The organism is Salinivibrio kushneri (assembly GCF_005280275.1).
Taxonomy (GTDB): Bacteria; Pseudomonadota; Gammaproteobacteria; order Enterobacterales; family Vibrionaceae; genus Salinivibrio; species Salinivibrio kushneri.
Window position 1 is genome coordinate 540,743 of the sequence record NZ_CP040021.1, and the last position, 230,686, is coordinate 771,428.

The 230,686-nt window shown below is 51.1% G+C and carries 207 protein-coding genes, 13 tRNA genes, 3 rRNA genes, 1 other RNA gene and 1 pseudogene (1 of these 225 only partly in view); 139 read left to right on the forward strand and 86 right to left on the reverse strand.

Translation table 11 applies throughout. The annotated features are described in order from the left end of the window. Window positions 1–69: 69 nt before the first annotated feature. The 5 genes from serA to zapA form a co-directional block, all read right to left on the reverse strand. Window positions 70–1,302: a phosphoglycerate dehydrogenase gene (gene serA, locus FCN78_RS02615; RefSeq protein WP_069363433.1), complete on the reverse strand. Its 1,233-nt coding sequence runs from the start codon at window positions 1,300–1,302 to the stop codon at window positions 70–72. 353 nt (window positions 1,303–1,655) lie between these two features. Then, window positions 1,656–2,315 carry a ribose-5-phosphate isomerase RpiA gene (gene rpiA, locus FCN78_RS02620; RefSeq protein WP_077520775.1) on the reverse strand — a complete coding sequence of 220 codons (660 nt, stop codon included), beginning with the start codon at window positions 2,313–2,315 and terminating at the stop codon, window positions 1,656–1,658. A gap of 56 nt (window positions 2,316–2,371) precedes the next feature. Beyond that, window positions 2,372–2,971, reverse strand: a complete 600-nt coding sequence (locus tag FCN78_RS02625) for a 5-formyltetrahydrofolate cyclo-ligase (RefSeq protein ID WP_077520772.1) — start codon at window positions 2,969–2,971, stop codon at window positions 2,372–2,374. A 33-nt stretch (window positions 2,972–3,004) separates the two neighbouring features. Next, window positions 3,005–3,187: non-coding RNA, 6S RNA (gene ssrS, locus FCN78_RS02630), on the reverse strand. Between the two features lie 3 nt (window positions 3,188–3,190). Then, window positions 3,191–3,496 carry a cell division protein ZapA gene (gene zapA, locus FCN78_RS02635; protein WP_046074068.1) on the reverse strand — a complete coding sequence of 102 codons (306 nt, stop codon included), beginning with the start codon at window positions 3,494–3,496 and terminating at the stop codon, window positions 3,191–3,193. Window positions 3,497–3,978: 482 nt separating this feature from the next. Here zapA and FCN78_RS02640 point away from each other — a divergent pair, with 482 nt between their 5' ends. The 4 genes from FCN78_RS02640 to gcvH all read left to right on the forward strand — a co-directional run bounded on the left by FCN78_RS02640 (window position 3,979) and on the right by gcvH (window position 7,582). Beyond that, window positions 3,979–4,554 carry a UPF0149 family protein gene (locus FCN78_RS02640; protein WP_077458837.1) on the forward strand — a complete coding sequence of 192 codons (576 nt, stop codon included), beginning with the start codon at window positions 3,979–3,981 and terminating at the stop codon, window positions 4,552–4,554. Between the two features lie 56 nt (window positions 4,555–4,610). Then, entirely contained in the window at window positions 4,611–5,801 is a 1,191-nt protein-coding gene (ubiH, locus tag FCN78_RS02645) for a 2-octaprenyl-6-methoxyphenyl hydroxylase (RefSeq protein ID WP_077659089.1), read from the forward strand. Next, complete coding sequence (locus FCN78_RS02650) at window positions 5,798–7,030, forward strand: FAD-dependent 2-octaprenylphenol hydroxylase (protein ID WP_077659090.1); 1,233 nt, start codon at window positions 5,798–5,800, stop codon at window positions 7,028–7,030. The genes ubiH and FCN78_RS02650 overlap by 4 nt, the downstream gene beginning before the upstream one ends. Window positions 7,031–7,192: 162 nt before the next feature. Then, a complete protein-coding gene (gcvH, locus tag FCN78_RS02655; RefSeq protein WP_321166657.1) occupies window positions 7,193–7,582 on the forward strand; it encodes a glycine cleavage system protein GcvH in 390 nt (129 codons plus the stop codon). Between the two features lie 98 nt (window positions 7,583–7,680). On the opposite strand, the gene FCN78_RS02660 is transcribed toward gcvH, so the two are convergent. The 5 genes from FCN78_RS02660 to ygfZ form a co-directional block, all read right to left on the reverse strand. Further along, window positions 7,681–7,926, reverse strand: coding sequence for a DUF1107 domain-containing protein (locus FCN78_RS02660; protein ID WP_077649187.1), 246 nt, complete (start codon window positions 7,924–7,926; stop codon window positions 7,681–7,683). 118 nt (window positions 7,927–8,044) lie between these two features. Then, on the reverse strand, window positions 8,045–8,581 hold the full coding sequence (locus tag FCN78_RS02665; RefSeq protein ID WP_069363441.1) for a GNAT family N-acetyltransferase: 537 nt from the start codon (window positions 8,579–8,581) through the stop codon (window positions 8,045–8,047). Next, entirely contained in the window at window positions 8,581–9,552 is a 972-nt protein-coding gene (locus FCN78_RS02670; RefSeq protein WP_069363442.1) for a LysR family transcriptional regulator, read from the reverse strand. The genes FCN78_RS02665 and FCN78_RS02670 overlap by 1 nt, the downstream gene beginning before the upstream one ends. 20 nt (window positions 9,553–9,572) lie before the next feature. After that, complete coding sequence (locus FCN78_RS02675) at window positions 9,573–10,064, reverse strand: aminoacyl-tRNA deacylase (protein WP_077599237.1); 492 nt, start codon at window positions 10,062–10,064, stop codon at window positions 9,573–9,575. A 3-nt stretch (window positions 10,065–10,067) separates the two neighbouring features. Beyond that, window positions 10,068–11,045, reverse strand: coding sequence for a tRNA-modifying protein YgfZ (gene ygfZ, locus FCN78_RS02680; RefSeq protein ID WP_077659091.1), 978 nt, complete (start codon window positions 11,043–11,045; stop codon window positions 10,068–10,070). 216 nt (window positions 11,046–11,261) lie between these two features. Here ygfZ and FCN78_RS02685 point away from each other — a divergent pair, with 216 nt between their 5' ends. The 3 genes from FCN78_RS02685 (at window position 11,262) to FCN78_RS02695 (ending at window position 13,844) form a co-directional block, all read left to right on the forward strand. Then, window positions 11,262–11,525, forward strand: a complete 264-nt coding sequence (locus FCN78_RS02685) for an FAD assembly factor SdhE (RefSeq protein WP_069363445.1) — start codon at window positions 11,262–11,264, stop codon at window positions 11,523–11,525. Between the two features lie 52 nt (window positions 11,526–11,577). Beyond that, window positions 11,578–11,904, forward strand: coding sequence for a hypothetical protein (locus FCN78_RS02690; protein ID WP_069363446.1), 327 nt, complete (start codon window positions 11,578–11,580; stop codon window positions 11,902–11,904). 107 nt (window positions 11,905–12,011) lie between these two features. Next, on the forward strand, window positions 12,012–13,844 hold the full coding sequence (locus tag FCN78_RS02695; protein WP_077520754.1) for a methyl-accepting chemotaxis protein: 1,833 nt from the start codon (window positions 12,012–12,014) through the stop codon (window positions 13,842–13,844). A gap of 78 nt (window positions 13,845–13,922) precedes the next feature. On the opposite strand, the gene nadB is transcribed toward FCN78_RS02695, so the two are convergent. Further along, window positions 13,923–15,539, reverse strand: a complete 1,617-nt coding sequence (gene nadB / locus FCN78_RS02700; RefSeq protein WP_069363448.1) for an L-aspartate oxidase — start codon at window positions 15,537–15,539, stop codon at window positions 13,923–13,925. 332 nt (window positions 15,540–15,871) lie between these two features. Between nadB and rpoE the strand changes: the two genes are divergently transcribed. From rpoE to acpS, 11 genes are all read left to right on the forward strand, one after another. Continuing rightward, window positions 15,872–16,453 carry an RNA polymerase sigma factor RpoE gene (gene rpoE, locus FCN78_RS02705; protein ID WP_046074081.1) on the forward strand — a complete coding sequence of 194 codons (582 nt, stop codon included), beginning with the start codon at window positions 15,872–15,874 and terminating at the stop codon, window positions 16,451–16,453. A gap of 32 nt (window positions 16,454–16,485) precedes the next feature. Further along, complete coding sequence (locus FCN78_RS02710) at window positions 16,486–17,118, forward strand: RseA family anti-sigma factor (protein ID WP_077484384.1); 633 nt, start codon at window positions 16,486–16,488, stop codon at window positions 17,116–17,118. Further along, window positions 17,115–18,098, forward strand: a complete 984-nt coding sequence (gene rseB / locus FCN78_RS02715; protein WP_077458825.1) for a sigma-E factor regulatory protein RseB — start codon at window positions 17,115–17,117, stop codon at window positions 18,096–18,098. Before FCN78_RS02710 ends, rseB begins: the two co-directional genes overlap by 4 nt. Then, the gene (locus FCN78_RS02720) at window positions 18,095–18,592 is read left to right on the forward strand and encodes a SoxR reducing system RseC family protein (RefSeq protein ID WP_069363451.1); all 498 of its coding nucleotides are present in this window, start codon (window positions 18,095–18,097) and stop codon (window positions 18,590–18,592) included. Before rseB ends, FCN78_RS02720 begins: the two co-directional genes overlap by 4 nt. Before the next feature lie 78 nt (window positions 18,593–18,670). Continuing rightward, on the forward strand, window positions 18,671–20,467 hold the full coding sequence (gene lepA / locus FCN78_RS02725) for a translation elongation factor 4 (protein WP_069363452.1): 1,797 nt from the start codon (window positions 18,671–18,673) through the stop codon (window positions 20,465–20,467). A 14-nt stretch (window positions 20,468–20,481) separates the two neighbouring features. Then, complete coding sequence (lepB, locus tag FCN78_RS02730) at window positions 20,482–21,378, forward strand: signal peptidase I (RefSeq protein WP_077650502.1); 897 nt, start codon at window positions 20,482–20,484, stop codon at window positions 21,376–21,378. 12 nt (window positions 21,379–21,390) lie between these two features. Next, window positions 21,391–22,062: a ribonuclease III gene (gene rnc, locus FCN78_RS02735; RefSeq protein WP_069363572.1), complete on the forward strand. Its 672-nt coding sequence runs from the start codon at window positions 21,391–21,393 to the stop codon at window positions 22,060–22,062. After that, entirely contained in the window at window positions 22,062–22,967 is a 906-nt protein-coding gene (gene era, locus FCN78_RS02740; protein ID WP_069363454.1) for a GTPase Era, read from the forward strand. Before rnc ends, era begins: the two co-directional genes overlap by 1 nt. Window positions 22,968–23,007: 40 nt before the next feature. After that, window positions 23,008–23,703, forward strand: coding sequence for a DNA repair protein RecO (gene recO / locus FCN78_RS02745; RefSeq protein WP_069363455.1), 696 nt, complete (start codon window positions 23,008–23,010; stop codon window positions 23,701–23,703). A gap of 2 nt (window positions 23,704–23,705) precedes the next feature. After that, window positions 23,706–24,437 (forward strand): pyridoxine 5'-phosphate synthase, encoded by a 732-nt coding sequence (gene pdxJ, locus FCN78_RS02750; RefSeq protein ID WP_069363456.1) that lies wholly within the window; start codon window positions 23,706–23,708, stop codon window positions 24,435–24,437. Continuing rightward, window positions 24,438–24,818: a holo-ACP synthase gene (acpS, locus tag FCN78_RS02755; protein WP_077659092.1), complete on the forward strand. Its 381-nt coding sequence runs from the start codon at window positions 24,438–24,440 to the stop codon at window positions 24,816–24,818. Window positions 24,819–24,903: 85 nt separating this feature from the next. Here acpS and barA read toward each other — a convergent pair whose 3' ends face one another. Continuing rightward, window positions 24,904–27,669, reverse strand: coding sequence for a two-component sensor histidine kinase BarA (gene barA / locus FCN78_RS02760; protein ID WP_077659093.1), 2,766 nt, complete (start codon window positions 27,667–27,669; stop codon window positions 24,904–24,906). 146 nt (window positions 27,670–27,815) lie between these two features. Between barA and rlmD the strand changes: the two genes are divergently transcribed. From rlmD to rpoS, 13 genes and pseudogenes are all read left to right on the forward strand, one after another. Continuing rightward, window positions 27,816–29,141 (forward strand): 23S rRNA (uracil(1939)-C(5))-methyltransferase RlmD, encoded by a 1,326-nt coding sequence (rlmD, locus tag FCN78_RS02765; protein WP_069363459.1) that lies wholly within the window; start codon window positions 27,816–27,818, stop codon window positions 29,139–29,141. An 82-nt stretch (window positions 29,142–29,223) separates the two neighbouring features. Then, window positions 29,224–31,440, forward strand: coding sequence for a GTP diphosphokinase (gene relA / locus FCN78_RS02770; RefSeq protein ID WP_069363460.1), 2,217 nt, complete (start codon window positions 29,224–29,226; stop codon window positions 31,438–31,440). 50 nt (window positions 31,441–31,490) lie between these two features. Then, window positions 31,491–32,288 (forward strand): nucleoside triphosphate pyrophosphohydrolase, encoded by a 798-nt coding sequence (gene mazG, locus FCN78_RS02775; RefSeq protein WP_077659094.1) that lies wholly within the window; start codon window positions 31,491–31,493, stop codon window positions 32,286–32,288. Window positions 32,289–32,439: 151 nt separating this feature from the next. Continuing rightward, window positions 32,440–34,074: a CTP synthase gene (locus FCN78_RS02780; protein ID WP_077520742.1), complete on the forward strand. Its 1,635-nt coding sequence runs from the start codon at window positions 32,440–32,442 to the stop codon at window positions 34,072–34,074. A 76-nt stretch (window positions 34,075–34,150) separates the two neighbouring features. Beyond that, window positions 34,151–35,449 carry a phosphopyruvate hydratase gene (eno, locus tag FCN78_RS02785; RefSeq protein WP_069363463.1) on the forward strand — a complete coding sequence of 433 codons (1,299 nt, stop codon included), beginning with the start codon at window positions 34,151–34,153 and terminating at the stop codon, window positions 35,447–35,449. Between the two features lie 158 nt (window positions 35,450–35,607). Continuing rightward, the gene (ftsB, locus tag FCN78_RS02790) at window positions 35,608–35,886 is read left to right on the forward strand and encodes a cell division protein FtsB (RefSeq protein ID WP_046074097.1); all 279 of its coding nucleotides are present in this window, start codon (window positions 35,608–35,610) and stop codon (window positions 35,884–35,886) included. 89 nt (window positions 35,887–35,975) lie between these two features. Next, window positions 35,976–36,644, forward strand: coding sequence for a 2-C-methyl-D-erythritol 4-phosphate cytidylyltransferase (gene ispD, locus FCN78_RS02795; RefSeq protein WP_077520998.1), 669 nt, complete (start codon window positions 35,976–35,978; stop codon window positions 36,642–36,644). Next, complete coding sequence (ispF, locus tag FCN78_RS02800) at window positions 36,641–37,123, forward strand: 2-C-methyl-D-erythritol 2,4-cyclodiphosphate synthase (protein WP_069363465.1); 483 nt, start codon at window positions 36,641–36,643, stop codon at window positions 37,121–37,123. Before ispD ends, ispF begins: the two co-directional genes overlap by 4 nt. Beyond that, on the forward strand, window positions 37,120–38,154 hold the full coding sequence (gene truD / locus FCN78_RS02805) for a tRNA pseudouridine(13) synthase TruD (RefSeq protein ID WP_077649176.1): 1,035 nt from the start codon (window positions 37,120–37,122) through the stop codon (window positions 38,152–38,154). The genes ispF and truD overlap by 4 nt, the downstream gene beginning before the upstream one ends. Then, window positions 38,138–38,875 carry a 5'/3'-nucleotidase SurE gene (gene surE / locus FCN78_RS02810; RefSeq protein ID WP_069363467.1) on the forward strand — a complete coding sequence of 246 codons (738 nt, stop codon included), beginning with the start codon at window positions 38,138–38,140 and terminating at the stop codon, window positions 38,873–38,875. The genes truD and surE overlap by 17 nt, the downstream gene beginning before the upstream one ends. Window positions 38,876–38,960: 85 nt before the next feature. Further along, window positions 38,961–39,581 carry a protein-L-isoaspartate(D-aspartate) O-methyltransferase gene (locus tag FCN78_RS02815; protein ID WP_069363468.1) on the forward strand — a complete coding sequence of 207 codons (621 nt, stop codon included), beginning with the start codon at window positions 38,961–38,963 and terminating at the stop codon, window positions 39,579–39,581. 34 nt (window positions 39,582–39,615) lie between these two features. Further along, window positions 39,616–40,518: a peptidoglycan DD-metalloendopeptidase family protein gene (locus FCN78_RS02820; protein WP_077659095.1), complete on the forward strand. Its 903-nt coding sequence runs from the start codon at window positions 39,616–39,618 to the stop codon at window positions 40,516–40,518. Window positions 40,519–40,619: 101 nt separating this feature from the next. Continuing rightward, window positions 40,620–41,595 (forward strand): annotated as a pseudogene (rpoS, locus tag FCN78_RS02825) (RNA polymerase sigma factor RpoS). Between the two features lie 135 nt (window positions 41,596–41,730). Here rpoS and mutS read toward each other — a convergent pair. Then, window positions 41,731–44,334: a DNA mismatch repair protein MutS gene (gene mutS / locus FCN78_RS02830; protein WP_412458339.1), complete on the reverse strand. Its 2,604-nt coding sequence runs from the start codon at window positions 44,332–44,334 to the stop codon at window positions 41,731–41,733. 87 nt (window positions 44,335–44,421) lie between these two features. Here mutS and FCN78_RS02835 point away from each other — a divergent pair, with 87 nt between their 5' ends. The 22 genes from FCN78_RS02835 to FCN78_RS02940 all read left to right on the forward strand — a co-directional run bounded on the left by FCN78_RS02835 (window position 44,422) and on the right by FCN78_RS02940 (window position 65,709). After that, the gene (locus FCN78_RS02835) at window positions 44,422–44,907 is read left to right on the forward strand and encodes a CinA family protein (protein ID WP_077659100.1); all 486 of its coding nucleotides are present in this window, start codon (window positions 44,422–44,424) and stop codon (window positions 44,905–44,907) included. Window positions 44,908–45,037: 130 nt separating this feature from the next. Beyond that, a complete protein-coding gene (gene recA, locus FCN78_RS02840; protein ID WP_069363470.1) occupies window positions 45,038–46,087 on the forward strand; it encodes a recombinase RecA in 1,050 nt (349 codons plus the stop codon). Beyond that, window positions 46,087–46,554, forward strand: a complete 468-nt coding sequence (locus tag FCN78_RS02845) for a regulatory protein RecX (protein ID WP_235607560.1) — start codon at window positions 46,087–46,089, stop codon at window positions 46,552–46,554. Before recA ends, FCN78_RS02845 begins: the two co-directional genes overlap by 1 nt. 128 nt (window positions 46,555–46,682) lie before the next feature. After that, window positions 46,683–49,265, forward strand: a complete 2,583-nt coding sequence (alaS, locus tag FCN78_RS02850; protein ID WP_077659096.1) for an alanine--tRNA ligase — start codon at window positions 46,683–46,685, stop codon at window positions 49,263–49,265. 439 nt (window positions 49,266–49,704) lie between these two features. After that, the gene (csrA, locus tag FCN78_RS02855) at window positions 49,705–49,902 is read left to right on the forward strand and encodes a carbon storage regulator CsrA (RefSeq protein ID WP_077650507.1); all 198 of its coding nucleotides are present in this window, start codon (window positions 49,705–49,707) and stop codon (window positions 49,900–49,902) included. Between the two features lie 199 nt (window positions 49,903–50,101). Further along, window positions 50,102–50,194 (forward strand) — tRNA-Ser (locus FCN78_RS02860). Window positions 50,195–50,217: 23 nt separating this feature from the next. Then, window positions 50,218–50,294: transfer RNA gene (locus tag FCN78_RS02865), tRNA-Arg, on the forward strand. An 8-nt stretch (window positions 50,295–50,302) separates the two neighbouring features. After that, a tRNA-Ser gene (locus FCN78_RS02870) sits at window positions 50,303–50,395 on the forward strand. 31 nt (window positions 50,396–50,426) lie between these two features. Beyond that, a tRNA-Arg gene (locus FCN78_RS02875) sits at window positions 50,427–50,503 on the forward strand. Window positions 50,504–50,558: 55 nt separating this feature from the next. Beyond that, window positions 50,559–50,635: transfer RNA gene (locus tag FCN78_RS02880), tRNA-Arg, on the forward strand. 27 nt (window positions 50,636–50,662) lie between these two features. Next, window positions 50,663–50,739: transfer RNA gene (locus FCN78_RS02885), tRNA-Arg, on the forward strand. A gap of 504 nt (window positions 50,740–51,243) precedes the next feature. Next, the gene (locus FCN78_RS02890; RefSeq protein WP_069363473.1) at window positions 51,244–51,498 is read left to right on the forward strand and encodes an OadG family transporter subunit; all 255 of its coding nucleotides are present in this window, start codon (window positions 51,244–51,246) and stop codon (window positions 51,496–51,498) included. A gap of 32 nt (window positions 51,499–51,530) precedes the next feature. Then, complete coding sequence (gene oadA / locus FCN78_RS02895) at window positions 51,531–53,321, forward strand: sodium-extruding oxaloacetate decarboxylase subunit alpha (RefSeq protein WP_077659538.1); 1,791 nt, start codon at window positions 51,531–51,533, stop codon at window positions 53,319–53,321. 9 nt (window positions 53,322–53,330) lie between these two features. Then, window positions 53,331–54,461, forward strand: coding sequence for a sodium ion-translocating decarboxylase subunit beta (locus tag FCN78_RS02900; protein ID WP_069363475.1), 1,131 nt, complete (start codon window positions 53,331–53,333; stop codon window positions 54,459–54,461). A 183-nt stretch (window positions 54,462–54,644) separates the two neighbouring features. Then, entirely contained in the window at window positions 54,645–55,601 is a 957-nt protein-coding gene (locus FCN78_RS02905; RefSeq protein WP_077659539.1) for an NADP-dependent oxidoreductase, read from the forward strand. A 62-nt stretch (window positions 55,602–55,663) separates the two neighbouring features. After that, window positions 55,664–56,086 (forward strand): YqaA family protein, encoded by a 423-nt coding sequence (locus tag FCN78_RS02910; protein ID WP_077458984.1) that lies wholly within the window; start codon window positions 55,664–55,666, stop codon window positions 56,084–56,086. Window positions 56,087–56,096: 10 nt separating this feature from the next. Next, window positions 56,097–58,946 carry a M16 family metallopeptidase gene (locus tag FCN78_RS02915; protein ID WP_077659540.1) on the forward strand — a complete coding sequence of 950 codons (2,850 nt, stop codon included), beginning with the start codon at window positions 56,097–56,099 and terminating at the stop codon, window positions 58,944–58,946. A gap of 97 nt (window positions 58,947–59,043) precedes the next feature. Continuing rightward, on the forward strand, window positions 59,044–60,621 hold the full coding sequence (gene gshA / locus FCN78_RS02920) for a glutamate--cysteine ligase (protein ID WP_077522818.1): 1,578 nt from the start codon (window positions 59,044–59,046) through the stop codon (window positions 60,619–60,621). A 14-nt stretch (window positions 60,622–60,635) separates the two neighbouring features. After that, window positions 60,636–61,253, forward strand: coding sequence for a transglycosylase SLT domain-containing protein (locus FCN78_RS02925; RefSeq protein WP_069363480.1), 618 nt, complete (start codon window positions 60,636–60,638; stop codon window positions 61,251–61,253). Between the two features lie 29 nt (window positions 61,254–61,282). Beyond that, complete coding sequence (gene luxS, locus FCN78_RS02930; protein WP_069363481.1) at window positions 61,283–61,801, forward strand: S-ribosylhomocysteine lyase; 519 nt, start codon at window positions 61,283–61,285, stop codon at window positions 61,799–61,801. Window positions 61,802–62,103: 302 nt separating this feature from the next. Then, a complete protein-coding gene (locus FCN78_RS02935) occupies window positions 62,104–63,150 on the forward strand; it encodes a substrate-binding domain-containing protein (protein WP_077650550.1) in 1,047 nt (348 codons plus the stop codon). Between the two features lie 3 nt (window positions 63,151–63,153). Then, window positions 63,154–65,709, forward strand: coding sequence for a LuxQ periplasmic sensor domain-containing protein (locus tag FCN78_RS02940; protein WP_137317896.1), 2,556 nt, complete (start codon window positions 63,154–63,156; stop codon window positions 65,707–65,709). Window positions 65,710–65,853: 144 nt separating this feature from the next. On the opposite strand, the gene FCN78_RS02945 is transcribed toward FCN78_RS02940, so the two are convergent. Together FCN78_RS02945 and FCN78_RS02950 are read right to left on the reverse strand one after the other, a co-directional pair. Continuing rightward, the gene (locus FCN78_RS02945; protein WP_077484424.1) at window positions 65,854–67,140 is read right to left on the reverse strand and encodes an HlyC/CorC family transporter; all 1,287 of its coding nucleotides are present in this window, start codon (window positions 67,138–67,140) and stop codon (window positions 65,854–65,856) included. A gap of 106 nt (window positions 67,141–67,246) precedes the next feature. Then, window positions 67,247–68,044: a cytochrome C assembly family protein gene (locus FCN78_RS02950; RefSeq protein ID WP_077659542.1), complete on the reverse strand. Its 798-nt coding sequence runs from the start codon at window positions 68,042–68,044 to the stop codon at window positions 67,247–67,249. Between the two features lie 181 nt (window positions 68,045–68,225). Here FCN78_RS02950 and ffh point away from each other — a divergent pair, with 181 nt between their 5' ends. From ffh to FCN78_RS02985, 7 genes are all read left to right on the forward strand, one after another. Continuing rightward, on the forward strand, window positions 68,226–69,608 hold the full coding sequence (gene ffh / locus FCN78_RS02955) for a signal recognition particle protein (protein ID WP_077659543.1): 1,383 nt from the start codon (window positions 68,226–68,228) through the stop codon (window positions 69,606–69,608). A gap of 205 nt (window positions 69,609–69,813) precedes the next feature. Further along, window positions 69,814–70,062 (forward strand): 30S ribosomal protein S16, encoded by a 249-nt coding sequence (gene rpsP, locus FCN78_RS02960; protein WP_069363486.1) that lies wholly within the window; start codon window positions 69,814–69,816, stop codon window positions 70,060–70,062. Window positions 70,063–70,090: 28 nt separating this feature from the next. Further along, window positions 70,091–70,618 (forward strand): ribosome maturation factor RimM, encoded by a 528-nt coding sequence (gene rimM, locus FCN78_RS02965; protein ID WP_069363487.1) that lies wholly within the window; start codon window positions 70,091–70,093, stop codon window positions 70,616–70,618. Window positions 70,619–70,643: 25 nt separating this feature from the next. Continuing rightward, a complete protein-coding gene (gene trmD, locus FCN78_RS02970; protein WP_077458978.1) occupies window positions 70,644–71,399 on the forward strand; it encodes a tRNA (guanosine(37)-N1)-methyltransferase TrmD in 756 nt (251 codons plus the stop codon). A gap of 28 nt (window positions 71,400–71,427) precedes the next feature. After that, window positions 71,428–71,781: a 50S ribosomal protein L19 gene (gene rplS / locus FCN78_RS02975; protein WP_046074125.1), complete on the forward strand. Its 354-nt coding sequence runs from the start codon at window positions 71,428–71,430 to the stop codon at window positions 71,779–71,781. Between the two features lie 210 nt (window positions 71,782–71,991). Then, window positions 71,992–73,416, forward strand: a complete 1,425-nt coding sequence (locus FCN78_RS02980; RefSeq protein WP_077484432.1) for a carbon starvation CstA family protein — start codon at window positions 71,992–71,994, stop codon at window positions 73,414–73,416. Between the two features lie 147 nt (window positions 73,417–73,563). Next, window positions 73,564–73,953 carry a DUF2799 domain-containing protein gene (locus FCN78_RS02985; protein ID WP_100297938.1) on the forward strand — a complete coding sequence of 130 codons (390 nt, stop codon included), beginning with the start codon at window positions 73,564–73,566 and terminating at the stop codon, window positions 73,951–73,953. A 16-nt stretch (window positions 73,954–73,969) separates the two neighbouring features. Here FCN78_RS02985 and btsR read toward each other — a convergent pair whose 3' ends face one another. Together btsR and FCN78_RS02995 are read right to left on the reverse strand one after the other, a co-directional pair. Continuing rightward, a complete protein-coding gene (gene btsR / locus FCN78_RS02990) occupies window positions 73,970–74,686 on the reverse strand; it encodes a two-component system response regulator BtsR (protein WP_077649721.1) in 717 nt (238 codons plus the stop codon). Next, the gene (locus FCN78_RS02995; protein WP_077522828.1) at window positions 74,683–76,380 is read right to left on the reverse strand and encodes a sensor histidine kinase; all 1,698 of its coding nucleotides are present in this window, start codon (window positions 76,378–76,380) and stop codon (window positions 74,683–74,685) included. Before FCN78_RS02995 ends, btsR begins: the two co-directional genes overlap by 4 nt. Window positions 76,381–76,559: 179 nt before the next feature. On the opposite strand from FCN78_RS02995, the gene FCN78_RS03000 reads away from it, so the two are divergent. From FCN78_RS03000 to FCN78_RS03010, 3 genes are all read left to right on the forward strand, one after another. Then, a complete protein-coding gene (locus FCN78_RS03000; protein ID WP_077522808.1) occupies window positions 76,560–77,636 on the forward strand; it encodes a 3-deoxy-7-phosphoheptulonate synthase in 1,077 nt (358 codons plus the stop codon). Between the two features lie 3 nt (window positions 77,637–77,639). Continuing rightward, the gene (tyrA, locus tag FCN78_RS03005) at window positions 77,640–78,773 is read left to right on the forward strand and encodes a bifunctional chorismate mutase/prephenate dehydrogenase (RefSeq protein WP_077458974.1); all 1,134 of its coding nucleotides are present in this window, start codon (window positions 77,640–77,642) and stop codon (window positions 78,771–78,773) included. Between the two features lie 223 nt (window positions 78,774–78,996). After that, window positions 78,997–80,691: a KAP family P-loop NTPase fold protein gene (locus tag FCN78_RS03010; protein WP_077659544.1), complete on the forward strand. Its 1,695-nt coding sequence runs from the start codon at window positions 78,997–78,999 to the stop codon at window positions 80,689–80,691. Window positions 80,692–80,789: 98 nt separating this feature from the next. Here FCN78_RS03010 and pheA read toward each other — a convergent pair whose 3' ends face one another. From pheA to FCN78_RS03030, 4 genes are all read right to left on the reverse strand, one after another. Next, on the reverse strand, window positions 80,790–81,974 hold the full coding sequence (gene pheA, locus FCN78_RS03015; protein ID WP_077659545.1) for a prephenate dehydratase: 1,185 nt from the start codon (window positions 81,972–81,974) through the stop codon (window positions 80,790–80,792). Window positions 81,975–82,233: 259 nt separating this feature from the next. Further along, the gene (gene hpf / locus FCN78_RS03020; protein ID WP_046074133.1) at window positions 82,234–82,584 is read right to left on the reverse strand and encodes a ribosome hibernation-promoting factor, HPF/YfiA family; all 351 of its coding nucleotides are present in this window, start codon (window positions 82,582–82,584) and stop codon (window positions 82,234–82,236) included. Between the two features lie 394 nt (window positions 82,585–82,978). Continuing rightward, a complete protein-coding gene (gene dapD / locus FCN78_RS03025) occupies window positions 82,979–84,010 on the reverse strand; it encodes a 2,3,4,5-tetrahydropyridine-2,6-dicarboxylate N-succinyltransferase (RefSeq protein ID WP_069363496.1) in 1,032 nt (343 codons plus the stop codon). A gap of 222 nt (window positions 84,011–84,232) precedes the next feature. Continuing rightward, window positions 84,233–84,541 (reverse strand): YebG family protein, encoded by a 309-nt coding sequence (locus tag FCN78_RS03030; protein WP_077659546.1) that lies wholly within the window; start codon window positions 84,539–84,541, stop codon window positions 84,233–84,235. Window positions 84,542–84,624: 83 nt separating this feature from the next. Here FCN78_RS03030 and FCN78_RS03035 point away from each other — a divergent pair, with 83 nt between their 5' ends. From FCN78_RS03035 to recD, 6 genes are all read left to right on the forward strand, one after another. Then, window positions 84,625–85,308: a DNA-3-methyladenine glycosylase I gene (locus FCN78_RS03035; RefSeq protein ID WP_069363498.1), complete on the forward strand. Its 684-nt coding sequence runs from the start codon at window positions 84,625–84,627 to the stop codon at window positions 85,306–85,308. Window positions 85,309–85,442: 134 nt separating this feature from the next. Beyond that, window positions 85,443–88,823, forward strand: a complete 3,381-nt coding sequence (gene recC, locus FCN78_RS03040) for an exodeoxyribonuclease V subunit gamma (protein WP_077659547.1) — start codon at window positions 85,443–85,445, stop codon at window positions 88,821–88,823. Window positions 88,824–89,338: 515 nt separating this feature from the next. Continuing rightward, complete coding sequence (locus FCN78_RS03045) at window positions 89,339–91,585, forward strand: CehA/McbA family metallohydrolase (protein WP_077649717.1); 2,247 nt, start codon at window positions 89,339–89,341, stop codon at window positions 91,583–91,585. 163 nt (window positions 91,586–91,748) lie between these two features. After that, complete coding sequence (locus FCN78_RS03050) at window positions 91,749–92,252, forward strand: GNAT family N-acetyltransferase (RefSeq protein WP_077649716.1); 504 nt, start codon at window positions 91,749–91,751, stop codon at window positions 92,250–92,252. Window positions 92,253–92,404: 152 nt separating this feature from the next. Then, on the forward strand, window positions 92,405–95,992 hold the full coding sequence (gene recB, locus FCN78_RS03055; protein ID WP_077659548.1) for an exodeoxyribonuclease V subunit beta: 3,588 nt from the start codon (window positions 92,405–92,407) through the stop codon (window positions 95,990–95,992). Further along, window positions 95,989–97,827 (forward strand): exodeoxyribonuclease V subunit alpha, encoded by a 1,839-nt coding sequence (gene recD, locus FCN78_RS03060; protein ID WP_077659549.1) that lies wholly within the window; start codon window positions 95,989–95,991, stop codon window positions 97,825–97,827. Before recB ends, recD begins: the two co-directional genes overlap by 4 nt. A 15-nt stretch (window positions 97,828–97,842) precedes the next feature. Here recD and argA read toward each other — a convergent pair whose 3' ends face one another. Further along, on the reverse strand, window positions 97,843–99,168 hold the full coding sequence (gene argA, locus FCN78_RS03065; RefSeq protein WP_077458405.1) for an amino-acid N-acetyltransferase: 1,326 nt from the start codon (window positions 99,166–99,168) through the stop codon (window positions 97,843–97,845). 233 nt (window positions 99,169–99,401) lie between these two features. Between argA and FCN78_RS03070 the strand changes: the two genes are divergently transcribed. Continuing rightward, window positions 99,402–99,758, forward strand: coding sequence for a DUF2850 domain-containing protein (locus FCN78_RS03070; protein ID WP_077458407.1), 357 nt, complete (start codon window positions 99,402–99,404; stop codon window positions 99,756–99,758). Window positions 99,759–99,786: 28 nt separating this feature from the next. Here the strand turns inward: FCN78_RS03070 and FCN78_RS03075 are convergent, their stop codons facing one another. Beyond that, a complete protein-coding gene (locus FCN78_RS03075; protein ID WP_069363506.1) occupies window positions 99,787–100,011 on the reverse strand; it encodes a hypothetical protein in 225 nt (74 codons plus the stop codon). Between the two features lie 235 nt (window positions 100,012–100,246). Here FCN78_RS03075 and mltA point away from each other — a divergent pair, with 235 nt between their 5' ends. Continuing rightward, window positions 100,247–101,329 (forward strand): murein transglycosylase A, encoded by a 1,083-nt coding sequence (mltA, locus tag FCN78_RS03080; protein ID WP_077522794.1) that lies wholly within the window; start codon window positions 100,247–100,249, stop codon window positions 101,327–101,329. A gap of 78 nt (window positions 101,330–101,407) precedes the next feature. On the opposite strand, the gene FCN78_RS03085 is transcribed toward mltA, so the two are convergent. The 3 genes from FCN78_RS03085 to FCN78_RS03095 form a co-directional block, all read right to left on the reverse strand. After that, window positions 101,408–102,379 carry a TAXI family TRAP transporter solute-binding subunit gene (locus tag FCN78_RS03085; protein ID WP_069363508.1) on the reverse strand — a complete coding sequence of 324 codons (972 nt, stop codon included), beginning with the start codon at window positions 102,377–102,379 and terminating at the stop codon, window positions 101,408–101,410. 143 nt (window positions 102,380–102,522) lie between these two features. After that, complete coding sequence (locus FCN78_RS03090; RefSeq protein ID WP_077659550.1) at window positions 102,523–103,350, reverse strand: beta-keto acid cleavage family enzyme; 828 nt, start codon at window positions 103,348–103,350, stop codon at window positions 102,523–102,525. 40 nt (window positions 103,351–103,390) lie between these two features. Beyond that, a complete protein-coding gene (locus tag FCN78_RS03095; RefSeq protein ID WP_077659551.1) occupies window positions 103,391–104,716 on the reverse strand; it encodes an aspartate aminotransferase family protein in 1,326 nt (441 codons plus the stop codon). A gap of 99 nt (window positions 104,717–104,815) precedes the next feature. On the opposite strand from FCN78_RS03095, the gene FCN78_RS03100 reads away from it, so the two are divergent. Beyond that, a complete protein-coding gene (locus tag FCN78_RS03100; RefSeq protein WP_162274074.1) occupies window positions 104,816–105,733 on the forward strand; it encodes a LysR substrate-binding domain-containing protein in 918 nt (305 codons plus the stop codon). A 32-nt stretch (window positions 105,734–105,765) separates the two neighbouring features. After that, window positions 105,766–106,581 (forward strand): tRNA cyclic N6-threonylcarbamoyladenosine(37) synthase TcdA, encoded by an 816-nt coding sequence (gene tcdA / locus FCN78_RS03105; RefSeq protein ID WP_077458417.1) that lies wholly within the window; start codon window positions 105,766–105,768, stop codon window positions 106,579–106,581. A 7-nt stretch (window positions 106,582–106,588) separates the two neighbouring features. Here the strand turns inward: tcdA and FCN78_RS03110 are convergent, their stop codons facing one another. From FCN78_RS03110 to FCN78_RS03145, 8 genes are all read right to left on the reverse strand, one after another. Continuing rightward, complete coding sequence (locus tag FCN78_RS03110) at window positions 106,589–107,368, reverse strand: substrate-binding periplasmic protein (RefSeq protein WP_077659553.1); 780 nt, start codon at window positions 107,366–107,368, stop codon at window positions 106,589–106,591. A 38-nt stretch (window positions 107,369–107,406) separates the two neighbouring features. Beyond that, window positions 107,407–108,198: a substrate-binding periplasmic protein gene (locus FCN78_RS03115; protein ID WP_077522784.1), complete on the reverse strand. Its 792-nt coding sequence runs from the start codon at window positions 108,196–108,198 to the stop codon at window positions 107,407–107,409. Window positions 108,199–108,305: 107 nt separating this feature from the next. After that, window positions 108,306–110,129: a class I poly(R)-hydroxyalkanoic acid synthase gene (gene phaC / locus FCN78_RS03120; RefSeq protein ID WP_077522782.1), complete on the reverse strand. Its 1,824-nt coding sequence runs from the start codon at window positions 110,127–110,129 to the stop codon at window positions 108,306–108,308. 79 nt (window positions 110,130–110,208) lie between these two features. After that, on the reverse strand, window positions 110,209–110,556 hold the full coding sequence (locus tag FCN78_RS03125) for a phasin family protein (RefSeq protein ID WP_046074153.1): 348 nt from the start codon (window positions 110,554–110,556) through the stop codon (window positions 110,209–110,211). 58 nt (window positions 110,557–110,614) lie between these two features. Continuing rightward, complete coding sequence (locus FCN78_RS03130; protein ID WP_069363516.1) at window positions 110,615–111,826, reverse strand: acetyl-CoA C-acetyltransferase; 1,212 nt, start codon at window positions 111,824–111,826, stop codon at window positions 110,615–110,617. 15 nt (window positions 111,827–111,841) lie between these two features. Next, on the reverse strand, window positions 111,842–112,582 hold the full coding sequence (locus tag FCN78_RS03135; protein ID WP_077659554.1) for an SDR family oxidoreductase: 741 nt from the start codon (window positions 112,580–112,582) through the stop codon (window positions 111,842–111,844). Window positions 112,583–113,091: 509 nt separating this feature from the next. Next, window positions 113,092–113,517 carry a cysteine desulfurase sulfur acceptor subunit CsdE gene (csdE, locus tag FCN78_RS03140; RefSeq protein WP_069363518.1) on the reverse strand — a complete coding sequence of 142 codons (426 nt, stop codon included), beginning with the start codon at window positions 113,515–113,517 and terminating at the stop codon, window positions 113,092–113,094. Between the two features lie 19 nt (window positions 113,518–113,536). After that, window positions 113,537–114,748 carry an aminotransferase class V-fold PLP-dependent enzyme gene (locus FCN78_RS03145; protein ID WP_077659555.1) on the reverse strand — a complete coding sequence of 404 codons (1,212 nt, stop codon included), beginning with the start codon at window positions 114,746–114,748 and terminating at the stop codon, window positions 113,537–113,539. 356 nt (window positions 114,749–115,104) lie between these two features. On the opposite strand from FCN78_RS03145, the gene FCN78_RS03150 reads away from it, so the two are divergent. The 4 genes from FCN78_RS03150 to rlmM all read left to right on the forward strand — a co-directional run bounded on the left by FCN78_RS03150 (window position 115,105) and on the right by rlmM (window position 118,218). Beyond that, on the forward strand, window positions 115,105–116,010 hold the full coding sequence (locus FCN78_RS03150) for a transcriptional regulator GcvA (RefSeq protein ID WP_069363520.1): 906 nt from the start codon (window positions 115,105–115,107) through the stop codon (window positions 116,008–116,010). Further along, window positions 116,007–116,645, forward strand: a complete 639-nt coding sequence (locus FCN78_RS03155; RefSeq protein WP_077659556.1) for an alpha/beta family hydrolase — start codon at window positions 116,007–116,009, stop codon at window positions 116,643–116,645. Before FCN78_RS03150 ends, FCN78_RS03155 begins: the two co-directional genes overlap by 4 nt. Next, a complete protein-coding gene (locus tag FCN78_RS03160) occupies window positions 116,642–117,022 on the forward strand; it encodes a DUF423 domain-containing protein (RefSeq protein ID WP_077659557.1) in 381 nt (126 codons plus the stop codon). Before FCN78_RS03155 ends, FCN78_RS03160 begins: the two co-directional genes overlap by 4 nt. Window positions 117,023–117,141: 119 nt before the next feature. Next, a complete protein-coding gene (rlmM, locus tag FCN78_RS03165; protein WP_077458489.1) occupies window positions 117,142–118,218 on the forward strand; it encodes a 23S rRNA (cytidine(2498)-2'-O)-methyltransferase RlmM in 1,077 nt (358 codons plus the stop codon). A 31-nt stretch (window positions 118,219–118,249) separates the two neighbouring features. Here the strand turns inward: rlmM and xni are convergent, their stop codons facing one another. The 5 genes from xni to queF all read right to left on the reverse strand — a co-directional run bounded on the left by xni (window position 118,250) and on the right by queF (window position 125,520). Further along, on the reverse strand, window positions 118,250–119,041 hold the full coding sequence (gene xni / locus FCN78_RS03170; protein WP_106407195.1) for a flap endonuclease Xni: 792 nt from the start codon (window positions 119,039–119,041) through the stop codon (window positions 118,250–118,252). Window positions 119,042–119,159: 118 nt separating this feature from the next. Then, window positions 119,160–120,515 (reverse strand): nucleotide 5'-monophosphate nucleosidase PpnN, encoded by a 1,356-nt coding sequence (gene ppnN, locus FCN78_RS03175; RefSeq protein WP_069363524.1) that lies wholly within the window; start codon window positions 120,513–120,515, stop codon window positions 119,160–119,162. Between the two features lie 119 nt (window positions 120,516–120,634). Then, the gene (locus tag FCN78_RS03180) at window positions 120,635–122,191 is read right to left on the reverse strand and encodes a GGDEF domain-containing protein (protein WP_077659559.1); all 1,557 of its coding nucleotides are present in this window, start codon (window positions 122,189–122,191) and stop codon (window positions 120,635–120,637) included. A 77-nt stretch (window positions 122,192–122,268) separates the two neighbouring features. Further along, window positions 122,269–124,614, reverse strand: coding sequence for a tetratricopeptide repeat protein (locus tag FCN78_RS03185; RefSeq protein WP_077659560.1), 2,346 nt, complete (start codon window positions 124,612–124,614; stop codon window positions 122,269–122,271). A gap of 57 nt (window positions 124,615–124,671) precedes the next feature. Continuing rightward, a complete protein-coding gene (gene queF, locus FCN78_RS03190) occupies window positions 124,672–125,520 on the reverse strand; it encodes an NADPH-dependent 7-cyano-7-deazaguanine reductase QueF (RefSeq protein WP_069363527.1) in 849 nt (282 codons plus the stop codon). 63 nt (window positions 125,521–125,583) lie between these two features. Between queF and syd the strand changes: the two genes are divergently transcribed. After that, window positions 125,584–126,132, forward strand: coding sequence for a SecY-interacting protein (syd, locus tag FCN78_RS03195; RefSeq protein ID WP_069363528.1), 549 nt, complete (start codon window positions 125,584–125,586; stop codon window positions 126,130–126,132). Then, window positions 126,129–126,908 carry a Zn-ribbon-containing protein gene (locus FCN78_RS03200; protein ID WP_077458443.1) on the forward strand — a complete coding sequence of 260 codons (780 nt, stop codon included), beginning with the start codon at window positions 126,129–126,131 and terminating at the stop codon, window positions 126,906–126,908. The genes syd and FCN78_RS03200 overlap by 4 nt, the downstream gene beginning before the upstream one ends. On the opposite strand, the gene FCN78_RS03205 is transcribed toward FCN78_RS03200, so the two are convergent. From FCN78_RS03205 to FCN78_RS03220, 4 genes are all read right to left on the reverse strand, one after another. Then, window positions 126,905–127,183, reverse strand: coding sequence for a hypothetical protein (locus tag FCN78_RS03205; RefSeq protein WP_077458445.1), 279 nt, complete (start codon window positions 127,181–127,183; stop codon window positions 126,905–126,907). The genes FCN78_RS03200 and FCN78_RS03205 overlap by 4 nt on opposite strands. A 36-nt stretch (window positions 127,184–127,219) precedes the next feature. Next, entirely contained in the window at window positions 127,220–127,453 is a 234-nt protein-coding gene (locus FCN78_RS03210; RefSeq protein ID WP_069363531.1) for a DUF2789 domain-containing protein, read from the reverse strand. 863 nt (window positions 127,454–128,316) lie between these two features. Continuing rightward, the gene (locus tag FCN78_RS03215; protein WP_069363533.1) at window positions 128,317–128,640 is read right to left on the reverse strand and encodes a DUF3301 domain-containing protein; all 324 of its coding nucleotides are present in this window, start codon (window positions 128,638–128,640) and stop codon (window positions 128,317–128,319) included. After that, on the reverse strand, window positions 128,630–129,682 hold the full coding sequence (locus tag FCN78_RS03220) for a DUF3549 family protein (RefSeq protein WP_077599284.1): 1,053 nt from the start codon (window positions 129,680–129,682) through the stop codon (window positions 128,630–128,632). The genes FCN78_RS03215 and FCN78_RS03220 overlap by 11 nt, the downstream gene beginning before the upstream one ends. Window positions 129,683–129,821: 139 nt before the next feature. Here FCN78_RS03220 and FCN78_RS03225 point away from each other — a divergent pair, with 139 nt between their 5' ends. Together FCN78_RS03225 and truC are read left to right on the forward strand one after the other, a co-directional pair. Next, complete coding sequence (locus tag FCN78_RS03225) at window positions 129,822–130,139, forward strand: YqcC family protein (protein ID WP_077522763.1); 318 nt, start codon at window positions 129,822–129,824, stop codon at window positions 130,137–130,139. Next, window positions 130,136–130,888 carry a tRNA pseudouridine(65) synthase TruC gene (gene truC / locus FCN78_RS03230; RefSeq protein ID WP_235607588.1) on the forward strand — a complete coding sequence of 251 codons (753 nt, stop codon included), beginning with the start codon at window positions 130,136–130,138 and terminating at the stop codon, window positions 130,886–130,888. The genes FCN78_RS03225 and truC overlap by 4 nt, the downstream gene beginning before the upstream one ends. Window positions 130,889–130,951: 63 nt before the next feature. Here the strand turns inward: truC and FCN78_RS03235 are convergent, their stop codons facing one another. The 3 genes from FCN78_RS03235 to map all read right to left on the reverse strand — a co-directional run bounded on the left by FCN78_RS03235 (window position 130,952) and on the right by map (window position 134,875). After that, entirely contained in the window at window positions 130,952–131,329 is a 378-nt protein-coding gene (locus FCN78_RS03235; protein WP_069363537.1) for a DUF3461 family protein, read from the reverse strand. A 78-nt stretch (window positions 131,330–131,407) separates the two neighbouring features. Continuing rightward, entirely contained in the window at window positions 131,408–134,026 is a 2,619-nt protein-coding gene (gene glnD, locus FCN78_RS03240; protein WP_077659562.1) for a bifunctional uridylyltransferase/uridylyl-removing protein GlnD, read from the reverse strand. A 54-nt stretch (window positions 134,027–134,080) separates the two neighbouring features. After that, a complete protein-coding gene (gene map, locus FCN78_RS03245; RefSeq protein ID WP_077458453.1) occupies window positions 134,081–134,875 on the reverse strand; it encodes a type I methionyl aminopeptidase in 795 nt (264 codons plus the stop codon). A 447-nt stretch (window positions 134,876–135,322) separates the two neighbouring features. Here map and rpsB point away from each other — a divergent pair, with 447 nt between their 5' ends. The 19 genes from rpsB to FCN78_RS03340 all read left to right on the forward strand — a co-directional run bounded on the left by rpsB (window position 135,323) and on the right by FCN78_RS03340 (window position 157,332). Continuing rightward, window positions 135,323–136,051, forward strand: a complete 729-nt coding sequence (gene rpsB, locus FCN78_RS03250) for a 30S ribosomal protein S2 (protein ID WP_046074175.1) — start codon at window positions 135,323–135,325, stop codon at window positions 136,049–136,051. A 132-nt stretch (window positions 136,052–136,183) separates the two neighbouring features. Beyond that, on the forward strand, window positions 136,184–137,026 hold the full coding sequence (gene tsf / locus FCN78_RS03255; RefSeq protein ID WP_077659564.1) for a translation elongation factor Ts: 843 nt from the start codon (window positions 136,184–136,186) through the stop codon (window positions 137,024–137,026). Window positions 137,027–137,108: 82 nt separating this feature from the next. Further along, complete coding sequence (gene pyrH / locus FCN78_RS03260) at window positions 137,109–137,837, forward strand: UMP kinase (protein WP_046074177.1); 729 nt, start codon at window positions 137,109–137,111, stop codon at window positions 137,835–137,837. Between the two features lie 53 nt (window positions 137,838–137,890). Next, window positions 137,891–138,448 carry a ribosome recycling factor gene (gene frr / locus FCN78_RS03265; protein WP_069363541.1) on the forward strand — a complete coding sequence of 186 codons (558 nt, stop codon included), beginning with the start codon at window positions 137,891–137,893 and terminating at the stop codon, window positions 138,446–138,448. A gap of 75 nt (window positions 138,449–138,523) precedes the next feature. Beyond that, complete coding sequence (locus FCN78_RS03270; protein WP_077659565.1) at window positions 138,524–139,294, forward strand: isoprenyl transferase; 771 nt, start codon at window positions 138,524–138,526, stop codon at window positions 139,292–139,294. Window positions 139,295–139,309: 15 nt separating this feature from the next. Beyond that, a complete protein-coding gene (locus FCN78_RS03275) occupies window positions 139,310–140,161 on the forward strand; it encodes a phosphatidate cytidylyltransferase (RefSeq protein WP_069363543.1) in 852 nt (283 codons plus the stop codon). Between the two features lie 18 nt (window positions 140,162–140,179). Further along, window positions 140,180–141,376 carry a 1-deoxy-D-xylulose-5-phosphate reductoisomerase gene (gene ispC, locus FCN78_RS03280; protein ID WP_077659566.1) on the forward strand — a complete coding sequence of 399 codons (1,197 nt, stop codon included), beginning with the start codon at window positions 140,180–140,182 and terminating at the stop codon, window positions 141,374–141,376. Further along, window positions 141,373–142,728: a sigma E protease regulator RseP gene (rseP, locus tag FCN78_RS03285; RefSeq protein ID WP_077650538.1), complete on the forward strand. Its 1,356-nt coding sequence runs from the start codon at window positions 141,373–141,375 to the stop codon at window positions 142,726–142,728. Before ispC ends, rseP begins: the two co-directional genes overlap by 4 nt. Window positions 142,729–142,761: 33 nt before the next feature. Continuing rightward, window positions 142,762–145,200 carry an outer membrane protein assembly factor BamA gene (gene bamA, locus FCN78_RS03290; protein ID WP_077659567.1) on the forward strand — a complete coding sequence of 813 codons (2,439 nt, stop codon included), beginning with the start codon at window positions 142,762–142,764 and terminating at the stop codon, window positions 145,198–145,200. Window positions 145,201–145,220: 20 nt separating this feature from the next. Further along, window positions 145,221–145,730 (forward strand): OmpH/Skp family outer membrane protein, encoded by a 510-nt coding sequence (locus FCN78_RS03295; RefSeq protein WP_069363547.1) that lies wholly within the window; start codon window positions 145,221–145,223, stop codon window positions 145,728–145,730. A gap of 14 nt (window positions 145,731–145,744) precedes the next feature. Continuing rightward, the gene (gene lpxD, locus FCN78_RS03300) at window positions 145,745–146,770 is read left to right on the forward strand and encodes a UDP-3-O-(3-hydroxymyristoyl)glucosamine N-acyltransferase (protein WP_077653116.1); all 1,026 of its coding nucleotides are present in this window, start codon (window positions 145,745–145,747) and stop codon (window positions 146,768–146,770) included. Window positions 146,771–146,853: 83 nt separating this feature from the next. Then, window positions 146,854–147,306 (forward strand): 3-hydroxyacyl-ACP dehydratase FabZ, encoded by a 453-nt coding sequence (gene fabZ / locus FCN78_RS03305; RefSeq protein ID WP_069363579.1) that lies wholly within the window; start codon window positions 146,854–146,856, stop codon window positions 147,304–147,306. Window positions 147,307–147,308: 2 nt separating this feature from the next. Then, the gene (gene lpxA / locus FCN78_RS03310; protein WP_077458467.1) at window positions 147,309–148,097 is read left to right on the forward strand and encodes an acyl-ACP--UDP-N-acetylglucosamine O-acyltransferase; all 789 of its coding nucleotides are present in this window, start codon (window positions 147,309–147,311) and stop codon (window positions 148,095–148,097) included. Then, window positions 148,097–149,251 carry a lipid-A-disaccharide synthase gene (gene lpxB / locus FCN78_RS03315; protein ID WP_077659568.1) on the forward strand — a complete coding sequence of 385 codons (1,155 nt, stop codon included), beginning with the start codon at window positions 148,097–148,099 and terminating at the stop codon, window positions 149,249–149,251. The genes lpxA and lpxB overlap by 1 nt, the downstream gene beginning before the upstream one ends. Then, window positions 149,244–149,843, forward strand: a complete 600-nt coding sequence (gene rnhB, locus FCN78_RS03320) for a ribonuclease HII (protein WP_077649693.1) — start codon at window positions 149,244–149,246, stop codon at window positions 149,841–149,843. The genes lpxB and rnhB overlap by 8 nt, the downstream gene beginning before the upstream one ends. Before the next feature lie 42 nt (window positions 149,844–149,885). Beyond that, window positions 149,886–153,365 carry a DNA polymerase III subunit alpha gene (gene dnaE, locus FCN78_RS03325; protein WP_077659569.1) on the forward strand — a complete coding sequence of 1,160 codons (3,480 nt, stop codon included), beginning with the start codon at window positions 149,886–149,888 and terminating at the stop codon, window positions 153,363–153,365. A gap of 55 nt (window positions 153,366–153,420) precedes the next feature. After that, entirely contained in the window at window positions 153,421–154,380 is a 960-nt protein-coding gene (accA, locus tag FCN78_RS03330; RefSeq protein WP_069363552.1) for an acetyl-CoA carboxylase carboxyl transferase subunit alpha, read from the forward strand. A gap of 95 nt (window positions 154,381–154,475) precedes the next feature. Then, a complete protein-coding gene (tilS, locus tag FCN78_RS03335; RefSeq protein WP_106407194.1) occupies window positions 154,476–155,786 on the forward strand; it encodes a tRNA lysidine(34) synthetase TilS in 1,311 nt (436 codons plus the stop codon). Between the two features lie 196 nt (window positions 155,787–155,982). After that, window positions 155,983–157,332, forward strand: a complete 1,350-nt coding sequence (locus tag FCN78_RS03340; protein ID WP_077649690.1) for a sodium-dependent transporter — start codon at window positions 155,983–155,985, stop codon at window positions 157,330–157,332. A gap of 77 nt (window positions 157,333–157,409) precedes the next feature. On the opposite strand, the gene FCN78_RS03345 is transcribed toward FCN78_RS03340, so the two are convergent. The 4 genes from FCN78_RS03345 to FCN78_RS03360 form a co-directional block, all read right to left on the reverse strand. Then, complete coding sequence (locus tag FCN78_RS03345) at window positions 157,410–157,598, reverse strand: DUF4250 domain-containing protein (protein WP_077458477.1); 189 nt, start codon at window positions 157,596–157,598, stop codon at window positions 157,410–157,412. A gap of 1 nt (window position 157,599) precedes the next feature. Further along, entirely contained in the window at window positions 157,600–157,803 is a 204-nt protein-coding gene (locus FCN78_RS03350) for a YaeP family protein (protein WP_069363555.1), read from the reverse strand. A 62-nt stretch (window positions 157,804–157,865) separates the two neighbouring features. Then, complete coding sequence (locus FCN78_RS03355) at window positions 157,866–158,720, reverse strand: GGDEF domain-containing protein (RefSeq protein WP_069363556.1); 855 nt, start codon at window positions 158,718–158,720, stop codon at window positions 157,866–157,868. A gap of 120 nt (window positions 158,721–158,840) precedes the next feature. Then, window positions 158,841–159,971 carry a patatin-like phospholipase family protein gene (locus tag FCN78_RS03360; RefSeq protein WP_077659570.1) on the reverse strand — a complete coding sequence of 377 codons (1,131 nt, stop codon included), beginning with the start codon at window positions 159,969–159,971 and terminating at the stop codon, window positions 158,841–158,843. Window positions 159,972–160,136: 165 nt separating this feature from the next. Here FCN78_RS03360 and FCN78_RS03365 point away from each other — a divergent pair, with 165 nt between their 5' ends. Beyond that, the gene (locus tag FCN78_RS03365; protein WP_077599292.1) at window positions 160,137–160,757 is read left to right on the forward strand and encodes a superoxide dismutase; all 621 of its coding nucleotides are present in this window, start codon (window positions 160,137–160,139) and stop codon (window positions 160,755–160,757) included. A 51-nt stretch (window positions 160,758–160,808) separates the two neighbouring features. Here the strand turns inward: FCN78_RS03365 and FCN78_RS03370 are convergent, their stop codons facing one another. Both FCN78_RS03370 and tsaA read right to left on the reverse strand, forming a co-directional pair. Continuing rightward, entirely contained in the window at window positions 160,809–162,524 is a 1,716-nt protein-coding gene (locus tag FCN78_RS03370; protein WP_077650544.1) for a proline--tRNA ligase, read from the reverse strand. Window positions 162,525–162,568: 44 nt separating this feature from the next. Then, a complete protein-coding gene (tsaA, locus tag FCN78_RS03375; protein ID WP_077659571.1) occupies window positions 162,569–163,294 on the reverse strand; it encodes a tRNA (N6-threonylcarbamoyladenosine(37)-N6)-methyltransferase TrmO in 726 nt (241 codons plus the stop codon). A 121-nt stretch (window positions 163,295–163,415) separates the two neighbouring features. Here tsaA and gmhB point away from each other — a divergent pair, with 121 nt between their 5' ends. From gmhB to FCN78_RS03430, 11 genes are all read left to right on the forward strand, one after another. After that, window positions 163,416–163,970 carry a D-glycero-beta-D-manno-heptose 1,7-bisphosphate 7-phosphatase gene (gmhB, locus tag FCN78_RS03380; RefSeq protein WP_077522733.1) on the forward strand — a complete coding sequence of 185 codons (555 nt, stop codon included), beginning with the start codon at window positions 163,416–163,418 and terminating at the stop codon, window positions 163,968–163,970. Window positions 163,971–164,381: 411 nt separating this feature from the next. Beyond that, window positions 164,382–165,950: ribosomal RNA gene (locus tag FCN78_RS03385) — 16S ribosomal RNA — on the forward strand. Window positions 165,951–166,031: 81 nt separating this feature from the next. Further along, a tRNA-Glu gene (locus FCN78_RS03390) sits at window positions 166,032–166,107 on the forward strand. Between the two features lie 2 nt (window positions 166,108–166,109). After that, window positions 166,110–166,185, forward strand: a tRNA-Lys gene (locus FCN78_RS03395). A gap of 12 nt (window positions 166,186–166,197) precedes the next feature. After that, window positions 166,198–166,273, forward strand: a tRNA-Ala gene (locus FCN78_RS03400). A 12-nt stretch (window positions 166,274–166,285) separates the two neighbouring features. Further along, window positions 166,286–166,361 (forward strand) — tRNA-Val (locus tag FCN78_RS03405). Between the two features lie 31 nt (window positions 166,362–166,392). Next, window positions 166,393–166,468, forward strand: a tRNA-Ala gene (locus FCN78_RS03410). A gap of 289 nt (window positions 166,469–166,757) precedes the next feature. Beyond that, window positions 166,758–169,743: ribosomal RNA gene (locus FCN78_RS03415) — 23S ribosomal RNA — on the forward strand. A 116-nt stretch (window positions 169,744–169,859) separates the two neighbouring features. Further along, window positions 169,860–169,975, forward strand: a 5S ribosomal RNA gene (gene rrf / locus FCN78_RS03420). Together the 16S, 23S and 5S rRNA genes with 7 tRNA genes alongside form the textbook arrangement of a ribosomal RNA operon. A 241-nt stretch (window positions 169,976–170,216) precedes the next feature. Next, a tRNA-Asp gene (locus tag FCN78_RS03425) sits at window positions 170,217–170,293 on the forward strand. Window positions 170,294–170,301: 8 nt separating this feature from the next. Beyond that, a tRNA-Trp gene (locus FCN78_RS03430) sits at window positions 170,302–170,378 on the forward strand. 510 nt (window positions 170,379–170,888) lie between these two features. Here the strand turns inward: FCN78_RS03430 and FCN78_RS03435 are convergent. Further along, complete coding sequence (locus tag FCN78_RS03435) at window positions 170,889–171,287, reverse strand: gamma-glutamylcyclotransferase family protein (protein ID WP_077485525.1); 399 nt, start codon at window positions 171,285–171,287, stop codon at window positions 170,889–170,891. Between the two features lie 184 nt (window positions 171,288–171,471). Here FCN78_RS03435 and FCN78_RS03440 point away from each other — a divergent pair, with 184 nt between their 5' ends. Continuing rightward, on the forward strand, window positions 171,472–172,314 hold the full coding sequence (locus FCN78_RS03440; protein WP_069361171.1) for an endonuclease/exonuclease/phosphatase family protein: 843 nt from the start codon (window positions 171,472–171,474) through the stop codon (window positions 172,312–172,314). A gap of 34 nt (window positions 172,315–172,348) precedes the next feature. Here FCN78_RS03440 and FCN78_RS03445 read toward each other — a convergent pair whose 3' ends face one another. The 3 genes from FCN78_RS03445 to gloB form a co-directional block, all read right to left on the reverse strand. Further along, window positions 172,349–173,038 (reverse strand): YIP1 family protein, encoded by a 690-nt coding sequence (locus FCN78_RS03445; RefSeq protein WP_327292089.1) that lies wholly within the window; start codon window positions 173,036–173,038, stop codon window positions 172,349–172,351. Beyond that, window positions 173,035–174,612: a lytic transglycosylase gene (locus FCN78_RS03450; RefSeq protein WP_106407163.1), complete on the reverse strand. Its 1,578-nt coding sequence runs from the start codon at window positions 174,610–174,612 to the stop codon at window positions 173,035–173,037. Before FCN78_RS03450 ends, FCN78_RS03445 begins: the two co-directional genes overlap by 4 nt. 70 nt (window positions 174,613–174,682) lie before the next feature. Further along, a complete protein-coding gene (gene gloB / locus FCN78_RS03455) occupies window positions 174,683–175,441 on the reverse strand; it encodes a hydroxyacylglutathione hydrolase (RefSeq protein ID WP_069361169.1) in 759 nt (252 codons plus the stop codon). Between the two features lie 33 nt (window positions 175,442–175,474). Between gloB and FCN78_RS03460 the strand changes: the two genes are divergently transcribed. After that, on the forward strand, window positions 175,475–176,200 hold the full coding sequence (locus FCN78_RS03460; protein ID WP_069361168.1) for a methyltransferase domain-containing protein: 726 nt from the start codon (window positions 175,475–175,477) through the stop codon (window positions 176,198–176,200). 8 nt (window positions 176,201–176,208) lie between these two features. Here FCN78_RS03460 and rnhA read toward each other — a convergent pair whose 3' ends face one another. Continuing rightward, window positions 176,209–176,676: a ribonuclease HI gene (gene rnhA / locus FCN78_RS03465; protein ID WP_069361167.1), complete on the reverse strand. Its 468-nt coding sequence runs from the start codon at window positions 176,674–176,676 to the stop codon at window positions 176,209–176,211. A gap of 51 nt (window positions 176,677–176,727) precedes the next feature. Here rnhA and dnaQ point away from each other — a divergent pair, with 51 nt between their 5' ends. Both dnaQ and FCN78_RS03475 read left to right on the forward strand, forming a co-directional pair. Further along, window positions 176,728–177,450 (forward strand): DNA polymerase III subunit epsilon, encoded by a 723-nt coding sequence (dnaQ, locus tag FCN78_RS03470; RefSeq protein ID WP_069361166.1) that lies wholly within the window; start codon window positions 176,728–176,730, stop codon window positions 177,448–177,450. 8 nt (window positions 177,451–177,458) lie between these two features. Further along, window positions 177,459–178,763, forward strand: a complete 1,305-nt coding sequence (locus FCN78_RS03475; protein WP_069361165.1) for a TIGR03503 family protein — start codon at window positions 177,459–177,461, stop codon at window positions 178,761–178,763. Between the two features lie 95 nt (window positions 178,764–178,858). On the opposite strand, the gene fadE is transcribed toward FCN78_RS03475, so the two are convergent. Beyond that, entirely contained in the window at window positions 178,859–181,303 is a 2,445-nt protein-coding gene (fadE, locus tag FCN78_RS03480) for an acyl-CoA dehydrogenase FadE (RefSeq protein WP_077658784.1), read from the reverse strand. A gap of 310 nt (window positions 181,304–181,613) precedes the next feature. On the opposite strand from fadE, the gene lpcA reads away from it, so the two are divergent. Next, complete coding sequence (gene lpcA, locus FCN78_RS03485) at window positions 181,614–182,192, forward strand: D-sedoheptulose 7-phosphate isomerase (RefSeq protein ID WP_069361163.1); 579 nt, start codon at window positions 181,614–181,616, stop codon at window positions 182,190–182,192. Window positions 182,193–182,214: 22 nt separating this feature from the next. Continuing rightward, the gene (locus FCN78_RS03490) at window positions 182,215–183,003 is read left to right on the forward strand and encodes a class II glutamine amidotransferase (RefSeq protein WP_077599612.1); all 789 of its coding nucleotides are present in this window, start codon (window positions 182,215–182,217) and stop codon (window positions 183,001–183,003) included. Between the two features lie 57 nt (window positions 183,004–183,060). Here FCN78_RS03490 and purN read toward each other — a convergent pair whose 3' ends face one another. Both purN and purM read right to left on the reverse strand, forming a co-directional pair. Beyond that, window positions 183,061–183,696: a phosphoribosylglycinamide formyltransferase gene (purN, locus tag FCN78_RS03495; protein WP_077457000.1), complete on the reverse strand. Its 636-nt coding sequence runs from the start codon at window positions 183,694–183,696 to the stop codon at window positions 183,061–183,063. Next, entirely contained in the window at window positions 183,693–184,736 is a 1,044-nt protein-coding gene (gene purM / locus FCN78_RS03500; protein WP_077649154.1) for a phosphoribosylformylglycinamidine cyclo-ligase, read from the reverse strand. Before purM ends, purN begins: the two co-directional genes overlap by 4 nt. A 184-nt stretch (window positions 184,737–184,920) precedes the next feature. Here purM and upp point away from each other — a divergent pair, with 184 nt between their 5' ends. Continuing rightward, window positions 184,921–185,547, forward strand: coding sequence for a uracil phosphoribosyltransferase (gene upp / locus FCN78_RS03505; protein ID WP_069361159.1), 627 nt, complete (start codon window positions 184,921–184,923; stop codon window positions 185,545–185,547). Between the two features lie 123 nt (window positions 185,548–185,670). Here upp and dxs read toward each other — a convergent pair whose 3' ends face one another. Genes dxs through xseB form a run of 3 tightly spaced genes read right to left on the reverse strand, consistent with a single transcriptional unit; the run spans window position 185,671 to window position 188,710 of the window. Next, window positions 185,671–187,545, reverse strand: a complete 1,875-nt coding sequence (gene dxs, locus FCN78_RS03510; protein ID WP_077658785.1) for a 1-deoxy-D-xylulose-5-phosphate synthase — start codon at window positions 187,543–187,545, stop codon at window positions 185,671–185,673. A gap of 27 nt (window positions 187,546–187,572) precedes the next feature. Then, the gene (gene ispA / locus FCN78_RS03515; protein WP_077456992.1) at window positions 187,573–188,472 is read right to left on the reverse strand and encodes a (2E,6E)-farnesyl diphosphate synthase; all 900 of its coding nucleotides are present in this window, start codon (window positions 188,470–188,472) and stop codon (window positions 187,573–187,575) included. Beyond that, window positions 188,465–188,710 carry an exodeoxyribonuclease VII small subunit gene (gene xseB, locus FCN78_RS03520; protein WP_069361156.1) on the reverse strand — a complete coding sequence of 82 codons (246 nt, stop codon included), beginning with the start codon at window positions 188,708–188,710 and terminating at the stop codon, window positions 188,465–188,467. Before xseB ends, ispA begins: the two co-directional genes overlap by 8 nt. Before the next feature lie 223 nt (window positions 188,711–188,933). On the opposite strand from xseB, the gene pomA reads away from it, so the two are divergent. The 3 genes from pomA (at window position 188,934) to thiI (ending at window position 192,277) form a co-directional block, all read left to right on the forward strand. Beyond that, window positions 188,934–189,695, forward strand: a complete 762-nt coding sequence (gene pomA / locus FCN78_RS03525) for a flagellar motor protein PomA (RefSeq protein ID WP_077456990.1) — start codon at window positions 188,934–188,936, stop codon at window positions 189,693–189,695. 46 nt (window positions 189,696–189,741) lie between these two features. Then, window positions 189,742–190,680, forward strand: a complete 939-nt coding sequence (locus FCN78_RS03530) for a flagellar motor protein MotB (protein ID WP_077456988.1) — start codon at window positions 189,742–189,744, stop codon at window positions 190,678–190,680. Window positions 190,681–190,828: 148 nt separating this feature from the next. Next, complete coding sequence (gene thiI / locus FCN78_RS03535) at window positions 190,829–192,277, forward strand: tRNA uracil 4-sulfurtransferase ThiI (protein WP_077456986.1); 1,449 nt, start codon at window positions 190,829–190,831, stop codon at window positions 192,275–192,277. A gap of 73 nt (window positions 192,278–192,350) precedes the next feature. On the opposite strand, the gene FCN78_RS03540 is transcribed toward thiI, so the two are convergent. The 7 genes from FCN78_RS03540 to FCN78_RS03570 form a co-directional block, all read right to left on the reverse strand. Then, the gene (locus tag FCN78_RS03540; RefSeq protein WP_069361152.1) at window positions 192,351–192,956 is read right to left on the reverse strand and encodes a DJ-1 family glyoxalase III; all 606 of its coding nucleotides are present in this window, start codon (window positions 192,954–192,956) and stop codon (window positions 192,351–192,353) included. A gap of 9 nt (window positions 192,957–192,965) precedes the next feature. Next, window positions 192,966–193,841 (reverse strand): 2-dehydropantoate 2-reductase, encoded by an 876-nt coding sequence (locus tag FCN78_RS03545; RefSeq protein ID WP_077658786.1) that lies wholly within the window; start codon window positions 193,839–193,841, stop codon window positions 192,966–192,968. Between the two features lie 89 nt (window positions 193,842–193,930). Further along, window positions 193,931–194,773: a nucleoside-specific channel-forming Tsx family protein gene (locus FCN78_RS03550; protein WP_077457022.1), complete on the reverse strand. Its 843-nt coding sequence runs from the start codon at window positions 194,771–194,773 to the stop codon at window positions 193,931–193,933. 221 nt (window positions 194,774–194,994) lie between these two features. Beyond that, window positions 194,995–196,389, reverse strand: a complete 1,395-nt coding sequence (locus FCN78_RS03555) for an AmpG family muropeptide MFS transporter (RefSeq protein ID WP_077658787.1) — start codon at window positions 196,387–196,389, stop codon at window positions 194,995–194,997. A gap of 22 nt (window positions 196,390–196,411) precedes the next feature. Beyond that, window positions 196,412–196,972 (reverse strand): peptidylprolyl isomerase, encoded by a 561-nt coding sequence (locus tag FCN78_RS03560; RefSeq protein WP_077658788.1) that lies wholly within the window; start codon window positions 196,970–196,972, stop codon window positions 196,412–196,414. Window positions 196,973–196,974: 2 nt separating this feature from the next. Beyond that, a complete protein-coding gene (locus FCN78_RS03565) occupies window positions 196,975–197,544 on the reverse strand; it encodes a YajG family lipoprotein (protein WP_069361147.1) in 570 nt (189 codons plus the stop codon). 19 nt (window positions 197,545–197,563) lie between these two features. Continuing rightward, the gene (locus FCN78_RS03570; RefSeq protein ID WP_077651533.1) at window positions 197,564–198,706 is read right to left on the reverse strand and encodes a methyltransferase; all 1,143 of its coding nucleotides are present in this window, start codon (window positions 198,704–198,706) and stop codon (window positions 197,564–197,566) included. A gap of 175 nt (window positions 198,707–198,881) precedes the next feature. On the opposite strand from FCN78_RS03570, the gene bolA reads away from it, so the two are divergent. From bolA to dinB, 10 genes are all read left to right on the forward strand, one after another. Further along, entirely contained in the window at window positions 198,882–199,193 is a 312-nt protein-coding gene (gene bolA, locus FCN78_RS03575) for a transcriptional regulator BolA (RefSeq protein ID WP_069361145.1), read from the forward strand. A gap of 419 nt (window positions 199,194–199,612) precedes the next feature. Then, entirely contained in the window at window positions 199,613–200,953 is a 1,341-nt protein-coding gene (locus FCN78_RS03580) for a Na(+)-translocating NADH-quinone reductase subunit A (RefSeq protein WP_077658789.1), read from the forward strand. A gap of 3 nt (window positions 200,954–200,956) precedes the next feature. Beyond that, entirely contained in the window at window positions 200,957–202,198 is a 1,242-nt protein-coding gene (locus tag FCN78_RS03585) for an NADH:ubiquinone reductase (Na(+)-transporting) subunit B (protein WP_069361143.1), read from the forward strand. Further along, window positions 202,188–202,991: a Na(+)-translocating NADH-quinone reductase subunit C gene (locus tag FCN78_RS03590; protein WP_077456978.1), complete on the forward strand. Its 804-nt coding sequence runs from the start codon at window positions 202,188–202,190 to the stop codon at window positions 202,989–202,991. The genes FCN78_RS03585 and FCN78_RS03590 overlap by 11 nt, the downstream gene beginning before the upstream one ends. After that, the gene (locus FCN78_RS03595) at window positions 202,984–203,616 is read left to right on the forward strand and encodes an NADH:ubiquinone reductase (Na(+)-transporting) subunit D (protein WP_077456976.1); all 633 of its coding nucleotides are present in this window, start codon (window positions 202,984–202,986) and stop codon (window positions 203,614–203,616) included. Before FCN78_RS03590 ends, FCN78_RS03595 begins: the two co-directional genes overlap by 8 nt. Window positions 203,617–203,622: 6 nt before the next feature. Beyond that, window positions 203,623–204,219 carry an NADH:ubiquinone reductase (Na(+)-transporting) subunit E gene (gene nqrE / locus FCN78_RS03600; RefSeq protein ID WP_046073752.1) on the forward strand — a complete coding sequence of 199 codons (597 nt, stop codon included), beginning with the start codon at window positions 203,623–203,625 and terminating at the stop codon, window positions 204,217–204,219. 31 nt (window positions 204,220–204,250) lie between these two features. Then, window positions 204,251–205,474, forward strand: a complete 1,224-nt coding sequence (nqrF, locus tag FCN78_RS03605) for an NADH:ubiquinone reductase (Na(+)-transporting) subunit F (protein ID WP_077456974.1) — start codon at window positions 204,251–204,253, stop codon at window positions 205,472–205,474. 84 nt (window positions 205,475–205,558) lie between these two features. Further along, window positions 205,559–206,575 carry an FAD:protein FMN transferase gene (locus tag FCN78_RS03610; RefSeq protein WP_077658790.1) on the forward strand — a complete coding sequence of 339 codons (1,017 nt, stop codon included), beginning with the start codon at window positions 205,559–205,561 and terminating at the stop codon, window positions 206,573–206,575. A gap of 96 nt (window positions 206,576–206,671) precedes the next feature. Then, the gene (gene nqrM, locus FCN78_RS03615; protein ID WP_046073749.1) at window positions 206,672–206,893 is read left to right on the forward strand and encodes a (Na+)-NQR maturation NqrM; all 222 of its coding nucleotides are present in this window, start codon (window positions 206,672–206,674) and stop codon (window positions 206,891–206,893) included. Window positions 206,894–206,948: 55 nt separating this feature from the next. Next, entirely contained in the window at window positions 206,949–208,025 is a 1,077-nt protein-coding gene (gene dinB / locus FCN78_RS03620; protein WP_077658791.1) for a DNA polymerase IV, read from the forward strand. On the opposite strand, the gene FCN78_RS03625 is transcribed toward dinB, so the two are convergent. After that, the gene (locus tag FCN78_RS03625; protein WP_077658792.1) at window positions 208,022–209,497 is read right to left on the reverse strand and encodes an aminoacyl-histidine dipeptidase; all 1,476 of its coding nucleotides are present in this window, start codon (window positions 209,495–209,497) and stop codon (window positions 208,022–208,024) included. The two genes, dinB and FCN78_RS03625, sit on opposite strands and share 4 nt — an antisense overlap. 711 nt (window positions 209,498–210,208) lie before the next feature. On the opposite strand from FCN78_RS03625, the gene FCN78_RS03630 reads away from it, so the two are divergent. The 6 genes from FCN78_RS03630 to FCN78_RS03655 all read left to right on the forward strand — a co-directional run bounded on the left by FCN78_RS03630 (window position 210,209) and on the right by FCN78_RS03655 (window position 216,478). Then, complete coding sequence (locus FCN78_RS03630) at window positions 210,209–211,501, forward strand: NCS2 family permease (RefSeq protein WP_077456966.1); 1,293 nt, start codon at window positions 210,209–210,211, stop codon at window positions 211,499–211,501. Window positions 211,502–211,558: 57 nt separating this feature from the next. Continuing rightward, window positions 211,559–212,014 carry a xanthine phosphoribosyltransferase gene (gene gpt, locus FCN78_RS03635; protein ID WP_069361135.1) on the forward strand — a complete coding sequence of 152 codons (456 nt, stop codon included), beginning with the start codon at window positions 211,559–211,561 and terminating at the stop codon, window positions 212,012–212,014. Window positions 212,015–212,176: 162 nt separating this feature from the next. After that, window positions 212,177–213,430 (forward strand): esterase FrsA, encoded by a 1,254-nt coding sequence (gene frsA, locus FCN78_RS03640; RefSeq protein WP_077658793.1) that lies wholly within the window; start codon window positions 212,177–212,179, stop codon window positions 213,428–213,430. 130 nt (window positions 213,431–213,560) lie between these two features. Next, window positions 213,561–213,962, forward strand: a complete 402-nt coding sequence (gene crl, locus FCN78_RS03645; RefSeq protein WP_069361133.1) for a sigma factor-binding protein Crl — start codon at window positions 213,561–213,563, stop codon at window positions 213,960–213,962. 85 nt (window positions 213,963–214,047) lie between these two features. Continuing rightward, window positions 214,048–215,202, forward strand: a complete 1,155-nt coding sequence (proB, locus tag FCN78_RS03650) for a glutamate 5-kinase (RefSeq protein ID WP_069361132.1) — start codon at window positions 214,048–214,050, stop codon at window positions 215,200–215,202. 22 nt (window positions 215,203–215,224) lie between these two features. Then, a complete protein-coding gene (locus FCN78_RS03655; protein WP_077658794.1) occupies window positions 215,225–216,478 on the forward strand; it encodes a glutamate-5-semialdehyde dehydrogenase in 1,254 nt (417 codons plus the stop codon). Between the two features lie 73 nt (window positions 216,479–216,551). Here FCN78_RS03655 and lipA read toward each other — a convergent pair whose 3' ends face one another. The 12 genes from lipA to leuS all read right to left on the reverse strand — a co-directional run bounded on the left by lipA (window position 216,552) and on the right by leuS (window position 228,837). Next, window positions 216,552–217,517 (reverse strand): lipoyl synthase, encoded by a 966-nt coding sequence (lipA, locus tag FCN78_RS03660; protein ID WP_069361130.1) that lies wholly within the window; start codon window positions 217,515–217,517, stop codon window positions 216,552–216,554. Further along, complete coding sequence (lipB, locus tag FCN78_RS03665) at window positions 217,514–218,170, reverse strand: lipoyl(octanoyl) transferase LipB (protein ID WP_069361129.1); 657 nt, start codon at window positions 218,168–218,170, stop codon at window positions 217,514–217,516. Before lipB ends, lipA begins: the two co-directional genes overlap by 4 nt. A gap of 78 nt (window positions 218,171–218,248) precedes the next feature. Next, the gene (gene ybeD / locus FCN78_RS03670; RefSeq protein WP_069361128.1) at window positions 218,249–218,518 is read right to left on the reverse strand and encodes a DUF493 family protein YbeD; all 270 of its coding nucleotides are present in this window, start codon (window positions 218,516–218,518) and stop codon (window positions 218,249–218,251) included. A 129-nt stretch (window positions 218,519–218,647) separates the two neighbouring features. Further along, the gene (locus FCN78_RS03675) at window positions 218,648–219,799 is read right to left on the reverse strand and encodes a serine hydrolase (protein ID WP_408642305.1); all 1,152 of its coding nucleotides are present in this window, start codon (window positions 219,797–219,799) and stop codon (window positions 218,648–218,650) included. A 112-nt stretch (window positions 219,800–219,911) separates the two neighbouring features. After that, entirely contained in the window at window positions 219,912–220,733 is an 822-nt protein-coding gene (locus tag FCN78_RS03680) for a septal ring lytic transglycosylase RlpA family protein (RefSeq protein ID WP_069361127.1), read from the reverse strand. 2 nt (window positions 220,734–220,735) lie between these two features. Then, window positions 220,736–221,854, reverse strand: coding sequence for a rod shape-determining protein RodA (rodA, locus tag FCN78_RS03685; protein ID WP_069361126.1), 1,119 nt, complete (start codon window positions 221,852–221,854; stop codon window positions 220,736–220,738). Next, window positions 221,851–223,731 carry a penicillin-binding protein 2 gene (mrdA, locus tag FCN78_RS03690; protein ID WP_077485462.1) on the reverse strand — a complete coding sequence of 627 codons (1,881 nt, stop codon included), beginning with the start codon at window positions 223,729–223,731 and terminating at the stop codon, window positions 221,851–221,853. Before mrdA ends, rodA begins: the two co-directional genes overlap by 4 nt. Before the next feature lie 6 nt (window positions 223,732–223,737). Continuing rightward, entirely contained in the window at window positions 223,738–224,208 is a 471-nt protein-coding gene (gene rlmH / locus FCN78_RS03695; protein WP_069361124.1) for a 23S rRNA (pseudouridine(1915)-N(3))-methyltransferase RlmH, read from the reverse strand. 6 nt (window positions 224,209–224,214) lie between these two features. Then, window positions 224,215–224,532 carry a ribosome silencing factor gene (rsfS, locus tag FCN78_RS03700; protein WP_046073734.1) on the reverse strand — a complete coding sequence of 106 codons (318 nt, stop codon included), beginning with the start codon at window positions 224,530–224,532 and terminating at the stop codon, window positions 224,215–224,217. Between the two features lie 68 nt (window positions 224,533–224,600). Continuing rightward, window positions 224,601–225,623, reverse strand: coding sequence for a DNA polymerase III subunit delta (holA, locus tag FCN78_RS03705; protein WP_077457020.1), 1,023 nt, complete (start codon window positions 225,621–225,623; stop codon window positions 224,601–224,603). Continuing rightward, window positions 225,623–226,246: an LPS-assembly lipoprotein LptE gene (locus tag FCN78_RS03710; protein WP_235607537.1), complete on the reverse strand. Its 624-nt coding sequence runs from the start codon at window positions 226,244–226,246 to the stop codon at window positions 225,623–225,625. The genes holA and FCN78_RS03710 overlap by 1 nt, the downstream gene beginning before the upstream one ends. Before the next feature lie 14 nt (window positions 226,247–226,260). Then, the gene (leuS, locus tag FCN78_RS03715) at window positions 226,261–228,837 is read right to left on the reverse strand and encodes a leucine--tRNA ligase (protein ID WP_077658796.1); all 2,577 of its coding nucleotides are present in this window, start codon (window positions 228,835–228,837) and stop codon (window positions 226,261–226,263) included. Between the two features lie 106 nt (window positions 228,838–228,943). On the opposite strand from leuS, the gene FCN78_RS03720 reads away from it, so the two are divergent. Next, window positions 228,944–229,429, forward strand: a complete 486-nt coding sequence (locus FCN78_RS03720) for a zinc ribbon-containing protein (protein WP_077658797.1) — start codon at window positions 228,944–228,946, stop codon at window positions 229,427–229,429. Between the two features lie 66 nt (window positions 229,430–229,495). Here the strand turns inward: FCN78_RS03720 and FCN78_RS03725 are convergent, their stop codons facing one another. The 3 genes in view from FCN78_RS03725 to arsC are tightly spaced (at most 36 nt apart) and all read right to left on the reverse strand, a layout consistent with a single transcriptional unit that may run on beyond the window. Further along, window positions 229,496–229,909: a DUF2069 domain-containing protein gene (locus tag FCN78_RS03725; protein ID WP_069361120.1), complete on the reverse strand. Its 414-nt coding sequence runs from the start codon at window positions 229,907–229,909 to the stop codon at window positions 229,496–229,498. Window positions 229,910–229,945: 36 nt separating this feature from the next. Then, window positions 229,946–230,536: an NAD(P)H:quinone oxidoreductase gene (wrbA, locus tag FCN78_RS03730; RefSeq protein WP_077658798.1), complete on the reverse strand. Its 591-nt coding sequence runs from the start codon at window positions 230,534–230,536 to the stop codon at window positions 229,946–229,948. Beyond that, window positions 230,533–230,686 carry the 3' portion of an arsenate reductase (glutaredoxin) gene (gene arsC, locus FCN78_RS03735; protein WP_077658799.1) on the reverse strand. It continues 203 nt past the right edge of the window, so the window shows 154 of its 357 coding nt (coding positions 204–357); its start codon lies off the right edge, out of view; its stop codon occupies window positions 230,533–230,535. Before arsC ends, wrbA begins: the two co-directional genes overlap by 4 nt.

Sequence of the window (230,686 nt, forward strand, 5' to 3'; positions counted from 1 at the left end):
GTGTTGCCAGGGATAACAAGCAAGCATCCAAAAAGCCCCTGTCGGGGCTTTTTTCGTTTCTGGCACGAATCAGTGCAGGATCCGCGCGCGTATGGTGCCTTCGATCGCTTTTAGCTTTTTCAGTGCTTTGTAGGCATGGTCACTGTCTTCGACATCAATCACCACATAACCAATTTGCGACGATGTTTGTAAGTACTGTGCCGCGATATTAACGTTTTCGTCCGCGAACGTTGTGTTAATTTTGGTCAGCACCCCGGGACGGTTGGCGTGTATATGCAGCAAGCGCGAGCGGCCTTGATGCTCTGGCAGTGATACTTCAGGGAAGTTGACGCATGACAGAGTCGAGCCATTGTCAGAATACTTAACCAACTTACTGGCGACTTCCAAGCCTATATTTTCCTGTGCTTCCTGCGTTGAGCCACCGATATGCGGTGTGAGTAGCGCATTATCAAACGCTTGTAGCGGAGAGCTGAATGCGTCTTTGTTGGTTTTTGGCTCAACCGGGAAAACATCGATCGCCGCACCGGCCAAATGCTTGCTTTCTAGCGCCCCGCATAGGGCATCGATATCAACCACGGTGCCGCGTGAGGCATTTATAAAGATTGCCCCTGGTTTCATGCGGGCAAAGGCCTCGGCATCAATCATATTCTGCGTACTTGGCGTCTCGGGGACATGGAGCGAGACAATATCACTGCGGTTAAGCAGCTCTGTGAGCGAGTTAACTTGAATCGCGTTGCCTAACGAGAGTTTGTTGTCGACATCATAGTAATACACGCGCATCCCTAAGTTTTCCGCCAAGATGCTCAGCTGGGTACCGATATGGCCATAGCCAATAATGCCCAGTACCTTACCGCGCGCTTCAAAAGAGCGGTCAGCAGACTTTTGCCACTCGCCGCGATGCGCTTTAGCATTCTTTTCGGGGATCCCGCGTAGGAGCAGCAGGATCTCACCTAAAACCAGCTCTGCGACACTGCGGGTGTTGGAGAAAGGCGCGTTAAAAACGGGGATCCCGCGCTTAGCCGCTGCATCAAGATCGACTTGGTTGGTGCCGATACAAAAGCAGCCAACCGCGACCAGCTTCTTCGCTTTTGCAAAGACAGCTTCCGTTAATTGGGTGCGAGAGCGTAGCCCCACAAAGTGTGCATCTTGGATAGCTTGTTCGAGATCCTCACCAGTGAGTGAGCCTTTGTGGTACTCGATGTTGGTATATCCGGCCTGCTTGAACGCTTCAACAGCAGTAGGATGGACGCCTTCGAGTAATAGGATTTTGATTTTATTCTTGTCCAGTGAATAGTGTGACATGCGGGCTGTTCTCTTCCTTAGAAACAATAATGGTAGCAATGTTGCGCCTGAGTGCCGGGGCGCATCTTACCTTATTCCCTCGCGTGGGTGGCGAAGAGGAGTGGCGGTTGATTGACCTGGTCATTAGCGTGATCTTTTACGTCAAAAGACCGCAGGGCAGGCGATGTGCCGGTATCAGAACAGTGACCAAGATAACAAAAATTCCCATAAGGGGTAAGAATTATCCGTTCTAGACCATAAAAAAGCACCTTGAAAAAGGTGCTTTTAACTTATTGATTACATTGAGCGCAAACGTTTGGTTTTTTTTGTTATTCCCCGTGGGGTGTAAGCATTTGATTTGCTGTGTTATGCACTCAGTTTGCCACTTTTTTCACGCCAGTGTCGGTACCGGTTAACACGATGTCTGCGCCGCGGTTGGCAAACAGGCCAACCGTCACCACACCAGGAATCGCATTGATGGCGTCCTCTAACCCTCTGGGGTCTTGGATTTTCATATTGTGTACGTCGAGGATCACGTTGCCATTGTCCGTGATCACACCTTGACGGTAACACGGGTCGCCCCCTAGCTTGAGCAATTCACGCGCGACATAAGAGCGTGCCATAGGGATCACTTCAACGGGAAGTGGAAACTCACCCAACACATCCACATGCTTGGTGTCGTCGATAATACAAACAAACTTATCTGCGATTGCCGCGACGATTTTCTCACGCGTCAAGGCAGCACCACCGCCTTTAATCATATGATTGCGCGCATTGATCTCATCTGCGCCATCAACATAGATATCTAAACTCGCCACTTCATTGGCGTCGAGTACCTCAATGCCCAAGGCTTTTAGTCGCTCGGTCGAGGCTTCTGAGCTAGACACCGCGCCTTTGATTTGCTCTTTAATTGGCTCGAGGGCATCAATAAAGTAGTTCACGGTCGACCCCGTTCCCACACCAATGATGCTGCCGGGTTTGACATATTCCACCGCGGCTTCGCCCGTGGCTTTTTTCTTTTCGTCTTGGGTCATGCTAACTCCTGAATCTAGGGGATTGGGCGTGATTATAGCGAAGCCAATAGATGGCGTCAGGGTTTAGGTCGCGAAATACGCGTTGGCCATTGCCAATGTTGGCTGGGGGTCAAAATATGGGGTAAAGGCACATCCCATTGCTCGGTCGGTAACGCGGGCCATTGCTGGCAATCATGCGCGAGTCCAACCGCGACCGCATCCGGTGCGCATAAGCCGAGTGTACGGTCGTAGTAGCCCCCTCCCATGCCAAGGCGTTGTCCTTTTGCATCAAACGCCACCAAAGGTGTGGCAATCACGTCGAGTTTTCTACTCGGTATCAAGGTGCGAATATCGAGCTGGGGCTCAGCAATCCCATAACCATTAATCTGCATTGGGGTGGTCGGGGTGTAGTGGAGAAACAGTAAGTGACCACGGCTAAAGGGATGAATGACGGGCAAGTAGACATTTTTGTTCGCCCTCCAGCACGCCTCAATGACAGGTGTTGTATCTAACTCGCCATCGAAAGAGAGGTACAGGGCAACGTTTGTGGCTTGTTCAACATCAGCCAGCGCGATAAATCGTTTGGTCACCGCCTCTGCGGCGAACGTTTGTTGCTCAGGAGAGAGCTGACGACGTGCGTCACGGATGGCGTGTCGTATGTGTTGTCTAGGCTGCATAACTGTCCTTGATGCTAGCCAAAGGGTGGTGAAGAGGACCCCGGGGTGCCGTTGGGATCGATGGCCCTTGAACCCGCTGGTTCAAGGCGGGTGGGTAGTATAAACCGTAGGCTTCTCGGTGCATGCCGAGCTTGCTCAGTAGCTTATAACAACGCACCCTTAGTTTTGCTTATCGGCTCAGGGACGTAGATCCGCTGACAAACACCCCAGGGAATTGGGTTATTCTTGCGATCCTTGCGCTGCCATTGCTTTATCGAGTTGTGATGTCATCAGGGCGGTCCGTTGCGTTACCTGATCTTGCAGTGTCTCTAATGACTGTTTGGCATCATTTAATTCGTGGCAAACATTGAGAGCGGCAATGGCAATTAGCTGTTCTGTATTGCTTACTTTAGTGCGCTCAGCCAGCCGATGCAACCGTTGATCGAACTCGCTTGCTGCATCTTTAAGCGCTTGCTCTTGCCCGGGTGGACAATTGACGCGAACAAGACGATCTAGAATTTTAATTTCAACCGGTTGTGTGCTCATAGTCCCACGCTGGCTCCTCATACGGCCCGATTTGTCGAGGGCCCAGTACACAATAATATGGCGCTATTCTAGCAATTATTCTGGTGAATACACTACATCGAAAACCATCTCCGCCACTGGTGCCGCGAATTTAATCAAAAAGTGGTATTCAAACGACGCATAGGTCTAACAATAACAACCCTTTAAGGGCGATAATATGACGGCAGTCGTGCCTATCATTCACTGAGTGTTTCAGCTTTTAGACAGAACTGTGAATTGGCTCGCTAAGAGGAAAGCCCCCGCTGGTGTGGGTTGATCCTTGTCATCGTGATTGGCTGGTTGAAGCCTTTACACTGTGCTTATCAACCAGCCACCCAACACGCAATGTACCGCGTGGCCGTTGCATCGGCGTGAGATCGTTTTTAATCGCAATGATTCAGCCCAGTGGTGTGAAATGCTAAACTAAGCCTCTTATTTTTGATGGCACAGCAAGGGGCAAGATTGTGACTGATACCCGTTTACCCGCTTATGCGACAACAGCAGACACACTGAGGGCTGATAGTTTGGCGGTAACGCCTGCAGAAATGCACGGTTTAATCGCTGGCATGCTCAGTGGCGGGCTAGAGCTGGAAGATGGTAGCTGGCTAACCATGCTTTATGATTACACCCATCAAGGGATGGGGTGGCCAACAGAGTCTAAGACACTTGCCATGCAAAGCTATCACCAGCTAAAAGCGCAGCTTACCGGCAGTGATCTTGATTTAGATATTTATGTCCCTGACGACGAACAATCCGGTGTCGTGGCTCGAGCCGAAGCACTGGTGGAGTGGATCAACGCGTTTTTAGCCGGTGTGGGATTGATCGGAACTAAAGGTCGCACCTTATCTAAGGATGTGACAGAAGCGTTGGGCGATCTTAAAGACGTGGCGCAGCTGGGTGTCGATGAAGATGGCGACATGCAAGAGCAAGCAGAGTTGCTTGAGCAGGTTGTCGAGCATGTGCGCGTGTGCAGCATGGTGGTGCATGCCGAACTTGGGGCGCGTCCGGACAGTGACGATACGCCTAAAACATTGCATTAATCTCAATGACGCGTTCAGATTGAGGCGTCAGTGACTCAGGGTGAGGAAAGAGTGGGATGAAAGCCTATGACATAGTGATCGCAGGCGGCGCAATGGCCGGGGCGACTGCCGCACTGGCCTTAGACACATTGAGTGGCGGCACACTGCGTATTGCCGTGGTCGAGGCGATGGTGCCCGATCATCGCGAGCACCCAGGTTACGATGCACGCAGTATCGCATTAGCACAAGGCAGTTGTGCAGCCTTTGCGAGCTTAGGGCTTTGGGAGTCACTCGCCCCCTTTGGCACGCCGATTCAGCATATTCATGTGTCTGATCGTGGCCACGCCGGACAAACCCATATTGACGCACAGTCGCAGGGTGTGGCTTATCTTGGTCAAGTTATCGAGTTGGCGGATGCCGGAGCGGTGCTTCACCAAAAGTTGCAACACCGCGAGGCGATCGATGTGTTTTGCCCGGATGCCGTGATGGCGATTGAGCGAACGCCGGCGGCGGTAACGGTGCGATTAAAGCAGGGACAATCTCTGACTGCTTCGCTACTCATTGCGGCTGACGGTGGGCGCTCGTCTTGTTGCCAGCAGCTTAATATTCCGCGTCAGCAACACGATTTTGGTCAGGTGGCAGTGATTGCCAATGTATCAACCGCACTGCCTCATCAAGGCCACGCCTTTGAACGCTTTACTCAAACCGGCCCTGTGGCGCTGTTACCCATGTCGCAAGGGCGTTGCTCGTTGGTGTGGTGTATGACAGCCGAGCAAGCACAAGGGCTGATGCAAGTGAGTGATGATGCGTTTCTTCATCGCCTGCAGCAGGTGTTTGGCTGGCGTTTAGGCAAGTTGCTGCACGTTGGAGAGCGTCATGCGTATCCATTGACGCTTAACCAAGTGGTTCGCCCGGTGAGTCATCGTGTGGCCGTGGTGGGGAATGCGGCACAAAGCCTACACCCGATTGCCGGACAAGGCTTTAACCTTGGTTTGCGAGATGTGATGACGTTGGCTCACACGCTGACGGAGGCGGCATCGCGTGGTGATGATATCGGTGCGATGCCAACATTGATGGCGTACGCCAAACAACGAACACCAGACCGAGATGCCACAGTGGCATTGACATCAGGGTTGGTTCACCTCTTTTCCAATGATAGCCCGCTTCTGGCGGGGGCACGTAATGCCGGGTTAGGATTAATGTCAGCATTAGAGAGTATAAAACAACCGCTTGTGCAACGCACCATAGGATGGGTAGAACCGAGATGAAAATGATCAATGCCGATGTGGCCATTGTCGGTGGCGGCATGGTGGGGCTCACACTTGCCGCCTCCCTAGCCGACACGGATTTGCGGGTGGTGGTGATAGAAGGTAAAGCGCCGGAAACGACCTTAAACGACGTACCAGAGAACCGTGTCTCTGCCTTGAGCCGAGCGAGTGAAAACATACTGCGCACCCTGGATGTCTGGCCGGGCATCGCCTCACGGCGTGCGGCCAGTTACCAACAGATGCGGGTGTGGGAGAAAGACAGTTTTGCCGACATCCATTTTGATGCGCAGGCGTTTGGCCAGCAAAACCTCGGCCATATTGTTGAAAACCGTGTGATCCAGTTGGCTTTGCTCGATAAAGTGCAAACGCAGGACAATGTGACTGTGTTGATGCCGGCGCAATGCCAATCCATGCTGCAAGGAGAGAGCGAAACCTGGTTACAACTCGAGTCTGGGGACGGCGTGACGGCGAAACTGGTCGTGGGGGCTGATGGGGCGAGATCCTGGGTGCGTGAGCAAGCCGACTTCCCCTTGGTACAGCGTGACTATGGTCATCATGCAGTGGTGGCGACGGTGCGCACGGTGGAGCCGCATCAGGGCGTTGCACGACAAGTATTTACACCGGACGGCCCCCTTGCTTTCTTGCCACTTTCAGATCCGCATTTATGTTCAATTGTTTGGTCTGTTCCCCCAGAACAAGCGACGGATTACGTCGCGATGGACTCAGCGTCCTTTAACCGTGCCTTAACCGCTGCGTTTGATGTGCAACTCGGCCTATGTGAGGTAATAGGCCCACGCGCCAGTTACCCGCTTACCATGCGTTATGCCCAACACTTTGCGGCGCAGCGCCTGGCTCTGGTCGGTGATGCGGCGCACACTATCCATCCTCTGGCTGGGCAAGGGGTGAATCTGGGGATGCTCGACGCGGCCGCTTTGGCGCAAACACTGACGTCACTCGCCGACAAAGGGAAAGATATTGGCCATTACGCCGGCTTACGCCAGTATGAGCGTTGGCGTAAAGCGGAAGCGGTGCAGATGATTGCGGCGATGCAAGGGTTCCGCAGCTTGTTCGCAGGCGATAATCCGATGAAAAAGCTCGTCCGTGGCGTGGGCATGCGTGCGGTCAATCATTTGCCCGGCGCCAAGCAGCCGTTTATGGCGCGGGCGTTAGGGTTGGAGGGGAACCTGCCTGATCTGGCAAAGCCTACGACGCGCACGACCACTTTTTGATGATTGCGTGATGGCTGAAATTGGCGAAAAACAGAGAATATGCTAAATAGCACAAAGACCATTGCCGAGTCGGCATGCGATCAGGTTGTGAGAGATGTTGAATGTACCGATTGACGGTGTGAGTTGTCATTGGGTGTAACAAGGAACAAGATTATGAGTGATATCCCATCTGAATTAAAATTTACCGCTACACACGAATGGGTTCGCCCTGAAGGGGAAGGCCTATTTACCATTGGCATTTCTGATCACGCCCAGGCCCTACTGGGGGATATGGTGTTTATCGATTTGCCTGATGAAGATGACACTTTTGATGCGGGTGACGATTGCGCGGTTGCAGAGTCGGTAAAGGCGGCGTCGGATATCTATGCGCCCATTTCTGGTCAAGTCGTGGCCGTCAATGAAGAGTTAGATAGCGCCCCTGAACTGGTTAACAGCGACCCATACGGCGATGGTTGGTTGTTCCAGATTCAAGCGACAGATGAGTCTGAAATCGATAGCCTGCTCGATGCGCAAAGCTATGAAGAAACGTTAGGCGATCAAGACGCAGACTAAAGGGTCAGGGGGAAGCACGTATGCTATGCCTGTCCTTTTTATCTAAATAATAAACAGGGGCCCGTCTGACGAGCCCCTATTTGTATGGTACGGCGAAGTCAGTAAGCGGTCGGCAATGAGCCCGATTTTTCTGGCTCTCGAAGCCCGTCCTGATACACATCTCGAATCAACCCGTTAACTTCCTTCACGGTTCGGTAGTGACAGATGGTGGCGTGATCCGGTGCTTTTAACCAACCATTATCAAAATCAAATCGGCCTCTTCCTGCAATATAGACGCGACCCGAGAATAATCGTGTGACATGTTTGGCGACAAGCTTGGGGGAATAGCGATTAAAAACGCGCATAACCTCTTCTTACTGGTGTGAGTGGTTGTCACCCTATAGGGGTGTGAAAACGGCACCGATTGTGAAGTGGGTTTATGTCGCCGTGATGACACTGCCTAAAGAAATAATCACTTTATCCTTACCATAAATCCGCTTGGTTGAAAGCATCGACGCAGCACGGTTTCGCGCCTAATGCCGGTAAGTCGCTATCAATCAGCGATTGCGCCAGCCAACCGTGTGGGTAGCTTAATGTATGGGGTGGCACCACCTCGATATGGTCGGCTGGATGAAACCCAAGCTGAGTGTAGAAAGCGGGGTCGCCATAGGTCACCACCGCTTGATAACCCAATGTACGTAGCTGTTCGAGCCCAGCGTTGATTAATGCTTTTCCATGTCCTTGGCGCTGATAATCAGGGTAGATAGCCATCGGAGAGAGCAGTGCAACCTTGTCCGTATGTGGGTAGGTCAATCGTGAGAAAAAGACAGCCCCCACTAACTGCTCACCGTCAAGCATCCCCCAACCATGGCAGTCTTCACGAGGCGTTTCACCGAGCAGCTTATCGATTAAGTGATGAATAACTTCGCCGGTGTCGGCCCCCTCACTGTGCGTGAACGTTTCACTGACCCGTTGAGCAACGTAAGCAGGATTAAGGATCGACAGAGAGACGATGTTCATTAGGTTTCCTCTTGCGCGTGAGGCTGGGTAGATAACGCTTTCAGGGAAGCGACGCGCTTATCGACAATGGTGGTTATTTGGCCAATGAGCCACTGCATTTTGGGGTGACCGCTGGCTTGATGTCGCCATGCCAAGCCAATATCAAACCCTGGGACATCAATAGGAGGTGGGCTAAATGCCAGATGGTTAGCATCGTTAAAGGTATCAAGTCGCGCCATAAGCTCTGGTACGGTACACAGCAGTTGTCGCCCTTTTAGCAATTGCCTTACGGTTAAAAAGCGCTGCGATCCCATCACCACTTGTCGATGATAGCCTAGCGCTTCTAAACGCGCATCTATCGGGCTAGAAAGCTGGCCGTAAGTGCTCACCAAGGCGTGCGGCGTGGCGACAAAATCGGCCACGCTGATGGGGGCATCCAGTCCTGTACTTTGAGGGTCAAACAGACACACGTGTTGTTCGCGATATAATACCTGGCTGTCGAGAATATCGCTGTTTTCCGGGATCACGCCGATCACCGCGTCGACATCATCATTTTTAATCGCATCCAGACAGTGGCGACGATCGACTGGCCGTAAGCTAAGTTGTGCTAAAGGAAGTTGTTGGTTGAGGGTATCGAACAACGCCGGCGCGAAGATAAGCTCCGCGTAGTCGGTGAGTCCAAGGCGGATCTGACCATCAAAAAGGGCAGGTTCAAAAGCGGGCGGAGTCAGCACGTCCGTGGCGAGTGTGTCGAGTAGCGCCTCAATTTTAGGGGCGATATCGAGCGCGCGGGCGGTGGGCACCATTTGGTGTCCGCGCCGCTCAAAAAGGGGATCGTCTAGCATCGTACGCAGACGCGCCAAGCTGTGGCTCATGGCTGATTGACCCAGAGATAGGCGCTCTGCAGCCCCAGTCACACTGCGGGTTTCCATTAAAGTGACAAAGGTCACCAACAAGTTGAGATCGTATTTCCGCCAGTATTTTTGCGCCATCCGTTGCGTGACTCCTACATCTAACCGTCTTGAACGCGGCATATGTCGCCGCGCAGAGGCTGGCAAAGTACGAGAAGATCTTTCACTCTCACCCATAATCCGGCGTGAGGATCACCGCTGCTAATGGTGACCGTTTCATAGCGCCAGATCTGCTCATCAAACACCAACGCCAGATCCGGTGACAGTCCCAATGGCGCGACAGTGCCACGCGCGTAGCCGGTTGTGCTTTGCACTTGTTGTGCACTGGCAAGCGTCATTCGTCGGCATCCCAGCAGCTGGCGGACTTTGGGCGGGCTCACTTGTTGGTCGCCTGGTACGCAGGCCACCGCATAACACCCGCCCATATCGCGCAACACCATGGTTTTAAGCATCTGAGCAGGATCAATCCCCCGTTGTGCAGCGGTGTCTTCAATCGATTGGGTTGCGCGTGACTGCCACAGTATTTGGTAGCGAATATCGGCGCTATCGAGTGCGGCAGTCACGGGTGTTTGCCAATTGGGATCCGTGTGCACGGCTCAGTCGTCATCATCGAGTGAATAGGGGAGTGGCTCATGGTGCCATGCATGTGAGGGAGACTCAGCCAGGCGGAAAGCGGTGTCGTCGTCCAGGTTATTTGGTAGTACGGCTAACACGCTCGCATTACCATTCACATCGCGATAGCCAGCAATAACTGTCCCGCCTGAACGCCAATTGTCGCCCACCGCGCGTTCGATTTTATCGCCTGCAACAGGTGTGTGCTCGGCTTGGCCGCTGAGTTTGTACATGGCACGCTTGTTCATGCCTCGATACTTGGCTCGCGCCACAGTTTCTTGGCCGGTGTAACAGCCTTTGGTGAAGCTGATCGCATCCAGCGCCTGAAGGTTTAACGATTGCGGGATAAATTCGCCGCTGGTGGCCTGCTCAATACGGGGTAATGCGGCATCAATATCCCACTTATCCCAATACTCATGGGTAAGCAAGGTCGCAGAGGCTTGATTGATAAGCGCTGTGGCGTTGGCCGCGTCAACCACCAGTAACCAGCGGTGTGGTTCAATGTATACGGCGGTGCCCGCTTGCCCTTGGCGAACGTCACCTTGCGGGCCAAAGTGATCGGCCACCCATTTGTCTGCCTGCGTGCCAATCACACCGAGCAGTACGGCATCGACTTTTTCAAACGCAATCTTTGAAAAGATGGCGTACTTTTTCACCTCTTGAACTTGGGTGGCTTCAATCGAGGCCGGTTGCACCATGGCGAGCCCGTCTTGGTAATGGAAAAAACGCAGCACCGACCAGATTTTGCCTTTTGGATCGCAATGAGCGGCAAGGGTCGATTTATCCTCTGCAAGGCTGGCAATGTCGCAAGTGAGCTGACCTTGTAAGTAGCTTTTTGTATCGTCGCCGCTCACTTTAGTGATTGCCCAGTTATCAAGAGCAACTATCGCCAGTTCAGGCTGTGGGTCACTGGGGTGTGTATCCGCAGGCTCAAAGGCCACGGTTTGATACCATTCGCTCATAACACTCACGCTCTCTGTTGAGAAAATATAGACTCTGTCCCGTATACTAATAGGGAGGATAAAGCTTGTCAGCCTTTGTATTGTAGGGCTATTACGGTGTCTTGCTGATTAACGCTAGAGAGCTCTCAGATTCACCGTTTGTTTTCCGGCAAAAGTAGTCGCCTGATGGCGGCATTGATAGTATGCAAGCACTGACATCATTGATAGAGGTAAGCAATGGTTAACACCGAGGATAAAGCGCGGATTCGTTGGGCATGTCGTCGTGGCATGTTAGAGCTGGATGTGTTGGTTATGCCTTATTTTGAAGCCTGCTACGACACGCTAAATGAACAAGAAAAGCAGGATTTTGTCGCATTTTTGGAAAGCGCAGATCCGGATTTGTTTGCGTGGTTGATGGGGCATGGTAAACCTGACGACCCCAAGATGAAGTCTGTTGTCGATAAGGTCGTCGCTTATAACCGCAGTAAGTTACGTACATAGTCACCTACAGTGCCCGCGTTATGTCACTGTCTGCCTGGTTTTGCTGGGAACGATGGTGACTTGGCTGGCCATGGCGCATGTTTCCCTTCCTTTAAGTGCTCGTGCTGTGCTAACCCTTTGGGCGGTGCGAGACTTGCGCTTTTTCCATGCTCACCTCATCGGTAGCGAGGGGCCTTTTCGCTTTTCCTCTGACGCTTGGGCTGTGATGCCCAATGGACAGTATCGAAAATTATCCTGTGTTTATGCGACCCCATGGCTGCTGGTGCTGACCTCTCGTGTGGATGCGCAATACGTGTATATTTGGCGTCATGGCCTTCCAGATTATCATTTTCGTCTGATTTATCGGCACTGCTGTCAGCAAGGTCGGGATATAACGTGACATATTTGTGACAAACTGGTTGCGTGGCTTTACTTTTTCACTTTATCACCGATATTCAAGGGACACGGATAAAATCCATTCTGCTCAGATAATGCTGTAGGGTCGCTATGAATATTAAACAAAAACTTTTGTCACTCACCTTGATGTCGGTGTTGGCACTCCTCGCGGTGGCGGCGATTGCGTGGAAGGCGGAAACACGACTGCAAAAAATGCACAATCAGCTAACCACAGTCTCTGATCTTGAGGTGATATTGCTCAACTTACGCCGCAATGAGAAAGACTTTCTCGCGCGCATGGATCCTAAATACCTCTCCCGTTTTGATAATAATGTTGATGCGTTTAATCAGCTGCTGAGTGATTTCCGCGCCCGCAGTGCCTCTCTGGGGTTAGAGACCGCGACCATTGATAAAGTGAAAAGCGCGATGAAAGGATATGCTAGTGGGTTTCGTGATCTGGGTAAGGGCTACCAAACATTGGGGTTAACCCCTGAGCAGGGGATCCGCGGACAAATGCAAAACGCGAGCAAGAAAATGGTGGCAGCGACCCAAAATGACATTGTGCTGGAGAGTAGCGCTCGCCTGTTAGCCGCAGATGCCAAACTGTTTGTGCAAAGCAGTAACCTTGACTACATCGATGAATATCAAAGCCAAATGCAAGAGCTTGAAGATTACCTTCGTGGTGACCTACTGGCGTTGTTTCAAGCGCATCAGGCGCAAGTGGACCAAATTGTTGCCCAGAAAAAGACATTGGGGTTAGCGGCGGACAAAGGTTTGCTCGGACAAATTCGTGGCAAAACCCACCAAGTGGAAGAAATGTTTGATGTGCTAAGCCAAGAGTATGAGCAGGCCATCGAGCAAGCATTACGCCAAACCGTGACGTTTACTGGCTCGGCGGTATTGATACTGGCACTGATCATGACAGTGATTTCTTTATGGATGAACCGTGGCATTCAACAGCGTATTTACCGGTTCAGTGAGCAAATGGCCGCCATCACCAAGCAGCGGGATCTGACCTTGAGAGCGGATGAAAATGGGCGTGATGAGATCTCATTGATGGCTAAAGATGTCAATCAGATGCTCGCCAGTGTCCAGGCTATGGTGGTCGACGTGAGTCGCGCCATACAAGCGCTTAACCACAGTGCAGAGCAAGTTGAGTCGCGTACTGAAGCTACCGGGTCCGCATTGTCTACCCAGTTAGATGAAACCACCCATGCGGCGACCGCGATGAATGAGATGGAAAGTACGATTCGCGATATCGCGGGCAACACGGATCAGGCTGCGGAGAATGCGCGTACCAGTTTAAGTCGGGCCGAAAATGGACAAAAAGTGGTCGACGACACCAAGGCAATGATCATGACACTGGCAGACACGCTTAGTAATACCAGCAACGAGGTGCTTGAATTAAGTAAGCTGTCTGAAACCATCGGTTCAGTATTAGATGTGATTAAAGATATTTCTGAGCAAACCAACTTGCTGGCGCTTAACGCGGCGATTGAAGCGGCGCGCGCCGGTGAGCAAGGGCGTGGCTTTGCGGTGGTCGCTGATGAGGTGCGCCAGCTAGCGACCCGTACTCGTGAGTCGACCGATGAAATTTCTGGCATTATCACCTCGTTGCAAGAGCAAACCCAGTCGGTGTCTGAGCGTATGGAGCAAAGCCGAGAAGATGGGGAAACATCTGTGGGTAAAGTGGAAGCGGCCTCGCAAGAGCTATCGCAAATCATGGCCGATATGCAAAACATTATGGATATGAGCACCCACATTGCCACGGCGATCGAGCAACAAAGTTCGGTGGCGAAAGAAGTCAACCAAAACGTGCACAACATTCAAGATATCGCGCAAAACAGTACCGAACGCGCCAACCAGAACCGCGAAGCGGCACACAAGGTGGCCGAAGAAGCGGCGCACCTTGAGCGTGCAGTGAGCGAGTTTAAAAGCGAATAACCACGATGATATCCAGTAAAAAGGCCAGCCTCGTGAGGCTGGCCTTTATCGTTAAAGCAGCAGACGGCGCGAAACCCACTAGCAGGGCTGGTCCGGGGTTAACACGGTGGGACCGGATTGCTCGTTAGGCTCAGGGTAATCAATGGTGTAGTGAAGGCCTCGGCTTTCTTTGCGTTGCATGGCACAGCGAACCATGAGTTCTGCCACCTGTAAAAGGTTACGTAATTCCAACAGGTTGTTTGAGACCCGGAAATTCGCATAGTACTCATGTGTTTCTTGCTTGAGCAGCTCGATACGGCGTAGTGCTCGTTCTAACCGTTTGGTTGAGCGGACAATGCCCATGTAATCCCACATAAAAAGACGTAACTCATGCCAGTTGTGCTGGATCACCACTTCTTCGTCAGAACAAATGACCTGACTCTCATCCCAAGGGGGGAGTGCGGTATGGGGCTCGATATGGTCTGAGTGCGCTTTAATATGTTCAGCCGCTGACCACGCATACACCACACACTCTAGGAGCGAGTTAGAGGCCATACGGTTGGCACCATGCAAGCCGGTGTAGCTTACTTCCCCAATCGCGTATAAGCCGGGCAGGTCTGTGGTGCCGTTTTTATCCACCATCACGCCACCACAGGTGTAGTGGGCGGCAGGGACAATAGGGATCGGCTCTTTGGTCAGATCGATGCCGTATTGTTTGAGCTTTTCGTAAATGGTGGGGAAGTGTTTGATCACAAAGTCAGGGTCTTTGTGGCTGATGTCGAGATACATGCAGTCGGCGCCAAGGCGCTTCATCTCGTAATCAATCGCTCGGGCCACCACATCACGCGGGGCAAGCTCGCCGCGTGCGTCGAAGTCTGACATAAAGCGTGAGCCATCTGGGCGTTTTAAGTGTGCGCCTTCACCGCGTAACGCTTCCGTGAGCAAAAAGTTGCGCGCGTCTGGATGGTACAGGCACGTAGGATGAAACTGGTTGAATTCTAAGTTGGCGACGCGACAACCTGCCCGCCATGCCATGGCGATGCCATCACCGGATGACACATCGGGGTTAGAGGTGTATTGATACACTTTGGAAGCACCGCCAGTGGCGAGCACCACATAGTTAGTGCGCACGGTCTCAACCACTTCTTGGTTTCGGTTCCAGATGTAGGCCCCGAGCACGTGGTTAGCGCCACCCAATCCGACTTTTTTACGGGTGATGATATCCAGCGCATTGTGCCGTTCGAGCAGGGTGATATTTGGGTGCTGACGGACATTGTCTTGCAGAGAGTTTTGCACGGCCATCCCGGTGGCATCGGCGGTATGCAAGATACGGCGATGGCTATGGCCGCCTTCACGGGTTAAATGATACCGAGGGGTGTCGTCGTCGCTATCTTCTTGATCGAACGGAACACCGCCATCAATTAACCACTGCACGCAATCTTTAGCATTGCGAGCAATAAAGTCCACGACCTGGGTATCGCAGATACCTGCACCCGCGATTTGGGTATCTTCGACATGAGACTCGACCGAGTCTTGCTCGTCAAACACCGCGGCAATACCGCCCTGTGCGTAAAGCGTGGCCCCTTCACTGAGCGGGCCTTTGCTCAATACAATCACCTTGTGGGTTGGCGCTAAGCGGAGCGCCAGTGACAAGCCAGCGGCACCACTGCCGATAACTAGCACGTCACATTGATGTTCCTGGGTTGTGGTCGTCATGATCCCTAATCCTCTTTCTGCGCACCCAATGTTACACCAATTTGACGTAGCTGCGCGCGGTAAGATCAAATCCCGTACCGCTTGGGTGAAAGTTTGCAACCATGGCATGGTTCGGGCGACAATGCCCTCAGTCAAAGAGACCGTCTTTGACCATTCCGTCACAGTAATGTGATTCAACGCATAATAAAACCAACATGGTGAGGAACTTTTCGCCGGCTGGATTATCGAATCGTGTGCGAAAGCTCGCAAGCGGGTTTAACCGCGCTCTGACAACGTCGGGCCTAGAATTTCGATAATCGGGCGGAAAGATCAACCAAGGAGTAAACGCTCGAATGGGCGAGCAGCTAACCGACCAGGTTCTAATAGAACGTGTACAGAATGGTGACAAGCAAGCTTTCAATCTGTTAGTCGTCAAATATCAGAATAAGGTATGTAACCTTATCGCCCGCTATGTCGGTACACACAGTGGCGATATTCCAGATATTGCGCAAGAGGCGTTTATCAAAGCGTATCGTGCATTGCCGGGATTTCGGGGCGAGAGTGCGTTTTATACTTGGCTGTATCGCATTGCTGTGAACACCGCAAAAAACCATTTGGTGGCGCAAGGACGACGTCCGCCAGGCAGCGATATTGATGCCGACGAAGCAGAAAATTACGAAAGTGGGGGGTCTTTAAAAGAAATATCGAACCCTGAAAACTTGATGTTGTCAGATGAGTTAAGACAGGTGGTATTTTCGACCATAGAAACACTGCCTGACGACTTAAGAACCGCAATTACCTTACGGGAGCTCGATGGGCTCAGTTATGAGGAAATTGCACAGGTAATGGATTGTCCAGTCGGTACGGTGCGGTCGCGTATTTTCCGAGCGCGTGAAGCGGTTGAAAAACGCATCCGGCCACTGATGAAACGGTAACGAGTTTTACTGGCTGCATGACGGTGACTTGAATGACGGATAGAGAAAAAATTTCAGCGTTATTGGATGGCGAATTAGTGGATACGTCAGTGATCCACGAGATTGAGCGAGATGATAACGCGCAACAGGCTTGGGGGCGTTTTAGCACCATTCGCGATGTGATGCGTGGTGAGGCACCCAGCTCGTTGCAATGGAACATTGCCGATTCTGTAGCGTCCGCGCTGGAAGCAGAACCTGCTTATCAAGGCGATCACCTTGATAATAATGTGCACCCGATGCACGAGTCACAGCCGCGTCCGGAAAAGGCGCGTCGCCACTTACCAGGGTGGCTGCAGCAACTGACGCAGGTAAGCGTTGCCGCGTGTGTCTCGTTGGCCGTGATCGTGGGTGTGCAGCACTATAATCAGTCTGATGCGAGTTCGCCGGTTGCCAGTACGCAAACCCAGCCGCCCGTACTCGAAACCATTCCTTTTGCAGGGGCAGCTGAACCCGTGAGTTTGAGCCGTGACGATCTACGTGCCACGCCTTCTGAGGCCGAGTTGATGGAACAGCGTCGCCGCGTCAATGCCATGCTCAAAGACTATGAATTGCAGCTTCGCTTGAATAAGGATAGGCTGTCTAACCATCAGACAATGGCACCGTCGACAAGCAGTAATAATCAATGAAAAAAACTCTGATCGGTGCGCTTGCGCTGGTCAGTTTGATGTCTGCGCAAGCCTCGGCCGAACCCTCTGCCGAGGCTTTGTTACATCAAATGGATACCGCAAGCGACACCCTAGATTATGAAGTGTCCTACATCTTGGTAGGTAAAAATAGCCTCGAACCTCTTCGCTTTCGTCATGCTCAAGTTGGGGATGATGCTTATGGTCACCTTATGTATCTCAGTGGCCCACCGCGAGAAGTGATCCGTCGAGGCGGTGAAATCAGTTATTTTGAACCCGGCTACGACCCTTTCACCATTGCCAGTGATCATATGGTTGCGCCTTTGCCTACGCTTATCCAAGCCGATATCGATGTGCTGGCTAACCATTATGATTTTGTTTCTATGGGGCACGCGCGTGAAGCGGGGATGGATTGCCAAGTAGTTCGAATTACACCGAAAGACGGGGAGCGCTATTCGTACGTATTATGGTTAGATGAGAACAGCAAACTCCCTGTTAGAGCGGATTTGCTCGACCGCGATGGCGATCCGCTTGAGCAATATCGTGCGTTGTCGTTGGTCGTCTCGTCACAAATCAGTACCTCAATGCAAAAGCTGGCTGAGCTGGCTCTGCCACCGGTACTGACCTTGCCGCAAACCACGCAGCGCTCTGACTTGGACTGGCAGGTCACTGCGTTACCCGAGGGGTTTGAGCCTGTGTACAGCAATCGCCACCGTTTGATGATGACCAAGCGCGCGGTGGAGAGTCAGATGTTTAGTGATGGCCTATTCAGCTTTTCTGTGTATCTTGCTAAAGCCGATGATGTCTCGGTGCGTAAGCAGATTGTTCGCCAAGGTCGGCGCACACTGCATAGCGTGACCAGTGGCAATGCAGAAATTACGGTGGTCGGCGATATTCCTCCTGAAACCGCTAAACGGGTGGCGGAGTCTGTCCGTATTATTGATATGCCCGCGAGTCAGTCAGAGCAGGAGGTTGAACCATGATCAAAGCATTGGCAGAAGTCACCAGCTACCAAGATGGTTGGTTGTCATTGGCCTGCCAGCAGCAAACCAGTTGCGGTAGCTGCCAGTCACAAAGCCAATGTGGCACTGGTATTGTGTCCAAAGCCCTTCCGGGTAAGGTTAAACACCTCAAAGTGCGCGCGCCAAAACCCTTGCCAGCCGGCACCTTAGTCGAAATCGGCTTGGGTGAGGCGACCTTGTTACGCTCCGCGTTATTGGTCTACATGGTCCCTCTGGCGATGATGCTAATAGGGGCATTGCTCGGGCAATTCTTCTTCGCCACACTTGCCGGCAGCGGAGAAGGCGGGGTGATCGCATTAAGTCTAGGGCTGGGCGCGGTTGGTGTGGCGCTCGCCCGTTACCTCGCACCGCGTATCGGTACCCAAGATGAGCAACAACCTCTGCTTTTACGCGTGATGGGGGAGCCGGTCTCAGACTTGTCCGTCATAAATACCACACAGCAGGATAGCGACTAGCCACTATTTTCGGTAGAATCGCGCTCACTTGATCTTAGGATCCCATTCTTATTGATAACGAGTAAGTCACACCAACACATGAAGCATATTCGTAACTTTTCGATCATCGCCCATATTGACCACGGTAAGTCGACGCTTTCTGACCGACTGATTCAAGTATGTGGCGGCCTAACTGACCGGGAAATGGCAGATCAAGTTCTTGATTCAATGGATCTGGAACGTGAACGCGGTATCACCATCAAAGCACAAAGTGTGACACTGAACTACAAAGCCAAAGACGGCAATGTGTATCAGCTCAACTTCATCGATACGCCAGGACACGTTGACTTCTCTTATGAGGTGTCACGCTCGCTCAAGGCGTGTGAAGGTGCTTTGCTGGTGGTCGATGCAGGACAAGGGGTTGAGGCACAGACGCTCGCCAACTGCTACACCGCCATTGATATGGACCTGGAAGTGGTACCTGTTCTGAATAAGATTGACTTGCCAGCCGCTGATCCTGATCGCGTGGCGCAAGAAATTGAGGACATTGTCGGTATTGAAGCGATTGAAGCGACTCGCTGCTCGGCGAAAACCGGCATGGGTGTTGATGATGTCCTTGAAGACATTGTACGCCAGATCCCGCCTCCAGAAGGGGATCCTGATGCGCCAACGCAAGCGCTGATTATTGACTCCTGGTTTGATAAATACCTGGGCGTGGTGTCTTTGGTGCGTATTCGTGAAGGCTCGCTGAAAAAAGGCGACAAAGTGAAAATCATGAGCACGGGCCAAGAATGGAACGTGGACAGCATTGGTATTTTCACGCCTAAGCGTAAAGAGCTTAATGGCCTGCAAACTGGTGAAGTTGGCTGGGTGATCTGCGGGATCAAAGATATCCTCGGTGCACCAGTGGGCGATACAATCACCCATGCTAAAAACGGCTGTGAAAAACGCATCGAAGGTTTCCAGCAAGTGAAGCCGCAAGTGTATGCCGGACTTTTCCCGATTTCATCGGATGATTACGAAAGCTTCCGTGATGCTTTGGATAAGCTGAGCCTGAATGATGCTTCTTTGTTCTTTGAGCCGGAAAGTTCGGCGGCACTGGGCTTTGGTTTCCGTTGTGGCTTCCTTGGCATGCTGCACATGGAAATCATCCAAGAGCGGTTGGAGCGCGAGTATAACCTCGATCTTATCACCACCGCCCCGACTGTGGTGTACGAGGTGACCCAAAATGATGGCGAGATCATTTACGTTGACAGTCCATCCAAACTGCCACCCATCAATGATATTGAGGCGATTGGCGAGCCAATCTCGCGTTGTAATATATTGGTGCCGAGTGAGTTTGTCGGTAACGTCATTTCACTGTGCGTAGAAAAGCGTGGTGTGCAGGTTGATATGGTTTATCACGGTAACCAAGTGGCACTGACCTATGATATTCCGATGGCTGAAGTGGTCCTCGATTTCTTTGACCGGATAAAGTCAACGTCGCGCGGTTACGCATCGTTAGATTATAACTTTGAGCGCTATGAAGTCTCTGACATGGTGCGGGTAGATATCCTCCTTAACGGTGAACGTGTCGATGCGCTGGCGATTATCACTCACCGTGCGCACGCACAGCCGCGTGGTCGCGAGTTGGTGGAAAAAATGAAAGAGTTTATTCCTCGCCAACAGTTTGATATTGCTATCCAAGCGTCGATTGGCAACCATATTATTGCCCGTTCGACGGTGAAACAGTTACGCAAAAACGTGACCGCGAAGTGTTACGGTGGTGACGTGAGTCGTAAGAAGAAGCTTCTGCAAAAGCAAAAAGAAGGTAAAAAGCGAATGAAGCAGGTCGGTAATGTCGAGCTGCCGCAAGAAGCCTTTTTGGCCATTTTGCACGTGGGCAAAGATAAATAACGACGGACTCCATTATGGCCAATACGTTTTCTTTGATTTTAGTGCTGGTGACCTTGGTCACCGGCATTGTTTGGGCGTTAGATAAATACCGCTGGGCACCGCGTCGTCGTCAGACAGCAGGGGAAACCCTCAAGGTGTCAGCGCGTGAACTGGATGCTGAACAAGTCGCTAAAGTGGCGCCTCAACCGAGCTGGGTTGAAAATATGGCGTCTATTTTTCCAGTGATCGCGGTGGTACTGGTGCTGCGCTCGTTTATTTATGAGCCGTTCCAAATTCCATCCGGTTCGATGATGCCTACCTTATTGGTCGGGGACTTCATCTTGGTGGAAAAGTTTGCCTATGGCTTACGCGATCCTGCCTTCCACACTGAAATTGTCGAAACTGGCAAACCAGAGCGTGGTGATATCGTGGTGTTCAAATACCCACCTCAGCCTAATATTGATTATATTAAGCGTGCGGTGGGGCTGCCCGGCGATACTGTGGTGTATGAAGACAAGCGCCTATGTATTCAGCCCAAGGGCGAATCCCAGTGCCAGCCGGTGTCGATTGACGATATCCAGCCAAGCGCGTTTGTTCAAGCGGGCATTAACTTGGTGCAAGCACAGGAGCAACTGGGTGAACAGTCTCACCAGATCCTTGTCCATCCGAAAAAACGTGACCGCGTGAGTGCGTACCAGCCACGCCCTGGCGTCAACCGCTGGGTCGTGCCAGAAGGACACTACTTTATGATGGGAGATAACCGCGATAATAGCGCCGATAGTCGCTTCTGGGGCTTTGTCCCTGAGCGCAATCTCGTGGGCAAAGCCGTCGCTATTTGGGTCAGCTTTGAATTTGAGCGCTCCAGTGATAGCTGGCTACCATCGTGGGTACCGACAGGCATTCGCTTTAACCGTATTGGTGGAATTGATTAATTCTGGACTATGATGACAAAACTAACAGATAAGTTGCAGCGTGATATCGGCTACCAATTTAGCAACGCTGCGTTACTCGAATTGGCGTTAACGCACCGCAGTGCCAACGGCACCCATAATGAGCGTCTTGAGTTTTTAGGCGACTCGATTTTGAGCTTTGTAATTGCCGAGGATCTTTACCACCGTTTTCCGAAAGTGGACGAAGGCGACATGAGCCGCATGCGGGCCACCTTGGTCAGGGGGAACACCTTGGCAGAGATTGGGCGCGAGTTTTCTCTGGGCGAAGTGATGCGACTTGGCCCAGGAGAACTTAAAAGTGGCGGATTTCGTCGTGACTCGATTCTCGCTGACGCCGTAGAAGCCTTGATTGGCGCGATCTTTTTGGACAGTGATATCAACCGGGTACAAGCCATTATTTTAAATTGGTATCAACACCGTCTCGAGACCATTGAACCTGGCGCGAGTCAAAAGGATCCGAAAACCCGATTGCAAGAGCACCTGCAGGGTAAACGCAAACCCTTGCCGTCCTATACGGTGATGAAGGTGCGCGGCGAGGCACATAACCAAGAATTTACGGTAGAGTGCCAGGTATCAGGACTGGAGTGTTCTGTGATTGGAAAAGGCAGCAGTCGTCGCAAGGCAGAGCAAGCGGCTGCAGAACTCGCGTTACAGAAGTTAACATAATGACTGATACACAGCGCTGTGGCTTTATTGCCATTGTAGGCCGGCCGAACGTCGGCAAATCAACATTACTAAACCGCTTAGTGGGGCAAAAGCTGTCGATCACTTCGCGTAAACCGCAAACGACACGTCACCGCATCATGGGGGTCGATACCCGTGATAATTATCAAGCGGTCTACGTGGATACCCCAGGGCTGCATATCGAAGAAAAGCGCGCGATCAACCGCTTGATGAACCGCGCGGCGAATAGCTCGTTAACCGATGTTGAACTGGTGTTATTTTTGGTCGATGGCACCCATTGGACCAAAGACGATGAGATGGTGCTCAACAAGTTGGCACGCTCTGGTCTGCCAACGGTCTTATTGGTTAATAAAGTCGATAATGTGAAAGAGAAAACCGAGCTCTTTCCACACCTACAAACCTTGTCGGAGAAGATGGCGTTTGTTGACGTGATCCCGGTGTCGGCGAAACACGGCACCAATATCGATGTGGTTGAGCAGAAGGTACGTGATGCCTTACCGGAAAGTGAGTTTTACTTTCCTGAAGAATATATCACTGACCGCTCTCAGCGTTTTATGGCCTCCGAAATTATCCGCGAAAAGCTGATGCGCTTTACCGGTGAAGAGCTGCCTTACTCGGTCACCGTCGAAATTGAGCGCTTTGACTACAATCCAGAAACGGACGGCTTTCATATCAATGGGTTGATCTTGGTTGAGCGCAATGGCCAAAAGAAAATGGTCATTGGTAAAGGCGGTGAGAAGATCAAGCGCATTGGCCGTGAAGCGCGTTTAGATATGGAAGAGCTATATGAGCGCAAGGTGTATCTTGAGCTTTGGGTAAAAGTGAAGTCAGGTTGGGCCGACGATGAACGTGCCCTGCGTAGCCTCGGCTATATTGACGATCTCTAAGCGATCGACGGATTCCAGTCGCGATGCGAGGAGGGATTGAGTGGACGGGTTTCAACGCGGCTTTGTATTGCATACACGCCCTTACAGTGAATCCAGTCTGCTTTTGGATATCTTTTCTGAGCACGAGGGGCGCGTTACTCTGCTTGCCAAAGGGGCACGTCGGCCACGCTCGGCGATAAGAGGGGCCTTGCAGCCTTTTACCCCTTTGTTGCTCAAATGGGGCGGACGTGGTGAACTGCGCACCTTACGCAGTGCCGAAGCCACGGGTCTCGCCCTGCCGTTGTCAGGTAATGCCCTGTATTCCGGCTTCTACCTCAACGAGCTGGTAATGCGTGTATTGGAGCCTCACACGCCTTATCCCGCGCTATTTCATGACTATGTGACCGCACTGACCCAGCTGGCTCGCTACAATAATCCCGAGCCAGCCCTGCGTTGTTTTGAGCTCGCGGTGTTAGAAGCTTTGGGCTATGGGGTTGATTTTCTTCATTGTGCTGGCAGCGGTGACCCGATTAACGATAACATGACGTACTTATATCGCGAGCAGCAAGGCTTTGTGGCATCGATCATGAAAAGCCAACACCGACAATTTACGGGGGCCGATCTACGTGCATTAGCGATGCGTCACTTTGAGACGGTCGAACAGCTACGTGCCGCCAAGCGTTTTACGCGTATGGCGCTTAAGCCCTACCTTGGCCCCAAGCCGCTCAAAAGCAGAGAATTGTTTAGAAGGAAATAATCATGGATAAAATCTACTTGGGTGTGAACATTGACCACATCGCGACCGTGCGCAATGCGCGTGGCACCGCGTATCCGGATCCGGTTCATGCTGCTGAGTTGGCAGAGCGTGCAGGTGCGGCCGGGATCACGGTTCACTTGCGTGAAGATCGCCGCCACATCACTGATCGTGATGTTCGTTTGCTCAAAGAAACCTTGCAAACCCGGATGAACTTGGAAATGGCGGTCACCGATGAAATGGTCGAGATAGCGTTGGAGACCCAGCCAGAATTTGTTTGTTTGGTGCCTGAAAAACGTGAAGAGCTGACCACCGAAGGTGGGCTCGATGTTGCGGGCCAGCTGGATAAAGTCAAAGCGGCGACCCAAACATTGACGGACGCAGGGATTAAAGTGTCTTTATTTATCGATGCTGACCGTAAGCAAATTGAAGCCGCTCACCAGTGTGGAGCGCCGTTTATTGAACTACACACGGGGCATTATGCCGATGCTGCGACCGACAATGATCGCCAAGCCGAGCTGAAGAAAATTTCCGCGGCCGCCAGTTATGCGGTCGATTTGGGGATCAAAGTGAATGCCGGTCATGGCTTAACCTACCATAATGTCACCCCGATTGCGGCGATGCCAGAAATGCATGAACTGAATATCGGTCACGCCATCATTGGCCGTGCCATGTTTGATGGTTTGCAAAAAGCCGTCGCGGACATGAAAGCGATCATGGAAGCGGCGCGTCGATAAATGGCGATAGCAGGGATTGGCACAGACATCGTTGAGATTGCGCGTGTTGAGAGAGTGCTCGCGCGTCAACCACGTTTTGCCGCCAGGATCTTGACCGAGCCTGAGCAAGCCAATCTGGCGTGCCATCACGCGCCCGGCCGTTTCCTGGCTAAGCGCTTTGCCGCCAAAGAAGCCGCTGCCAAGGCGCTGGGCACCGGTATTGCTAACGGCGTGACATTTCACGATTTTACCATTACCAATCAGGCTTCGGGCCAGCCGGCATTGCACTTTTCGGGCCGCGCGGCGGAACTGGCGCAGGCGCGTGGTATCGCACATTACTGGCTGACGCTATCCGATGAAAAAGCGTATGCTATCGCGCATGTGGTGTTAGAGCGCGCATAATCTTACTGCCTATAAGGTGACACTTCACGCGGTGTGACTTTGGGTGTGTTGAGGTGGGCCTTTCCGGGCCCACTGCCATCCTTTTTTAGTCGTTTTGTGAGGCATCCAAGTATTGTGGTGCTAACTGCTCAATGTGCGCAATTTCATCTTGCAGCTCTAACAGCTCTGGCTTAATGGTGGCAATATCCGCCCCGGCTTTTAATTGAGTCTCTAGCTCATGACATAAGCTTTTTAGCTGCGGGACACCGCTATACGCGCAACTCCCATGGAGCTTGTGAATAGCGTGCCATAACGGATCCGTCTCTAACTCTCCCGCCAATGCTTGCTCAACCGCCTCGTTTACCGACTCAAACGAGGCAAGCAGCATGGCGAGCATTTCTTTGGCCAAGTCGGTTTTCCCTGCTGCTTGATGCAGTGCCCGTTGCCAATCTAGGTGTCGTGCACTTTGGTCTTGGCTCGCTGAAGGACTTGGAGATGGCACGCTCTGCGCTTGAGAAGCCGCGTCATCAAGGTGCAGCCAGCGTGCGAGGGTAGTCTCCAGCATGGCTTCTTCAATCGGCTTGGTAAGATAATCATCCATTCCCGCCTCGAGCAGTCGCTCACGCTCTCCGGGCATCGCGTGGGCGGTGACGGCAATAATCGGTGTTTGTTGATTGAATCCCGCTTTACGAATTTCTTGGCTGGCGGTGACACCGTCCATTTCTGGCATCTGGATGTCCATCAAAATAATGTCAAACGCTTGCTGGTGGGCAAGCGCGACCGCTTTGACTCCATCTTCTGCGGTGATCACCTTCTCGACCCGTTCGGCGAGCAAGGCAGTGATCAGCTTTAAGTTGGCTGGGTTATCATCGACGGTCATCACCGTATAGGGCGCTTTTTGTGATGCACTGGGTTTGGGCAGAGGAAGCGGCGTGGCGTCAGGCGAGCCGATTAATGCCTCCAACAGCTTACGTTGTGGAATAGGTTTGGCAATACAAGCGCTTACCCCGGCTTTTAAGAGATGCTCAGAGGCTTCTAGTTCCGTGGTAGGCAAACACACCACCACGGATTGTGCTTGCTGCTCGCAGACCTGTACCGCTTGTTGCATCGCATCCAGATCCGGCATGCTTCCCGCGTCGAAACAGAGCAGGGCAAAGTGATAATGACGGTCTGTCAGCACATTGGTGCCAGATGCGGTGTCCACATTCAGCCCCACTTGCGTCAGTCGCTTACGCAAAATCTCGCGGGTACGCGCATTCGGCTCAACGATCACGATGTCGCGCCCCACCAAGGGTTCAATGTCAAGCGGCTGTGACACTGGCAAATCGGTTTGGGTGAGCTGCAGGGTAAACCAGAAACTTGAGCCTTGGTGTAGACGACTGGTAAAGCCAATATCGCCGCCCATTTGCTGGACCAGCTTCTGTGTGATCACCAGGCCAAGGCCGGTTCCCCCATAGCGGCGTGAGATACTGGCGTCCGCCTGCCTAAAGGCTTGGAAAAGCTGTGCTTGCTGGCGTTCGGAAATGCCAATACCGGTATCTTTCACCATGAGCTGTAATTCGACAGTTTCATCGTGAAGTTGCTTGAGATCGACACTGACATCAATATTGCCGCGTTCAGTAAACTTGGCGGCATTCCCAATCAGGTTTATCAGTACTTGTTGAATACGGAGTGGATCGCCCACAGCTCCGGTGGGAATGCGCGCATCGGTGCGTAGGGTAAGTTCTAACCCTTTCTCGTGTGCCATTGGCGCAAGCAGGCGCATCACTTCATCAAGCATGTCCTGAACATCAAAGGGAATATTTTCCAGCAGCAATTTACCTGCTTCTAACTTAGAGAAATCAAGGATGTCATTGATGATGGTGAGTAGGTTGTTGGCCGACTTTTCAATGGTGAGCAAGTAGTCACGCTGGCTGCTGCTGAGCTCAGTTTTGAGCATTTGACGGGTAAAGCCAATCACCCCGTTTAGAGGGGTACGCAGCTCGTGAGACATGTTGGCCAAAAATTCTGATTTTACCCGCGCCGCTTCTTGCGCATTTTTCTTGGCGATATCGAGTTCAACGTTTTGAATTTCTAGCTGTTCGAGGGTTTCGCGCAGATCACAGGTTGCTTGGTCAATGCTTTGCTGCATTTCTAAGTGGTACTCTGACAACGAAATCGCCATCGCATTAATGCCGTTTTTCAAGGTATCCAACTCACCGAGTAGCTCACCTTCAATCCGGACATCAAGATGGCCGCGCCGAATTCTATCGACCAAGGTCACCATGTTACCAATCGGGTGGGTGACATCCGCAATTAAGCGATAGGCAAAAAAGCACGACAATATCCCGCCTAAAGCAACCATCACCAGTGCAGTGATCATCTCTTGGTATTGCTTTAACCGCACCGAACTTAAATCCAGCTCCATGGCTATATAGCCCAGCGGGCGCTCAACATTGAGCCCGGGGGTAAACCGACCAATCTCCAAAATGGGGGCGCGCAGAATCAAGGTATCCTGCTGTTGGCTTATCTGCAGTTGTGTGGGGATGGGTTGGCCACTGTCAACCGAGAGCATGGCCAGATCGCGATGATAGTTCGAGGTGACAAACAGCTCATTGCGACGATCGAACACCGCAATACTGCGCACAAATTGCGAGTGTTGGCGGTGAGCAAAGCCAATCAACCGACGCACATTTTCACGACTATCATTTTTTAACCCCACTTCACTGGCAATCGCCAGCGGCTCAATGATCGCAGAGCCGGTGACAGTGAGTTGTTGCTCGAGGTCTTGGTAGCGGGTGCTGGTAAAAAACGCACTCAGCAGTAAGCCGACAATGAGGGTCGGAGCGATGGTCAGAACGGAGACACGGGTGCGGAGGCCATATTTGGTCATGCTAGATAAACTATGGGAAAATAATCACGACATTTAGCCGCCAGTGTACATGATTCAATCACAAAATAGTCAGCGAACTATCACAACTCCCACTGGCAGGATCTCTTGACTGGCTTGATGACAAGCTTTTAACACTGGAATAAATCATGGCGCGCTTTTTTAAGCCCGAGAAAAAGAAAAAGGTTGAGCAAAAGCATCAACTACTGACGATAAAACGCCTGGATCATCATGGTGACGGCGTCGGTTTTTGGCAGAAAAAGCCTGTTTTTGTCCCAGGCACCTTGCCCGGCGAGCAAGCCCTGGTGCAATTGACCGAGCAAAAGCGCCAATATGCGCGCGGTCAGCTTATTAAGTTGGATAGCCATGCGGCGCAGCGCGTGGAGCCTGGTTGCCCGCTCTATCAGCAATGTGGCGGTTGCAGCCTGCAGCACTTGAGTCATCAAGGGCAGGTGGCGCACAAGCAGCAAGCGCTGAATGAATTAATGCAAAAATTTGCCGGTGATGAGATCACGCTGTCAACGCCGATAGAGGATGCGCCGTGGCATTATCGCCGTCGTGCGCGTATCAGCTTACAAGTTGATAAAAAAGGCGCATTGGCAATGGGCTTTCGTGCGCGTCAGCGCAGCGCCATTATCGATGTCAGTCATTGCCCGGTGTTAAGCGAGCCATTAAATCACATCTTGGCTGGATTACGCGCCTGTTTAGATAGCTTGCGTGGTCGCCGAATTTTAGGCCATTTGGATCTTATCGAAGCCGATAATACGCGTGTGGTGTCGCTACGCACCACCAAGGTTTTACACAGTGATGACCGCCATACCTTAATGGAATGGGCGCAGGCACAAGATTGCACACTGTATTTGCACCAAGGTGATAGGGATGCCGAGCGTTTGACGGGGCCAGCCCCCTACTATCAAGTGGCTGGTTGCCAATTGGCATTTGCCCCCAGTGACTTTATTCAGGTGAACGCTAGGGTCAATCAACAAATGGTGGCGCAGGCACGCGAGTGGTTAGCACTGGAGCAAGACGATCGCGTGTTGGATCTTTTTTGTGGCTTGGGTAACTTTAGTGTGCCGATGGCTCAGCATGTTAACCAAGTGGTTGGCGTTGAAGGCGTACAGGCGATGGTTAATCAAGCGGCGGATAACGCAGCGGCCAACCAGTGTGATAACGCCTCTTTTTATCAAGCCGATTTAAACAGCGACCAGCTGATGGGTGAGTGGGTGCAACAGGATTTTACCAAAATCTTACTCGATCCGGCACGCGCAGGGGCTGCTGGTGTCATAGACTTTGTGGCACAATCTAATGCTTCACATATTGTTTATGTGTCTTGTAATCCAGCCACGTTGGCACGTGATGCACGTGTACTGCTCGATAACGGCTATCAGTTAGTGAAGCTGGGTATGTTGGATATGTTTCCACAAACAGGACACATGGAGTCGATGGCCTTGTTTATGCCGGTAAAGAAAAAATAGGCATCAATAAGCGTGGCCCTTGTGGCCGATCGATACGGATACGCCTCTCTGGTCAGTTTGAGAGATAAGGATAGGAACGGTTATGGTTGCGGTACGAGAAGCCCACCTACATGAAAACGAAGCGTTTGAACTCAGCACTTGGGTAAAGCGGTTAGGGCAAGACGCATCGACCACCCAAGCGCTGGTGGATGCTTACCAATACTGCCGAGCATTGAGCGAGGAGGAGTCAGATCTTAGCCAACCATTGTGGCGTGGCCGAGAGATGATCGAAATTCTCGTCACCTTAAGCATGGATGCCGATACCTTGTTGGCTGCCCTGTTCTTTCCCGTGGTGGAAGCCAAGCTCGTCAGCCTAGAGACCCTTGCTGACACCTATTCGACGTCGATCGTTTCCCTGATTGAAGGGGTGCAACAGACGGCCGCTATCCGTCACTTAAACACCCAAACCGAGACAGAAGCTACCTCGTCTCAGGTCGACAATGTTAGGCGTATGCTGTTGTCGATGGTGGAAGATTTTCGCTGCGTGGTAATAAAACTGGCGGAGCGTATCTGTTACTTGCGTGAGGTGAAAGATGCCTCGGAATCGGTTCGCCAACAAGCGGCAAAAGAAAGTGCGAACATCTACGCCCCGCTAGCCAACCGGTTAGGGATTGGCCAATTAAAGTGGGAGTTGGAAGACTACGCGTTCCGTTACCAGCATGCGCAAACCTACAAACAAATCGCCAAGCAACTCGCGGAAAGGCGGATTGATCGTGAACACTACATCACTGATTTTGTCGACGATCTGCAGCAGGCGATGGAAGCGTCCAACATTAATGCGCAAGTCTATGGCCGCCCTAAACACATTTACAGTATTTGGCGCAAAATGCAGAAAAAGAACCTGCAATTTGACGAGTTGTTTGACGTGCGTGCAGTACGCATCATCGCTGAAGAGTTACAAGACTGTTACGCCGCATTGGGGGCGGTGCACACCAAATTCCGCCATCTACCCAAAGAGTTTGATGACTACGTCGCTAATCCGAAACCGAATGGTTATCAATCCATCCATACCGTGGTGTTAGGGCCGGAAGGTAAACCGGTAGAAATTCAAATCCGCACCAAGCAAATGCACGATGATGCAGAGCTTGGGGTTGCGGCACACTGGAAGTACAAAGAAGGGGCGGCCAGTGGTCGCAGTGGGTACGACGAGAAAATTACCTGGCTGCGTAAACTGTTGGCATGGCAAGAAGAAATGTCAGACTCGGGGGAAATGCTCGATGAATTGCGCAGCCAAGTGTTTGACGATCGCGTCTATGCCTTTACTCCGCGCGGTGATGTGGTGGACTTGCCCAGCGGCGCCACGCCGTTGGATTTTGCTTACCATATTCACTCCGAGGTCGGGCATCGGTGTATCGGTGCCAAAGTGGAAGGGCGTATTGTTCCGTTCACCTATCACCTTCAAATGGGCGATCAGGTAGAGATCATTACCCAAAAAGAGCCCAACCCCTCGCGAGATTGGCTAAATCCCAGCCACGGCTTTGTGAATTCCAGCCGGGCACGTGCCAAAATTAATGCCTGGTTCCGCAAACAAGATAAAGACAAGAACATTGCCGCGGGTAAAGAGATCTTGGATACCGAGCTGCAAAAGATTGGCGGTACCAGTAAAGATGCAAACTTGGCGCTAAAACGCTTTAACGTGAATACCTTAGATGAATTGTACGCTGGGATAGGTAGCGGTGATTTGCGTATTAATCAGGTGGTTAACCATATCAATGGCCTGATTAACAAGCCAAGTTTGGAAGAAGAAGAGCAGCAGCTATTAGAAAAACTACAACAAAGCGAGCAAAAGCCGAATACGGGCAAGGCACACCGTGATGCAGTGGTGGTTGAAGGGGTCGATAACCTCATGACTCACTTGGCGCGTTGTTGTCAGCCACTACCGGGTGATGAGATCAAAGGTTTTGTTACTCAAGGGCGAGGCATTTCTGTGCACCGCGCTGACTGTGAGCAACTCAACGAACTGAGTCACCACGCGCCCGAGCGCATTATTGCCACGGTTTGGGGCAAAGGGCACATTGGCCAATACCATGTGCGTATCCGCTTATCTGCCAATGAGCGCACCGGATTGGTGAAAGATATTAATACCGTGTTGAGCAATGAGAAAGCACGCGTAGCGGGCATGCAAAGTCGCGTGGATTACAAAAAGCAAATGTCTATCATGGATTTTGATTTAGAAATCTCCGATCTCGACACCCTGAGCCGCGTGGTTAATCGGCTTGAACAAGTGAAAGACGTGGTTGAGGCTAAACGTCTTCGCTAATTATTTCTCGCCCTGTCTCGACAGGGCGTTTTTTTAGAAGGAACTCTTTCATGGCAGCCATCGAGCAATTACTGACCATCATGACCACCTTACGTGATCCAGACAACGGCTGTGAGTGGGATAGGGCGCAGACTGCTGACACCATCGTGCCTCATACCTTAGAAGAAGCCTATGAAGTCGCGGATGCGATTGAGCGTGAAAACTGGTCAGACCTAAAAGATGAGCTAGGTGACTTACTTTTTCAAATTGTGTTCTACAGTCAATTGGGGCGGGAAAAAAACCAATTTGATTTTGAGGATGTGGTGCGTGGCATTTGTGACAAACTCATCCGTCGTCACCCTCATGTTTTTGGCCCCAAAGATCCGCAGGGACAGCCCTTAATGGCTGCAGACTGGGAAGGCATCAAAGCGCAAGAGCGCGCCGAGAGCGCAGCCTCTATGCAACCGCAAAGTGTGCTGGATGGGGTGACTCAAGGACTACCCGCTTTAACAAGAGCGCACAAATTGCAAAAGCGTTGTGCACGAGTGGGCTTTGATTGGCCGACGGTGGCTCCTGTGATAGATAAAGTGCAGGAAGAGATTGCAGAGGTTGAGCAAGAACTGGCGCAAGCCTCTGTTGATCAGGCGCGTGTGGATGAAGAAGTCGGGGATTTGTTATTCGCGGTGGTGAATTTGGCGCGCCATCTGGGGACGGATGCCGAGCACGCGTTGCGCCGTGCCAACCAAAAGTTTGAAGCTCGCTTTCGTGGTGTTGAAAAGCACTTACGTGATAATGAAAAAAATATTCAACAATGTCAGCTAGATGAACTAGAATCGGCATGGCAGGCCGTCAAAAAGGCGAGTAAGTAAATACCCTGTAATTGGCATAATTGATTTGTGACAATTAAAAACACCAGGGTGTATGGTAGCTTTCACATTGTGGGAGTCAGTGGGGTCTGGTATCATAATATCCCGTCCAGAACTTCATTAATTTCCTCTAAATCCAACTCTCAGGTTTAGCATGACGACGAACTACATTTTTGTTACGGGCGGTGTTGTATCCTCCCTCGGTAAGGGTATTGCTGCAGCCTCATTAGCAGCCATTCTTGAAGCGCGTGGCCTCAATGTCACCATCATGAAACTCGACCCTTATATTAACGTGGATCCAGGGACAATGAGCCCTACCCAGCACGGAGAAGTATTCGTCACGGAAGACGGCGCAGAGACCGACCTTGACCTCGGTCACTATGAGCGCTTTATTCGCACCAAAATGACCAAGCGTAATAACTTTACCTCTGGTCGTGTGTATGCGGATGTGCTGCGCAAAGAGCGCCGTGGAGATTACCTGGGAGCCACCATTCAGGTGATTCCGCACATCACCAATTCAATCAAAGACCGCATCATCGCCGGTGGTGAAGGTCACGATATTGCGATTGTGGAAATCGGCGGTACCGTCGGTGATATAGAGTCGCTGCCATTTTTGGAAGCGATTCGCCAGCTGACGGTGGACGTTGGCCGCGAGCGTGCGATGTTTATGCACCTGACTCTGGTGCCTTATCTGGCGGCAGCAGGTGAAGTGAAAACCAAGCCAACTCAGCATTCGGTAAAAGAACTACTCTCAATTGGTATCCAGCCTGATGTGCTGGTATGCCGTAGTGAGCGTCCGATCCCGGCTAATGAGCGCGCGAAAATTGCGCTGTTCTGTAATGTGGCAGAAAAAGCCGTGATCACCATGAAAGACGTAGATTCTATCTACAAAATCCCATCACTTATTCGCTCTCAAGGCCTGGATGATCTGGTTTGTAACCGTTTTGGCATTGAAGCGGCGGAAGCTGACCTGTCAGAGTGGGAGCAAGTGAGCTACGAAGAAGCCAACCCTATGGGCGAAGTGACCATTGGTATGGTGGGTAAATACATCGAGCTGCCGGATGCGTATAAGTCCGTCAACGAAGCCTTGAAACACGGTGGGTTGAAAAACCGTCTCACCGTCAACATCAAGTATGTAGACTCGCAAGATCTTGAAACACGCGGCTCAGAAATGCTGCAAGACTTGGATGCTATTTTGGTACCCGGTGGATTTGGTGACCGAGGTGTGGAAGGTAAAATCCTGGCAGCACAATATGCCCGTGAAAACAAACTGCCTTACTTGGGTATCTGCCTCGGTATGCAAGTCGCTCTGATTGAATACGCGCGTAATGTCGCGGGGATGGAAGGGGCAAACTCGACTGAGTTTAACAAAGAGAGCAAATACCCGGTGGTGGGACTGATCACTGAGTGGGTCGATGAAGAAGGGAAAGTGGAAGAGCGCAGTGAAACCTCTGATCTTGGCGGTACCATGCGCCTTGGTGCTCAACTTTGCCACCTTGCCGAAGGCTCTAAAGCCCATCAGCTTTATGGCAACACGCAAATCCACGAGCGTCATCGCCACCGTTATGAAGTCAACAACTTATTGCGTCCGCAGCTAGAAAAAGCGGGGCTGTCAATCTCAGGCCTGTCTGCGGATAAAAAGCTGGTGGAAATCATTGAAAACCCTGAGCACCCTTGGTTTGTTGCGTGCCAGTTCCACCCAGAGTTCACGTCGACACCACGTGATGGCCACCCACTGTTTGCCGGATTCGTTGCGGCGGCAGGCAAAAAACAGCGCGGTGAGCTATAAACGAGATTCGAGCGGTCGCCTGAAAATGGGCAGCCGCTTTTATTTTTAAAAACAATGACAGACGAGAGGAATCACAATGTCTAAGATCGTTAAAGTTCTAGGCCGTGAAATCATTGATTCACGCGGTAACCCAACCGTTGAAGCAGAAGTCCATCTAGAAGGTGGCTTCGTCGGTATGGCGGCAGCACCTTCAGGTGCATCAACGGGTTCTCGCGAAGCGCTAGAACTGCGTGATGGTGACAAGTCACGTTTCATGGGTAAAGGCGTTCTAAAAGCGATTGAAGCGGTTAACGGTCCAATCGCCGAAGCCCTACAAGGCAAAGATGCGAAAGCCCAAGCCGATATCGACCAAGTGATGATCGATCTCGACGGCACTGACAACAAATCTAAATTCGGTGCCAACGCTATCTTGGCGGTGTCTCTGGCTAACGCGAAAGCAGCCGCGGCGGCGAAAGGCATGCCTTTGTTTGAGCACATTGCTGAACTCAACGGCACAGCCGGTCAGTTCTCAATGCCTCTGCCAATGATGAACATCCTTAACGGTGGTGAGCACGCGGATAACAACGTTGATATCCAAGAGTTCATGATCCAGCCTGTGGGTGCGAAAACCCTGAAAGAAGCACTGCGCATCGGTGCGGAAGTATTCCATAACCTCGCAAAAGTACTGAAGGCCAAAGGCCTAAGCACTGCCGTAGGTGACGAAGGTGGTTTTGCACCGAACCTAGATTCAAACGCCGCTGCACTGGCCGCGATTAAAGAAGCGGTCGAGCAAGCAGGCTACGAGCTAGGTAAAGATATCACCCTCGCGATGGACTGTGCGGCGTCTGAGTTCTATGACAAAGAGCAAGGCATCTACAACATGAAGGGTGAAGGTAAAACCTTCTCTTCAGAAGAGTTTAACCACTACTTGGCGAAACTGGCTGAAGAATACCCAATCGTGTCTATCGAAGATGGCCTCGACGAGTCTGACTGGGACGGCTTTAAGCACCAAACTGAACTGCTGGGTGACAAACTCCAGCTCGTCGGTGATGATCTGTTTGTAACCAACACCAAGATCCTTAAAGAAGGTATCGACAAAGGGGTTGCGAACTCTATCTTGATCAAATTCAACCAAATCGGTTCTCTGACCGAAACGCTGGCGGCGATCAAGATGGCGAAAGACGCAGGCTACACAGCCGTGATCTCTCACCGTTCAGGTGAAACTGAAGACGCCACCATCGCTGACTTGGCGGTTGGTACGGCTGCAGGCCAAATCAAAACCGGTTCGATGAGCCGTTCTGATCGTGTGGCTAAGTACAACCAGCTCATCCGCATTGAAGACGCGCTGGGTGAAAAAGCACCATTTAATGGTCTAAAAGAAGTGAAAGGCCAATAATCGGCACGTAAGCACTTTTTACCAAAAAGCCGTCCCGTTTAACGGGGCGGCTTTTTTCATTTAGGAAAACCATGACACCAGCCAGCGGATCCGCTAGCCTATGCGGTTAGTCAATCAGGGTGTGAATACCCTGAGCCGATATTGGAAGGAGTACAGGTATGAGGCTGCTATCGGTTGCACTGTTTCTCACGCTGGTGTGGCTGCAGTATGAACTGTGGCTGGGTAAAAATGGCGTGACAGACTATTGGCAAATTGAAGCCAATGTCGCCGTACAGCAACAAGCCAACCAAAAACTCGTTAAGCGTAACCAGCAAATGTACGCAGAAATTGCCGATTTGAAGCGTGGGCAAGAAGCGATTGAAGAGCGCGCCCGCAATGAGCTGGGCATGATAAAGCCGGACGAGACCTTTTTCCGATTAGTCGATAAATCCCAGTAACTGACAGCCGTTGCTGGCGGTACAACCAAAGAAGATAACTTGTGGTCGAACAACCCCCTTTGCAGCACAACACCGCTTTACAACCCGGAATAAGCGCCGTGGTCCCTGCCGCAGGTGTCGGCAGCAGGATGCAAGCTAGCTGCCCGAAACAATACCTCCCTCTCGCCGGCAAAATGCTGATTGAGCATACCGTTGAGCGTTTGCTCTCTCACCCTGCCGTGGCCGACGTGATCATCGCCATTGGTGCGGACGATCGCTACTTTGCGGACACTCGCTTGAGTGAGCGTCCAAATGTGCGTGTTGTCTTGGGTGGAGCAACGCGTGCCGCGTCGGTGCAAGCTGGACTCGACGTGGTCAATACGCAATGGGTGATGGTGCATGATGCCGCACGCCCTTGCGTGTCGCATGCCGATATCGATGCCTTGATTAAACAGGCGCAATCTCACCCCGATGGCGCTTTGCTCGCCGCGCCGGTTAGAGACACCATGAAGCGTGCAGACGCGCAAGGACAGGTGGCGCATACGGTTGAGCGAGCGGCGCTTTGGCATGCATTGACCCCGCAAATGTTTTTAACTCACTTGCTTATAGACGCCCTCGCGAAAGCCGGTGAACAAGTGACGGATGAGGCGTCTGCCGTTGAAGCCCTCGGAGGGAAGCCGGTATTGGTCCCTGCCAGTGCCAGTAACATTAAAGTCACTCATCCCGAGGATAAGTGGCTGGCCGAGTTTTACCTTTCACAACAAGAAGGCAAATCATGATTCGAATTGGACATGGGTTCGATGTACACAAATTTGGCGGAGACGGCCCTGTCATTATCGGCGGGGTCAGTGTCCCTTATGCGCAAGGTTTGGTCGCGCACTCAGACGGTGATGTGGCGCTTCATGCACTGTGTGATGCCCTGCTGGGCGCGATAGCGGCGGGCGATATCGGTCAACATTTTCCCGACACCAGTGACGAATGGAAAGGTGCCGACAGCCGTGTGCTTCTTCGCGATGTATACAGCAAAGTACGCCGAAAAGGGTATCAATTAGGTAACGCTGATATCACTATTATCGCCCAAGCGCCGAAAATGGGCCCACATATCGACGCCATGCGTGAAGCCATCGCCAGTGATTTGTGTGTGACGGTAGATGCGGTTAACGTCAAAGCCACCACCTCTGAGCGTTTGGGCTTTACCGGACGCAAAGAGGGCATTGCCTGTGAGGCGGTGGTGCTATTAAACAAAGAGGCCGTATGACAGACTTACTCGCGCCCTTGGCTTACTTACATGGCCAACCAACACAGCCAGGCACCTTAAAAGCGTCACCGGACGATTTTATTGTCTCGGAGTCCCTAGGTTTCACCCCATCAGGTCAAGGCGAGCACTTTTTAGTGCGGATTAAAAAGCGTGGTGAAAATACCAAATACGTGGCCAATGAGCTGGCAAAAGCCTGTGGGGTTAGCTCCCGACAAGTGAGCTGGGCGGGCCTTAAAGATCGTCACGCCGTGACTGAGCAGTGGTTCAGTGTTCACCTGCCAGGCAAAGCGGATCCGGACTTAGCGGCGTTCGTCGAAAACCACCCAGGCGTTGTGAGCATTGAAGGGACAGCCCGCCATCAGCATAAATTGCGCCCTGGCGATCTGACCGGCAATCAGTTCACGCTCTGTATTCGTGATCTGGCGTCGCCACAGGCTTTAGTGCCGCGGCTAGAGGCTATCGCAAAGCAGGGCGTGCCCAATTACTTTGGTGCGCAGCGGTTTGGTCGTGATGGCAATAATGTCGAGATGGCGCGCGCCTGGGGGCGTGGAGAAATAAAAGTCCGTGACAAGAGCAAGCGCAGCTTTTATCTCTCAGCAGCCCGGTCGCTGCTGTTTAATCAGGTGGTGTCTGCACGGATAGAAGCGGGCGTCTTTGCCTCTACTCTGAGCGGCGACCTATGTCTCGATGAACAACAGCAAACCTACTTGGTTGAGCAAGAAGGCCGTCATCAGCCTGGCATTACCGGCCCGTTAACGGGCGACAATGCGTTACCCACCGAGGGGCAGGCACAGCACTTTGAGCAAGCGGTGGTCGACAAAGAGCCTGAGCTATTAGGCGTGATCCGTGATAATCGCATGCGTCATGACCGTCGTGTGCTGTGTTTACTGCCGCAAGCGATGACCTGGACACACGATGCTGACACCTTAACCGTGCGTTTCTTTTTACCCGCGGGCGCATTTGCCACCGCGGTGATGCGAGAGTTAGTCGTCGCGACCCCACAAGGAGAGCACAATGCGAATATTGATTAGTAACGACGACGGTTATCACGCCCAAGGGATCCAAACCTTGACCGAGGCGTTATCGACCATTGCAGATGTGGTGGTGGCCGCGCCTGATCGCAACTGCTCAGGCGCGTCAAATTCACTCACATTAGAAAACCCCTTGCGCGTGCGCGAACTCGCACCGCAGCGTTATGCGGTTCAGGGGACCCCCACAGACTCGGTGCATTTGGCGCTAAGGCAATTGGTGCCCTGGGAGCCTGACTTTGTGATCACTGGGATTAACCATGGTGCTAACCTCGGTGATGATGTGCTTTACTCGGGGACAGTGGCCGCGGCGACAGAGGGCTTTTTCCTGGGCGCGCCAGCTATTGCGGTCTCACTATGTGGTCACCAACACTTTGAGACAGCTGCGCACGTCGTGAAACAATTCTTAGCTAAGAACCAGCGCCATGCCGCGCCCAGTCATCGCCTCATTAATATTAATGTGCCCGATGTGCCAATCGATAGCCTAGAGGGGTGGAAGGTGACACGCCTTGGCGCCCGTCATCACGCCGAAGATGTGATAAAGCAAAGCGATCCACGGGGTAAACCGATATACTGGGTGGGGGCGCCCGGTCAAACCCAAGATGCAGGACCAGGAACCGATTTTCACGCCATTGCGGCGCAATACGTTTCTATAACACCACTGCAGGTAGACTTAACCGCGCATGATACCCTGGGCGTGTTTTCACAATGGTTAAGCGAGTAGGCGGCAGATACGCCATCGTTGGTGAGCCGCATTGAGGCGGCGGCCGTTTCAATAGACTTATACTCAGTGATAAAGGAAGCAGACGTTGAGTCAAGCGCAATCACTTATTCAATTTTTGCAGCAACAAGGTGTGACTGACACCCATGTGCTAAACGCCATGCAGGCTGTGCCTCGGCATTTATTTGTCTCTGAAGCCATGACCCACCAAGCTTATGGAAACAATGCGTTACCCATTGGGTGGGGACAAACTATTTCACAACCTTATATCGTGGCTAAGATGACATCATTGCTCAATTTGCGACGCGATAGTCGCATTTTGGAAATTGGCACCGGATCCGGTTATCAAACGGCGGTCCTCGCTAACTTGGTGGATCATGTTTATTCTGTCGAGCGGATCAAGCCACTACAAATGCTAGCCAAACGGCGCTTAAAGCAGCTAGATATTTATAATGTCTCGACAAAACATGGAGATGGTTGGCAAGGGTGGCCGTCGAAGGGCCCCTATGATGCGATCATGGTAACGGCAGCCGCGGCGCACGTGCCCGATGCGTTGTGCGATCAGCTTAATGACGGCGGCGTGATCTTGATTCCGATTGGTGATGATGAGCAAACATTGATGCGGGTCACTCGCCAAGGCACCACTTTTCACACCGAGACGGTTGAATCGGTTAAGTTTGTTCCCCTGGTGGCAGGTGAGCTGGCATAAACTGTCTCAGAGATGGAGCTGTGTTTAAAAACAGATGAAAATCGCGCTTTTTCTTTCACTGCTAGTGGTTATATCTGGTTGCTCTTGGCGAGGGCCGGCGCCGGTATCCAGCGTGACACCCGACTATACCAGCGTCGATAGAGGCAGCTATCGCGGCAGCTATTACGAAGTTAAGAAGGGCGATACCCTCTACTATATCGCTTATATCACGGATCGTGATATCGACGACATCATCGAACACAATAATCTACAGCCCCCCTATACCATTTATCCCGGGCAGACACTGGCGCTGTGGAAGCCCGCCTATCAACGTCCTGACGTGGCTCAATCCACATCAGGCGCGACAAATGTGGCCTCTGCCACGGCGTCAGCTGCAAGCGCGAGCGTGGTAGCATCTTCTTCTAGAAAAAGCGCTAAATCTAGCAAATTCGAGGAAAAAAAGAAGTCAAAAACCGCGAGTGAACGCACAAAAAGCGTTGAATCGGGGTCATCGTCGAGGTACAGTCAACCTAAAGATAAAAGTAAACAAGCTGTTAACAAGCGGACCGCTAGCGCATCTAACCAACAGATCAGCTGGCAATGGCCATCCAGAGGCCGAATGGTGTCCCGATTTTCTAGCACAGAGCGAGGCAATAAGGGCATAGATATTGCTGGACAACGAGGACAGGGCATTCAGGCAGCGGCAGATGGAAAAGTCGTTTACGCCGGAAGCGCACTTCGAGGTTACGGTAAGTTAATAATAGTGAAACACAATGATGATTATCTAAGTGCGTACGCGCACAACGATTCGTTTTATGTTTCAGAAGGCCAAGCTGTCAAAAAGGGGCAGAAAATAGCTTCCATGGGCAGTTCTGGTGCAAACAGTGTTCGGTTGCATTTTGAAATTCGCTACAAAGGAAAATCGGTCAATCCGTTACATTATCTGCCAAAGCGGTAGCACAGGGTAACCAAGGTGATATCGCCGCAGCCACCAATGTGACGGGGCCGGTATAAGCAGAAATGAGTTCTGCTTAGCTGCTACGTCATTAGGGAGGCGCTATGAGCCAAACAAATACCGCAAAGAAACTGGACGGCTTGAACCAAGACGTTGAATTCGACACCGTGGAAGCACAAGCTGACGAGGTGCTCGAAGAAGTCGAAGAGGCAGTACAGCAACAAGCGGCCACTTCAAAGGCCTCTGATGCCACCCAACTCTACCTCAGCGAAATTGGCTTTTCACCGCTGCTTACCGCTGAAGAAGAAGTGCTCTATGCGCGCCGAGCGTTGCGTGGTGACGAGGTTGCTCGCAAGCGTATGATTGAGAGTAACCTTCGCTTGGTGGTGAAAATTTCACGTCGCTATTCTAATCGTGGTTTAGCGCTGCTCGATTTGGTTGAAGAAGGAAATCTTGGCTTGATTCGTGCGGTGGAGAAGTTTGACCCTGAACGCGGCTTCCGCTTTTCAACCTACGCAACCTGGTGGATTCGTCAAACCATTGAACGTGCCATCATGAACCAAACGCGCACCATTCGTCTGCCGATTCACGTCGTCAAAGAGCTGAACGTGTACCTGCGTACCGCGCGTGAGCTGGCACAAAAGCTTGACCATGAACCGACCGCTGAAGACATCGCGGCGCAGCTAGATAAGCCGGTAGAAGATGTGAATCGGATGCTTCGTCTCAACGAGCGTATTGGCTCCGTGGATAACCCCATTGGTGGTGATTCGGAAAAAAGCCTTGTTAGACATCATTCCAGATGAGAAGCAAGACGGCCCAGAGTACACCACACAAGACGATGACATGAAAAAGTCGATTGTCCAGTGGCTACAAGAGCTTAACCCAAAACAACGCGAAGTATTGTCACGGCGTTTCGGGCTTCTCGGTCATGAAGCATCAACGCTGGAAGATGTGGGACGTGAGATTGGCCTAACCCGAGAGCGGGTACGTCAAATCCAGGTGGAAGGGTTACGCCGCCTGCGCGACATGCTGACGCATCAAGGGCTGAGCATCGAATCGCTCTTTAACGTAGAGCAATAATCAGCCTGTTAATGTCGCATCAGTCATAGAGCGAGAATCACAGTTATAGATATTAATGAAGGGACAGCGATGGCTGTCCCTTTTTGTTTGCCCAGCGAAGCTGGCATGACGCTCACAGGATGATGGCGTGGTCGATTAGCGAGATTGCTGTAACGCCTTGAGCGCATAGAGGGCGTCTAAGGCTTGCCGTGGGGTCATCTCATCGGGGTTTAAGGCATCGACCGCGTTATCCAGTTCGCTAGGCTCAGGCAGTAAGGCGAGCTGAGCGGGCGCTGGATCACCGACCGTTTGTTCAGCATGAATGGTATGTTGGCCGCTTTGCTCTAATTGTGCCAGTTTATGCTTAGCACGCCGTATTACCGGCTTGGGAACCCCCGCGAGGCTCGCGACGGCTAGGCCATAAGACTTACTGGCTGCGCCTTCCTGCACAGCGTGCATAAACGCAATGTCATCGCCATGCTCCATGGCATCAAGGTGCACATTCACCAAACCTTCCATTTGCCCTGGCAGTTCGGTGAGTTCGAAATAATGGGTGGCAAACAAGGTCATTGCATGAATTTTCTCTGCCAGCCATTCCGCACTGGCCCATGCTAAAGACAAACCATCGTAGGTACTGGTGCCGCGGCCAATTTCGTCCATTAACACCAAGCTGTTTGCCGTCGCGTTATGGAGAATATTGGCGGTTTCCGTCATTTCCACCATAAAGGTTGAGCGGCCGGAAGCGAGATCGTCAGAGGCGCCGATACGGGTAAAAATCCGATCAACAGGCCCAATAGTCGCGCGATCAGCGGGCACATACGCACCAATATGGCTCAGCAAGGTGATCAATGCCGTCTGGCGCATATACGTGGATTTACCCCCCATATTCGGCCCGGTAATGATCAACATCCGCCGCGCAGGGCTTAAGGCGATGGGGTTAGGGATAAAGGGGTCACTCATGACTTGCTCTACCACTGGATGGCGGCCCGCTTCGATATCGATGCCCGGTTTGTCGGTAAGCACTGGGCGATGATAATTGAGCGTCTCAGCGCGTTCAGCAAGGTTGCACAGCACATCAAGGCCAGACAATGCCTCAGAAGCATGTTGCAGTTGAGCCAAATGTGGCAGCAATAAATCAAATAACTCTTCCCACAGCCGCTTCTCTAACGCTAATGCGTTGGACCGAGAGCTTAAGACCTTATCTTCGTGCTCTTTTAGTTCGGGGATAATGTAACGCTCTGCATTTTTAAGCGTTTGCCGGCGGATATAATGTGCAGGTACTCGGTCACTTTGCGCGCGGCTGATTTGAATGTAAAAGCCGTGCACCTGGTTATAACCCACCTTCAGGGTATCGATGCCATATTGCTCGCGCTCGCGGGTTTCGAGTTCTTCTAAGTAGCGTGATGCGCCTTCAGATAAGTCACGCCATTCATCCAGTTCCGCGCTGTACCCTGGCGCAATCACGCCGCCATCACGGATCACTACCGGCGGGTTCTCGACCACCGCGCGGGTGAGCAAATCTTGCAGCTCTGGCATCGGTGTGGTGGCCGTTTGGTAATCGCAAAACGCACGGTGATCTAGCTCGGTGAGCAGCGTCTGTATCTCAGGCAGCTGCGCCAATGCGGTGCGCAGCCTTGCCATATCGCGGGGGCGAGCAGAGCGCATCGCCAAGCGAGCCAGTACGCGCTCGATGTCGCCAACCGGTTTGAGTGCGGCGCTTAACTCGGTGTATAGGCCACTATCAAGCAGCGCGCCGATCGCATCCAAACGTTGGTTGAGCACTTGAGGGTCGCGCAGGGGTTGATGGAGCCAGCGTTTCAGTAAGCGACTGCCCATTGGCGTTGTCGTACGATCCAAAACGTCAGCCAGGGTGTTGTCGGTGCCGCCAGCGAGGTTTTGGGTGATCTCTAAATTACGTCGTGTCGCGGCATCCAACACCACAGAGGTGTCTTGCTGATCTTTGATGATGGCACGAATATGGGGAAGCGCAGTGCGCTGGGTTTCTTTGGCGTATTGTAATACACAGCCGGCGGCACTGAGCCCCAGCACGCAGTCTTCCACGCCAAAGCCGACTAAATCGCGGGTGCCAAATTGACTGGTCAGTTGACTGCGAGCGGTGTCGAGATCGAATTCCCAAATCGGTCGGCGCCTTGCGCCGCGGCTCGCTGCGAGTAAATCAGGGTAGGGAAAGTCTTCTGGATAAAGCAGCTCAGCCGGTTGCGTGCGTTGCAGCTCGGCTTGCATTTGCTCGTAGGTAGCAGGCTCGGTCAGCACAAATCGCCCCGAGGTAATATCTAAGGTGGCGAAGCCAAACTGCTCGTTATCACAAGTCAGTGCGGCAACCAAGTTATCAACCCGCTCGCTAAGCAGCGCTTCATCGGATACTGTGCCGGGGGTGACGATTCGCACCACCTGGCGCTCAACCGGGCCTTTACTGGTGGCCGGATCGCCAATTTGCTCACAAATCGCCACCGGCTCGCCCAATTGCACTAACTTCGCTAAATATCCCTCCACGGCATGAAAGGGCACACCCGCCATGGGGATCGGCTCACCGCCTGAGCTGCCGCGCTTAGTCAGTGATATATCCAAAAGCTGAGAGGCGCGTTTGGCATCGTCGTAAAAGAGTTCGTAAAAATCCCCCATGCGGTAGAACAGCAGCTCTTCAGGGTGCTGCGCTTTGAGTTTGAGGTACTGTTGCATCATCGGGGTGTGCTTTTCGAGCGCTTGTACTGTCACGACTAGACCTGCAAAATGGAACATTGAAAAGGGTAGGTAGAATACGTGATCGTACGGCAAAGGGTAAAGTTGCGGTACCGGTTTCTTCCCCCTCAACAAAAGGAGCGCATGGTGGAACAGTTATTCTCGCTAGCAAAGCAACTCGGCGGTGCCTTATTGGATGCAGGGCTGACAGTGACCACCGCAGAGTCTTGCACCGGGGGCGGTATCGCTTACTGCTTGACGGACGTGCCAGGAAGCTCGCAATGGTTTCAGCAAGCATGGGTGACCTACAGCAATCCAGCCAAACACCAACAAGTGCACGTGCCAGATGACCTATTAGCACAATATGGCGCGGTGAGTGAACCTGTGGTGATGGCGATGGCGGAAGGTGCGCGCCAAGAGGCAGAAGCAGACTTGGCGATTGCCGTGAGTGGCGTGGCTGGCCCATCGGGGGGGAGTGCTGATAAACCTGTGGGTACCGTGTGGTGCGCATGGGCTTGGCATGGTGGCGAAACTGACACAGAAGTCTGTCATTTTGAGGGGGACAGGCGCGCGGTTCGTGAACAAACGGTCGCGCATGTGTTGTCCCATGCTTTAAGGCGCTTGTCTCCGTAACTGGAGACGTGTCGCACCACACAGATTTTTTCTATACAGGGCTAGACACTGTATGTATGGACAGTATACTTAGCCCCAATGACTGATAGCTTTCATCGCATAGATAGCGGTTTATTTCCTGGAGACTGAAATGGACGATAACAAAGAAAAGGCGCTCGCAGCCGCACTCGGGCAAATCGAAAAGCAATTTGGCAAAGGCTCAATCATGCGTCTGGGTGATGACCGCACCATGGACATCGAAACCGTATCGACCGGCTCTTTGTCTCTCGATATTGCCCTAGGTGCCGGCGGGTTGCCTTTTGGTCGTATTATCGAAATCTATGGCCCAGAGTCATCAGGTAAAACGACGCTGACGCTAGAAGCGATTGCCGAAGCACAAAAAATGGGAAAGACCTGTGCCTTTATCGACGCTGAGCATGCTCTTGACCCTATTTATGCGCGCAAGCTGGGTGTTGATATCGATAACCTTTTGGTCTCTCAGCCAGATACCGGTGAGCAAGCGTTGGAAATTGCCGATGCCCTGACACGCTCGGGCGCTGTCGACATGATCGTGATTGACTCGGTGGCGGCATTGACACCTAAAGCTGAGATTGAAGGCGAGATGGGCGACTCACACATGGGTCTGCAAGCGCGGATGTTGTCACAAGCGATGCGTAAGCTCACAGCCAACATCAAAAACAGCAATACCATGATGGTCTTCATCAACCAAATTCGCATGAAAATTGGTGTGATGTTTGGTAACCCAGAAACCACGACTGGGGGTAACGCGTTAAAATTCTACGCCTCGGTTCGCCTGGATATTCGCCGCATTGGTGCGATTAAAGAAGGTGACGAAGTGGTGGGCAACGAAACCCGCGTCAAAGTGGTAAAAAACAAAGTGGCTGCGCCCTTTAAACAAGCCGAATTCCAAATCCTTTATGGCCAAGGCATTAACTTACAAGGCGAATTAGTAGACTTGGGCGTGAAACACAAGCTGGTAGAAAAAGCCGGTGCTTGGTACAGCTACAAAGGCGATAAAATTGGCCAAGGTAAAGCCAATGCATGTAAATACCTGAAAGAAAACCCACACATTGCGGAAGAAATTGACACCACCTTGCGTGAGATGTTGCTGCAGCCTGGCCTCAACAACGAAGCGGTCGACGCGAACGCGGAGGCAGAAGCCGAGGACGATCAGCTGTAATGGCCGTATCGTGCCAAGACGTTGCGGTGGGCTTGTTAGCCCGCCGTGACCATTCTGTTCACGAGCTGCAAAAAAAACTGACTCAACGCGGGTTTGATCAAGACACCATTGCGCTGACCCTTGATGAGTGTCTCGCGCGTGGTTGGTTAGATGATGCCCGTTTTGCGGCCAGCTTATTGCGCCAAGGTGTGAGCAAACATCATGGCTGGCTACGTATTTGTCAAGATGCCAAGCGAAAGGGCATCGACACTGAGTTGTTATCACGTGCCGAACAAGAGCAAGAGGTTGACTGGTATGCGCTAGCCAGAGAGACCGCACAGCGTAAATATGCCGATCTCGATGGCCGCCTTCCGCCAGCCGAGCAAAAGGAAAAAGCCAAACGCATGCGCTTTTTACAGTCACGTGGCTTTAACTTTGATCAAATCCAATACGCACTCAGTCACGACGATTCGGACACGCATTTCTAAACCAATCCCACTCTGTCTCTTTTCCGCACGCGATCGGTTGTTTACAATGGCGTAAATAAAACCATGCTTCCATCGCGTCACGACCATATCTGGTTGCTAACGCAATATTCGATTATCAGGATTAGCCAATGTATATGAGCACTGATGAGATCCGTACAGCGTTTCTCAAGTTCTTTGAAAGCAAAGGGCACCAGATTGTGCCTAGCTCGTCGCTCGTGCCTGCCGATGACCCAACGCTTTTGTTCACCAACGCAGGGATGAACCAGTTTAAAGATACTTTTTTAGGGGTTGAAAAGCGTGACTACACGCGTGCAACGTCAGCACAGCGTTGTGTGCGGGCGGGCGGCAAACACAACGACCTTGAAAACGTCGGTTTTACCGCGCGCCACCATACCTTCTTTGAAATGCTCGGCAATTTCAGCTTCGGTGATTACTTCAAGCAAGATGCAATTCAATACGCATGGGCATTTTTAACCGAAACCATTGGCTTGCCAAAAGAAAAGCTGTTGGTAACCGTATACGAAACCGATGACGAAGCATTTGATATTTGGCATCAGCAAATCGGTGTCCCAGCGGATCGCATTGTGCGTATCGGCGATAAAGAAGGTGGTAAGCCTTACGAGTCAGATAATTTCTGGCAAATGGGCGATACTGGGCCATGCGGACCATGTAGCGAAATTTTCTATGATCATGGTGAGCATATTTGGGGTGGCCCGCCAGGGACGCCAGAAGAAGACGGGGATCGCTTCATCGAGATCTGGAATATCGTCTTTATGCAGTTTAACCGCCAAGCAGACGGCACCATGGAAAATCTGCCTAAGCCGTCAGTGGATACCGGTATGGGGATTGAACGCATAGCGGCAATTAAGCAGGGCGTGCACTCTAACTATGAAATCGATGTTTTCCAGCAATTGATTAAGCAAGTCGCTGAGATCATTGGGGTTGAAGATCTCACTAACCAGTCTTTGCGCGTAGTCGCTGACCACATCCGCTCGTGTGCATATTTGATTGTTGATGGTGTGATGCCTTCTAACGAAGGGCGAGGCTATGTGTTACGCCGAATCATTCGTCGTGCGGTTCGTCATGGTAACAAGCTTGGCAGCAAAGAGGCGTTTTTCTATAAGCTGGTTGGCCCTCTCGCTACCATCATGGGGACGGCAGGTGAAGATCTGCGTGCCCAGCAAACCATGGTGGAAAAAGTCCTTAAGATTGAAGAAGACAACTTTGGTCGCACGCTTGAGCGTGGCATGTTGATGTTGGAAGAGGCCTTGGACAAGGTTAAGGGTGACGAGTTAGATGGTGAAACTGTCTTCAAACTCTATGACACTTACGGCTTCCCGGCAGACTTAACCAATGATGTTGCGCGTGAGCGCGGTTATCGCATTGATGAAGCCGGCTTTGAAGCGGCGATGGAAGCCCAGCGTCAGCGCGCGCGCGAAGCCGGTCAGTTTGGCACTGACTACAACCAAGCCATAAAAGTGGAGCATGGCTCTGATTTTTGTGGTTACACAGGGACAGAAGGCACAGGCCAGATCACTGAGATTTTTGTCGACGGTGACACCGTTGATAGCTTGGTATCGGGCGATAAAGCGGTGGTGATCCTTGACCACACGCCTTTCTATGCCGAGGCCGGTGGCCAATGTGGTGATACAGGGGTGATTGACACTGACCAAGGGCGATTTACCGTGACGGATACCCAGAAAGCGGGGCAAGCCATTGCACATTACGGTAGCTTGTCGGAAGGGCAACTGAGTGTCGGGGCACAAGCCACCGCTCGCGTGGATGCCGCGCGTCGTCACGCGGTAGCGATGAATCATTCCGCGACTCACTTGCTGCACGCCGCACTGCGTGAGGTACTAGGGAAGCACATTGCGCAAAAAGGCTCGCTAGTCCGGCCTGATGGGTTGCGTTTTGACTTCTCACACCTTGAGCCGGTCACCGCTGACGAACTCAAAGCGGTTGAGCGGATCGTGAATCAACAAATCCGTGAAAATAGCCCCGTGCAGACAGAAGTGATGGATATCGAAGCCGCCAAGCAAAAAGGCGCGATGGCACTGTTTGGTGAGAAATACGATGACCAAGTGCGTGTATTAAGCATGGGTGACTTTTCTATCGAGCTGTGTGGCGGGACACACGCGACGCGTACGGGCGACATTGGCATGTTTAAAATCGTCTCTGAAGCGGGTATCGCGGCCGGTGTACGCCGCATCGAAGCCATTACCGGGCAAGCGGCCATTGATAGCGTTTATCAGCAACAGGCTGACTATGAAGCCAAACTTGACGAAGCCCAGAGCAAAGCGAAAGCGTTAGAGAAACAAATTCAGCAGCTTAAACAGAAACTGGCCGCACAAGAAAGTGCTGGGCTGATCAATCAGGTCCGTGAGCTAAACGGGGTAAAAGTGCTGATTAGCCAGCTTGATGGTGCGGATAACAAAGCACTGCGTAGCATGGTGGATGATCTGAAAAACCAAATGGGCAGTGGCATTGTGCTACTCGGTAACGTGGCCAATGATAAAGTCGGCCTGATTGCCGGTGTCACCAAGGATCTAACCGGCACGGTAAAAGCGGGTGAGCTGGTCAACCTTGTCGCACAGCAAGTGGGTGGCAAAGGCGGTGGTCGTCCTGATATGGCACAAGCCGGCGGTAGTGATGTGAGTGCACTGCCGAATGCATTAGCCTCCGCGGAGACCTGGCTCGCTGAGCAACTATAAGTCGCTTTTGTTTTTTTAAAAAGTCAAGAGGGTCGCGTATCGCGACCCTTTTTTGTGATCTAGATTAATAATTGCACTTTTTTCCTGATTCTGTATAGTGCAACGCCTTAAGCGGTGTCAGCGGTAAGACGTGATATTGGTTAGATTTTGTCACCATGCTGGCCAATGCCGTACAGATTTCTCTTACACTGTTATCTCAGGTCAATCGCCTCCACGGCTAACGGCATGATGATAAAACAGTAAATTTCTCTGCCCTTTTCTGGATATGGTGTGATAATTCGACCATAGTGTGGAATACGGACGCGAGTCAGCGCCCGTATTGGCATCATGAGCAGGGAAAGAATCCAACGATCACAGGTAACGGGCCGATACGCTGGCGGGTTATCTGGCTCAGACACTAATTGAATAAGTAAAAGATTGATACTCAAGGAGTAGAAGCATGCTGATTTTAACTCGCCGTGTGGGCGAAACCTTGATGATTGGTGATGAAGTCACTGTCACTGTATTGGGTGTAAAAGGTAACCAAGTCCGTATTGGTGTGAATGCACCGAAAGATGTTTCGGTACATCGTGAAGAGATCTACATGCGTATTCAGGCCGAAAAAGGCGCGCCTGCAAGTGGTCAGAGCGACTACTAACAAGGCAAAAAGAGGTCGACCAAAGGTCGGCCTTTTTTATCCCTGCTTTTCCCGTAAAATCAGAATGAAACGGCGATAAATCCAACAATAGAATTGGGCTGTGGGTGATAATTGTCCATTTGTTGGTGGCAAGACGATTTTTGCCAGAAAAGTGTTTGACATATATGTGGCTCAAAGTAATATGTGCACCCGCAGCGACGGTGAGGTGGCCGAGTGGCTGAAGGCGCTCCCCTGCTAAGGGAGTATACGGTTTGTAGCCGTATCGAGGGTTCGAATCCCTCCCTCACCGCCATGTTGCTGCAGCAAAATAGATGCGCGTCCGTAGCTCAGCTGGATAGAGTACCTGGCTACGAACCAGGCGGTCGGAGGTTCGAATCCTCCCGGACGCGCCATAACTTGCGGTGAGGTGGCCGAGTGGCTGAAGGCGCTCCCCTGCTAAGGGAGTATACGGTTTGTAGCCGTATCGAGGGTTCGAATCCCTCCCTCACCGCCATGATTTACAAGCCTGCCTTGTATTAAGATGTGCGTCCGTAGCTCAGCTGGATAGAGTACCTGGCTACGAACCAGGCGGTCGGAGGTTCGAATCCTCCCGGACGCGCCATCTCTTCACGGAAGACCCGCAACACAGTTCATGATGAACGTAAGATTGACGACACGCGCTCGTAGCTCAGCTGGATAGAGTACCTGGCTACGAACCAGGCGGTCGGAGGTTCGAATCCTCCCGAGCGCGCCATCTTCAATCTTAAGCAAATCCGTCAGCGCGTCCGTAGCTCAGCTGGATAGAGTACCTGGCTACGAACCAGGCGGTCGGAGGTTCGAATCCTCCCGGACGCGCCATTTTGCTCGCTTCTCTGCCTTATCGCATACCATCCTTCGTTTACTCCTATCGCTTCGATAGTTATCGTTGACCTCTTCATGTCTCTCCGCGTTTCCTTTATATCTCCCTTTACGTTTTGATTGCTTGGTTGTCACGTTCAGTGCGTCGTTTTTACGGTTAATACAAATAATCACGATAGGAAAAAGGTTTTTTCCAAAAGTGCGATAGTCTGAAAATTGGTATCGTTCCCCATTTTATTCGGTGCTCGCGTCAGTGGCTCTCGGCCCCGTATTGACGGTAATTGTATATAAACACTTAGTTTGTTTGGTTTGATCGCGAAGTGGCTAAAAATGCCCATTGATGGGCGTTATGAGGTAACAAAAACGCAATCGCCAGATTGTCATTGATACGAATTGTTAGTATTTTGAACGCCGTTGATGAGTTTGCCACCAAAATAAATGGATAATAATGGGGGCAATCACTGCTTAGAAGTAAGCAATAGTGAGTGTGACAAGGAAGAAACCATGGATTTAGGCCCGCTTTTAGAACAGGCAACGATGCTGATGTTAACCGGCATGGTTGTGGTATTTGTATTTCTTTCGATATTAATTTTTTTGGTCCGCCAACTGGAACGTTTTGGTGACCCTATCCCCCCTGCCGCGGCGAAAGCAGCCGCTCAGCCCAAAGCCCAAGCAGCACCTGACGTATCGCAGCCTTCACCGGATGTGATTGCCGCGATCACTGTCGCTGTTCAGCAGTACCGCCAACGTCACCGTTGAGTGGCCAGGCACATATAAAAAAGGAGTTTGTTATGTCTACGCCGTTAGCTATTACCGATGTGGTATTGCGTGATGCCCATCAGTCGTTGTTTGCCACACGTCTGCGTTTGGACGATATGTTGCCGATTGCCGCCGAGCTAGATCAAATTGGTTTTTGGTCACTGGAAACCTGGGGTGGGGCGACCTTTGATGCTTGTATTCGCTACTTGGGTGAAGATCCTTGGGTGCGCTTGCGAGAGCTCAAAAAAGCGATGCCAAATACGCCGATGCAGATGCTGTTGCGTGGTCAGAACCTCTTGGGTTATCGCCACTACGCCGATGATGTGGTACACAAGTTTGTCGAGCGCGCACATGCAAATGGCATGGATGTGTTCCGGATCTTTGATGCGATGAACGATGTGCGCAACTTCCAAGCAGCGGTGGGCGCGGCGGTGGAAGTCGGTGCGCATGCGCAAGGCACCATCTCTTATACCACCAGTCCCGTGCACACCATGGACACCTGGACCGACTTGGCCAAACAGTTGGAAGATCTCGGCTGTCACTCGCTGTGCATTAAAGACATGTCTGGTTTGCTAAAGCCTTATGAAGCCCATGAGCTGGTGAGCCGTATCAAAGCGGCGTGTGATATCCCCCTATCCTTGCATTGTCACGCCACCACGGGATTATCGACGGCCACCGCCGTCAAAGCGGTTGAAGCGGGCCTGGATGTGCTCGATACCGCCATTTCTTCAATGAGCCAAACCTACGGGCACACGCCGACGGAAACCGTGGTAGCGATGCTCGAAGGCACTGAGCGTGAAACGAACCTCGATCTGAATAAGCTTGAGTCCATTGCCGCTTATTTCCGCACCGTGCGTAAAAAATACGCGCAATTTGAAGGGCAGCTTAAAGGCGTCGACTCACGTATTTTGATTGCACAAGTGCCCGGCGGCATGCTGACCAATATGGAGAGCCAGCTTAAAGAGCAGGGGGCGACCGACAAAATGGACGAAGTGTTGGAGGAAATTCCCCGGGTCCGTGAAGATTTAGGCTATATCCCCTTAGTCACCCCGACTTCGCAAATTGTCGGCTCTCAATCGGTGATTAACGTGCTGACCGGTGAGCGCTACAAGAGTATTACCAAAGAGACGGCTGCATTACTCAAAGGGGAGTATGGAAAAGCCCCCGCGCCGGTTAATGCAACACTCCAGGCTCGCGTGTTAGATGGCGAAGAGGCAATCACCTGTCGCCCTGCTGATAAGCTGGAGCCGGAAATGGACGCGCTGACTCAAGCACTGACCGACAAAGCCGCGGCCGAGAATGTCACTTTAGCGGATCAGACCATTGATGATGTGCTGACCTATGCCCTGTTCCCGCAGGTGGGGTGGAAATTCTTACAAAACCGAGGTAACCCTGAAGCGTTTGAACCAGTACCAACCGGGGAGCCAACACCTGCACCCGCCGTACCTGAGCAATCAGGCAGTGGTGACGTGGAAACCTACAGCGTGCGTGTTAATGGTCAGGTCTATCAGGTCGATGTAGGGCCAGATGGGGCGCTGGGTGATATTCAGACAGTGAGTCAGGCGCCAGTATCGACGAGTGCGCCAGCCCCTCAAGCTGCGCCAAGCAACCTTGAGCCGGTGACGGCCCCTCTGGCAGGGAACATTTTTAAGGTGATGGTCACCCCAGGGGAGCATGTCCAGGAAGGCGATGTCCTGATCATCTTGGAAGCGATGAAGATGGAAACCGAGGTGCGAGCTGCCCATGCGGGCACCGTCCAAGACGTACAAGTGAAAGAAGGCGATGCCGTGACTGTCGGCATGCCGTTATTGCACTTAGGATAAGAGGGCAGCATGGAAGGATTAATGATCCTGTGGTCGGAAACTGGACTGGCAAACTTCCAGTGGCCACAGTTGGTAATGATTGCCGTGGGCTGTCTATTGCTCTTTTTGGCGATTCGACGTGGGTTTGAGCCACTGTTGCTCCTACCTATCGGTTTTGGCGCCATATTGGCGAATATACCCAATGCCGGTTTTAACGAGCCAGGCGGCCTGCTCTACTATGTCTACCATGTCGGGATTGATACTGGCGTATTCCCCCTGCTGATCTTTATGGGGGTGGGGGCGATGACCGATTTTGGCGCGCTGATCGCTAACCCGCGCACCTTGTTGCTCGGTGCCGCGGCACAGTTTGGTATTTTTGCTACCTTGTTTGGGGCCATTTTACTTAACTTGGTGCCAGGCATGGCGTTTAGCCTCCAAGATGCCGCTTCCATTGCCATCATTGGGGGCGCGGATGGGCCGACGGCTATCTTCCTCGCCAGTCGATTATCACCGGACTTGCTCGGCGCCATTGCCGTCGCAGCCTATAGCTATATGGCGTTGGTACCCATTATTCAGCCACCCATCATGAAGTTGTTTACCTCTGACAGCGAACGCAAGATTGAGATGAAGCAACTCCGTCATGTGTCGAAAACAGAGAAGGTCCTGTTTCCGCTGGCGGTGCTGATGATGACCATCTTGTTCTTGCCCTCGGCGACCCCGCTGGTTGGTATGTTCTGTCTTGGCAACTTGATGCGAGAGTGTGGCGTGGTGGACCGTTTATCGGGAACGGCGCAAAATGAGCTGATCAACATTGTCACCATTTTCCTTGGTCTGGCGGTAGGCTCCAAATTGGAAGCCGATAAGTTTCTTCAGTTTGAAACCTTAGGGATCTTGGTATTGGGCGCCGTCGCATTTAGCATCGGCACCGGAACTGGGGTATTAATGGCCAAAATCCTTAACCGCTTTAGCCGCGATCCTATCAACCCATTGATTGGGGCAGCCGGTGTATCAGCCGTTCCGATGGCGGCCCGAGTGGTTAACAAAGTAGGACTCGATGCCAACCCGCATAACTTCTTATTAATGCATGCGATGGGACCCAATGTGGCTGGCGTATTGGGCTCTGCGGTCGCGGCCGGGATTTTGCTGGCTTTGGTCGGCTAGCCTTCAGTGATTTGATACCGAGTCGATAAAAAGAAAATAGCGGTAGGCATTGAGTCTGCCGCTTTTTTTGTTAAGACTAGAGGTTTACGCTTTGCAATGGCTCTGTGCTTTATCTCGTCGTCAAGGCGAATACTATTAATAGATACGCCAGCATAAGCACAATGGCATGCGAAAGGAGTCAATATGTCGAATAATCTCTCACTTGCAATCACTGAATTTGGTGCACCAGAGGTACTTACCCCGGTCAATCGTCCGATTCCGTCGCCCTCTGAAGAGCAGGTGTTGATTCAAGTAAAAGCGGCTGGGGTTAACCCCATTGATGCAAAAACGCGAGCAGGGCTTGGTTGGGCTGCTGAGCATAATCGCGATCATTTGCCTTGGGTGCCTGGCTATGACGTTGCCGGGGTCGTGGTGGCGAATGGCACCAATGAAAGCAAGTTTGATGTGGGGGATCGTGTCGCTGGGATGATTGGTTTCCCCACCGAAGGCGGGGGATACAGCCAATATGTGGTCGCCGATGCTGGCTTGTTATCAACCGTGCCGCCGAGTGTGCCTATGGTGGATGCCGCCGCAGTGCCATTGGCAGGGCTGACGGCTTGGCAAGCACTTGAGCATGGTAAACTGGCGCGTGACGAAAAAGTATTGATTTTAGCCGGCGCCGGCGGCGTCGGGCACCTTGCGGTACAGTTAGCCGTTCGTCTCGGGGCCCAGGTTTTTGCCACGGCTTCTGAAAACAATCATGCCTTTTTACGTCAACTGGATGCGACACCGATCGATTACCATCAACCGCATTGGGCTACCGCCAATGGTGAGTTTGATCTGGTGATTGATTTGGTGGGAGTAGACACCGCCATTGATGCATTAGCAGGCCTGAAAACCGGTGGGCGTATTGTCACCGTCCCCACTAATACGCGCGATACCATTACCTCCGCGGCTGCCGAGCGAGGGCTGAAGGCGACAGGTATGTTGGTTGATCCAAATACTTGGCAGACTCAGCGCTTGCTCGACATGCTTGATCAGGGCGATCTGAAAATAGATATCGCGGCCGTCTACCCGCTTGAACAGGGCGCACAGGCGCACAAAGCGTTAGAAACAGGTCATACACGTGGTAAGCGTGTGTTGGAAATGCCCTCGACTTAGCTATTCACCCCGGGGGAGCGCTTTGTCGTAAGCGCTGAACCAATGATACTGCATGAGGTCGAATGGACGATTGGATGCTGCTGGCAACCTTATTTGCCACCAGCTTTTTAAGTGCGACCTTATTGCCTGGTGGCTCTGAAGCCAATCTGGTGTATTTATTAACCCAGCACTCATTCGCGGATGGGATCGTTGTGGCGATTGCCACGGTCGGCAATACGCTCGGTGGTATGACCAACTACGCCATTGGGCGTTGGCTGCCCGATTATCAACCGCGTCAATCATGGCACCGCCGAGCGCTCGCTGGGCTGCAACGCTATGGTTATGCTGCCTTGCTATTAAGTTGGGTCCCGGTTATGGGTGATCCGCTTTGCGTGGTGGCCGGTTGGCTGCGCCTTCGCCAATCTTGGTGCTGGCTGATTATCTTTGTTGCAAAAGCATCGCGCTACCTAGTGATTGTGATTTCATTTCGTTGGGTAGCCGGTTAGGAATGATTCTATGCCACGTTTATTGCTCGCCACATTTTTCTTATTATCTGTCTTGTCAGGGTGCCAACTGACTGGCTCTTCACCCACTCAAACGCCTGAGGGCATTACGTGGATCAAAACTGTCTCGCCCCCAGCGGGCAGTGCCCAAGTTCCTTATCAACAATTTGAATTAGATAATGGACTGACGGTGCTGTTGCATGAGGATCACTCTGACCCTCTTGTTAACGTTGATGTGCGTTATCACGTGGGCTCTGCCCGGGAGGAGCCGGGGAAATCTGGCTTCGCACACTTTTTTGAGCATATGATGTTCGAAGGCTCAGAGCACGTAGACGATCACGGCAAGCGCATAAAAGAAGTAGGGGGCTATAACAATGGCTCAACCAACCGTGACACCACCCAGTATTACCAGACCGTGCCGGCTAACGAGCTTGAGCGTGTCCTTTGGCTTGAATCTGATCGCATGGGCTTTTTGCTCGATGCGGTCTCTCAACGCAAATTTGAAGTGCAGCGTGACACGGTGAAAAACGAACGCGCATTTCGGATAGACAATGTTCCTTATGGCCGTGTTAACGAGACGATTAATCAAGCACTCTATCCTGAGGGTCACCCTTACTCATGGCCGGTGATTGGTTATGTTGAGGACCTTAATCGTGTCGACGTTGGCGATCTCAAGCAATTCTTCCTGCGCTGGTATGGGCCGAACAATGCCACCCTCACCATTGGTGGCGACATCGATATTCAGCAAACCCTTGCTTGGGTGAAAAAATATTTTGGTGATATTCCTCAAGGCCCATCAATACCAGATGCGAAACCTCAACCGGTCACGCTGGACGGCCCTCGCTTTGTGACATTGGAAGATAAGGTCTCGCAACCGGTATTGGTAATGACCTTTCCTACCAGTGTGCCTGAGACGGATACCACGACGCGCTTGGGCGTGCTGGCCAATGTATTGGGGCAAGGGCGTGACAGTGTGCTTTATCAGTCCCTCGTGCAAACGGGGCAGCTGTTAAGTGCAGGCGCATCGCATCAGTGCGGTGAGCTGGCCTGTACGTTTGAGATCTACGGTGTCGGCCGCCAAGGCCAATCACTGGCTGAGATCCGTACCTTGTTAACGCAAACTCTGACGCAGTTTGAGGCGAAAGGAGTCAGTGACGAGGATATCGACCAAATCCAATCCATGGTGGAAGCCGATAATATCTTTGCGCTGCAAAGTGTCGACGGCAAGGTCTCACAGCTGGCCAGTGATTATACGCTCTACGGTGATGCAAACCGTATGAATCAGCGCCTTGCACGCCTTAATGCGGTGACCCCTGACAAGGTGATGGAAAGCTATCGGCAATGGATAAAAGGTCAGCCCGCAGTGAACACCAGTGTGGTCCCCGTTGGACGGACGGATTTGGTGGCGGCGCCAGCGAATTTTATCTATCAGCGTCCAGATTATGGTCAGGTACAGACGCAAAACCCGCACGACACGTTAGCGCGACGTGATACGCCAGAAGACTTCGATCGCACCCAGATCCCGGCTCCGAATGGGAGTGTCACGGTGAATGTGCCACGCATTTATCGGGCGGACTTAGACAATGGTATTCACCTGGCAGGCACAGTGAGCCGCGAGACACCCACGGTCACCTTGCAGCTTCGTTTACCCGCTGGCACCTTGATGGAGCCTAACGATCAGCGAGGCATCGCTCACTTAACGGCCACCATGGTGACCGAGGGCGCGGCAGGTATGTCAGCCGCTGAGCTGACTCGAGCGCTAGACAAGCTGGGCAGTCAAGTCAATGTCGACGCAGAAAGTTACCATACACAAATCACGGTAACATCACTGAAAAAGCATCTGGGTGAGACCCTGAAACTGGTCAATAAAACCTTACGCTCGCCGACCTTTGCAGAAAAAGATTTTGATCGTGTCAAAACCCAGTTATTGGAGGGCATGGCCTCTCGCGCTGATGATGCCGGTTGGTTAGCTAGCCAAGCGACAAACCAGCTGTTATATCAAGATGCCACCTTCCGTGCCCCAGAGGGAGGTGTCGCGGAAGATATTGCGGCCATGACACTTGACGATGTGAAACACTTCTATCGCCAGCACTACGTATTGCAAGGCAGCCAATTGATTGTGGTGGGTGATCTTTCGCGTGAACATGCGATCAATCTCGCCAACCGGATCACGCCGTGGCAAGCGCAAATGCCACCGACGGCTCAGGTGGCGCGTGCCGTTCCGAAAGACTACGACCAGGCACAAATTTGGCTGGTGGATAAACCGCAAGCCCCCCAAACCAGTATTCGTATGGTGCGCCATGGTATGCCCTACGATGCCACCGGCCCGATGTTTAAAACCCGCTTAGCCAACTTTAATTTAGGGGGCAATTTTAATGCGCGCCTGAATCAAAACTTGCGTCAAGATAAAGGTTATACCTATGGTGCGCATAGCGGTGTTTATGGAGGCCGGCAGACAGGCACCATAGAAGTCAGTACCGATGTGCGCGCTGATGCGACACACGATGCGATTAAAGCGCTATGGCAAGAAATGGCGCATGCACAAGAAAATGGCTTTTCCGCACAAGAATTAGCTTACTTACGCCAATCGAGTGGTCAGCGTGATGCGCTGCGTTATGAAACGCCATGGGAAAAAGCAGGCTTGATCGCGCATATTGAGGCCTTTGATTTAGACGACAACTACCGTGAGGCACAAAAAGCCTTATTGCAATCAATCACATTGCAACAGCTGAATGCCCAAGCGACACGTTGGTTTGATCCTAACGACTATCAAATTATTGTGGTCGGGGATGCGTCTCGCCTTAGCGATAGCTTACGTCAACTTGGCTTGCCAGTGCGCAGGTTAGCGCTTGATTATCGATAAGCCTATTTGGATAAACTTACTCCGCTGCGTGATGGCTTTTGAGCAATAGCTTGTTTATATTGACCGCCACGCAGCTTAAAAAAATAAGAGATACATTTTGACTGACTTTACCCAACGGTTAGCGCGTTTAGCGCAAAACCCAGATGCCTTAAAGGGGATTGGCCGCGGATTGGAGCGCGAGGCATTACGCATTACGCCAACAGGCCATTTAGCGCAGACGGCGCATCCAGAGACACTTGGATCCGCGCTGACACACCGTTGGATCACGACGGATTTTGCGGAATCGCTGTTGGAGTTTATTACCCCTGTTAACACCTCGGTGAAAGGGATGCTGGATGAGTTGCAGGACATCCATCGCTTTACCTATCAGCAAATGGGCGACGAACAATTGTGGCCCATGTCAATGCCATGCGTGGTGGCATCGGAAGACGATATCACCTTGGCGCAATACGGCAGCTCAAATATCGGCCGCATGAAGACCTTGTATCGGCAAGGGCTCAAGCATCGCTATGGCAGTGTCATGCAAGTGATCTCAGGAGTGCACTTTAACATCTCTTTGCCTGAGACATTTTGGCAGCATTTGTACCACTCAGACACGGTAAGCCAAGCGTCAGTCACCCAAGGGTACTTTGATCTTATTCGTAATTATTACCGCCATGGTTGGATGATCCCTTATCTATTTGGTGCGTCACCTGCTTTATGTGGCTCGTTTATCAAGCATGCGGAAAGCCAATTGCCCTTTGAGCATATGCCGTCAGGGACGTGTTACTTACCTTATGCAACGTCGCTGCGCTTGAGTGATTTGGGGTATACCAACAATGCGCAAGCGGATCTAAAAATTGGCTTTAACACCCTAGAGCAATATCTTGAAGGTTTAAGAAACGCGATTCGTACCCCCTCACACACGTTTGCCAAGCTAGGTATTCGTGATGGCGAGACGTATCGTCAGCTCAACACCAATGTGCTGCAAATTGAAAACGAGCTATATGCCCCCATACGCCCTAAGCGGAATGCCGAAAGCGGTGAAAAGCCGACCGAAGCGCTTGAGCGAGGCGGTGTCGAGTACATCGAGGTCCGCTCTTTGGATGTGAACCCATACAGCGCGGTGGGGATTGAAGAGGATCAGATTCATTTCCTTGATCTGTTCGTCGCCTGGTGTGCCTTGTCCCCCTCTGAGCCGATGACCGATCCTGAACTCAATTGCTGGCGTGACAATTGGAACAAAATTGTACTCGAAGGCCGCAAACCAGGGTTAACCCTGACCACAGGATGTGAAGGCGAGACCCTCACGCAAGCAGAGTGGGGATTACAAGTAATGGGTGAGCTTAAGCAGTTGGCGAAAGTGATGGATCAAGCCGTTGGGGATCATCGTTATGAGACCGTCTGTGACAAGATGATCACCTGCTTTGATAACCCAGAGCTCACACTATCTGGCCGTGTTCTCGCTGACGTGATAGCGCAAGGTGGAATTGGCGGCCTAGGGCTAAGCCTTGCGCGTGACCACAAAGCGGCGCTAGCGGATGTGCCTTACAATATCCACAGTGATGCCGACTTTTTACAAGAAGCCAAACAAAGCGTTGCGCGTCAAAAAGCGGTAGAAGACAGTGATAAACAAAGCTTTGAAGCGTTTTTGAATGCTTACTTTAAAGATGTGCCCATGGCTGAAAGCTGGTAATTGGACGGACGACGATGAGCAGGAAGCGCTTTTCCCGTCATATTGGTGCACTTTTCACCGTGGTGATGGTATCAGGATGTGCCACACCACCGCCGGATAATCCCAACAACCTCTGTGCGATCTTCGACCAACACCCCGATTGGTTTGAAGCGGCGGTGGATATGGAAGAGGAATGGGGGACGCCCATCCAAGTGGCCATGGCGTTCGTAAAGCAAGAGAGTGCATTTGTGCATGATGCCTTGCCCCCGCGTGATTATGTGTTAGGCATCCTGCCGTGGGGGCGAGTGAGCAGTGCCTATGGCTATGCGCAGGCGCAAGACCCGGCTTGGTCTGATTATCAAAAAGCCACAGATAATGGCGGCGCCCGTACTGACTTTGCCGACGCGTTACAGTTTATTGGCTGGTATACCGATGCAACCTACCGCCAACTCGGGGTGTCAAAGTGGGATGTGTATCGCCAATATTTGGCTTACCATGAAGGTAGAGGTGGATTTCAGCGCGGCTCGTTTGAGGGGAAACCTGGGTTAAAACGCGTGGCGCGCAAAGTCGAACAACAAGCAAAGGACTACGGTTGGCAGCTAAAAGGTTGCCGACAACGACTCGAGGATAATCTGAGCTGGTGGCCATTTTAAGGGTCGCCGCGAGGAACAAAGGAGGTAAGATGCCACTATTAGATAGTTTTACGGTTGACCATACGCGTATGCATGCACCGGCTGTGCGCGTTGCAAAAACGATGCAGACCCCCAGCGGTGATACGATTACCGTGTTTGACCTTCGTTTTTGTCGTCCTAACGAAGAGCACTTGACGGAAAAAGGGATCCACACGCTCGAGCACCTGTTTGCTGGGTTTATGCGTAACCACCTCAACAGCGACAAGGTGGAGATCATTGATATCTCGCCGATGGGGTGTCGTACAGGCTTCTACATGAGCCTGATTGGTGAGCCCCAAGAGCCTGAGGTGGCGAAAGCATGGGAATTGGCGATGGAAGATGTGCTGGTTGTACCGTCGCAAGACAAGATCCCTGAGCTTAACGAGTATCAATGCGGGACGTATGAGATGCACTCACTTAACGAGGCGAAAGATATCGCGCGTGCCATCATCGATGCCGGGGTGACCGTGAACAAAAACGATGATCTTTCCTTACCTGAGTCCATGTTACAAACGTTGCGTGTCGACTAGCGCGTCTCTGTTTTTGAACGCTAACGGCAGCCCCTATTGGGCTGCCGTTTTTGTTGGTATTGATGGTTTCTCCCTTTTTGTCTTGATTGCTAGATAAATGCTTGGGAAGTGTAGGCTTTGTTGCATCTTTTTTGCCTCATCAAGCACGCTTCTCGCTTTTCTCGCTGCGTCGGTGCACGGGTTTCGCTAAGCTGGCACTGATTCGGAAACAAAAGGGCTGTGGGATAAAAGTGAGTTTACGCACTAGACATCTAAATGACGCGATCCGTTTTTGCCGTTGGTTAACTGGGCTCACCTTGCTGATGGTGATGTCCAGTGCCCACGGATCACTCAATGGTTTTTGGTCCTATGATGAGTATCTTGCGCTGCACCCGGAGCAGAAAAGGCTAACCACCGAATTGGATGCGCTCGTACAGCGTGATCCCGTGCCTTTTTTAGGTGCCATGGAGCCGATAAAAATCTCAGTGGTGGTGCCAGGCGAGCAAATATCCGATTACTGGCAGCGTAATGTGCGTGCCTTCGAGCGGCGGCTGAATGCGCTCAATATCCCATATGAGCTTCAGGAAGTGACGACGCGCCCCAATACTGATATTCGTGAGCAAAGTGCCTCGTTGTATGCGGCGTTACGTGATGGTGCCGATTATCTTATTTTTACGTTGAACAGTGTGCGCCACCGTAAATTTATTAACCATGTGTTATCCCAGAACCAAACCAAGCTTATTTTGCAAAATATCACCACGCCCGTAAAAGCGTGGCAAGACAATCAGCCGTTCTTATATGTGGGGTTTGATCACCAACGTGGTAGTCGTGCATTGGCAAGCTATTACCAAGAGCGATATCCTGAAGGCGTGAACTATTCGGTGCTTTATTTTTCGCAAGGTTATGTCAGTGATGCGCGGGGAGATACCTTTATTGAGGCCATGAGCTCGCACGGTGATAGCAGCTTGCTGTCTGCTTATTACACCAAGGGTGATCAAGAATCGGGTTACCAAGCGGCGAAAGCGATGCTAAATAATAATCCAAAGCTCGACTTTATTTATGCGTGTGCAACCGATGTCGCGTTTGGTGCCGTCCAGGCCTTAGATGAATTAGGTCGTGATACGGTTGGGCTCAACGGCTGGGGCGGTGGCTCGGCAGAACTCGACGCGATTGCCGCCGGTCAGCTCGATGTGACTGTGATGAGAATGAATGATGACACAGGTGTCGCCATGGCCGAGGCGATCAAGCGTGATATTGAGCATCAACCTGTGCCTGTGGTCTATTCTGGGCGGTTTGAAGTGGTTACTCGCTACGATGATCCTGAGCGAATAAAAGCGCTCAAAAAACAAGCATTTAGATATTCGGACTAAAAAATGGCCATATCGGGACCGCCGAAGCTGTCACTGTCTCAATTACTGACCCGTTTGATCGTGGTCTTCTTCCTCTTTGTGACGGCCGGGGTGTATATACAGAGTTATCAGCTGACGTTGGCGGGGATTAATCAAGAAATCACCCGTACCCTGACGCAGACGTCTCGTCTGCTGCAAAATGTGTTTGATAGTCGCTTGACCTCGTTGCAAATTCATCAAAACACCAATGCCGCGAGTATGACACTGCAATCAATGGTGGCGAATGAAGACAGTGCTGCCTTAGATGATTACTTTATCGAGCAAGAACAGCAAGACGTGGCCAATACCCCCGATTTTCGCTTTATCGCCAAAGACGACCGTGTGCTGTGGCATGACGGTAGCAGCCTCTTTCATGGTATTGATCGTGAGCAGTTAGAGCAGCTACGCCTCCAGTTAAGGGGGATTAATCGGTGGGCGTTAACCACCATCACCACAGAAATGGAGCAGAGCTACCTGTTAATGCGACGCACACCGATTGTGTTTCAATCTAGCGGCAAGCTGGGGGGCTACTTATATGTGGTGGTGATGCTTAATGGCAACTTCTCGTTTGTCAAAAGTTTGCAGCGCGCCAGTGGTACGCAAGCGGTGTGGTTGTCTGCCGATAACGTCACTCTCGCCTCGACCTTGAGCAGCAACGATGATATTGGCCGCGATCTCACGCTTCCCGCGCCAGGCGAGAGTCAAGCATTTCGCCACTATTTAGTGAGCCAAGCCAAGTTACGCATTGCTGGTGAGCCTTCAAAAATTACGCTTCTGTCGGCACAGCAAAATGACAATGTGGTGGCATTGCAGCGGCAAATGGGGATTAACCTGCTGCTGACCACGATGGTGATTATCGTGGCAGCGATCTGGGTTAATCGATTTGTGCAAACGCGCATCGCAGATTCACTGGAAAAGTTGATGCGTTATACCCAAGGCGCGCGCTCTCGACAGCGCACCTTGCCCTTTGCAGGATCGGATATTGAAGAGTTTAACCATATCGGTAAAACCTTGGAGTCCACGTTTGATGCCTTGTATGAAAAAGAGCGCTCACTCCAAGACCTGTTTGATTATGCCTTGTCACCCATCATCGTTTGGGACACCCACTTTGACATTACACGGATTAACCCCGCGGCCAAACTAAAGCTTAACTATGACGAGCAAATTCATGCCTCGAGTTGGCTCTACGACCAGTTTATGTATGCGATTACCCCGCACCTACAACGCGCATTAAACGGGACGATTTTAAAAGGGGTGAACATAGAGATTGATCGTCGAGTGTATCGTTGGAATCTGGCGCCGTTAATGGTCGACAACCAAGTGAAAGCGGTGATTGGGCAGGGTCAAGAAATCACGTCATTGATCGAAGCGGAGCAGCAAAGTCAACGAGCCAAAGAGGCGGCTGAAGCCTCTGCCCGTGCCAAGTCGGAGTTCTTGGCTAAGATGAGCCATGAAATTCGAACGCCGCTTAATGGTATCTTAGGGATTACCCAAATATTGAGTGATAAGGCAAAAGAAAAAGAGCAAAAAGATCTTTTAGGGAGTCTCTATCAAAGTGGTGAGCACTTACTAACTGTGCTAAATGATGTGCTTGACCTTTCCAAAATTGAACAAGGAAAGATGACCATCGAGCACGACGACTTTTATCTGCAAGATATGGTTCGTACCGTTGAGAATATCTATACCCCGATTTGTGAGAGTAAACAGATTGCATTGACCATTGATGCCCCCGTCGCGGGTGACACCATGGTGTACTCTGATCAATCACGTCTGACTCAAATCCTGTTCAACTTGATGAGTAATGCGGTGAAGTTTACCCATGTCGGCAAGGTGGGGATGACCATCAAATTAGTCGAGTCGGGTGAGCAAACAAGCTTACATATAGAGGTCACTGACACGGGCGTGGGTATGAATCAACAAGCGCTAGCATCCTTGTTTGACCCTTTTGTACAAGCCGACTCCAGCGTCACGCGGACATACGGAGGCAGTGTCTTGGGCTTATCTATCGTGAAAAGCTTACTCGACTTGCTCGGGGGGGAGATTGATGTGACCAGTGAGCCGGAAAAAGGGAGTCGCTTTATGGTCACTGTGCCTGTGACCGTGACACACGCTAAACCTGCACAAGCCGTCGAGGCTGATCCCTTTGATCCGGCGTCTTTGGGCATTGAGCGGGTGTTGCTGGTCGAGGACAATAAAATCAATGCCATGGTGGCTCAAGCGTTTTGCAACAAATACCAGATTGATGTTGATTGGGTGAAAGATGGGGAGCAGGCTCTCGAACGTCTCCAACAAGCGCCCTATGATCTGGTATTAATGGATAACCATATGCCGAATCTTGGCGGCATTGATGCGACCAAAGCGATTCGTCATACGTTAGGGCTCCGCGTCCCCATTTATGCGTGCACGGCAGATGCGTACGGTCATGTTCATGAGGCCTTTTATCAAGCGGGTGCCGATTATGTGATTGTGAAACCCATCAAAGAGGCTAGCTTTATTGAAGCATTACGGCATTACACCTTTACGGAAAACAGCTCTTCATGACGGCAGTGGTAACGGGCGATCAGGTGATGACCTAAAAAGAGGCAAGCACAAAAAAGGTGGGGAAGGCCCCACTTTTTTGTGCGTTCATCTCATGGCTTTTTCAGCGTGCTAGTGCCATGATATAGCTGATGCGAAGGTGCTCAACTAGCTGTTTACGCTCGCTTGTGGTTGCTTGGCCGGTAATACCTTAACTTGCTTAATCATATTGTCTGCAACGTCAACAATTTCAATATGATGGCCATCAATCTCTACACTTAAGCGGTTGTTAGGAATATCTTCTAGGTGCTCGAGGATAAGGCCATTGAGGGTACGCGGCCCATCGGTTGGTAGAGCCCAATTAAGGCTCTTATTCAAGTCGCGAATATTGGCGCTGCCCTCAATCAGATAGCCACCGTCGGTCAGTGGCGTAATTTCTTCTGCCAAGCTCGGTGACAATGAGGTGGTAAATTCACCGACGATCTCTTCAAGTATATCTTCCAAGGTCACCAAACCGATCATGTCACCATACTCGTCAACGACCAAACCAATACGTTGCTTGTTGCGTTGGAATTTCAGCATCTGCACATTCAGTGGTGTGCCTTCCGGAATAAAGTACACTTCGTCGGCGGCGCGCAGCAGTGTTTCTTTATTAAACTCGTTTTTCTCAACCATTAAGCGGTACGCTTTGCGCACGCGCAGCATGCCAACCACTTCGTCGATGGTGTCGCGATAGAGTACCATCCGTCCATGCGGAGCATGCGTGAATTGGCGCATGATCGACTTCCAGTCATCATTGATATTAATCCCGGTGATTTCATTACGCGGTACCATAATGTCATCCACGGTTACTTCTTCTAACTCAAGAATCGACAATAGCATATGCTGGTGGCGGCGCGGGATCAGACTCCCGGCCTCATTAACAATCGTGCGCAGTTCTTCGGTACTTAAGCTGTCTTTGCCATCAGCCTTTGCGCCTAACCCCAGCATCCGTAAAAAGCCATTGGTTATGAAGTTCACGAAACTGACCAACGGATAGAACACTTTCATCAGAATGGTCAGCACAAAGCTGCTGATAAAAGAGACCCGTTCCGGGTAGAGGGCGGCGAGCGTTTTAGGGGTCACCTCCGCGAAGACCAAAATCACCATGGTTAGTACCCCGGTGGCGATTGCAATACCGGCATCACCGTACAGGCGCAAACCTAAAACGGTGGCGATCGACGAGGCCAGAATATTGACCAAGTTATTGCCGATCAGGATAAGACCAATCAATCGGTCTGGCCGAGTGAGCAGTTTTTCGACCCGCTTAGCGCCGCTATGGCCTGATTTAGAAAGGTGGCGTAACCGATAGCGGTTAATGGCCATCATGCCTGTCTCAGACCCGGAAAAATAACCGGAAATGACGATAAGCAATACCAAAAGGGAAATTAAAATTCCCGTCGATATGTCGTCCAACGAACTGTTCCTTACGTTTGTTTTAAGATCAGAGCCTACGCTCGAGTGTACACTACTGCCACGCGCCTATGGGGCTGTTTGCCCTTTGCCATATGCGCGCACTGTCTTACCCCGCGATCAGGATCTCACGGACAAAACGGCTGCCAAAATAGGCTAAAGTGAGTAGAAAGGCGCCCACAATACTAAACCAGACCACCCGGCGTCCACGCCAGCCTGATTGATAATGTCCCCAAAGGAGCACGCCATACACGACCCAAGCGGCCATTGAAAGGAAGGCTTTGTGCGCTTTCCCTTGCGCGAACATATCATCGACAAAAATAAACCCAGTCATTAAAGTGAAGGTTAATAAAACCTGACCCACCAAAATGATGTTGAAAAGCTGTCGCTCCACCATCATTAAGGGAGGAACATTGTGATTAATGACCTGGCGTTTTTTGTGTTTGAGTTGATAATCCAACCACGCCAGTTGCAGCGCATAGAGCGTGGCGATCATCAAGGTTGAATAGGCGAACAGCGCCAAAGAAATGTGCAACAGCACTTCTGGGTGCGATTCAAGATGGGTAATAAAGGCACCGGGCAGCAGGGTCGCACTCGCCAGGTTTAGCCCAGCGAAGGCGTAAACCACCGGGAGCAAGAACCACAGCCGCAATCGAAAAATTAGCCCTGTGGTCATCATCGCAATGATAAAACTCACCAAGGAGGCGACGTTGAGCATGCTAAGATTCTGTCCTGAACCGGATAAAATCAGGTCTTTTAACAAATAAGCATGCAGCGTCAGCGCAGCCACGGCGGTGAAAAAGACCGGCTTCGCACTAATTTGATTGTTGCTGGACAAGCCGGGGATGATCTGCAAAATGGCGGCCAGATAAAGCATTGATGCGAATAAGGCTGTCAGAATTTCCATCGTCACCGATCAGTCAGTTAATCAATAAGAATGAAGGTGTGAGTATACCTTGCCTCAATCTTCGTCGCTATCGATACATGCAAGCGATGGGGGGATTGCGGTATAATCTCAGTAATTTCGCGACAGCGATTGCACCCAGATGAAAAATCATGGGCCAATAGGACGAGTGGGCGAGTAACGCATGTTTGAAAACTTATCAGAACGTTTATCCCGGACGCTCAAAAATGTGAGCGGCCGAGGTCGGTTAACGGAAGACAATATCAAAGAGACCCTACGCGAAGTGCGTATGGCGCTGCTGGAAGCCGATGTCGCGCTCCCTGTGGTTCGTGATTTTGTCAAACGCGTCAAAGAACGCGCCGTTGGCATTGAAGTGTCTAAAAGCCTGACCCCTGGTCAGGAATTTATTAAAATTGTCCAAGCCGAGCTGGAAGCGGTGATGGGCGATGCCAATGAAAAATTAGATCTTGCGGCCCAGCCGCCCGCAGTGATTTTGATGGCAGGCTTGCAAGGGGCGGGTAAAACCACCAGTGTGGGCAAGCTGGGTAAGATGCTTACCGAGCAGGAAAAAAAGAAAGTCTTGGTGGTGTCAGCGGACGTTTATCGCCCTGCGGCGATTAAACAGCTGGAAACCTTGGCGGGTGAAGTCGGGGTGGATTTCTTCCCATCGAGCGCCGACCAAAACCCTGTTGATATTGCCAAAGCGGCGGTTGCTCACGGCAAGTTGAAGTTCTACGACGTGGTGATTGTTGATACCGCGGGCCGCTTGCACGTTGATGACGCCATGATGGGCGAGATCAAAGACGTTCATAGTGCGGTTAACCCAGTTGAGACCTTGTTCGTGGTTGACGCCATGACAGGTCAAGACGCCGCGAACACAGCCAAAGCGTTTAACGACGCTTTAGCACTGACCGGTGTCGTGTTGACCAAAGTCGATGGTGATGCCCGTGGTGGTGCGGCGTTATCGGTGCGCCATATTACCGGTAAGCCAATCAAATTTTTGGGTGTGGGTGAAAAAACCGACGCACTGGAGCCTTTCCATCCAGACCGGGTGGCATCCCGTATCTTGGGGATGGGCGATGTCCTGTCGCTTATCGAAGATCTCGAGCGTAATGTCGATCAAGACAAAGCCGAGAAAATGGCCAAGAAGTTTAAGCAGAAAAAAGGCTTCGATTTGGCCGATTTTCGTGATCAGCTTGAGCAGATGAAGGGCATGGGTGGCATGATGGGCATGATGGATAAGCTGCCTGGGATGTCGAATGTGCCCGACAACGTGAAAGATAACGTTGATGACAAAATGTTCTTGCAAATGGAAGCGATCATCAACTCAATGACACCGCGTGAGCGCCAGCGTCCAGAAATCATCAAAGGGTCGCGTAAAAAGCGGATTGCTGCAGGTTCAGGTACCCAAGTGCAGGACGTGAACCGTTTGCTTAAGCAGTTTACCCAAATGCAGAAAATGATGAAGAAGATGCAAAAAGGCGGCATGCGCAACATGATGCGCCAAATGAAAGGCATGATGCCTCCGGGTGGTGGTCCAGGTGGGCCTGGCGGATTCATGGGCTAATCAGATAGCGGACTTGCCTGTCAGCCCAGTGTTGGCAGGCAGATCAACTCGCTGTGAGGCTTGGGACAACTGGTGGAAATTTGACTAAACCAGTTGCATTCACAGCAATAAAGAGTAAAATTCCCGAGCTTTATTTTGGCACGAGGCCCCGCATTGCTGACGCGAAACGGGGCCAATTTTATTAAGTAATGCAAATGAGGACGATATGGTAACCATTCGTTTGGCACGTCATGGCGCGAAAAAACGCCCATTTTATCAAATCGTTGTAGCTGACAGCCGCCAGGCGCGCGACGGTCGCTTCATCGAGAAAATCGGTTTCTTTAACCCTGTTGCTCAAGGCCAGGAAGAGAAACTACGCCTTGACCTGGATCGTGTGAACCACTGGGTTGGCGAAGGCGCAACGGTTTCTGACCGTGTGGCTAAGCTAGTCAAAGACGCCGCGAAAGCAGCGTAAGTCTCCAGTGTCAGGGTTAAAAGAAGAAATGAGTGAGCAAGATACTATCGTGGTTGGCAAGCTAGGCGCGTCATACGGTATTCGTGGCTGGCTCAAGATTTTTTCTTACACTGAAGAAGCTGAGAGCATTTTTGCCTACTCACCTTGGTATATCCAGGTGCGTGGCGAGTGGCAACGTTTTGAGTTAGAAGACTGGAAACGCCACAACAAGGGGTATGTTGCCAAGCTCAAAGGGCTGGATCAGCGCGAAGATGCGCAGATGCTGACCAATGCTGAGATTGCAGTCGGGACTGAGTCGCTGCCTGCTTTGTCAGATCAAGAGTTTTATTGGCGTGAGCTGTTTGGCATGGACGTGGTGAATGCAAAAGGCTACCACCTCGGTACGGTGACTGACATGCTCGAAACCGGCTCGAACGACGTACTTGTCGTCAAAGCCAACCTCAAAGATGCTTTTGGCAAAAAGGAACGCTTAATTCCGTTCCTTGAAGAGCAGGTTATCAAGTCAATTGATCGCACTGCTCAACGGATCGAAGTTGACTGGGATCCTGGTTTTTAAACTCCAACAGTAAGCGAGCGGAAATATGTGGGTTGGCATTATTAGCCTGTTTCCTGAAATGTTCCGAGCGGTCACTGATTTTGGAGTCACGGGCCAAGCGGTAAAAAAAGGGCTGTTAAACGTCGAAACGTGGAATCCGCGTGATTTCACTCAAGACAAGCACCGTACGGTTGATGATCGACCTTACGGCGGTGGCCCCGGTATGTTGATGATGGTTGAGCCGTTGCGCGACGCTATTCACGCTGCCAAACATGCCGCAGGCGATAAAGCGAAAGTGGTTTACCTCTCTCCGCAAGGGCGCAAGCTCGACCAAGCGGGGGTTGAATCACTGGCGAGCAATGACAAACTTATTTTGATTTGCGGCCGGTATGAAGGGGTAGACGAGCGCATTATTCAAACCCATGTAGACGAAGAATGGTCAGTGGGAGATTTTGTGCTGAGTGGGGGCGAGCTGCCCGCGATGACGTTAGTCGATGCCGTTGCTCGGTTTGTGCCGGGTGTTCTCGGTGACATGGCGTCAGCAGAGGAAGACTCCTTTGCCAACGGGTTGTTAGACTGTCCACACTACACGCGTCCAGAAGTGTTAGACGGGTTGGGGGTACCAGAGGTGCTAAAATCCGGCAATCACAAGGACATTCGTCGCTGGCGATTAAAGCAATCGCTAGGTCGCACTTGGTTACGACGACCAGAGCTCCTGGAAAACCTAGCTCTGACTGACGAACAGGAATCACTACTTGCCGAGTTCATCAAAGAACACCGTGCAAGTGCCGAATCAAATTGAGTTTCAGTTTATTCTAGGGTTATAAACAATGAGTAACATCATCAAGCAGCTCGAAGAAGAGCAAATGAAAAAAGACCTGCCTGAGTTTCAAGCAGGTGACACTGTCCTGGTACAGCTTAAAGTAAAAGAAGGTAACCGTGAGCGTCTGCAGCCATATGAAGGTGTGGTTATCGCTAAGCGCAACCGTGGTCTACACACTGCATTTACCGTACGTAAAGTATCAAGCGGTGAAGGTGTAGAGCGTACTTTCCAAATCCATTCGCCAGTTATCGACAGCATTACTGTTAAACGTCGCGGTGCAGTACGTCGTGCCAAACTGTACTACCTGCGTGAGCGTTCTGGTAAGTCAGCTCGAATCAAAGAGCGTCTTAACAAGAAGTAATCGCCCTCGGCGTTTATTGCTCAAAAAGCCCGTCCACTTGGACGGGCTTTTTTAATGTCCTCAACCGCTCAACCGTACTTACAACCGTTTACTCGCCCATGCGACCACTCACCGACAAAGCAGATGAATGTGGCGGCTATGTCGGCAAAATGGCATCCGTACCCTACTAAAAGACTGGCAGCTTAGCCGCTAACGACATGGAGAACAGTGATGTCCTGGTTTTTATTATGCGTGGTGACCTTGATTGTGGGCTACTTCACTTACGGCACCTTTATTACCAAAATTTTTGGGCCTAAGCCGCAAAAAGCGACACCGGCCATGAGCATGAGCGACGGCGTGGATTATGTGCCGCTGTCGGACAAAAAAATTTACCTGATTCAGCTTTTAAATATTGCTGGATTAGGCCCCATCTTCGGCCCGATTCTCGGTGCCTTGTACGGTCCTGTGGCCATGTTATGGATTGTATTTGGCTGCATTTTTGCGGGAGCTGTGCATGATTACTTCTCGGGCATGTTGAGTGTTCGCGCCAATGGGGCCTCCGTGCCTTCTGTGGTCGGTGAACATCTGGGTAACTTCGCTAAACATTTTATGAACTTCTTTGCGGTGTTGCTCTTGATGTTGGTCGGCGTGGTATTTGTACTCGGTCCCGCCAAGTTGTTGGGTAGCCTGTCAGAAATGAGCGTGGCGATGTGGGTGGGGATTATCTTTGCCTATTATGTGCTGGCGACAGTGGTACCCATTGATAAAATTATCGGCCGTTTTTATCCCGTGTTTGGTGCCTTGCTTGTTTTTATGTCTGTGGGTTTGATTATCGGTTTGGCTGTGAGCGATCACAGCTTCTACAGCCAAGGGCTAGACTTTGCGACTAACTTCCATCCCACTGATCTGCCATTATGGCCGTTGCTGTTTATTACCATCGCCTGTGGGGCGGTATCCGGCTTCCACGCCACCCAGTCGCCATTGATGGCGCGCTGCATGCAAAACGAGAAGTCAGGGCGTTTTATCTTTTATGGCGCGATGATCGGTGAAGGTGTGATTGCGCTTATCTGGTGTAGCCTGGGTTTGAGCTTCTATGAATCCAGTGAGGCGCTTAATCAAACGCTGGCCAACGGTGGTCCGGCTGCGGTGGTGCATGAGGTTTCCACCTCACTACTTGGCACCGTCGGAGGCATTATGGCGGTCTTGGGGGTGATTGTGCTGCCGATTACCTCAGGTGACACCGCTTTCCGCTCTGCGCGTCTGATTATCGCCGACTTTCTGAAAATTCAGCAAAAACCGATGGTGAAGCGCTTGATGATTGCGGTCCCCATGTTTGTGATCGGTTTTTTGATCACCAAGGCAGAGTTTGGTGTGATTTGGCGTTACTTTGGCTGGGCCAACCAAACCACCGCGATGATCATGCTGTGGGCCGCGGCAGCTTATCTAATCAAACGCGATAAGCTGCACTGGGTATGTACGATTCCGGCGATGTTTATGACCGCCGTGACCGTTACGTACTTAGCCAATGCTGAAATCGGGTTTAGCCTGCCGATGAATATCGCCACCATGATTGGCCTGGGGGCGACCATTGCGGCCACTATCGCTTTCTTTGTGGGATACAAGCCTAATCCACAACTGATCGCGGATGAGAAGTGATTGTCATGCCAACCCGGCTAGTCGCGTCGCTTAGCGCCGATTGATGGTTATCTAAATGATTGGTCTTACGGCAATATCTGCGCAAATACGCTAAGATCTAAGCCTCAGCTTTTGCTGGGGCTTTTTTATGTCAGGGAAGGGTTAAGCATGATAAAAACGTTTTTTGCACTATTGGCTGGCGTACTCTTGGTCGGATGCGCCGCATCGACCACCCAAGGCTTGGTCGATGAGCAGAACTGGTATGGACTCGGCGAGCAAGATGGTCAGCGCGGGTTGCCTCAGCGCTCGTTGCGCGATTTGCGGACGTTAGCCGCCGAGGCTGGCGAAACCATCAATGCCAACTATCTCGATTACGAGCAAGGCTATATTCAGGGTATTGATGCTTATTGCGATCCCAAGCATGCCTACCAACTAGGGTTAGATGGCAACCCCTATATGGGGGTGTGTGAGAGTCGCCCTGGCTCTCAGCGCTTTAGGATGGAGTGGCAGCGCGGCTATAACGACTTTCAAAGCCAAGCCAATGGACTTTTTTACTAGCACACGGTAAGCAGGGTTAGTGACACAGCCCGAGTTTATCTTTTAATGATTTGAGATAGCGGCGGCTCACAGGCACCACATACGCCGATGTGGTGACCACTTCGGCGAGGCCATTGTCGAGCAACTGGATTTCACGGATAGCAGCCGGGTGCACCAAGTATTGGCGGTGACAGCGTATTAAGGGGGTTTTGTCTTCCAGTACCTTAAGTGATAAGTGCGTGGTCGATTCGCCTTTTGCGGTGAGCAGGGCGACGCCACTTAAGGCGGTACGCGCGACCTCAACCTCTTGGTGCGGGATCAGAGTAATCCGGTTATGTCCGGCGCAAGGGAGTAAATCCAATGTGGGCGTGATCACTTGGTAGTCGTGTTTCTGGCTCAGCTCACGGGTGAGCTTTTCCAGTGATTTTTTCAATCTCTCAGTTTCGACGGGTTTGAGCAAATAGTCGAACGCATTCTCCTCGAACGCTTGCACCGCGTATTCATCATAGGCGGTGACAAAAACCACTTTAGGCATGGTGTCGGGGTCGAGCATCGCGAGGAGCTCTAAGCCGGTCACGCGTGGCATCTGAATATCTAAAAACACCACATCGGGGCGGCTTTGGTTGATGGTTTTTAGTGCGTCGATGGCATTGTTGCACTGTCCAACCACCTCAACGCCGCCAAGCGCGAGTAGCTCATCTTCCAAGGCTTCACGTGCATGAAGCTCATCATCCACAATCAGTGCCTTTATCATCCCTGTCTCTCCTTGTTGGGCATTTGATAAGTTAAGGGCAGAGTGACAGTTGCCCGCGTCCACATATCGGGCTGACAGGTCATTTTTAGCGCATATTGGCCACCAAACAGACCGCGCACGCGCTTGTCGACAATCCGCATCCCAAGTCCTGAGTGCTGTGCCGCCGGTTGATAAAGTCCAGCATTGTCTTCCACTTGTAAATACAGGCATTCGCCTTCTTGCCAGCCACGGATCACAATTTTACCGTCTGCCATCAATTGGCTGATCCCATGTTTCACCGCGTTCTCAACCAAAGGTTGTAAGGTAAAACTTGGGATCACTGCGTGCAAGATAGCCGGATCAACCTGCTTTTCAACACGCATACGATCGGCAAAGCGGGCATGTTCGAGTTCTAAATACGCATCAAGGTGATTCAACTCTTGCTCAAGCGACACCGTCTCGCGATTTTGCTTGAGGTTACTGCGAAAGAAGGTGGATAAGTGCTGGATTAACTGGCGAGCACGTTCCGGCTCACGTTTGACCACCGCACTAATGGTATTTAAGGCATTGAACAAAAAGTGCGGGTTCACTTGGGCGCGTAACAAGTTTAACTCAGCTTGGGTGAGCAAACTCTGTTGGCGCTGATAACGCCCCGTCAAAATCTGATTGGAGAGCAATCGGGCGATCCCTTCGCCCATAGTGACATTAATGGCAGAAAAGAGCTTACGTTTCGGCTCATAAAGCTTCACCGTGCCTAGCACATAACCATCGCCGCCGCGTAGCGGGATCACCAGCACGGAGCCGAGCTTACAATACGGCGACAGTGAACAGCAGTAGGGCGTATCAGCGCCATCGATATAAATTAATTGATCATCGGCAATCGCGCGCCGGGTGTAATCTGAGGCAATGGGTGTACCGGGCAGGTGGTGATCATCGCCAATACCAGTAAAGGCGAGGATTTTTTCGCGATCGGTAATTGCGACGGCCCCAACACCGGTCTCTTGTTGAATAATGGCGGCGACCTGTTCACTGCTTTGCTGATTAAAGCCGCTACTTAAAATACCGACCGAACGTTCAGCAATTTTTAGCGCCTTGCTGGAAAACGCCGCTGAATAGCGTTCGAACAGGGTTTTGCGGTCGACAATAATGCTCATAAACATCGCGGCGCCAATAGAGTTAGCAATCACCATGGGGGCGGCAATCGCGCTAACCAGCTCATACGCGCGGCTAAAGGGTTCAGCCACCGCGAGAATAATCGCCATTTGCACCAGCTCGGCGACAAAGGTCACCCCCAACACCACGGTAGGAGAAAACAAACGGCTGGTTTGGTTGCGGGACACTAAGTAGCGGTGCATTAAGCCACCAATCAAACCTTCGGCAGTGGTAGAAATGGCGCAAGCGAGATCGGTAAAACCGCCTAAGCTATATCGATGCAAGCCACCGGTTAGCCCTACCAAAAATCCCACGACCGGCCCGCCCAGTAAGCCGCCCATTACTGCGCCGATAGCGCGAGTATTGGCAATCGCATCTTGGATACTTAGGCCAAAATAGGTGCCGAGAATACAAAACCCAGAGAAGAGGAAGTAACAAACGACCTTATGCGACAGCCGCCCAGAGATACTCAGCAGCGGCATAAACGCCGGCGTTTTACTCAGCAAATAGGCAATCACCAGATAAACGCTCATTTGCTGCAAGAGGGAGAGAACCAAGGCCATAGCCACCCACACAATAATCACGGATAGGTTATAGTAACGGTTGGTCGTTTAAGACTCTATGATAATCTATTCGTAAACTTAATATTACACGGTAAATAAAATGATACACTCTCTATTGCTTTTAAAATAGAGCCTGGTATTGTCTGTGTAAAACCTAATGAACAAGTTAAGGCAAGGCTATGCAGCAAGATTCGGTGACCAATGTCCATATCCGCGATGAGCAAGTTCTGCTCACGCCAGAAGCACTTCGCGCGCAATTTCCGATTGAAAAAAGCACCCGTGCGGCGATCAGCCAAGCGCGCCAAACCGTGGCGGATATCATTCACAAACGCGATCATCGTTTACTCGTGGTGTGTGGCCCTTGCTCGATTCATGATGTGGAAGCAGCAAAAGATTACGCGCGTCGTCTGAAAGCCTTGTCGGATGAGTTGAGCGATCATTTGTTTATCGTGATGCGGGTGTACTTTGAAAAGCCCCGCACCACCACAGGCTGGAAAGGGTTGATCAACGATCCCTATCTGGATGGCAGCTTTGATGTCGAATCAGGCTTAAAGCAAGCGCGTGGTCTGCTCACAGATTTGGCGCAAATGGGGATCCCGCTGGCCACCGAAGCGCTGGATCCGATCAGCCCGCAATACATTGGCGATCTGTTTAGCTGGGCGGCGATTGGCGCACGTACCACCGAATCACAAACCCATCGTGAAATGGCCAGTGGCCTGTCGATGCCAATCGGCTTTAAAAATGGCACGGATGGCAATTTGGCCACCGCCACCAATGCGATGAAAGCCGCTGCATCTGGGCACCGGTTTATGGGGATCAACCAAGCCGGGCAAGTGGCATTGCTGAATACCCAAGGAAACCCGAACGGCCATGTGATCCTGCGCGGCGGCAAGCAAACCAACTACGACTCAGTCTCCGTCGCTGAATGTGAGCAGCAAATGGAGGCCGCGGGACTGAACCCGTCCCTGATGGTGGATTGTAGCCACGCGAATTCACGTAAAGATTATCGTCGCCAGCCGCTGGTAGCGGAAGATGTGATCCATCAAATCAAACAAGGTAACCGCTCCGTGATTGGCTTGATGATTGAAAGTCACCTCAACGCTGGTAACCAATCAGCGGATCTGCCGAAAGATGAAATGGCATACGGGGTATCGATCACTGATGCTTGCATTGATTGGGCGTCTACCGAACAATTGCTGCGTCATGCTCACCAAGAGCTGGCAACCTCTCTTCAACAACGTATTCAACAGGGCTAAATCATGGTGGCAGAACTGAGCCGACTGCGCGATCAAATAGACGATGTCGATAAACAAATGGTGAGCCTGCTCGCGCGCCGTTTAGAGCTGGTAGCAGAAGTGGGAGAGGTAAAAAGCCAGCATGGCTTGCCCATTTATGCACCGGACCGCGAGGCGGCGATGCTCGCTTCGCGTCGTCAAGAAGCACAGTCGCAAGGCGTGCCACCGGATTTAATTGAAGATGTGTTGCGTCGCACCATGCGCGAGTCGTACAGCAGTGAAAACGACTCTGGCTTTAAGTGTCTAAACCCGGATTTACGCCAGATTGTCGTCATCGGTGGTAAAGGACAGCTAGGTGGTTTGTTTGCGCGTTTGTTTGCGCTTTCTGGCTATCAAGTCACGGTGCTGGATAAAGACGATTGGGAGCATGCCGACGCCCTGCTGGCTGACGCGGGTATGGTGGTGGTGTCGGTGCCGATTGACGTCACGGAAGCAGTCATTAGTAAACTGACCCAGCTGCCAGACGATTGCTTATTAGTGGATCTCACTTCCGTCAAATCAGGTCCGCTACAAGCGATGTTAGCCGCGCATTCAGGGCCTGTGGTCGGGCTGCACCCGATGTTTGGCCCAGATGTGGCCAGCCTTGCCAAGCAGGTGATTGTTTATTGCGATGGCCGCCACCCTGAGGCGTATCAATGGCTGCTCGAGCAATTTCGTATTTGGGGTGCCGGGTTAAACCGGATCAGTGCCATTGAGCATGATGAAGGCATGACGCTGATCCAAGCGCTGCGCCACTTTACGTCGTTTGTTTACGGCGTGCATCTGGCAGAAGAAAATCCCAACCTCGATCAGCTTACCGCGCTAAGCTCACCGATTTATCGCTTAGAGCTTGCCATGGTGGGGCGTCTGTTCGCCCAAGATGCGGGTCTGTATGCGGATATTATTATGTCTTCGCCGCAAAACCTGGCGATGATCAAGCGCTTTTACCAGCGCTTTGGCGAAGCGATTGATTTGCTTGAACAACACGACAAAGCCACCTTTGTCGATGCGTTTGCCCAAGTCGAAAACTGGTTTGGAGACTATGCCCCACGTTTTTTACAAGAAAGCCAAGGCCTGCTGCGACAAGCCAACGATGCGACCCATCGCAGCGCGACCTAGCTTATGTAAACCACTCCGACAATCGATGATAAATCTATACCGAAACCAGCCGCTTGGCTGGTTTTTTCTATGTATTATCATTTTGTTTGTAAATACTTTTTTGAGGTTTCAGATAGTCGATCCAAGCTACAAAACACATGAATGCTTGCCCTCTTATACTGATAACTCATTGCTATATAATCCAAAACCAACGAGCATGGTATAGGAAGGCTAGGGAGGAGTTATGAGCGACGATAAAGCAATTGATTGGAGCAAAGAAATAAGCATTGATGGGAATATTTTTCCTCCTGATACACTTAACCGCGAAAAATATGCAAGTTACTTGACGGGTCTTTTAAAGCGAAAAGGGTATGACCAAAGACGTGGTAATGAGGCCAAACGAACTTATGTTCTTAACCTGAATTCAGAGTGGGGGAGTGGAAAGACATACTTTCTGCGACGATGGAGTGAAAGCATTAAAAATCAACACCCGGTTGTATATGTGAATGCATGGGAGCAGGACTACTCAGATGACCCTCTCATGACTGTTATCACGTCAATGATTGAACAGCTTCGAGAACAGGCAGGTAAGAGTCCGCAGGATATTACCTTTAAAGCCCCAAGAAAACTGCTCGGTTTGCTCAAGGCGGCGACGCCAGCTATCGCGGGTGGCCTAGCCAAAAGATATCTAGGTATTGATCCGGTGAAAATAATGGAGTCAAGCGAAGATGGACAAATTGGAGAACATATAGATAATGAAAAGGGTGACCCAATCGATATGGGTACAGCTGCTTCTAAAATGGTTACACATCTACTGGATGAACATTCCGCGAAACTAGAAGCTATCGATAGCCTTAAAAAAGCAATTTCTCAATGGGTTGAAGCTGCAAAGTCTTCATCACAAAAAAGCACCGATAGGAAGCAATTTCCAGCTTTTATTTTTATTGATGAACTTGATCGTTGCCGACCAAGTTATGCAGTTGAGATGTTAGAAACCATCAAGCATATTTTTAATATCCCGGGCGTTGTGTTTGTTGTGGCAACAGACACAGAACAATTGCAGCATGCAGTAAAAGCAATATATGGTCAGGGCTTTGATGCTGGCGTTTACTTAGGGCGTTTTTTTGATGCTCGATATACACTAAAAGTAGCAGACTACGAGAAGTTGCTATCCGTGCATTGTGATATGAAAATTATTTCGATGCAAACTCTTAGTGATAATGGAATCACTGTTTGGCCTAAAGCATCAACTGAAGATAACGGTTATGATGTAGAAGTTAAAAATATATCAAATATCCTTACGGCTTTTGGTCTTTCTGCACGAGAGGCTATTCAAGTAGTCGAACGGTTAATCTCTATCGTAGCTAACTTGAGTGAGGGGGATTCGCTTAATATATACTATTTGATAACTTTGCTTTGCTTGCATGAGAAGGAGTATAGCATATATAGCAAGATGAGAGATGTATCACTTTTGAAAGCTAATCATGGAGATTGGTTAGAGATGATTAGGAAATATGATCTCAGCAATGTAAGGATGAGTATTTTTATAGATCCTCAAGCTCTACTTGGAAAAACTCTTAGAGTTGAAGACATGTCGGGAGGTTTTGTAAGCAGAGTTAATAAATATGAGAATATAAATAATGACGTTAGGATAAGTGACTTCATTAAATCATGCCATCTGGTTGCACTTGACTACCGGGCAGGGGTTAATAGCAAAACAGATATAATTAGGGATGGCGGTGGTAATAATGGTTTTGACCTGACAAAAAGCCATTTGCATGACTTGATAAAATATGGGTTTTACTATAATGAGCTAGGTGAAAGGCTTACTAAAAAAGAAAAGGGAATTAATGGTGATAAAGAGAAAGAATACCCATCAAGGTTCTTATATGAAAGGTATAAAGATCTAGTGGAAATAAGCACTTATTTAGAAACATAAGATATATTACTTTCATAACATTCGTAGCAGACTATTTAAAATTACGCTCGAGAAAAAAGCCCACATCGTGGGCTTTTGCCGTTAATGGCTACTCGTGATTATTCGTGGCTGTCCGGCAGGGATACTTCGGTGGGGGAAATGGTCTCTGACGGGTAGCAGCCGAGCACTTTTAGATAACGGGTCAGGGTAGTGAGTTCATCCAGTGCACTTTCCATCAGGTTGCTAGCCATATTGGCCTCAACATCGACGTAAAACATCTCTTCCCACGGGTTGCCGAGCACGGGGCGGGATTCGAGCTTGGTCATATTGATGCCACGCTCGCGCAGTACCATCAAGCATTCGACTAAGGAACCGGCTTGCTGTGAGGTCGACATAATAAACGTGGTTTTGGCAGGGGTCAGTGACGACACTTTCACCGGCTTGCGGGCCACCACAATAAAGCGGGTGTGATTTTGCTGTTGGTTAGCTATCTCGCCCTTAATTGCGGTTAAACCGTAAAACTCACCGCTGGCGGCATGGCCAATCGCGGCCACATTGGGTTGGTTTAAATCCGCCACTTGTTGCATGGCCTCTGCGGTGCTGGAGCAGTAGATTTTCTTCACGTTACCCAAGGTATCTATGTATTCACTGCATTGCTGGTGCGGCTGCGGGTGAGCATACAAGGTATCAATTTGGCTTGGATCTTGGTCGCCGACAGTCAGCAGGCAGTGGTCGATAGGCAGCGTAAGCTCACCGACAATCGATAAACGCGTGTGCTGCAGCTGATCGTACACTTCATTGATTGAGCCAGAGCTGGTGTTTTCTACCGGTAAGATACCGTAATCGGCATGGCCGGTTTCTACCGTTTCTACCACCTTTTTAAAGCTGTCACAGGCCATTTCCACCAGTTCGGTTTGCTTGCGGCTAAAGTACTGGCGCGCGGCGAGATAGGAGTATGAACCTTGGTTGCCCAAGAAAGAAACCCGTGCCACTGGACGTTGATTGTCTGGGTTGGCCAGATTTTGCAGATAGCGCTGCTGAATCAGTACCGAGTCTTCGATAATGGTGTGAAACAGACTCAGTACATAGTGGGCGTCTAGCTGGTGATCTTGCGCTTTGGTCACCAGTTTTTCTAATAAGGCTTGCTCGCGCGCTTGATCACGAATGGGTTTTTGCACCGCGACTTTGTTTTTGGCGACATCCAGGCTTAAGCGACGGCGCTCGGCCAATAGTGTCAGCAGCTCTTGATCAAGCTGACTTATCCGTGTGCGTATCTCATCCAGTGGGCGTGGTGTGTTTGGCATACATTATCCTTGTTCTAATACAAAAAAACCTCCCGGTTGGGAGGTTAGTGCGCCAGGCTGATTGGGCTTAGCACGCTTCCTCCCGCGTTAGCGAGATAAAAAAGAAGCGAAAAAAACGAGCGTGAATCAGCATTGGGCGTTGTGTTGTTATGTTTGCGTATGGATTAACCATATGGGGCGCAGGCAGGCGTGTCAAGGATCAAAAAGCCCCGCGAAAACGGGGCTAACATGTTTAGCGATTTAGGTGTTGCGCTGAGGGTTAGATTTCCTCATCGGCTGGATTTTCTTCCATCGCAACCGTCGCGGCTGATTTATCGTTACGGCGCGCTTCGCCTTTATGTTGGACCTTATTCAGTTGCTTCTCGAGTTTTTGGCCCACCTCGTTAATCGCTTTGTACATGTCGTCGCTTTCGGCAGAGGCAACCAGTGTTGAACCTGGTAGCCCAGCTTTGGCTTCTACTTTGAACTGGTGGTTTGGCTCCTTACTGATCACAGCATGAGGATTGATGAGTGCCACCTGCCACTTGGCCAGCTTTTCAAAGCGGCTTTCGATGCGCTCACGGATGGCGGGAGTGATTTCGATGTTTTTGCCTGCAATTTCCACTCTCATACTCTTTCCTCTTTGTTCCCCTGTATTAGGTTCATCTTCAGATTACCGCTTTTCAGTATTGATAACGTGACTTAGCTCATGTTTAAAGGGGGGAAGGATATTGATAGGAGGATCTGTGAGCACTCGCGAATCCTGATACCAAAAAGGCCGTAAAAGCCTTGAACTCAATGCCAAAAATGCTACGTTGGGAGAGGTCACGAACGCTGATTTACCCGCCAGTCAGGGCCGCGTCGCGCCTATGTATTTCCCTACCTTTTACCTGTGGTTAAAAATGTGCCACAAATCTGCTGGTGCTTTTGGGCGCTTGCGGTGATGCGACAGAGCTTAAAGCAACGTGGGCATAAAAAAGGCGACCAAGTGGGCCGCCTTTGAAAAGAACTCAAAGAGCGCTTGATTAGTTATTAGCGTGTAGATCGTGGTTGAGCTCAACCGCACTTTTGTTGGTTAAACACTCAACCGCACCTGTTTTAGAGTTACGACGGAACAGCAGATCGGCTTTGCCCGCCAAATCACGCGCTTTGATGCTTTCTACGGCGTTGCCGTCGGCGTCGAGCATAGTCACTTTGGTGCCAGCGGTGACATACAGCCCTGACTCGATGGTGCAACGATCGCCGAGTGGGAAGCCAAGACCCGCGTTGGCACCTAATAGTGAATTCTCGCCAATCGAAACGACAATCTGGCCGCCGCCACTTAACGTACCCATAATCGATGCGCCGCCACCAATATCACTGCCTTGACCGACCATCACACCTGCAGAGATTCGACCTTCAATCATGCTCTTGCCTTCGGTGCCAGCGTTAAAGTTGATAAAGCCTTCGTGCATCACTGTGGTGCCTTCACCGACATGCGCGCCCAAGCGAACACGGGCAGTATCGGCAATACGCACACCGGCAGGTACCACGTAATCGGTCATTTTCGGGAATTTATCCACGCACTCAACGGTCAGCGTTTCGCCTTTCAAGCGCGCTTCCATCTGACGCTCAGGCAACTCTGGCAAGTCGATCGGGCCTTGGTTGGTCCAAGCAATGTTGTGCAGCAGGCCAAAGAGCCCTTCTAGCACCACACCATGTGGTTTCACTAAGCGGTGCGAGATCAGTTGTAGCTTCAAAAAGCCTTCTGCCACCGATGCTGGCTTGCTGTCATTTTCGAGGATCACCAGCACCAGCGGCTGTGTGGTTTGTTGAGCCTTGCTGGCAAAGTTAGCTGCCTCTTGCGCGCCAGCGGCGGCGAAGGCTTCACTGATTGCAGCGCAGGTTTCTGGTGCAATCGCTAGTACCTGATTACCGGCGCTATAATCGGTTAGCGCACTTAAGGCACTCACCAGATCATCACTAGGGTTAAGCAGGGGCGCCGGGAAATAGGCTTCAATGATTTTACCGTCCTGGTTTTGAGTGGCGGTACCAAGTGCCAGAGCAAAGCTTGCCATTGGGGGAGATCTCCTTGTGTCGTTGGGCTTAAAACATCAAACACTTCATCTTAAAGACAAGCGGCGGTGGTTGGAAGCGCTTAACGGCGGGTGAAAGAAAAAATGCTTACAGGTCAGCGCACCGATTCATATTGATGCATAGACATCAGGAGACAGGCATAAAAAGGCAAGCCAAATGGGCTTGCTCTTTCGCGGATGCTTAAAGGGTCAGCAATCACAACATTAGGCCGCGTCGGCGTCTTTATCGTCGCTACTTGCGTCCGCTTTGTTCTCGCTTTTGGCTGGCTTTTTCTTTGCCGCCTTGCGTTTGGCACCCAGGGCTTCAAGCACCGAGTCTTTGTGTTGAGCAAGGTATAGCGACAAGGCTTCACGCTTTTCTTCGTCGTCTACCAGTTCGCTCTCTCCAATCAGATCGAACATCGCATCCGCCATATCTAACATTTTGTCGTAGGCGTCGGCTTCGGCTTTGGAGGTAAATGTCATCTTTTCTTCTCCCTCGCGTTCGACCACGTACTTGACGATAACGGCCATAATTACCCTCTCTTCGTTGATTCACTGTCTTTTTATACAGTAGGATAAGGGCCATTGTCCACTGACCCTGCCATGATTGTGACATGAGAGAAAAATTTAGCACCATTTATCAACGTGCCGCTGAGCGTAAAGGCGGTCAACGTGCGTTAGAGCATATGCTGGTGGCACCGCTTGAACATGATGCCTTGTGTGAGATACCGGATGATCGCTGGTTAGCGGCGTTTAGTCAGAAGGTGTTTCAATCGGGCATTAGTTGGCAGGTGGTCCGTAAAAAGTGGCCCGGATTCGAAGAGGTGTTCTGGGGCTTTGATATTGAGAAAATGCTGCTGATGCCGCCGGAAATGTGGGAAGAAAAAGCCACCAACCCAGCGATTATTCGTCACCTTACCAAGGTGATGACGATTCCGCACAACGCGGAAATGATCCACCGCGTGCAGCAATCGCACGGCAGTTTTAGCCAGTTTGTCGCCGATTGGCCCAGCGAGGATATTGTCGGGTTATGGCAGTATTTAAAAAAACACGGTAAGCGTTTAGGCGGGAATACCGGTGCTTATACCTTGCGCCGAATGGGCAAGGACACCTTCTTGTTCACCCGCGATATCGAGCACTACCTGCGCGCGACCAAAATTGTTGATAGCGGCCGAGAGACCAAACGGGCGATGCAAGCGGCGCAACAGGCATTTAATCAGTGGCAGCAAGAGTCGGGCCGTTCACTGAACCATATCAGCCAGCTGATTGCCTTCAGTGTGGGTGACAACCGGGTTTAATCGCTCAGCGATTTGCTGTGCTATCACACGGTTAGCAAGTCGTGTGCGAGGTCGCGGCGTGTCGGTGTCGGTTTGCGCTTAGTACGGCAATCGGCCACAATCGATGCCAGTTATCTTTCCCATGTGAGCGCCTTGTGTTTACTGTTTATCACTCTAATCAGCTCGATCTGTTGAAATCGCTGTTGGTCTCTCTGATCCAACAGCGACCGCTGTCTGACCCTTTTCAAAAAGAACTTATTCTGGTGCAAAGCCCCGGCATGGCGCAGTGGTTAAAAATGGCACTCGCCCACGAGCAGCAGATTGTCGCTAACGTCGAATTCCCACTTCCCGCCACCTTTATCTGGCAGTTGTTTGTGCGGGTGTTGGATGGCGTGCCTGAGCGCAGTGATTTCAACAAAGAGGCGATGACATGGAAGCTAATGGATATTCTGCCCAGCTGCCTGGATGCGCCTGAGTTCGCTGATTTAGCCGCGTATTTGGAAGATAGTCAGGATCAGCAGCGTGCTTACCAGCTGGCCGAAAAAGTGGCCGATATTTTCGACCAGTATTTGGTCTATCGCCCCGAGTGGGTGCTGGCATGGGAGCAAGAGCAACCGGTGCCCGAGCTTGACGATGTGCAGCCTTGGCAGCAAAAACTGTGGCGTCGCTTATACGATCACACCTTGGCGCTGGGCCAATCGCCTTACCATCGCGCTAACTTGTATCAAGAGTTTATCGACACCTTAACCAGCCATCAGCACAAACCTGAGGGGCTGGCTGATATTGAGCGGGTCTTTGTGTTTGGTATCTCGGCGCTTCCACCACGCTATCTGGATGCGTTGCAAGCCCTAGGTGAGCATGTGGAGGTGCATTTTATGTTCACCAATCCATGCCGTTATTATTGGGGCGATATTCGCGACAAGCGCTATCTGGCTAAACGTGCCGCATTGGACCGCGATAAAATCAGCCGAATTGAAGACATCCCCGCCGACAGCCAATTGGCTCTGGGGCTTGATGAGCCCGAGTACGGTGAAGTAGGTAACAGCTTGCTGGCGTCGATGGGAAAACTGGGGCGCGATAACTTACTGCTACTCTCGGAAATGGCCTGTAATGAGATTGATAGCGGCTTTGTACCTATTAATCGCGATCACCTGCTGCATCATCTCCAAGCCGATATTTTGGATTTGAATGAGCCGGGTGATCCCAAGCAAACCGAGACCAGTGCGGCGAAAACAGAAATCGAGCCAGATGATGCTTCCATCGCTATCCATGCCTGTCACAGCCCGATGCGCGAAGTCGAGGTGCTGCACGATCAGCTGCTCGCGATGTTTGAGGCTAACCCATCACTGAGCCCCCGCGATGTGATTGTGATGGTGGCGGATATCAATGCCTACAGCCCCGCCATTCAAGCGGTGTTTGGTAATGCGCCTCGCGAGCGTTTTATTCCGTTTTCCATCTCAGATCGCAGCGCCGATCAAGAAAGCCCGGTGTTGGCGGCATTTTTACGCTTACTCACCCTGCCTGATAGTCGATGCAGTGCAGCGGAGCTGTTGGAAATTCTTGAGGTGCCGGCGGTCTCGCGCCGTTTTGCCATCGACAGCCAACAGTTTGACCAAATTAAGCAGTGGGTGGAAGAAACCGGTATTCGCTGGGGGCTTGATACCCATACCGCCAGCCAATTTGCCTTGCCCGAACAGTATCAGAATACCTGGCTATTTGGCTTGAAACGTATGTTACTCGGCTACGCGATGCCGAGTGAGGCAGGGCTGTTTGCAGACACCGTGCCTTATGATGAAGTCCAAGGGCTTAATGCGGAGCTGGCGGGGCGTTTAGGGCTGTTTATCGACACCTTAATTCACTACCAGCAGCAACTGGCGATTGAATGCGATGGCAAGACGTGGGTGGCGCGGTTGACCCAAATGCTGGATGACTGTTTCGCCATAGAAGGGGATGAAGAGGTAGCAGTCAAATTGATCCGTACCCAGTTAGACAGTTGGCTGACACAGCTTAGCGATGCTGCCTTTTCCCACACGCTAACCTTGCCCGTGGTGCGCGATTACTTTAATGGTCGCCTCAATAACGAGCGAGTCAGCCAGCGCTTTTTGGCCGGTCAGGTCAACTTTTGTACCTTGATGCCGATGCGCTCTATTCCCTTTGATGTGGTGTGTCTGCTGGGGATGAATGATGGCGTGTACCCGCGCACCGTGCCCAGTGTCGGCTTTGATTTGATGGTCGGTCGCACGCGGGCGGGAGATCGCTCGCGCCGCGACGATGATCGATACCTATTTTTAGAAGCGTTGCAGTCAGCACAGCAGCGTTTGTATATCAGTTATGTCGGTCGCTCAGTGCAAGACAACAGCTTAAAAGTCCCGTCGGTGCTGGTCACCGAACTGCTTGAGTATTGCACCCAAGGCTACTGTTTGGCCGGTGACCGCGACTTACCCGAACGCCAGTCACGTCAGCGGCTGGAAGAGACGCTTATCCAGACTCACCCCCTGACCCCCTTTAGCCCACAGGCGTTCGCTCATGGTGGTAGCTACGCGCAAGAGTGGCTACCAGCAGCCCAAGGACAAGGGACGCAACTGCCGGCATTTATTGGCGATGCGTTAAGCCCTGATCCGGACAGCCACCAGGATCCTGTGATTGAGTTGGCTGAATTGCAGCGCTTTTGGCGGTTGCCCGTGCGCTACTTTTTCCAACGCCGCTTGAAAGTATTCTTTGAGCAGTTAGAAGCGCCGTTAGAAGAATTCGAACCCTTTAGTTTAGATACCTTGCACCGCTTTCAGCTGCGCGATCAGCTGTTAGCGCACTTTATTGAAACCGATGACAGCCCCCAAAGTGTGCAGGACTTTATGGCCCGACAGCGTGGGCAGGGCAAACTACCCTTAGCGTACTTTGGCGAATTGACCTTGGATACGCAAGTTACGGTGATCCGTAACATGTACCAACGCTTAACGCCTTTGCTCGCCGCGCCGCGCCCCGATCTTGAACTTAATCTGACCCTCCCTACTGCGTTGGGCGAGGTGCAGCTGCAAGGCTGGCTCAATCGGCGTTATCAAGACAGCTTAGTCCGCTTTCATTGCGGCGATCTGACCGTGCGTCATCAGCTTGCGGTATGGATCGATCATTTATGCCAATGCGCGATGGGCGAAGCCGTACCGAGTACGTTGGTGGGGGTGAAAGAAACCATCGAGTTTTCGCCACTCAGTAAAGATGACGCGCTTGCACACTTACAAGCCTTGGTTGAAGACTATCAAAACGGCCTAAATCAGCCGCTTACCTATCTGCCAAGCTCAGTCGGAGCGGGGATAAAAGCCCGAGATGGCAAAAAAGGCTTTGATAACAGTGAAACCGGCCAAGACAAAGCGCTAAAAGCCATGTGTGATGCCTTTGTCGGGGGCTTCAATCCTGGTGAAGTACAAGACCCTTACGTATACCGTGTTTGGCCGCAATGGCGTGAGGGCCTCGGCCAAGCCCTGTTAGCAACAGGTGACCGTCACTTAATGCCGATGCTAGCGCAGCGACAAAAACACTAGTACTCAGCGAATCCTCCTCATGTGAGTCAGCGGCCTCTGTCTCCTCCCCATCTTCTCCCAGTAGCCAAGTTGATGCTTGGCTTTCTATTATGCGTCGATTGTCGTCAAAAGTATGACGAGTGATTCTATTGCATTTTTAATCTCTTATTGTGAATTTATACTCAATGTGATGCCTCGAGTATTATAGGAGAGTGAGCGAGAGGTGCGTCCATATTTCTGAGCGTCGAGTGACAGTTGTTACCAATTTGTTGGTTAAAGATTGCGCATCGTGCGTCTCGTTAGGGGTCAATCTATTTGGGGTCTAAATATTTTTAAAACGATCATTTGAATAGCTGGCTTTGACAATAATTTCATTTAAAACAATGGTTTGTTGTTTTTATATTTGTTAGTGGACGTATTATTCATGTGGTTTTGTAGGCTTCTTTTGATGTTTTTTATTTGAACGTGTAATTAACTTAACGCACAATGTCATCGAAAATTCACATAACAAACCATGAAAAAAAGGAAGTGCCTTCATGCATAAATTCTCAAAAAGCGCAGTGGCAACCTTAGTCTCTGGCCTTTTGCTGGGTGCCTCAGCGCACGCCGACGTCAGTATTACTCAAGGCAAGACTGCGATCCCCGATGGCGAGGCAACCCACGCGCAAGACATCACGGTGAAGAACGAGCATGTCGCGTTCGCATTGGCGGTTGAGTCTGCGCCACCGTGGGGTGTGCCACGTGGCACCTTGGTGGATCTTGCGGCGGTGAAAAATGGCAAAATTGATCTAGACCGAGTCGCTTTTGCAGATTTCATCCCTAATAGCTGGTCGGCCTGGCCGAACGATCGCAAGTCGATTGATATTGTTGAAGACAGCGATGAAAAAGCGGTGATCAAAGTGAGCCGTAACTTCGACAAGGTCGACATTACCACTTGGTATACCTTGGAAGCCGGCTCTGATTCGATTGGGCTGAAAACCGTAATGACCAACCAAGGCGAAGACGATCTTGAGCTGGAATCAGGCCACACAATCTGGCCGGATACGGGTTATCAGTTCGCGGTGCCGGGCCTTGAAGGCAATGAAGAAGCGATGGCCGATAATGCCCTTGCCGATCGCATGGTCGCCTATGATCGTGATTGGGCCTTCGCACTGCATGCGCCTTATTTTGACCGCATCAAATACAATGGCCGCGATATGTATTTGGGCCACACGCTGAAAGCCGGTGAGACCCGTACCTTTGACTCAAAGCTGCAGGTTGTTCCTAACGGCGATATGGCACCGATTGTCAAAGCGGAAGCTGAGCGTCATGGCGAAGCAACGGGCACCATTACCGGTCAACTTCGTGCCGACAACGGTAACGTGCCGGACGATGCGATTGTGATGATTGAAAAAGACGGCCACCCTTACGCGTGGACGCTTGCTAAAGATGGCCAGTACAACATGGCATTGCCGGAAGGTAAGTACCAAGTGTATGGCACGGCAACCGGGCATGCGAATAGCCAGCCGCAATCTATTACCGTGAGTGCTGACAGTGAGCAGACACTGGACTTCACATCGCTGAAAAGCCCAGCAACGCTTGCACTTAACGTGGAAGAGGCCGCCTCTGGTGTCGCCAAAGACGCGCGTGTCACCATTATCGAAGGTCAAGCGCCACCGGTTGAGTTCTTGGGTAAACGCACCTTCTTCACTGACTTGCTGCCAGCCGGCCATGCCGAGCTAAAACTGGCACCGGGTGAATACAAGCTGGGCATTAACGCGGGTGCGGGCTTTACTGCAGAATCACAAACCTTGGATGTCACGCTCGAGTCGGGCAAAACCAATCAACAAGTGGTGAAAGTGCCTCAGGTGACTTTCCCGAACCGTAACCATTGGTATGGCGCTGACTTGCACCACCACGGCAATGTGCTGGAAGGGGTAACCCCACCAGAAATCGTGGTGCAGGCTCAGCTGGCAACTGACTTGGATCTGACCTTTATCAGTGATCACGACTCCACCATTAATCACAAAGTCTTTGCTGACTTATCAGCAAAACGTGGTGTGCCTTTCATCCCATCGATTGAGATTTCGCCTTCTTGGGGTCACATGAACCCATTCCCCATCGACAATGGCGCGGCACTAACGGTCGATCCGGGTACTGATGACGTGCATACCTTGATTGATGCTGCACATGACATGGGTGCAGAAGTGGTGCCGATGAACCATCCTTATAACGATTATGGTTATTTCACTAATATCGCCAAAGATGCGGTGCCGGGCGGTGAGACAGACCGTTTCGATCTGATGGAGCTTAACGCTCGCGTTGACAACGAGCCGACTCTGAAAAAAGCACATGATATGTGGGATAGCGGCGAAGCTATGTATTTCACTGCGGGTACCGATACCCATGATGCGTGGAACCAGCTGACTGGTCGTATTCGTATGATGGCTAACGTTGACGGTGAGTTGACGCCACTGGCCTTTGCTAAAGCGTTGAAAGCTGGTCACGGCTATGCCACTCAGGGACCAATTCTATATCCACAAAACATCATGTTTGGTGAAACCGCCAAGGCAGGTGATAAATGGGATATTAATGTGGTCGCCGCGGATGGCCTCAAAGAAGTGCGCTTAATCGGTCAAGGTGGCGAGGTGCTAAACAGCATCACCATTAACCCCGAAGAGAGCACCCAGCGTCTTGAGCTATCACTGCCTATTCCTGCGGATGCAGAAGGTTGGATCAACCTAGAAGTAGAAGACAAAGACGGCAGCACGGCATGGACCAACCCAGTTTGGCTTCAGTCGTAAACGTCGAGTCTCAATAAACGAACCAAGGCCAGCGATGCTGGCCTTTTTTGATCGTGACGCGCTTTCTGCTTATGGTATAACCTGTTTTATTTTTAGGATCATAAGTTTAAGCGGCAAGTGATTCACCATGCTGCCAGCTTATGCAGCACCAAAAGGTGGCAGTATGGACATAACGCTAACTCCCGTTTCTTCCCAATCTCACACAGTATTGAAGAACCTTTTTCAGCTTTATATGTATGACATGTCGGCATTTATAGCGTTGCCATTAACTGAGGAAGGATGCTTTAGTGTCCCCGATCATGTTCTCGCACCGTATGATGACGCCCTTCATCATTGGGCCTACTTGATTTATGCGGATAATGAACTGGCAGGGTTTGCAATGCTACGTCGATATCCTGAGGATATGTCGTGTTTAGATATGGATCAGTTTTTTATCATAAACCGTTTTCGTGGTTCAAACGTTGGCAAGGCTGCTTTCAAGCAATTAGTCGCTCAACATCAAGGGAACTGGCAAATTCGCGTTTTACTGAAAAACACGCCGGCCCATTACTTCTGGCAATCCGCCGTTCGTGACCTAGTTGGAGAGGCGTACCAACGTAGTGAAGAAAAAGATCGTGACCTCATCATGACTTTTATTCGATTCAGCTATGAAGGGGGGGCGGTTTAAGGCTTCCGGCAAGCGTGGCTGCTGAGTGACCAATGAGGGTGTACCTCCGTTTCTTAAAACGTTAGCTGCTCCGCTTGGTTACCTTCGTTAGAATATGTTTTACCCCAAGGGGTTGCTACAATAGCGGGCAGACTAGGCGATGAAATAATGATATGGAACCGCAGATCCTCAACCCGCTCACCTTGCCACTTGATGGCGTCCGATTAATCGAAGCCTCCGCCGGCACCGGTAAGACGTTTACCATTGCTGGCTTGTACCTGCGATTGTTGCTTGGGCATGGCCGCGCAGCGCCGTGTCGGGTCGAGCAAATACTGGTGGTGACGTTTACCGAAGCGGCAACCCAAGAGCTAAAAGACCGTATTCGACGTCGCATTCATGAGGCGCGTTTTGCTTTTATGCGCGGGGAGAGTGACGATCCTATCATTGGCCCTTTGCTGGCAGAGATTTGCGATCATAAAACCGCGGCGCAGCGACTGTTAGAGGCCGAACGTCAGATCGACGAGGCGGCCATCTATACCATTCACGGTTTTTGTCAGCGGATGCTGACCCAAAATGCGTTTGAGTCGGGCAGCCTGTTCAGTCATGAATTTGTCACCGACGAGCGACAGATCAAAGCGCGTGCGGCGGCCGACTTTTGGCGTCGCCGTTTTTATCCGCTGCCTAAATCGTTAGCCGGTGTGGTGAGCAGCTACTGGCCCGCACCGGAGGCCTTATTAAAAGAGATTGCGCCCTATTTATCCGGGCCGGCTGTCACGGTCAAGGCGCCTGATCTCGGCGAAGATCTCATGGCGGCACACCAAGCGGCGATTGCCAAGATTGATGCGGTGAAGCGCGCATGGCGCGAGGCGGGGGAGCAGATCAACGAACAACTCAGCGCCGCTAAACTCGATGGCCGCAGCTATCGCAAAGATCATTTGGCGAACTGGCTGAATGCGATGGAACAATGGGCCAATGCCGAGACGCTTGATTACCAGTTGCCCGACAAATTGGAAAAATTCGCCCAACAGACGTTGGCGGCCAAGAGTAAAGCTGAGCCACCGAGCCTAGCGCTATTTGATCAAATTCAGGCATTGGTTGATCAGCCGCCGACGTTAAAACCGGGATTGACCGCACTGGCGATTAAAGAAGTGCGGCAGCTGCTCCGCCAAGAAAAACGTCGCCAAGGGTGGCTCTCGTTTGACGATCTCCTTTCTCAACTTGCCAGCGCACTTGACCAAGATAGCCAAGACCAGTTGGCGGCACGTATTCGCAGCTTATATCCGGTGGCAATGATTGATGAATTCCAAGATACCGACCCGCTGCAATATCAGATTTTTAGCACTGTCTATCAGCCACCAGTGGCGGACGATGCCCCTGTATTCGCAGACGCAGAGACAGAGGAAGAGGGTGAGCGCACCGGCTTAATGATAATTGGCGATCCTAAGCAGGCAATTTATGCCTTTCGTGGCGCCGATATCTTCACCTATATTCATGCCCGTGCACAGGTGAGTGATCACTATAACCTTGCCACCAACTGGCGCTCGACAGATGGCATGGTGCGCGGAGTCAATGCCTTGTTCTCACGTGCGAAGGCACCGTTTGTTTATCAAGACAGTATTCCCTTTTTAGCGGTGGCCTCGTCGCCTAGCGCCAAACAAAAGGCGCTGGTGGTGGAGGGAAACGAGCAGCCCGCGCTCACCTTTTGGCATCACAGCCCGGATGAATTGTGTGCCAAGCAAGATTTTGAACAGACCTTAGCGGTGAGTACCGCACAGCATATCACGCAAGTGCTCAACCAATCGGTGGTGGGCAATAGTTATCTACAGACGCCTTCCGGCCAAGCCGAAATTCAGCCGCACAATATCGCCGTGTTGGTGCGCACCGGACGCGAGGCACAGCTGGTCAAGCAAGCGCTGGCCGAAAAAGGCGTGGCGTCTGTGTATCTTTCTAACCGTGATAATGTGTTCGCCAGCCCTGTCGCCAGCGATATTGAGCGCATCTTGGTGGCGGTGATGCAGCCTGAAAACGAGCGTAAGTTGCGGGCAGCGCTAGCCAGCCCCTTATTTGGCCTGACTGCCGAGCAGCTGGCGCTACTTAATCAAGACGAAGCCTTGTGGGAGCAAGAGGTGGTGGCCTTTAGCCATTACCGTGATACTTGGCAGCGCCGTGGGGTGATGCCGATGCTTCGCCAAGTCGCCAGTGCCCGCCAAGTGGCAGAAAACTGGTTGGCGATGCCGCAAGGCGAGCGCTGTGTGACCGATTTTTTGCATATTGCGGAGTTGCTGCAAAGTGCCAGCCAGCAATTGGATAACCCCCACGCGCTGATCCGCTGGTTACAAGAGCGGATGGCCGAGCCGGCTCAACAATCGGAAGAGCAGCAGGTACGGTTGGAGTCGGAGCGTGATTTGGTGCAAATCGTCACCATCCACAAATCGAAAGGCTTGGAATACGATCTGGTTTACTTGCCGTTTGCTTGTCAGTATCGCGAAAGCAGCCAACCTTTTTATCATGATGAACAGTATCAGCCGGTGCTGGCGCTGGATAATGTCGATGAAGGCAAAGAGCGCGCTGAAAAAGAGCGGCTGGCTGAAGATATCCGCTTGCTGTATGTGGCGGTGACCCGTGCCGTGTATGGGTGTTTTATCGGCTGTGCACCTCTTAAACAAGGTAACAGTCGGCAAAAAGACTCGGCCTTGCACTTAACGGCCCTCGGCTATTTGCTTCAGCATGGAGAGGCCGGTGATGCTGGCCTGCTGGCCGAGAGTTTGGCTGGATTGGCGAACGCGAGCGATGCGGTGGCTGTGGTTGCGCCACCGGAGCCGGACGATAGTCTTTATACCCCTCAAACGGGGGCGCACGAGGCGCTAAGCGCGCGTCAGTTTGACGGGAAGATTGACCGTCAGTGGCGCTTAACCAGTTACTCAGGGCTGTTAAAACAGAGCCATCATGTCAGCGCCTTGCCCACATTAGCCAGTTACGACTTGGACGCGGACGATGATCTCGCTGACGAGGAGACGCCGGATGTAGCGGTGGATCCTTGGTCAGTTTTTGCGTTTCCCAAAGGCGCACGAGCCGGTACCTTTTTACATACCTTATTTGAAGAGGTGGACTTTACCGCGGATTTGATGAGTGAAGAAGTCGCTGAGCTTATTACCCATCACCTTAGCTTGGAGAACTATGACCCGCAGTGGTGCCCGATATTACAGCAGTGGATGACACAGGTATTGAAACACCCGCTTAATGACCAAGGGCTGAGGCTGAACCATATTGATAACGCCAGTCGATTAACGGAGATGGAGTTCGTGATGCCTTTGGCCGCACTCGACTGCCAGCGACTCAATCGACTCGCCGCGCGATATGATGCGTTATCGGCGCGTGCTGGCCAGCTCACCTTTGACACGGCGCGCGGGATGTTAAAAGGCTTTATCGATTTAACCTTCCGCGCCGACGGCAAGTATTACGTGCTGGATTGGAAGTCGAACCATTTAGGGGACAGTGTGGACGATTATCATCCTGAGGCGCTCAAAGAGGCGATGATCGCGCACCGATACGACTTTCAGTACCAGATCTATACCTTGGCGCTGCACCGCTTTTTGCGCCAGCGGATCCCAGATTATGATTACGACACCCATGTGGGGGGTGTGTTTTATTTCTTTTTACGGGGCGCCAGTGATAGCGGCGAGACCGGTGTGTTCGCGCACCGTCCCGATAAGGCGCTGATTGACGCCTTGGACAACCTCTTTGCTGGAGAGTCGGTATGAAACAAGCATTAATGGCACTTTACCAGCGCGGGGAATTGCGAGCGATTGATGTGCAATTTGCTTGTTTGATGGGCGAAGAAGACACCCAATTAGATAAGGCTGCTATCACAGTATGGGCGGCGCTGCTGAGTCGCGAAGTGGGCAAAGGCCATGTCTGCCTTGATTTGCACCAGTGGCAGCCACCCAGTGACGTCGCTTGGCAGCCTTTGCTAGAACATATTGATAGCCAAGCGCCAAGCGAGCAACTGGCACAGGCGTCGGTGGTGTCTGACGGGACGCAGGCGACGCCCTTGGTGCTTGCGGGACACCGACTGTATTTGCATCGTTACTGGCATGCCGAGCAGCAAGTGGCGGGGCATATTCGCCAGCGTCTGACGGCGCTGCCGGTACCGGATGAGGCCAGACAAACTCTAGATAATTTATTTGCCGCCTCACAGGCAGAGATAGACTGGCAAAAAGTGGCGGCAGCCACCGCGTTGACCCAGTCTTTTGCGGTGATTTCGGGTGGACCGGGTACGGGTAAAACCACCACCGTCGCCCGTTTGTTGGCGGCGCTGGTGGCGTCACACCATGCCGAGCGCACAACCTCTTCAGCGCTCACTATCAAACTGGTCGCCCCGACCGGCAAAGCGGCTAACCGATTGACTGAATCTCTGGGACGGGCGATTGCTGCCTTGCCTGTTGATCATGACGTGAAAGCGGCGCTGCCGACCCAAGCCAGCACCATTCACCGATTATTAGGGGCGATTCCGCAGCGGGTGGCGTTTCGCCATCATAAAAATAACCCCGTGCATGCGGATGTGTTGATTGTCGATGAAGCCTCGATGGTGGACTTGCCCTTGATGGCACAACTGTTCGATGCCTTGGCGCCTTCAACACGCATTATTTTGCTGGGGGATAAAGATCAGCTTGCCTCTGTGGAAGCGGGGGCGGTGCTAGGGGATATTTGTCAGTACGCTGAGGCGGGCTATCCAGCGGCGCAAGCGGCGCGTTTAAGCCAGTTAACAGGCTTTGACGTACCCGAAAACCCACATGCGCCAGCGATCGCCAGTGCCCTGTGTCTGCTGCGCAAAAGTTATCGTTTTGATGCTCAATCCGGCATTGGCCAGCTCGCCTTTGCGGTGAACCGAGGAGAGATGGCCGAGGTGGGGGCGGTGTTAAAACGCGGCTATGGCGATATTACCCACCATGTGCTGAGTGATGACAGTTATCAGACCCTGATGCAACAAGCGGTGACAGGATATCGCGATTACTTAACAACACTCGATAATGCGACGCTCGAAAACCCGCCATCCATGGCGGACGTGCTGAGTGCCTTTAGCCAATTTCGTTTGTTGTGTGCATTGACCGAAGGCCCATTTGGTGTCGCTGGCCTCAACCAAGCCATTGAGCAGCACTTGGCGTCGGCGGGGCTGGTCGCTAAAGAGCGTGATACTTGGTATCACGGTCGGCCGATCATGATTTTGCAAAACGACCATGCCCTAGGATTGTATAACGGTGATATTGGGATTGCGGTGCAACACGCGGGGATCACCCGGGTAGCGTTTGAAACGCACGATGGAGAAGTGCGCTATTTGCTTGCCAGCCGTTTGCCCGCCCATCAAACCGCGTTTGCGATGACGGTGCATAAATCACAGGGCTCGGAGTTTGCGCATACGGTGTTGGTGTGTCCGCCTACCATTTCACCAGTGCTCACCCGCGAGCTGATTTACACCGGCATCACGCGGGCGAAGCGCCAGCTTGATCTCTACGCGTCTTGGCCGGTGCTGCGCCACGGTGTAGGCGCACGCACCGCCCGTTATAGTGGTTTGCCGGATGCCTTGATAGCGCCTTGAGTGCAGTGACATCTGCTAAAGCGCTAAGGTCAGCACCTTAGAGCGACGCTGATAGTTGTACAGCTCTTGGCGAGTGTTGGGGAGTGCTGACACATCGGAGAGCAAAAAGCCTTGTTCCAGAAACCAATGCAAACTATGGGTAGTGAGCACAAAAATGGTTTCGAGTCCTTTGGCTTTGGCGCGTTGTTTGAGGTGATTGAGCAGCATGACACCGCGGTCGCCATCACGGTAGTCGGGATGAATGGCGACACATGCCATCTCGCCGGTGCGCGCGTCACTAAACGGGTAGAGGGCGGCGCAGCCTATCACCAATCCATCCCGCTCGATGATGGTAAAGCGTGGGATTTCTTGCTCCAGTTGTTCCCGCGAGCGGCGTACTAGGATCCCTTGTTGCTCCAAAGGGCGGATCAAATCCAAGATCCCACCGATATCGTCAATCTGGGCTTGGCGCACTTTTTCGGCACGCTCCATCACGATCTGGGTGCCGATCCCTTCAATCGAGAACAGCTCTTGGATTAATGCCCCATCTTTTTTATAGCTGATTAAGTGACTGCGGGTGACGCCAGCGCGACACGCAGCAATCGCGCCGCGTAAAAAGCGACTGGTGCCAGAGCCGGTATCGCCAGCGGCTTCTCTCGCCTCTAAAAGCGGTTGGGCTTGGGTAGGCAGTAACTCGGAAATCACCTCATTGTCTTGGTTTAAGACCCCTTGCTCGGAGCAAAAGCCAATCAACTTGTCTGCGCGTAATCGAATCGCAACCTGAGTCGCCACTTCTTCGGAGGTGAGATTAAAGCATTCCCCAGTGACTGAGCTGGCCACTGGCCCCATCAGCACGATTGCATTTTGATCGAGCTGGCGCTGAATACCGTCAATATCGATGCGGCGAATTTTGCCACTGTGACAATAATCAATTCCTTCATCGACGCCCAACGGTTGCGCGATAACAAAATTGCCACTGATCACATTGATCTGAGCGCCGGCCATGGGCGTGTTATTCAGCCCCATGGATAAGCGTGCCGTGATGTCGAGTTGTACTTGGCCGGCCGCTTGTTTGACCACTTCAAGCGCGTGGTTGTCGGTGATGCGAACACCTTTGTGATAAGGCGTTTCCAGTCCGTACTGATTTAAGGCGCAATTAATCTGTGGACGGGCACCAAACACCAACACCAGTTTCATGCCCAGGCTGTTGAGTAGGGCGATATCATTGACGATATTCTGAAAGTTCTCATCCGCCATCGCCTCGCCACCCAGCATAATCACCGCGGTTTTATCTCGGTGAGCGTTGACATACGGCGCCGATTGGCGAAACCCTTTAACCAGTGCGGTACTTCTTATTTTCACGCGGACACCTGTTTAATTATTCATTATATATGCCTTTTTATTCTTTTTCAGGTCTGAGTGTCAAGTCCTGTCTGGTGTCAAGGCGCACGTGAAGCGATAAGGTTTCGCGCGCACTCTCAACACTGCCAGTCGCAATGTCGGTAGATGAAGCAAGATCACAATCTAGCGTTCAGCGTCTAAAATAAAGTAATGAGTCAGTTATGCTGGAATAAAAAGCACTGAGAGGTAAGCGTGTGCGAAAAACGAAACAAGTGGTTCTATTAGTTCTTTTGATCTTATTTGGTGGGACGGGGTTTTTAGTGGCGACTCAGCCGGCCATTTTTGCGCCTGACGTGACGCAAGCCGATTTGTATGGAGAATGGGTAGAACAAGATGTGGCACCTTATGCCGCCGACCAGTTTGAAATACGCTCTGATGGTATTTACACCAATGGGAGCCGCGCCACCACTGAGTATCAGTTTGATGGCGATCAGCTCAAATATACGATAGGAACCGAAACCTACCTATATCGGGTTGAAGACGCAAAGACGCTCGAGCGTATTGAACCTGCTCATTACACATCCTTTTTTGCCAAAGATAATCGCTCATGAGGGACGTGTTAGCCGCTACGCGGCCTGGTTAGAAGTGCTGTGACTCCAAGGTGGTGAGCAGCTCGTTGACCGAGCACTGTTTTGTTGCCACTTTCCGCAAGAGATCGGCGGTTTCAGCATCACCCCCCAGACAACGTTGAATACTGGTATTAATCACCTGGCGTGTACAGCCTTCGGTGGCCATCATACGAATCCATTGGTATTCCACTGCATCACTATCAAGTAGCGTTGAACGCCCAACTTTTAAATCCATCGCTGCTTTACTCCTTTATGTTGCACTTTCTATGCAGTTTTGTTGCAAGGTCAGTACATAATAATTATATGACACTTTGATGAATGTCGCCTGCTTCAGGCAGATAAGCGAGATTTGATCACATTTAATGTGTATTGATTTGCAGGCAGTTACAAACTTAACATCGAGAACTGATTGCCAAGCGGGGCGCTTTTTGCGAGCCTTAGCGCTATTAACTCACTGATTGGAATATGGTGTGAAAAAAGCGTTAGTTGTGATGGCGTGTGTGGCGACATTGGCAGGATGTGTGCGTCCTACCGACCGGGGTCAACAATATATTGATGGGCGATTTGAATCGATACTCACGCCAGTACCACAAGTGGCTTCTGAAAGCCCGCGAGACTTTAGTTTATTCAATGACCAGTTAGCGGCGGTGACCGCCAACTCTCCGTCGTTAGTGGCGGAGCATCAAGCCGTTTATCAGCGTTTGCAAGCCTGGTTAGACGCGGGAGGCAAGATCGAGGCGCTTGCGGATTATGGCTTGGAAGTGAACCAAATGGCAGGGGGAGATGACTTTGGGAACGTGATGTTTACCGGGTATTTCTCTCCGGTGATAGAAATGCGCCACCAGCCGGATGATTTGTTCCGCTATCCTGTCTACGCCAAACCCCCTTGTGATGACGACTGTCCAGATCGCGCTGCTATCTATGCTGGCGCCTTGGATGGGCAGGGCTTAGAGCTGGGCTACAGTGCCTCCCTTATCGATAGTTTTATTATGGAAGTACAAGGCAGCGGTTTTGTCCATTTTGGCGATAACGACCAACTGGAGTATTTTGCCTACGGAGGCAAGAATGGTCACCCATATGTCAGCATTGGAAAAGTGCTGATCGAGAGAGGTGAGGTTCCGCGCGAAAAAATGTCGCTGAAAGCGATCCAAGAGTGGGTGGCTGCCCACAGTAAAGATGAAGTGCGTGAATTACTCGAGCAAAATCCCTCTTATGTTTTCTTTACCCCAAAGGCGGCTGATCCTGTCAGTGGCACGGCGGGGATTCCGTTGAAAGCCGGGGCGTCTGTGGCGGCCGATCGACGTTACTTACCCATGGGCAGTGTGTTACTGGCTGAAGTGCCTCAGTTGGATGAGCAAGGCAACTGGACGGGCGAGCATGTGCTCAAGCTGTTAATGGCACTAGATACCGGTGGCGCGGTGAAAGAAAATCACCTGGATTTATACCATGGCATGGGTCGTGAAGCAGGCGAGCAAGCCGGGCACTACAAGCACTTTGGTCGGGTTTGGAAACTGGACGCCTTAGCGCCACAAAGAGTGAGCCAGTCAGAGTAACGGCCAAGATGAGGTCAGACCCTTAGGAAATAAAAAAGCGAGCGTTTAACGCTCGCTTTTTGGTAAGCGGGAGATGACTTATTCAATTAACCCGGCTTCACGATAGTAGCGCGCCGCACCTGGGTGAAGGGGAGCAGACAGGCCGTCTTTTACCATCTCTTCTTTCTTCAGGTTAGCGAATGCAGGGTGGAGACGGCGGAAGTCGTCAAAGTTCTCAAACACCGCTTTCACCACGTTATAGATCACATCCTCAGGAACTTGTGTGGAAGAGACGAAGGTCGCACCCACACCAAAGGTGGTGACGTCGTTGTCGTTGCCACGGTACATACCGCCAGGAATAATGGCTTGACGATAATAGTCACGATCTTCAATCAGCTGTTTAGCCGCATCATTCGCAACTTCAACCAATACGCTATCACAGGCGGTGGTCGCTTCTTGAATCGCACCACTTGGGTGACCCACGGTGTAAACCATGGCATCAATTTTGTTATCACACAGGGCTTTGGATTGCTCGGCCGCTTTTAGTTCAGAAATTTGGCCGAACTTGTCCATATCCCAACCCATTTGATCCATCAATACTTCGATGGTGCCACGTTGGCCCGAGCCAGGGTTACCAATGTTAACGCGCTTGCCTTCCAGATCATCGAAGGTTTTTACGCCCGCATCGGCACGTGCTACCACGGTAAACGGTTCTGGATGAATAGAGAAAACGGCGCGAAGCTCTTTAAATTCGCCCTGATCTTCAAATTTGCTAGTGCCTTTGTAAGCATGGTATTGCCAGTCAGATTGGGCGATACCCATATCTAGCTCGCCAGCACGAATGGTGTTGATGTTGTAGATTGAGCCGCCTGTACTTTCTACCGAGCAGCGAATGCCATGGTCATCTTTGCTTTTATTGACCAGACGGCAAATTGCACCACCTGTTGGGTAATAAACACCCGTGACACCGCCAGTACCAATAGTCACAAACTGGTTAGCTTGCGCGCTTGCCGCGGTTCCTAGTGCGGCAGAAAAGCCGAGCGCAATAAGAGTAGGTTTCATCGCTTTCATGCTTAAGATTCCTTTTTAAGTTAGAGGTTGCTATCCGGGCGCACCCTCGAAGTTGGTATGACACTCAATAACAATATGACGAAAAAGTGTCACCACGCTATTTTTTCAATCTTTTAACAATATTTGCAAGCAATTGTATTGGGTTAAAACGATTGGGTCATGGTTTGCCTTAGTGCTTGTACAGGTTTAGTACAATATCCCAGCTTTTCCAGTGTGTTGCGTAAATCTGTGATCTGAGATGCGTTATCTATGGCCTGACGTTGGTCAACGCGTTGGGTGTTGTTTTCAAAGCCGATTCGTATGTCTCCTCCTAGCAGTGCAGCGGTCGTCAGACAGCGGATCTCATGGTGGCCAAATGCACAGGCTGACCAGGGCAGGTTGTTATGGTCGGGTAGTGCTTGCCACATGGCGACGATGTCTTCTGGGTGGCCAAATGGGGGATTTTGATCCCGACCCGCAACCAAGAGTAAATGGTGCCCTGTAGGAGGGATCACGCCGGCGTGACGTAGCTGACGGTAGCGCGCCACATCTTGAGGGTGATAGAGAATAAACTGTGTGTAAACAGCATGGTGATGTAACCACGCAAAAAATGTTCTGGCTTCGGTCGTTTCGGAAGGGTCAGGCACTAGTTCTCTTAGCGCAATGGACACGGCCTCAGGCTTAACGGCCTTCACTAATCCGATTTGCTCTGACGGGCTATAGCGACCCACGGCTTCGGTGGTGAGTTGGATGACCATGCGATCACCGACCGCATCTTGGACTTGCTGGTAAAGCCGACGATTGAGAGTGGGGTCCAAACTATGCGCGCCAGACTCATCGCGTGCATGAATGTGCGCCATGGCGGCACCGGCGTCAGCGCATGCGTGCAGGCAGTCAATCAGTGATAGTGCATCAATCGGGACGGCGCTATGCTGCGAAGGCTGCAGCCGCGCGCCGTTGGGAGCAACCATGATGGTGAGTGTATCGGTCATCTTTTTTCCTTAAGCCTAGTTTGAGCGCAAGACTGACTGCTTAGTGTGGCAGACAGGTGTCTAGGGTTATCCGTAGTTTGTCGGCTATCTCATCAATATGTGGCGATTTAATGATGTAGGGAGGTGCCAATAAAATATGGTGACCTTGTTTGCCATCGATGGTACCGCCCATGGGATAGCACATCAGGCCGTTTTCCAGCGCGGTTTGTTTGATTTGTTTCGCTAGCGGCAATGTGGACGAAAAAGGCTGCTTTGACGCTTTATCCGCGACCAACTCGAGCGCGAGAAAGAGCCCTCGGCCACGAATGTCGCCGACAAATGGGGATGAATCAAATTGATGATGTAGCGCCGTTTTAAGCGCCTTGCCTTGTTTTTCCGCCGCGTCAACGAGTCCTTCTTGCTCAAGTGTGGTGAGTGTTGCTAAGGCAGCGGCACAGGCAGTCGGATGCGCCATAAACGTATGACCATGTTGGAAAAAGCCCGAGCCGTTAGCGATTGCGTTGTAGACAGGGTCGGCCACAAGCGTCGCGCCAATAGGTTGATAACCGGCAGCCAGCCCTTTCGCGATAGCGACTATATCTGGAACGATATGTTCATGCTCAAAGGCGAAAAAGCGCCCGGTGCGTCCTGTTCCGCACATCACTTCATCGAGGATCAGCAAAATGTTGTATTGGTCGCAGATCTCTCGAATCCGTGTAAAGTAGCCTGTTTCGGCGGTCAATGCGCCCGCAGTGGCACCGACGACGGGCTCAGCGATAAAGCCAATCACGGTTTCGGGTCCTTTTTCTAACAGCATGGTTTCAAGCTCGTTGGCCACTCGCTGACCATATTGGTAAGCGCACTCATCGGGACCTTGATCGCGATAGGCGTAACAGGGAGCAATCAGACTGGTGTCCATTAACAAAGGCGCAAAGGGCGCACGACGCCATGCGTTACCTCCAACGGATAGCGCGCCAAGCGTGTTGCCGTGGTAGCTTTGGCGTCGAGCAATAAAGTGTTGGCGCTGCGGCTGACCAACTTCCACCCAATACTGGCGTGCCAGTTTTAATGCGGTTTCCATCGCCTCTGAGCCACCACTGACTAAGTAAGCGCGATTAATCAAGGGAGGCGCGAGGTCGGCCAATATCTTGGCGAGCGCTTCACTGCTTTCTGAGGTAAAAAAGCCAGTATGCGCATAGGGAATCGAATCAAGCTGACGGTGGATAGCCTCTAACACGGCTGGGTGGTTATGTCCGAGACAAGAAACGGCTGCACCTCCGCACGCATCCAGATACCGCTTACCCTGGGTATCCGTTAAATAAACCCCTTGACCACTGGCGATAGTGGGAAGGGCTTGATGACAGTGGCGATGGAATACGTGGCTCATACGATGGCCTCATAGTGACGTTTGCCCATGAGTATGAACCGATTGTATTTTGCGCGACAAAGGATATATTTTCACCAGGTATGAAAAAAAGGAATGGGAATGGAAGCGCGTTTGCCATCGATGCGAGCTTTACAAGCGTTTGTCGTGGTCGCCCAGCAAGGCAGCTTTTCGGAAGCGGCCAAGGTATTGCATGTCAGCCAAAGTACCATCAGTAAACAAATCCAACAGTTAGAGCAGTGGATTGGACAACCTTTGTTTGCGCGGACCGCGTATGGGGTAGGGCTTAATGCGATTGGAGAGACGTATCTTCAATCGGTCTCCTCAGGGATCCATAAAATCGCCAATGCCACGGCTTACGCACGTCAACAGAGTGTCCAGCAAGAGTCGGTCAGCTTGCTGGTGCCGCCATCTTTTGCCAGTCTGTGGTTGATTCCGCAACTGCAAGACTTTAAGGCGCGTTATCCGTCGATATCGGTGACGGTCAGTGCCAGTGATTCTATCCCGCAAGGGAAAGAAAAAGAGGTTGATATCCTCATTCGTTGCCAGCCGCGTCAACAAGCAGGCTCTCAGTCAATCTGCCTGGCTAATGAACACCTAGCTTTATTAGCCGCTGCCGCGATTGTCCCTGAGCCCATTGAACGTGCCGCGCTACTTGCCACGGTGCCGGTGCTTTCTCATCTGACTAGGCCGACACTGTGGGAGCATTTTTGGCAGCAATTTGGCTTAACGGATAGCAACCCGCAGTATGGCGCGGGATTTGAGCACTTTTTTATGGCATTGGAGGGGGTGCAGCAAGGCATGGGGATGGCATTAATTCCTACCTTTATGGCGACAACTAGTTTACGGCAAGGAAAAGTGGTTAACCCTTTGGGGCTGGGCATTGATAGCGGCTACGGTTACTACCTCTACAGTGCAAGCTACAAGCAGCGAGCGTCAGGTGTTAGCCAAGTGGTGCAGTGGCTTAGTGACCGCTTTGCACGGGATCCCGCTAGACAATTATCGAGCAAGTCGGTATAACGCCCCTCGGTTTGATGAACAAAGAGACGGGTATGACACGCCAGTTATCAGATGCCTATTGGCAACGTTTTGGTGGCACCGCAAGGCTCTACGGCCAGCGTGCGCTCGAGGTATTTAGTCAAAGCCACATCTGTGTGATTGGCATTGGTGGTGTTGGCTCGTGGGCGGCAGAATCGTTAGCGCGCACAGGGGTTGGAGCCATCACATTAATTGATATGGATGATGTGTGTGTCACCAACACCAATCGCCAAATTCATGCACTGAAAGAGACCGTCGGACAAAGTAAAAGCGAGGTGATGGCTGCGCGCCTAACGGCGATTAACCCAGAGTGTCAGGTCACCGTCGTCGATGATTTTATTAGTGCCGATAACCTCGCTGACTATATCCATTCTGGGTTTGATTATGTGTTGGATGCGATTGACAGTATTAAACCGAAAACGGCGTTACTTGCTTACTGCAAGCGGCATAAAATTAAGGTGTTGACCGTTGGAGGGGCAGGCGGTCAAATCGATCCAACTCAAATCCAAGTGGCGGATTTGACTAAAACGATTCAAGATCCGCTCGCGGCGAAGCTGCGTAACAACCTTCGTCGTTTTCATGGTTTCACGAAAACCCAAGGGCGCAAGTTTGGCATTGATTGTGTTTACTCCACCGAGCAGCTCAAATATCCTCAGCCTGATGGCAGTGTCTGTGAAAGCAAAGTGTCAGCCGAAGGCCCCAAACGCATGGATTGTGCCAGTGGTTTTGGGGCGGCAACCATGGTGACCGCGAGTTTTGGTTTCGTCGCTGTTTCGCGCATTTTACAAAAGCTAATCGCGGCTGATCAGCGTCGCGAGCAGGCTGGCTGAGCCTGCTTTACTCTGAAGGGAGCGCGCGTACGCCAAATTCGCCCATGCGAAACGCAGTCCATGCTCTTTGGTAATCGCCACTGTTTTTGAGTTGATTAATACCACGGTTTAATCGCGCTACCCAGCGTGCGCTATCAGGATGTTGGCGACTCAATAAAACATGGAGGGGCGTAACACGCAGCGGTTTAGGGTGAAAGGTGATGTGCTGACGCGTGTCATCAGGCATCACAGTGCGTAGGGTGTTCATCACCACATATTGGTTACCAATAATCACATCCGTGTCGCCCGTGAGTAAGCTGCGCAGCTTTTCTACTTCGTTGGGGTAGCGGCGAACCACCACGTCGCCACCTTGCTGATTAAAGTTTGCCAGCATGGCATCCTCTATATAGCTCTCGCTAATCCCAACGCGTAAGCCGTTCAGGCTAGCCAACGATTGCCAATCAAAGTGTCGGTTTTTGAGGTGGAAAAACACCACGGTTTCGGTATAGATAGGCGCAGAGTATATAAAGTCTTTTTCACGTTTAGAGGTGTAGCCCCAGCCAACGGTCCCATGAACCGCGCCTTCTTGCGCCTTCATTTTTGCTTGCTGCCAAGGTGTAAACGCGATCTCTATCTCTAGTCCTTGTCGCTTCCCTGCTTCTTTAACGATATAGGCAATCACCCCTTGATGCACTAAGCGATCTGAGAGGAAAGGGGGATAATCGCCTGCCAACAATTTAAGCTGAACCTGTGCGGCGGCGATGGCAGGTAGATAAAGGAGCAGGGTCACGAGCAGTATTCGCCGCATAACACCTCCAAGATATAAAACGTCGTTACGGCCAAGGCCTAATGATTGTAGTGGGCTTGGCGAAAATGACTCCAAATCATTTGATACCGCCCATCCGCTTTGAGTCTTCGTAATGCTTTGTTAAAGCGCTCTGCCTGATCATAGTTTTGCTTTATTTGCCGACTAAATAAAATGTACAGTGGCGTAATTCTTATTGGTCGTGGATGATGGGCAAACTTTTGTTTTTGGTTGGGAGCCATCTCTTGGGCGATCACTCTTTTGAGTACGTCTATATTGCCTAACGCCAAGTCAATTTGCTGAGCGAGTAGCGCATCGATTTTTGATTTTTCATCAAGGAACGTTTGGATCTTAACGTCGATGCCTGATTTTTGCATTTCAGTCAGCCGCTTAACGTCAATAAAGCCTTTGGTCACACCAATGGCAAAGCCATCGAGATCTTGAGGAGACTGCCAATCGAACTCGCGTTCGGCGAGATAGAAAAAGCCAACGCTCTCGGTATAGATAGGATCCGAATAGATGAAGTCATTCGCACGCTCTTGTGTGTAAGCCCAGCCGATGGTGCCGTCCCATTCGCCGGTTTGAGCGAGATTCATCGACTGATGCCATGGGAAATAACCTAAGGATATCTCGATGTTTGCCTCTTGCGCGGCTTGCATCACGATCTCCGTTATCGGGCCGCCATCAGGCATAGTCTGGGTGATAAAGGGGGCATATTCACCCGATGTGAGGCGCAGTGTTTGAGCCTGTATGCTCACAGAAATGAAAAAAAGAGTGGTGAATAGACAGTACCATGCCCATCTCATAATGACGCTACACCGTTTTGCTTCCATGGCGTTGAGTGTAGTTCAATCAGATAAAAAAAGGGGTGCGACTCAGCGTTTACCGCTGAGTGCACACCACTATTCTCAATATTGAGACGCAGGCTGGGGGCGCTTAATTAGGCCTGTTCTTCTTCAGGGGCTGGCGCTGCCTGGTTTTGTTGGCTTTCCGCTTCGATAGGCAAAACGTGGCGAACATATTCACCCGGCGCCGCACAAAGAACCGGATAGGTCTCAGACCCTATTGAGTATGGTTCCACTTGCTCTTCCGGACTATAGCTACGTAACCATTTTTCCCAGTGGGTCCACCAAGAGCCAGTGTGATGTGACGCATTATCGAGCCACTCATCGGCACTATCAGGCAAGCTATCATTGGTCCAAAAACCGTATTTTTTCTTAACGGGATGGTTGACGATACCGGCAATATGCCCTGATTCGCCCAGTACAAAGGTTTTATTGCCGCCAACATTCAGTGCACCGCGATAGGTCCCTTGCCAAAGGGCGATATGATCTTCTTTGGTCGAGATGAAATAGCTCGGCACCTTGATCTTATTCAGATCAATCCAGACACCGCCGACTTTCACTCCCTTATCTTGCACCAGTTTGTTTTCAAGGTACAAATCGCGCAGGATAAAGTTGTGTGTCTTGGCGGCCACGTTGGTGCTATCACTGTTCCAATACAGCAAATCAAAGTCGACAGGACTGTTACCTTTGAGGTAATTCTCAATGTAATAGTTCCAGTACAAGCTGTTCTCGCGCAATAAGCTAAAGGTAACGCTGAGTGAACGGCCATCCATGTAGCCGCGTGCCGTATTTTGCGCTTCAATGGCTCGAATCAAGCTGTCATTGATGTAGGCACCAATTTCCCCTGGCTGCGAGAAGTCCAATAAGGTGGTGAAGAAACTCGCCGATTTAATCCGTGCTTTCATGCGCTTCGCCGCATAGTAAGCGATGGTACAGGCTAAGACGGTCCCACCAATACAGTAGCCAACGCCGTTAATCTGCGATTGACCGGTAATGTCTTCGATGGCACTGACTGCCTTGACGGTGCCTTGGGTCACGTAGTCTTCGAAGCCAATCTCTGCTTGTTCGGCAGAAGGGTTACGCCACGACATCAAGAATACCGTATGCCCTTGCTCAACCAACCAACGAATCAGTGAGTTTTTCTCGCGTAAGTCGAGAATATAGTACTTGTTAATGAACGGAGGCACGACCAAGATGGGGGTGGTATATACTTTTTCCGTTACCGGACGATATTGAATGAGTTCGAATAACTCGTTTTTATACACCACGTCGCCAGGTGTGTTGGCGACATCATCACCCACGCGAAACGCGTTATTATTGGTCATGCGCACTTTAAGAATATCCGCGCTAGACTCCATATCCTGCTTAAGCTGTTCCATGCCGCGCAGTAGATTTTCACCCTGAGACTCCAGCGTCATTTTGAGCAGTTCAGGGTTAGTCGCAATATAGTTACTCGGGGCCATGGCGTTAATCGCTTGGCGTGAGAAAAATGAGAGACGTTCACGGGTTTTGTCATCAAGGCCTTCAATGGCGTCGATGGTTTCCATATAGGTACGTCCAAACAGCAGATAAGACTGTTTGATAAAGTTATAAAGGACATCTTCCTGCCAAGCCTTATCCTTAAAACGTTTATCGTCACTGCCTTCGCTCACTACCTCTTCCGTGTTATCACGCGCGAGCATGGCGTTCTGCCAGATTTGCATTTGCTGTTCCCACCACTGCATTTGCACTTGTAGAAGTGCAGCGGGTTGTTGAGCCGCGCCTTCCAGCAACTGAGCAGTGTCTTGCAGGCTGACTTCCTGCATGGCTTGATTGAACGGTGTGTTTACGGCTGCCTTGCCCTGCTCAAGATCCTGCCACCATTGCTGGTTTTGTTCTTGCAGCCTGGCAAGGTAGTCCGAAAAGAAGTGATGAAACATAGTCTTGCCCTCTTGATCGGATAAGCACTACAAAGGCCTGCTGTCAGCGACAGCAGGCACTAGTGCAAAAACCCTGCCTTTATGCTGGGGTGCCGGCTTTCATATTTTCAGCCGTGAGTTTGTCGATATCTTCTTTAAACTCTTTGGCGATGTTTTGCAGCTTGGCGCTGTCATCCATCATTTGCTGAGACAGCTTGGTCAAAGCGGCAAGTTGCTGGCTGCTGAATGACGTCATGCTAGAGACATCCTTCACTTCGCTCGCTGCTTTCATCTGCTCTAGGCCGAGTTCGCTATAGGTGCGCATGGCATTCATTTGTAGCTCAGTCAGCGTCTCAACATTTTTGGCTACCAACTTGTTGAAATTAACGTAGGGAGCCAGGGCTTTTTCAGATTGCTCAGAAAACGCTTTAAACATATCTGTGTACATGGTGTATCTCCTGATAGTGTTGTGTATGGGTTGTTAACCCAAGGTCGCAAGTGTCCGTTTATGCTTGTGTACGCTTAACAATTAAAGCTGTACCCATGCCGCCGCCAATACACAAAGAAGCAACCCCGTGGGTTTCGCCTCTTCGCGCGAGCTCGTGTAGCAAGGTCACCACAATCCGATTACCTGATGCCCCGAGTGGGTGACCGAGTGCAATGGCACCACCGTTGACATTGGCACGCGCCAATATCGCATCAGGTGTTGTTTTATGGTGCGCCGCCAGTTGGTGTATGACCCCCAGCGCTTGTGCAGCAAATGCTTCGTTAAGCTCAAGTAAATCAATGTTGTCGAGGGTCAGGTTGGCTTTCTCCAACGCCGTATTGACCGCTCCCACAGGGCCTAAGCCCATAATGCTTGGATCGACACCGTGCTGAGCGTAGGCGGCAACTTCTGCAAGTGGGGTCAGCCCGTGTTCTTTCACTGCCGACTCAGACGCGAGGATCACCGCACTCGCGCCATCGTTGATGCCGGAAGCATTACCGGCCGTTACTGAGCCTTCTTTATCAAAGGCGGGGCGCAACTTGCTGAGGCCCTCTAGCGTGGCGTCTGCTTTTGGGTACTCATCGGTATCAAACGTCACGGTTTGCTTACGCTGCTTTATCTCAATCGGAGTGATTTCATCTTTAAATCGACCTGCTTCAATCGCTGAAACGGCTTTTTGTTGGCTGCTAAGCGCAAAGCTATCTTGTTGCTCACGGGTAATCCCGACTTCTTTGGCGACATTCTCCGCGGTCACTCCCATGTGATACTGGTTGTACACATCCGTGAGGCCGTCATTAATGAGCAAGTCTTTCATGGCGAAATTGCCCATTTTTTGCCCATCGCGGAGGTTGCCCGCTGCCGCAAACGGGATTTGTGACATGTTTTCAACCCCAGCCGCGACCACAACCTGCGCATCGCCAGCTCGGATGTGCGTCACGGCATCCATGATGCTTTTCATGCCGCTGCCACAGACCATATTGATTGAATAGGCGGGAACATGGGGCGGGATATCTGCGTAAATCGCAGCCTGACGACCGATCCCCATTCCTTGTCCTGCGCTGACCACGTTACCCACGATGACTTCATCAATGGCGGTTGGGGCAAGCGATGTTTCACTCAGCGCACCTTTAATGGCGTAAGCGGCGAGTTGCCCCGTTGGGACGTCTTTGAGTGTGCCTGAAAAGGCACCGATGGCGGTACGTTTTGCCGCCACGATAAAAATACGTTCCATCAATCTTTCCTTGATTTATTGCATGTAGAGGCCGCCGTTTACCGACAGCGTCTCACCCGTAATGTAAGCGCCTGCGTCGCTGGCAAGGTAAGCCACTGAGGCTGCAATTTCTTCTGGCTTAGCCAAGCGCTTCATCGGGATCTGGCTGGTGATTGACTCCAACACATCGTCGCGCATGGCGGTAACCATCGGTGTGGCGGTATAGCCTGGCGCCACAACATTGACAGTGACACCGGCCCGTGCCCCCTCTGCCGCGAGAGACTTACTAAAGCCCATCATACCGGCCTTGGCGGCGGCATAGTTGGCTTGACCAAACTGACCTTTTTGGCCATTGACCGATGAGATGTTGATGATGCGTCCTCCTCCTTTTTCGCACATGGCGGCGAATAAGGGCTGAGTGACGTTAAAGAGGCTGTTGAGGTTGGTATTGATGACATCATACCATTGTGAGGCATTCATTTTCTTGAACACACTGTCGCGGGTAATCCCCGCATTGTTTACCAGTACATCCACCGTGCCTTCTTCTTCTAAAAGCTTAGCAATCCGTGAGGCGCATTGTTCGGTGTCGGTGACATCAAGCTCAAATAGACGAACTTGGTCGTGGTTAAATTTCTTTTCGTCAAACCACTCTTGGGCGCACTCTGCTCCCCCTGTAAAGTGGGTCGCGATGACGCGATATCCGTCTTCTACCAATTTCTCGGTAATTGCCGATCCGATCCCACCTTTCGCGCCGGTTACTAATGCCAGTTTTTTCATTTATGACTCCATTCACTACAACAAGCAAACTAAACGAGATGCCTGAAGCCGCATCTGGAACCACTTCAAACCAGAATTACAGTCATCTTTTTCTCACAGCAGCAATAGTTGTGCCAAAAATCAACTTATCATTCTGCCGATATTGTTAGGCAGCCTAACGGATGGGTGTGACCCTTTTATGACTGCCTGCTTCTAAGCTAACGAATCTAGACAAATACGCAAAGTATAAAAACCTGATGTTCTGCATTCGAGATCTTGGTCAAACTAATAGGGAAACACTGCAATTAATTGTTAACAGTATGTTTATTTTGTGTTTTTTTTGTGGGTTTGTCATCGAGTTGCTCAGTGCTCGGCTAAGTCCATGAAATGGATTGCATTAGTGGTGTAACTTGCGGCTTTTTGGTTGGGAGTGCCTTGTTAAATAGTCATGGTGGTCAAAAAACAAACACTACTTGTGAGGTGAGTGGCGAGCGATCGCGGTGGCGACAGGCCACCACGTGTGCAAAGGGCTAACGAGTGATCTGATGAATGTATTCAATGATGGCGTGCAAGCCATTGGTGCGTGACTCACTTAAATGGTGCGCCAGTCCCGCTTGCTGGAAAACGCGGTCTATGTCGAGGGTGTGAATGGCATTACCGTGTTGGCCGTGAACACAGGCAAGCACGATCGCTAATAAACCTTTAACAATTCTGGCATTGGAGTCGGCGGCAAAGTAATGGGTGTCCCCCTCGGCCTGATGGAGAAACCAAACCGCACTCTCACAGCCGTGCACTTGGTTTGCTGTTTGTTTTTGCGCATCGGTAAAGGTGGGCAGCCGTTTTCCCCACAAAATTAATTGTCGGTATTTATCTTCCCAGCTGGTGTGTTGCGCGAGCATCTCGGTGACCGTCGTTTGGTTAAGCTCGGTGCCAAAAGGGTGATGGGGTAACGCCATTGTCTATCCTGCCTTATGATTAAATATCGAGTAGATCCAGGGTCTTATCTAATGCTGCAATAAACTGTGTGATGTCCTGGTATGTATTATAGGCCGCTAAAGAGACCCTGATGGTGCCATCGACACCAAGCGCCTTAATAAAAGGATGGGCACAATGATGGCCAGAGCGAACGGCAATACCTTGTTGGGCCAATAATTCAGCCACGTCTGCATGATGCTCGTCGCCAACGACAAAAGAGACCATGGAGCTGGTCGCCTGTGGCGCGATCAAACGAATGCGTGGCCGTGCGCGCAAAGCGTCTATGAGTTGTTGGTAACAGCTTGTTATATGTGCGTCTATTGCTTGGCTGTCTTGCTGCTTAAGCCAATCAATGGCAGCGGCAAGGCCGATTGCGCCTGCGGTGTTAGGCGTGCCTGCTTCAAAACGGGCGGGGATGGATGCGAGGGTATGATGGTCAAACGACACGTCTGTGATCATCTTCCCGCCCCCGTGGAAAGGCGAGAGCGCATTCAGCGCTTCTGGTTTTCCATACAAGACACCAATCCCTGTGGGCCCATAAAGTTTATGGCCAGAAAAAACATAGTAGTCAGTGTTCAGTGTTTGCATACAGACAGGTTCATGGACGATGCCCTGTGCGCCATCAATGATCACGGTTGCACCAAATTTGTGCGCAACTTGGGTCATTTCCTCGATAGGATGGCGGGTGCCGGTGACATTGCTAACATGACTGATCGCAACAATGCGTGTCCGTGCGGTTAAGCGTTGCTGATACACCTTCATGTCTATTGTCCCCGTGCGAGGGCAGCAGGGGATTTTTACCAGTTGAGCGCCAGTGCGTTGCGCCATCAATTGCCAAGGGATGAGGTTGGCATGGTGCTCCATTTCGCTGACGAGAATGTCATCTTGTGGGGTAAGCGAGTGGCTTAGGCCATAGGCGATCAGATTAATGGCTTCTGTCGCGCCGCGGGTCCAGACGATATTGTGTGGGTTGGCACCGATAAAATGTGCCACATCTCGCCGCGCTTGCTCAAACTGTTCGGTTGCGGAGAGGGACGCTTGATGCTGACCGCGGTGTACATTGGCCGTCGGCATCATGTAACTGCGACTGATCGCATCAATCACTGGCTGCGGCTTTTGGGCGGTAGCGGCACTGTCTAGATATACCCAGCCTGGCGTATTGAAAGCGGGAAACTGGGCGCGTAGGGAATGGGGATCAAAACCGTCGGTCATAGTCATCGTCCGAAATAAAATCCCGTCTATGATCGCTATCTCGTGGATGTAACTCAAGCCTGTTGTTGGCTCTCACCTTATTACAGACAAAAAAAAGCACTGAGCGAGGCTCAGTGCCAACAAATATGTAATGACAGACAATGTCAAAATACAGGAAGTTAAAAGTGGTAGATACGACTACCTGTCTAACCAGTGTTAGACAAATGCAAACACAACATCGCAACCACGGAAACAGTCTAAATAGAGAGACGTCACAAGTGGATGCGGGGAGCACTATAGGAGTTTGCTGGTATATCAGCAATCGACAATTTATAATGCCAATGATTAGAAAAATTAATGCATAGAGGTGTCAGCATATGGCGAGGCGTCTTCCTCCACTCAACGCGCTGCGTGTGTTTGAAGCAGCCGCACGACATTTGAGCTTTACACGAGCGGCAGAAGAGCTGTTTGTCACTCAAGCGGCCGTTAGTCATCAAATCAAGGCATTAGAAGAGTTTCTCGGTTTGAAGCTGTTTCGCCGGCGTAATCGTTCGTTACTATTGACCGAAGAAGGACAAGGGTATTTTCTTGATATAAAAGATATTTTCTCTGAGCTTTCCTATGCGACGGATAAAGTGCTGGAGCGCAGTGCCAAAGGGGCGCTGACGATTAGTTTGCCGCCCAGTTTTGCGATTCAGTGGCTAGTACCTCGATTAGCTGATTTTAATACCGCGCACCCTGATATTGATGTTCGGATAAAAGCGGTTGATTTGGAAGAAGGGTCTCTGACCGATGATGTCGATGTTGCCATTTACTATGGCCGAGGTCACTGGTCGGGATTACGCTGTGATCTTTTGTATCAAGAATGCTTGCTGCCTGTATGTTCGCCACTGCTACTGGAGTCTGGGCAGCCGCTAAAAACCCCAGATGATTTGGTTCATCATGTTTTATTGCATGACCGCTCGCGTAAAGAATGGAAAGCCTTTGCAAAAGCCCATCAACTCAGCGAGGTGAATGTTGAGCATGGGCCGATTTTTAGTCACTCATCCATGGTGTTGCAGGCGGCGGCACATGGGCAAGGGGTCGCACTAGGAAACAATGTGCTTTCTCAACCAGAGCTAGCATCTGGACGCTTGGTGCAGCCTTTCGAGCAAGTATTAAAAAGCGATAACGGTTTCTACTTGGTCAGCCAGCAGCGTGATGCGGACACTGGACGTATCACCGCGTTCCGAGAATGGATGTTGGCGACGGCAGCGAAAGAACAAGAGAACATGAATTTATGACAGGTTTAAATATTGACGGGCCAGAAACGGCAACAGACTGGGTGATTTTTGCCCATGGGGCGGGCGCTGGAAAGGATCACGCGTTCATGGCTGATATGGCCGCGCGGATAGGGAAACACTGCAAAGTGGTACGATTTAACTTTCCCTATATGGATAAACGCGAGCAAGAAGGTAAAAAGCGCCCGCCTGATCGCGCCCCAAAACTGCTTGCCCATTTTGAATCTGTGATTGAGCACGTGGATGGTTTGCGCCCTGCTGGGAGCCGATTATGGTTAGCCGGTAAGTCGATGGGTGGGCGTATGGCGAGTCATTTGACTGAGCATACCTCTGTCAGTGGGGTGATTTGTTTGGGCTTTCCATTCCATCCGCCAGGAAAGCCAGAAAAATATAAAGGGGAGCATTTGGCGACCGTTGAGCGTCCACTGCTGATTGTACAGGGCGCACGCGATACGTTTGGCCGTGAAGACGAAGTGATGCATTATCCGCTGTCTCCCTCGGTTCAAGTGATTATTGTCCCGGATGGCGATCATAGTTTTAAGCCTCGTAAAGCCTCAGGGTATACAGAGTCAGATAATCGCCAGTGGGCGGTGGATAGCCTATACCAGTTTATTAAACAACAAGGTGAGCAAGGATGAAATTACATCATTGGGTGAGTGTGGCGGCGATCGGCGCAGGGTTAGCGGTAGGGCTAGGCGCCTTTGCCGCGCATGGACTCAAAGCGGTGCTATTAGAATACCAGTTAGCCATTTTTAAAACGGGCGTTAACTACCAAATGTGGCACAGTCTTGCGTTATTGGGGATTTGCGGCGTCGCCTCCCAGCTTTCTTCTCGCTGTTTTGCCATTGTGGCTTGGGCCTGGCTTATCGGTGTGGTGGCGTTTAGTGGTAGCTTATACCTCCTGGCGCTGACATCTTGGTATTGGCTTGGGCCCATTACACCCATGGGCGGTGTGAGCTTTCTGATCGGCTGGGTAGGACTCGCAATAGGGGCTTGGCGTTCTTATCAGCGCTGAGTCTGTCTACATGAATAAAAGCCTCGCGGGCATTTCTTTCTGGTCTAGATGGCAGATATAATGCGCAGCTTATTTTTACCGCCACACAGCGTGGTGATATGTTCGAGCCAGAGGGTGTTATGAATCAGGTTCTGCTTTATTGTCGTGCGGGGTTTGAGAAAGACTGTGCCGCAGAGATCCAACAAAAAACCACCGACATGGGGGTATATGGGTTCCCGCGCGTGGTTAATCATAGTGCGTATGTCCTGTTTGAGTGTTATCAAGAGGGCGATGCCGAGCGTGTTGTGCGTGATCTCCCGCTAGACTCACTGATTTTTGCCCGGCAAATGATCGCTATCACCGCCTCCCTTTCTGAGCTTGACCCTGACGATCGTATCTCACCGATTTTGGCGGTGGGCGAGCACTTACCCAAAGGCGGCGACCTACGGGTGGAAACCCCAGATAATGACGAAGCGAAAGCCCTGTTGAAGTTTTGTCGTAAATTCACCGTGCCACTGCGCCAAGCCTTACGTAAAAAAGGGGTACTGCTTGCAAAAGATAACCCCAAAAAGCCGGTGATCCATGTGTGTTTTACCGCCCCAGGCACCTGCTTGATTGGCTACTCTCTGACAACCAATAACTCCCCGCATTATATGGGGTTGCCGCGAATGAAGTTTCCTGCTGATGCGCCGAGCCGCTCGACCTTAAAGTTGGAAGAGGCGTTTCATCACTTTATTCCCAAGCAAGAATGGGAGACGCGTTTAGCGCCTGGCATGTGGGCGGTCGACTTAGGGGCGAGCCCTGGAGGCTGGACCTATCAGTTGGTTAAACGCTCGATGTTTGTCCACGCGGTCGATAACGGCGCAATGGATGAGCAATTGATGGAAACCGGACAAGTCTTTCACCACGCTGAAGATGGATTTAAGTTCGAGCCGACGCGTAAGAATGTCACTTGGCTGGTATGCGATATGATTGAAAAGCCTTCTCGTGTAGCCCAATTGATGGGGGAGTGGCTGATTGAAGGGTGGGCGAAAGAGGCAATATTTAATTTGAAATTGCCGATGAGCCGCCGCTATGAGCAGGTGACGGAGAACCTCGACACCCTAGGCGCCTTTCTTGATGACTACAACGTGGCGTATGAAATGCGCGCGAAGCATCTGTACCATGATCGCGAGGAAATCACGGTGCATTTACGGCGGGTTAAACGCCAGCGTTAACCGAGAGTCACTAGGTGTGTGACGCACTGATTTACGAAGATTGGCTCTGGCTGACGGAGTCAAAACGGATATCTTGCAAGTTAAAGCCGAGTGGGATATCCGTTTTCAGTTGTGCGACCTGTTTACATTGTTGCGCCAATTCATAATGGCCAGTGAGTTTTTTCTGCCACTTTGGTGCGAGATCGTCCGCAGCAAAAATAGCATCGATATCAGCATAATCGCTCAGCAGGCTGGTGGCCGTTTTGGGGCCAATCCCGGGTACGCCACTGATCTCACTGCTGCTGATCCCCGCGAGCCCCCAAAAATCGCAAAGCTGGTCCGGACGAACGCCGAATTGCGCCTGGACGAAGGCGAGATCTAGCCAGCGCTGCTGAAAATAATCGCGGATCCTAATCATCGGTTGCAAAAGCTGACAGTAGCCTTTATCGGTCGACACTATGGTCACTTGTTGCTGATGTTCTGCCACCTTTAAAGCCAAAGTGGCAATCATGTCGTCAGCTTCATCGCCCTGAGAAAGCAACGAGTCAACGCCGTGCTGCCAAAATGCATCTTGAATCGCATCTAACCCATGTTCGAGCACCGTAGGCATCGGTTTACGGTGCTGTTTGTATGCCGGCAGGATCTCTGCGCGCCAGCCACGATCACTGCCCATATGATCAAAAACAGCAACAATATGGCTCGGTTGGCTATGATTGATGATTTTATTGAGGGTTTTGATGCAGGCATTCACCGTGGTGTCGATGGCATCGCTCTCAGGCTGAGCCGCGTGGACACGGCGAATGAGGTTCATTGCATCGATAATGACAACATGGAGGCTAGACATAATAAAAACCAGTAATAACGCGCAGCATGAGCCGCGCATTATACCTGTGTTGGTGGCATAACGCAGTGTGCGTCATGCAGGTTATTGATTGCTCGCCGGCTCAGTGCGCGTATTTGGGTTAGGAGACAATCTCGTAGCACGGCACATAGGCGGTACCTGGCAGCTTCATCCGTTGTTGGTCGACGAAGCTTTGTAATAGTTTGTCCATTTTTTCCATCAAATATTTGTCACCATCGATTTTAAACGGGCCATGTTGCTCGATATTGCGCATTCCCTCGTCTTTCACATTCCCCGCCACAATGCCCGAGAATGCTTGACGTAACGCGGAAGCGAGCAACTCTGGGCGCTGATCCATGTGCAAGTTAAGATTAGCCATATTGTCATGTGTTGGTGCGAAGGGATGTTGGAAATCCGGCTCGATTTTTAATGACCAATTGTATGAGTAGGCATCGCCAGTGGCCTTGCGATGCTCTTTGACCGCGGGCATGGCATTTTTCATCAATCGTGCGGCTTTAGCAGGATCGTCAATCACGATTTCATAATATTGGGTGGCTTCCTCGCCCAAGACATCACGAATAAACGCATCGATATCGCGAAAGTAATCTTCACTCTCTTTCGGGCCGGTTAACACGATAGGCAAAGGCTGTGAGCGGTTATCAGGATGCATCATGATGCCAAGAATATAAAGTAACTCTTCCGCTGTCCCTGCGCCGCCAGGGAAAATGACAATCCCATGCGCGATACGGACAAAGGCTTCTAGGCGCTTTTCAATATCGGGCATGATAACCAGTTCGTTAACCATGGGGTTCGGCGGCTCAGCAGCGATAATAGAGGGCTCGGTTAAGCCAATAAACCGGCTGTCATACGTGCGCTGCTTGGCATGGCCGATCGCAGCGCCTTTCATTGGCCCCTCCATCGCACCTGGACCACACCCCGTACAAATATCCAGTTCACGCAGGCCAAGCTCGTGACCCACTTCACGCGTGTATTGATATTCGATGTCGTTGATCGAATGCCCGCCCCAGCAAACCACTAAATTCGGATCGACCCGTGGACGGAGCGTTTTCGCATTACGCAAGATACCGAATATTAAGTTAGTGATATGCGGTGAGCTATCGAGGTTGAGGGCAGGACTATGCTCGAGCTGCACATTAACGTGAATAATGTCGCGGAGGACAGAGAACATATGCTCTTGAATGCCGCGAATGATCTTGCCGTCGACAAAGGCATGATCGGGTGGGTTAACCAGCTCGAGTTTGATCCCCCGCTCTCGGCGTAACACGCGAATTTCAAAGTTGGCGTGCTTTTCGAGAAGTGCTTTGGAGCTGTCTGTATGGCTGCCTGAATTTAAAACGGCCAATGAGCAGTTGCGGTATAAGCGGTACAGATCACTGCTGGCGCTGGCTTTTAAACGATCGACCTCGATTTGAGAAAGCAGATCCATCGTTCCAATCGGACTAATGTGTGTGATCATAGCGACAACCTCTTACACGCCGACATCCTGTTTAACGCAAGCAAGGCTGTCGAGCGGTGCTATAAAAATCAGTGTGTTAATTAAAAATACACACGCTAGCCATAATTGACCAGTAAAAATTAACACCAGATGATTTGGTTGCGACCACTGTTTTTCGCTTGATAGAGCGCTTGGTCAGCACGCTCTAGCACCGGTGTGGGGGTATCTTCACCTTGGAAGAGGGTGGCACCAATTGAGACGCTAATTGACACGCGCTCGTTTTTAAACTTCAGCGGGAGTTTACGAATGGTATGGCTAATATTAGCCAAAATATCAGTGCGCGTTTCATCGTCGGCATCAGGTAACAAAATCACAAACTCTTCGCCACCAAAGCGGGCAATAAAGTCGGTGTCGCGTAAGCATTGGTAGATGGTGCGCGCGATAATTTTTAAAGCTTTATCACCGACTTCGTAGCCAAATTGCTGATTCACTTGTTTAAAGTGGTCAAGATCAACGACGGCAAGGCAAAACTCACGCTGGTACTTTTTCCATAATCGGTACTCATGTTCCAAACGATCGTTTAGGGCGGCACGGTTGTAGACACGGGTAAGTGGATCTAACAGACGTTTGCGCTCCTGATCACCGATCCGACGGTGTTGATCGAGGGTTTGCTCTGCTAAGGCGCTAAGCTGGTTTTGATTGTGTGCTAATTGCTCTTCCAAGGATTGCTCGCGATTTTTGAGCGCTTTATTTTCTTGCGCGATCACTTGCAGCTCTGCAAGCGCTTGGGTTAATGCGGCTTCTGGGTTGGCTTTTGCCGCGCCTTTCCGTTTGAGTTCGTGTTCAATATCGGTAATGGTGCGATCGAGTCGCTGATCGACACTTTGGTGTGCCAGTCGCAGCTGGCTGGCATGATCATGCGCACGGGTATTTTGTTGGCTTATTGATACGAGGTCATCATTGACTTGACTGAGAAATTGCTGCGAAGCGCGCCGCTCAGATTGGGTGGCTTCCAGAATCAGTTTGAGCGCCGCTAACGTTAAAGACACCACGGTAGCCGGTGATATATCGGTCTGCAGTTCACGGCGGATTTCAAGCAACTTGTCGCCTGCTTGACCGTCGATATCGAGTTCTGTAATCAGATTTTGTAGTTCGTCAGCGACGCGACGTATTTGATCGTTGTCGATGTCTGGTATTTGCTGAGTACGGGGCCTGGCAACTTGCAAGGTCACGGCGCGTTCGTAAAGTTGAAGTAACTTAATGAGGTGCTGTGTGCGTTCGGTATCACCGTTCGCCGGTTGCGCCAATAGATCTCGCAAGTCGCGTTTCAATTGAACGGGGAGACCTGTCACTCGCTGTAGTGTTTCACCACTGGTGTGAAATTGCTCATCGAGGTGTGACTGTGCTTTTGCTTGTGTCATGTTTTGATGACCCACCATGCGTTCAATAACGGCTAAACGCGGGAGCAACGCGCTAACATCCTGCGTTGAATACAATACATCACGGAACTCGGCCAGCTTTTGGTCGACCAAGTTATTTTTACCCGAGCACGTAGCGATAAAGCGCGACACCAGCCGTTTAAGGCTATGGATCTCCCGACGCGACCTGAGCGCCAGCTCCCGATACGCTGAGGGCGACGCATTATTACCCGCCTGAGCGGTCTGGGCCGACAACGGTGATGGGGTGGACTTAGTCATTTTATCGAGGAAATACCTGATTATGTTCGCGTTTTGGCGCCATTGGTAGCGAAAACAGTTTCACTAACTACCCGTAGCTATACCGATTTATTGCTATGGTCATCAATAACTGACGCTGGCTTTTTATCAGATTCGTGATCCTTCTGCCAGTTCAACAAGTCGTTAGCTGAAGATTTAACCTTCACTAATCCAGAATCAATGCCTTTCAAGCAAGCATGACGCAAGTTGGTATTGACGAAGCTCGCGGCGGGCGCTGTGTTAATTGCGCTAAAGTGTACCCAATGACTTTCCCCGGTCTGTTGCGCGAGATCACTGGCTTGATGGGTCGCCGTTAATAAAATCTCGATCAACTCTTGGTCATTAATCGATGTGTACGCACGTGGTAAAAAAGGATACTCCGCGAGACCAATGGCGACTTGCGGCGTGAGCGCCGGGGATGAGTCACCTTCACTCATCGTGTGTGCCTGACTACTTTGATAGTGGCTGACAAAGTCTGCGATCAAAGACTGCACAAAATGAGCAAGTGCATCAGGCTGGGTATCTTGCTCCCAATTGGTCTCGATATAAATAAACAAGGTATCGGCGAAATGATATAAGCGGCCAGATTGAGTGACACGCTCGGACAAATAGTCGCCAAGCTGACGCTCGATATCTTGCGCCCTTTGATAGCCGAGACGCAAAAATAACGCTTTAAGAAAGGCAACGTCGAACATGGCAAAGCGGAGCCGATCACTCAGTGGCTGATGGATCATGTCGTTCAGATACCATTGCTCAAAGTTGGCGTTACTTTTTTCCAACGAACGCGGTAATTTGGCATTGAGCATGCGTAAGTTTCTCAGCCCAGTACGTGGGTGCGTATAAAAGTCATCACGCAGCTCTTCGAGTTCTCCCTGACGCATCACCGCGGCACGATGACGAAGGTAAACAATGGCCACTAACACCCCAAGGCTGCCTAATAGGAAATAGTTGACCTTTTGTAAGTGAAGCTGTTCTTGATGTGCGCTATCTAGCTGGCGCTGCAGCTCATCCATTTGTAGCTGCCGCTCGACCACACGCTGTTGTTGTTTAAAGGTATCGGCTTGTTGCTGTCGCTCTGATTGCAGTTGCTGCGCGCGCAGCTTTTCATAATCACGTTGCATCATCAGGGCCGCTTGATACTTGCCTTGCGACTCCAAGGCTTTGGAGAGGGCATGATGCGCCATCGTCATGGTTTGAAAGTCTTTTTCTGCCTCTGCTCGCTCTAGCGCGGTGCGAATTTCTTTCTCTGCTTGCTTGGGTTGAGAAAGCGCAAGATGAATACGTCCTTGCAACAACATTGCCTGTGTGGTCAGGGGCGAGTTGGGTAGGCTACCGACCAGTCTTAACGCATCTTGGATATATCTGTCACTGAGCGGGAAATGCTCTAGCTGATAATAGGTGCGGGCGATGGCCAGATGGACTTGTGCAAGCGGTTGGAGACGACCGAGTGCTTGCTCAATTTCAAGTGCATTAAAATAATGCACCAAGGCAAAATTATAACGGGCTTGTTGCTCGTAAATGGTGGCCAGCAGGCGCTGTGATGCTGATAAGCGTCGGCTTAATGAATAATGCTCAAAAAAGGCAGCGGCTTGGTTCGCGTGCTCAAGGGCTTGCTTAAGCGCGCCTTGCTGATTATACAGCCTGGCCAGTTTCATATTGGCACCGGCAATCAATGCTGTGTATTCGTTCTCGCTGGCTATCCAGAAAGCGCTGAGTAACTCGGTCAGGGCACTCTCATGTTGCTTCTGGTCGAGTAAAAAGCCACCCAGTGAGAGCTGAAACTCGACCTTATCCCGTAAATCTTGGGGATCACTATTAAGCTGGCTGCGCGCATTTTCATAGGCGACAAGCGCGGTGTCACTGTCTGCGGTGGCGGCGAGAATATTGGCGCGCAGTAAAGCACTTTTAAAACGGCTTTCTTGACCGTTTAAGCTGTTTTCCGGTAAGGCCTCAATGGCTTTTTGGGCGGCATCGAGTGTCGCGAGGGCGCGCGTTGAGTCGCGATCAAGGTGCCAGATAAGAGAGGCTTCGGTCAGCAAGACTTGCACTTGTACGTGTTTTAAGTCGTATTCATCGACCACTTGATAGGCTTTTTGTAGCGCCGCTTTAGCCTCAACCGGTTGATCGAGATAAGCATAAGCTCGGGCACTGATCAAATAGGCATACACGGTATGCAATGGCGTGCGAATCGAACGATCCGTGTCGTTATTCACATGTGAGCGATTGGCGCCTGTGGTTAGGCGGCGTTGGGCTAAAAAACGATTGCTGATTTCCAACGATTGCGTTGGAGACGTTTCGAGGAGTTTTTCCGCATTAGTGAGTACGGGCGAGGAGTGGATTGAAGCGAACGCCGTTATCGACGTTAACCAAAAAAGCAGGCCTACAAGTAGTCGGCTGATGCGCATGCGCCATCCTCTAAGTAAAGCGATGAGAGAAAGGCTGCCCGCAGGCAGCCTATGGTGTTATTGTCTTGCCAAACGATTGTTTTCGCTTGGTGTTTTGCCCATGTTCGTACGGTATGGATTAATATCTAAACCACCGCGACGCGTGTAACGGGCATAAACGGTGAGTTTTTCCGGCTGACAAAAACGCATGATATCCATAAAAATGCGCTCCACGCATTGCTCATGAAACTCATTGTGCTCACGAAATGACACCAAGTAGCGAAGCAGCTTCTCACGGTTTATCTTGTTGCCTTTATAGGCGATTCTCACCGAGCCCCAGTCTGGCTGATTGGTAATCAGGCAGTTTGATTTGAGTAAATGGCTGTGAAGGGTCTCGGACACAACCGCGCCTTGAGCGGCACCGTCGAGCCAGTCTGGATTAAAGGTATAGTCGTCGATGCTGATGTCTTGGTGATCGATACATTCACCCGCGAGGCCAGCGATGGTTTCTCCCTCTAACTCACTGAGCGGGGATAAAGTGACATCCACCTCTTCGCCCGCACAGGCGGATAAATCGGTTTGCAATGCGTTAGCTACCTGTTGCCAGTTATCAAAGCGGGTTTGATTAAAGCTATTGAGGTATAGCTTAAATGATTTTGACTCGATCAAGTTGGGGCTAGAGGCCGGGAGACGGACTTCGCCAATCGCCACTTGGGGCAAACCATTTTGGTTGAGCCATGACAGCTCATACAAGGTCCAGGTGTCGTAACCGGTAAAGGGCATCGGCGCATTATCGAGTCCGATGGCCTGACGATTTAGCGCGCGAGGGACGGCACGCAGTTGTGACGGATCGTACTGGGTTGGGTAATCTGTTTTTTCGCCAAGCGATAAATTGGCGAGGGCATCGGCATCTTGATAATTGCTCATACGGATCTGCTATTGATTCAAGTAGAATGGGTAAAGTTTACTGAATCTTGCTATAGGTTGCGAATGGAGAACACAGTACATCGTGCCCTTTGGGCGCTAACACAGAATTATATGGCGGTATGGCAGGGTAAGTATCAACATTTACCCTGTACAGAGGCTTACATTGGACTGCCATCTCCCTGTGTCGTGAGCGAAAATGACCACCAACTACAATGGCAACCAGTCAAGCGCGACGCGTTGGCTGATTTTTCCAATGTAGAACAAGCGATAGCCTTACGTTTGCACAGTGATATTAAAGATTTTTATAACGCATTTTATTGTGCAGATTTATCGGTGCGTTATCAGGGGGAGTCGATAAGCTTGCTTCAGGTGTGGAGTGACGATGACTTGGCGCGCTTACAAGAAAACATCTTGGGACATCTGATGATGCAGCGTCAGCGCAAGCTTACGCCGAGTGTCTTTATCGCGACCACAGACGATGAAATGGTGATCATTGCGATTGATAACATGAGTGGGGAAGTGATCAGAGAAACCCTGAATAAAGGGACGCGTGATGTGATTGCTCCCAATCTGGAAACATTTCTCGCAGCACTAGAGGTTGATGTGGCATGATTCTCACGGAATTGACCTTTGAGTGCTTTGATAATACCACCGTTAGTGCGGTCGACCGCACTATCAACGGCCTCATGGATGCATTGCGTTATAATGGCCAGGTGCTCGGACGCGAGTTTCCGATCTTGATGCAAGAAGGCCAGTTTCAGCTTCGTGTGGTGTGCCCAGATGAAGATGCCTTGCACCCACGCTTTCACAGCCCACAAGTGAAACGCGCGTTGCAGCAGCTCGCCGAGGCGTGCTTAACCCAACCGAAAGTGCGTGTGCTGGGGCGCGATTTGAACTCGGAACAAGCCGCTCCGAGTGCCTCACCGACTTGGCAAGTGCTTTATACCACCTTTGTTCACACGTGTTCGCCGCTGCGTTGTGGCGATACCCTGCTACCCATCCCGCTTTATCGCTTACCCGCCACCTTTAACGGTGATCACAAAGCGGTGATAAAATGGCAAACAGAATGGCAAGCCTGTGATGAATTACAAATGGCCGGTGCCAGCGATGCCGAATTTGCAGGCTTGAATGAAATTGGATGTCCCAATACGCGCCTATTTCAGCGCGGTTGGGATTTACGTGGGCGGATAGAGTACTTAACGGGCACGCCGACTTACTATTATCAATATCGTGTGGGCGGCAAAGACAAAGAGAGTGAGCTTGAACGCCCATGCCCCCAGTGTGGCGAGCCTTGGCGGCTTGAAACCCCACTACACGATATCTTCCTGTTTAAGTGCGATCGTTGCCGGCTGGTATCCAACCTTTCTTGGGACTTTAAGCTGGCTTAGCGGTTTAAATGCTGGGTTTCTAGCGTCGCTAATCGCTCGCTCAACTCGGCCACTTGTTGTTCGAGTTGGCTGATACGCTCAGCATCGGATAGCCTCGCGTCATCGCTAGGCATTTCGGGGAGTGGTGTATTGGCTTTCGCACTTTTCACCGCTTGGATAATCAAGGGTAAAGGGACTTGCGTGGTCAATTGGGCTTTTACTTTCGCCACGGTGACGGTTTGCCCTTTTGCGTCGAGCACCTTGAGTGCTCGCGCCAGCTCAGCTTGATAGCTCATCAGTTAATCCTAGCGACATGACAGGAGAAGGAAAGATTAGGGCTTTCTCAGTCGCGCATCAAGCATATCAACCTGTTCCGCCCAATCGGCGTCTTCCTTGATGGCTTCATCAATAAACGCCCGTTGTGCCGCACTCCAAAATGGGGCATCGACTAGTGTTTGCCCTTCCACCAAGCAGTGGCTGGATAGGAAGTGTTCAATCGAGGCCTTATCGGTCGCTAAGCCCAGTTGTTCAAACAGGTGCTGTAAGTCATGTTGAAAGGTTTCCATTGCCACTCCTACTTGCTTGATAAGCGTCTATACTCACTATAGTAGCAGCCGCTACTCTGTGCTTGATGAAAGCGGTGTCGGTGAGCAAAGAACAAAGAATAGAAAAGCTCCCTGCTCAGTGTGCGATATCTCTTACAAGGGCGTGGGACAAAAGCAGAATCTTGCTACGAAAATCGACCTCCTGTTTTTTATTTTTTATTTTATTACATGGACTTACATGATATTTTTTTGTTCAAGATAAAAAATGAGAGATTAAGCAGGCGAGAATGGCTTGTACCAAACGCTCAGTCGCGTAATCTTATGGGTGTCGGAAGGGAACTGACACAGGGAACAGGAATCACCAAGGACTTGGTACCTCAGGATGAGGCAGTACTTCAGGAAGAAGCGCTGGCATGGATTGCGAAAAGGACAACGGATGGAGCCGTTCTCTACAAGCAGGGAGCTTGTACGTCAGGAAGACTTAGGACAACCCAGGATGGGGGCTTAAGGACAACTTCAGGACGAAGTCATGGACACCTCCAGGATGGAGAGCTTATCGAAAACGGGAATTTCGGTTTGTCAGGATGACGAAAGGACACCTCCAAGACGGAGAGACATGGAACGACGCTGAAGGAATCGGCGACTGATCAAGGAATGATGCAGGGAGCACCTTTTAGTAGCAGGATGGCTGCAAGTAAAACTCTGGGGCGCGGCGCAAGCTGCGCCCTTTCCTTTTTTCTGGCCGGTTAACCCGACACTGGCGACTCCCTGTCACGCACCGTTAGCACTAACCTTGCGTGTGCACCATACTTCCAATCTAGTACAGCTTTTCACGTCGCGCGAATAATTCTCCCTGCCTTTTTATTATCAATATTGAGTGAGAGCTAGCCGTTGGTTTGGCCAGATCTCGGCATCGCATGAACGGGAGTGTCTATCGCCTTTAACCTTAACCCTCGAAGCTGAGCGTGACCGATGTAATGATCATCCCCGGTGGCAGAAAACTCGAACCAGTATTGGGTGAGCCATTGCCACCCTTGTTCGGTTCTGCGTAGGGTGTGGTGACCTCGTGCGATAGACAATAATTGCAACTCCATCCGCTGGCAGTATTGGCGAATGTACTGGTGTGCTTGCTCGGATTGTCGCCGCTGTTGCCAAAACAGCAAGGCGGCGACAACGACTAAGACAATGGTCAACAGATCAGTGATCATTAGGGGTCTGTCTAACAGCTTGTTGCATACGTGCCATCGCCTGGGTCAGCGCTGGCGAGGTATCACCGTGCAAACGGCTAAGCAGTGCGCCGCGAAGCGGTGGCAGCATCACAAGATCGGCATAGATTTGTTGAAATAGTGCCGTATCGTGCTGATCGGCAAGCGCAATCAAAAAGCGATCCAGCACGGTGTCGTCCGTTAAACTCTCCCAACAGCGCCCTGCAATCGCAACAAAAATCTCGCGATGGTGTAGTTCGGGTTTGTCCAGCACGGCCGCGATCAAATGATGACGCGTAGCTGTTGGGGCACCCGCATGTGCGCGGAGTAAGGCGCTAACCAAGAAAAGATCCACTTCCTGAGCCTGACACATTTGGCTAAACATGTCGCGCACGCATGCCGCGAGCTTTTCATTGATTTGGCAATGCTCTAAGCAGCCCAGCAGGGCATACAGCGGCGTCGTTGGAAGATTGTTCAGCGCTTTGCGGATACGAGTGGCATTGTTTTGCTCGGCCATGCGTACACAGGTATCAGCGAGCCCCTGCAGGCCAACCCCTTGCCAGTTATCCCAGCCAAGCTCGCCATTTAAATAATGTTGGGCATGATCATAATACTGGCTGGCTGGCCGGCCCAGTTGATAAGTCAATCTAGCATGAAACATTGCCATCTTGTCGTCGGTGGGAGTAAAGGTATAGGGGTTGTTGGCCAGTTTTTCACGTTGCTCTTTATTCGGTGTCGCGGTTAGGCGCTCGCCCATGGCCGCGCTGACATACTGCAAAAAGTCTCCCATTGCGGTGTGGTTGAGCAAGCCCCGCTCATCAAGAGGCATTTTTAAAAACCATACCCAAGGGGCACCCCCTGGTGGCCAGAAAGCGACAGCTATGTGGGCATGTTGACGCAAGGGATGAGGGTAAGGCTGTTGATTGGCCTCAACCGCGCGAAAGGTCGTTTCATCCAGCTGACAAACACGACGACCTAAGTCGTAAACACTGAATTGGCAATCGGCGTGGTCAAATAGGGCGCTGAGGGCGTGAACCGTTTCCATGATGTCCGCTCTTGGTTATCGCTTAATGCGCGCGAGTATATCAGTTTTTACCGGTGAGATGCTTGCCGAGTTGATGTTGTCTTGGCTGGGAACGTGCTATGCTTCGCGGTTTCTAATTTGATTAATGATGAGGTTGTCAATGACTCTTCACCAACAATGTGAGCAACTTCTTGATGAACTCGAACAGTTGCTCGACGCCTGTGATCTGCTCCAATCCGAGCCACCATCATCTAAACGACTAGCCAGTACCGAGCCGTTTGCGGTGGATACGCTTGATTGCCATGAGTGGCTACAGTGGATCTTTTTACCCAAAATGCGTGCCTTGGTTGTTGCTCGCCAGCCGTTGCCAAGCAATTTTGAAATCGCCCCCTATGTGGAAGAAGCGATGAAAGAACATCAAGGGGCGACGGCGGTGGTCAAAGTGACTTATCGTATTGACGCGCTGTTAACCCAATGATGAGTGAACAACCTTTATCTATTTTATACCGTGATGCGTCGTTGGTTGTGGTGAATAAGCCCGCAGGGATGCTGGTCCATCGTTCGTGGCTAGATAAAGGGGAAACACGCTTTGTGATGCAGACATTGAGGGATCAGATCGGTCAGCATGTTTATCCTTTACACCGGCTTGATAAACCCACCTCCGGGGTCTTAGTTTTTGCGCTTTCTCGCGAAGTGGCATCCTTGATGATGCCTCAGTTTGCGCAAGGGCAGATAAAAAAAGCCTACTATGCGGTGGTCAGAGGCTGGATCACAGAGCCCGGTCGACTCGATTACCCACTGGTGGAAGAGCAAGACAAGATCGCGGACAAAGACGCGAGCCAGACACCGACGGCCAAGCCGGCCGTGACGGACTATCAACCACTGGCATCGGTGGAGCTTCCTATCGCAACGGGGCGGTATGCGACCAGCCGCTATAGCCTGGTGGCGATGCAGCCGCAAACGGGAAGAAAACACCAATTACGTCGTCATATGCATCACCTCAGCCATCCGATTATTGGCGATACTACCCATGGCGACGGGAGACACAATCGTGTTTTCCGCGAGCACTTTCACTGCCATCAGCTGTTACTTCATGCTAGCGAGATACAGTTTATCCATCCCGTTAGCGCTGAGACGGTCAAGGTACAGGCACCGTTCGATACTAGGTGGCAGCATGTTCTATCGGCACTGGAGTGGGATGTGCCTGGCATCACCTATTCGGAGTAAATCGCCCCGTGTCGGTAATCCCTTGCAGGCCGCACCTTGCAGGCCGCTCCCCCATAGGTTGTGTTAGAGCTTATCTAGCTCGGCTTCGATTTCGGCAATCTTACTAGCAACCACTTTTTCCAGATGACGGAGATCGGTGAGTACCTTTTGCTTCACGTCTTGCTCTGTTTGCTCGTGCTGAACGATACGATCCAGTTCATCGATCACCAGAGACAGGCTGCGATTGATCTCAGTGACTTCTCGAGACCGGCCGGTGCCGCTGTCGACAACCACATTTTTCCGCTGGCGTGGATACTTAAACTTCATGCTTCGCGCAAAAAGATCGCCCTTTTGCTTGCTGAAGTAGACTTTGAGCGTGTCATAACTGGCTTCTTGACGCAGTGAATAACGCTCAATTTTTTCCGGATGTTCAATGCCAATGTTTTTCAACTGCTGATACATAGCCACCTCATGGTTGAATGTTGCCTCTATTAAGCGACGCACTCATTGTCGCTTTGCATGATTGATAGGGGGCGCTTGTTATTTGGCGCGCGCGAGCGCTTTTTCCAGTGCCGCTTTTAACTGTGCCTGATGCTCGGAGGTTAATGCTTGGTTCTCTGCGTCGGTGACGATAAAAAAGTCTTCGGCGCGCTCACCAATGGTGGTGATTTTAGCGGCATGGACACTGACATTTTGGCGCGCAAAGACAGCCCCCACCCGAGCCAGTAATCCTGGTGTGTCGAGTGCCACCAGCTCCATCAATGTGCGACGACCGTTTTTCGTGGGTAAGAAAAGGACCTGGGTTTTAACCGAAAAATGCTGAAGCTTTTGCGGGGCTCGCCGTTTGGGGATAGTCATTGTCCCGGTTTCTGCCAGTGCCTTGCTGACCCCTTCGATAATGCTTGGGTGACGGTCAAGAGGAATGGCCTCGTCATTTTGGTCTAGCACCATAAAGGTATCGAGGGCGTGACCATCTTTACTGGTCATCACTTGTGCATCATGGACGCTCAGGTTTTTCTTATCGAGTGCCGCCACCACGCGTGCAAACAAGCTGGGCCTATCTTGGCAGTAAACAAAAATCTCGGTCCCGCCACGGGTTGCTTTTTTACTGACCAGCACCAGTGGGGTGTCGCCGGCGTGATGAAGGAGATGTTCACTGTGCCAAGCAATTTGTTTGTGGGTATGGCGCAGAAAGTAGTCCGCCTTAAAACGCTGCCATAAGACTTCTATATCCCTGGGACTATGGCCTTGTTTACGTAACATGGCAGCCGCTAAGTGTTTGTTATGACGAATGCGTTCACGTACATCTGGTGGGTTTTCTAAGCCGCGGCGCAGTGCTTTTTGTGTCGAGTAATATAGCTCTGCGATCAGTGTGCGTTTCCAACTGTTCCATAAATCTGGGTTGGTGGCATTGATGTCGGCCACGGTAAGACAAAGGAGAAGATCCAGCCGCTCTTCATCACGCACCTCTTTGGCAAAGTCAGTAATCACATCAGGATCATAAATATCACGGCGCTGCGCGGTGACGGACATCAGTAAGTGGTTACGGACGAGCCAGCTGACAATGTTTGCTTCTGGTTTGGATAAACCATGCTCTAAACAAAAATCATGCGATTCAATGGCGCCAATCTCGCTATGATCGCCACCGCGCCCCTTGCCAATGTCATGAAAAATGGCCGCAATCAGTAAAAGCTCGCGGCGTGCTAGGCGGGGGAAGACATCACAACAAATGGGATGGCGATCTCGGTTGGCCTCGTCATCAAACAAGCGCATATGTTTGAGTAGGCGAATGGTATGTTCGTCGACGGTATAGACATGAAACAAGTCAAATTGCATTTGGCCGACAATTTGACTCCACTGCGGCAGGTAGGCGGACATCACCCCGTGGCGGTGCATTAAACCAAACGCTTTGTGCAGCGCATTGGGGTGACGAACCAAGGCCATGAATTTTTCACGTGCGTCTTCTTGCTGACACAAAAAGTGATTGAGTCGACGTCTTGCTGTACGCAATTGCCGCAGGGTAGGCGCCGCAATCGCTTCAATCGAGGTGTCGTTAGCGATATGCAGCATCATATCGAGAATGGTTTCCGGTCGCGCTTGAAATAGCGCGGGTTTACGCGCTTCGATGGTGCGTCCGCAGCGCTGAAAATCGTCACTTAACACCTCAACGTCACCCGTGCGGCCATTGTCGATGATCACTTGATCAAAGATTTGTAGCAGCATTTTGTTAAGCTCGCCGACGCGTCCAAGCGTGCGGAAGAAGTCTTTCATCATAGTTTCGACTGCACGGTTGCCTTCACCACGATAGCCAAGCAGCTCCGCGACCGATGTTTGGTGTGCAAAGGTCAGGCGGTTGTCGTAACGGCGCAGCTCAAGGTGAAGCGCAAAGCGAATACGCCACAATACGTTTTGACACTCATTGAGTTCGCGAAATTCCGCGTCGGTCAAAAAGCCAAAGTCGCTCATCTCTCGTAAGCTGGTGGCGCCAAAGTGACGGCGCGCAATCCAAGACAAGGTATGGATGTCTCTCAGACTGCCAGGGCTGAGTTTCAAATCAGGCTCAAGCTTGTAGGCCGTATCATGGTAGCGGCGATGACGCGCTTTTTGCTCGTCGACTTTGGCTCGATAAAAGCGCTCACTGGGCCAAAAACTGTCATCATGCACGCGCGCTTCAAGCGCCTCAAAAAGCTGAGCGTCACCACATAATAAGCGAGATTCTTGCAAGTTGGTGGCGACAGTCAAATCGTCCAGCCCAACACGAATGCACTCGTCGACGGTGCGTACACTGTGGCCGACTTCAAGCTTTAAATCCCATAAGAGGGTCAGCAGATCGCTTAAACGTTGTTGCTGATGGGTATCCAGTGGGGATTGGCAAAGTAGGAGTAAATCGATATCCGACAGGGGGTGCAGCTCACGCCGGCCGTATCCCCCTACCGCGACGAGAGCAAGTGAGGTTTGTGCAAACCCAAAGTGATGCCACAAGCGCGCCAATAAGGCATCCATATAATCGGTGCGCAGGTATACCAATTCCGCCACAGGGACATTGGCCAAAAAGTCCTGTTTTTGCTGCTCAAGCAATTGCTGGAATTGGGCTTTTAGGGTAATGGGGTCGAGCTGATCATCCCCGAGATGTTGTGGCGTAATCACTGTGTCTGTCATGGTGATCCTTTGCGCAAAAAAAAGCCGGAGCGAAGCCGGCTTTTATGGGTTGGATTAGTGGTTGATGTAACGCGGGAGGCTCTCTTCCTCTCTCAGCGTTAATACCTCGACCCCAGTCTCGGTCACCAGTAGCGTATGCTCCCACTGGGCCGATTTCTTACCGTCGATGGTATACACCGTCCAGCCGTCGTCTTCATCAAGCACGGTACCGTATTTACCTGCATTAATCATAGGCTCGATGGTGAAGCACATGCCAGGTTTGAGTACAGTGCGATCATTATTTTTGTAGTGCACCACTTGAGGATCTTCATGGAAGCTCGCACCAATGCCATGCCCACAGTACTCTTTAACGATCGAGTAGCGTGTATTGCTATTTTTAATGAATTTTTGAATGGCGGAGCCAAGCTCGCCCACGGTTGCCCCGGGTTTGACCTTTTTGATCGCGTGATAGAGGCTTTCTTGTGTGACACGACATAGACGTTTGTCTTCCAAAGACACCTCACCGACTAAAAACATCTTTGAGGTGTCGCCATGGTAGCCATCTTTGATCACAGTGACATCGATGTTGACGATATCGCCCTCTTGCAGCACATCGTCATCGTTCGGAATGCCATGGCAAACCACATGGTTAATCGAGGTGCACATGGATTTGGGAAAACCATGATAATCCAAGGTGGCCGGTGTCGTGCCTTGCACTTCAGTCATATATTTGTGAGCAATGTCATCCAGCTCACGGGTGGTGACGCCGGGTTTTACATGGTCGCCAAGCATGACGAGCACGTCGGACGCCAAGCGGCCAGCGACGCGCATTTTTTCAATTTCTTCTTCTGTTTTAATCGGGATTGTCATTTTGCTTTCTCACTTTAATTTGGGTCGCTCAATGATGACGATGAGAACGAGAGCCGGATCTTTTCACGCTCGGTATCATCGAGCACAGCCGCTCAGAGCTGCTACGCTTGTCGCAGCGACTGAGGTGAGCAGCCGTATGATCGTGGTGCTATGGTACCAAGCCATCTGCGTTCTGGAAACCAAAAGGGGCGGGATCCCGATGAGAGGCGGTGGCAACCAAGCTTGACCGAATGCGCAATATTGCTGGATTTTACTGGTGTTTTTGTGGTATAAAGCGCGCCGAAAACCGTCATTGTGATCAATCTGGCTGAGCTGGGTTTCAGTTTGATGGTCTTCACTCAACATTTTTTATTTTAAATCACACACATATCGACACATTGACCGGGGTGCCCTCAAGCGGGTCGGTGGATGGGATATGTGGAGGCCTAACCCCAAGAGGAAATTATCATGGCTACTGTTTCAATGCGCGACATGCTCAAGGCGGGCGTACACTTCGGTCACCAAACTCGTTACTGGAACCCAAAAATGAAGCCTTTCATCTTTGGTTCACGTAACAAGGTGCACATCATCAACCTTGAGAAAACTGTACCAATGTTTAACGATGCTTTGGCTGAACTGTCAAAAATCGGTGAGCGTAAAGGTAAAGTCCTGTTCGTTGGTACTAAGCGCGCAGCAAGCGAAGCGGTAAAAGCGGCAGCAGAAAACTGCGAGCAGTTTTATGTAAGCAACCGTTGGTTGGGCGGCATGCTCACTAACTGGAAAACCGTTCGTACATCTATCAAGCGTCTGAAAGACCTGGAAACTCAGTCTACTGACGGTACGTTTGAGAAGCTGACCAAGAAAGAAGCACTGATGTACACCCGTGAGATGGAAAAGCTCGACAAATCACTGGGTGGTATCAAAAACATGAACGGCCTGCCTGATGCAATGTTCGTTATCGATGCGGATCACGAGCACATTGCCATCAAAGAAGCGAACAACCTGGGTATCCCAGTATTTGCAGTGGTAGATACTAACTCTAACCCAGACGGCGTTGACCACGTCATTCCAGGTAACGATGACGCAATCCGCGCTATCCAGCTTTACCTGAATGCCGCGTCTGACGCTTACAAAGAAGGCCGTAGCCAAGACATCGTTGCGCAAGCAGAAGACGAGCTGGTTGAAGTCGCTGAATAAGACGACAGCTCCTTGTGAGCGTTCTTAGCCATCAGCGTGTCATCTTTCATGCTGTAAGCTAAGTATGGTTAGCAGGGGCCGATTTCGGGCCCCTGTTTTTTACCCAAATAGTTTCGAATCGAGGATTGAACAATGGCAACTGTTACCGCTGCCCTGGTTAAAGAACTTCGCGAGCGCACTGGCGCTGGCATGATGGAATGTAAAAAAGCACTGGTTGAAGCGAACGCAGATATCGAAGTAGCAATCGAGAACATGCGTAAGAGCGGTGCGGCAAAAGCAGCGAAGAAAGCTGGCCGTGTTGCTGCTGAAGGCGTGATCCTAGTGAAAGAAAACGAAGGCAAAGCTGCGATCGTTGAGATCAACTGTGAAACTGACTTCGTTGCAAAAGATGCAAACTTCGCAGAGTTTGCTGATCAAGTTGCTGAAGCCGCACTGGCTGAAGGCCTTGACATCGACGCGCTGAAAGAAAAATTTGAACAGCAGCGTGCTGACCTGGTTGCGAAAATCGGTGAAAACATGGATATCCGCCGTGTTTCATTCATCGAAGGCGAGAAAGTGGGTTCTTACCGTCACGGTGGTCGCATCGGTGTTATCGTTGCGGCAAAAGCGGACGAAGAAACCATCAAGCACGTGGCGATGCACATTGCCGCGTCTAAGCCTGACTATGTTAACCCTGAAGATGTACCTGCCGACGTGGTAGAGAAAGAAAAGCAAATTCAGGTTGATATCGCAATGGAATCAGGCAAGCCTGCTGAGATCGCAGAGAAAATGGTTGCTGGTCGCATGAAGAAATTCACCGGTGAAATTTCTCTGACAGGTCAAGCATTCGTCATGGACCCATCACAAACTGTGGGCCAAATGCTGAAAGAAAAAGGTGCCGAAGTGACCGACTTCATCCGCTTTGAAGTGGGCGAAGGCATCGAGAAAGAAGAAGTAGACTTTGCTGCAGAAGTTGCTGCGGCGCAACAAAGCTAATTTTTCTGACTCAGACCGCGGTACTCGCCGCGGTCTTCCATAACCTTCTTCCCCAACGAGTGCCTAATAGAAAGGTAGTGAAATGACCACAAATCCTAAGCCAGCTTATCAACGAATTTTACTTAAACTTAGCGGTGAAGCCCTGCAGGGCGATGATGGATTCGGGATTGATCCCGCTGTGCTAGATCGTATGGCACAAGAAATCAAAGAACTGGTCGAGCTGGGTGTTCAGGTGGGTTTGGTTATCGGTGGCGGTAATCTATTCCGGGGTGCTGGTCTTGCTGAGGCGGGAATGAACCGTGTTGTGGGCGATCACATGGGTATGTTAGCCACCGTGATGAACGGGTTGGCAATGCGTGACGCACTTCATCGTGCCTATGTGAACGCGCGAGTGATGTCGGCCATTCCCTTGAATGGTGTATGTGATAGCTATAATTGGGCAGAAGCGATTAGCCAGCTTCGCAATGGTCGTGTGGTGATATTCTCCGCCGGGACAGGTAACCCTTTCTTCACCACGGATTCAGCGGCCTGTTTACGCGGTATTGAAATCGAATCTGATATCGTGATTAAAGCAACCAAGGTCGATGGTGTGTACAGCGATGACCCAACCAAAAACCCAGATGCAACGCTTTATGACTCGCTGACATACCAAGATGTGTTAGAAAAAGAGTTGAAAGTGATGGATTTGGCCGCATTTACGCTAGCACGTGATCATAAGCTGCCCCTTCGTGTCTTTAATATGAACAAGCCAGGTGCATTACGCCGTGTCGTGATGGGCGAGGCAGAAGGCACCTTGATCACTAACAGCTAAGCCGATATTGGTGGCATAATCTTACAAACTAATTCAATCGCAAGGATACTCCCGTGATTAATGACATAAAAGACGACGCCAAAGCGCGTATGGATAAAAGTGTAGACGCGCTAAAACACACGCTAGGTAAATTGCGCACAGGCCGTGCCCACCCAAGCTTGCTTGAAGGGATCACGGTTGAGTACTACGGTGCACCGACCCCTTTGAATCAGCTGGCCTCTATTGTTGCAGAAGATGCGCGTACGTTGGCGATCAGCGTGTACGACAAGCAAGTGACACAAGCGGTTGAAAAAGCAATCATGACCTCAGACTTGGGCCTCAACCCAGCCTCTGCCGGCACAGTGATCCGTGTTCCTTTGCCCCCGTTGACCGAAGAGCGTCGCAAAGACATGGTGAAAGTGGTGCGTGCCGAAGGCGAGCAAGGTCGTGTAGCCATTCGTAACATTCGCCGTGATGCTAACAATGATCTTAAAGCGCTGCTTAAAGACAAAGAAATCTCTGAAGATGATGAGCGTCGCGCGCAAGATGACATTCAAAAGTTGACCGATGAAGCGGTCAAGAATGTTGATGCACTTCTTGATGCAAAAGAAAAAGAGTTGATGGAAGTCTAAATCTCATTAGACTTTACCGCCGATGCTAAAGCGCTGTGCGTGCAGTACAGCGCTTTTTATTTGCCAAGGAGAAACATGAGTTCCCAGTCTCTTGATGCGCAGCTCGAATCTGCCGCTTTACCGCAGCACATTGCCGTGATCATGGACGGCAATGGACGTTGGGCCAAAGCACGAGGCAAAGCCCGTGTGTTTGGACATAAAGCGGGTGTCAAAGCGGTGCGTAAAACGGTGAAAGCGGCGTCTGAACTCGGGGTAAAAGCCCTGACGTTATTTGCATTTAGCAGTGAGAACTGGCGTCGTCCTGAAGATGAAGTAAGCGTATTGATGGAGCTATTTATCAATGTGCTTTCTCGTGAAGTCAAGCGGCTAGACAGTCACGGTGTACAATTACGCATTATCGGTGATACCTCTCGCTTTAGCCCGTCCCTGCAAACCAAAATCGCTGAAGCCGAAGCGCTGACGGCAAACAATGATCGCTTGGTGCTCAATATTGCTGCTAACTATGGTGGGCAGTGGGATATTACCCAGGCAACACGCCGAGTGGCCGAAGAGGTCGCCGCGGGGCAGTTGCAACCGAACGATATCGGTGAGCAAGATATTGCTCGCTATTTGATGTTGGCTGACTTACCGGACGTGGATTTGATGATCCGCACCAGCGGGGAGTGTCGCATCAGTAACTTTATTTTATGGCAAGCCGCTTATGCCGAGCTGTGTTTTACTGAGCAGTATTGGCCGGACTTCAACGAACAGAGTTTGTATGATGCTGTGGCTTGGTACGTCAACCGAGAACGACGGTTTGGCTGCACGGGCGAGCAAATTAAAGCCATGATAACCACGGATAAGTAACCACGAGGAATCAGTTTGCTCAAACAACGAGTTTTAACCGCGGCCTTTTTAGTCCCGTTAGTGGTCGCGGGCGTTTTCTACTTGCCGTTTCCTGCCTTTGTGGCAGCGATAGCGGTCGTCACGCTTATTGGACTTTGGGAGTGGACGCAATTTGTTTCGGCGTCGTCACGCCTGCTGACTTTTATCATTCCCGCTGCGGCGTTGGCATTGTCTCTGTTTGCTCTCCCTTTTGACGCCATGGCATTGGGGCACGTCCGTTTACCGCCTTTTGCGGTCGCCGCCACAGGGGCGGCTTGGTGGCTATTTGCTACTGTTCTTGTGCTCGCATTCCCGCGCTCCGGCAGCTATTGGACCCACAGTAAACTCCTTCGTTTGGTGTTTGGCTTGCTCACTATGTTGCCCTTTATGTGGAGTGTGTTGTTACTGCGCGCCGCGGATTATCAATTTTCCACTTACTACGGTGCCAAATTAGTACTGCTGGTATTTGTGCTGGTTTGGTGTGCGGACAGCGGTGCTTACTTTGCTGGAAAGAAGTTTGGCAAACACAAAATGGCACCGGCGGTGAGCCCGAATAAGACCCTTGAAGGGTTACTGGGCGGGCTGGCCGCGGCGGTCGGGGTGACCTGGCTGGGTGCCTACGCGTTAGAGCTTCACTTTGCCAACCTTGGGGTCTTGTTAGCGATTGCGGTGGTAACTGCTTTAGCCTCGGTGTTGGGGGATCTTGCTGAAAGCATGTTTAAGCGTGTGGCAGGGGTCAAAGACAGTGGTAACCTTCTTCCTGGTCATGGCGGTATTCTCGACCGTATTGACAGTCTAACAGCCGCATTCCCCGTGTTTACTGTGTTGTATTTCGCGTTTGCGAATTAAGTGAAACGAGTCGTTTACATGCAAAAAATCACCGTTTTAGGCGCGACAGGTTCGATTGGTACCAGCACATTGAAAGTGGTGGAAGCGAACCCTGAGCAGTATGACGTCACCGCACTGGCGGCGCATACCAATGTTGAGAAAATGGTCGCCTTGTGTGTCCGTTGGCAGCCCGCATACGCCGCAATGGCGGATGACGGTGCGGCACATCAATTGCGCAAAGCGCTTGCGGAGAAAGGCCTGCGTACCGAAGTCCTTGGCGGCGCAGAGAGCCTGTGCCACCTCGCGTCACTACCGGACGTTGATATGGTGATGGCTGCTGTTGTCGGCGCAGCAGGGTTACCTTCGACCATGGCTGCGGTTAAGGCGGGAAAGCGTGTGCTACTGGCCAATAAAGAGGCCTTGGTGATGTCAGGGCAGTTCTTTATTGATGCGGTACATCAGTATGGTGCAGAACTGCTGCCGATAGATAGCGAACACAATGCCATTTTTCAATGCTTGCCTGACGCGGTACAGCAAGCACCTGGACGCTGCGATCTTAACGCCGCTGGGGTCAACAAAATCTTATTAACGGGATCGGGCGGCCCGTTCCGTTATCGCGATCCGGACAGCTTGGCGGCTGTCAGTATCGAAGAAGCGGTCGCGCATCCTAACTGGTCGATGGGACCGAAAATCTCGGTTGATTCCGCCACCATGATGAATAAAGGCTTGGAATACATTGAAGCGCGTTGGTTATTCAACGCCAAGCCTGATCAGTTGGAGGTGGTGATCCATCCTCAGTCAGTGATCCACTCCATGGTACAGATGTGTGATGGCTCGGTGTTAGCACAGTTAGGGACACCGGACATGTGCACCCCTATTGCGCATGCGATGGGACACCCCGAACGCGTGCAAGCGCCTGTCGCGCCCCTCGATTTTACCCAAATTGGTGAGTTTACCTTTATGGCCCCCGATGCCCGGCGTTACCCATGCTTATCGCTCGCCATGACAGCGTGTGAGCAAGGACAGGCGGCAACGACAAGTTTGAATGCGGCCAATGAACAAGCCGTGGCGGCCTTCTTGGCAGGCAAAGTGGGTTTTATGGATATTGCCCGTATTAATGAGCAGGTCATGACTCAGTTGCCGCTCCCGACACCGACAAGCTTGGATTGCTTATTTGAGCTGGATAGAATAGCGCGCATGACTGCAAATGAGCAGATTGCTAAGGTGGCACGATGAGTGGGTTTCTATGGAATGCAGCGGCGTTTATCGTCGCACTGGGAATACTGGTTGCGATTCATGAGTTTGGTCATTTCTGGGTCGCTCGTCGTTGCGGCGTGAAGGTAGAGCGCTTTTCCATTGGTTTTGGCCGTGCACTATGGCGCAAATATGGCAAGGATGGCACTGAGTACGTGATTGCTGCTATCCCTCTTGGCGGCTATGTCAAAATGTTGGACGAGCGTATTGAGGCAGTGCCTGAGGCGGATAAACCCCTTGCTTTCAACAACCAACCTTTATGGCAGCGCAGTGCGATTGTTGCTGCTGGCCCCATCGCTAATTTCGTCTTTGCCGTTTTTGCATACTGGCTGGTGATGATGATAGGTGTGCCCGCGGTAAAGCCAGTGATTGGTGAAATTGCACCCAACTCGATCGCGGCGGATGCGGGAATTGAGTCAGGGATGGAACTAACCCAAGTTTCAGGCGTCGAAACCGCTGATTGGCAAGCTGTGAATTTTGCGTTGATCGGCCATATCGGTGATGAGAGCATGACCCTCACCGCGAAGCCGACGCCTACATCCAGTTATGACAGAGATTATCAACTGGACTTAGACCGATGGCAGTTTAATCCAGAAAAGCAATCGCCACTGACGACATTAGGGATCACGCCTTATCGCCCTGCGATAACGTTATCGATCGCGCAAGTGGTAGAGGGAAGCGCGGCAGAGCAGGCGGGTCTCAAGCAAGGCGATAAAATTATTGCCGTGGGTGACACCGAGCTGTCGTCATGGGAGCGTTTGGTCGAGGTGATTAAAGCCAGCCCGAATCAAGCGTTGTCACTGATGGTCATGCGAGAAGGACAGCAACAGTCTGTGGTGCTAACGCCGGATGCGCGCCAAGGCGATGGCAAAGTGATAGGTTATGCCGGTATTGCGCCGCAAATGGAAGCGTGGCCGGATTCATATCGGTTTACTCAGCAATATGGACCACTAGCCGCGATACCTGAAGCGGTAGATAAAACAGGCCAAGTGATCAGTATGACGGTCAATATGATTAAAAAGCTGATTACGGGCGATGTAGGGGTGAATAACTTGAGCGGCCCTATATCGATAGCAAAAGGCGCGGGGATGACCGCGGAGATCGGGTTGATCTCATTTTTAGGGTTTATGGCACTGATTAGCGTGAACCTGGGCATTATCAATTTACTCCCTCTGCCCGTATTGGATGGCGGCCATTTGCTGTTCTTTGGGATTGAGGCTGTCACACGGCGACCGGTATCGGAGCGTGTGCAGGATTTTGGGTATCGAATCGGCGCTGCCGTGTTGATGATGGTAATGGCAGTGGCATTGTTTAACGACTTCGCCCGACTTTAAACGGTTAGTATTCAAGGATAAGTCAGATAGCAGATGGCGATGAAAAAACTATTAATAGCGTCTCTTTTAGTAAGCAGTAGTATGGCGCATGCTGACGCATTCCAAGTCAGCGATATCCGCTTTGAGGGGCTACAACGCGTCAGTTTAGGGGCCGCTTTATTGTCGATGCCTGTGCGGGTCGGCGACAAGGTTGACGATGAAGATGTCGCAGACGTCATCAACGCGCTCTTTGCCTCAGGTAACTTTGAGGATGTACGCGTGTATCGCGATGACGACGCCCTGCTGGTCAAAGTGGTGGAGCGTCCGACTATTGCCAGTATCTCTTTTTCGGGTAACAAGGCAATCAAGGAAGAGCAGCTACAAGAGAACCTGACGTCGTCAGGCCTTCGGGTTGGTGAAGCGCTCGATCGCACCCAACTGAGCAAAATCGAAAAAGGCCTCGAGGACTTTTACTACAGTGTGGGTAAATACAGTGCGTCGGTGAAAGCCGTCGTGACGCCCTTGCCCCGCAACCGCGCTGATTTGAAATTTGTCTTCACCGAAGGTGTGTCTGCCAAAATTGAGCAAATTAACTTTGTCGGTAATGATGTGTTCAGTGATGAGCAATTACGCGATAATTTTGATTTGCGTGCCGATGTGCCGTGGTGGAACTTTCTCGCCAATGAAAAGTATCAAAAACAGGTTCTTGCGGGCGATCTTGAGAAACTACGCAGTTTTTATCTAAACCGTGGTTATTTGAAGTTCCGTGTTGAGTCGACACAAGTGGCGATTTCACCTGACAAAAAAGGGGTGTACATCACCTTAAATGTCAATGAAGGCAAGCCTTATCAGGTCGCTGATTTAGACTTTCGTGGCGATCCACAGAATGAAGACACTTATCGCTCATTGGTCACCTTTACCCGTGGCGATACCTACAACGGCGATAAAGTGACCGCACTTGAAGAGGCGATTAAACGGCACCTGGGCGAGACAGGCTTTGCTTATCCGAAAGTGAACACCCTACCCAGCTTTGATGATGATAATCAGCAGGTGTCGTTAACGGTCAACGTTGAGCCCGGTAAGCGTATTTATGTGCGCAATGTGCGCTTTTCAGGCAACACCACCACCAAAGATGAAGTGTTGCGCCGTGAAATGCGACAGCTTGAAGGCACTTGGCTTAACTCAAAAGCGGTTACTCGTGGTAAAGAGCGCCTCAGTCGTACCGGCTTTTTCCAAAACGTGGAAGTGGATACCCAGCGGGTGCCAGGCACGGATGATCAAGTCGACGTTAATTATAAGGTTAAAGAAGCTAACTCCGGCAGTATCAACTTTGGTATCGGTTATGGCACCGAGTCTGGTGCGAGTTTACAGCTCGGCTTACAGCAAGATAACTTTGCCGGTACGGGGAACCGCTTTGGTATCAACGCCATGGTCAACGACTATCGCAAAAACCTGACGCTTGAGTACCGTGACCCTTACTTTACCCTCGATGGTGTGAGCCTCGGCGGTAAGGTATTTTATAACGAGTTTGAAGCCCGTGACGCCAATATCGTTGAGTACACCAACCAAAGTTACGGTACCAACCTCACATGGGGCTTTTGGACTGACGAGCTGAACTCGATTGATTTCTCGCTAGGGTACACCCACAACAAGATTGAGAACCTCGGCAGTTATTATCAAATTGATAAGTTCTTAGACCTTCACCAAGATAACCTTAATCACAATGAAGGCCTGGAAGTTGACGACTTTGATATGTCGGTATCCTGGACGCGCAATAATCTCAACCGCGGCTACTTCCCAACCGCGGGTAACTACCAACGCGCATCGTATCGGATGACTGTACCTGGCTCGGATGTGCAGTACTTTAAAATGCAGTATGACATCCGCCAATACGTGCCGTTGACACAAGAGCACGAGTTTACGCTGTTGATGCGTGGTCGACTTGGCTATGGTAACGGTTATGGTCAAACCAATGGCCAAGATCATATGCTGCCGTTTTATGAAAACTATTACGCAGGGGGCTTCTCGTCACTGCGTGGCTTCCGTTCCAATACGGTAGGCCCCAAAGCGGTCTATAAAGATAAGTCGGAAGGAGGATCTGAGCAATCAGACGGAGACGTTGAGTACTCAGAAGGCAGCTATGGTTCGAGTGATGCCGTAGGTGGTAATGCTATGGCACGCGCGAGTGCCGAGTTGATTGTGCCAACACCGTTTGCTTCAGAGGAAGCGCGTGAGCAAATCCGTACCAGTGTATTTATCGATGCCGCCTCAGTGTGGGACACTGAATTTGATCGCCAAGAATTGGTCGACATGGGCTATCCCGCCGGTACAAAAGACTATTCCGATCCCTCCAATATCAGTGCCTCTTACGGCATGGCATTGCAGTGGATGTCCCCGATGGCACCTTTGGTATTTTCCATCGCAAAACCTATTACAAGCCAGCCTGGCGACGATGAAGAGTTCTTTACCTTCACGATCGGGCGCACATTCTGATGATCAGAAAGGAGACTATTGTGAAATCATTTTTGAAAGCAGCGGGACTGAGTGTCGCGGTATTGACGACGTCCATGTACGCATCAGCGGCTGATGCTGCACAGAAGGTGGGCTACGTATCAACCGGGGCCGTGATGTCGCAACTGGCGAAGAAAAACAACCTCAATGAGAAGCTACGCGGTGAATTTAAAGACCGAGTGGCCGAAATTGAACGCTTGAAAGAGAAGCTCTCTGAAGGCGTAGAGAAGCTCAAGCGTAATGGTGAGCTGATGAGTGAAGACGAGCGCGTGAAGCTGCAGCGCAAACTCCAATCGATGGAGTCGGATTACAAGCTGAAAGTGAAAGCGCTTCAAGAAGATCAACGCAAGCGTGGTGGTCAAGAAGAGTCTAAACTAGTCAAAAAGCTCAAGACAGCGGTTGACCAAGTAGCCGAGCAAGAAGGCTATGACATGGTGATTGATGCTAATGCCGTTTTATACGCCAACCCAAGTGATGACTTATCTGAAAAAGTGATCAACGCAGTTAAATAACCGTCGAGGAGCCCATGGTTTCGATTACTCTCGCTGAATTAGCGGATAAACTGGATGCACAGCTCCACGGAGATGGCGCTGTAACGATAAACTCGCTTGCAGGGATGAATTCAGCGGGAGAAGGGCAAATTACCTTCTTATCCAGCCCTAAATACCGTAAAAACTTGTCACTGTGCCGCGCCAGTGCTGTGATGCTAAAAGAGGGCGATCTGTCGTATTGCCAAGGCAACGCCTTGGTCGTGTCAGACCCCTACTTGGCTTACGCCAAAGTGGCGCAGATTCTCGACTCGACGCCCGCTTGTGCCACCGATATTGCCGCATCCGCGGTGGTGGCTGACGATGCGGTGTTGGGAGAGGGCGTGGCAATTGGCCCGAATGCGGTGATTGAATCTGGCGCGCTTATTGGCGATGGAGCACAAATCGGTGCGGGTTGCTTTGTCGGTAAAGGGGCAAAAGTGGGCGCGCGTACCAAGCTTTGGGCGAATGTCACGCTTTATCATGAGGTAGTGATAGGGCAGGACTGCTTGATTCAAGCGGGTACCGTGATCGGTGCGGACGGGTTTGGCTATGCCAATGATAAAGGCAAGTGGGTGAAAATCCCTCAGCTTGGCCGCGTTGTGATCGGGGATCGCGTCGAAATTGGTGCGTGTACCACCATTGACCGTGGGGCATTGGATGATACCGAAATTGCTGATGGAGTGATTATCGACAACCAGTGCCAGATTGCGCATAATGTGTCGATCGGTGAGAACACAGCAATCGCGGGTGCCACAGTGATGGCAGGCAGTCTCAAAGTAGGCAAACACTGCATCATCGGCGGCGCCAGCGTGTTTAATGGCCATATGGAAATCACAGATAACGTGACCATCACGGGAATGGCGATGGTGATGCGGCCAATCACTGAGCCGGGCATGTATTCGTCCGGCATTCCGTTGCAGCCCAACCGCGAGTGGCGGAAGACTGCCGCACGTGTACTCAAGATTGATGAGATGCACAAGCGGCTCAAAGAGCTGGAAAATCAGCTCGATAAACAAGATTAACGCCGAGATGACAGGCCCGCCTTAGTAACGCGGGCCGTTTTGCGTTAATGAAGTCAATATTGGATTTGAACGGGAATACTACCTTGACTCGCGAAAACAAAGTTCTACATATCAACGAAATCAAAGAGCTGTTACCACATCGCTATCCTTTTTTGTTGATTGATCGCGTTATCGATTTTGAAGAAGGGCAATACCTTCACGCGATTAAAAACATCACTGTTAATGAGCCGCAATTTACGGGTCATTTCCCGCAGTTGCCTGTTTTACCAGGCGTACTCATTCTAGAGGCCATGGCGCAAGCAACAGGCTTGTTGGCATTTAAGACCTTCGGTAAGCCGAAAGACAACGAGCTATACTACTTTGCAAGCATTGATAATGCGAAATTCCGCCGTCCGGTTTCACCGGGCGACCAATTGGTGCTTGAGGTGGAGTTTATTAGAGAGCGTCGAGGTATTGCGGCCTTTAATGGGGTCGCGAAAGTAGATGGCGAGGTTGTCTGCTCGGCGGAACTGAAGTGCGCAAGAAGAGAGATCTAATTGTGATCCACGAAACGGCTTACATTCACCCCACTGCGGTTGTCGAAGACGGCGTCGTATTGGGCGAAAATGTCAACATTGGCGCTTTTTCTTATATTGGCGAAGGGGTTGAAATCGGCGCGGGCACCGAGGTGATGACACATGTTGTGATCAAAGGCCCGACCCGTATCGGCGCAGATAACCGCATTTATCAATTCGCGTCCATTGGTGAGGCGTGCCAAGATCTCAAATATGCTGGGGAGCCAACCACGCTAGAAATTGGTGATCGCAACACCATTCGTGAAAGCGTGACCATGCATCGTGGTACGGTCCAAGATAAAGGCGAAACCAAAGTTGGTAGTGACAACCTGTTTATGATTAATGCCCACGTCGCCCATGATTGCGTGGTCGGTAATCATTGTATTTTTGCCAACAACGCCACCTTAGCGGGCCACGTTCATGTCGATGATTATGCGATTGTCGGCGGCATGTCCGCCATTCACCAGTTCTGCGTCATTGGTAGTCACGCGATGCTCGGTGGCGGGTCGATAGTCGTACAAGATGTTCCGCCTTATGTGATGGCACAGGGCAATCATTGCGCGCCATTTGGCATTAATGTTGAAGGGCTCAAACGCCGTGGCTTTGAAAAGTCCTCCATCCGGGCGATTCGTTCGGTGTACAAAAACATGTATCGCTCAGGCAAAACACTGGAAGAAGTGAAAAAAGAGCTGGCCGAGCAAGCGGATAGTGAGCCGGCGCTAGCGCTGTTTATTGACTTTTTTGAGCGTTCGACGCGAGGCGTTATTCGTTGATGTTACCCAGTGAACGCCCATTACGTGTTGGAATTGTCGCCGGGGAAATCTCCGGCGATGTTTTAGGTGAAGGCCTAATCAAAGCGATGCGGGCTCAACATCCTCATGTTGAGTTTGTCGGCATTGGGGGGCCAAGAATGATGGCTCAAGGCTGCCATAGCTTATTCGATATGGAAGAGCTGTCGGTCATGGGGCTGGTAGAAGTGCTGGGACGGCTACCACGTTTGCTGAAAGTAAAAACGGCGTTGGTTAAGCACTTTACCGTCAATCCGCCAGATGTCTTCATTGGTATCGATGCCCCGGATTTTAATCTACGCCTCGAGGCGTCGTTAAAACAAGCAGGGATAAAAACCGTCCATTATGTTAGCCCATCAGTGTGGGCATGGCGGCAAAAGCGGATTTTTAAGATTGCCGCGGCAACGGATCTGGTTCTGGCTTTTTTGCCCTTCGAGAAAGCGTTTTACGATAAGTTCGACGTGCCTTGTGCCTTTGTCGGCCACACCATGGCCGATAGCATTCCGATGCAGGTGGATAAACTCGCCGCGCAGCGCGCGCTTGGGCTGGATAGCAGCAAGCGCTGGCTAGCCGTGCTACCCGGTAGCCGTGGCAGTGAAATGTCGATGTTAGCCCCGCCGTTTATAAAAGCGTGTCAGCAACTGGCAGCACGACACCCTGATCTGGGCTTTGTGGTGGCGCTTGTTAACGAGACTCGACGCCAGCAATTTGAACAGATCTGGCAGACGATTGCGCCTGAACTGTCATTTATGCTGGTTGACGATACGGCGCGCCAAGTGATTAGCGCGGCTGACTCGGTATTACTTGCTTCGGGCACAGTCGCGTTAGAGTGTATGTTACTGAAGCGTCCGATGGTGGTAGGATACAAAGTCAAGCCTGTCACGGCATGGCTTGCCAAACGCTTGTTGAAAACAAAGTATGTCTCCTTACCCAATATTCTCGCTGACGCACCTTTAGTGCCTGAATTGCTGCAAGAAGAGTGTCAACCAGAGGCGTTAGCGGATGCGGTTAGCGCTCAGCTTTATAGTGATAACCAAGCATTGTTGACCACCTTTACTGAGTTGCATCACACTATCCGCAAAGATGCGGATACGTCTGCAGCCAATGCCGTATTAACTTTATTAGATGATCATGACTGAACACGCTTTTCAATACCCTGACGCACAGCTTATCGCGGGGGTCGACGAAGTCGGACGTGGGCCCTTGGTCGGTGCCGTGGTCACTGCCGCGGTGATTCTCGATCCCGCGCAGCCTATTGTGGGTTTGACAGATTCGAAAAAACTGAGCGAGAAAAAGCGTCTTGCCTTGTATGATGAAATCAAACAAAAAGCCTTGGCTTGGTCAGTCGGGCGCGCAGAGCCTGATGAAATCGATTCGCTGAATATTTTACACGCCACCATGCTGGCGATGCAGCGCGCGGTTGATGGCTTGTCAGTGACGCCGGATTACGCATTAATTGACGGCAACCGGATACCACCCTTGTCGATGCCTGCTGAGGCTGTGGTTAAAGGTGACTTGCGGGTCGCAGAAATTAGCGCCGCCTCGATCTTGGCAAAAGTCGATCGTGACCATGAAATGGCTATGTTGGACGCCGCTTACCCGAATTATGGGTTTGCGCAACATAAGGGCTATCCCACCAAGGTCCACATGGCAGCGTTAGCCGAGCATGGCGCATTACCTATGCACCGTAAAAGTTTTAAACCCGTTAAGCGCGCACTGGGCATTGACTAGTCGTGTGATCCCAGCCCTTATTACCGTTAAGTAACGAGCCGTATGTCTGAGCCACGTTTTGTCCATTTACGTATTCACAGTGACTTTTCCATGGTTGATGGTTTGTCCAAGGTGCCACCACTGGTAAAAAAAGTGGCGGAAATGGGCATGCCTGCCATGGCGCTGACTGATTTCAGCAACCTGTGTGGGTTGGTTAAGTTCTATAACACTGCCAACAATGTCGGTGTGAAGCCGATAATTGGCGCTGATTTTTTGGTGCAATCGGAGGCGTTTGGCGAGGAACTTTGTCAGCTGACCTTATTAGCGACCGACAAAACGGGCTATAAGAACCTGACCTTGCTGATCTCCAAGGCCTACTTACGTGGACATATTCAGCATCGCCCAGTGATCGATCAGCAATGGCTGATTGAGCATTCGGAAGGGTTGATTGTGTTATCCGGCGGCTGCCGTGGTGACTTGGGAAAAGCCTTGCTTAAAGGCAATCAAGCGCTGGCAAAAGAGTGTGCTCACTTTTACCAGACCTATTTCCCGGATGCGTATTACATGGAGCTGGTGCGCACTGGGCGCCAGGATGAAGAAGTCTATCTACATTTTGCAGTTGATTTCGCGACCGAGCATGACTTGCCTGTGGTGGCGACCAATGAAGTCTGCTTCATTTCATCTGAGGAGTTTGATGCGCATGAGATCCGAGTTGCGATTCATGATGGTTTCACGCTCGATGATCCTCGTCGCCCCAAGAAATACAGCGCCGAACAGTATTTGCGTACCGAGCAAGAGATGTGTGAGCTCTTCGCGGATATTCCCGAGGCATTGACCAATAGCGTAGAAATAGCCAAGCGTTGTAACGTGCCGGTGCGATTGGATGAGTACTTTTTGCCGAACTTCCCCACAGAGGGAATGGAAATTGATCAATACTTGGTCAAGCGCTCACAAGAAGGCTTGGAAGAGCGTCTTGCCTTTCTCTTTCCTGATGAAGTGGAAAGAGCGCGCCGACGCCCCGACTATGATGCACGACTAGAGCGCGAGCTTGGGGTCATCAACCAAATGGGGTTTCCCGGCTACTTTTTGATCGTGATGGAGTTTATCCAGTGGTCAAAAGACAATGATATCCCTGTCGGCCCAGGGCGCGGCTCAGGAGCCGGCTCTTTGGTGGCTTATGCGCTAAAAATTACCGACCTCGATCCACTCCAGTTTGATCTTCTCTTCGAGCGCTTTTTGAACCCCGAACGGGTTTCCATGCCCGACTTCGATGTCGACTTTTGCATGGATAAGCGTGATCTAGTGATCGATCACGTCGCTGAAATGTACGGGCGTGATGCGGTATCGCAGATCATTACCTTCGGTACCATGGCGGCGAAAGCCGTGATCCGTGATGTAGGACGCGTGTTAGGGCACCCTTATGGCTTTGTGGACCGGATTTCAAAGCTGGTGCCACCAGACCCAGGTATGACCCTCGAGAAAGCCTTTGACGCCGAGCCCCAGTTGGTCGAGGTGTATAACAGCGATGAGGAAGTTAAAGCGCTGATTGATATGGCGCGGATGCTCGAAGGGGTGACCCGAAATGCGGGTAAGCACGCGGGCGGGGTGGTGATATCACCCACCACGATTACCGATTTTTCTCCCCTTTATTGCGACAGTGAAGGGCATCATCCAGTTACGCAGTTTGATAAAAACGACGTTGAAACCGCCGGCCTGGTGAAGTTTGACTTTTTGGGCCTACGGACGCTGACCATTATCGACTGGGCGTTGGGGATGATAAATCCGCGCTTACAGCGTCAAGGGAAAGATCCCATTGATATCGCCGCGATCCCGATGGCTGATCAACCTTCATTTGAAATGCTGCGCAAAGCCGAGACGACCGCCGTCTTCCAGCTGGAATCGCGGGGCATGAAAGAGCTGATTAAACGGCTTCAGCCTGATTGCTTTGAAGATATGATCGCTTTGGTGGCCTTGTTCCGTCCTGGCCCGTTGCAATCAGGGATGGTGGATAACTTTATCGACCGTAAGCATGGCCGTGAAGTCGTGTCTTACCCGGATGAAAAATGGCAACACGATTCGTTGAAAGAAACGCTTGAGCCCACCTATGGCATCATTCTCTATCAAGAGCAGGTGATGCAGATCGCTCAGACACTCGCAGGCTATACGCTCGGCGGCGCGGACTTGTTGCGTCGTGCCATGGGTAAGAAAAAGCCAGAAGAAATGGCCAAGCAGCGAGACATTTTTGAAAAAGGGGCAATCGCCAACGGCATTGATGGCGAGCTAGCGATGCGGATCTTTGATTTGGTAGAGAAGTTCGCTGGCTATGGTTTTAACAAATCGCACTCCGCCGCTTACGCACTGGTCTCATATCAAACACTGTGGTTAAAAGCGCATTACCCCGCGGAATTCATGGCGGCGGTAATGACCGCAGACATGGATAACACGGATAAAGTCGTGGGGCTGGTGGAAGAGTGTCGGCGCATGAAACTGACGGTTTTACCGCCGGATGTGAATGCTGGATTGCACCATTTCACCGTCAACGAGCAAGGGGAAATTGTTTACGGTATTGGGGCGATAAAAGGGGTCGGCGAAGGCCCTATCGATACCATTGTTGCTGCGCGTGAGCAAGACGGTTATTTCCGAGACTTGTTTGATTTTTGTGCTCGCATTGATACCAAAAAAGTTAATAAACGAGTGATTGAACGCCTCATCCGTGCTGGTGCCATGGACAAACTCGGCCCTCATCGTGCGGCGATGATGGCCTCGGTCGATGAAGCTATTCGTGCTGCGAGCCAACATCACCAAGCGGAAGCCTACGGGCAAACCGATATGTTTGGGGTGTTGACTGATGCCCCCGAAGAAGTAGAGCATGCCTATGCACACGCTGACCCATGGCCAGATAAAGTATGGCTAGAAGGGGAGCGAGAAACACTGGGCTTGTATTTGACCGGCCATCCGGTCAACAGCTATCGCAAAGAGTTAAAAAACTACATCACGTGGCGGTTAGAAGATGCCCATGCAACGAAGCGTGATGTGGTCTCGACGGTAGCAGGGTTAGTGATCGCTGCACGGGTAATGACCACCAAACGGGGGTCACGATTAGGGATCTTAACCCTTGATGATCGCTCGGGGCGCATGGAAGTGATGCTTTTTTCTGATGTGCTCGACAAATATCTTGACTTGGTGGAGAAAGATCGGATTTTAGTGGTCTCAGGACAGGTCAGCTTTGATGACTTCAACGGGGGGCTTAAAATGACCGCCCGTGAAGTGATGGACATTAGTCAGGCGCGGGAAAAGTATGCGCGTTGTTTAGGGATTTCGATGACCTCGGATCAGGTCGATGCGTCCTTTTTTGAACGATTTCATGATGCACTGGCACCCTACCGCTCCGGTACAGTACCTGTGAATCTTTACTATCAGCGCGACGATGCGCGCGCGCGGTTACGCTTAGGCGCAGAGTGGCGCGTAACGCCAACCGATGAATTAATCGACACCTTGAAAGGCTTGCTCGGTCAAGAGCAGGTCGAATTAGAGTTTAACTAAGCCAGGCTGGTGACGTGTCGCGTACACTGGCGGTGACCAATAGGATTCTCTTGGTATGAGTCTTAATTTTTTAGAGTTTGAACAACCTATCGCAGAATTAGAAGCCAAAATTGAGGCCCTTCGCGCTGTTTCCAAGCGGGGTGGAGAAGACGCGGTTAACTTGGATAAAGAGATTGAACAACTGGAAACAAAAAGCCTAGAGCTGACGCGAAAAATCTTTGGTGATTTAGGCGCGTGGCAGGTGGCACAACTTGCGCGTCACCCGCAGCGCCCATATACCTACGACTATCTGGATCGCATTTTCCATGAGTTTGATGAATTGGCTGGCGACCGCGCCTATGCTGACGACAAAGCATTGGTGGGAGGAATGGCGCGATTAGAAGGGCGTCCTGTGATGGTGATTGGTCACCAAAAAGGGCGAGACACCAATGAAAAGGTCAAGCGTAACTTTGGTATGCCCAAGCCCGAGGGCTACCGCAAAGCACTGCGCCTGATGAAAATGGCCGAGCGTTTTAATATGCCGGTGATTACCTTTATCGATACCGCAGGCGCTTACCCAGGTGTCGGAGCCGAGGAGCGAGGCCAATCAGAGGCGATTGCCCGTAACCTTAAAGAAATGGCCGGCCTGACTGTCCCTGTGATTTGTAATGTGGTCGGCGAGGGTGGCTCAGGTGGCGCGCTGGCGATTGGTGTGGGGGATTATGTCAATATGCTGCAGTACTCCACCTACTCGGTGATCTCCCCCGAGGGTTGTGCCTCCATTTTGTGGCGTGATGCGGCGAAAGCGCCGCAAGCGGCTGATGCGATGGGGATAACCGCCCCTCGCCTCAAAGAGCTTGGCTTGGTTGATAGTGTGATCACTGAGCCTCTGGGTGGCGCACACCGCGACATTAACGCGATGGCGGATAGCATTAAGCAAACACTGCTTACCCAGCTAAGCGATTTAGACAGTCTTGATACCGAAAGCTTGCGGGATCGCCGCTATCAGCGCTTGCTCAATTACGGTTACTGCTAATCGTGATGGAATGAACTGCGATAAAGGGCCTGCGGGCCCTTTTCTTTTACGTAAAGGGCGGCAACAATGACACATTATATCAATGATGAATGGCTATGCTTTACCATCAACTGAGTGACACATTAGCCCCGCTGACATCGACACCGCGACAGGTGGTACTGGCGCTCAGTGGCGGATTAGACTCTCGCGTGTTGCTAGCATTATTGACGCAGTATCGCGACCAGCACCCCCAACATGATTATCTTGTGGTTCATGTTCATCACGGTTTGCATCCCGATGCGGATAAATGGGCTGAGCTGTGCCAAATGTGGGCGGACAACGCCGGATTTCGCTGCAGGGTAGAACGGGTGAGCTTGGATACGTCGCTCAGTGTGGAACATGCGGCGAGACAAGCAAGGTATCAGGCGATCGCGCACCTGCTTAAGCCCAATGGACTGGTGTTAACCGCCCAGCACAGTGATGATCAGGTTGAAACCTTTTTCCTCGCCCTGAAGCGCGGCAGTGGTTTGGAAGGGTTAGCTGGGATGCCAGCGGTGCGTGCTCTGGGTCAGGGCTATCTGGTACGTCCTTTTTTGACGCTATCAAGAGCGAGCCTTGAGGCATATGCGCGGCAACACCAACTCGATTGGGTGGACGATCCGAGCAACCAAGACACGCGCTTTGATCGCAATTTTTTGCGTCAGCACTGGTTACCGCAAGCGGATGCTCGTTGGCCTGGCTTTCGTAAAGCCGTTGAGCGCACCCAGCGCTTGTGTGGTGAACAAGCGTCCTTATTGGCGCGATTGATAGAGCCTATGGTGACACAAGCGGAGACAGAAGCGGGCAGCCTGGCTATTACCGCGTTACCACAGAACGACTTAGCACTCACGCAGGCCATGCTGCGCCATTGGCTAAAGCGTCACAGTATTACCTTGACGCAAGCACAGTTACAGACATTGCTCTTTGATGTCATCAACGCTAAACCGGATGCCAACCCGAGCTTGAGCGTAGGCACGGTGAGTATTCGCCGCTTCCAGCAACAGCTTTATATCGTGCTGCCTTATGCCGATTTATCCCAATGGCAGGGCACATTGACGCCAGAAACACCGTTAGCACTGCCAGATGGACTGGGTACCTTGTACTTACTGCCTTATTCGTCGACAGAGAAAGGGCTCGCGCTGGGAGATCTCGCGTCGCGGGCACTGCATGTACACTTTAACCCTCGTGGCTTATCGATTCATCCTGCCGGCCGACAAGGGCGCCGAAAGCTAAAAAAACTCTACCAAGAAGCCGGGATCCCCAGCTGGTTACGTCGACGCCAACCGATTATTTGCGATGGCGAGACAGTGGTGGCCATTGCCGATAGGTATGTTAGTCAGGCCGCAAGCGGTAAACAATGGCGGCTTGTTTGGCAGCATGAGTCTTAGTCCCCCCTGTCACCCGGCGCGATTCGCTCACTTAACATCGCTCGCTCACCAGGTGCTAGAGCAAACGTCGGGCGAGTTGGATGAGATCAGAATACTGAACGGGTGATGATTAATTGAGCAGTTAGACTATCTTATCTTGCTTAATCGTGACGAATTACTTAATGTACTAGTCTAATGATACATAAGGTAAGCAGTAATGGCATCAAGTCGCGAATTATTCGGTACTAGGATTGGCTTTGTTCTAGCTGCAGCAGGGGCTGCAGTGGGACTGGGTAATATTTGGGGATTTCCCACTCAAGCGGCCAGTAATGGCGGTGGCGCGTTTTTACTCGTCTACTTGTTAATGATTTTGCTGGTGGCATTTCCCATGCTGGTGGTAGAAATGGCGATTGGTCGTCATGGGCGTGCGAACCCACTGGATAGCATGCGTGCACTCAGTGATAATCCCTTGATGAAGCGCTTAGGAAGCGGTGTGGGTTTAGTGGGACTGGCCGTTCCTTGTATGGTGCTGGCGTTCTATAGCATTGTTGGCGGCTGGTTAGTGTCTTTTCTCCTTGCGGCGGTTGCAGAGATCTTGCACTTTACCGACGCGGCAGCATGGTTAAAAGGCTTCTCGGCTTCACGTAACTTGTTTGGCGCTATCCTCTTTTATGTGTTGACGATCTTTATTGTGCAAGCAGGCGTGAAACAAGGGATTGAACGTTGGTCGACGCGGTTGATGCCCGCGTTATTCGTGCTGTTTGCCGCGATGTTTATCTACATCATGACGTTACCTGGCGCGACCGAGGGCTTAAAGCACTACCTTATTCCTGACTTCTCCAAGATCATGGACAGAGATCTGCTCTTGGCTGCGATGGGGCAAGGCTTTTTCTCGCTGACCATTGGTGGGTGCTCGATGCTGATTTATGGCTCTTATCTGAGTCAGAAAGAAAATCTGCCTAAGATGGCATTGAGCGTCACGCTGGTCGATACCGCGGTGGCAGTTATTGCTGGTCTGGTGGTGCTACCTGCCATGTTTGTTGCCATGCACCAAGGCGTAGAAATATACGCCCAAGATGGCAGCTTGCTGAGTGCCGATACGCTGGTATTTACTGTGTTACCTTTGCTGTTTGAAAGCCTCGGAGCGGCAGGGCCTTACGTGTCTTTGGTCTTTTTCTTACTGATGACTATTGCGGCGCTGACCTCTTCGATTTCTATGCTCGAGTGCCCGGTTGCACTTGCCAGTGAACGACTAGGCTCAAGCCGTAAAATCACCAGTTGGGTCCTGGGTGGTCTGATTGCCGCGTTTAGTGCGGTGATTGTCTTCCATTTCGGTACCTTGTTTGGTTTGGTGGCGAAAGTGGCGACACAGTACTTCCAGCCTTTTGCAGCACTATTGTTCTGCTTGTTTGGTGGGTGGATTTGGTCGCGTGACCGCAAATTGTCGGCCTTGCGTGAGGGGTATGTGGATATTGAGCAGAGCCTGTTTTGGAAAATATGGCCTGTCTACGTCAAGTTCGTTTGTCCTATATTAGTGGCGACCGTCCTGTGGGTGTCACTGGGCTAACAAAAGCCGTCGAGATCGCGACCAATAATGAAAAAAGCGGACGAAATGTCCGCTTTTTGCGTTGTATAGACGTTGACTTAACGAAATTGGTTGGCGTCTTCGATATACGTAAAGCCTGCTTCTTCGAGCCGCGTGCACAATACGGCTGTGTCTATATCATAATAGCGAACCAGATCCTCCAAGCTGTCAAACTCGTCACGTAGCTTCATATTGACAATGCTCATCAGCATGACAGGGTCCATGGTGGCGTAATTGTTTAAATCCATCTTAGTCCTCGTGATCGCTGATCAACAAGTTGGCCGCGGCAAATGCGGCTTGCTCTCGACGCGATTGCTGGATCTCAGTGTCTTGTGCAATATCGTTGAGGGCTTTTAATGCGCAATGGATCGCCGCTGGTATATAGCCTTGCTCGCCACTGCCAATTTCCGCATAGCGTTGGCGAATCAAGTCACAGCAGTCTGCTATTTTCATGGTGTTCTCCTCACGTAATGATGAGGATCACTATACCCAATCTGGTTAGGGAGAGGAAAGCGCTAACGTGCGCGTTTTTGCCGGTACATACTTTGGTCGGCACGTTCATAGAGCGACAAGTTATTATCACCTTGTCGATAGACAGAGAAACCCACTGACGCGCTGATCTGGTGACTTGATAACAAATGATCTTGGCCAACTAAGCTCTTCACTCGTGAGGTCACGTGTTTCACCGAGCTTTTACTGGCAGGTTGCAAGATCACGGCAAACTCATCGCCACCGAGTCGATAGCAACGATCGCTGCCGCGCACAGCTTCTTTGACCAGCAATGAAAAACGGCGTAGTACCTTATCACCATCCAAGTGGCCATAGGTATCATTGACTTGTTTGAAGTTGTCCATATCGAACATCACCATGACCAGACCAATATTTTCCCGTTCACAGACGGCGACGGCATGCTGAAGGTCTTGTTCAAAGCTGGTGCGGTTATGTAGGCCAGTGAGACCATCGAGCAATGCCATGTTTTTCACGCGCGTATATTCAACGGCATTATTCAGCGGGCCGGCGAGCAGCTTGTGATAGGTATGGAGCAAGCTGATTTCATCTGGATCGAGCTTGTAAGGGGTAGAGTATTGCAACACACCCAATGGCTGCTTATTGAACTTGATGGAAAACGTCTGACGAAATGTGTGTTGTGCGCCACGACGAATGATGTTGGAGATATCATCATGCTCCCAAATAATGCGCCCAATATCGATCTGCTTTTCTAGTTCACGCGCGTAGACTTCAAACAACACTTTGATATCAAGGTGGCCTTGCAGCTTTTGTAACAATAACAAACGTTGATCGGCACCGAGCGGGACAATCCGCGGGGCGCGATCAGAGTTTGTATATTGTTTGATGTGCGAGGCATTCATGCGTGATCAACTACTCAGTAATAACGTCGGTTTCAATCTATGAAGCAGGTATCGTGCCAGTCTATATATTTTCGCTAATGGCGATGAGTGGATGCGAGTGAGGATACTGTTTTAAAGTAACTAATCTGTCAATAGAGAGAGGATCTCAGACTGGTGATTGTGTGCATCACGGTAGCCAATGTCAATCAACTGGCGAAGGTATGCCGCCTCAAATAACAGATAACTGGCAAAGGTGGCATCTTGACTGGCATTAATCCCCAAAAGCTTAAGCAAGCTGCGCAATGCGAGTGGCATATGGCTGTAGTAGCGGTTCGCCATGGGTTCAAATGGTTCTGAAGGCCGAAGATGAAGCACATCAATGTGGCGCAGCCCTAGACGCTCTTTTTGGTCGGGAGATAAAGCGCTGGCAACCTGATTAAGCCGTTGTAAATGCTCTAAGTCTGCCGAGAGCGTATCCGCAAAGATAGCATTCATTAAATGACCGCCGAGCATCGCTAAACCTGGCGCGGTGTGTTTAATTTGTTCAGGCCGCCGTATCCCTGTGGTCAGATCCAGAATTAAAATCCGCTCCGCGTCCATTTTGACAGCGGGACGCAACGGGGAAATTTGGTGAATTGCCCCATCACCATAAAACTCGTGGCCAATCCTGGAGGCAGGAAAAACGAAAGGAATGGCTGAAGAGGCCAGTAAGTGTTCGGTGGAAATTTGACTTCGCTTTCCCACTGCGCGGGCTCTTTCCCACGGTTTGATATGAGATGCGCCTTGAAAGAAACTCACCGATTGCCCCGTTTGGTAGTTTGAGGCAGTGACAGACAAGCCATTTAAATGACCAGCAAGTAATTGATAATTAAGCTTGTTAAAGCTGATCGTTTGATTCAGTAATTCTCTTAATGGCCGGTTATTGAGCAACCCGAAAGGCTGAGTGGGCTGGTAGTGAGATTGAAAGCGTTGCCCGGTTTGCGACAAAAGGTGACCGACAAGTGCACTGGGCTGACTGGCGAGCACCCGAGAGGTGTTCAACCGATGCCATAGCCAAGACAATTTTTTGACGCCCAGTCGAAAACATGACGCATAGCTTGCCAAAGATACCGCGTTGATAGCACCGGCGGATGTGCCGCAATAAATGGTAAAGGGGCTCGTGTGCACCCGCGGGTACCAGTGAGCGATCGCCGAGAGTACGCCTACTTGGTAAGCGGCTCGTGCACCGCCGCCAGTGAGCACCAAGGCAATTTTGGGTTTGTTTTTCGACATAGGGCTACCATTATTACCACGCTAACAGTTTGATTATAGACGCTCTTTCATCTCACGCGCGGCGGTATATCACAGACCCCAAATATCATTAATGATAATGAGGTTGAAAATTGTTATCAATTCGATCTAGGCTGGTGGTGTCTTAATCATCGATGGAGCAACACCATGACTTACTCTTTTCCCGATCTTCCTTATGCTTATGATGCGCTAGAGCCCCACATTGATGAGGCAACCATGCGCATTCATCATCAGCGTCACCACAAAACCTATTACGATAAATTTGTTGCGGCGATTGAAGAGACGGCGCGTAATGGTGAATCGCTTGAGACTTTATTTGCTGAGGTTTCAACGCTGCCTGCTGCCATTCGTAATAATGGCGGTGGTTATTACAACCATTTGATTTATTGGCAATCGATGACGCCCAACCCTAAGGGGACACCAGAAGGACCGCTCTATGATGCCATTGTAGCGACCTACGGCTCACTCGATGCGTTTAAAGAGGCCTTTAGTCAGGCGGCGATTGGTCAGTTTGGGTCAGGCTTTGCGTGGCTGGTAGTGAAAGAAGATGGACAGCTTGCGATTACATCGACACCTAATCAAGATAATCCATTGATGGATATTGCAGAGGTGAAAGGAGAGCCGCTGTTAGGCTGTGATGTGTGGGAGCATGCTTACTATCTTAACTATCAGAATAAGCGCCCAGATTATGTCAATGCTTGGTGGCAAGTGGTCAATTGGGACTTTGCTGAAAAGGCATACCAAAAAGCACGCGAGACGATGAGCTGATACAAAAATGCCCCGCAGAGCGGGGCATGACATGCTTGCTTTTGGCGCTATTTAGTCAAGCTTTGACTGAATAAACGTCAGTGCATCGTCAATGGAGAAAGGCACTTTCTCGCCGTCTCGACGATGCTTATACTCGAACACGCCGTTATCCATACTACGCTCACCAATGACGATAGTGTGAGGCACGCCGACAAGTTCAATATCAGAGAACATTACACCTGGACGCTCTTTGCGGTCGTCAAAAAGTACCTCAATACCGGCTGCGGTAAGATCGGTGTATAACTTTTCAGCCGCTTCACGGACACGTTCAGATTTGTGCATATTCATCGGGACAATGGCCACCTTGAAAGGCGCGATGGCGTCAGGCCAGATAATACCGTTTTGGTCATGGTTTTGCTCAATCGCTGCAGCCACAACACGCGTAATACCAATGCCGTAACAGCCCATCTCTAACATGGCGTTCTTACCGTCTTGGCCTAGTACGCCAGCATTCATCTTTTGTGAGTAGTTATTGCCCAGCTGGAAGATATGGCCCACTTCGATGCCACGTTTAAACATCAATGTGCCTTTACCACAAGGGCTAGGATCGCCTTCGATGACATTGCGCAGGTCGGCGACTTGACCTAGCTCTACATCGCGTCCCCAATTTATTCCGAAGTAGTGTTTATCGTCGGTGTTTGCACCAGCACCAAAGTCACTCATTACCGCAACACTGCGATCGACGATGAAAGGTGCCGGTAGGTTTACCGGACCCAAAGAGCCAGGACCTGCACCGACAAGCTCACGGATTTCTTCTTCGGTGGCGAAAGTAAGCGGTGCTTCTACCTCAGGTAGATTTTCCGCTTTTACTTCGTTGAGTTCATGATCGCCACGGATGATTAGCGCGATAAGATCGGACTCGACCTGTTCAGACGCTTTGACGAAAAGCGTTTTAACTGTTTTTTCGATCGGGAGATCAAACTGCTCAACCAGTTCAGCAATGGTTTTCGCATTCGGCGTATCGACCAGCGCCATGGCTTGCGTGGGTGAATCGGCTTGCGCCTGAGGGGCGAGCGCTTCGGCTTTTTCAATATTTGCCGCGTAGTCGGACTCGGTTGAAAATGCGATCAGATCTTCACCACTGTCGGCCAGGACATGGAATTCGTGCGAGGCGGAACCACCAATGGCGCCGGTGTCAGCCAGTACGGCACGGTAGTCTAGCCCCATGCGATCAAAGATGGCGCAATAAGCCGCGCGCATTTTCTCATAGCTCTGCTCCATGCCCGCTTTGTCGATATCGAAGCTATAGGCGTCTTTCATGGTAAATTCGCGAGAGCGCATGACGCCAAAACGAGGACGTACTTCGTCACGGAACTTGGTTTGGATTTGGTACAAGTTGAGCGGCAATTGCTTGTATGAATTGATTTCGTTGCGCGCCAAGTGCGTAATCACTTCTTCATGCGTGGGGCCTAAAACAAAATCACGTTGATGGCGGTCAGCAATACGTAGCAGCTCAGGACCAAACTTTTCCCAACGCCCCGTTTCTTGCCATAAATCTGCTGGTTGTACGACAGGCATCATGGTTTCGACGGCGCCGGCACGGTTCATTTCTTCGCGAACAATACGCTCAACATGGCGAAGGACACGAACCCCTGTAGGAAGCCAAGTATAAAGGCCTGAAGCGAGTTTTCGAATCATACCCGCACGCAACATCAGCTGGTGGCTGACAATTTCTGCGTCGCTAGGGGTTTCTTTCAAAGTAGAAAGCAGATATTGACTGGTACGCATGTAAAGTTATCCGTTGATATTGGCGATCAATAAGTCCAAGCATATTAACAGCGTGGGGGAGTTTCGACAAAAGCTTCTATGGAAGCCACTTCGATTTGCTCGTTTTGAACGTGAAACGTGACGTTAAAGTCGAACAGGTGAACCGCATAGCGGCGATTATCCGGTTTACCTTTTCTGTAAGCCGGGCGTGGATCTTGCGCTAAGACTTCAGCAATCACGCTTTGATAGTATGCTTGCTCAGGATATGGAGATAATGCCAATAAGGCGCGGTCAGAGAAATGAACGTCTAGTGGCGTGGGTTTGGTGTGAGCAAATCCGCCTTGGGCGTCGGGAATACTGTCAGAGTAAGGAATATAGGGCTTAATATCGACAATCGGGGTTTGGTCAACAAGATCGCACCCTCGTAATACCAAGGTTACTTGCCCGCTATCTTGAGTGACATCAACCAGCTCTACCGCCGACATACCAATGCCATTAGGACGAAATGTAGCCCGGCTGGCAAACACACCCATTTTCTCATTCCCCCCTAAACGAGGTGGCCGGACGGTAGGGCGCCATCCCTTATCTAAGTTCTGATCAAAAAGAAAAAGCAACCAAAGGTGAGAGTATTGTTCAATCCCTCGTACGGCGTCGATCTGATTGGCATCCCCCTGTAAGCAGAGATAAGCCAGTGCACTCGGCGCTAACCCAGGTTGACGAGGGACCGCAAATTTCTCTTTAAAAGGAGAATAAAGCGTGCCGATTGGGGTGATAGAAAACGGGGAACACATAACCAAATAAACCTAAAACAACGTGGATATACTCTAGCATGTGATAGAAGAGGGGAGTATGGATGCAAGTCAGTCTTGGGCGTGACATAATCTCAACATTATTTACCGAGGGGAACAACGCGTGAGTCTTCCAGCCGTTTTTATCGATCGTGATGGTGTCGTTAATGTCGATCACGGTTATGTGTCTAGTATCGATAGCTTTGAATATATTGAGGGTGTGTTCGACGCATGTAGGGCGCTGAAAGAAAGCGGCTATTTACTCGTACTGGTGACCAATCAAGCCGGTATCGCAAGAGGCTACTTTTCGGAGCAAGATTTTTTGCAATTGACCGAATGGATGGATTGGAACTTTGCTGATAAAGGTGTCGATTTTGATGGGATATATTACTGCCCCCATCATGCCAGTGAAGGAGTCGGTGAGTATCGAATTGATTGCGATTGTCGCAAACCCAAGCCGGGTATGTTGATTGATGCCCAGCAAGAGCTTGATATTGATATGTCACGCTCGGTGATGGTGGGAGATAAAGCGGATGATATGAAAGCCGCAGAGTGTGCAGGGGTTGCAACTCGTTTGCTAGTGCGCTCAGGTAAACCTGTCACCGAACAAGGCGTCGCATTAGCAACTGACGTTGTTGACTCTATCGCTGATATACCCGGTTGGCTTGCTAATCGTTAAAACGACATGCAAACAGCGTCTTGGCGATTATTTGCACAGTTAGATTTTTTTCAACAAAAACGCTTGCATCAAAAAAACAAGTCTCTATAATTCGCTTCTCGTTGGCACGGCAAGCCGCGCTAACAACGGCAAAATAGCCAAGCAAACAAAACGCTTGACTCATTGCCTCGGTGGCGTAAAATGCCACTCCCGCTCAAAATTGAGCGGCGCTCTTTAACAATTTGACCTATGCAATCTGTGTGGGCACTCGTTAAGAATAGACAAAAAGATTTATTCGATGAACTGAGTGACCAATACGAAACAACGTTTACGTTGTTCGGCACAGTCAATTCGTTTGTCTCGCAAGAGACGAACAAAACAGTATTTATCGAGCCGTTTGTCTTTTCTTTGGGAAAGCAAACACCAAAACTTTAATTGAAGAGTTTGATCATGGCTCAGATTGAACGCTGGCGGCAGGCCTAACACATGCAAGTCGAGCGGAAACGGCAGCATTGAAGCTTCGGTGGATTTGCTGGACGTCGAGCGGCGGACGGGTGAGTAACGGCTGGGAACCTGCCCTGACGAGGGGGATAACCGTTGGAAACGACGGCTAATACCGCATAATGTCTTAGTTCATTACGAGCTGGGACCAAAGGTGGCCTCTACATGTAAGCTATCGCGTTGGGATGGGCCCAGTTAGGATTAGCTAGTTGGTAAGGTAATGGCTTACCAAGGCGACGATCCTTAGCTGGTTTGAGAGGATGATCAGCCACACTGGGACTGAGACACGGCCCAGACTCCTACGGGAGGCAGCAGTGGGGAATATTGCACAATGGGGGAGACCCTGATGCAGCCATGCCGCGTGTGTGAAGAAGGCCTTCGGGTTGTAAAGCACTTTCAGCAGTGAGGAAGGTGGTGTACTTAATACGTGCACGGCTTGACGTTAGCTGCAGAAGAAGCACCGGCTAACTCCGTGCCAGCAGCCGCGGTAATACGGAGGGTGCGAGCGTTAATCGGAATTACTGGGCGTAAAGCGCATGCAGGCGGTTTGTTAAGTCAGATGTGAAAGCCCGGGGCTCAACCTCGGAACCGCATTTGAAACTGGCAGGCTAGAGTCTTGTAGAGGGGGGTAGAATTTCAGGTGTAGCGGTGAAATGCGTAGAGATCTGAAGGAATACCAGTGGCGAAGGCGGCCCCCTGGACAAAGACTGACGCTCAGATGCGAAAGCGTGGGTAGCAAACAGGATTAGATACCCTGGTAGTCCACGCCGTAAACGCTGTCTACTTGGAGGTTGAGGTTTAGACTTTGGCTTTCGGCGCTAACGCATTAAGTAGACCGCCTGGGGAGTACGGCCGCAAGGTTAAAACTCAAATGAATTGACGGGGGCCCGCACAAGCGGTGGAGCATGTGGTTTAATTCGATGCAACGCGAAGAACCTTACCTACTCTTGACATCCAGCGAATCCTTTAGAGATAGAGGAGTGCCTTCGGGAGCGCTGAGACAGGTGCTGCATGGCTGTCGTCAGCTCGTGTTGTGAAATGTTGGGTTAAGTCCCGCAACGAGCGCAACCCTTATCCTTGTTTGCCAGCACGTAATGGTGGGAACTCCAGGGAGACTGCCGGTGATAAACCGGAGGAAGGTGGGGACGACGTCAAGTCATCATGGCCCTTACGAGTAGGGCTACACACGTGCTACAATGGCAGATACAGAGGGCAGCGAAGCTGCGAAGTGGAGCGAATCCCTTAAAGTCTGTCGTAGTCCGGATTGGAGTCTGCAACTCGACTCCATGAAGTCGGAATCGCTAGTAATCGTGGATCAGAATGCCACGGTGAATACGTTCCCGGGCCTTGTACACACCGCCCGTCACACCATGGGAGTGGGCTGCACCAGAAGTAGATAGCTTAACCTTCGGGAGGGCGTTTACCACGGTGTGGTTCATGACTGGGGTGAAGTCGTAACAAGGTAGCCCTAGGGGAACCTGGGGCTGGATCACCTCCTTACTGACGCTATTGTTGCGAGTGCTCACACAGATTGTATAGGTTGAAGTTATAAAGAGGATATGTTCCCAAACATATCAGCGTGTCCCATTCGTCTAGAGGCCTAGGACACCGCCCTTTCACGGCGGTAACAGGGGTTCGACTCCCCTATGGGACGCCATTGGGTTGTTAGCTCAGTTGGTAGAGCAGTTGACTTTTAATCAATTGGTCACAGGTTCGAATCCTGTACAACCCACCATTTCTCAGACGCGGGGCTATAGCTCAGCTGGGAGAGCGCTTGCATGGCATGCAAGAGGTCGGCGGTTCGATCCCGCCTAGCTCCACCAAGTCTGGAAGATGGGCGATTAGCTCAGTTGGGAGAGCACCTCCCTTACAAGGAGGGGGTCACTGGTTCGAGCCCGGTATCGCCCACCATTTTCTCTGCAAGAGAAAAGCACTACAAAATGGGGCTATAGCTCAGCTGGGAGAGCGCCTGCCTTGCACGCAGGAGGTCAGCAGTTCGATCCTGCTTAGCTCCACCATTTTACTCTTTGTTTTTACAGCAGTTGACGCCTGTTGCGATAAGTGCTGTCTGAAAGCAAAAAATAAAGTGGTTTATCGTATTGATAGATTTACATGCTCTTTAACAATCTGGAAAGCTGACAAGTCATTCTTTAAGAATGACAGTAAAGTTCTCAATCAGTGACAGAAATGTCACTCACACAATCAAGTGTGCTTGGGCTTTGTCTTAGTAATAAGCAAAGTCTCTATTTTGAGTCCGGCAAAAACAAAACCTTAGTTGTTTTCATGCAAGACCTTTTGGGGTTGTATGGTTAAGTGACTAAGCGTAGACGGTGGATGCCTTGGCAGTCAGAGGCGATGAAGGACGTACTAACCTGCGAAAAGCGATGGTGAGCTGGTAAGAAGCATTTGAGCCATCGATGTCCGAATGGGGAAACCCACCTGCATAAGCAGGTATCTTAGCGTGAATACATAGCGCTAAGAGGCGAACTCGGGGAACTGAAACATCTAAGTACCCGAAGGAAAAGAAATCAATTGAGATTCCGGCAGTAGCGGCGAGCGACCCCGGAGCAGCCCTTAAGCGGCTTAGGCGTTAGGTGAACAGGTTGGAAAACCTGGCAATAAAGGGTGATAGCCCCGTAACCGACGGCGCCTTAGGCGTGAAAACGAGTAAGACGGGACACGTGATATCTTGTCTGAATATGGGGGGACCATCCTCCAAGGCTAAATACTCCTGACTGACCGATAGTGAACCAGTACCGTGAGGGAAAGGCGAAAAGAACCCCTGTGAGGGGAGTGAAATAGAACCTGAAACCGTCTACGTACAAGCAGTGGGAGCCCCATCACTAAGACACTTCATCTTAGTGAGACGCTATCACTTTGTTGACTGGGTTAACCACGCGAAGCGTGGGTCAACCGCCCAATCAAGCAGAGGTGACTTAGTGATGGGGTGACCGCGTACCTTTTGTATAATGGGTCAGCGACTTAATGTAAGTAGCCAGGTTAACCGCATAGGGGAGCCGTAGGGAAACCGAGTCTTAACTGGGCGACAGTTGCTTGCATTAGACCCGAAACCGAGTGATCTAGCCATGGGCAGGTTGAAGGTTGAGTAACATCAACTGGAGGACCGAACTCACTAACGTTGAAAAGTTAGGAGATGACCTGTGGCTAGGGGTGAAAGGCCAATCAAACTCGGAGATAGCTGGTTCTCCCCGAAAGCTATTTAGGTAGCGCCTCGGACGAACACTACTGGGGGTAGAGCACTGTTAAGGCTAGGGGGTCATCCCGACTTACCAACCCTTTGCAAACTCCGAATACCAGTAAGTGCTATCCGGGAGACACACGGCGGGTGCTAACGTCCGTCGTGGAGAGGGAAACAACCCAGACCGCCAGCTAAGGTCCCCAAGTTATCGCTAAGTGGGAAACGATGTGGGAAGGCTCAGACAGCCAGGATGTTGGCTTAGAAGCAGCCATCATTTAAAGAAAGCGTAATAGCTCACTGGTCGAGTCGGCCTGCGCGGAAGATGTAACGGGGCTAAGCGATACACCGAAGCTGCGGCAATGTCCTTATGGATATTGGGTAGGGGAGCGTTGTGTAAGCTGTTGAAGGTGTGCTGAGAGGCATGCTGGAGGTATCACAAGTGCGAATGCTGACATGAGTAACGATAAAGGGGGTGAAAAACCTCCTCGCCGGAAGACCAAGGGTTCCTGTCCAACGTTAATCGGGGCAGGGTAAGTCGGCCCCTAAGGCGAGGCCGAAAGGCGTAGTCGATGGGAAACGGGTTAATATTCCCGTACTGCTGCTTACTGCGATGGGGGGACAGAGAAGGCTAGGTGGGCCTGGCGATGGTTGTCCAGGTTCAAGTGCGTAGGCTGATTTCTTAGGCAAATCCGGGAAATCAAGGCCGAGACACGATGTCGAGCCACCAAGGTGGTGAAGTCATTGATGCCATGCTTCCGGGAAAAGCCTCTAAGCTTCAGGTAAGTAGCAACCGTACTCCAAACCGACACAGGTGGTCGGGTAGAGAATACCAAGGCGCTTGAGAGAACTCGGGTGAAGGAACTAGGCAAAATGGTACCGTAACTTCGGGAGAAGGTACGCTGCCCGCGGTGAAGTCCCTAGCGGATGGAGCTATGGGCAGTCGCAGATACCAGGTGGCTGCAACTGTTTATTAAAAACACAGCACTGTGCAAAATCGAAAGATGACGTATACGGTGTGACGCCTGCCCGGTGCCGGAAGGTTAATTGATGTGGTTATCGCAAGAGAAGCCATTGATTGAAGCCCCGGTAAACGGCGGCCGTAACTATAACGGTCCTAAGGTAGCGAAATTCCTTGTCGGGTAAGTTCCGACCTGCACGAATGGCGTAATGATGGCCACGCTGTCTCCACCCGAGACTCAGTGAAATTGAAATCGCAGTGAAGATGCTGTGTACCCGCGGCTAGACGGAAAGACCCCGTGAACCTTTACTACAGCTTGGCACTGAACATTGAGCCTACATGTGTAGGATAGGTGGGAGGCTTTGAAACGGCGACGCCAGTTGCTGTGGAGCCATCCTTGAAATACCACCCTTGTATGTTTGATGTTCTAACTTGGCCCCGTTATCCGGGGTGAGGACAGTGCCTGGTGGGTAGTTTGACTGGGGCGGTCTCCTCCCAAAGTGTAACGGAGGAGCACGAAGGTGGGCTAATCACGGTCGGACATCGTGAGGTTAGTGCAATGGCATAAGCCCGCTTAACTGCGAGAGTGACGGCTCGAGCAGGTACGAAAGTAGGTCATAGTGATCCGGTGGTTCTGAATGGAAGGGCCATCGCTCAACGGATAAAAGGTACTCCGGGGATAACAGGCTGATACCGCCCAAGAGTTCATATCGACGGCGGTGTTTGGCACCTCGATGTCGGCTCATCACATCCTGGGGCTGAAGTCGGTCCCAAGGGTATGGCTGTTCGCCATTTAAAGTGGTACGCGAGCTGGGTTTAGAACGTCGTGAGACAGTTCGGTCCCTATCTGCCGTGGGCGTTGGATGATTGAGGGGAGCTGCTCCTAGTACGAGAGGACCGGAGTGGACGAACCGCTGGTGTTCGGGTTGTGTCGCCAGACGCATTGCCCGGTAGCTAAGTTCGGCACAGATAAGCGCTGAAAGCATCTAAGCGCGAAGCTGGCTCCGAGATGAGTCATCCCTAGAGCTTCGAGCTCTCTAAAGGGTTGTTCTAGACGAGAACGTTGATAGGCAGGGTGTGTAAGCGCTGTGAGGCGTTGAGCTAACCTGTACTAATGGCCCGTGAGGCTTAACCATACAACACCCAAGGGGTTTTGGGTTGGACTTAAAATAAGCCAGTTGATTGTGGCGAGAACGAAACAGCTTTCTAGATTACGTGTTTTGACTGAAAAGTGAAGACACACCAAATTTTGCTTGGCGACCATAGCGCTTTGGACCCACCTGACTCCATGCCGAACTCAGCAGTGAAACGAAGCAGCGCCGATGGTAGTGTGGGGTCTCCCCATGTGAGAGTAGGACATCGCCAGGCTTGCTTTCTTGTTTTCAGATTTTTGGAAAAATCTGAAAGCAAAAACGCTTATCTTGCTGATTGCTGGATGCTTTTGATAACGATGATGCTCATGTATTGGCATACACTGCGCGTATCGATTCAACATCTTCATTGCATCAAACAAGATAACCTAATTAGAGCTTACTGTTAGGCTTTAGTTAGTAACAATTTAAGCATCAAAGCAGATATGCGTAAGACTTTGATGAGACAGAATTGGTGCGGAGTGGTAGTTCAGTTGGTTAGAATACCGGCCTGTCACGCCGGGGGTCGCGGGTTCGAGTCCCGTCCACTCCGCCACTACTTATAGGGGTATAGCTCCAATTGGCAGAGCAGCGGATTCCAAATCCGCGTGTTGGGGGTTCGAATCCCTCTACCCCTGCCATCTAAAAAGCATCGACGTTTGTCGGTGCTTTTTTTTGATCTCAATACTACTGATAGACTAACTAATGGATAGTTGTGGTTGTGACATCGAAATCCGCGTGTTGGGGGCTGGGTCGCCAGCCCGGTCGAATCCCTCTACCCCTGCCATCTAAAAAGCATCGACGTTCGTCGGTGCTTTTTTTTGATCTCAATACGACTGATAGACTAACTAATGGATAGTTGTGGTTGTGACATCGAAATCCGCGTGTTGGGGGCTGGGTCGCCAGCCCGGTCGAATCCCTCTACCCCTGCCATCTAAAAAGCATCGACGTTCGTCGGTGCTTTTTTTTGATCTCAATACTACTGATAGACTAGCTAATGGATAGTTGTGGTTGTGACATCAAAATCCGCGTGTTGGGGGGCTGGGTCGCCAGCCCGCTGGGTCGCCAGTCCGATCGAATACCTCTACCCCTGCCACTTAAAAAGCACCGATTTGCGTCGGTGCTTTTTTTATATCTATTCAACGACTCTTCTAATAGTTTTTGGCGACAAATTGGCTTGGCCCAGTCGCATCAGGCTGGTGATTAAAACAAAGTTCATAGGTGAATGCTGTTGTATGCTGGGCGTGTTGACTGCTTTTGCTTTTGTACTCTACCTCAACAATCACCCGTTGGTAGCCAGCGCCTTCGAATGCATCAATGTGAGGGAGAAAGTGAGATAAATCGTCTGCTTTCAAAAGCCAGCCCTCTACCCGATTATTTGGATTATCACTGAGCTCTATACCCGGACAACCCGAGGCCGATCCCCAACCACGGTCTGTGCGTATTGCTTGTATACTCGCGGGAAACCATTGCCCATGGACATCCGCAAGCACGTGGTGATTTGTGCCTTCTGGACACAGGGTTCCGTATACGAAGAGGTTGTTAAGCATAGGCGTCGCTCCATGAATGCACCTTGTTATTATTTCTCTTCTATCCTATCTCTGAGTTGAAGTAAGCAGCAAGTAATAACTGAGAGCAACCACTTGTATTTCAGCCTTCATGATCGCAAAATCAGCGGCCATTCTAATAACAACCTATACTCACACTGGCAAGTGCTATGGTGGTGACTAAGCAATGAAAAGACGTATTGGCAAGGTAGTGGCATGGGGGAGTGCTATTTTCGTCCCTGCTGCGGTGATTGGTGTCAATGGCTACTTCACCGTGCCTGACAGCACCCAACTCCATACGGTGTCTGGTATACATCGCCAGTGCGTTGATTACACACATTCTTTACCGCTTGACGAACAAGGCCGTTTTTCATTATTGGTATGGAATATTTATAAACAACAGCGTCCTCAGTGGGACACTGCGTTAAGTCAGTATCACCAACCTCACCGCTTGATGTTGTTGCAAGAGGCAAGCTTTGGTCCACAATTAGCACGTTGGATCACGCAGGCGTCATTGCACTATGACCAAGCTTATGCGTTTGCGATGCAAGATGCTGTTGCAGGGGTGATGAACCTTTCCAAAGTGAACCCTTTGCACAGTTGTGCGTATACTGCGGTCGAGCCTTATCTGCGCCTTCCTAAAAGTGCTCTATATAGTGAGTATAAGCTCTCCAATGGAGAGCGCCTTGCGGTGGTGAATATTCATAGCATTAACTTTACTTATGCAATGGCCGCTTATAAGAAACAATTGGCCGCTTTGGAGCAAGCTTTGGCGCGTGTCGATGGGCCGATTATTTTAGCTGGTGACTTTAATACTTGGTCTCAGCGGCGGTTAGACGCGGTAAGAGCGATGGTCACGCGTTTGTCATTGCAAGAAATGCGTTATCACCCCGATGAGCGAATGACTAAGTTTGGGTTGCCGTTGGATCATGTTTTCTACCGTGGCTTATCGGTAGAAAAGGCGAGCGCAATTGATAATGGTGCCTCTGATCACGCAGCGATAGAGGCACAACTGAAAGTGACAGGATAGAGGCAGCGAGGGGATTTCCCCTCGCTGAATTTTCCTAGCTTAATGCTATGACGATGGCCCAACTGGCAAAAACGGCAACCCAAGGCAGGGTAGCAACGACGATCGCTTTGCCATGATTGAGTGGTGTCCAAGTACCGATAACCGTAATGCTTAATACCCAGTACCACGGGAGTAGCAATGGCAAGCTTGCTGCCCATGCACTCCATGGCGAGGCGAGTGGTAATTTAAGTAAGCCATTAAGGCTATTTAAATCCGCATGAGCCGGCAAAATAAAACCGGATGATAAGGTCATATTGGTATAGCTTGCCAAATCGCCCACGACCGCGGGTAAAAAGATAAAGCAAGAGGCCGCGAGCCAATGACGATAGCCAAAGTTAGGGGCTTCTTGTTTGGTGGCTAACCGAAACCACAGTGCCAAGGAAAAAATGACCGCCGCTCGGCCAAACCAATCTCCGAGCACTTCAGAGGCAAGCAGTGTTTCACGTTGTAACCACTTTTCAGCGTCTGCAGGTGGCATCGATAATTGTTGCGCGAGTGCTTGCTGAAGCGCGGCAAGGTTGGTGTGATCAAAATAAGCACTCCAAAATGCAATAGCGCTTAGGCACATAAGCAAATAAGCCAACCAGCCCCATACCGGGCGCTGGCTTAATGCAGCAAAGCATGCACTGGGACGAAGAACGATGTCTCTTAAGGCGAACAGTGGATTGGCTGACGCTTGCATCATGAGCCGCTACTCCGAGAAATGTCGATATGCAGTGTTAGCTTTTGACCGGGTTGGATATATGCGCTTTGTCGTAACTGGTTCCATTTAACCAGCTCGGCGACTGATACATTGTAGCGTTGTGCAATACTGCTCAAGGAATCACCTTGTCGAATTCTGTAGGTAATCGTGCGGATGCGACGTGCATCTCCCTCTTTATCCCAAACGACCAACTTCTGGCCAATGCTGAGGGTGTCGCGAGGACTCATGCCGTTCCACTTAGCGAGCTGACGATAATCAACGTCATAACGGCGGGCGATTGTCCAAAAACTGTCGCCTTGGCGCACGGTGTGGGTGCGCTTGTGGCCATCTCGCTCCGCCGCTTGCAATGCGGCGAGGCGCTGTGGTGCGCTTAGCGTGTATTGTGATTCATCTTTCAGCGAAACAGGGATCATCAGGCGCTGACCCACGCGAATACGTGAGGAGCGGAGTTGGTTAGCTCGTTTTAATACCTTGACGGTGGTGTTGTACTCAGCCGCGATTTCACTCAGGCTGTCACCTGACTTCACCGCATAACGTTCCACACGAAGCCCTTGGTTGTCATTTTTAGCCAATTCAGAATTAAAGCGTTCCACATTGTCGTTGGGCAACAATAAGTGGGTGGGGCCTGATGGTGACGTTGCCCAATGATTATACGCAGGGTTAAGGCTTTGGAGCTCAGAAACACTTAAACCGGCATAGTTAGCCGCGAGCGCCAGATCCATCTGCATCTTAGGATCGACCAAGGTCAGTGCTGGCTGATTGGGGATTTCTGGCACGTCGAGTCCATACTGCTCTTGGTGGCGCAGTACATCGCCAAGGGCGATTAGCTTAGGCACATAGCTGCTGGTTTCTTTGGGGAGGTCTAAATGCCAAAAGTCGGTAGGCTTTCCGCGTTGCTCGTTGCGACGAATAGCACGAGCCACACGTCCTTCGCCGGAGTTATATGCAGCGATAGCGTGTAACCAGTTGCCATCAAACATGCCATGCAAGTACTCGAGGTAATCGAGTGCCGCATCGGTTGATTGCACCACATCACGTCGGCCGTCGTACCACCAATTTTGTTCCAGGCCAAAACGGCGGCCTGTTGCTGGGACAAATTGCCAAAGGCCAGCCGCCCGGCCATGCGAGTACGCAAATTGATCAAACGAGCTTTCTACGACTGGAAGCAACGCCAACTCTAAGGGCATGTTGCGCGCTTCGACCTTTTCTACGATCAGGTGTAAAAACGGCGTGGCGCGCTCAGCGACCGTGGCAAGGTGGTTAGGATACTTTAAGTACCAATTACGATAACGGCGTACCGAGGCATTATCAGGCACGGGAAGCGAAAGCTGCATACTGATGCGCTGCCACACATCATTCTGTTTTTGCGGGGAAAGTACCGTAGGCGTCGCGGGTGTGGTTTTCTTGGGCGTCTCTGAGGCTTTATCAGGCGAGCGCGTTGTTTCTTTTGCGACAACGGGCGGTGCCTCGGAGGCGATATCCGCATTTTGAGCGTCGCCGATAGACTGACAGCCGCTCAGCAACAGCGTGCTCAATATAACAAAACGGTACTTCATTGCATAAAACCTTCGTCCAAAATAGCCGATGATGATAGGGGCTGGCCTCATTGATGACAAGAGACTCAGCTCAAAATTCGTCCTTCCACTGCCGCAGCGCTCGGAAAACGGCAAGCTCATCGTCGGCTGCAGTGCGACCTGCAACCGCTTGAATGACCGTCGGCTCTTGGGTACGCAAAAACGGATTAATACGCTTTTCTCGCTCAATGGTACTGGGGAGCGTTTGCTTACCTTGGGCGCGTAAGCGGTTCACTTCTTCTCGGTACAAGTGTAATGCGTCGTTTTCAGGCTCTACAGTCAGCGCAAACGCGACATTGGCGGCGGTATACTCATGGGCGCAATACACTTGGGTCTCGATGGGTAGCGATGCTAGCTTTTTCAATGAGTTAAGTGATTGCTCCGCGGTGCCACCGAGTAAGCGGCCACAACCGGCTGAAAATAAGGCATCGCCACAGAACAGCTTACCATCGCCGACAAACGCAATGTGATCGTCGGTGTGGCCCTCGACACCGACGACCAAAAAGCGATGGTCAAAGACATCAATTTGGTCACCGTCACCGACCGCCATTGAACGTTGAGGTATTGGATGAACATCCGGGCCGATCACTTTCGCGTTTGGCGCATAACGTACAAGATCGTCAATGCCATTGGTGTGATCCCAATGGTGGTGCGTGATAAGAATGCACGATAAAGTCAATGAATTCGCTTTAAGGTAGTCAATAACCTGACTTGCTTCACCCGGATCGACCACGGCGCAGCGATTATCTTCACTAATAATGAGCCATATGTAATTATCGTTAAATGCAGGTATGCTTTTTACATGAAGCATTGGGTTCTCCAGCGATAGAATGAGCCTTAATCAATGAAACCAGCGCGCATAGAACATCAGTTTGACTATCCCTATACGTGGGACCAAGTTGCTTACGGTGATTGGGCGCGCACCCAATTGCAAACTCGGTTGGATGAATGGCTACCGACCTTATTTGGCTACCACTTGCTGAAACTGGGCGGCTTAAGCTGCGAGCTAGTCAGTGAACAGTGTAACATTCAACACCAAGTGTGTGTCGACCAACATAACCCAATGCGCAATGTGACCGCGACACACTATGCCTTGCCATTTATCGAGAAATCTTTTGATGCCTGTGTATTAGCGCACCAACTTGATTATAGCGATGATCCGCACCGTTTATTGCGGGAGGTTGATCGTGTGATGATTGATGACGCTTGCTTGATCATCTCGGGTGTTAACCCCATAAGCTTTTTGGGCGTAAAAAAACTGCTACGTGGCAAGCATCAAAGGCTCCCTTGGGCAGGACGTATGTTTTCACCTCTTCGCGTTAAAGATTGGTTGAGTGTGATGAATTATGAGGTGGTTGAGGCGCACCAGATGGGACTGTGGCCGACGCAGAGACCCAGCGCTCGGCACGCTTGGGTAGAGAGTAGCGCCAGTATGGTGACACCTGCGCTTGGCTCCATTTATTTGATTATTGCGCGTAAGCGTAGCTACCCATTAAAACCGATTAAGCCTCGTTGGAAGCTCAAGCAAGCGGTCTCACCGCTGGGCGGGGTTGTTCCCAACGGCGGCTAGAAATAGGTTTAGTCTGCAGGCTGATAACCTTCATCGATCTCTGTCGGGTGGTTTGCAGCGTCGCGCGCGAGTTCGTCACAACGCTCATTTTCTGGGTGTCCAGCGTGGCCTTTCACCCAGTTCCACGTGATCTGATGCTTAGATGCCGCTTGATCAAGCTGTTGCCATAAATCGGCATTTTTCACCGGTTTCTTATCCGCCGTCTTCCATTGGCGTTTTTTCCAATTATGGATCCATTGGGTGATCCCTTGTCGAACGTACTGGCTGTCAGTGGTGAGAGTCACGTTACAGCTCGTGTTAAGCGCATTTAAGCCGACAATGGCCGCCATCAGCTCCATGCGATTATTGGTGGTGAGGGTGAAACCGGCACTCAAGGTTTTTTCATGTTGTTTGTAGCGCATCACCACGCCATAACCGCCCGGTCCCGGATTGCCGAGACAAGAACCGTCTGTGAAAATTTCTACCTGCTTGGTCATCTTTGATACTATTGGCTATTCATCTGAGCCAAGTTTGACACAGTTATTGCCATGAAAGCGAATTACGATCGCCTCGTTGTGCTTGATACCGAAACCACCGGTATGAACCGCGAAGGGGGGCCGCATTACCAAGGCCACAATATTATTGAAATCGGCGCGGTAGAGATCATCAACCGTAAGCTCACGGGGCGGCACTTTCATGCCTATATCAAGCCCACTCGTGCTATCGACCCTGAGGCGATTTCGGTACACGGTATCACCGATGCCTTTTTGGCCGATAAGCCGCAATACGCGCAAATCCATCAAGCCTTTGTTGATTTTATCCAAGGGGCGGAGCTGATCGCTCATAACGCGCCCTTTGATGTGGGGTTTATGGATCATGAGTTCAAAAACCTAGGTGTCTCGCTGCAAACCACTGAGCTTTGCACCATTACAGACACCTTAGCGATGGCGAAGAAAATCTTCCCTGGAAAGCGTAATAACCTGGATGTGTTGTGCGATCGCTACGGTATTGATAACTCTCGGCGAACGCTTCACGGCGCGTTGTTGGATGCGGAGATCCTCGCTGACGTTTACCTATTAATGACGGGGGGACAAACCAACCTGTCATTTAATGCGGGAACGGAGACGGATAATGCGAGCCCAATGGCTCCAAGAACCGTTAAGCGCCAGAAATCGCTAAAGGTTATTCCTGCATCGGCCGATGAAATGAGTGCGCATGAAGCGCGTTTAGACTTTATTGAGCAAAACGGTAGCTGTCTTTGGCGACAGTAGGAGAAGGCATGAAGAAGCGATGGTGGGCGGTGTGTGTTTGTTTTCCCTTGTTAGCACACGCTAACGAGCAAGAAATTCGTCTGCTGGAAAATCGTTTCCGTGTTGATCCAACCATTGAGCGTGCGGCCTTCGTGATTTATCGAGAAAAGCCAAGCATGCCGGTGGTGTTGGTACGTCCGGACGGCACCAAATATTATGCATGGCGTCACCCAGACAAAGTATCCTGGCATCAAGAAGCAGATATGGACATTGTGTCGGTGACCGACCCCATGCCAGGGCCATGGCAAGCGATTGGCCGGGTGAGCCCTGACAACAAAGTCCGTGTTTTAAGCGATTTGCGTATGCAGGTTGAAGACTTACCCAGCCGTCTTTATCAAGGCGAGGCGGTCAAGTTTACTGCACAGCTCATGCTAGGGGACAAGCCACTTAACTTGCGTGATTTTATTGAGCGTGTCGATTTAACGGTTAATTTTACCGAATTTATCGAAAATCCTGAATCACTTAACCCAGACCAACGCCCTCAACCCAAATCCTTGGGACAATTTAGTGACGATGGTACTGGGCTCGATGAGACGCCGAATGACGGTGTGTTTACCGTTTCTTTGCCGATTAATGTGATGCCGGGAAAATACCGCGCACGCGTGACCTCGGGCAATGGCATTTTTTTCCGCACGCTAGAGCAACAAGTCTTAGTCTACCCGACACCGTTAATGGCCACGTTTAAACAAAGCCAAGCAGAGGGCGAACCGCATCAATTGGTTGTTCAGTCCGAGCAGGCCAGTATTGAGCCTGGCAGCGTATCTGTTCACGCCAAATTCACCGATACGGAAGGAAAAACCACGGTCTACCAAACCACCGCTGAGGAAGAGCAGGAGACGATTACGCTCGATATCCCTTATGCCAGTACACCTGGACAATATAAGTGGCGAACAACCTTGTATGCGACGGATCAGTTGTCGGGACGTCCCTTAGTTTTCCCGCTTCCTGAACAAACCTTTGCGGTCACCGATTACGCAGCGCTGGAACAAGCCGAAGCAGAGCGCGAAGCACGTGAAAAAGCGATGATGGAAGCGGCAGAGGCGCGCCGCCAACAGCGGGCTCGCGAAGAGGCACGAACCACCTCCCTGTTGATCATTGGCTTAGGTAACTTATTGGTGATGTTGATGGGGGCTGCAACCTGGTTTGTCTTGCGAAAACGCAAGGCGCGTAAATTGGCTGAAGCGGCGCAAGAGCTGGAAGCGCCCCCGCTGGACAGCGACGGAGACGATCAAGGAAGTGAGCTTGATATGGATAAACCGGATAAGAACGACTAGCACTGTGGTGCGAGTAAGCTCATCTATTCGGGGAAATAAAAAAGAGAGGGAAGCCCTCTCTTTTTGACGTTAAGCTATCGATGCGGGAAACACGGTTAAGCCGCGTTATGCATCTTGCTCTCCTTGATTGACGCTGCAGGTAGCTCTGACGGGTCAAAGTCATCCACATTGATCGTTTCAAGTCGGCCTTGCTCCGCTTCTCGCAATAGTTCGGCTTCTTGCTCGGTGATCACACCGGCGCTTAAGCCTTTATCCGCGACTTGGTCAAGGAACATAAACGGCAGCTTTTCACCGATCCCCTCGCACACTTTCTTGTGAATAGGTTCAGCGTTCAAAATATCGTGCAGCGCTTTTTCGATGTTACCAATCGCATTACCAGGCTCGAAGTACTGACCACGACCGAGGCGGTCACGTGTCGCACTGGGTGATTGTAAAATGACGGCCAGTTTGCCATCGAGACGATCGCCAGGTTGACGGCGTCCTTTACCCAGCGGGAATACCAGTGCGCGGACTAAGCCGGCAATCGCCTTGTTGGGGAAGTTAGCGATAAAGCCATCCAGTGCTTGCTCAGCTTGGTACATGGCGTCTTGCATGCCCCAATGAACCAAAGGCAGATCCTCTTTCTGGTAACCTTCATCGGCATAGCGTTTCATGGTGGCCGACGCTAGGTAAAGCTGGCTCAGCACATCGCCAAGGCGCGCAGACAGGCGCTCTTTACGCTTGAGGTTGCCGCCCAATACTGCCATAGAGACATCGGCAAGCAGCGCGAGTGCGGCACTGTAGCGGTTCATCTGCTGGTAATAGCGGCGTGTTGCGTCTTTGCGTGGCGCTTTTGACAAACGACCATCAGTGAGGCCGAGCCAGAAAGCACGTGCAACATTGCTAAACACGAAGCCAACGTGGCCAAACAAGGCCTTATCAAATGCGGCAAGGGCCGCTTGCTGATCGCTATTCTCGCTGGCACGGATCTCATCCAACACGAATGGATGGCAACGAATGGCACCTTGGCCAAAGATGATCATCGAGCGCGTCAGGATGTTGGCGCCTTCTACCGTGATGGCAATCGGCGATCCTTGATAGTTGCGCCCTAGGAAGTTTTTGGGCCCTAGACAAATGCCTTTACCGCCGACAACGTCCATCGCATCAATCACGCCCTGTTGACTGCGGTGGGTACAGTGATACTTAACGATGGCAGAAATCACCGATGGCTTCTCGCCGATATCGATACCCGTCACTGTAAGCGCGCTGGCAGCATCCATGACGTAGGCGTTGCCTGCAATGCGCGCGAGAGGCTCTTCAATCCCTTCCATTTTACCAATCGGCAGTTTGAACTGGCGACGGATGCGTGCGTAGGCTCCGGTAGCCAGCGCCGCGGATTTTAGCCCACCCGTGGTGTTAGATGGCAGGGTAATACCGCGACCAATTGACAAGCACTCCATCAGCATCCGCCAGCCTTGCCCTGCCATTTTCTGGCCACCAATAATAAAGTCCATCGGTACGAAGACGTCGTTGCCTTGCGTTGGACCGTTTTGGAAAGGCACGTTAAGCGGGAAATGACGACGACCAATTTCAACCCCGTCCAAATCAGTTGGAATCAAGGCACAGGTAATGCCAAGCTCATCTTGATCGCCTAACAGGTGCTCAGGGTCGCGCAGTTTAAATGCTAGACCTAACACAGTGGCAACCGGGGCGAGGGTGATATAGCGTTTGTTCCAGGTGATTTTCATCCCCAGTACTTCTTCACCTTGCCACATGCCTTTGGTGACCACACCATAATCAGGAATCGAGCCTGCATCAGAGCCCGCCTCTGGGCTGGTCAATGCAAAGCAAGGGATCTCTTTACCTTGCGCCAAACGAGGAAGGTAATGGTCTTTCTGCTTGGTAGTGCCGTAATGCTGGAGCAATTCACCTGGGCCTAAAGAGTTCGGCACCCCCACGGTGGATGACAGCACACCAGACACGCCTGACAGTTTTTGCAGCACCAAGGATTGCGCGTAGGCAGAGAATTCTAGGCCACCATATTGCTTTTTGATGATCATGGCGAAGAACTTATTGTCCTTCAGGTATTGCCAAACATCTTCAGGCAGATCGGCCAGTTCATGGGTAACTTGATAGTCATCCACCATGCGGCAGACTTCGTTGACTGGCCCATCTAAAAATGCCTGCTCTTCCGCACTCAGCGTGGGCGCAGGAATGTCATGCAGTTTGTTCCAATCCGGCGCGCCACGGAATAGATCCGCTTCCCACCAGACTGTCCCCGCATCAATCGCTTCTTTTTCCGTCGCTGACATTTCCGGCATCACGGATTTAAATGCTTTGAACGCTGGCTTACTGAGCCAGTTGCGACGAAACGTCACAATATTGAGCGGCAACGCGATCACGGCAAAGATCAACCAAGTGATCTCGCCGACGCTGCCCATGATTGTCCCTACAACTAGCCCGGCTGCAAGCACTGCAGTCGATACCAGCAGCTTGGCACGATGGTATGCGAGTACACCGGCCAGTATTAGCATGGCGGCGATATATAACCCTGTTGCCATCACGTCATCTCCTTAGGTTTGGGTTAGCTCTTACTATTGTGGTAAGAGGTCGTACCACTCAATGTAAGCAAACAATTAACGAATTGTAAAATGATACGGTGTGACCTAGCTTGCAAGGTGAGAAAATCACCACCTAGGGATGGGGACAACTGGCAAGATAGGTTGCCATTCAAGCAAACGTGACCTAGCTCGCTTGTCGGGAGGGCGCGGCAGTCGACAGCCGTAAAACGATGCGGGTACACTGGCAGTTATGTGACGTCATGCCTGTCAGGCGACATCGTCAGATATTTGTTAACAGTGGGAAGGTGCCATGTACCAAGATATTATTCGCGGTGAGCTAACAGAAGCTGCCGATGTGTTAACAGCGTTTTTAAGTGATGACAATAATATTCAGCAAATCGAGAAAGCCGCGAAACTGCTGGCCGATAGCTTTAAGGCCAGTGGCAAGGTACTCTCTTGCGGCAATGGTGGCTCGCATTGTGATGCCATGCATTTTGCCGAAGAATTGACCGGGCGCTACCGAGAAAATCGTCCTGGTTATCCAGCGATTGCCATTTCAGATCCAAGTCATATTTCTTGCGTATCGAATGACTTTGGCTACGAGTATGTTTTCTCGCGTTACCTTGAAGCGGTGGGCATGAAAGGCGACGTATTGTTTGGGCTCTCCACATCGGGTAATTCGGGGAATATCCTCAATGCTATTGATGTTGCCAAACAAAAAGGCATCAAGACCATTATGCTCACGGGAAAAGACGGCGGCAAAATGGCAGGTCTCGCTGATATCGAAATCCGTGTGCCTCACTTTGGTTATGCGGATCGTATTCAGGAAGTCCATATCAAAATTATCCATATTCTTATCCAGCTAGTGGAAAAGGAAATGGCAGCGTAACTCCGCGGAGGTAGATGAAAGAATGTGCGAGCTGCTTGGCATGAGTGCCAACGTCCCAACCGATATTTGTTTTAGCTTTACTGGCTTGATTCAGCGCGGCGGTAAAACGGGCCCGCATCGCGATGGCTGGGGGATCACCTTTTACGAAGGGAAAGGGTTTCGCACCTTTAAAGATCCGGCACCCAGTAGCCAATCCAAGATCGCAGAGCTGGTCACCAGTTATCCGATAAAAAGCTGTGCGGTAGTTAGCCATATTCGCCAAGCAAACCGAGGTGGGATAAGCCTAGAAAATACACATCCTTTCACTCGTGAGATCTGGGGACGCTATTGGACCTTTGCTCACAATGGGCAGTTATCTGGGTTTGAGAGCCTGGATACTGGGCACTTTAAACCTGTCGGGGATACGGACAGTGAAAAAGCCTTTTGTTGGTTATTGAATGAGTTGTTCAAGCACTACCCGCAACAGCCAGACAATATGTGTGAGGTGTTTGACTTTATCGCGTCACGCTGTGATCGTTTGCGCGCGCTGGGTGTCTACAACATGCTGTTTAGCGATGGCGACTATGTTATGGCTTATTGCACCAATAACCTCCACTGGATCACGCGCCGTGCCCCATTTGGCCAAGCCAGCCTGATCGACCAAGAAATGACGGTCGATTTTCACGAGCAAACCACGCCTAACGATGTGGTGACCGTGATTGCCACGCAGCCCCTTACCAACAACGAATGCTGGCATAAGATGGCTGAAGGAGAATATTGTGTGTTTCACTTTGGCGAGGTGTATTGCCACAATCATACATCGGTTTCTTAGCGGGCATAAACTAAGGCGCGAAGGCGCCTTAGTTTATGTTGTCAGTGTCTGTGCAGGCTAGGCCTCTGCGGCGTAACCTGCTGGTCCAAGCGTTTGGCCATCAAGCCAAGCACTGTCCTCTGCCATCTTCAGTCGGCCATCGACAAACCATTTGACCACCAGTGGGTAGATCCTGTGCTCTTGTTGTTGGACGCGCGCGGCGACAGACTCAGCGTCGTCGTCCTCAAAAATAGGCACGCGAGCTTGGAGTACCACTGGCCCACCGTCGAGCTCTTCAGTGACAAAATGCACCGATGTACCATGCTCAGTATCGCCAGCATCAATCGCGCGCTGGTGAGTGTGCAGTCCGGTGTACTTGGGAAGCAGTGAGGGGTGAATGTTGAGCATTCGCCCCGCATAGTGGGCAACGAAACCTGGGGTTAAAATACGCATAAAGCCGGCTAGTACGACGAGATCGGGCTGATAGGCATCTAACGCTCGAATGAGCGCCGCATCATACTCTTCCCGGCTAGCATAATCGGTATTGGCAACCACTTGAGCCGGTATGCCCGCGTGCTCGGCACGCGTCAGACCATACGCATTCGCTTTGTTAGCGACCACCGCGGCAATCTGTGCGTGTTGCTGGTGGACGCTATCAATCAATGCTTGCAAATTGGAGCCGCTGCCGGAAATTAATACGACAATGCGCTTCATGCTTTCAGCTCCACCTGTGCGTCGTCGCCCGTCGCGTGAGCAATATGGCCCAGTTGCCAGGCGGTTTCGCCGGCTTGATTTAACAGGGCAATCGCTTTGTCGGCGTCTGCCTGAGGCAATGCAATCACAAGTCCCACTCCACAGTTAAAGGTGCGCAGCATTTCGTAGTCACTGACGTTGCCTTTTTCTTGCAACCAGTTAAACACAGCCGGCCATTGCCAACTGGTATTGTCGATCACCGCCTTGGTTCCATCGGGCAATACGCGGGGGATGTTCTCCCAAAAGCCGCCACCTGTGATATGAGAAATCGCGTGAACGGGGGTTTGCTCAAGCAGGGCCAATACGGATTTAACGTAAATGCGGGTCGGAGCGAGCAAGTGATCGATGAGTGGTAGGCCTTCTAAGTCGTCACTCAGGTTTGCTTGACTGACGTCGAGGATCTTGCGGATCAGTGAGTAGCCGTTTGAATGTGGGCCACTCGACGCAAGGCCAATCAAGGCGTCGCCATCGCTGACTTGGCTCCCATCTATGATGGCCGATTTTTCGGCAACACCGACACAAAAACCAGCCACATCGTAATCATCGCCGCTGTACATACCCGGCATTTCTGCCGTCTCGCCACCGATAAGGGCACAACCTGCTTGCTGGCAGCCTTGGGCGATGCCGGTCACCACGTCGGCGGCGACGTCAACATCTAACTTGCCCGTGGCGTAGTAGTCGAGGAAAAACAGAGGCTCAGCACCTTGCACGATCAGATCGTTTACGCACATCGCAACCAGATCGATGCCGATCGTATCGTGCTTATTGGCATCCAGCGCCAAACGTAGTTTGGTACCCACGCCATCTGTACCAGAGACTAATACGGGTTCTTTGTATTTGGTTGGCAATGAACAAAGCGCGCCAAAGCCACCTAAACCTCCCATGACTTCGGGACGGTGCGTTTGTTTTACTACCCCTTTAATGCGGTCGACTAGTGCGTTACCCGCGTCAATATCGACGCCAGCGTCCTTATAGCTAAGAGATGATTGTTTACCGCTCACTGCAATTCCTCGCCGGAGTTGGAAGTCAAAAGTCGGCGCTATTCTATCAGTGCATTCAGAGAAAGGAAAACGTTTGCGTGAGCGGTTTGGTGAGAATCTGGGCGATATGTCAAGCCCTAAGGCTACGCGAGCAAAAACCTTTCATGTATACTACCGAGAATTTGTTTTTTGTAAGGAGTCTAAGATGAAGGTCGTGGAAGTAAGGCACCCGTTAGTCAAACATAAAATCGGTTTGATGCGCGAGCGAGATATTAGCACCAAACGGTTTCGCGAGCTTGCCACCGAAGTGGGCAGTCTGCTGACTTATGAAGCCACCTCTGACTTCGATACAGAAATAGTGACGATTGATGGCTGGGACGGCCCGGTTAATGTCGATCAAATCAAAGGCAAAAAAGTCACCGTGGTGCCTATTTTGCGTGCTGGGTTGGGCATGATGGATGGGGTGCTTGAACACGTCCCAGGGGCTCGCATCAGTGTCGTCGGCGTATATCGCGATGAGGAAACGCTCGAGCCTGTGCCGTATTTTCATAAGTTGGCGAGCAATATCGATGAGCGCATGGCCTTGGTGGTGGACCCGATGTTGGCGACCGGTGGCTCGATGATTGCGACCATCGACTTGCTTAAAGAGCAGGGCTGTCAGCAGATCAAGGTCTTGGTATTGGTCTCTGCCCCGGAAGGGATTGAGGCATTGAAAAAAGCGCATCCTGATATTGAGCTTTATACCGCGGCTATCGATGAAAAACTGGATGACAAAGGCTATATCGTGCCTGGACTGGGTGATGCGGGCGATAAGATTTTTGGGACCAAGTAATTGTGCGTGAGCAGGCTAAGCCACTGCGTCAATAGTTGCTGAAGCATAAAGAAACCCGCCACTAATCAGCGGGTTTCTTTATATCAGTCGATAGCGCTTGGCTAGCGGTTTAAAGCGGCGCTTCTACTCAGCTAACTTAGCCAAATAGCGCTGGATTTGCGCCTCAATGCCAGGACCATCAAGCTCAAGCTCGGCGTGCATTTCTTGTTGGGTGCCTTGGGAGATAAAGCGATCGGGGAGACCGATTTGCAGCACAGGCTTGATAACCCCATGGCGCATCATGGCTTCAATCACGCCAGAGCCCGCCCCTCCAGCGATCGCATTTTCCTCTACCGTCACGAGGTAGTCGTGCGTGTTGGCCATTTCAAGCAGCAAAGCTTCATCCAGTGGTTTGGCAAAGCGCATATCAACCAAGGTGGCATCTAGCGCTTCAGCCGCGTCTAATGCGTGAGGCAACAAGGTGCCAAAGTTCAGCATCGCTACCCGCGTTCCCTGCCGTTTAATCACGCCTTTGCCAAGTGGCATCGCTTGCATCGTTTGTTCAATCTCTGCCCCGATACCACTGCCGCGAGGATAGCGCACCGCCGCTGGCCCATCATGAATATGGCCGGTATACAGCATTTGACGGCACTCGTTTTCGTCACTTGGCGTCATCACGACCAAGTTGGGAACACAGCGTAGATAGCTTAAATCAAAAGCCCCTTGGTGAGTTTGGCCATCCGCGCCAACAATCCCGCCACGATCAATGGCAAACAGCACTGGTAAGTTCATAATTGCCACGTCGTGGATGACTTGGTCATACGCGCGTTGTAAGAAAGTTGAATAAATGGCAACGACTGGGTGGTAAGTACCGATTGCCATGCCAGCGGCCAGTGTGACCGAGTGCTGCTCGGCGATGGCAACATCAAAGTACTTGTCTGGGTGAGCTTTCGAAAAGCGCACCATCCCCGAGCCTTCGCGCATTGCAGGGGTAATGGCGAGAAGTTTGTCGTCTTGCGCCGCCATGTCACATAGCCAGTCACCGAACACATTGGAGAACGTTGGGCTAGTTGGCTTGGATTTAGGCAGTGTGTGCACACTGGGATCAAACTTAGGCACGGCATGGTACCCAATCGGATCTTTTTCCGCCGGTTCATAGCCTTTGCCTTTTTTGGTCATCACGTGCAGAAACTGCGGCCCTTTTAAGTGGCGCATGTTCTTGAGGGTTTTGACCAGCTCTTCGACGTCGTGACCATCAATCGGGCCGATGTAGTTAAAGCCCAGCTCTTCAAACATGGTGCCTGGGACAACCATGCCTTTGAGGTGTTCTTCCGCGCGACGCACCAACTCTTTGATTGGCGGCGCGCCTGATAAGACTTTCTTACCGCCTTCACGAATACTGGTGTAGACATTGCCAGAGAGGAGTTGGGCAAAGTGGTTATTCATCGCGCCAACATTTTCAGAAATCGACATCTCGTTGTCGTTAAGTACCACGAGCATGTCGGGCTTGACATCGCCGGCATGGTTCATGGCTTCAAACGCCATTCCGGCGGTGATCGCCCCATCGCCAATCACGCTAACCACACGCCGGTTATGGCCTTCCTTCTGTGCGCTGATGGCCATGCCTAGGGCGGCACTGATGGATGTGGAGGAGTGGCCAACGGATAACACATCGTAAGGGCTTTCTCCTCGCCACGGAAAGGGGTGTAAACCATCTTTTTTCCGGATCGTTTGCATGCGCTCACGTCGTCCGGTCAGGATCTTGTGAGGATACGCCTGATGGCCCACATCCCATACTAAATGATCGAACGGGGTGTTATAGACATAGTGCAGCGCCACCGTCAGCTCTACGGTGCCAAGTCCAGACGCGAAATGGCCACTTGAATGACTGACTGTGTTGAGTAAGTAGGTCCGTAACTCTTCACAAAGCTGCGGCAGGTGATCGCGTGGTAAGGTACGCAACTCTTCCGGCGTATCAGCAAGAGCGAGAGTCGGGTATTTTGATATATCCAGTGTCATAATGGTTCGGCGCTTTTATTAATCATGCTAGTTGTTGCGCTCGATGATATATCGGGCAAAAACTTCCAGTTGTTCGGTATTGTAGGGGATTGCCTCCAAGGCGTGTAGTGCTTCTTGGTAAAGTTGCTCGGCTTTTTCCTGCGCGCCAGCTAGCCCCAGTAGTGCTGGGTAGGTGCTTTTATCCGCGTTCACATCTGACCCTTGCGGTTTCCCGAGTGTTTGAGTGTCACTGGTAATGTCCAAAATATCGTCCTGCACTTGAAAAGCGAGACCGATGGCGTCAGCAAAACGCTCAAGCTCATGCAAGTGGGCGACACCTGCCTCGCCGGCTGCATAGGCGCCGAGTTTTACTGCCCCTTTGATCAGCGCCCCGGTTTTATTGTGGTGAATCCGTTTAAGGGCTTCAAGATCAACGGCACGTCCCTCTGCAGCCAAATCCAGTGATTGTCCTAAACACATACCTGCTGCCCCGCTGGCCGCGGCCAAGGTTTTCACCATGTCTATACGGTAAGGCTCGGCCGCTGGATTGAGTGGGCCTTCAGCCAACACGGTAAAGGCCAGTGTTTGTAGCGCGTCACCGGCCAAAATCGCGGTGGCTTCATCGAAGGCAACATGGCAGGTTGGCTGCCCGCGTCGCAAGCTGTCGTTATCCATGGCGGGTAGATCGTCGTGAATTAACGAGTAGGCATGAATACACTCTACCGCGACAGCTGGTGTATCAATTTGCGCAAGTGACACGCCAAACAGCTGTCCTGTGGCATAGGTTAGAAAGGGACGAATGCGTTTGCCCCCCAAGAGCAAACCATGGCGCATTGCCTGAATAAGCGGTTGATCTTGGGAGGATAAGGTATCGAGCCACGCTTCGAGTTGTTGATTGCTTCGGGTTTGCGTTTCGCGCAGCGCATCGTGTACAACAGTGTTAATCATCGTCTTGAGGAGAAAACTCAGTCAGTGGCCCATCATCTTCTTGCGAGAGCAAGATCTCGACGCGTTGTTCGGCGTCAGCAAGGGTTTTCTGCCCTTGACGAGTGAGTGCGATGCCGCGCTCAAAACGTTTCATTGCGGTGTCGAGAGGAAGTTCGCCGGATTCGAGCGCGCCGACAATGGTATCTAACTCTTTGAGCGTGTCCTCAAAGGTCATATTTTCTGGTTTCTTCACAGCCATGATGCCATAAAATTAAAATAGAGAGGCTAGACGGTAACGCAGTGGCCACAGGCGGTCAAACCACTCTATGTGTTTTTGTGTGCTTGGCGCCACCACCGTAAAAGGCATGTTATCCTTGTTGATATCTGCGTATTTACGCTAAACCTATAGGGTTGGTTGCCGATATAACCAATACCCTAAAAAATGAAAAACAATGACTTGACGTAATTTAAGGGAGACTGACGTGGATATAGCGACGCTCATCGGCATTATCGGCTCGTTTGCATTCGTAATAATGGCGATGCTGTTGGGCGGCACCATGAACATGTACTTTGACGTACCATCGGTGCTGATCGTCATCGGGGGGAGCTTATTTGTGGTTCTCACCAAGTACACCATGGGGCAGTTCTTTGGCAGTTTTAAAATTGCAGGCAAGGCATTCATGTTCAAATCCGATGACCCAGAGGACTTGATTGCCAAGATTATTGAGATGGCCGATGCGGCGCGTAAAGGTGGCTTCCTTGCCTTGGAAGAGATGGAAGTGAGCAACTCGTTTATGCAAAAGGGCGTGGACTTGCTCGTCGATGGTCACGATGCCGATGTAGTCCGTGCCACATTACACAAAGACATTAACCTTACCGAGGAGCGGCACGACCATGGCATTGGCTTTTATAGTGCCTTGGCGGACGTGGCACCCGCGATGGGGATGATCGGGACCTTGATTGGGCTGGTCGCCATGTTGTCGAATATGGATGACCCAAAGGCGATTGGGCCAGCAATGGCGGTCGCCTTGTTGACCACCATGTACGGTGCGATGTTGGCGAACATGGTGGCGACCCCCATCGCCAACAAGCTGGCGCTGCGTAAGGAGCAAGAAAAATTGAATCGGCGTTTGATCATGGACGGCTTACTCGCGATTCAAGATGGACAAAACCCGCGTGTCATTGATGGCTTTTTGAAAAACTACCTCAATGAGGGTAAGCGTGAGGTGGATGTCGATAATTAATCGGTCTGAGGCGCCGGCCTCAGCGAGCGAGAAGTAAGGAGTCTTCATGGCACAACAGCAAGAAGAAGAGGAATGCAAATGCCCGCCTCCCGGCTTACCGCCGTGGATGGGGACGTTTGCGGACTTGATGTCGCTTCTTATGTGCTTTTTCGTCCTTCTGTTGTCATTTTCAGAGATGGATGTGCTTAAGTTTAAGCAAATTGCTGGGTCAATGAAGTTCGCTTTTGGGGTACAAAATGTGCTCGAGGTGAAAGACATTCCTAAAGGAACCAGTGTGATCGCGCAAGAGTTTCGTCCGGGTCGTCCTGAGCCGACGCCGATTGAAGTGATCATGCAACAAACCATTGATATGACGCAGCGCACCTTGGATTTTCAAGAGGGCGAGGATGATCGGTCCGGCGGCTCGCAACGCAACACGTCAGATAAGGAAGGCGGCACCAGTGCCCAAGTGGCGTCACAATTGGAGCAGCAGAGAATGCAGCAGCAACTTGAGCAGCTGCAAAAGGCGTTGATGCAAGCGTTGCAACGCGAAATCGATGAGGGGGCGGTTGAAGTCGAAAACTTAGGGCAACAGTTGGTGATAAGGATCCGAGAAAAGGGCGCTTTCCCACAAAACTCTGCGTTTCTTCAACCCAAGTTCCGCCCCATGGTGCGTCAAATTGCGCAGTTGGTAAAAGATGTGCCGGGGGAAATCAAGGTCTCAGGGCATACCGATAGCACACCTTTGGAGTCGGAGCTTTACCGCTCGAACTGGGATCTTTCGGCACAGCGTGCGGTGTCAGTGGCGCAGGAGATGGAAAAAGTCCCTGGTTTTAACCATTTACGTATGAAAGTGGAAGGATTAGCGGATACCAAGCCGCGTGCGCCGAACAATTCTCCGGAAAACCGTGCGTCAAACCGGCGTGTGGAAATCGCTGTGATACAAGGAAAACCCACCTTCTCGGATGAAATCTCTACCGAGAATGCGCCACAAAACGCACCTTAGTCCTGTCTCTCGGCGATAACTGATTGTGGGTAAAGACAAGTTATCGCCGAGCACTTCCTCTTTCTACAGACGTGAAAATAGCCGGTTTCAGCGGCAGCCTGGTTATTGTATAATCCGCGGCTTTGTTCCCAGCTGTATCGAACCGGTTATGAAGTTTATCGTTAAAATTCACCCTGAGGTGATCGTCAAAAGTGAGTCAGTCAGAAAGCGTTTTACAAAAATCCTCGAATGCAATATTCGTAATATTTTAAAGCGTCGGACTGATAATACGGCGGTATATAACCGTCGGGATCACATTGAGGTGACGTTAAAACAACCTAACGAGCGCCAACTGGTTCTGGATGTGTTAACCAACACACCAGGCGTGCAAACCGTGCTTGAGGTTGAGCAAACTCTGTTTAACGATTTACACCATATCTATGAGCTTACTTTGGCCGGTGTGCGTCACCAAATCGAAGGGAAGACCTTTTGTGTGCGCGCTAAGCGTCGTGGGCAGCATGACTTTACCTCTATCGATCTTGAGCGCTATGTCGGTGGTGGACTAAACCAAGCCGTGCCGTCGGCCAGTGTGCAACTGAAAAAACCGGATGTCACCGTGATGATGGAAGTCGATCACGATAAGCTCAACGTGGTGAAACATCGTCACGCAGGTTTAGGGGGCTTCCCACTCGGTACACAAGAAGATGTATTGAGCTTGATCTCTGGCGGGTTCGATTCAGGCGTTTCCAGTTATTTGCACATTAAACGTGGCAGTAAAGTGCACTACTGCTTCTTTAATCTGGGTGGTAAATCGCATGAAACGGGTGTGCAGCAGGTGTCTCATTACCTTTGGAACAAATTTGGCTCATCGGCCAAAGTGAAGTTTATTTCGATTGATTTTGAGCCGGTCGTCAATAGCATCTTGGAAAATATCGATAGCGCGCAAATGGGCGTGGTGTTGAAGCGTATGTTTATGCGGGCGGCGGCCATGGTGGCAAAACGGTTTGGTATTCAAGCACTGGTGACCGGCGAGGCGTTGGGGCAGGTGTCGAGCCAAACGCTCACCAATCTGCGCATGATTGACAACGTCACCGATAGCTTGATCTTGCGCCCTCTGATTAACTGGGACAAAGAAGACATTATTCAAACGGCGCGTAAAATTGGCACAGAAGATTTCGCCAAAACCATGCCTGAGTATTGTGGCGTGATTTCCAAAAAGCCAACGGTGAAAGCGGAAAAAGCCAAGCTTGAACACGAAGAAGCCAAGTTTGATTTTCGTCTGCTTGAGCAAGTGGTCGACAACGCGACTGTGATGGATATCCGTGATATCGAAGCCTTGAGCCAAGAAAAAGCGCCGGAAGCGGAGCTGGTTAATGAGGTTGAGAAAGGCGCAGTGGTGCTGGATATCCGCAGTCGAGAAGAGCAAGAAGATAAGCCGCTTGAGATTGAAGGCGTTGATGTGGTGCACATTCCTTTCTTCAAATTGGCGACCCAGTTTGGCGACCTTGACCAAACGAAAACTTATTTGCTCTATTGCGAGCGAGGGGTAATGAGTCGCTTGCAAGCGCTGTATCTCAAAGATATGGGCTTTGATAACGTGAAAGTGTATCGGGTGTAGGCCGAGTGGCTTACCGCAGTAAGACAACAGGCAGCCATTTAGCTGCCTGTTTGCGTTTAAGCCTCGTGCAAATCTAGCCTTCTGTAAACTTTTTCTCATAGTGCAGTTGAGGCAGGGGCATCATTGGCTCCGCCACTTGCCAGGCCAAGGCTTTGCCGCCAAGCACGTGAACGACTTCGATCGCGAACTCCATTGCCGAACCTGGCCCCTGGCTGGTAATCAAACGATGGTCATAGTCGGTCATCACGCGGCGGCGGCTTAGCCACTGTGCTGGGATCTGATCGCTGACGCTGGGATGACAGCTCATGTGTGACTGTGGGAATAGCTGGTGGCGTTGTAGCACTAACGCCGGTGCGGCACAAATGGCAGCCACCCACGCATTGTCGCTCTGCTGCTGTTTGATGATCTCGGTGATCAGGTTACTTTCTCCTAAGCACTGGGCGCCCTCGATACCACCGGGTAAGATCACACAGTCAAAAGGCTGATCGGCGACTGTTGCCAGTGCTGCGTCGCAAACTAGCTTGACGCCACGTGAACAGGTTAGCGTGAGCTCGCCTTCGGGATCGGCGCTGGCCACGATGACATTGAAGCCGGCACGTTTCATCACATCAATGGCAGTCACGGCTTCCATTTCTTCTGTGCCATTGGCCATACAAATCAGGATGCGTTTATCACTCATGATGATTCCTTATCTCTCCACTTGTTGAACGGCTTGGTGTAGCTGCTGGTGGTGTGGGGTTGAAATCTGGTGTGCTTGGGCGCGTTGCAGCACATAGCCCGTAATATACGCCAGCTCGGTCGGGCGACGGTAAAATACATCGCGATTCATTGAAGAGTAGTTGTCTGCGGTTGCCTTGGCGACCGTTTCCACACGTTGACGTACTTGGGTAGCCGAGGCAAGGATCCGCTCCGCCCGCATTACAGTGGCTAATTCTTGGCATAGCGCATCAATGATTGGCGCATAGTCTCGTTTGAGCAATTCACCGTTTTTTATCCCATGTAAGGCGGTAAGCGGGTTGATGACACTATTGACCGCCAGTTTATACCACAGCGATTCCAGGATATCGCTCTGCCAGGTTGCTGCCGGTAGGGCATGATCCAAGACATCGGCGAGAAACTGACAGGCTTCACCGGCTTGGTTACCTGCCCCGAGCGCTGTGGGCCCATTGCCCGTGTGCCGATACTCGCCTGTTTCCGCGCGAAACACGCCTTGTGAGGTGGTCGCGAGCAGCAGCGGCTGGCTGGCAGGTAGGGTATCAATGAGCCATTGATGAGGTCCCATGCCGTTATGCATCAACATCACCATGGTTTCCGGCTCAAGATGAGCAAAGCACGGAGTTAAGGCGGCTTGCACGTCATAGGATTTGGTGCAAACCAGCCAAAGATCACTATAACGCAGTAAGTCTGGTTGGTTGGCGGGCAAAGTAAGGGAGGTATCGTCAAGGTTCAGCGCCCGCTTATCAGCGCCATCGCGCGTGATAAGATGAACGTGATGACCCGCTTGGCTTAATTTGACCGCCCATAAGGTGCCGATCGCACCTGCGCCTATCAAGGTGATCCGCATGACACTTGCCTATCGATAAAAAGGCCAGTGTATCATAGACAATATAAGGCGGGGAGGACAGCGCCGGCAGGGACCGGCGCTGGATAAGATTAGAATTTGTAGGTCGCGCTAAGGTAGTGAGAAATACCTGAGCTGTCGGCGACAGCACCTACAGAGTTGTTGGCATTGCCATCTTCAAAGAGATAAACATCATTATAGGCTTTCAGACCATAACCGAGGGCGTAGTTATCTGAGTGCCAATACAGGCCGTTAAACATCGCGCCGCCATGAGTCGCTTGGTTGTTGCCTTTAAAGGTATCGTCGGCACCGAATTGGTAATCAATATAACCTTGGTATGACAGGAAGCTGCCATTGTCGAAAAAGTGGAAAGGTTTAAACCAGTTAGTCGAGAACTGATAGCCATTCCAGTCTTTTTTATTGATGTCATACAAGCCATAGAGGTTCATGCCCACTTTGCCAAACCATGGCAGCTCAACATCAGCACCGACCCCCCAGAATGAGTTATTAACAATATCATTGCCACCATCCCAGTTAAACAGGGTCGAAAAGTAGACTTCTTGTACTGGGCCAAACGACAAATCTTGCCCGGTGATGCCATCAATCGAGAATCGCGGTGCCAGCTTCATGAACAGCTTAGAAGCACCTTTTTTGTTGTTGTTGCTGCTATCGTCTTCACCCAAGTCAAAAATATCCACATAACCATAGAGATCGACCACGCCTTTACGGCCGCCAAACTCCATTTCTAGATAGTTATGATCTTTCTCTGTGCCTTCGCCAAAGTCGAACTGTGCTTTTTCATCGATTGCATACATGGCGTTAAACTGAAGCCATTTGTGATCATTTTTGTAAATGTCATCTGAGTAATCGGCGGCGTTAGCAACGGATGCGCTGCTAGCGGCGATAACGGCGAGTGCGAGTAGGGATTTTTTCATAGTGACTGCCTCTGCTGGGTCTTGTTGTTGCGCAGTGCGCATGGGACAGAGGCAGTATATTGATTAAGTTCACGATAAAGAATGTAATAAACATAGACACAAAAATAGGCTGTGATCAGAGGCGGTTTGTAAAGGGTTGCATGACAGTTTTATGTGATCTTTGTTACTCAATAAGTCACAGCGGCGCGCAAAATTTTGCACTCCACTGTGATATGTCAGGGTTAGTCGCGACGAGAATCTAGGCAGTGTCTAGCATGCTTATCATTTTGTGACGGAGGTTGGCGAAAGTGTCTACCGATGTAGATCAGCATGACCAGTCCCGGGATCACCATTAACGCAGTTATTACGAAAAATGTTGACCAGCTATCGAGCCAGTCGACCATCATGCCACTGAATGACGCGACTGTGGTGCGGCCTAAGTTCCCCAAGGACGCGAGCAGCGCATATTGAGTGGCTGAGAACGCGCGACCGGTTAAGAAGGTTAAAAAGGAGACAAACGCAATGGTGGCAAAAGCCGAGGTAAAGTTGTCTACCAGGATGGCCCCCAATAGCAGGTGCTCGTTGGGGCCGACCATGGCAATCCAGGCGAACATGAGGTTGCTGGATGCCATGGCAACACCGCCAATAAACAGCCCTTTAATCACGCCAAAGCGCAGGTTGATGTAGCTGCCTATTAAGGTGTAAACCACGGTGAGCCCCCAGCCGACTAGCTTGGAGTAATACCCAATTTGCTCATTGGTAAAGCCAACATCTTTGTAAAACACGATCGACATGCGACCGAGAAAGGCTTCGCCCAGTTTAAACAAAAACACAAATAACAGCAGCGTAAGGGCTACCTTAATCCCGTTGCGACGAAAGAACTCGGCAAAAGGTTCCACCACCGTCACGGCAAACCAGGCTTGGAAGCCACTGTAGCCTTGGTTGAGGTAATGTTTGGTGGCCTTGTCTTGGCGCTGTTCCCGATCACTGGCAGGCTCTTTGACATACAGGGTGGCGAGAATCATTAAGCCGACAAATCCGGCCATAATCACATAAACTTGGTTCCACCCGATGGCATCGGCATTGATAAAGCCGATATAGCCAGGCACAGAATAGCCTGTCCACCAACCAATGACCGACATCGCCGAGGCGAGCGGGAACTTCTCGGTTTCGTGCTCGGCGAAGTTATCGATACGGAAGGCATCAATGGCTATGTCTTGTGTGGCCGACGCGAGGGCGATAGAAAAAATCAATGACGAAAGGACAAGGGTGGTGATCCAGGGATCAATCGCTTGCAGGCCTTGCATGTTAACGCGAGACAAGGCCAAGGTGGCGACAAGCATCAGTGATTGTGTCACCACAATCCAGCTACGACGATGGCCAAGCTTTTCATTCAGTACCGGGATCTTAAGCCTATCCAGCAGGGGGGCCCACAAAAAGTTAACGGCGTAAAGCACGAACACTGAGCCAAAAAGGCCAATAGCCGTGCGCGATAACCCCTCATCGGCCAGCCAACCATTTAAGTTGGAGCCAATTAATACCCAAGGGAAACCACTACAGCACCCCATTAAAAAAACAAAGAGCAGGCGACGGTCGGCGTAGGCCGCCAAGGTCGTTTTTAGCTTGGATGACTGCATAATAAGGTGGCCTACTTAAAGACTAGGGAGTTGAAACACGATTGATAGCAGTAATAATAATCGGTTGTTGCGGCACATCCTGCATCCGTTTGCTGGGGATAGTAACGGTTGGCTGCTCGGTGATGGTCAGGATAGTGTTAAACCCTTCCACGACGCGGCCAAACACCGTGTACCCCAGCTTATTGGGGGTTGCATCTAAGAAACCATTATCACTGACATTGATGTAGAACTGGCGGGTGGCAGAGTCCGGGTCTTGGGTTCTGGCCATCGCGATGGTAGCACGACGGTTACGTAGACCATTAAGTGATTCATTATCAACAGGTTCATACGTGGGGCGACGATTGAGGTCTTGATCAAATCCGCCTCCTTGCACCACAAAACGTGGGATCACCCGATGAAATTGAGTGCCGACATAGCTGCCGTCATCGACATAGCGTAAAAAATTGCTGACAGTTTTGGGAGCTTTATCCTCATTAAGTTGCAAGACAAAGTCTCCCTGGGTCGTTTCAACAGCGACCATCACGCTGGCTTGCACCGGCGCCACCACCAGTGCAAGTATCCCTAAAAGTGCCCATATTTTCATGATTAAAAGTGCGCTTTCATGTGATCAAGTAGCTGCTCATCGTTGGCAATGTCTTGCAAGACAGCTTCTAGCAGGTTGTTTAATGCCATTTCGATATCGTCGGGCGAAGCGCTGCTAACGCCGCTCTGGGTTGATTTGCCGGTGTAACGTTTTACAAAGCGACCATCCGGCGATTCAGCGACTAGCTGCAGTTGCACTGACGCTTCCATATCGTGCTTGAATACCGTGTGCTTAACACGAACTAAGGCGTCAAGAATATCGAGGCGGAGCATGCCCGGGCCATTTGCGACGACACGGAACCCTTGTGCTGAAAGCTGGCGTGAGAGGGTATCTTCAAGGACAACGCGCAAGTTTTGGGTGGCATGCAGCGGCTTAACATTGGAGCGACCGCTATCAATCACCGCAACGAACTGAGCTGTCCGTAAGTCCTTACTCTTTACCACCACAGGAAGGTTGTTGACCTGCTGCTGATTGGATGACGCTGGAGACGGTGCAATGGTTAGTTGTGGCTCGCGAGGTGTTGAGCAGCCCGCTAGGACTAACACAGCGGCGGCAATAATCAGTTTCTTCATGGGGTTCAGCATCCTTTTGTTAAAATTGGGCGTTGACTGCCTTGAGAATAACGAATTTTTTATTTGACGCAACGACAGTCACGTTACCAAAAAGACGTTTTAGCTTAGTATGATAGCCAAGATGACGATTGCCAATCACTAAAAGCGCGCCATTCGTGGTCAGAACACGTTTTGCGTCACAAAACATTTGCCAAGCAATGTGATCAGTGATGGTTTGTTGCTGGTGAAAGGGCGGGTTACACAACACAAGATCAATATCTGTGTGGTTAAAATCGGTCAAGCAATCTCGTGCTTCACATTGGAAACGTTGTGAGTCAATATCATGGCTTTCAAGGTTGTGTTGGGCACTGGCGACGGCCATATGGCTCTCGTCGACTGCATAAATGTATGCCTTTGGGTTGTTACGTGCCGCCTGCAGGGCAAGCACACCATTCCCACAACCTAAATCCAGAATATTTTTTTCTTCGTCCGAGCTTGGGATTTGCGGAAGCATTAAGTAAGCCGCGATATCCAGCTTTTTGGCGGAAAACACATTGGGCCAATTAGCCAAGCGCATGGAAAACTCAGGGACATCGACATAGCTAAGTGGCTCGGTGGGCTGTTGGGGGAGGGCGTTAGCGGTAGAAAAAATCAAGCGCGCTTTTTTCTTTGCCAACGAGGTGGTGGTTGCCCCAAGCCAGTGCTCAAACTGATTCAGCGTAGAGGTATGGATCGCTTTTGCCTTGTCTCCGGCGAGGATGCGTGTGGCCGGTGTCGTTACAGACGCCAGTTGCTGGAGCTGCCATGCCAACATTTTGCTGCTTTTAGGCACTCGCATGATCACCGCATCAAACTGTTTAGGCAGTGGTTCCGTACTCTTAAGCAGCGTAATGTCTGGAAGCTGGTTTTGGCGAAGGTTCGCGAGAGTCGCTTGCTGTGACACCACAGAATCGCTGATTTGAATGACGTCATAACCTTGCGAGCATGCCCAACAACTCAACGCGCCAAATTGATCATTGAGAATTAAAACCCGATTGCCTGCCTCAAGTTGCCAGGTGTTGGCGTGCTCAATGATATATTCATCGGCTGCATCAAAGGCTTGAAGCGTTTCATTTTTTCGGCGCGGGTAGCGGTGTAGTGTCAGGGGAGATTCGTCGCTTGAGATTACAAGTTCTGTTTTCATGGGAGCGTTTGCGTCAGAGGTCACTGACTGCGTATATTGTCGCACTCACACCACAACTGCAATTCAAACTCGATGGGTATGCCATCAATGATGGCGTGATCAGGCTATTGAATTCGCAATTTTATCGATAACGACTAAAATCTGGGCAACTTGCCCTTGATAGGTTGGGGAAGCCATGAAAATTCAAACGCAAATTACAGAGAAACTGACACAGGCTTTTGCGCCCGTTCATCTTGATGTCCGCAATGAAAGCGATATGCACAATGTACCAGAAGGGTCAGAGAGCCATTTCAAGGTTGTCGTGGTGTCAGATGAGTTTGCAGGTAAGCGTTTAATACAGCGGCATCGTGCGATCAATACCACCTTGGCGGACGAGCTTGCCAATGATATTCATGCATTGGCTATCCATACTTACACCCCAGAAGAGTGGCAAGAGCAGGCAAATGCGCCAGACTCGCCAGCCTGTCGCGGGGGTGGTGTAAAATAAGGGTGAGCCAATGTGCTTAGGCGTGTTGATTCTTCACGTTATGGCAACAAATTCTTACATAAAGTCGCTGGTGGGGTGGGTATCAACGTGCCACTTGGCGCACCACGCGAACAGCGTGGGGTCGGTGACCGTCACCTTAAGGCGAGCAAAAAAACAACAGTAAAACTGTGAGCTTACAACGAGCATTGTTTGTACAAGTATGCATAATTGCCACGCCCTAGTGACAATACCCATAGAATCAATACTGGGGTTAGTGATAGAATATCGCGCTTAAAGACTAACCTAGGCTACCTTTGTGTAACGTCATGGTTAGCAGGATGTTGCGACGGTGCGCCCTCAGGCCACCATACAGTCGAAAGTCGTGTCTTTAACTGCGCAATAACAGAATTCTTTTTCCCGTTAATGTAGTGCAAGTGCGTATGATTACAATAAAAAAGGGTTTGGATATCCCCATTGCTGGGACTCCTGCTCAGGTGATAAATGATGGCCCAGCTGTCAAGAAAGTCGCCTTGCTTGGCGAAGAGTACGTTGGAATGCGCCCCACAATGCATGTGCGAGTGGGTGATGTGGTGAAAAAAGGCCAGGGCCTTTTCGAAGATAAGAAAAACCCTGGTGTGGTATTTACTGCTCCCGCAGCCGGTAAAGTGGTTGAAGTCAACCGCGGTGCCAAACGTGTTCTTCAGTCTGTCGTCATTGAAGTCGATGGTAACGAGCAAGTCACATTCAACAAGTATGAAGCGTCGCAACTGGCCTCTCTTGAGCGCCAAGCGGTGGTTGATCAATTGGTTGAGTCGGGGATGTGGACAGCGCTCCGCACGCGCCCGTTCAGCCGTTCGCCCGCGATTGATGCCGTGCCGGAAGCCATTTTTGTGAATGCAATGGACACCAATCCGCTCGCCGCGGATCCGAAAGTGATCATTGATGAGCAAAAAGAGGCATTCGTTGCAGGTCTTGATGTACTCTCTCGCTTAACTGAAAAGCAAGTGTTTGTTTGTAAGGCGAATGTAGAGTTACCCACCAGTCAGCAATCTAACGTTGAACAACATGTCTTTGCTGGCCCTCACCCAGCAGGCTTAGTGGGCACCCATATCCACCACTTGCGCTCAGCAAGCATGGAGAAAAAGGTGTGGCATCTTAACTACCAAGATGTGATTGCGTTTGGCCACTTGTTCCTTACCGGTGAAATCAACACTGATCGTGTGGTGTCATTGGCAGGCCCGATGGTTAACAAGCCACGCTTGGTACGCACGCAGCTAGGCGCAAACCTCGACGAGCTGACTGATGGCGAGCTGATGGCGGGTGAAAGCCGTGTTATTTCTGGCTCAGTGCTGTCGGGGACCAAAGCGTCTGGCCCGCATGCTTACTTGGGCCGCTTCCACTTGCAAGTGTCTGTATTGCGTGAAGGCAACGAGAAAGAGCTGTTTGGTTGGTTGTCGCCGGGTAAAAACCGCTTCTCAGTGACGCGCGCCTACCTTGGCCACCTATTCAAAGGCCAACTTTTCAATTTGACCACCTCGACCAATGGCAGTGATCGTTCCATGGTACCAATCGGTAATTATGAGCGAGTAATGCCACTAGATATCGAGCCAACAATGCTGCTGCGTGATATCTGTGCTGGCGATACAGATAGCATGCAACAGCTGGGCGCGCTGGAGTTAGATCCTGAAGATTTGGCCCTTTGTACTTTTGTCTGCCCAGGCAAGTACGAGTACGGTCCAATGCTCCGCGAGAGCCTAGAAAAGATTGAGAAGGAAGGGTAACTGATGAGCCTTAAAAATTTTCTAGAGCAAATCGAGCCACACTTTGAGCCAGGCGGCAAACATGAAAAATGGTTTGCCCTGTACGAAGCGGTTGCCACCATTTTGTACACCCCGGGTATGGTGACCAAAGCCGGCGCGCACGTGCGTGACAGCATCGATTTGAAACGCATCATGATCATGGTGTGGTTTGCTGTGTTCCCCGCGATGTTCTGGGGCATGTATAACACAGGTAACCAAGCCATCATGGGATTGATGGATTTATATTCTGGTGACCAACTGGCACAGGTGATCAGTGGTAATTGGCATTATTGGCTCACCGAGTCGATTGCGGGGCCGCTATCCGCTGCCGGGTGGGGAACCAAAACCATTCTAGGCGCTACCTACTTCCTGCCTATTTACGCCACCGTATTTATTGTGGGTGGTTTTTGGGAAGTACTGTTCTGCATCGTGCGCAAGCATGAAGTCAACGAAGGTTTCTTCGTCACCTCGATCCTCTTTGCACTGATCGTGCCGCCAACCTTGCCATTATGGCAGGCTGCACTGGGTATCACCTTTGGTGTGGTGGTTGCCAAAGAGATCTTCGGGGGAACTGGACGTAACTTCTTGAACCCAGCGCTTGCGGGACGCGCGTTCTTGTTCTTTGCTTATCCAGCGCAGATCTCTGGCGATCTAGTGTGGACAGCCGCAGACGGTTACTCAGGCGCAACGGCTTTGAGCCAATGGTACTCCGGCGGTGAAGGCGCGTTGCAACACAATGTCTCCGGGCAAGCGATGTCTTGGATGGATGCCTTTATCGGTAATATCCCTGGCTCTATCGGTGAAGTGTCAACCCTTGCTATCTTGATTGGTGGCGCGGCCTTGGTATACATGCGCATTGCCTCATGGCGTATCATCTTGGGTACATTCGTCGGTATGGCGGTGGCGGCAACCCTGTTTAACCTGATTGGTTCCGACACTAACCCGATGTTTAGCATGCCTTTCTACTGGCACTTGGTTCTAGGTGGCTTTGCGTTCGGCATGATGTTTATGGCAACGGATCCCGTTTCGGCCGCGTTTACCAATAAAGCGAAATGGTGGTACGGCGCATTGATCGGTGCCATGGCAGTGATCATTCGCGTGGTTAACCCAGCATATCCTGAAGGCATGATGCTGGCGATCCTGTTCGCTAACCTGTTTGCACCCTTGTTCGATAACTTGGTGATTCAGGGCAACATCAAACGGAGACTGGCTCGTAATGGCAAGTAGTAACGATAGTATTAAGAAGACGCTGATCGTTGTTATCGCGTTGAGCTTGGTATGCTCAATCGTGGTGTCCGGTGCAGCGGTAGCCTTACGTCCTTTGCAGCAGATGAACGCAAAGCTCGACGTACAGAAGAACATCCTCTCGGTCGCTGGCATTGAGGTGTCGGGCGGTAAGAGTGCGATCAATGATGCTTATAACAAGTACATTGAACCGCGTCTGGTTAGCTTAGAGAAAGGCGACTTTGTCAGCCCCGACGCGGCCAATGTCGAAGACGTCGCAGACTACGACCAGCGTGAAGCCGCCAAAGACCCTGGGATGTCGAAAAAGCTAAGTGGTGACGAAAATGTCGCTGGTTTTGGCCGTCGTGCCGATATTGCGAAGATCTACTTGGTGAAAAACGACACAGGTGATTTGCAACGCCTCATCCTGCCAGTGAAAGGCTCGGGTCTTTGGAGCATGATGTATGCGTTTGTTGCGGTCGAGCCTGATGGCAATACGGTGGCTGACATCGTCTATTATGAGCAAGGGGAAACCCCGGGCTTGGGTGGCGAGGTTGAAAACCCGAAATGGCGCGCGAAGTGGGATGGCAAAAAGCTATTTAACGAACAAGGCGAGCCTGCTATCAAGGTGGTTAAAGGTGGTGCACCGAGTGATAGCGAGCACGGTATTGACGCGCTATCGGGCGCAACCCTGACCAGTAACGGTGTCGAGAAACAATTTGATTTCTGGCTAGGTGATTTGGGCTTCGGTCCATTCTTAGCAAAAGTTCGAGAGGGAGGCCTGACCAATGGCTGAAACGAAAGAACTGAAGAAGAATCTGCTGTCGCCGGTGTTAGACAATAACCCGATTGCCCTTCAGGTTCTCGGTGTATGTTCGGCACTCGCGGTGACCACGCAGATGCAGACGGCTTTTGTTATGACCTTGGCGGTGATGTTCGTTACCGCGATGTCTAACTTGTTCGTATCGCTGATCCGCAACCATATCCCGAATAGTGTACGTATCATCGTGCAAATGGCGATCATCGCGTCATTGGTTATTGTGGTTGATCAGACATTGAAGGCCTTTGTTTACGATATATCCAAACAGCTGTCGGTATTCGTTGGTCTTATCATTACCAACTGTATCGTGATGGGGCGTGCGGAAGCCTATGCGATGAAATCGTCGCCGCTGCCGTCATTTATCGATGGTTTGGGTAACGCATTGGGTTATGGCTTCGTGCTGATGACGGTTGCCTTCTTCCGTGAGCTGCTGGGCTCAGGCTCTGTCTTTGGCGTGTCTATTCTGCCTGTGGTCAGTGAAGGGGGTTGGTATCAACCAAACGGCATGATGCTGCTGGCCCCATCTGCATTCTTCCTAATCGGCTTTTTGATTTGGATTGTGCGTACCTTCAAACCAGAACAAGTTGAAGCGAAGGAGTAACAGCACATGGAACATTATTTGAGCCTGCTGGTGCGCTCAATCTTTATTGAGAACATGGCGCTGGCATTCTTCCTCGGCATGTGTACGTTCTTGGCGGTGTCCAAGAAGGTAAAAACAGCGTTCGGCCTCGGTGTCGCCGTGGTGGTGGTATTGACTATCGCAGTACCGGTTAACAATTTGGTCTATAACCTGATCCTACGTGAAGATGCACTGGTGAAAGGGATCGATCTTAGCTTCCTCAACTTTGTGACCTTTATCGGTGTTATCGCCGCATTGGTTCAGATTTTGGAAATGGTATTAGATCGCTTCTTCCCGCCACTTTATAACGCGTTAGGTATCTTCCTGCCGTTGATCACGGTGAACTGTGCCATCTTTGGTGGCGTATCATTTATGGTACAGCGTGATTACAACTTCGCAGAGTCAGTCGTATACGGCTTTGGCTCTGGGGTAGGCTGGATGTTAGCCATCGTCGCCCTTGCGGGTATCCGTGAGAAAATGAAGTATTCAGACGTGCCGCCAGCACTGCGGGGATTGGGGATCACCTTTATCTCTGTTGGCCTGATGGCATTGGGCTTTATGTCTTTCTCTGGTGTGCAACTGTAAGCCGGGTAAACTGCGAGAAAAGGAATAGTCAATGGACATTATTCTTGGTGTAGTGATGTTTACTCTGATTGTGCTGGCGCTGGTATTGGTGATTTTATTCGCCAAATCCAAGCTGGTACCAACCGGAGACATCACAATTGATATCAATGACGATCCTGAAAAAGCGATCGTGACTCAGCCAGGCGGCAAGCTGCTTGGTGCACTGGCCGGTGCTGGTGTGTTTGTATCGTCTGCCTGTGGTGGTGGTGGTTCATGTGGTCAGTGCCGCGTGAAGATTAAAGAAGGTGGTGGTGACATTCTGCCAACCGAGCTTGACCACATCACCAAAGGCGAAGCGCGTGAAGGTGAGCGTCTTTCATGTCAGGTGGCAATAAAACAAGACATGAAAATTGAGCTGCCGGAAGAAATTTTTGGTGTGAAGAAGTGGGAATGTGAAGTTATCTCCAACGATAACAAAGCCACCTTCATCAAAGAGCTTAAACTGCGCATCCCTGATGGCGAGTCGGTTCCCTTCCGAGCCGGCGGTTATATTCAGATTGAAGCGCCACCGCATCACATCAAATACTCAGATTTTGATATTCCTGAGGAATACCGAGAAGACTGGGAGAAGTTTAATCTTTTCCGCTATGAGTCGAAGGTGGATGAAGAGATCATTCGTGCGTACTCGATGGCTAACTACCCAGAAGAAGAAGGCATTATCATGCTGAACGTGCGTGTGGCAACACCACCACCACGTAATCCTGATGTGCCACCGGGTCAGATGTCATCTTATATTTGGTCACTTAAGCCAGGTGATAAGTGCACAATTTCAGGCCCATTCGGTGAATTCTTTGCTAAAGACACCGATGCGGAGATGGTGTTTGTGGGTGGTGGTGCCGGTATGGCGCCAATGCGTTCACACATCTTTGACCAGCTTAAACGTCTGAATACCGACCGTAAGATCACCTTCTGGTATGGGGCGCGTTCGAAGCGAGAAATGTTCTACGTCGAAGATTTCGATATGCTTCAAGAGCAAAACGATAACTTTGAGTGGCACTGTGCGCTGTCAGATCCGCTTCCAGAAGATAACTGGGAAGGGGATACAGGCTTTATTCACAATGTGCTTTATGACAACTATCTGAAAGATCATGAAGCGCCAGAAGATTGTGAGTACTACATGTGTGGGCCGCCGATGATGAACGCCGCCGTGATTGGTTTGCTTAAAGACCTGGGTGTCGAAGACGAAAACATCCTGTTGGATGATTTCGGCGGGTAAACACCTACAGTCTATCTTACCGCTTAATGGCTGGCCTATGGGCCAGCCATTTTACGTATGAAACTGATGTCCAAGGACACCGCTATGAAGACGTTATGGTTACGCTGTGCATGGGTATTTGCGCTGATTGTGGGGTTACTCGGTTGTGACCGTGCTCCTGAGTTGGTGCATCTGACCGGTGAGACCATGGGAACATACTACTCGGTGAAATATATCGCCACAGAGAACACCCCACCTCAAGATAAGGTTCAAGCTGAGATTGATGCGCGTTTGGAAACGGTTAATGATCAGATGTCGACGTATCGTACCGACTCCGAATTAAGCCAGTTCAATCAGCAGAAAGCGGATATACCAATGGACGTATCACCCGCAACCGCAACGGTAGTAAAAGAGGCGATACGGCTGAATACGTTCACTCAAGGGGCGTTAGATGTCACCGTCGGCCCATTGGTGAACTTATGGAGCTTTGGGCCAGAGAAACGCCCCGAGAATATTCCGAGCGACAAAGACATCGCCTCTCGCATGGAAAGGGTCGGGTTGTCGCATTTACAGGTTGAGGGTAACACCCTTACCAAAACCCATCCTGATTTATACGTCGACTTATCGACCATTGCCAAAGGGTATGGCGTCGATGTGGTCGCCAATTATCTAGGGTCGCTTGGGCTCGATAATTATTTGGTTGAGATTGGTGGTGAGTTACAATTAAAGGGTGTCAATCAAGATCAAAACCCGTGGCGGATTGCCATTGAAAAACCCAGTGCTGGCGCGCAATCTGTGCAAGAGATCATTCAGCCCGGTGATATGGCCGTCGCCACGTCTGGCGATTACCGTAACTATTTTGAGCAAGATGGTGTACGTTATTCGCACATTATCGACCCCAAAACAGGACGACCCATTAACCATCACCTCGTGTCCGTCACTGTGCTTGATCCGTCTTGCATGACCGCGGATGGCTTAGCGACGGGTTTTATGGTGTTGGGGCCAGAAAAGGCCATGGCGCTGGCCAATCAAGCGGGTATTCCCGCGTTTATGGTGGTCAAAACCGATGACGGGTATAAAGAAATGGCGTCAGAGGCCTTTAAACCGTATCTAAACCGTTAGTGCGTCACGCACTGGCGTCTATTACACGCATCAGGCGTGGAACTAGCGCTCAGCGTTATCTCGCTGAGCGTGACGACTAAAAGTAGGTGAGCAATTATGTCAGTTTTTCTTATCACCTTTGCTGTCTTTGTACTCGTCATTGCCGGCATGGCGATTGGTTACATTGTGCAGCAGAAAACCATCAGTGGTAGCTGTGGCGGCCTAGGGGCCGTCGGTATCGAGAAAGAGTGTGACTGCCCAGAGCCATGCGATGCGCGGAAAAAGCGAGAAGACCGTGCAGAAAAAACGCGTGAATGGAAGAAAAACCAAATAATCTAGGGACAATGCCCATCGTGGTGATCGCCACCGATGGGCTTTTTAGCGACGCAGCATAATGACCAGCTCAATAACCGGCCGTGCGAGCAAGAAAATCATCCATATCGATATGGACTGTTTTTATGCGGCCGTCGAAATGCGCGATAATCCTGCGTTGCAAACCATTCCCTTAGCGATTGGTGGGTCTGCGAATGGACGAGGTGTCATCGCCACTTGTAATTATCCGGCGCGCCGATTTGGGATCCGCTCGGCGATGGCGACGGCCCAAGCCCTCAAACTATGCCCTGGGCTAACCGTCATGCGCGGCGACATGGGTAAATACCGCCGAGTGTCTCAGCAGCTTCATGCTATCTTTCACCGCTACACTGATACCATAGAACCGCTTTCCCTTGACGAAGCCTATCTCGATGTCTCTGAAACGCAATGTTATCAAAATTCTGCGACCTTAATAGCCGAAGCCATCCGGCGAGACATTCGGCATGAATTAGCGTTAACTGCCTCCGCGGGCGTGGCTCCGGTGAAGTTTGTTGCTAAAGTCGCGTCAGACAAAAACAAACCCGATGGTATTTGTGTCGTGGCGCCAGATCAGGTCGATGACTTTGTCCGTGACCTCCCTTTGCAGTCGATTCCTGGTGTGGGGCGAGTCACACTGACGAGATTGCACGAATGGAATCTTTTCACCTGCGCAGATATCCAGGCTTGCGACCAAACAGCCTTGATACAGCGGATGGGGAAATTTGGTGCCGTGCTATGGCAGCGTGCGCACGGTATTGACCCACGAGAGGTTGAAGTTGAGCGAGTTCGCAAATCCGTGGGGGTGGAGCGTACCCTATCTGAGGATATTGACCAGCTCGAGGCTTGCTTACCCTGGATAGAGCACCTGTACCAAGCATTGTTAGTACGCTTGGAAAAAGCCGATGCTAGTGGCCGAATTTGTCGGCAGGGGATAAAAATCAAGTTCAATGATTTTCAAACCACCACGGTGGCGCATCGATGCGAGTCACTTGACCGCGCGTTGTTTGATACCTTGCTGCATGAGGCGTTTTATCGTGGCGAGGGACGACACATACGACTGATTGGGCTATCGGTGGGATTGGGGGACGATAATGCCCCCCAACTTAGCTTACTGGGTTAGGCTGATTTAGCGGGGATCGCCTTTAAAATCGCCTGCATTTGCTGCCAGTAATGGCCCACACTATCGATATGCACTTTTTCATCGGGTGAATGTGGGAACTTGATGGTCGGGCCGAAGGAGATCATATCCATCGTTGGATACGGCTTCTTAAACAAGCCACATTCAAGGCCAGCATGAATCACCATAATGTCAGGCTTACGCTGATAAATACCTTCATAGGTGTCACGGAAAATATGCATGATTTGTGAGTCAGGATCGGGCTTCCAGCCTGGGTATGCCCCTGAGAACTCGACCGTGACATTGGCAAGACTCGCCAACGACTGTAGCATTCCTTGCATCATTTCTCTGCCCGAATCGATTAACGAGCGGATCAGAAATAGTACAGTGATACGATCCTCTTCGGTGTTGATAACCCCTAAGTTCAGTGACGTCTCCACGACGCCAGGTATATCATCACTCATTCTTACGACGCCGTTTGGTGCTGCATTTAACGCCGCTAATAAGCGAGACTGCACGGCGCGTGTCAGTGGCGCGACGGGGTTGTCACATGGCTCTAGAATGACAGTGATTTGCGGTTCAAGCTGGCCGAGCTCCGCTTTCATCAACATGGCAAAGTCATCGATCGCGGCCGCCAGTGCTTGCTGCTGATCGGCAGAGACGGCGATATCGGCAAACGCCTCTCGTGGGATGGCATTGCGCAAGGTGCCGCCGCGTAATGCAAGTAGGCGAGTATCTGTTTCACCAAGGTGGTGACTGAGCAAACGGGCCAGTAATTTATTGGCATTGGCGCGACCCGTATGAATATCGACGCCCGAATGGCCGCCTTTTAGCCCTTTGATTCCCACCGTAAAACGTGCAAGTCCTTCATCGTCTGCCTGACGCTCTATTGGAAAGTGCATACTGGCGTCGACGCCACCGGCACAGCCCATGTACACTTCCCCTTCTTGCTCCGAATCCGTGTTGAGCAAGATGTCCCCGTTTAGCCATCCTGCTTCCAAGCCAAACGCGCCATCCATCCCGGCTTCTTCATTGATGGTGAGTAGCACCTCTAGCGGACCATGTTCGATGTCATCAGCGTCCAGTACCGCAAGGCATGAAGCCATGCCAATGCCATTATCTGCGCCTAATGTCGTGCCATCAGCGGTCACCCAGTCACCATCGACATAAGGGCGAATAGGATCGCGCGTGAAATCGTGCACAGTGTGCTCGTTTTTCTGCGGCACCATATCCAAGTGGGCTTGGAGGACAACCCCTTTACGATTTTCCATTCCGGGTGTTGCTGGCTTACGAATCAATAGGTTACCCGTTTGATCCTGACGGACGTCTAGGCCGCGTCCTTTGGCCCAGTCGATAATAAATTGAGCAAGTTGCGACTCATGATAAGAAGGATGAGGAATAGCACAGATCTGGTCGAAGAATGCCCAAACGGGGCGAGGTGATAATTGGCTGATTTCAGACACGGTAGACTCCATTTTATTTTATCTATGGCCTTTTTCGTAGCAGGCCTCACTAGAATGGAAAAACAAACCCAAGGATATCACTGTCTCTATATTGACAACAGTCACCCATAGAAACCGCTTATGCCGGCTTTACTAGGCGTTTTTATTGTAATTAAATTACACATATGAATTTTTTTGTGACTATGGTCACCTTAATGCTTGTAAATAAATTACCATTGGGTTATTATCTAGACATTGGCAACCAAGCTTGCCAGTTGTTCATGGAGTGAACCCGAGTATTCGCCTCCAAGGAACCGAGATAAATGTGAACAACATTGGTTTAAACTTGAGAGAGGTTAAAAATGGAAGGCATGGTATCAAGCTACTACTGGAACCAGCAGTCAGTCTATACACAAGGTTTTACATATCCGGCATCGTTCGGGTATAGCAAGTAAGTTTTACGATTCCCCCGCTCTTACAGAGTCATTTCTGATCCAGAAGCAAACGCTTTAATTCTGGCGCCGCACTATGTGTGGCGTTTTTTTTGTCTTGCTCGTCCACTGTCCAACTATACTGACTGTTTTGATAGTTATTCGTTCTAATCAGCGATAATTACGGTGATTTCGGGCTTTTTATCCTGGAAATTTCCGCCGCCGATCGGTAAGATTTGCGCCAAATTTTAGCACGCAAACGTTTTCCTTTTGTATCTCGCGGTACACCACGTTTAGTTTGGGACAAAAACCGATGTTAGAGCGTTTATTTAAACTCAAAGCCCATGGCACGGATCTTCGCACGGAAGTGATTGCTGGGTTTACCACCTTCTTAACCATGGCGTACATCATATTCGTCAACCCATCGATTTTGGCCGAAACAGGCATGGACAAAGGCGCAGTCTTTGTCGCCACCTGTCTCGCCGCCGCGATCGGTTGTTTAGTGATGGGGATTGTGGCTAATTACCCAGTGGCGCAAGCGCCGGGTATGGGCTTGAATGCCTTTTTCACCTATACGGTGGTATTGCAGATGGGTCACTCGTGGCAGGTTGCGCTAGCGGCGGTGTTTATCTCGGGTCTATGTTTTATCTTGCTGAGTGTATTGCGCGTGCGAGAATGGATTATTAACTCTATTCCCATGTCACTAAGAACCGGGATTTCTGCCGGTATTGGCCTTTTCTTAGCGCTCATCGCCTTACAAAATGCGGGGATTGTGGTCGATCATCCCGCCACCCTCGTGGCGCTCGGTGATGTCACTGCGTTCGCACCTGCAATGGCGGCATTGGGTTTCTTCCTGACCATTGGCCTTGTGCACCGTGGCTTGAAAGGGGCGGTGATGATCGCCATTTTAGCGGTCACCGTGATTGGTGTGGTGGCCGGTGATGTGTCTTATGGTGGCGTGATGTCAGCTCCACCCAGCTTAGCACCAACCTTTATGCAGTTAGACTTTTCCGGTGCATTGGAAGTGGGTCTGGTCTCGATTGTGTTCGCATTTTTGTTTGTTGACCTTTTTGATACCGCAGGAACCTTAGTGGGTGTGGCACAGCGCGCGGAACTGCTCGACAAAGATGGTAAACTACCGCGCTTAAATCGTGCTTTACTGGCAGACAGTACCGCGACCTCCGTCGGGGCGCTTTTAGGCACGTCAAACACGACCTCTTATATTGAGAGTGTCTCCGGGGTCGCCACGGGCGGGCGCACAGGCCTAACGGCGGTCGTTGTCGGTATCTTGTTTTTGCTCGCGCTCTTTTTTGCGCCGCTTGCTGGTATGGTGCCGGCTTATGCGACCGCCGGCGCATTGTTTTATGTGGCGATTTTGATGATGTCGGGCTTGGTTGGCATCAACTGGCGAGATCTCACTGAAGCGGCACCCGTGGTGGTTGTTTGTTTGCTGATGCCGCTCACTTACTCGATTGCAAGCGGTATCGGGCTTGGCTTTATTGCATTTTGTGCCGTAAAAACCTTTGCGGGCAAAGGGCGAGAAGTCCCTGTCAGTATTTGGATTTTGGCGGGGTTGTTCTTACTCAAGTTCGTTTTCTTGGTGTAAAACAGCTGTCCGCATTTGATGTTATAACAAGGCGAGAGTCGCCACGAGGTTTTCACCATGAGCAATAAGTTTATTATCACTTGGGACAATATGCAGATGTACACCCGTCAATTGGCGGAGAAGTTGCTGCCCGCAGAGCAATGGAAGGGAATTATTGCCGTCAGCCGCGGGGGCCTCGTGCCTGCTGCCATACTGGCGCGTGAGCTGGGTATTCGTCATGTCGATACTGTGTGTATCTCAAGTTATGACCATGATCATCAACGTGATATGCGTGTGGTGAAGCAAGCGCCCGGTGATGGTGAAGGCTTTATCGTGGTCGATGATCTGGTGGATACCGGTGGGACCGCAGAAATGGTCCGCCAGTTATATCCGAAAGCCCGTTTTGTCACCGTCAGTGCCAAGCCGGCTGGGAAGCCTTTGGTTGATGACTATGTGGTCGACATTGCCCAAGACACTTGGATTGAACAGCCTTGGGATATGGCGGTCAGTTATATTGATCCCATCGCCAAGTAAGTCATTCATGCTCGCACCTTTAAACGCCGCGTGATCACGCGGCGTTTTTGGTTTCTGTGGCTGCGTTTGGACGGGTGTGGCTGATTAGTGCGGAAAATCATGGCCTTGATATGTGTATGGTTTAAACTAACAGCACGTTACATAAAAAGCCTAGGAGTGGGTGTGTCGGACAACGAATCACAAAACCTATCGGTCAAGCTGTTTGCTAAACACAAGCATGCCACCGAGACATCGACCCTGTTCGGGGCCGTCCAGCAAATCCAACAGTCAGATTACTCGGCATTTGATGGTGACAGTGAGTCGAGTTGGTATCGAATGCGCCGCCGTGGTCAATGGACATGGCAAGGGGTCGACCCATTGGAAATGGAAGCGATTTTTGCCCGCATCGCACACTCGGATAATTCACGTTCGGTCGATTCACTGCTTGATACGGTAGAAGGCTATCGCTCGGGAAACTGGAACTATGAATGGACCGCGGTTGGCATGCAGCATCAAAAAGCCGCCCAAGCCTTGATGGATGAGGGAAAAGCCAAACAAGCGGGGGAGCAATGGTTACAAGCTTGCACGTATTTTGGTATTGCCGCATACCCTCACTTGAAAGGGGACAGCTTGGCGCTGCAGTCGGAAACCTTGGCATTTAAGGCATTTGAAAGTGCGATTGCGCAATTGCCGTTCACAGTAAAAACGGTGGAGACGCGACTCGATGGAAAGTCACTGAAAGGGTACCTCTATTTACCCCGCACCGACGCCACTTTGCCGGTGGTTATCTTAAGCGGCAGCTTAGATAGCTTACAAACTGACTTGTGGCGCCTGTTCGTTGACTACTTTGCCCCCGCCGACATAGCGGTATTAACCCTGGATATGCCGTCCGTGGGGCATAGCTGTCATTGGCATCTCAATGAAGATACCAGCCGTTTGCACACCGCGATGTTGGATAAATTGGTCGATGTACCCTGGGTGGATCATCACCGTGTGGGCACCATGGGGATTCGCTTTGGTGCTAACCCGGCAGTCAGAATGGCGTTTCTCGAGCCGCATCGTGTGAAAGCCAGTGCGTCACTGGGTGGCATTGTTCATGCGTTGCTGACAGACGCTTCCCTAATGAAAAAAATGCCACCTATGTACCTCGATACCCTGGGGTCACGCTTAGGGCGTCGCATTCCTATCGACACATTGAAAACCCGTTTACAGGCGTGGTCATTAAAAAATCAAGGGCTACTCACCGGGCGGTGCACAGAGGTGCCTATCCTTGCACTTAGCCTTAAAGATGATCCTGTTTGTCCGGAGTCAGACAATCAAATGATCGCCAGATATAGTCGCGGTGGCAAAGCCATGACCTTACCGAATACCCCGCTACATGATGGCTATCACCGCGCCTTGACTGAAACCGTTAAGTGGTTTGAGGATGTGCTTTAATCGAATGATGAGGGCACGGATAAAAATGAAGATGTGATCCACCGCTGAAAGCGAGATATTGTCGTTCACCTGATGGCTAAGCCCATGATATACCATGAACAAGGACGTCAAAGTGCCATTGGAGGACACGATGAGCGAGCAATTACCGCTTTCATATGGACGATTAAAAACACGTTTTACTGCATTGGGCCCTTACTTTCGCGAAGGAAAGTCAGACACTGAGCGCTACTTTTTCGATAGCCTATCTGTCTGTGTAGATGCTAAAAAAGATCCCGATGCACGCGAATTCTGGGGCTGGTGGTTAGAACTCACTCCGCACTTTGAAGGCTTTGAATATCGCTATGGCTTTGGTTTGTATGATAAAAAAGGGGATTGGGTCGCCAAGTCGATTCCGCGTGAAGCGCAAGCAGCAGTGGATAAAACCCTGACTCACTTTTATGACAAGTTGTGCGCCTTGCTAGAAGATGAATTAAACCTTGCCCTTTCACCAAGCCAAGCTCTGACTGAACCCGAACTGGCTTGCTCAGAGTAACCCGCCATTTGCCTGATCCCACCCCTTGTTAAATACACGAGGGATTGATAAAAGAGAGACATATGCTTTTGTGGATCAGGCAACCATGACAATTCAAGATGTATTCCAAGACGGTGACCTTGCGGCCAGCGTCTCTCCCCAAACGTTGGTGGTAAAACTCGGCACCAGTGTGTTAACGGGCGGCTCTGCGCGTTTAGACCAAGCACATATGGTCGAGCTGGTACGCCAATGCGCGCGTTTACGCCAGCAAGGTCACCAGGTGATCATTGTGTCATCCGCGGCGATTGCCGCAGGCAGAGAGCACCTCGGCTATCCGGTACTCGCTGACACCGTGGCTAACAAGCAAATGCTGGCCGCGGTGGGGCAATGCCGTTTAATACAAACCTGGGAGCACCTGTTTGCTTTGTACGGCTTTCAAGTCGGTCAAATGTTGCTTACCCGGGCCGATCTAGAGCACCGAGAACGTTTTCTCAACGCCCGTGATATGCTTCAGGCCTTGCTGGATAATGGCATCATTCCGATTGTGAATGAGAACGATGCGGTCGCCACTTCTGAAATCAAAGTCGGTGATAACGACAACTTATCCGCATTGGTCGCGATTCTCGCGGATGCCGACAAACTCCTGCTGTTAACAGACCAACCCGGCTTGTTTACGGCCGATCCGCGTTCCAACCCCGATGCCGAGCTGATTCGTGAAGTCCATACCATTGATGAAACCTTACGCAAATTAGCAGGTGGCAGCGTAGGGGGCCTTGGCACCGGCGGGATGGCGACCAAGCTTCAAGCGGCTGATATTGGCCGTCGAGCGGGTGTTGAAGTGACCATTGCCGCGGGGAGTAAGCCTGAAGTGATTCAAAAAGTCATCGTTGGGGATAACGCTGGCACACGCTTTTTGCCTCTAGAAAGCCCGCTAGAGAGTCGTAAACGCTGGATCCTTGCCGGGCCCCCACCAGCGGGTGATATCGTCGTCGATGCAGGTGCGATTACCGCGGTGACGCAAAAAGGTAGCAGCTTGTTGAGCAAAGGCATCGTTGCGGTGAAAGGGGCGTTCTCACGCGGCGAGGTAGTGCGTATTCTCTCAGTGGAGGGAAAATGCGTTGCGCGTGGTATTTGCCGCTATACCGCCAGTGATTTGCGCCGTATTGCTGGCGCGCATAGCCAGCAAATCACGGATATTCTTGGTTATGAATACGGGCCTGTCGCGATGCACCGTGATGACCTTGTGGTAGTAGACAATTAAAAAAGAGCAAGACGGGGACACAATGAGCTTACAAAACATGGGTAAAGCGGCCAAAGAGGCTGCACACCAACTGGCTGTGACATCCACGGCCATCAAAAACCAAGCACTCGCCATTATTGCCGATGAGCTTGATGCGCAGCAAACGGCGATCTTAGCCGCCAACCAAAGCGATCTCGCCGCCGCCCGTGAGGCAGACATGGATCCTGCGATGTTGGACCGCCTAACCCTGACCTCAGAACGTTTAACCAATATGGCCAGCGATGTGAGGCAAGTGATTGCGCTGGCTGATCCCGTCGGACAGATGCTTGATCATAAGCTGCTGGAAAACGGTATGTCCTTGTCAAAGCGCCGTGAACCGCTAGGGGTGATTGGAGTGATTTACGAAGCGCGCCCCAATGTCACGATTGATATCGCGGCGTTGTGCTTAAAAACGGGCAATGCCGCCATTTTACGAGGCGGGAAAGAAACCTTTGCGACTAACCAGGTATTGGTAAAGGTTATTCAAGCAGGGTTAGAGAAAGCCGGTCTGCCACATGCCTCGGTGCAATATATTGAAAAACCGGATCGTGCGCTGGTCTCTGAGTTACTGACCCTTGATGAATATGTCGACATGATCATTCCACGTGGTGGGGCTGGACTACATAAAATGTGTAAACAAAACAGCACCATCCCTGTGATTATCGGGGGGTTTGGCATTAGCCACTTGTATGTGGATCACTGTGCCGATCTTGATAGGGCCCCCGAGGTGATCCTCAATGCCAAGACAGATCGCCCCTCAGCCTGTAATGCCTTAGACACCTTACTGGTGCACAAAGACGTCGCAGCACAACTATTTGCTCGTTTGACCCCTCTCTTTAATCAGCACGGTTTGCACATTGTTGCTGGTTCAAGCGCATTGCCTTATCTTGATGGCGTCGAGCAACTGCGTGAGGCGCAGACAGGGGACTTTGATAGCGAGTGGTTGGGGCCAACGCTTGGTGTGGTGGTGGTTGATAGTGTGGATGAAGCGCTCGCGCATATGCGCGCGCACAATGCCAGCCATTCCGATGCCATTTTGACCAACGACTTACAGGCAGCTGAAACCTTTATTAATGGTGCTGGCTCGGCGGCAGTGTATGTCAACGCTTCAACGCGCTTCACCGATGGTGCGCAGTTTGGGCTGGGGGCAGAAGTGGCGGTTTCGACGCAAAAGCTGCACGCACGTGGCCCGATGGGGCTTGAGGAGCTGACTACCTATAAATGGGTGGGGCGTGCGGACTATTTATCACGTCACTGAGTACCCAAGATCATCGATAATAAAAAACCGCTAGTCTGGCTAGCGGTTTTTTTTGTCTCAACAGCTTGGGCGTTTATTTAATTTCCACGCCTTTCGCCTGTAGATCGGCATGGTAGGAAGAGCGAACAAACGGGCCGCATGCGGCATGCGTAAAGCCCAAATCGAGGGCAATCTCTTTCAGCTCGTCAAACTCTTCAGGTGGCACATAACGCTCAACCGGTAAGTGGTGGCGGCTCGGTGCCAAGTACTGGCCAAGCGTAAGCATAGTCACGCCGTGCGCACGCAAGTCCTTGAGAACCTCGATGATCTCTTCTTTGGTTTCACCCAAGCCCATCATCAAGCCTGACTTGGTGGGTACCTCAGGGTGCATCTCTTTAAACTTTTTCAGCAGATCCAGTGACCACTGATAATTGGCACCAGGGCGGGCTTTGCGGTACAACCGCGGCGCAGTTTCCAGGTTGTGGTTGAACACATCGGGTGGATTGTTTTGCAAGATATCGAGTGCGCGATCCATACGGCCACGGAAGTCAGGCACCAATGTCTCAATTTGGATCTCTGGGTTGAGCGCGCGGATTTCACGGGTGCAATCGACAAAATGCTGGGCACCACCGTCACGCAAATCATCACGGTCAACTGAGGTGATCACCACATAGCGCAGTTTCATGTCTTTGATCGTTTGCGCTAGGTGTTTGGGTTCTTCGCTATCAGGGGCGACAGGACGACCATGGGCGACATCACAAAAAGGACAGCGACGGGTACAAATGGCCCCGAGAATCATAAAGGTCGCCGTGCCGTGGCTGAAGCACTCGGCAAGGTTCGGACACGACGCTTCTTCACACACAGAGTGAAGGTTGTTTTTGCGCATCGCGTCTTTGATTTCTTTAATGCGTGCGGTTTCAGCCGGGAGCTTGATCTTCATCCAATCAGGCTTACGCAGCACTTCTTTTTGCTCGGTCGGCATATTTTTGACCGGGATAAGCGCCATTTTGTCGGCGTCGCGGTACTTAACACCGCGTTCCATCTGAATCGGTTTGCTCATAAATCGCTGCTTTCCGTTGTAAACTCAACCTCAGAATACATCAGCTGTTGAGTTAAAGTGTCTACCAGCACAGGTTGAACGTCCTCGAGCGTGACTTTGCCAACCTGATCGCTCAGTTGCGTCATGGCCATACCAGCGTAACCACATGGATTAATACGCTGAAACGGTGATAAGTCCATATTGATGTTGAGTGCCAGTCCATGGAATGAGCACCCGCGACGGATACGGAGCCCAAGAGAACATATTTTTGCATCGTTAACGTAAACACCGGGCGCATCTGGGCGAGCGTAAGCGTCAACGTGGAAGTGTGCTAATGTGCTCACCACAAGATCTTCAATATGGCTAACGAGCGCCCGCACACCGACTTTTTTACGTTTGAGGTTTATCAGGAAATAGGCGACGAGCTGGCCTGGCCCATGATAGGTCACCTGTCCGCCACGATCTGATTGTACGACTGGGATGTCGCCAGGGACCAATACATGTTCCGTTTTTCCCGCTTGTCCTTGGGTAAAAACCGGATCATGCTCAACCAGCCAGACTTCATCACGCGTGTCTTCGTCGCGACGATCGGTAAAGTCTCGCATCTGCTCCCAGACGCGTAGGTACGGTTGACGGCCAAGGTGCCTTACAACGAGTTGGTGCTGCAAACCCATTTCCCGTGTTGTTGTCAGTGGCGATATTATAGAGGCTGGCAGCGTGATTTAAAGCCGCCAGTCGTGTGGGTATTCGAATTAGAGAACCATGCGGACAATTTCAATCTCACCCAGCTCTTTATATAAGGTTTCTACTTGCTCAATAGATGTTGCCTTAATAGTAATAGAGACCGAATGATAGTTGCCCTTGGCACTCGGTTTGACGGCTGGGCTGTAGTCGCCAGGCGCATGACGCTGGATCACGGTCAGCACATGATCGGGTAGCTCAGGTTTTGCCTGGCCCACCACCTTGTAGGTGAATTGGCAAGGAAACTCCAACAGATCTTTTAATTTCGGTTGCTCTTGCATGTTAACTCCCAACTGCAGGCTGATAGAGGCACGCGTTTGTGCGATTGATCACGATTAACGCGAAATACTAATCTGCCAAGCGCGAGAAAACAAGCCGCCCACCAAGTTGGTGGGCGGCACAGAGAGGGATTAACCGACGAGGTTTTTAAACATCATCACGATGTAATCTATTAAGCGACTAAAAAGCCCACCCTTTTCAACATCGTTTAGAGCGACAAGTGGGTATTCCGCCACATCCTCATCATCCACTTGATAGAAGAGTTTACCCACGACATCACCTTTACTGATCGGGGCTTCCAAGGTGTTGTCGAGGACAAAACTGGCTTTCAGATCTTGCGCCTTGCCACGGGGAAGCGTGACAAAGGTGTCTTCTGTCACGCCCAGCGCGACTTCGTCTGTATCACCCATCCAGACCTTCTCAGTCACAAAGGTTTCGTTGGCTTTGTGAGGCGCGACGGTTTCAAAGAAGCGGAAACCATAGTTGAGTAGTTTCTTGCTCTCTGCTTTGCGGGCATTGGCGCTCTTGGTGCCCATGACCACCGAGATAAGACGCATGTCGCCCTCGGTGGCAGAGGTGACAAGGTTATAGCCGGCACCGTCAGTGTGGCCGGTTTTAATACCATCGACGTTGAGGCTCTTGTCCCACAGCAAACCATTACGGTTGTATTGCGTGATGCCGTTATAGGTGAAGGCTTTCTCTTTATAAATACGGTATTCCGCCGGTACATCACGAATAAGGGCTTGGCCGAGTAGCGCCATATCGTACGGCGTGGTGTAAAGATCTTTGGCATCTAAACCGTGGACATTAGAAAAGTGAGAGCTGTCCATGCCCAGGGTTTCGCCCCAGCGGTTCATCAGATCGACAAAGGCGTCTTCTGAGCCGGCAACATGTTCAGCCATCGCCACACAGGCATCGTTGCCTGACTGGATAATAATGCCACGATTGAGATCTGCCGCTTTGACCGTGGTGCCGACTTCGATAAACATCTTCGAAGAGCCGGGGAAGTTTTTGGCCCACGCATTCTCACTAATGACAACGTCATCATCCATCGAGATATTGCCACGCTCAACTTCCTGACCAATCACGTAACTGGTCATCATTTTGGTCAAACTCGCAGGATTAAGGCGTTGATAGGCGTTATTTTCCGCCAGCACCTCGCCGGAATGATAATCCATCAATACGTAGCCTTTGGCGGCAATTTGCGGCGCATCAGGCACAACAGCAGGCGCGGCTTGAGCAGTCGCAGAGGCGAACAGGGCTGCAGAAAGCAGTGTACGCATGCGGAAAACGGTTTTATTCATCATTGTTAGTACTTATGTCGGTTATCGATGTCGATACTGTGCTCTCACTATACCAAATTGCGGATAGAGGGACAGGCTCGATTTCTTTAACTTATTGATTGTTTGTTTTAGCACCTGTGACAGATGTGTCACCATTCACAAGTGCTTCGGTAACGATAAATGCCCCTGGCAACTGATGCTGCTTTGCCGTGCGCATCGCTTGCTGTGCTTGGTCTCTATCGTAAAAAGGTCCAAAGCGAACACGATACACGGTATCACGGCGGGCGATATGTGTCGGTAGACCATGGGCCTTCGCCAATTGTTCCGCTTTTTGATTGGCTTTTAGGCCATCAGATAGCGCGGCGAGTTGTACATAATAAGCATGATGGCGCGCGGAGTGCCACTCGTCATCCGCAGGCTTACTCGGCGAGAGTAGACGCAGTGATACGGGCGCTGTGCCTGTTTTTAATACATCTAGCTTTTTGGCGGCAGCGTAGCTTAGGTCTATCAAGCGTTGATTGTGAAAGGGGCCGCGATCATTGACGCGCACAATGGCCTTTTTACCATTATTTTGGTTGGTCACTTCCACGTAACTGGGCAGGGGAAGAGTTTTGTGCGCGGCTGACATAGAGTACATATCGTACACTTCGCCATTAGAGGTGCGATGGCCATGAAATTTTTCCCCGTACCATGAAGCAATGCCCGCCTCTTGGTAGCCTTTTGGATCGCGTAAAATTTGATAGCGCTGACCCTTTAACGTGTAATCTTTGTTACCCGCGAGGCTGTAGGGCTCATATCTGGGTTGCGCGTTTTCTGCGTGAATAACTGGTGGCACCGTCTCGGGTGCTTTATCACTGTGCATGTCGTAGCGGCCTTGCTGGCTGCTGCATGCACTTAATAAGACGATAGCGCTAGAAACGATAATAGCTCGCATGTTTATGCCCTGGATAACATTTTACGATGAGTGTGAATAGACATCAGAATGCCAAAACCGGCCATCAGTGTGACCATCGAGGTACCGCCATAACTGATAAGTGGTAAGGGTACCCCAACCACAGGAAGAATGCCGCTGACCATGCCAATATTGACAAATACATAAACAAAAAAGCTTAACACGATGCTGCCAGCCATCATCCGGCCAAACGCCGTTTGGGCACGGCTGGCGAGCATTAGCCCGCGGCCAATCAAAAAGAGGTACAGGGCCAGCAGTACACAGACACCGATCAACCCCCATTCTTCAGCGATAACGGCGAAAATAAAGTCTGTGTGTCGCTCAGGGAGAAACTCCAATTGGGACTGTGTCCCTTGCAGCCAGCCTTTGCCGCTTAAGCCACCAGAGCCAATGGCAATTTTAGATTGAATGATGTGATAGCCTGCGCCCAAGGGATCGGATTCTGGGTTAAACAAGGTCAGCACGCGGGTACGCTGATAATCATGCATTAGGAAAAACCAGAGTACAGGGACAAAACTGGCGAGCGCGACGACGGCAGCAATAATAATTTTCCAACTGATCCCGGCCAAAAACAGTACAAACACTCCAGAGGCGGCAATCAGTATGGATGTGCCTAAATCGGGTTGCTTAGCAATCATAATGGTGGGGACAAACAGTAACACCAGAGCGATGAGTAAGTGGGTGAATTTGGGAGGAAGCGGATCTTTGCCAATATAGCGGGCCAGCATGAGCGGTACCGCAAGTTTTATGATTTCTGATGGCTGGAAGGTCACCACCCCGAGATCGAGCCAGCGCTGAGCACCCTTTGCGGTTTCGCCAACCAATAGAACGGCTGCTAGTAAGACCACGCCCACGGCATACAAATAGGGCGCCCAGAACTCATAGTGGCGAGGTGGTACTTGGGCGAGGGCAAACATGACCGCGAGCGCCAACAGCATGCGGATCGCCTGACGTTCCATCATCACCATACTTTGACCACTGGCGCTATACATCACCACAAGGCCGAAGCCCATCAGTAACAAAATGCCAACCAGCATCGGCAGGTCGAGGTGTAAGCGATCGAACAAAGAGCGTTTCGCGCTAACTTGGGCAAGTGAACTCATTGTTTGGCCTCGTTTGTCTCTTTGTCTTCTAACAAAATATGGTCGAAGATGCGACGGGCAATAGGGCCGCCGTTGCTCGAGCCACCGCCTGCGTTTTCCAGTACCATAGAGACAGCGACTTCTGGGTTTTCAAAGGGCGCAAAGCCCATGAAAAGTGCGTGATCACGTAGATGTTCAGCAATTTCATCCGCGTTGTATTCTTCGTCTTCACCCAGCCCAAATACCTGAGCGGTCCCTGATTTTCCGCCAGACAAATACTCTGCAGAACGGAATGAACGGCGCGCGGTTCCTTTGCGACCGTGGTTAACCAGTTGCATACCTTTAAGGCCGACATCCCAATATTTATCGTCGACTCCTTTAATCGGTGGAAATGGCTCGGCGTCGGGTTTGTGGGTGCCATGTTCATCGCGCGTTTTGTTTAATAGTTTGGGTGCTTTGACGTCGCCACGGTTGAGTAGCACGGTCAAGGCTTTGACGATTTGCATCGGGGTGGCGGTCCAATAACCTTGCCCAATCCCGACGGGAATCGTGTCACCTTTATACCAGGGTTGGCGGTAGCGACTCATTTTCCATTCGCGGTTAGGCATATTAGCGCTACTTTCTTCTTGAATGTCGATGCCCGTGTATTGGCCAAAGCCAAATTTTTCCATCCACATAGAGAGTTTATCGATCCCCATGTCATAAGCGATTTGATAGAAGAAGGTATCGACCGACTCCTCGATCGATTGCACGATGTTGACCCGTCCGTGCCCCCAAGGGAGCCAATCGCGGAAGGGGCGCGTATCCGAGTTGGGGATCCGCCAATAACCCGGGTCGTTACGCGTGGTCTTGGTGGTGACCACGCCTTCTTCGAGCGCGGCAACGGCAATGAAAGGCTTCACCGTCGAGGCGGGGGGATAAATACCGAGAGTGGCGCGATTGACCAAGGGACGATCTTTATCATTGAGCAGCTGCCGGTATTGCTTGCCAGAGATGCCATGGACAAATAAGTTGGGGTCATAGCTTGGGGTAGAGACCATCGCCAGTACGCCTGAGGTGTCAGGATCAACCACCACCACCGCGCCTCGTCGGTCACCAAGGATCCCACGCACATAGAGCTGCAGATCAATATCGAGGTTGAGGATAAGGTCTTTGCCTGGTTGCGGGGGCACATATTTGAGCGTGCGTATCACGCGGCCACGGCTGTTCACCTCAACTTCTTGGTAGCCGGCTTTACCATGCAGCGTTGACTCGTAGTATTTCTCGATCCCCAGCTTGCCGATGTCTCGGGTTGCTTTGTAGTTGTTCAGCACCCCTTTTTGTCTTAGCTTGGCAATATCGCGATCATTGATTTTGGCGACATAGCCGAGCACATGGGTCAGTGCATCGCCGTAAGGGTAATGGCGTTTTAAGTAGGCTTTTATTTCCACCCCAGAAAACTGATGCTGGTGCGCGGAAAAAATGGCAACTTCTTTATCGGTGAGCTGAGTTTTCAATGCGACGGCATTAAACCGTCGCGAGCGACGACGCTCTTTTTGAAAGCGGGCAATGTCTTTGTCGGTCAATGAGAGTAAGTCTTTTAGCTGGGCGAGGGTTGCCGGCATATCATCGACTTGCTCAGGGGTCACTTCTAGGTGATAAACGGGACGATTTTCCGCTAGTAATTTTCCATTGCGATCATAAATAAGGCCACGGTTAGGGGCGACGGGAACGACCTTGATACGGTTATCGTTCGAGCGGGTTTGGTAGTCTTGGTGCTCGGTCACCTGAATATGATAAAGGTTAGTCAGCAGCACCCCGACCAACGCCATAATACCGACAAAGCAGACGATAGCGCGACGCACAAACAAGGCCGCCTCGGCGCTGTGGTCTCGTATTTCAACTCGTTGGCGCTTCATCTCAACTTATTCTCGATGGTACGGATGATTGGTGGTGACACTCCACGCGCGGTAAAGGCTCTCTGCCATGATAACCCGAACTAATGGGTGAGGCAGAGTCAGTGGTGACAGCGACCAGCTTTGCTCCGCAGCAGCCTTACACTGTGGCGCAAGCCCCTCTGGCCCACCGATCAAAATAGCGACATCGCGGCCATCAAGTTTCCACTTTTCCAACTGATTAGCCAATTGTGGTGTGTCCCAAGGCTTGCCGGGAATATCGAGTGTCACAATGCGACTACCCCGGCTGACGGCCGCCAACATGGCGTCCCCTTCTTTTTGCAAGATGCGGGCGATATCGGCATTTTTGCTGCGCTTGCCAGCAGGGACCTCTATTAGCTCGAGTGGCATGTCTTTTGGAAAGCGGCGTTGATACTCCTCAAAGCCTTGCTCTACCCATTTGGGCATTTTATTGCCGACCGCAATCAGTTGGATTTTCATGATGGTTTAGTTCCAGAGCTTTTCCAATTGATAGAGTTGGCGTTGCTCCTCTTGCATGACGTGCACCATGACGTCACCTAAATCGACGACCACCCATTCGCTGTCATCTTGGCCTTCCGTGCCGAGCGAGTCGATATCCACTGCTTGGGCTTGTTCACACACATGCTCGGCAATAGAGGCGACATGACGGCGAGAGTTGCCGGTGCACAGCACTAAAAAGTCGGTAATGCATGATTTGTCGCGGACATCCAGGGTCACAATATCGCTGGCTTTTAACTCATCGACCTTATCGGTCACAAACTGTTTTAACTCGTTCGCTTGCAAAGAAAACCTCTGTGTTTTGCTCTTGGTTTTATCTGGGCAGTATACCACTTGCTACCGCTTTGGACACGCTAGGGCGTGAGTGGTTCGGACGCTTGGGTCATGAGTGCACAAAAATACTGCAGATCCGGCCAAGGATCGCTACCAAAGTCCGTTTTTAGCCTGATTTCTATCTGCGCCAAGCGGCGTAGCAGTGTGGTTAACCGGGCTTTATTGAGTCGATTGAGAGCGGCTGTGAGCATGGGACGACGGGTTTGCCACACACGGAACTGATCAAAGATGGCATTCAACGGCCTGCCTTTTTGTCCTTGCTCTTGAATGCTGTACAGCTGCTTAAGCTCTTTTTGAATCAGTCGCAACAGAAGTGTTGGCTCTTCCCCTTCAGCGCGAAGCTGGTCGAGTATCCGCTGCGCGCGTTGTGCCTTACCGGCTAGCAGCGCATCGGTGAGCTGGAAGGGGGTAAAGTGATGATGGCGTGACAGCGAACTTTCAATACGAGGCAAGGTGAGTGCACCATCGGGATAAAGTAGCTGCAAGATATGCAGACTTTGCACTAAGGCGAGGAGGTTTCCTTCATGCCATTGTGCTAATAGCTGTAGCGCAGGTTGATCAGGCTTTAGTCCCAAGTGACGACAGCGTTGCTCAATAAAGCGTGGTAAGTGACGAGCTTCCGGGGTGTTACACACCACGTATAAGCCGTGTTGGGCGAGCGCTGAAAACCATTTGGCGCTTTCTTGCTTTTTGTTGAGCCTTTCCCCTTGCACCAATAAGAGGATATCAGGATGCAGATAAGCGGCCAGCTCGGTAAGCTGCTTGGCTTGCGTGCTGGTGAGGCCATTGTCAGGGCAGGTAAGTTCAATAATTTGCCGAGACGCAAACAAGCTAAGTGCTTGACAGCAATCGATAACTTCTTGCCAATCTAGCTGACCATCAATGACAAATTTATGATGCTCTTCAAAACCTTGGGCGCGCGCCGCGTGTGCAATGGCATCGCGTGCTTCGAGTTTAAGTAATGGGTCGGAGCCAAAAACCAAATAAGTTTGGCGCAGCGGTTGGTTGAGCTGCTGCGCCAATTGGTCGGGATAGGTTCTCATCATTGCGCGGTGTTCGTCTCGGTTTGTCGCGTTTCGATGATAACGTCAGGCTTAGTCGGTGTTTCATCTTGCTCGAGTGTCTCCATTGCCGCTTGTTCGGCCTGTTGGCGCTCAAACTCGGCGATATCGCCTTTTAATTGGGAAAGCTGACGCATAATTTGCCGAGTGGCTTCTGTACGCATCTCCGCGACTAACTTATCTTCCTCTACAGACTTTGCCAACGCTGTCAGTGGGTTATCAAGGAAGTTACGACTCAAGGTGGTGTTATAGGTATAACTGCCTTTATCGGGTACGGTGACGCGATAACGGGCGACATAGCGAAATTCTTTCTCCGCCACACGGCTGTTTTGATAAAGCGATAGCGTTTGTTCACTATTGCTTTCCCCGAGCAAGTGGATATTAGCCACCTCCTTGGAAGGGGAGACGAGATCGACCTTGTGTTGACGCAAGGCATTTCGCATTTGTCGGGTTAACTCGCCATAAGGGTCAAAGCTGGTCAATGAGACCTTATCCACTTCATCGGGCAGATTGTAGCTGCCGCGCAAGGCAAACCCGCAAGACGCGATGGTCAAACAGACCATCGCGACAAGCAGGGAGCGAAGCATTGTCTTAAACAGATTCACTCCATCGCTCCTTGTTAGTTGGCAACAATGTTAACCAGCTTGCCAGGCACGTAAATCACCTTGCGCACGGTTTTGTCTTCGGTAAATTTCACCACGTTTTCATCTGCCATCGCTTGCGCTTCTACGGCCTCTTTCTCCGCATCTGCAGCGACGGTGATCTTGGCACGCAGTTTACCGTTGACTTGGACGATAATCAGTTTCTCATCCTCAACCATGGCTGCTTCGTCGGCCTGTGGCCACGCCGCGTCATCAATGTGAGTCTCACCGAGTGCCTGCCACATGCTAAAGCAGATATGCGGGGTGATCGGATAAAGCATGAGCACCACAGCTTTGAGGGCTTCATCAAGTACCGCACGGTCTTGCTCGCTTTGTTGTGGGGCTTTCACCAACCGGTTCATCAGCTCCATAATCGCCGCGATAGCGGTGTTAAAGGTCTGACGGCGTCCCATGTCATCACTGACTTTGGCAATGGCTTTATGCACCTCGCGGCGCAGCGCTTTTTGCTCATTATTGAGCGCGCTCGCATCCAATACCGCCACAGGCCCTTTTTGGCTGTGCTCGTAAACCAGCTTCCACACGCGACGCAAGAAGCGGTGTGACCCCTCAACCCCTGATTCTTTCCACTCTAGGGTCATATCAGCAGGTGCGGCGAACATCATGAACAGGCGTACCGTGTCGGCGCCGTATTTTTCCACCATTAATTGTGGGTCAATGCCGTTGTTTTTCGACTTCGACATCTTGGTCATGCCCGCATGGACCACGGCATTGCCTTGGCGGTCTACCGCATTAACAATTTGCCCTTTACTGTCACGTTCGACGGTCACTTCGGTTGGTGATACCCACACGCGCACGCCTTTGTCATCGGTATAGTAGAAGGCATCAGCCAGTACCATGCCTTGACACAGTAGTTGCTTAAACGGCTCATCACTATCAACCATATTTTCATCACGCAACAACTTGTGGAAGAAGCGCGAGTAGAGAAGGTGCATACAAGCGTGCTCAATGCCGCCGATATACTGATCCACAGGCAGCCAGTAGTTGGCAGCACTTGGGTCGAGCATCTGATCGGCCTGCGGCGAGCAATAGCGTGCATAATACCAAGACGATTCCATAAAGGTATCGAAGGTATCGGTTTCACGCAGTGCAGGCTTGCCTTGGTATTGGGTTTGTGCCCACTGTTTGTCTGCTTTTATCGGGCTTTGTACCCCGTCCATCACCACATCTTCTGGCAGGATCACGGGCAGTTCATCCGTCGGAACAGGTACCACTTCCCCGTCTTCGCTGTTCAGCATGGGGATAGGCGCGCCCCAATAGCGTTGGCGTGACACGCCCCAGTCACGAAGACGGAAGTTAACGGTTTTCTTGCCTTTGCCCAACGACTCGAGCTTGGCGGCAATCGCATCAAACGCGGCATCAAAGTCCAAACCATCAAATTCACCCGAGTTAAAGAGCTTGCCTGTTTCTGTATAGGCTTGCTCGGACAAATCAGGCGCATGGCCGTTTTCATCCAGGATCACCGGCTCAATATCGAGGCCGTAGTTACTGGCAAATTCAAAATCGCGTTGGTCGTGGGCAGGCACGGCCATGACCGCACCAGTACCGTAGTCCATCAGTACAAAGTTGGCGACAAAGATAGGTACGCGGCGGCCGTTTAATGGGTGCGTGGCGTACAAGCCCGTCGCCATGCCTTTTTTCTCCATGGTGGCAAGCTCTGCTTCAGCAACCTTGGTATTACGGCACTCTTGTACAAATTCAGCCAACGCTGGATTGTTTTTGGCTGCGGCATCGGCCAGTGGGTGACCGGCGGCAATCCCGACATAGGTCACACCCATCAAGGTGTCGGGACGGGTGGTGTACACATCCAGTGCCGGGTGCTCACCTTCCACGTCAAAGGTCAGCTCCACCCCTTCTGAGCGGCCAATCCAGTTGCGTTGCATGGTTTTCACCATTTCTGGCCAACCATCCAGTTTGTCGATATCTTGCAGCAGCTCTTCTGCATAATCGGTGATTTTGATAAACCACTGTGGAATTTCTTTTTGCTCGACAGGGGTGTCACAACGCCAGCAGCATCCTTCGTGCACCTGCTCGTTCGCTAACACGGTTTGGTCATTCGGACACCAGTTGACCGAGGAAGTCTTTTTGTAGACCAAGCCTTTGTTGTACAGCGTGGTGAAGAACTCTTGCTCCCAGCGGTAGTAATCTGGGCTACAAGTGGCGATTTCACGATCCCAATCGTAACCGAAGCCCAGCATTTTCAGCTGGCCTTTCATGTAATCAATGTTTTCGTAAGTCCAAGGTGCGGGGGCGGTTTTGTTCTTGATAGCGGCCCCTTCGGCTGGCAAACCAAATGCATCCCAACCAATAGGTTGCATCACATTTTTGCCTTGCAGGCGCTGATAACGCGAGATCACATCACCGATGGTATAATTACGGACATGCCCCATGTGAAGTCGACCACTGGGGTAAGGGAACATAGAAAGACAGTAAAACTTTTCTTTGTTAGGGTCTTCATGAGCCACAAAGGTTTTATTGTCATCCCAATGGGCTTGAACTTTTTGTTCAATATCTTGCGGGCTATATTGTTCTTGCATCGATGGCTTCCGAGATTCTGTGAGAAAGGTAAAACCTGAAAGAGAAATATCGTCATAGAATAACGAAAGGCAGAGACCGCAACAACACTTGAATCAGGACGGAACCATGAATAAAGAGAAAGAACCGCAACAAAGTATCATTGAGCGGGTAAAAGAGGCACTGGAAAACAGTCCAGAGGCTTTGTCTCGCTGGGTCGAGTTGTCTGATCAATACCTCAAAGCAGCCGCGGATCTGACCAAAGATGAGTGGGCGCTGATTGAGGCGTACTTCAAGCGGGATGTGAAAGCCTTTGGTGAGCAGTATGACAAATCTCAAACCGAAGAAATGGACAGTCAGGTGTTTAACGACCTGATTGCCAACTCGATTTGGGAACAACTGGCAGAAATCACTGATCGTACGCAGCTAGAGTGGCGTGAAGTCTTCGATGACCTTCAGCATCATGGTGTGTATGAAGCGGGTGAAATTGTGGGGCTGGGCGTATTGCAATGTGAGCAGTGCCAACACCAGTCACGCCATAGCCGCGTAGATGTGATTGCCCCTTGCAGCAGGTGTGGCCATCGATACTTTTCTCGCCGCCCTTATCCTGTGTAAGCCAAGCGCGGGGCTTGGCTTAGCCGAGGTGATCAACAGACCAAGGGCGAGGATAAAGGCCAGTTCTTAGTCAGACGAGGCGTTATCCTTGCCTTCAAAACGTTGGCGTTCTTCACGTTCCACTTGAGAAAGACGCGGCAGCTTCAGCCCTTGTGATTTTCCCATCCAACGCGCAAAGACAATGTTACTGGCGAACGCAAAGGTCACTAAAACCAGCTCGGTCGCGGCGAGCCAGCGCTCCCCTTCATCAACATAAATAAGAGTCAACGCGTGCAAAAAGTAAAACATCAAAATAAAGTTGGCCCACGCGTGGGTAAAGGGCTTGCCTTTCACGATCCCAGGCAGCGGGAGTAGCAGAGGAATCGTCCAGCCGATGGTCACCGCCAAGGCATTGAGGTGAGGGTGGGGCGACAATGATGCGTGCCAGATGACCACCCAGGCAATCAGGCCGAGGTTACTCAACAACGAAAGCTTACGCATTAATGCAAGCCGAGAGTCAGTCACAATTCTATCCTTTTATCCCAAGTGATGGTGAACGGTTTGTGCAAAACGTGCGAGACGTTGGCCTAAGGTTTTGGCGATTTGTTTTTCGTCGGCGATTAAAGGCTGGTTTGCATCAGCCACACTCGACGCACCATAAGGTGAACCACCGCCTTCTGTGGTGTGTAATGCGCACTCGCTATGCGGGACACCGAGCAGCATCATGCCATGATGAAGCAGCGGCACCGTCATGGTGAGCAGGGTGGTTTCTTGCCCACCATGCAACATAGAGCCAGCGCCAAATACCGCGGCAGGTTTATCAATCAGTGCACCTGATAGCCACTCACCACTGGTACTGTCGATAAACTGCTTTAAGGGCGCGGCCATATTACCAAAGCGCACCGGGCTGCCAAGCGCCAAACCGTGGCAATCCAACAAGTCTTGCCGGGTGACAAAAGGGTCTTTCGCCGTCGAGGCCGGGGTTTGACCATCAGGGTAAGCGGGTAGCTCGGGCACCGTGCGCAACACGGCTTCCACACCTTGTGCTTCGATGCCCCGCGCGACTTGTTGGGCGAGCTTGCGTGTATTCCCCGATCGACTGTAGTAAAGCACTAATACCTTTGTCATTTTATCAGCGCGAGTACGTTCTCAGGGGGGCGACCAATCACCGCCTTTTCCCCTTTTACTGCAATGGGACGTTCGACCAATTTGGGATTGTTGACCATGGCGTCGAGTAGTTGCGCCTCGTCTACTGACGCATCGCCCAAGTTCGCCGCT

Bases quoted from the DNA above. Each gene is read 5' to 3' on its own strand.
- FCN78_RS03075 (WP_069363506.1), bottom strand. From the start codon at position 100,011: ATGGATTTAAAAGTTGGGCGTTCAACGCTACTTGATAGTGATGCAGTG.
- FCN78_RS02995 (WP_077522828.1), bottom strand. From the start codon at position 76,380: ATGGCCTTGGTTCTCTCCCTCTTGCAGCAAATGAGCGTTTATCTGGTG.
- FCN78_RS03085 (WP_069363508.1), bottom strand. From the start codon at position 102,379: ATGAAAGCGATGAAACCTACTCTTATTGCGCTCGGCTTTTCTGCCGCA.
- FCN78_RS02950 (WP_077659542.1), bottom strand. From the start codon at position 68,044: ATGGAAATTCTGACAGCCTTATTCGCATCAATGCTTTATCTGGCCGCC.
- rnc (WP_069363572.1), top strand. From the start codon at position 21,391: ATGACAAAACTAACAGATAAGTTGCAGCGTGATATCGGCTACCAATTT.
- FCN78_RS02670 (WP_069363442.1), bottom strand. From the start codon at position 9,552: ATGGCGCAAAAATACTGGCGGAAATACGATCTCAACTTGTTGGTGACC.
- FCN78_RS02935 (WP_077650550.1), top strand. From the start codon at position 62,104: ATGGTGATGTCCAGTGCCCACGGATCACTCAATGGTTTTTGGTCCTAT.
- hpf (WP_046074133.1), bottom strand. From the start codon at position 82,584: ATGAGAGTGGAAATTGCAGGCAAAAACATCGAAATCACTCCCGCCATC.
- acpS (WP_077659092.1), top strand. From the start codon at position 24,438: ATGGCGATAGCAGGGATTGGCACAGACATCGTTGAGATTGCGCGTGTT.
- FCN78_RS03000 (WP_077522808.1), top strand. From the start codon at position 76,560: ATGCAGCAAGATTCGGTGACCAATGTCCATATCCGCGATGAGCAAGTT.
- pyrH (WP_046074177.1), top strand. From the start codon at position 137,109: ATGACCACAAATCCTAAGCCAGCTTATCAACGAATTTTACTTAAACTT.
- ispA (WP_077456992.1), bottom strand. From the start codon at position 188,472: ATGATTAACACTGTTGTACACGATGCGCTGCGCGAAACGCAAACCCGA.
- FCN78_RS03680 (WP_069361127.1), bottom strand. From the start codon at position 220,733: ATGCGAGCTATTATCGTTTCTAGCGCTATCGTCTTATTAAGTGCATGC.
- FCN78_RS03345 (WP_077458477.1), bottom strand. From the start codon at position 157,598: ATGGATTTAAACAATTACGCCACCATGGACCCTGTCATGCTGATGAGC.
- FCN78_RS03360 (WP_077659570.1), bottom strand. From the start codon at position 159,971: ATGTCGAAAAACAAACCCAAAATTGCCTTGGTGCTCACTGGCGGCGGT.
- wrbA (WP_077658798.1), bottom strand. From the start codon at position 230,536: ATGACAAAGGTATTAGTGCTTTACTACAGTCGATCGGGGAATACACGC.
- FCN78_RS02685 (WP_069363445.1), top strand. From the start codon at position 11,262: ATGGTTAACACCGAGGATAAAGCGCGGATTCGTTGGGCATGTCGTCGT.
- rlmH (WP_069361124.1), bottom strand. From the start codon at position 224,208: ATGAAAATCCAACTGATTGCGGTCGGCAATAAAATGCCCAAATGGGTA.
- proB (WP_069361132.1), top strand. From the start codon at position 214,048: ATGACAATTCAAGATGTATTCCAAGACGGTGACCTTGCGGCCAGCGTC.
- ffh (WP_077659543.1), top strand. From the start codon at position 68,226: ATGTTTGAAAACTTATCAGAACGTTTATCCCGGACGCTCAAAAATGTG.
- queF (WP_069363527.1), bottom strand. From the start codon at position 125,520: ATGAGCAATTATCAAGATGCCGATGCCCTCGCCAATTTATCGCTTGGC.
- FCN78_RS03235 (WP_069363537.1), bottom strand. From the start codon at position 131,329: ATGTATCAGCAGTTGAAAAACATTGGCATTGAACATCCGGAAAAAATT.
- FCN78_RS03440 (WP_069361171.1), top strand. From the start codon at position 171,472: ATGAAAAGACGTATTGGCAAGGTAGTGGCATGGGGGAGTGCTATTTTC.
- FCN78_RS02925 (WP_069363480.1), top strand. From the start codon at position 60,636: ATGAGCAGGAAGCGCTTTTCCCGTCATATTGGTGCACTTTTCACCGTG.
- FCN78_RS02980 (WP_077484432.1), top strand. From the start codon at position 71,992: ATGTCCTGGTTTTTATTATGCGTGGTGACCTTGATTGTGGGCTACTTC.
- zapA (WP_046074068.1), bottom strand. From the start codon at position 3,496: ATGAGCACACAACCGGTTGAAATTAAAATTCTAGATCGTCTTGTTCGC.
- rimM (WP_069363487.1), top strand. From the start codon at position 70,091: ATGAGTGAGCAAGATACTATCGTGGTTGGCAAGCTAGGCGCGTCATAC.
- FCN78_RS02910 (WP_077458984.1), top strand. From the start codon at position 55,664: ATGGACGATTGGATGCTGCTGGCAACCTTATTTGCCACCAGCTTTTTA.
- tcdA (WP_077458417.1), top strand. From the start codon at position 105,766: ATGACACGCCAGTTATCAGATGCCTATTGGCAACGTTTTGGTGGCACC.
- rseB (WP_077458825.1), top strand. From the start codon at position 17,115: ATGAAAAAAACTCTGATCGGTGCGCTTGCGCTGGTCAGTTTGATGTCT.
- FCN78_RS03590 (WP_077456978.1), top strand. From the start codon at position 202,188: ATGGCAAGTAGTAACGATAGTATTAAGAAGACGCTGATCGTTGTTATC.
- tilS (WP_106407194.1), top strand. From the start codon at position 154,476: ATGCTTTACCATCAACTGAGTGACACATTAGCCCCGCTGACATCGACA.
- barA (WP_077659093.1), bottom strand. From the start codon at position 27,669: ATGACCAAATATGGCCTCCGCACCCGTGTCTCCGTTCTGACCATCGCT.
- FCN78_RS03720 (WP_077658797.1), top strand. From the start codon at position 228,944: ATGAATAAAGAGAAAGAACCGCAACAAAGTATCATTGAGCGGGTAAAA.
- recB (WP_077659548.1), top strand. From the start codon at position 92,405: ATGGAACCGCAGATCCTCAACCCGCTCACCTTGCCACTTGATGGCGTC.
- FCN78_RS02710 (WP_077484384.1), top strand. From the start codon at position 16,486: ATGACGGATAGAGAAAAAATTTCAGCGTTATTGGATGGCGAATTAGTG.
- ygfZ (WP_077659091.1), bottom strand. From the start codon at position 11,045: ATGAGCGAATGGTATCAAACCGTGGCCTTTGAGCCTGCGGATACACAC.
- FCN78_RS03550 (WP_077457022.1), bottom strand. From the start codon at position 194,773: ATGAAAAAATCCCTACTCGCACTCGCCGTTATCGCCGCTAGCAGCGCA.
- FCN78_RS03610 (WP_077658790.1), top strand. From the start codon at position 205,559: ATGAAGACGTTATGGTTACGCTGTGCATGGGTATTTGCGCTGATTGTG.
- FCN78_RS03225 (WP_077522763.1), top strand. From the start codon at position 129,822: ATGACTCTTCACCAACAATGTGAGCAACTTCTTGATGAACTCGAACAG.
- FCN78_RS02665 (WP_069363441.1), bottom strand. From the start codon at position 8,581: ATGAACATCGTCTCTCTGTCGATCCTTAATCCTGCTTACGTTGCTCAA.
- xni (WP_106407195.1), bottom strand. From the start codon at position 119,041: ATGTCTAGCCTCCATGTTGTCATTATCGATGCAATGAACCTCATTCGC.
- FCN78_RS03130 (WP_069363516.1), bottom strand. From the start codon at position 111,826: ATGGAACGTATTTTTATCGTGGCGGCAAAACGTACCGCCATCGGTGCC.
- ubiH (WP_077659089.1), top strand. From the start codon at position 4,611: ATGAAAGCCTATGACATAGTGATCGCAGGCGGCGCAATGGCCGGGGCG.
- upp (WP_069361159.1), top strand. From the start codon at position 184,921: ATGAAGGTCGTGGAAGTAAGGCACCCGTTAGTCAAACATAAAATCGGT.
- bolA (WP_069361145.1), top strand. From the start codon at position 198,882: ATGAAAATTCAAACGCAAATTACAGAGAAACTGACACAGGCTTTTGCG.
- mutS (WP_412458339.1), bottom strand. From the start codon at position 44,334: ATGTTCCATTTTGCAGGTCTAGTCGTGACAGTACAAGCGCTCGAAAAG.
- FCN78_RS02780 (WP_077520742.1), top strand. From the start codon at position 32,440: ATGACGACGAACTACATTTTTGTTACGGGCGGTGTTGTATCCTCCCTC.
- leuS (WP_077658796.1), bottom strand. From the start codon at position 228,837: ATGCAAGAACAATATAGCCCGCAAGATATTGAACAAAAAGTTCAAGCC.
- alaS (WP_077659096.1), top strand. From the start codon at position 46,683: ATGTATATGAGCACTGATGAGATCCGTACAGCGTTTCTCAAGTTCTTT.
- btsR (WP_077649721.1), bottom strand. From the start codon at position 74,686: ATGATAAAGGCACTGATTGTGGATGATGAGCTTCATGCACGTGAAGCC.
- FCN78_RS03135 (WP_077659554.1), bottom strand. From the start codon at position 112,582: ATGAAAAAACTGGCATTAGTAACCGGCGCGAAAGGTGGGATCGGATCG.
- pheA (WP_077659545.1), bottom strand. From the start codon at position 81,974: ATGCCAAACACACCACGCCCACTGGATGAGATACGCACACGGATAAGT.
- FCN78_RS02625 (WP_077520772.1), bottom strand. From the start codon at position 2,971: ATGCAGCCTAGACAACACATACGACACGCCATCCGTGACGCACGTCGT.
- lipB (WP_069361129.1), bottom strand. From the start codon at position 218,170: ATGGGTTTGCAGCACCAACTCGTTGTAAGGCACCTTGGCCGTCAACCG.
- nadB (WP_069363448.1), bottom strand. From the start codon at position 15,539: ATGACGACCACAACCCAGGAACATCAATGTGACGTGCTAGTTATCGGC.
- tyrA (WP_077458974.1), top strand. From the start codon at position 77,640: ATGGTGGCAGAACTGAGCCGACTGCGCGATCAAATAGACGATGTCGAT.
- FCN78_RS03220 (WP_077599284.1), bottom strand. From the start codon at position 129,682: ATGGAAACGGTTCACGCCCTCAGCGCCCTATTTGACCACGCCGATTGC.
- luxS (WP_069363481.1), top strand. From the start codon at position 61,283: ATGCCACTATTAGATAGTTTTACGGTTGACCATACGCGTATGCATGCA.
- FCN78_RS03560 (WP_077658788.1), bottom strand. From the start codon at position 196,972: ATGAAAATATGGGCACTTTTAGGGATACTTGCACTGGTGGTGGCGCCG.
- FCN78_RS03355 (WP_069363556.1), bottom strand. From the start codon at position 158,720: ATGAATGCCTCGCACATCAAACAATATACAAACTCTGATCGCGCCCCG.
- trmD (WP_077458978.1), top strand. From the start codon at position 70,644: ATGTGGGTTGGCATTATTAGCCTGTTTCCTGAAATGTTCCGAGCGGTC.
- FCN78_RS03580 (WP_077658789.1), top strand. From the start codon at position 199,613: ATGATTACAATAAAAAAGGGTTTGGATATCCCCATTGCTGGGACTCCT.
- FCN78_RS03035 (WP_069363498.1), top strand. From the start codon at position 84,625: ATGAGAGAAAAATTTAGCACCATTTATCAACGTGCCGCTGAGCGTAAA.
- dapD (WP_069363496.1), bottom strand. From the start codon at position 84,010: ATGGCAAGCTTTGCTCTGGCACTTGGTACCGCCACTCAAAACCAGGAC.
- FCN78_RS02820 (WP_077659095.1), top strand. From the start codon at position 39,616: ATGAAAATCGCGCTTTTTCTTTCACTGCTAGTGGTTATATCTGGTTGC.
- truD (WP_077649176.1), top strand. From the start codon at position 37,120: ATGACAGACTTACTCGCGCCCTTGGCTTACTTACATGGCCAACCAACA.
- FCN78_RS03460 (WP_069361168.1), top strand. From the start codon at position 175,475: ATGAAACCAGCGCGCATAGAACATCAGTTTGACTATCCCTATACGTGG.
- ybeD (WP_069361128.1), bottom strand. From the start codon at position 218,518: ATGCAAGAGCAACCGAAATTAAAAGATCTGTTGGAGTTTCCTTGCCAA.
- FCN78_RS03155 (WP_077659556.1), top strand. From the start codon at position 116,007: ATGACAGGTTTAAATATTGACGGGCCAGAAACGGCAACAGACTGGGTG.
- FCN78_RS03200 (WP_077458443.1), top strand. From the start codon at position 126,129: ATGATTCTCACGGAATTGACCTTTGAGTGCTTTGATAATACCACCGTT.
- csdE (WP_069363518.1), bottom strand. From the start codon at position 113,517: ATGGCGTTACCCCATCACCCTTTTGGCACCGAGCTTAACCAAACGACG.
- lpxD (WP_077653116.1), top strand. From the start codon at position 145,745: ATGGTTTCGATTACTCTCGCTGAATTAGCGGATAAACTGGATGCACAG.
- FCN78_RS02890 (WP_069363473.1), top strand. From the start codon at position 51,244: ATGGATTTAGGCCCGCTTTTAGAACAGGCAACGATGCTGATGTTAACC.
- lipA (WP_069361130.1), bottom strand. From the start codon at position 217,517: ATGAGCAAACCGATTCAGATGGAACGCGGTGTTAAGTACCGCGACGCC.
- rodA (WP_069361126.1), bottom strand. From the start codon at position 221,854: ATGAGTTCACTTGCCCAAGTTAGCGCGAAACGCTCTTTGTTCGATCGC.
- FCN78_RS03530 (WP_077456988.1), top strand. From the start codon at position 189,742: ATGGCACAACAGCAAGAAGAAGAGGAATGCAAATGCCCGCCTCCCGGC.
- ispC (WP_077659566.1), top strand. From the start codon at position 140,180: ATGCAAAAAATCACCGTTTTAGGCGCGACAGGTTCGATTGGTACCAGC.
- FCN78_RS03725 (WP_069361120.1), bottom strand. From the start codon at position 229,909: ATGCGTAAGCTTTCGTTGTTGAGTAACCTCGGCCTGATTGCCTGGGTG.
- FCN78_RS03540 (WP_069361152.1), bottom strand. From the start codon at position 192,956: ATGAGTGATAAACGCATCCTGATTTGTATGGCCAATGGCACAGAAGAA.
- dinB (WP_077658791.1), top strand. From the start codon at position 206,949: ATGACCAGCTCAATAACCGGCCGTGCGAGCAAGAAAATCATCCATATC.
- FCN78_RS03030 (WP_077659546.1), bottom strand. From the start codon at position 84,541: ATGGCCGTTATCGTCAAGTACGTGGTCGAACGCGAGGGAGAAGAAAAG.
- FCN78_RS02650 (WP_077659090.1), top strand. From the start codon at position 5,798: ATGAAAATGATCAATGCCGATGTGGCCATTGTCGGTGGCGGCATGGTG.
- ftsB (WP_046074097.1), top strand. From the start codon at position 35,608: ATGAGGCTGCTATCGGTTGCACTGTTTCTCACGCTGGTGTGGCTGCAG.
- syd (WP_069363528.1), top strand. From the start codon at position 125,584: ATGGAGAACACAGTACATCGTGCCCTTTGGGCGCTAACACAGAATTAT.
- era (WP_069363454.1), top strand. From the start codon at position 22,062: ATGACTGATACACAGCGCTGTGGCTTTATTGCCATTGTAGGCCGGCCG.
- rnhB (WP_077649693.1), top strand. From the start codon at position 149,244: ATGACTGAACACGCTTTTCAATACCCTGACGCACAGCTTATCGCGGGG.
- relA (WP_069363460.1), top strand. From the start codon at position 29,224: ATGGTTGCGGTACGAGAAGCCCACCTACATGAAAACGAAGCGTTTGAA.
- lepB (WP_077650502.1), top strand. From the start codon at position 20,482: ATGGCCAATACGTTTTCTTTGATTTTAGTGCTGGTGACCTTGGTCACC.
- FCN78_RS02905 (WP_077659539.1), top strand. From the start codon at position 54,645: ATGTCGAATAATCTCTCACTTGCAATCACTGAATTTGGTGCACCAGAG.
- FCN78_RS02690 (WP_069363446.1), top strand. From the start codon at position 11,578: ATGGTGACTTGGCTGGCCATGGCGCATGTTTCCCTTCCTTTAAGTGCT.
- nqrE (WP_046073752.1), top strand. From the start codon at position 203,623: ATGGAACATTATTTGAGCCTGCTGGTGCGCTCAATCTTTATTGAGAAC.
- lepA (WP_069363452.1), top strand. From the start codon at position 18,671: ATGAAGCATATTCGTAACTTTTCGATCATCGCCCATATTGACCACGGT.
- FCN78_RS03050 (WP_077649716.1), top strand. From the start codon at position 91,749: ATGGACATAACGCTAACTCCCGTTTCTTCCCAATCTCACACAGTATTG.
- FCN78_RS03215 (WP_069363533.1), bottom strand. From the start codon at position 128,640: ATGATCACTGATCTGTTGACCATTGTCTTAGTCGTTGTCGCCGCCTTG.
- FCN78_RS03445 (WP_327292089.1), bottom strand. From the start codon at position 173,038: ATGATGCAAGCGTCAGCCAATCCACTGTTCGCCTTAAGAGACATCGTT.
- rseP (WP_077650538.1), top strand. From the start codon at position 141,373: ATGAGTGGGTTTCTATGGAATGCAGCGGCGTTTATCGTCGCACTGGGA.
- FCN78_RS03655 (WP_077658794.1), top strand. From the start codon at position 215,225: ATGAGCTTACAAAACATGGGTAAAGCGGCCAAAGAGGCTGCACACCAA.
- map (WP_077458453.1), bottom strand. From the start codon at position 134,875: ATGACAATCCCGATTAAAACAGAAGAAGAAATTGAAAAAATGCGCGTC.
- FCN78_RS03450 (WP_106407163.1), bottom strand. From the start codon at position 174,612: ATGAAGTACCGTTTTGTTATATTGAGCACGCTGTTGCTGAGCGGCTGT.
- dxs (WP_077658785.1), bottom strand. From the start codon at position 187,545: ATGACACTGGATATATCAAAATACCCGACTCTCGCTCTTGCTGATACG.
- FCN78_RS03625 (WP_077658792.1), bottom strand. From the start codon at position 209,497: ATGGAGTCTACCGTGTCTGAAATCAGCCAATTATCACCTCGCCCCGTT.
- FCN78_RS03490 (WP_077599612.1), top strand. From the start codon at position 182,215: ATGTGCGAGCTGCTTGGCATGAGTGCCAACGTCCCAACCGATATTTGT.
- FCN78_RS03210 (WP_069363531.1), bottom strand. From the start codon at position 127,453: ATGGAAACCTTTCAACATGACTTACAGCACCTGTTTGAACAACTGGGC.
- thiI (WP_077456986.1), top strand. From the start codon at position 190,829: ATGAAGTTTATCGTTAAAATTCACCCTGAGGTGATCGTCAAAAGTGAG.
- rpsB (WP_046074175.1), top strand. From the start codon at position 135,323: ATGGCTACTGTTTCAATGCGCGACATGCTCAAGGCGGGCGTACACTTC.
- FCN78_RS03675 (WP_408642305.1), bottom strand. From the start codon at position 219,799: ATGCGTACACTGCTTTCTGCAGCCCTGTTCGCCTCTGCGACTGCTCAA.
- rlmD (WP_069363459.1), top strand. From the start codon at position 27,816: ATGGCGCGCTTTTTTAAGCCCGAGAAAAAGAAAAAGGTTGAGCAAAAG.
- FCN78_RS03160 (WP_077659557.1), top strand. From the start codon at position 116,642: ATGAAATTACATCATTGGGTGAGTGTGGCGGCGATCGGCGCAGGGTTA.
- FCN78_RS03435 (WP_077485525.1), bottom strand. From the start codon at position 171,287: ATGCTTAACAACCTCTTCGTATACGGAACCCTGTGTCCAGAAGGCACA.
- FCN78_RS03340 (WP_077649690.1), top strand. From the start codon at position 155,983: ATGGCATCAAGTCGCGAATTATTCGGTACTAGGATTGGCTTTGTTCTA.
- FCN78_RS03110 (WP_077659553.1), bottom strand. From the start codon at position 107,368: ATGCGGCGAATACTGCTCGTGACCCTGCTCCTTTATCTACCTGCCATC.
- lpxB (WP_077659568.1), top strand. From the start codon at position 148,097: ATGTTACCCAGTGAACGCCCATTACGTGTTGGAATTGTCGCCGGGGAA.
- FCN78_RS03045 (WP_077649717.1), top strand. From the start codon at position 89,339: ATGCATAAATTCTCAAAAAGCGCAGTGGCAACCTTAGTCTCTGGCCTT.
- FCN78_RS03370 (WP_077650544.1), bottom strand. From the start codon at position 162,524: ATGCGTACCAGTCAATATCTGCTTTCTACTTTGAAAGAAACCCCTAGC.
- bamA (WP_077659567.1), top strand. From the start codon at position 142,762: ATGGCGATGAAAAAACTATTAATAGCGTCTCTTTTAGTAAGCAGTAGT.
- dnaQ (WP_069361166.1), top strand. From the start codon at position 176,728: ATGAAAGCGAATTACGATCGCCTCGTTGTGCTTGATACCGAAACCACC.
- FCN78_RS03145 (WP_077659555.1), bottom strand. From the start codon at position 114,748: ATGACCGACGGTTTTGATCCCCATTCCCTACGCGCCCAGTTTCCCGCT.
- accA (WP_069363552.1), top strand. From the start codon at position 153,421: ATGAGTCTTAATTTTTTAGAGTTTGAACAACCTATCGCAGAATTAGAA.
- purN (WP_077457000.1), bottom strand. From the start codon at position 183,696: ATGAAGCGCATTGTCGTATTAATTTCCGGCAGCGGCTCCAATTTGCAA.
- FCN78_RS03205 (WP_077458445.1), bottom strand. From the start codon at position 127,183: ATGAGCTATCAAGCTGAGCTGGCGCGAGCACTCAAGGTGCTCGACGCA.
- FCN78_RS03555 (WP_077658787.1), bottom strand. From the start codon at position 196,389: ATGCAGTCATCCAAGCTAAAAACGACCTTGGCGGCCTACGCCGACCGT.
- rplS (WP_046074125.1), top strand. From the start codon at position 71,428: ATGAGTAACATCATCAAGCAGCTCGAAGAAGAGCAAATGAAAAAAGAC.
- FCN78_RS03365 (WP_077599292.1), top strand. From the start codon at position 160,137: ATGACTTACTCTTTTCCCGATCTTCCTTATGCTTATGATGCGCTAGAG.
- FCN78_RS02720 (WP_069363451.1), top strand. From the start codon at position 18,095: ATGATCAAAGCATTGGCAGAAGTCACCAGCTACCAAGATGGTTGGTTG.
- gpt (WP_069361135.1), top strand. From the start codon at position 211,559: ATGAGCAATAAGTTTATTATCACTTGGGACAATATGCAGATGTACACC.
- holA (WP_077457020.1), bottom strand. From the start codon at position 225,623: ATGAGAACCTATCCCGACCAATTGGCGCAGCAGCTCAACCAACCGCTG.
- recA (WP_069363470.1), top strand. From the start codon at position 45,038: ATGGACGATAACAAAGAAAAGGCGCTCGCAGCCGCACTCGGGCAAATC.
- FCN78_RS03585 (WP_069361143.1), top strand. From the start codon at position 200,957: ATGAGCCTTAAAAATTTTCTAGAGCAAATCGAGCCACACTTTGAGCCA.
- surE (WP_069363467.1), top strand. From the start codon at position 38,138: ATGCGAATATTGATTAGTAACGACGACGGTTATCACGCCCAAGGGATC.
- eno (WP_069363463.1), top strand. From the start codon at position 34,151: ATGTCTAAGATCGTTAAAGTTCTAGGCCGTGAAATCATTGATTCACGC.
- truC (WP_235607588.1), top strand. From the start codon at position 130,136: ATGATGAGTGAACAACCTTTATCTATTTTATACCGTGATGCGTCGTTG.
- rpsP (WP_069363486.1), top strand. From the start codon at position 69,814: ATGGTAACCATTCGTTTGGCACGTCATGGCGCGAAAAAACGCCCATTT.
- gloB (WP_069361169.1), bottom strand. From the start codon at position 175,441: ATGCTTCATGTAAAAAGCATACCTGCATTTAACGATAATTACATATGG.
- pdxJ (WP_069363456.1), top strand. From the start codon at position 23,706: ATGGATAAAATCTACTTGGGTGTGAACATTGACCACATCGCGACCGTG.
- FCN78_RS03270 (WP_077659565.1), top strand. From the start codon at position 138,524: ATGAGTTCCCAGTCTCTTGATGCGCAGCTCGAATCTGCCGCTTTACCG.
- dnaE (WP_077659569.1), top strand. From the start codon at position 149,886: ATGTCTGAGCCACGTTTTGTCCATTTACGTATTCACAGTGACTTTTCC.
- nqrF (WP_077456974.1), top strand. From the start codon at position 204,251: ATGGACATTATTCTTGGTGTAGTGATGTTTACTCTGATTGTGCTGGCG.
- tsf (WP_077659564.1), top strand. From the start codon at position 136,184: ATGGCAACTGTTACCGCTGCCCTGGTTAAAGAACTTCGCGAGCGCACT.
- fadE (WP_077658784.1), bottom strand. From the start codon at position 181,303: ATGGCAACAGGGTTATATATCGCCGCCATGCTAATACTGGCCGGTGTA.
- FCN78_RS03100 (WP_162274074.1), top strand. From the start codon at position 104,816: ATGGAAGCGCGTTTGCCATCGATGCGAGCTTTACAAGCGTTTGTCGTG.
- FCN78_RS03475 (WP_069361165.1), top strand. From the start codon at position 177,459: ATGAAGAAGCGATGGTGGGCGGTGTGTGTTTGTTTTCCCTTGTTAGCA.
- FCN78_RS03090 (WP_077659550.1), bottom strand. From the start codon at position 103,350: ATGACCGATACACTCACCATCATGGTTGCTCCCAACGGCGCGCGGCTG.
- FCN78_RS03630 (WP_077456966.1), top strand. From the start codon at position 210,209: ATGTTAGAGCGTTTATTTAAACTCAAAGCCCATGGCACGGATCTTCGC.
- ppnN (WP_069363524.1), bottom strand. From the start codon at position 120,515: ATGATCACACACATTAGTCCGATTGGAACGATGGATCTGCTTTCTCAA.
- rlmM (WP_077458489.1), top strand. From the start codon at position 117,142: ATGAATCAGGTTCTGCTTTATTGTCGTGCGGGGTTTGAGAAAGACTGT.
- xseB (WP_069361156.1), bottom strand. From the start codon at position 188,710: ATGGCTGTGAAGAAACCAGAAAATATGACCTTTGAGGACACGCTCAAA.
- rnhA (WP_069361167.1), bottom strand. From the start codon at position 176,676: ATGACCAAGCAGGTAGAAATTTTCACAGACGGTTCTTGTCTCGGCAAT.
- rpoE (WP_046074081.1), top strand. From the start codon at position 15,872: ATGGGCGAGCAGCTAACCGACCAGGTTCTAATAGAACGTGTACAGAAT.
- FCN78_RS03570 (WP_077651533.1), bottom strand. From the start codon at position 198,706: ATGAAAACAGAACTTGTAATCTCAAGCGACGAATCTCCCCTGACACTA.
- ispF (WP_069363465.1), top strand. From the start codon at position 36,641: ATGATTCGAATTGGACATGGGTTCGATGTACACAAATTTGGCGGAGAC.
- FCN78_RS03180 (WP_077659559.1), bottom strand. From the start codon at position 122,191: ATGACTAAGTCCACCCCATCACCGTTGTCGGCCCAGACCGCTCAGGCG.
- lpcA (WP_069361163.1), top strand. From the start codon at position 181,614: ATGTACCAAGATATTATTCGCGGTGAGCTAACAGAAGCTGCCGATGTG.
- FCN78_RS03010 (WP_077659544.1), top strand. From the start codon at position 78,997: ATGAGCGACGATAAAGCAATTGATTGGAGCAAAGAAATAAGCATTGAT.
- FCN78_RS02900 (WP_069363475.1), top strand. From the start codon at position 53,331: ATGGAAGGATTAATGATCCTGTGGTCGGAAACTGGACTGGCAAACTTC.
- FCN78_RS02695 (WP_077520754.1), top strand. From the start codon at position 12,012: ATGAATATTAAACAAAAACTTTTGTCACTCACCTTGATGTCGGTGTTG.
- FCN78_RS02660 (WP_077649187.1), bottom strand. From the start codon at position 7,926: ATGCGCGTTTTTAATCGCTATTCCCCCAAGCTTGTCGCCAAACATGTC.
- FCN78_RS03595 (WP_077456976.1), top strand. From the start codon at position 202,984: ATGGCTGAAACGAAAGAACTGAAGAAGAATCTGCTGTCGCCGGTGTTA.
- FCN78_RS02915 (WP_077659540.1), top strand. From the start codon at position 56,097: ATGCCACGTTTATTGCTCGCCACATTTTTCTTATTATCTGTCTTGTCA.
- csrA (WP_077650507.1), top strand. From the start codon at position 49,705: ATGCTGATTTTAACTCGCCGTGTGGGCGAAACCTTGATGATTGGTGAT.
- mrdA (WP_077485462.1), bottom strand. From the start codon at position 223,731: ATGAAGCGCCAACGAGTTGAAATACGAGACCACAGCGCCGAGGCGGCC.
- phaC (WP_077522782.1), bottom strand. From the start codon at position 110,129: ATGTTTCATCACTTCTTTTCGGACTACCTTGCCAGGCTGCAAGAACAA.
- mazG (WP_077659094.1), top strand. From the start codon at position 31,491: ATGGCAGCCATCGAGCAATTACTGACCATCATGACCACCTTACGTGAT.
- tsaA (WP_077659571.1), bottom strand. From the start codon at position 163,294: ATGTGTTCCCCGTTTTCTATCACCCCAATCGGCACGCTTTATTCTCCT.
- glnD (WP_077659562.1), bottom strand. From the start codon at position 134,026: ATGACAGACACAGTGATTACGCCACAACATCTCGGGGATGATCAGCTC.
- FCN78_RS03185 (WP_077659560.1), bottom strand. From the start codon at position 124,614: ATGCGCATCAGCCGACTACTTGTAGGCCTGCTTTTTTGGTTAACGTCG.
- crl (WP_069361133.1), top strand. From the start codon at position 213,561: ATGAGCGAGCAATTACCGCTTTCATATGGACGATTAAAAACACGTTTT.
- FCN78_RS02985 (WP_100297938.1), top strand. From the start codon at position 73,564: ATGATAAAAACGTTTTTTGCACTATTGGCTGGCGTACTCTTGGTCGGA.
- FCN78_RS03545 (WP_077658786.1), bottom strand. From the start codon at position 193,841: ATGCGGATCACCTTGATAGGCGCAGGTGCGATCGGCACCTTATGGGCG.
- FCN78_RS02845 (WP_235607560.1), top strand. From the start codon at position 46,087: ATGGCCGTATCGTGCCAAGACGTTGCGGTGGGCTTGTTAGCCCGCCGT.
- FCN78_RS03115 (WP_077522784.1), bottom strand. From the start codon at position 108,198: ATGGAAGCAAAACGGTGTAGCGTCATTATGAGATGGGCATGGTACTGT.
- FCN78_RS03125 (WP_046074153.1), bottom strand. From the start codon at position 110,556: ATGTACACAGATATGTTTAAAGCGTTTTCTGAGCAATCTGAAAAAGCC.
- FCN78_RS03095 (WP_077659551.1), bottom strand. From the start codon at position 104,716: ATGAGCCACGTATTCCATCGCCACTGTCATCAAGCCCTTCCCACTATC.
- FCN78_RS02940 (WP_137317896.1), top strand. From the start codon at position 63,154: ATGGCCATATCGGGACCGCCGAAGCTGTCACTGTCTCAATTACTGACC.
- rpiA (WP_077520775.1), bottom strand. From the start codon at position 2,315: ATGACCCAAGACGAAAAGAAAAAAGCCACGGGCGAAGCCGCGGTGGAA.
- FCN78_RS03350 (WP_069363555.1), bottom strand. From the start codon at position 157,803: ATGAAAATAGCAGACTGCTGTGACTTGATTCGCCAACGCTATGCGGAA.
- FCN78_RS03565 (WP_069361147.1), bottom strand. From the start codon at position 197,544: ATGAAGAAACTGATTATTGCCGCCGCTGTGTTAGTCCTAGCGGGCTGC.
- FCN78_RS03150 (WP_069363520.1), top strand. From the start codon at position 115,105: ATGGCGAGGCGTCTTCCTCCACTCAACGCGCTGCGTGTGTTTGAAGCA.
- recD (WP_077659549.1), top strand. From the start codon at position 95,989: ATGAAACAAGCATTAATGGCACTTTACCAGCGCGGGGAATTGCGAGCG.
- serA (WP_069363433.1), bottom strand. From the start codon at position 1,302: ATGTCACACTATTCACTGGACAAGAATAAAATCAAAATCCTATTACTC.
- nqrM (WP_046073749.1), top strand. From the start codon at position 206,672: ATGTCAGTTTTTCTTATCACCTTTGCTGTCTTTGTACTCGTCATTGCC.
- oadA (WP_077659538.1), top strand. From the start codon at position 51,531: ATGTCTACGCCGTTAGCTATTACCGATGTGGTATTGCGTGATGCCCAT.